Source organism: Streptomyces collinus (genome assembly GCF_031348265.1).
Lineage (GTDB): Bacteria > Actinomycetota > Actinomycetes > Streptomycetales > Streptomycetaceae > Streptomyces > Streptomyces collinus.
This window is the reverse complement of the sequence record NZ_CP133771.1, coordinates 3,434,393-3,665,078: the sequence shown is the minus strand read 5'-3', so window position 1 is coordinate 3,665,078 and position 230,686 is coordinate 3,434,393. Positions and strand designations below refer to the sequence as shown.

The 230,686-nt window shown below is 71.4% G+C and carries 180 protein-coding genes, 2 tRNA genes, 3 rRNA genes and 1 riboswitch (2 of these 186 cut by a window edge); of the genes, 103 read left to right on the top strand and 82 right to left on the bottom strand.

The features are described 5' to 3' along the window. The 3 genes from RFN52_RS16420 to RFN52_RS16410 all read right to left on the bottom strand — a co-directional run. Positions 1-238, bottom strand: the 5' portion of a protein-coding gene (locus RFN52_RS16420; protein WP_184847245.1) for a penicillin-binding transpeptidase domain-containing protein. Its footprint begins 1,430 nt before the window's first position; only the first 238 of its 1,668 coding nucleotides appear in the window; it begins with the start codon at positions 236-238; its stop codon lies off the left edge, out of view. A 103-nt stretch (positions 239-341) separates the two neighbouring features. After that, entirely contained in the window at positions 342-1,976 is a 1,635-nt protein-coding gene (locus RFN52_RS16415; protein ID WP_184847243.1) for a penicillin-binding transpeptidase domain-containing protein, read from the bottom strand. A 127-nt stretch (positions 1,977-2,103) separates the two neighbouring features. Next, a complete protein-coding gene (locus tag RFN52_RS16410; RefSeq protein ID WP_184847241.1) occupies positions 2,104-3,852 on the bottom strand; it encodes a dolichyl-phosphate-mannose--protein mannosyltransferase in 1,749 nt (582 codons plus the stop codon). Positions 3,853-3,963: 111 nt separating this feature from the next. Between RFN52_RS16410 and rsmI the strand changes: the two genes are divergently transcribed. The 11 genes from rsmI (at position 3,964) to RFN52_RS16355 (ending at position 17,939) form a co-directional block, all read left to right on the top strand. Next, complete coding sequence (gene rsmI / locus RFN52_RS16405) at positions 3,964-4,809, top strand: 16S rRNA (cytidine(1402)-2'-O)-methyltransferase (protein ID WP_184847239.1); 846 nt, start codon at positions 3,964-3,966, stop codon at positions 4,807-4,809. Between the two features lie 247 nt (positions 4,810-5,056). Beyond that, the gene (locus RFN52_RS16400; protein WP_184847238.1) at positions 5,057-5,473 is read left to right on the top strand and encodes a hypothetical protein; all 417 of its coding nucleotides are present in this window, start codon (positions 5,057-5,059) and stop codon (positions 5,471-5,473) included. 81 nt (positions 5,474-5,554) lie between these two features. Next, positions 5,555-6,445 carry a TatD family hydrolase gene (locus RFN52_RS16395; protein WP_184847236.1) on the top strand — a complete coding sequence of 297 codons (891 nt, stop codon included), beginning with the start codon at positions 5,555-5,557 and terminating at the stop codon, positions 6,443-6,445. A 119-nt stretch (positions 6,446-6,564) separates the two neighbouring features. Beyond that, a complete protein-coding gene (locus RFN52_RS16390; protein WP_184847234.1) occupies positions 6,565-8,064 on the top strand; it encodes a ubiquitin-like domain-containing protein in 1,500 nt (499 codons plus the stop codon). A 43-nt stretch (positions 8,065-8,107) separates the two neighbouring features. After that, entirely contained in the window at positions 8,108-8,998 is an 891-nt protein-coding gene (gene rsmA / locus RFN52_RS16385) for a 16S rRNA (adenine(1518)-N(6)/adenine(1519)-N(6))-dimethyltransferase RsmA (RefSeq protein WP_184847232.1), read from the top strand. Then, positions 8,995-9,897: a 4-(cytidine 5'-diphospho)-2-C-methyl-D-erythritol kinase gene (locus RFN52_RS16380; RefSeq protein ID WP_184847230.1), complete on the top strand. Its 903-nt coding sequence runs from the start codon at positions 8,995-8,997 to the stop codon at positions 9,895-9,897. The genes rsmA and RFN52_RS16380 overlap by 4 nt, the downstream gene beginning before the upstream one ends. A 66-nt stretch (positions 9,898-9,963) precedes the next feature. After that, positions 9,964-11,205: an ankyrin repeat domain-containing protein gene (locus RFN52_RS16375; protein ID WP_184847228.1), complete on the top strand. Its 1,242-nt coding sequence runs from the start codon at positions 9,964-9,966 to the stop codon at positions 11,203-11,205. Positions 11,206-11,275: 70 nt separating this feature from the next. Further along, on the top strand, positions 11,276-13,084 hold the full coding sequence (locus tag RFN52_RS16370) for an ABC-F family ATP-binding cassette domain-containing protein (RefSeq protein ID WP_184847226.1): 1,809 nt from the start codon (positions 11,276-11,278) through the stop codon (positions 13,082-13,084). A 191-nt stretch (positions 13,085-13,275) separates the two neighbouring features. Then, positions 13,276-15,036: an outer membrane protein assembly factor BamB family protein gene (locus tag RFN52_RS16365; RefSeq protein ID WP_184847224.1), complete on the top strand. Its 1,761-nt coding sequence runs from the start codon at positions 13,276-13,278 to the stop codon at positions 15,034-15,036. 70 nt (positions 15,037-15,106) lie between these two features. After that, the gene (locus tag RFN52_RS16360; RefSeq protein ID WP_184847222.1) at positions 15,107-17,032 is read left to right on the top strand and encodes an outer membrane protein assembly factor BamB family protein; all 1,926 of its coding nucleotides are present in this window, start codon (positions 15,107-15,109) and stop codon (positions 17,030-17,032) included. Between the two features lie 226 nt (positions 17,033-17,258). Continuing rightward, complete coding sequence (locus tag RFN52_RS16355) at positions 17,259-17,939, top strand: helix-turn-helix transcriptional regulator (RefSeq protein ID WP_184847220.1); 681 nt, start codon at positions 17,259-17,261, stop codon at positions 17,937-17,939. 326 nt (positions 17,940-18,265) lie between these two features. On the opposite strand, the gene RFN52_RS16350 is transcribed toward RFN52_RS16355, so the two are convergent. Continuing rightward, the gene (locus RFN52_RS16350; RefSeq protein ID WP_184847218.1) at positions 18,266-18,583 is read right to left on the bottom strand and encodes a hypothetical protein; all 318 of its coding nucleotides are present in this window, start codon (positions 18,581-18,583) and stop codon (positions 18,266-18,268) included. Between the two features lie 18 nt (positions 18,584-18,601). After that, positions 18,602-20,281 carry a sodium:solute symporter family protein gene (locus RFN52_RS16345; RefSeq protein ID WP_184847216.1) on the bottom strand — a complete coding sequence of 560 codons (1,680 nt, stop codon included), beginning with the start codon at positions 20,279-20,281 and terminating at the stop codon, positions 18,602-18,604. 165 nt (positions 20,282-20,446) lie between these two features. Between RFN52_RS16345 and galT the strand changes: the two genes are divergently transcribed. From galT to galK, 3 genes are read left to right on the top strand one after another with little or no spacing between them, the layout of a single operon-like run. Continuing rightward, positions 20,447-21,508: a galactose-1-phosphate uridylyltransferase gene (gene galT, locus RFN52_RS16340; RefSeq protein ID WP_184847214.1), complete on the top strand. Its 1,062-nt coding sequence runs from the start codon at positions 20,447-20,449 to the stop codon at positions 21,506-21,508. Beyond that, on the top strand, positions 21,505-22,467 hold the full coding sequence (gene galE / locus RFN52_RS16335; protein ID WP_184847212.1) for a UDP-glucose 4-epimerase GalE: 963 nt from the start codon (positions 21,505-21,507) through the stop codon (positions 22,465-22,467). Before galT ends, galE (RFN52_RS16335) begins: the two co-directional genes overlap by 4 nt. A 26-nt stretch (positions 22,468-22,493) precedes the next feature. After that, on the top strand, positions 22,494-23,657 hold the full coding sequence (gene galK / locus RFN52_RS16330; RefSeq protein ID WP_184847210.1) for a galactokinase: 1,164 nt from the start codon (positions 22,494-22,496) through the stop codon (positions 23,655-23,657). Positions 23,658-23,714: 57 nt separating this feature from the next. On the opposite strand, the gene RFN52_RS16325 is transcribed toward galK, so the two are convergent. The 4 genes from RFN52_RS16325 to RFN52_RS16310 form a co-directional block, all read right to left on the bottom strand. Then, positions 23,715-24,299, bottom strand: coding sequence for a hypothetical protein (locus tag RFN52_RS16325; protein ID WP_311240967.1), 585 nt, complete (start codon positions 24,297-24,299; stop codon positions 23,715-23,717). Between the two features lie 102 nt (positions 24,300-24,401). Continuing rightward, a complete protein-coding gene (locus RFN52_RS16320) occupies positions 24,402-24,659 on the bottom strand; it encodes a hypothetical protein (RefSeq protein WP_311240966.1) in 258 nt (85 codons plus the stop codon). After that, positions 24,647-25,306, bottom strand: coding sequence for a hypothetical protein (locus RFN52_RS16315; RefSeq protein WP_311240965.1), 660 nt, complete (start codon positions 25,304-25,306; stop codon positions 24,647-24,649). Before RFN52_RS16315 ends, RFN52_RS16320 begins: the two co-directional genes overlap by 13 nt. A gap of 96 nt (positions 25,307-25,402) precedes the next feature. Further along, a complete protein-coding gene (locus RFN52_RS16310) occupies positions 25,403-25,861 on the bottom strand; it encodes a GNAT family N-acetyltransferase (protein WP_184847208.1) in 459 nt (152 codons plus the stop codon). A gap of 307 nt (positions 25,862-26,168) precedes the next feature. On the opposite strand from RFN52_RS16310, the gene RFN52_RS16305 reads away from it, so the two are divergent. Next, positions 26,169-26,936 carry a LuxR C-terminal-related transcriptional regulator gene (locus RFN52_RS16305; RefSeq protein WP_033312082.1) on the top strand — a complete coding sequence of 256 codons (768 nt, stop codon included), beginning with the start codon at positions 26,169-26,171 and terminating at the stop codon, positions 26,934-26,936. Here RFN52_RS16305 and tamR read toward each other — a convergent pair. Beyond that, positions 26,895-27,392, bottom strand: a complete 498-nt coding sequence (tamR, locus tag RFN52_RS16300) for a MarR family transcriptional regulator TamR (protein ID WP_004000571.1) — start codon at positions 27,390-27,392, stop codon at positions 26,895-26,897. The genes RFN52_RS16305 and tamR overlap by 42 nt on opposite strands. A 127-nt stretch (positions 27,393-27,519) precedes the next feature. Here tamR and RFN52_RS16295 point away from each other — a divergent pair, with 127 nt between their 5' ends. Further along, positions 27,520-28,350, top strand: a complete 831-nt coding sequence (locus tag RFN52_RS16295; protein WP_184847206.1) for a trans-aconitate 2-methyltransferase — start codon at positions 27,520-27,522, stop codon at positions 28,348-28,350. A 47-nt stretch (positions 28,351-28,397) separates the two neighbouring features. Here RFN52_RS16295 and RFN52_RS16290 read toward each other — a convergent pair whose 3' ends face one another. Together RFN52_RS16290 and RFN52_RS16285 are read right to left on the bottom strand one after the other, a co-directional pair. Continuing rightward, a complete protein-coding gene (locus RFN52_RS16290; protein ID WP_184847205.1) occupies positions 28,398-29,075 on the bottom strand; it encodes a TetR/AcrR family transcriptional regulator in 678 nt (225 codons plus the stop codon). Continuing rightward, entirely contained in the window at positions 29,072-30,085 is a 1,014-nt protein-coding gene (locus RFN52_RS16285; protein WP_184847204.1) for an acyl-CoA desaturase, read from the bottom strand. The genes RFN52_RS16290 and RFN52_RS16285 overlap by 4 nt, the downstream gene beginning before the upstream one ends. Positions 30,086-30,379: 294 nt before the next feature. Here RFN52_RS16285 and ppc point away from each other — a divergent pair, with 294 nt between their 5' ends. Then, a complete protein-coding gene (gene ppc / locus RFN52_RS16280) occupies positions 30,380-33,112 on the top strand; it encodes a phosphoenolpyruvate carboxylase (protein ID WP_184847203.1) in 2,733 nt (910 codons plus the stop codon). 66 nt (positions 33,113-33,178) lie between these two features. Here the strand turns inward: ppc and RFN52_RS16275 are convergent, their stop codons facing one another. The 8 genes from RFN52_RS16275 to RFN52_RS16240 all read right to left on the bottom strand — a co-directional run bounded on the left by RFN52_RS16275 (position 33,179) and on the right by RFN52_RS16240 (position 39,669). Further along, entirely contained in the window at positions 33,179-33,871 is a 693-nt protein-coding gene (locus tag RFN52_RS16275; RefSeq protein WP_184847202.1) for an LPXTG cell wall anchor domain-containing protein, read from the bottom strand. A gap of 137 nt (positions 33,872-34,008) precedes the next feature. Beyond that, the gene (locus RFN52_RS16270; RefSeq protein ID WP_184847201.1) at positions 34,009-34,512 is read right to left on the bottom strand and encodes a hypothetical protein; all 504 of its coding nucleotides are present in this window, start codon (positions 34,510-34,512) and stop codon (positions 34,009-34,011) included. Between the two features lie 42 nt (positions 34,513-34,554). Then, complete coding sequence (gene pth / locus RFN52_RS16265) at positions 34,555-35,157, bottom strand: aminoacyl-tRNA hydrolase (protein WP_184847200.1); 603 nt, start codon at positions 35,155-35,157, stop codon at positions 34,555-34,557. Positions 35,158-35,226: 69 nt separating this feature from the next. Further along, the gene (locus RFN52_RS16260) at positions 35,227-35,823 is read right to left on the bottom strand and encodes a 50S ribosomal protein L25/general stress protein Ctc (RefSeq protein WP_184847199.1); all 597 of its coding nucleotides are present in this window, start codon (positions 35,821-35,823) and stop codon (positions 35,227-35,229) included. Between the two features lie 187 nt (positions 35,824-36,010). Then, positions 36,011-36,991 carry a ribose-phosphate diphosphokinase gene (locus RFN52_RS16255; RefSeq protein ID WP_033312075.1) on the bottom strand — a complete coding sequence of 327 codons (981 nt, stop codon included), beginning with the start codon at positions 36,989-36,991 and terminating at the stop codon, positions 36,011-36,013. A 135-nt stretch (positions 36,992-37,126) separates the two neighbouring features. Next, positions 37,127-38,575, bottom strand: coding sequence for a bifunctional UDP-N-acetylglucosamine diphosphorylase/glucosamine-1-phosphate N-acetyltransferase GlmU (glmU, locus tag RFN52_RS16250; protein WP_184847197.1), 1,449 nt, complete (start codon positions 38,573-38,575; stop codon positions 37,127-37,129). A gap of 130 nt (positions 38,576-38,705) precedes the next feature. Continuing rightward, positions 38,706-38,779: transfer RNA gene (locus RFN52_RS16245), tRNA-Gln, on the bottom strand. Between the two features lie 11 nt (positions 38,780-38,790). Beyond that, complete coding sequence (locus RFN52_RS16240; RefSeq protein WP_184847195.1) at positions 38,791-39,669, bottom strand: hypothetical protein; 879 nt, start codon at positions 39,667-39,669, stop codon at positions 38,791-38,793. 168 nt (positions 39,670-39,837) lie between these two features. On the opposite strand from RFN52_RS16240, the gene RFN52_RS16235 reads away from it, so the two are divergent. After that, complete coding sequence (locus RFN52_RS16235) at positions 39,838-41,136, top strand: sensor histidine kinase (RefSeq protein WP_191847179.1); 1,299 nt, start codon at positions 39,838-39,840, stop codon at positions 41,134-41,136. 15 nt (positions 41,137-41,151) lie between these two features. On the opposite strand, the gene RFN52_RS16230 is transcribed toward RFN52_RS16235, so the two are convergent. Together RFN52_RS16230 and RFN52_RS16225 are read right to left on the bottom strand one after the other, a co-directional pair. Beyond that, positions 41,152-41,646 carry an SUKH-3 domain-containing protein gene (locus RFN52_RS16230; protein WP_184847193.1) on the bottom strand — a complete coding sequence of 165 codons (495 nt, stop codon included), beginning with the start codon at positions 41,644-41,646 and terminating at the stop codon, positions 41,152-41,154. A gap of 71 nt (positions 41,647-41,717) precedes the next feature. Next, the gene (locus tag RFN52_RS16225) at positions 41,718-42,320 is read right to left on the bottom strand and encodes a YwqJ-related putative deaminase (RefSeq protein WP_184847191.1); all 603 of its coding nucleotides are present in this window, start codon (positions 42,318-42,320) and stop codon (positions 41,718-41,720) included. Positions 42,321-42,717: 397 nt separating this feature from the next. Between RFN52_RS16225 and RFN52_RS16220 the strand changes: the two genes are divergently transcribed. The 4 genes from RFN52_RS16220 to RFN52_RS16205 all read left to right on the top strand — a co-directional run bounded on the left by RFN52_RS16220 (position 42,718) and on the right by RFN52_RS16205 (position 48,499). Beyond that, positions 42,718-43,722, top strand: coding sequence for an SMI1/KNR4 family protein (locus RFN52_RS16220; protein WP_184847189.1), 1,005 nt, complete (start codon positions 42,718-42,720; stop codon positions 43,720-43,722). An 8-nt stretch (positions 43,723-43,730) separates the two neighbouring features. After that, complete coding sequence (locus RFN52_RS16215) at positions 43,731-46,838, top strand: SUKH-4 family immunity protein (protein ID WP_184847187.1); 3,108 nt, start codon at positions 43,731-43,733, stop codon at positions 46,836-46,838. A gap of 169 nt (positions 46,839-47,007) precedes the next feature. Beyond that, entirely contained in the window at positions 47,008-47,469 is a 462-nt protein-coding gene (locus RFN52_RS16210) for a carboxymuconolactone decarboxylase family protein (RefSeq protein ID WP_184847185.1), read from the top strand. A 142-nt stretch (positions 47,470-47,611) separates the two neighbouring features. Further along, a complete protein-coding gene (locus tag RFN52_RS16205; protein WP_184847184.1) occupies positions 47,612-48,499 on the top strand; it encodes a coiled-coil domain-containing protein in 888 nt (295 codons plus the stop codon). Positions 48,500-48,704: 205 nt separating this feature from the next. Here the strand turns inward: RFN52_RS16205 and RFN52_RS16200 are convergent, their stop codons facing one another. From RFN52_RS16200 to RFN52_RS16180, 5 genes are all read right to left on the bottom strand, one after another. Continuing rightward, positions 48,705-50,318 (bottom strand): sodium/solute symporter, encoded by a 1,614-nt coding sequence (locus tag RFN52_RS16200; protein WP_184847182.1) that lies wholly within the window; start codon positions 50,316-50,318, stop codon positions 48,705-48,707. Further along, positions 50,315-50,764 carry a DUF485 domain-containing protein gene (locus RFN52_RS16195; protein ID WP_184847180.1) on the bottom strand — a complete coding sequence of 150 codons (450 nt, stop codon included), beginning with the start codon at positions 50,762-50,764 and terminating at the stop codon, positions 50,315-50,317. The genes RFN52_RS16200 and RFN52_RS16195 overlap by 4 nt, the downstream gene beginning before the upstream one ends. A gap of 475 nt (positions 50,765-51,239) precedes the next feature. Next, positions 51,240-51,650 carry a hypothetical protein gene (locus RFN52_RS16190; protein WP_184847177.1) on the bottom strand — a complete coding sequence of 137 codons (411 nt, stop codon included), beginning with the start codon at positions 51,648-51,650 and terminating at the stop codon, positions 51,240-51,242. Positions 51,651-51,731: 81 nt separating this feature from the next. Then, complete coding sequence (locus RFN52_RS16185; protein ID WP_184847175.1) at positions 51,732-52,241, bottom strand: GNAT family N-acetyltransferase; 510 nt, start codon at positions 52,239-52,241, stop codon at positions 51,732-51,734. Between the two features lie 22 nt (positions 52,242-52,263). Beyond that, a complete protein-coding gene (locus tag RFN52_RS16180; protein WP_184847173.1) occupies positions 52,264-53,757 on the bottom strand; it encodes an MFS transporter in 1,494 nt (497 codons plus the stop codon). A gap of 470 nt (positions 53,758-54,227) precedes the next feature. On the opposite strand from RFN52_RS16180, the gene RFN52_RS16175 reads away from it, so the two are divergent. Together RFN52_RS16175 and RFN52_RS16170 are read left to right on the top strand one after the other, a co-directional pair. Next, entirely contained in the window at positions 54,228-55,016 is a 789-nt protein-coding gene (locus RFN52_RS16175; RefSeq protein WP_033312060.1) for an ABC transporter ATP-binding protein, read from the top strand. Then, on the top strand, positions 55,013-57,592 hold the full coding sequence (locus RFN52_RS16170) for an ABC transporter permease (RefSeq protein ID WP_184847171.1): 2,580 nt from the start codon (positions 55,013-55,015) through the stop codon (positions 57,590-57,592). Before RFN52_RS16175 ends, RFN52_RS16170 begins: the two co-directional genes overlap by 4 nt. 227 nt (positions 57,593-57,819) lie before the next feature. Here RFN52_RS16170 and RFN52_RS16165 read toward each other — a convergent pair whose 3' ends face one another. Next, positions 57,820-59,262: a DUF2079 domain-containing protein gene (locus RFN52_RS16165; RefSeq protein WP_184847169.1), complete on the bottom strand. Its 1,443-nt coding sequence runs from the start codon at positions 59,260-59,262 to the stop codon at positions 57,820-57,822. Positions 59,263-59,699: 437 nt separating this feature from the next. On the opposite strand from RFN52_RS16165, the gene mfd reads away from it, so the two are divergent. Then, entirely contained in the window at positions 59,700-63,257 is a 3,558-nt protein-coding gene (gene mfd, locus RFN52_RS16160) for a transcription-repair coupling factor (protein WP_184847167.1), read from the top strand. Positions 63,258-63,421: 164 nt separating this feature from the next. Here mfd and RFN52_RS16155 read toward each other — a convergent pair whose 3' ends face one another. After that, complete coding sequence (locus tag RFN52_RS16155) at positions 63,422-63,607, bottom strand: antitoxin (RefSeq protein WP_033312056.1); 186 nt, start codon at positions 63,605-63,607, stop codon at positions 63,422-63,424. A 162-nt stretch (positions 63,608-63,769) separates the two neighbouring features. Here RFN52_RS16155 and RFN52_RS16150 point away from each other — a divergent pair, with 162 nt between their 5' ends. The 15 genes from RFN52_RS16150 to RFN52_RS16080 all read left to right on the top strand — a co-directional run bounded on the left by RFN52_RS16150 (position 63,770) and on the right by RFN52_RS16080 (position 80,695). Then, a complete protein-coding gene (locus RFN52_RS16150) occupies positions 63,770-64,546 on the top strand; it encodes an HNH endonuclease family protein (RefSeq protein ID WP_311240964.1) in 777 nt (258 codons plus the stop codon). Between the two features lie 307 nt (positions 64,547-64,853). After that, the gene (locus tag RFN52_RS16145) at positions 64,854-65,600 is read left to right on the top strand and encodes a GNAT family N-acetyltransferase (RefSeq protein WP_184847165.1); all 747 of its coding nucleotides are present in this window, start codon (positions 64,854-64,856) and stop codon (positions 65,598-65,600) included. Between the two features lie 183 nt (positions 65,601-65,783). Next, a complete protein-coding gene (locus RFN52_RS16140; RefSeq protein ID WP_184847163.1) occupies positions 65,784-66,413 on the top strand; it encodes a hypothetical protein in 630 nt (209 codons plus the stop codon). A gap of 38 nt (positions 66,414-66,451) precedes the next feature. Then, positions 66,452-67,948: a serine/threonine-protein kinase gene (locus RFN52_RS16135; RefSeq protein WP_311241223.1), complete on the top strand. Its 1,497-nt coding sequence runs from the start codon at positions 66,452-66,454 to the stop codon at positions 67,946-67,948. A gap of 265 nt (positions 67,949-68,213) precedes the next feature. Continuing rightward, positions 68,214-68,861, top strand: a complete 648-nt coding sequence (locus tag RFN52_RS16130; protein ID WP_184847158.1) for a SurA N-terminal domain-containing protein — start codon at positions 68,214-68,216, stop codon at positions 68,859-68,861. Positions 68,862-68,947: 86 nt separating this feature from the next. Beyond that, complete coding sequence (locus RFN52_RS16125) at positions 68,948-69,967, top strand: nucleoside triphosphate pyrophosphohydrolase (protein ID WP_184847156.1); 1,020 nt, start codon at positions 68,948-68,950, stop codon at positions 69,965-69,967. A gap of 327 nt (positions 69,968-70,294) precedes the next feature. Next, complete coding sequence (locus RFN52_RS16120; RefSeq protein WP_184847154.1) at positions 70,295-71,593, top strand: cytochrome P450 family protein; 1,299 nt, start codon at positions 70,295-70,297, stop codon at positions 71,591-71,593. A 120-nt stretch (positions 71,594-71,713) separates the two neighbouring features. Beyond that, positions 71,714-72,667 carry a LysM peptidoglycan-binding domain-containing protein gene (locus tag RFN52_RS16115; protein ID WP_184847152.1) on the top strand — a complete coding sequence of 318 codons (954 nt, stop codon included), beginning with the start codon at positions 71,714-71,716 and terminating at the stop codon, positions 72,665-72,667. A 229-nt stretch (positions 72,668-72,896) separates the two neighbouring features. Beyond that, positions 72,897-73,063: riboswitch (cyclic di-AMP (ydaO/yuaA leader) on the top strand. Between the two features lie 4 nt (positions 73,064-73,067). Continuing rightward, a complete protein-coding gene (locus RFN52_RS16110; protein ID WP_184847151.1) occupies positions 73,068-73,760 on the top strand; it encodes a LysM peptidoglycan-binding domain-containing protein in 693 nt (230 codons plus the stop codon). Between the two features lie 274 nt (positions 73,761-74,034). After that, positions 74,035-75,315 carry a phosphopyruvate hydratase gene (gene eno, locus RFN52_RS16105; protein WP_030844816.1) on the top strand — a complete coding sequence of 427 codons (1,281 nt, stop codon included), beginning with the start codon at positions 74,035-74,037 and terminating at the stop codon, positions 75,313-75,315. Between the two features lie 101 nt (positions 75,316-75,416). Continuing rightward, positions 75,417-75,893, top strand: a complete 477-nt coding sequence (locus RFN52_RS16100) for an FtsB family cell division protein (RefSeq protein ID WP_033312045.1) — start codon at positions 75,417-75,419, stop codon at positions 75,891-75,893. A 47-nt stretch (positions 75,894-75,940) separates the two neighbouring features. Continuing rightward, entirely contained in the window at positions 75,941-76,471 is a 531-nt protein-coding gene (locus RFN52_RS16095; protein ID WP_107457096.1) for a DUF501 domain-containing protein, read from the top strand. Then, positions 76,468-77,409, top strand: a complete 942-nt coding sequence (locus tag RFN52_RS16090) for a Ppx/GppA phosphatase family protein (protein ID WP_184847149.1) — start codon at positions 76,468-76,470, stop codon at positions 77,407-77,409. Before RFN52_RS16095 ends, RFN52_RS16090 begins: the two co-directional genes overlap by 4 nt. 420 nt (positions 77,410-77,829) lie before the next feature. Continuing rightward, entirely contained in the window at positions 77,830-79,218 is a 1,389-nt protein-coding gene (locus RFN52_RS16085) for an NAD(P)/FAD-dependent oxidoreductase (protein ID WP_184847147.1), read from the top strand. Between the two features lie 169 nt (positions 79,219-79,387). Beyond that, on the top strand, positions 79,388-80,695 hold the full coding sequence (locus RFN52_RS16080) for a class I SAM-dependent methyltransferase (protein ID WP_184847145.1): 1,308 nt from the start codon (positions 79,388-79,390) through the stop codon (positions 80,693-80,695). A 73-nt stretch (positions 80,696-80,768) separates the two neighbouring features. Here RFN52_RS16080 and RFN52_RS16075 read toward each other — a convergent pair whose 3' ends face one another. Both RFN52_RS16075 and RFN52_RS16070 read right to left on the bottom strand, forming a co-directional pair. Beyond that, on the bottom strand, positions 80,769-83,303 hold the full coding sequence (locus RFN52_RS16075; RefSeq protein ID WP_184847143.1) for an ABC transporter permease: 2,535 nt from the start codon (positions 83,301-83,303) through the stop codon (positions 80,769-80,771). Positions 83,304-83,341: 38 nt separating this feature from the next. After that, on the bottom strand, positions 83,342-84,112 hold the full coding sequence (locus tag RFN52_RS16070; RefSeq protein WP_184847141.1) for an ABC transporter ATP-binding protein: 771 nt from the start codon (positions 84,110-84,112) through the stop codon (positions 83,342-83,344). Between the two features lie 417 nt (positions 84,113-84,529). Here RFN52_RS16070 and RFN52_RS16065 point away from each other — a divergent pair. From RFN52_RS16065 to RFN52_RS16055, 3 genes are all read left to right on the top strand, one after another. Beyond that, positions 84,530-84,613 (top strand) — tRNA-Leu (locus tag RFN52_RS16065). Positions 84,614-84,751: 138 nt separating this feature from the next. Next, a complete protein-coding gene (locus RFN52_RS16060) occupies positions 84,752-85,927 on the top strand; it encodes a 4-hydroxybenzoate 3-monooxygenase (protein WP_184847139.1) in 1,176 nt (391 codons plus the stop codon). A 158-nt stretch (positions 85,928-86,085) separates the two neighbouring features. Continuing rightward, positions 86,086-86,994 (top strand): Bax inhibitor-1/YccA family protein, encoded by a 909-nt coding sequence (locus RFN52_RS16055; protein ID WP_184847137.1) that lies wholly within the window; start codon positions 86,086-86,088, stop codon positions 86,992-86,994. A gap of 83 nt (positions 86,995-87,077) precedes the next feature. Here RFN52_RS16055 and RFN52_RS16050 read toward each other — a convergent pair whose 3' ends face one another. Continuing rightward, complete coding sequence (locus RFN52_RS16050; protein WP_033312036.1) at positions 87,078-87,308, bottom strand: DUF4287 domain-containing protein; 231 nt, start codon at positions 87,306-87,308, stop codon at positions 87,078-87,080. A gap of 101 nt (positions 87,309-87,409) precedes the next feature. Here RFN52_RS16050 and RFN52_RS16045 point away from each other — a divergent pair, with 101 nt between their 5' ends. After that, positions 87,410-87,715, top strand: coding sequence for a hypothetical protein (locus RFN52_RS16045; protein WP_184847135.1), 306 nt, complete (start codon positions 87,410-87,412; stop codon positions 87,713-87,715). Positions 87,716-87,736: 21 nt separating this feature from the next. Here RFN52_RS16045 and RFN52_RS16040 read toward each other — a convergent pair whose 3' ends face one another. The 3 genes from RFN52_RS16040 to RFN52_RS16030 form a co-directional block, all read right to left on the bottom strand. After that, positions 87,737-88,519, bottom strand: coding sequence for a hypothetical protein (locus RFN52_RS16040; protein WP_062927270.1), 783 nt, complete (start codon positions 88,517-88,519; stop codon positions 87,737-87,739). Between the two features lie 273 nt (positions 88,520-88,792). Then, the gene (locus RFN52_RS16035) at positions 88,793-90,013 is read right to left on the bottom strand and encodes an acetyl-CoA C-acetyltransferase (protein WP_184847134.1); all 1,221 of its coding nucleotides are present in this window, start codon (positions 90,011-90,013) and stop codon (positions 88,793-88,795) included. Positions 90,014-90,154: 141 nt separating this feature from the next. Beyond that, positions 90,155-91,180: an SGNH/GDSL hydrolase family protein gene (locus RFN52_RS16030; protein WP_184847132.1), complete on the bottom strand. Its 1,026-nt coding sequence runs from the start codon at positions 91,178-91,180 to the stop codon at positions 90,155-90,157. 159 nt (positions 91,181-91,339) lie between these two features. Between RFN52_RS16030 and RFN52_RS16025 the strand changes: the two genes are divergently transcribed. Together RFN52_RS16025 and RFN52_RS16020 are read left to right on the top strand one after the other, a co-directional pair. Beyond that, positions 91,340-92,728: a cystathionine beta-synthase gene (locus RFN52_RS16025; protein ID WP_184847130.1), complete on the top strand. Its 1,389-nt coding sequence runs from the start codon at positions 91,340-91,342 to the stop codon at positions 92,726-92,728. A 384-nt stretch (positions 92,729-93,112) separates the two neighbouring features. Next, on the top strand, positions 93,113-93,535 hold the full coding sequence (locus tag RFN52_RS16020; RefSeq protein WP_184847129.1) for a DUF6924 domain-containing protein: 423 nt from the start codon (positions 93,113-93,115) through the stop codon (positions 93,533-93,535). Here RFN52_RS16020 and RFN52_RS16015 read toward each other — a convergent pair. After that, positions 93,503-94,369 (bottom strand): helix-turn-helix transcriptional regulator, encoded by an 867-nt coding sequence (locus RFN52_RS16015; protein ID WP_184847126.1) that lies wholly within the window; start codon positions 94,367-94,369, stop codon positions 93,503-93,505. The two genes, RFN52_RS16020 and RFN52_RS16015, sit on opposite strands and share 33 nt — an antisense overlap. Before the next feature lie 144 nt (positions 94,370-94,513). Between RFN52_RS16015 and RFN52_RS16010 the strand changes: the two genes are divergently transcribed. Next, on the top strand, positions 94,514-95,275 hold the full coding sequence (locus RFN52_RS16010) for an SDR family oxidoreductase (protein ID WP_184847124.1): 762 nt from the start codon (positions 94,514-94,516) through the stop codon (positions 95,273-95,275). Positions 95,276-95,290: 15 nt separating this feature from the next. Here the strand turns inward: RFN52_RS16010 and RFN52_RS16005 are convergent, their stop codons facing one another. Beyond that, positions 95,291-95,716: a hypothetical protein gene (locus RFN52_RS16005; protein ID WP_184853910.1), complete on the bottom strand. Its 426-nt coding sequence runs from the start codon at positions 95,714-95,716 to the stop codon at positions 95,291-95,293. A 171-nt stretch (positions 95,717-95,887) separates the two neighbouring features. Between RFN52_RS16005 and RFN52_RS16000 the strand changes: the two genes are divergently transcribed. After that, positions 95,888-96,730 carry a MurR/RpiR family transcriptional regulator gene (locus RFN52_RS16000; RefSeq protein ID WP_184847122.1) on the top strand — a complete coding sequence of 281 codons (843 nt, stop codon included), beginning with the start codon at positions 95,888-95,890 and terminating at the stop codon, positions 96,728-96,730. Between the two features lie 90 nt (positions 96,731-96,820). Then, on the top strand, positions 96,821-97,405 hold the full coding sequence (locus RFN52_RS15995; RefSeq protein WP_184847120.1) for a hypothetical protein: 585 nt from the start codon (positions 96,821-96,823) through the stop codon (positions 97,403-97,405). A 180-nt stretch (positions 97,406-97,585) separates the two neighbouring features. Here RFN52_RS15995 and RFN52_RS15990 read toward each other — a convergent pair whose 3' ends face one another. Next, the gene (locus tag RFN52_RS15990; RefSeq protein ID WP_311240963.1) at positions 97,586-98,959 is read right to left on the bottom strand and encodes a type III PLP-dependent enzyme domain-containing protein; all 1,374 of its coding nucleotides are present in this window, start codon (positions 98,957-98,959) and stop codon (positions 97,586-97,588) included. Between the two features lie 129 nt (positions 98,960-99,088). Here RFN52_RS15990 and hutU point away from each other — a divergent pair, with 129 nt between their 5' ends. The 5 genes from hutU (at position 99,089) to RFN52_RS15965 (ending at position 105,027) form a co-directional block, all read left to right on the top strand. Continuing rightward, positions 99,089-100,753, top strand: a complete 1,665-nt coding sequence (gene hutU / locus RFN52_RS15985) for a urocanate hydratase (RefSeq protein WP_184847116.1) — start codon at positions 99,089-99,091, stop codon at positions 100,751-100,753. Continuing rightward, complete coding sequence (locus RFN52_RS15980; protein WP_184847113.1) at positions 100,750-101,967, top strand: allantoate amidohydrolase; 1,218 nt, start codon at positions 100,750-100,752, stop codon at positions 101,965-101,967. The genes hutU and RFN52_RS15980 overlap by 4 nt, the downstream gene beginning before the upstream one ends. Further along, positions 101,958-103,310, top strand: coding sequence for a formimidoylglutamate deiminase (locus RFN52_RS15975; RefSeq protein WP_184847111.1), 1,353 nt, complete (start codon positions 101,958-101,960; stop codon positions 103,308-103,310). The genes RFN52_RS15980 and RFN52_RS15975 overlap by 10 nt, the downstream gene beginning before the upstream one ends. Continuing rightward, the gene (hutI, locus tag RFN52_RS15970) at positions 103,307-104,638 is read left to right on the top strand and encodes an imidazolonepropionase (protein ID WP_184847109.1); all 1,332 of its coding nucleotides are present in this window, start codon (positions 103,307-103,309) and stop codon (positions 104,636-104,638) included. Before RFN52_RS15975 ends, hutI begins: the two co-directional genes overlap by 4 nt. A 68-nt stretch (positions 104,639-104,706) precedes the next feature. Beyond that, positions 104,707-105,027 carry a hypothetical protein gene (locus tag RFN52_RS15965; RefSeq protein ID WP_184847107.1) on the top strand — a complete coding sequence of 107 codons (321 nt, stop codon included), beginning with the start codon at positions 104,707-104,709 and terminating at the stop codon, positions 105,025-105,027. A 96-nt stretch (positions 105,028-105,123) separates the two neighbouring features. On the opposite strand, the gene RFN52_RS15960 is transcribed toward RFN52_RS15965, so the two are convergent. Continuing rightward, positions 105,124-106,038, bottom strand: coding sequence for an RNA polymerase sigma factor SigF (locus tag RFN52_RS15960; RefSeq protein WP_373308553.1), 915 nt, complete (start codon positions 106,036-106,038; stop codon positions 105,124-105,126). Positions 106,039-106,289: 251 nt separating this feature from the next. Here RFN52_RS15960 and RFN52_RS15955 point away from each other — a divergent pair, with 251 nt between their 5' ends. From RFN52_RS15955 to RFN52_RS15940, 4 genes are all read left to right on the top strand, one after another. Beyond that, positions 106,290-106,667: an STAS domain-containing protein gene (locus RFN52_RS15955; RefSeq protein ID WP_031102780.1), complete on the top strand. Its 378-nt coding sequence runs from the start codon at positions 106,290-106,292 to the stop codon at positions 106,665-106,667. Between the two features lie 243 nt (positions 106,668-106,910). Beyond that, positions 106,911-107,465 carry an ATP-binding protein gene (locus RFN52_RS15950; protein ID WP_184847103.1) on the top strand — a complete coding sequence of 185 codons (555 nt, stop codon included), beginning with the start codon at positions 106,911-106,913 and terminating at the stop codon, positions 107,463-107,465. A 272-nt stretch (positions 107,466-107,737) separates the two neighbouring features. Then, positions 107,738-108,439 (top strand): LPXTG cell wall anchor domain-containing protein, encoded by a 702-nt coding sequence (locus RFN52_RS15945; RefSeq protein ID WP_184847101.1) that lies wholly within the window; start codon positions 107,738-107,740, stop codon positions 108,437-108,439. 59 nt (positions 108,440-108,498) lie between these two features. Then, a complete protein-coding gene (locus RFN52_RS15940; protein WP_184847099.1) occupies positions 108,499-109,491 on the top strand; it encodes a hypothetical protein in 993 nt (330 codons plus the stop codon). A gap of 58 nt (positions 109,492-109,549) precedes the next feature. Here RFN52_RS15940 and RFN52_RS15935 read toward each other — a convergent pair whose 3' ends face one another. Further along, the gene (locus RFN52_RS15935) at positions 109,550-111,055 is read right to left on the bottom strand and encodes a peptide MFS transporter (RefSeq protein ID WP_184847097.1); all 1,506 of its coding nucleotides are present in this window, start codon (positions 111,053-111,055) and stop codon (positions 109,550-109,552) included. Positions 111,056-111,570: 515 nt separating this feature from the next. Between RFN52_RS15935 and RFN52_RS15930 the strand changes: the two genes are divergently transcribed. Both RFN52_RS15930 and RFN52_RS15925 read left to right on the top strand, forming a co-directional pair. After that, entirely contained in the window at positions 111,571-112,248 is a 678-nt protein-coding gene (locus RFN52_RS15930; protein ID WP_062927250.1) for a response regulator transcription factor, read from the top strand. A 36-nt stretch (positions 112,249-112,284) separates the two neighbouring features. Continuing rightward, complete coding sequence (locus RFN52_RS15925) at positions 112,285-113,556, top strand: sensor histidine kinase (RefSeq protein ID WP_184847095.1); 1,272 nt, start codon at positions 112,285-112,287, stop codon at positions 113,554-113,556. A gap of 10 nt (positions 113,557-113,566) precedes the next feature. On the opposite strand, the gene RFN52_RS15920 is transcribed toward RFN52_RS15925, so the two are convergent. Then, the gene (locus RFN52_RS15920; protein WP_229856777.1) at positions 113,567-114,079 is read right to left on the bottom strand and encodes a GtrA family protein; all 513 of its coding nucleotides are present in this window, start codon (positions 114,077-114,079) and stop codon (positions 113,567-113,569) included. 162 nt (positions 114,080-114,241) lie between these two features. Here RFN52_RS15920 and RFN52_RS15915 point away from each other — a divergent pair, with 162 nt between their 5' ends. The 4 genes from RFN52_RS15915 to RFN52_RS15900 all read left to right on the top strand — a co-directional run bounded on the left by RFN52_RS15915 (position 114,242) and on the right by RFN52_RS15900 (position 118,477). After that, positions 114,242-115,381, top strand: coding sequence for a 5-(carboxyamino)imidazole ribonucleotide synthase (locus RFN52_RS15915; RefSeq protein ID WP_184847093.1), 1,140 nt, complete (start codon positions 114,242-114,244; stop codon positions 115,379-115,381). Then, positions 115,378-115,905, top strand: a complete 528-nt coding sequence (gene purE, locus RFN52_RS15910; protein ID WP_078885255.1) for a 5-(carboxyamino)imidazole ribonucleotide mutase — start codon at positions 115,378-115,380, stop codon at positions 115,903-115,905. The genes RFN52_RS15915 and purE overlap by 4 nt, the downstream gene beginning before the upstream one ends. Positions 115,906-115,910: 5 nt before the next feature. Further along, positions 115,911-117,089 carry a dipeptidase gene (locus tag RFN52_RS15905; RefSeq protein WP_184847091.1) on the top strand — a complete coding sequence of 393 codons (1,179 nt, stop codon included), beginning with the start codon at positions 115,911-115,913 and terminating at the stop codon, positions 117,087-117,089. A gap of 251 nt (positions 117,090-117,340) precedes the next feature. After that, the gene (locus RFN52_RS15900) at positions 117,341-118,477 is read left to right on the top strand and encodes a dipeptidase (protein ID WP_184847089.1); all 1,137 of its coding nucleotides are present in this window, start codon (positions 117,341-117,343) and stop codon (positions 118,475-118,477) included. Between the two features lie 33 nt (positions 118,478-118,510). On the opposite strand, the gene RFN52_RS15895 is transcribed toward RFN52_RS15900, so the two are convergent. Both RFN52_RS15895 and RFN52_RS15890 read right to left on the bottom strand, forming a co-directional pair. Continuing rightward, positions 118,511-118,909: a VOC family protein gene (locus tag RFN52_RS15895; RefSeq protein WP_184847087.1), complete on the bottom strand. Its 399-nt coding sequence runs from the start codon at positions 118,907-118,909 to the stop codon at positions 118,511-118,513. Positions 118,910-118,923: 14 nt separating this feature from the next. Continuing rightward, on the bottom strand, positions 118,924-119,295 hold the full coding sequence (locus tag RFN52_RS15890; protein ID WP_184847085.1) for a VOC family protein: 372 nt from the start codon (positions 119,293-119,295) through the stop codon (positions 118,924-118,926). Between the two features lie 116 nt (positions 119,296-119,411). Here RFN52_RS15890 and RFN52_RS15885 point away from each other — a divergent pair, with 116 nt between their 5' ends. Further along, positions 119,412-119,918, top strand: a complete 507-nt coding sequence (locus RFN52_RS15885) for a CGNR zinc finger domain-containing protein (protein ID WP_184847082.1) — start codon at positions 119,412-119,414, stop codon at positions 119,916-119,918. 114 nt (positions 119,919-120,032) lie between these two features. On the opposite strand, the gene RFN52_RS15880 is transcribed toward RFN52_RS15885, so the two are convergent. Next, complete coding sequence (locus RFN52_RS15880) at positions 120,033-121,376, bottom strand: UDP-glucose dehydrogenase family protein (protein WP_184847080.1); 1,344 nt, start codon at positions 121,374-121,376, stop codon at positions 120,033-120,035. Positions 121,377-121,564: 188 nt separating this feature from the next. On the opposite strand from RFN52_RS15880, the gene RFN52_RS15875 reads away from it, so the two are divergent. Further along, complete coding sequence (locus RFN52_RS15875; RefSeq protein ID WP_184847078.1) at positions 121,565-122,722, top strand: acyl-CoA dehydrogenase family protein; 1,158 nt, start codon at positions 121,565-121,567, stop codon at positions 122,720-122,722. A gap of 39 nt (positions 122,723-122,761) precedes the next feature. Here RFN52_RS15875 and RFN52_RS15870 read toward each other — a convergent pair whose 3' ends face one another. Next, the gene (locus tag RFN52_RS15870; protein ID WP_229856803.1) at positions 122,762-123,955 is read right to left on the bottom strand and encodes a phospholipase D-like domain-containing protein; all 1,194 of its coding nucleotides are present in this window, start codon (positions 123,953-123,955) and stop codon (positions 122,762-122,764) included. Between the two features lie 253 nt (positions 123,956-124,208). On the opposite strand from RFN52_RS15870, the gene RFN52_RS15865 reads away from it, so the two are divergent. Continuing rightward, entirely contained in the window at positions 124,209-124,574 is a 366-nt protein-coding gene (locus tag RFN52_RS15865; RefSeq protein WP_184847074.1) for a four-helix bundle copper-binding protein, read from the top strand. Positions 124,575-124,635: 61 nt separating this feature from the next. Here the strand turns inward: RFN52_RS15865 and RFN52_RS15860 are convergent, their stop codons facing one another. Further along, positions 124,636-125,934, bottom strand: coding sequence for an LCP family protein (locus RFN52_RS15860; protein WP_184847072.1), 1,299 nt, complete (start codon positions 125,932-125,934; stop codon positions 124,636-124,638). Positions 125,935-126,053: 119 nt separating this feature from the next. On the opposite strand from RFN52_RS15860, the gene RFN52_RS15855 reads away from it, so the two are divergent. After that, on the top strand, positions 126,054-126,611 hold the full coding sequence (locus RFN52_RS15855) for an acyl-CoA thioesterase (protein WP_033311998.1): 558 nt from the start codon (positions 126,054-126,056) through the stop codon (positions 126,609-126,611). A gap of 7 nt (positions 126,612-126,618) precedes the next feature. On the opposite strand, the gene RFN52_RS15850 is transcribed toward RFN52_RS15855, so the two are convergent. Beyond that, entirely contained in the window at positions 126,619-128,100 is a 1,482-nt protein-coding gene (locus RFN52_RS15850) for an LCP family protein (protein ID WP_184847070.1), read from the bottom strand. A gap of 126 nt (positions 128,101-128,226) precedes the next feature. On the opposite strand from RFN52_RS15850, the gene RFN52_RS15845 reads away from it, so the two are divergent. Beyond that, entirely contained in the window at positions 128,227-129,264 is a 1,038-nt protein-coding gene (locus RFN52_RS15845; RefSeq protein WP_184847068.1) for a glycosyltransferase family 2 protein, read from the top strand. A 153-nt stretch (positions 129,265-129,417) separates the two neighbouring features. Here RFN52_RS15845 and RFN52_RS15840 read toward each other — a convergent pair whose 3' ends face one another. The 5 genes from RFN52_RS15840 to RFN52_RS15820 form a co-directional block, all read right to left on the bottom strand. Further along, positions 129,418-131,079 carry an LCP family protein gene (locus RFN52_RS15840; protein WP_184847066.1) on the bottom strand — a complete coding sequence of 554 codons (1,662 nt, stop codon included), beginning with the start codon at positions 131,077-131,079 and terminating at the stop codon, positions 129,418-129,420. 226 nt (positions 131,080-131,305) lie between these two features. Continuing rightward, positions 131,306-133,048, bottom strand: coding sequence for an LCP family protein (locus RFN52_RS15835; protein WP_184847064.1), 1,743 nt, complete (start codon positions 133,046-133,048; stop codon positions 131,306-131,308). A 232-nt stretch (positions 133,049-133,280) separates the two neighbouring features. Further along, a complete protein-coding gene (locus RFN52_RS15830) occupies positions 133,281-135,023 on the bottom strand; it encodes an LCP family protein (RefSeq protein ID WP_184847063.1) in 1,743 nt (580 codons plus the stop codon). A 243-nt stretch (positions 135,024-135,266) separates the two neighbouring features. Next, positions 135,267-136,448, bottom strand: a complete 1,182-nt coding sequence (locus RFN52_RS15825; RefSeq protein ID WP_311240962.1) for an LCP family protein — start codon at positions 136,446-136,448, stop codon at positions 135,267-135,269. 111 nt (positions 136,449-136,559) lie between these two features. Continuing rightward, the gene (locus RFN52_RS15820) at positions 136,560-137,330 is read right to left on the bottom strand and encodes a TIGR03089 family protein (protein WP_184847059.1); all 771 of its coding nucleotides are present in this window, start codon (positions 137,328-137,330) and stop codon (positions 136,560-136,562) included. Positions 137,331-137,479: 149 nt separating this feature from the next. Here RFN52_RS15820 and RFN52_RS15815 point away from each other — a divergent pair, with 149 nt between their 5' ends. Together RFN52_RS15815 and manB are read left to right on the top strand one after the other, a co-directional pair. Further along, positions 137,480-138,943 (top strand): peptidoglycan recognition protein family protein, encoded by a 1,464-nt coding sequence (locus RFN52_RS15815; RefSeq protein ID WP_184847057.1) that lies wholly within the window; start codon positions 137,480-137,482, stop codon positions 138,941-138,943. Between the two features lie 144 nt (positions 138,944-139,087). Then, entirely contained in the window at positions 139,088-140,170 is a 1,083-nt protein-coding gene (manB, locus tag RFN52_RS15810) for a mannose-1-phosphate guanylyltransferase (RefSeq protein ID WP_184847054.1), read from the top strand. Between the two features lie 247 nt (positions 140,171-140,417). Here manB and RFN52_RS15805 read toward each other — a convergent pair whose 3' ends face one another. From RFN52_RS15805 to RFN52_RS15790, 4 genes are all read right to left on the bottom strand, one after another. Further along, the gene (locus tag RFN52_RS15805) at positions 140,418-141,452 is read right to left on the bottom strand and encodes a DNA-3-methyladenine glycosylase family protein (protein ID WP_374050159.1); all 1,035 of its coding nucleotides are present in this window, start codon (positions 141,450-141,452) and stop codon (positions 140,418-140,420) included. Positions 141,453-141,515: 63 nt separating this feature from the next. Beyond that, positions 141,516-142,835 carry a coenzyme F420-0:L-glutamate ligase gene (locus RFN52_RS15800; RefSeq protein ID WP_184847050.1) on the bottom strand — a complete coding sequence of 440 codons (1,320 nt, stop codon included), beginning with the start codon at positions 142,833-142,835 and terminating at the stop codon, positions 141,516-141,518. Next, positions 142,832-143,791, bottom strand: a complete 960-nt coding sequence (gene cofD / locus RFN52_RS15795; RefSeq protein ID WP_184847048.1) for a 2-phospho-L-lactate transferase — start codon at positions 143,789-143,791, stop codon at positions 142,832-142,834. The genes RFN52_RS15800 and cofD overlap by 4 nt, the downstream gene beginning before the upstream one ends. 35 nt (positions 143,792-143,826) lie before the next feature. Beyond that, a complete protein-coding gene (locus tag RFN52_RS15790) occupies positions 143,827-144,333 on the bottom strand; it encodes a cysteine dioxygenase (RefSeq protein WP_184847046.1) in 507 nt (168 codons plus the stop codon). A 659-nt stretch (positions 144,334-144,992) separates the two neighbouring features. Between RFN52_RS15790 and RFN52_RS15785 the strand changes: the two genes are divergently transcribed. The 3 genes from RFN52_RS15785 (at position 144,993) to RFN52_RS15775 (ending at position 150,616) form a co-directional block, all read left to right on the top strand. Beyond that, positions 144,993-145,256 (top strand): WhiB family transcriptional regulator, encoded by a 264-nt coding sequence (locus RFN52_RS15785; RefSeq protein ID WP_010034659.1) that lies wholly within the window; start codon positions 144,993-144,995, stop codon positions 145,254-145,256. A 162-nt stretch (positions 145,257-145,418) separates the two neighbouring features. Continuing rightward, positions 145,419-149,087 (top strand): glycosyltransferase family 2 protein, encoded by a 3,669-nt coding sequence (locus RFN52_RS15780; protein WP_184847044.1) that lies wholly within the window; start codon positions 145,419-145,421, stop codon positions 149,085-149,087. After that, on the top strand, positions 149,084-150,616 hold the full coding sequence (locus RFN52_RS15775; protein WP_184847042.1) for a DUF5719 family protein: 1,533 nt from the start codon (positions 149,084-149,086) through the stop codon (positions 150,614-150,616). Before RFN52_RS15780 ends, RFN52_RS15775 begins: the two co-directional genes overlap by 4 nt. 22 nt (positions 150,617-150,638) lie before the next feature. Here the strand turns inward: RFN52_RS15775 and RFN52_RS15770 are convergent, their stop codons facing one another. Further along, on the bottom strand, positions 150,639-151,094 hold the full coding sequence (locus RFN52_RS15770) for a metallopeptidase family protein (protein ID WP_106974439.1): 456 nt from the start codon (positions 151,092-151,094) through the stop codon (positions 150,639-150,641). A gap of 294 nt (positions 151,095-151,388) precedes the next feature. Here RFN52_RS15770 and RFN52_RS15765 point away from each other — a divergent pair, with 294 nt between their 5' ends. The 9 genes from RFN52_RS15765 (at position 151,389) to RFN52_RS15725 (ending at position 161,356) form a co-directional block, all read left to right on the top strand. Further along, the gene (locus tag RFN52_RS15765) at positions 151,389-151,811 is read left to right on the top strand and encodes a DUF3499 domain-containing protein (RefSeq protein ID WP_107457151.1); all 423 of its coding nucleotides are present in this window, start codon (positions 151,389-151,391) and stop codon (positions 151,809-151,811) included. A gap of 117 nt (positions 151,812-151,928) precedes the next feature. Further along, positions 151,929-153,545, top strand: a complete 1,617-nt coding sequence (locus RFN52_RS15760; RefSeq protein ID WP_184853909.1) for an L-lactate permease — start codon at positions 151,929-151,931, stop codon at positions 153,543-153,545. 103 nt (positions 153,546-153,648) lie between these two features. Then, positions 153,649-155,013, top strand: coding sequence for a phosphomannomutase/phosphoglucomutase (locus tag RFN52_RS15755; protein WP_184847040.1), 1,365 nt, complete (start codon positions 153,649-153,651; stop codon positions 155,011-155,013). A 70-nt stretch (positions 155,014-155,083) separates the two neighbouring features. Then, positions 155,084-155,254 (top strand): Trm112 family protein, encoded by a 171-nt coding sequence (locus RFN52_RS15750; RefSeq protein ID WP_184847038.1) that lies wholly within the window; start codon positions 155,084-155,086, stop codon positions 155,252-155,254. 112 nt (positions 155,255-155,366) lie between these two features. After that, on the top strand, positions 155,367-156,494 hold the full coding sequence (locus RFN52_RS15745; RefSeq protein ID WP_184847036.1) for an SIS domain-containing protein: 1,128 nt from the start codon (positions 155,367-155,369) through the stop codon (positions 156,492-156,494). 54 nt (positions 156,495-156,548) lie between these two features. After that, positions 156,549-157,700 (top strand): mannose-6-phosphate isomerase, class I, encoded by a 1,152-nt coding sequence (gene manA / locus RFN52_RS15740; RefSeq protein ID WP_184847034.1) that lies wholly within the window; start codon positions 156,549-156,551, stop codon positions 157,698-157,700. A gap of 152 nt (positions 157,701-157,852) precedes the next feature. Further along, positions 157,853-158,827: a cation diffusion facilitator family transporter gene (locus RFN52_RS15735; RefSeq protein ID WP_184847032.1), complete on the top strand. Its 975-nt coding sequence runs from the start codon at positions 157,853-157,855 to the stop codon at positions 158,825-158,827. A gap of 322 nt (positions 158,828-159,149) precedes the next feature. Next, positions 159,150-160,607 (top strand): adenosylhomocysteinase, encoded by a 1,458-nt coding sequence (gene ahcY / locus RFN52_RS15730; RefSeq protein ID WP_184847030.1) that lies wholly within the window; start codon positions 159,150-159,152, stop codon positions 160,605-160,607. A 134-nt stretch (positions 160,608-160,741) separates the two neighbouring features. Continuing rightward, positions 160,742-161,356, top strand: a complete 615-nt coding sequence (locus RFN52_RS15725) for a hypothetical protein (RefSeq protein WP_184847028.1) — start codon at positions 160,742-160,744, stop codon at positions 161,354-161,356. 38 nt (positions 161,357-161,394) lie between these two features. On the opposite strand, the gene RFN52_RS15720 is transcribed toward RFN52_RS15725, so the two are convergent. Further along, entirely contained in the window at positions 161,395-162,399 is a 1,005-nt protein-coding gene (locus RFN52_RS15720) for an RDD family protein (protein WP_184847026.1), read from the bottom strand. A gap of 127 nt (positions 162,400-162,526) precedes the next feature. On the opposite strand from RFN52_RS15720, the gene RFN52_RS15715 reads away from it, so the two are divergent. The 4 genes from RFN52_RS15715 (at position 162,527) to rrf (ending at position 169,272) form a co-directional block, all read left to right on the top strand. Then, the gene (locus RFN52_RS15715) at positions 162,527-163,534 is read left to right on the top strand and encodes a stage II sporulation protein M (protein ID WP_184847024.1); all 1,008 of its coding nucleotides are present in this window, start codon (positions 162,527-162,529) and stop codon (positions 163,532-163,534) included. Positions 163,535-164,112: 578 nt separating this feature from the next. Next, positions 164,113-165,637 (top strand): 16S ribosomal RNA (locus RFN52_RS15710). A 309-nt stretch (positions 165,638-165,946) separates the two neighbouring features. Next, positions 165,947-169,060, top strand: a 23S ribosomal RNA gene (locus RFN52_RS15705). 95 nt (positions 169,061-169,155) lie between these two features. Continuing rightward, positions 169,156-169,272 (top strand): 5S ribosomal RNA (gene rrf / locus RFN52_RS15700). The 16S, 23S and 5S rRNA genes sit together here, the layout of an rRNA operon. 77 nt (positions 169,273-169,349) lie before the next feature. Here rrf and RFN52_RS15695 read toward each other — a convergent pair. The 5 genes from RFN52_RS15695 to RFN52_RS15675 are packed head-to-tail and all read right to left on the bottom strand — an operon-like array spanning position 169,350 to position 174,966. Continuing rightward, a complete protein-coding gene (locus RFN52_RS15695) occupies positions 169,350-170,660 on the bottom strand; it encodes a DUF58 domain-containing protein (RefSeq protein ID WP_184847022.1) in 1,311 nt (436 codons plus the stop codon). Then, a complete protein-coding gene (locus tag RFN52_RS15690) occupies positions 170,660-171,649 on the bottom strand; it encodes an AAA family ATPase (protein ID WP_184847020.1) in 990 nt (329 codons plus the stop codon). The genes RFN52_RS15695 and RFN52_RS15690 overlap by 1 nt, the downstream gene beginning before the upstream one ends. After that, on the bottom strand, positions 171,649-172,845 hold the full coding sequence (locus RFN52_RS15685; RefSeq protein WP_184847018.1) for a DUF4350 domain-containing protein: 1,197 nt from the start codon (positions 172,843-172,845) through the stop codon (positions 171,649-171,651). Before RFN52_RS15685 ends, RFN52_RS15690 begins: the two co-directional genes overlap by 1 nt. After that, positions 172,842-173,609 carry a DUF4129 domain-containing protein gene (locus tag RFN52_RS15680; RefSeq protein WP_184847015.1) on the bottom strand — a complete coding sequence of 256 codons (768 nt, stop codon included), beginning with the start codon at positions 173,607-173,609 and terminating at the stop codon, positions 172,842-172,844. The genes RFN52_RS15685 and RFN52_RS15680 overlap by 4 nt, the downstream gene beginning before the upstream one ends. 4 nt (positions 173,610-173,613) lie before the next feature. Further along, positions 173,614-174,966 (bottom strand): glycerophosphoryl diester phosphodiesterase membrane domain-containing protein, encoded by a 1,353-nt coding sequence (locus tag RFN52_RS15675; RefSeq protein ID WP_184847013.1) that lies wholly within the window; start codon positions 174,964-174,966, stop codon positions 173,614-173,616. A 140-nt stretch (positions 174,967-175,106) separates the two neighbouring features. On the opposite strand from RFN52_RS15675, the gene mtnA reads away from it, so the two are divergent. The 7 genes from mtnA to RFN52_RS15640 all read left to right on the top strand — a co-directional run bounded on the left by mtnA (position 175,107) and on the right by RFN52_RS15640 (position 184,294). Next, on the top strand, positions 175,107-176,255 hold the full coding sequence (mtnA, locus tag RFN52_RS15670; protein WP_184847011.1) for an S-methyl-5-thioribose-1-phosphate isomerase: 1,149 nt from the start codon (positions 175,107-175,109) through the stop codon (positions 176,253-176,255). A gap of 174 nt (positions 176,256-176,429) precedes the next feature. Then, positions 176,430-177,119: a two-component system response regulator MtrA gene (gene mtrA, locus RFN52_RS15665; protein ID WP_009188938.1), complete on the top strand. Its 690-nt coding sequence runs from the start codon at positions 176,430-176,432 to the stop codon at positions 177,117-177,119. A 1-nt stretch (position 177,120) separates the two neighbouring features. Continuing rightward, positions 177,121-179,313: an MtrAB system histidine kinase MtrB gene (gene mtrB, locus RFN52_RS15660; RefSeq protein WP_229856330.1), complete on the top strand. Its 2,193-nt coding sequence runs from the start codon at positions 177,121-177,123 to the stop codon at positions 179,311-179,313. Next, complete coding sequence (locus tag RFN52_RS15655; RefSeq protein WP_184847009.1) at positions 179,303-181,132, top strand: LpqB family beta-propeller domain-containing protein; 1,830 nt, start codon at positions 179,303-179,305, stop codon at positions 181,130-181,132. Before mtrB ends, RFN52_RS15655 begins: the two co-directional genes overlap by 11 nt. Positions 181,133-181,410: 278 nt before the next feature. Next, positions 181,411-182,334, top strand: coding sequence for a ComF family protein (locus RFN52_RS15650; protein ID WP_184847007.1), 924 nt, complete (start codon positions 181,411-181,413; stop codon positions 182,332-182,334). Positions 182,335-182,646: 312 nt separating this feature from the next. Next, the gene (gene hpf, locus RFN52_RS15645) at positions 182,647-183,342 is read left to right on the top strand and encodes a ribosome hibernation-promoting factor, HPF/YfiA family (RefSeq protein WP_062927201.1); all 696 of its coding nucleotides are present in this window, start codon (positions 182,647-182,649) and stop codon (positions 183,340-183,342) included. A gap of 205 nt (positions 183,343-183,547) precedes the next feature. Further along, positions 183,548-184,294: a response regulator gene (locus RFN52_RS15640; protein ID WP_107455305.1), complete on the top strand. Its 747-nt coding sequence runs from the start codon at positions 183,548-183,550 to the stop codon at positions 184,292-184,294. 9 nt (positions 184,295-184,303) lie between these two features. Here RFN52_RS15640 and RFN52_RS15635 read toward each other — a convergent pair whose 3' ends face one another. Further along, the gene (locus tag RFN52_RS15635) at positions 184,304-185,476 is read right to left on the bottom strand and encodes a winged helix-turn-helix domain-containing protein (protein ID WP_184847005.1); all 1,173 of its coding nucleotides are present in this window, start codon (positions 185,474-185,476) and stop codon (positions 184,304-184,306) included. A gap of 69 nt (positions 185,477-185,545) precedes the next feature. Beyond that, a complete protein-coding gene (locus tag RFN52_RS15630) occupies positions 185,546-186,112 on the bottom strand; it encodes a GNAT family N-acetyltransferase (RefSeq protein WP_184847003.1) in 567 nt (188 codons plus the stop codon). A 298-nt stretch (positions 186,113-186,410) separates the two neighbouring features. On the opposite strand from RFN52_RS15630, the gene secA reads away from it, so the two are divergent. Then, the gene (secA, locus tag RFN52_RS15625) at positions 186,411-189,257 is read left to right on the top strand and encodes a preprotein translocase subunit SecA (protein ID WP_184847000.1); all 2,847 of its coding nucleotides are present in this window, start codon (positions 186,411-186,413) and stop codon (positions 189,255-189,257) included. 150 nt (positions 189,258-189,407) lie between these two features. Here secA and RFN52_RS15620 read toward each other — a convergent pair whose 3' ends face one another. Further along, entirely contained in the window at positions 189,408-190,121 is a 714-nt protein-coding gene (locus tag RFN52_RS15620) for an Rv3235 family protein (protein ID WP_311240961.1), read from the bottom strand. Positions 190,122-190,848: 727 nt separating this feature from the next. Between RFN52_RS15620 and RFN52_RS15615 the strand changes: the two genes are divergently transcribed. From RFN52_RS15615 to RFN52_RS15600, 4 genes are all read left to right on the top strand, one after another. Then, a complete protein-coding gene (locus tag RFN52_RS15615; RefSeq protein ID WP_184846998.1) occupies positions 190,849-191,361 on the top strand; it encodes a DUF6912 family protein in 513 nt (170 codons plus the stop codon). A 69-nt stretch (positions 191,362-191,430) separates the two neighbouring features. Beyond that, on the top strand, positions 191,431-192,096 hold the full coding sequence (locus RFN52_RS15610) for an HAD family hydrolase (RefSeq protein ID WP_033308238.1): 666 nt from the start codon (positions 191,431-191,433) through the stop codon (positions 192,094-192,096). 468 nt (positions 192,097-192,564) lie between these two features. Next, positions 192,565-197,517, top strand: a complete 4,953-nt coding sequence (locus tag RFN52_RS15605; RefSeq protein WP_184846997.1) for an NAD-glutamate dehydrogenase — start codon at positions 192,565-192,567, stop codon at positions 197,515-197,517. Positions 197,518-197,656: 139 nt separating this feature from the next. Continuing rightward, positions 197,657-198,100 (top strand): GtrA family protein, encoded by a 444-nt coding sequence (locus tag RFN52_RS15600; protein ID WP_184853907.1) that lies wholly within the window; start codon positions 197,657-197,659, stop codon positions 198,098-198,100. A gap of 21 nt (positions 198,101-198,121) precedes the next feature. On the opposite strand, the gene RFN52_RS15595 is transcribed toward RFN52_RS15600, so the two are convergent. From RFN52_RS15595 to RFN52_RS15580, 4 genes are all read right to left on the bottom strand, one after another. Then, entirely contained in the window at positions 198,122-199,768 is a 1,647-nt protein-coding gene (locus RFN52_RS15595) for a glycosyltransferase family 2 protein (protein ID WP_184846995.1), read from the bottom strand. After that, positions 199,765-201,969 carry a CDP-glycerol glycerophosphotransferase family protein gene (locus RFN52_RS15590; protein WP_184846993.1) on the bottom strand — a complete coding sequence of 735 codons (2,205 nt, stop codon included), beginning with the start codon at positions 201,967-201,969 and terminating at the stop codon, positions 199,765-199,767. The genes RFN52_RS15595 and RFN52_RS15590 overlap by 4 nt, the downstream gene beginning before the upstream one ends. Before the next feature lie 78 nt (positions 201,970-202,047). Beyond that, positions 202,048-202,872, bottom strand: a complete 825-nt coding sequence (locus RFN52_RS15585; RefSeq protein ID WP_184846991.1) for an ABC transporter ATP-binding protein — start codon at positions 202,870-202,872, stop codon at positions 202,048-202,050. Then, complete coding sequence (locus tag RFN52_RS15580) at positions 202,865-203,779, bottom strand: ABC transporter permease (protein ID WP_184846989.1); 915 nt, start codon at positions 203,777-203,779, stop codon at positions 202,865-202,867. The genes RFN52_RS15585 and RFN52_RS15580 overlap by 8 nt, the downstream gene beginning before the upstream one ends. 177 nt (positions 203,780-203,956) lie before the next feature. Here RFN52_RS15580 and RFN52_RS15575 point away from each other — a divergent pair, with 177 nt between their 5' ends. Continuing rightward, positions 203,957-204,583, top strand: a complete 627-nt coding sequence (locus RFN52_RS15575; RefSeq protein WP_184846987.1) for a TetR/AcrR family transcriptional regulator — start codon at positions 203,957-203,959, stop codon at positions 204,581-204,583. Positions 204,584-204,763: 180 nt separating this feature from the next. On the opposite strand, the gene galE (RFN52_RS15570) is transcribed toward RFN52_RS15575, so the two are convergent. Together galE (RFN52_RS15570) and RFN52_RS15565 are read right to left on the bottom strand one after the other, a co-directional pair. Beyond that, positions 204,764-205,744 (bottom strand): UDP-glucose 4-epimerase GalE, encoded by a 981-nt coding sequence (gene galE, locus RFN52_RS15570; RefSeq protein ID WP_184846985.1) that lies wholly within the window; start codon positions 205,742-205,744, stop codon positions 204,764-204,766. A 71-nt stretch (positions 205,745-205,815) separates the two neighbouring features. After that, positions 205,816-207,645: a glycosyltransferase gene (locus tag RFN52_RS15565; protein WP_184846983.1), complete on the bottom strand. Its 1,830-nt coding sequence runs from the start codon at positions 207,643-207,645 to the stop codon at positions 205,816-205,818. A 91-nt stretch (positions 207,646-207,736) separates the two neighbouring features. Here RFN52_RS15565 and RFN52_RS15560 point away from each other — a divergent pair, with 91 nt between their 5' ends. Next, a complete protein-coding gene (locus RFN52_RS15560) occupies positions 207,737-209,383 on the top strand; it encodes a glycosyltransferase family 39 protein (RefSeq protein ID WP_425579481.1) in 1,647 nt (548 codons plus the stop codon). Between the two features lie 15 nt (positions 209,384-209,398). On the opposite strand, the gene RFN52_RS15555 is transcribed toward RFN52_RS15560, so the two are convergent. After that, positions 209,399-209,917: a MarR family winged helix-turn-helix transcriptional regulator gene (locus RFN52_RS15555; protein WP_184846981.1), complete on the bottom strand. Its 519-nt coding sequence runs from the start codon at positions 209,915-209,917 to the stop codon at positions 209,399-209,401. A gap of 95 nt (positions 209,918-210,012) precedes the next feature. Between RFN52_RS15555 and RFN52_RS15550 the strand changes: the two genes are divergently transcribed. Beyond that, complete coding sequence (locus RFN52_RS15550; RefSeq protein WP_184846979.1) at positions 210,013-210,426, top strand: organic hydroperoxide resistance protein; 414 nt, start codon at positions 210,013-210,015, stop codon at positions 210,424-210,426. Here the strand turns inward: RFN52_RS15550 and RFN52_RS15545 are convergent. The 9 genes from RFN52_RS15545 to RFN52_RS15505 all read right to left on the bottom strand — a co-directional run bounded on the left by RFN52_RS15545 (position 210,416) and on the right by RFN52_RS15505 (position 229,136). Then, a complete protein-coding gene (locus RFN52_RS15545; protein ID WP_184846977.1) occupies positions 210,416-211,990 on the bottom strand; it encodes a hypothetical protein in 1,575 nt (524 codons plus the stop codon). The genes RFN52_RS15550 and RFN52_RS15545 overlap by 11 nt on opposite strands. 71 nt (positions 211,991-212,061) lie before the next feature. Continuing rightward, a complete protein-coding gene (locus RFN52_RS15540) occupies positions 212,062-213,900 on the bottom strand; it encodes an arabinofuranosyltransferase AftB family protein (RefSeq protein ID WP_184846975.1) in 1,839 nt (612 codons plus the stop codon). Then, entirely contained in the window at positions 213,897-216,137 is a 2,241-nt protein-coding gene (locus RFN52_RS15535; RefSeq protein WP_184846973.1) for a bifunctional glycosyltransferase/CDP-glycerol:glycerophosphate glycerophosphotransferase, read from the bottom strand. The genes RFN52_RS15540 and RFN52_RS15535 overlap by 4 nt, the downstream gene beginning before the upstream one ends. Before the next feature lie 8 nt (positions 216,138-216,145). Continuing rightward, positions 216,146-218,344: a bifunctional glycosyltransferase/CDP-glycerol:glycerophosphate glycerophosphotransferase gene (locus RFN52_RS15530; protein WP_184846971.1), complete on the bottom strand. Its 2,199-nt coding sequence runs from the start codon at positions 218,342-218,344 to the stop codon at positions 216,146-216,148. Positions 218,345-218,519: 175 nt separating this feature from the next. After that, positions 218,520-220,781 (bottom strand): bifunctional glycosyltransferase/CDP-glycerol:glycerophosphate glycerophosphotransferase, encoded by a 2,262-nt coding sequence (locus RFN52_RS15525; RefSeq protein WP_184846969.1) that lies wholly within the window; start codon positions 220,779-220,781, stop codon positions 218,520-218,522. A 142-nt stretch (positions 220,782-220,923) separates the two neighbouring features. Further along, positions 220,924-221,784, bottom strand: coding sequence for a carbohydrate ABC transporter permease (locus RFN52_RS15520; RefSeq protein ID WP_184846967.1), 861 nt, complete (start codon positions 221,782-221,784; stop codon positions 220,924-220,926). Next, the gene (locus tag RFN52_RS15515) at positions 221,781-223,127 is read right to left on the bottom strand and encodes a carbohydrate ABC transporter permease (protein ID WP_229856324.1); all 1,347 of its coding nucleotides are present in this window, start codon (positions 223,125-223,127) and stop codon (positions 221,781-221,783) included. Before RFN52_RS15515 ends, RFN52_RS15520 begins: the two co-directional genes overlap by 4 nt. Positions 223,128-223,131: 4 nt before the next feature. Next, positions 223,132-224,544 (bottom strand): ABC transporter substrate-binding protein, encoded by a 1,413-nt coding sequence (locus tag RFN52_RS15510; RefSeq protein WP_184846965.1) that lies wholly within the window; start codon positions 224,542-224,544, stop codon positions 223,132-223,134. Between the two features lie 167 nt (positions 224,545-224,711). Beyond that, the gene (locus RFN52_RS15505; RefSeq protein ID WP_184846963.1) at positions 224,712-229,136 is read right to left on the bottom strand and encodes an FHA domain-containing protein; all 4,425 of its coding nucleotides are present in this window, start codon (positions 229,134-229,136) and stop codon (positions 224,712-224,714) included. 362 nt (positions 229,137-229,498) lie between these two features. Here RFN52_RS15505 and RFN52_RS15500 point away from each other — a divergent pair, with 362 nt between their 5' ends. Beyond that, positions 229,499-230,686: the 5' portion of a serine/threonine-protein kinase gene (locus RFN52_RS15500; protein ID WP_184846961.1), read on the top strand. It continues 513 nt past the right edge of the window; only the first 1,188 of its 1,701 coding nucleotides appear in the window; the start codon lies at positions 229,499-229,501; the stop codon falls past the right edge of the window.

The following is a 230,686-nucleotide window of genomic DNA, read 5'->3' as shown; positions in this document are numbered from 1 at the left end:
GGGACTGCCAGGCGGTGAGGAAGGCGCGGGCGGTGGTGTTGACCTCGGCCGGGGACAGCGGGCCCGTCTTCACCTTGGCCTTCTGGTCCGAGGCCCGCGTCCCGTCGTCGGCGGCGGCGCCACCGCCGTACAGCGCGTAGGCACCGGCCCCGGCGCCCACGACGACCACGGCGATCATCCCGCCGATCACGGCAGGTCTGGTCTTCCGTCGCTCGGCGACGCGCCTTCTGTTGCCCACTGCTGTCCGTTCCTCCGAGATTCCCCAGGGTCCCCGTCGCCCTCAGCTGTCCCATGTCCCAACGACGGCCACCACCCTAGAGTCCCGTGCCGCGGAGGTGAGATCAGCCACCTGTTCGTAGCACGGCTGCGACAATCGGCCCGGCCGCGTCGCCGCCGTGGCCGCCCTCCTCGGTCATGGCCGCCGCCGCGATGTCGCCCCGGAATCCGGTGAACCAGCTGTTGGACCTGGCATTGCCGTCGACCTCGGCGGAACCGGTCTTGGCGCCGATGTCACCGCCAAGACCGGCCATGGCCCGCGCGGCGGTGCCCTGCGTGGCCGTGAGCCGCATCATCTGCTTGAGCTGGGCGGCGGTGCTCGCCCGCAGGCCCCGGGCCCGGGCCAGTTCCCGGCCGTCCAGTTCCGGCGAGACGAGGTAGGGCTGGCGGAAGGCGCCGGTGATGGCGGTCGCGGTCACCGAGGCCATGTTCAGCGGGCTCATCTGCACCTGGCCCTGCCCGATCGCACCCGCCGCCCGGTCCGGGCCGTCGACGGCGGGGACACTGCCGTCGAAGGAGGCGATGCCGGTCTTCCAGTTGTCCTGCCCCAGCCCGAAGCGCTCCTCGGCCTCCTGGGTCAGCGAGGCGTCCGTGAGCGGCTTCTCGTCGATGAGCTTGATGAAGGCGGTGTTGCAGGACCGCATGAAGCTGTTGGCGAGCGTCGCGCTCTCGTCGGGCTTCATGCCGGTCAGGTTCTTGAACGCCTGGCTCTGCCACACGGCGGTGTCCGGGCAGGGCGCCGGGCCGTTCATCGAGGTCACGCCGTTGTCGATGAGCATCGCGGCGGTGATGATCTTCATGGTGGAGCCGGGTGCCGCCTCGCCCTGGAAGGCGGCGTTGAAGTCGTCCGTGCGGTTGTTGGCCACGGCCAGCACCTCGCCGGTGCTGGGCTTGACGGCCACCACCGACGACTGGGCGAACCGCTCGACCGCCTTCTCGGCCGCCGCCTGCGCGCCCGGGCTGATCGTGGTGGTGAGCTTGCCCGGCTTGCCCTTGGCGAGGGTGAGCAGCGGAGTGTCGGGAGCACCGTCGCCGGTGTGCCGGATGACCAGCTCGATGCCGGGGGTGCCGCCGGCCTTGTCGCCGTACTTGTCGCGCAGGGTGTCCAGGACCGGTTCGAGGGAGGGGTACTTCTCCTTCGTCAGCTCGGAGCCGTCGCGGCCCACGGCCTCGATGGGCGGCGTGGCCGACCGCTCGGTGACGAGGGTGTCCTCCTTCTTCAGCCCGGGGTGCACGACGGACGGCTGCCAGTCGACCAGTGCCCGCCCGGTGGTCAGCCCGCGCACGACCTTCAGCTCGCTCTTGTAGCTCAGCGGCTTGGACTTCCCGCCGTAGGCGACCTTCGCCTTCACCGTGTACGGCACGGTGGCGCCCCGGGCCGCGCCCGGCGTGATCTTCACGCCGGTGATGTGCGCGTCGTCGCCGAAGGCGGTGAGCAGCTGCTCGGCCGCGCCGTCGTTGTTCGTGTACGAGGCCGCCGTGGCGGCGGCGCCCTTCTCCCAGGCCGTGAAGAACTTGGCCGTGGTCTCCTCGACCTCGTCCTTGTCGGGCGGCCCCGACTTGTTCTCCGCGGCCACCCCGCCCGTGCCGCCCCCGTCACCGTCGAGCGCGCTCACGAGGTTGTAGGCGCCGTACCCGGCCCCGCCCACCATCACCGCGAACACCCCGCCTATGACGGCGGCTTTGACCCCCTTGCCCATGGCTGGACCCCTCCCCGTTGAGCCCCACGCGCCCCTTTGAACGCGTTCAGAAGCTCGATGCCGGGGGGACTCTATGCGTAAGCGGTTACTACCGGGACGGGAGTTTCGATTTTTGACCGAACGTAGATCAGACCCACGTATCCAGCCACATCCGCGACCGCCAGTCGTCGATCGGGATGGCCTGGCCGGTGTACAGGGGCCAGAAATAGATGAAGTTCCAGGTGATCAGCAGGACGAGGACGCCCGCGGCGGTGGCGCCCGCGACGCGGCGGGTGTCGCTGGAGCGGGGTGGGCCGATGATCGCGCCCAGGAGCATCGCCACCGCCAGGCACAGGAACGGCAGGAAAACGACGGCGTAGAAGAAGAAGATCGTGCGCTCCTGGTACATGAACCAGGGCAGGTAGCCGGCCGCGATGCCGCAGGCGATGGCACCCGCGCGCCAGTCACGGCGGAAGAACCAGCGCCACAGCACGTAGAGGACCGCGAAACAGGCGACCCACCACAGCAGCGGCGTGCCGAGGGCGAGGACCTCGCGGGCGCACTTCTCGCCGGCGTCGGCGGGGCAGCCGTCCTTGCCGGGGGCCGGGGACTCGTAGAAGTACGACACCGGGCGGCCGAGGACGAGCCAGCTCCACGGGTTGGACTGGTACGTGTGCGGCGAGGACAGGCCGACGTGGAACTCGTACACCTGGTGCTCGTAGTGCCACAGGCTGCGCAGCCAGTCGGGCAGGAACGTCCAGCTGCCGCCCTTGCCGCTGGTCGCGGCCCAGTTGCGGTAGTAGCCGCCGGAGCCGTTCGTGGCGGAGAGGATCCAGCCGGTCCAGGACAGCAGGTAGGTGACCAGGGCGACCGGGACCGTGGCGAGGAACGCGAGGCCCGTGTCGCGCTTGAGGACCGCCGTGTACGGGTGACGGGCGCCGGCGACCCGGCGCGAACCGACGTCCCACAACACCGCCATCAGACAGAACGCGGCCAGGATGTAGAGGCCGTTCCACTTGGTGCCGATGGCCAGGCCCAGCATCAGGCCCGCCGCCCAGCGCCAGGGGCGCCATCCCAGGCGGGCCGTCTCCGCCGTGTGCCGGTCGGGCCGTGCCCGGCCGTCCTCGTCCAGCGGCAGCGCGGCGGCGAGTTTCGCACGGGCCCGGTCGCGGTCGACGAGCAGACAGCCGAACGCGGCCAGCACGAAGAACATCAGCACGCCGTCGAGCAACGCCGTGCGGCTCATCACGAAGTGCAGCCCGTCCACCGCCATCAGCGCGCCCGCCAGGCACCCCAGGAAGGTGGAGCGGAACAGGCGGCGGCCGATCCGGCACAGCAGCAGCACGGACACCGTGCCGAGCACGGCCGTCATGAAACGCCAGCCGAAGGGGTCGAACCCGAACATCAGCTCGCCGAGCCCGATGACGTACTTGCCGACCGGCGGGTGCACGACGTACGCGGCGTCCGCCGGGAGCGTGACGTGCCCGCCCGACGACAGGACCAGGTCGTTGGCGTTCTTGTCCCAGTTGAGCTCGAACCCGCGGTGGATCAGCGCCCACGCGTCCTTGGCGTAGTACGTCTCGTCGAATATCACCGCCCTGGGGCTGCCCAGGTTCCAGAACCGCAGCACCCCCGCCAGCAGCGTGACCAGCAGCGGGCCGATCCAGCCCGACCAGCGCACCAGCCGGCCCGCGAGCGTGGGCGGGACGCCGAGCGCCGCCCACAGGCGCGGGGAGGGCTCGGTGTAGGGCGGCACCAGGCGGTCACGGACGTCGCGGGCGTCGCTTCTGGGCTGCCCCTGGTAGCCGAAGCGGCGCAGCCGCTGCTGCCAGGACGGCCGCTGGTCGAGCGGCGCCTGGCCCTGCCGGGTGTCCGTGGAGGACGCGGTACTGGTCACCGCGCCATCGTAGGGAACCGTTCTGTGTGAGTCCCGTGCATGGCCGGTATGCGTCCGCATCCTCCGCCCCTGGGAGGAGTCCGCGTCCGCCGCCCCTGGGAGGATGGGAGCGTGATCGGAACCCTCGTACTCGCAGGCACCCCCATCGGCGACATCGCGGACGCCCCGCCCCGGCTCGCCGAGGAACTGGCCGGAGCCGATGTGATCGCCGCCGAGGACACGCGGCGGCTGCGCCGTCTGACCCAGGCACTCGGCGTCACGCCCAAGGGGCGGGTCGTGTCGTACTTCGAGGGCAACGAGTCCGCCCGGACGCCGGAGCTGGTCGAGGAGCTGGCCGGCGGGGCACGGGTGCTGCTCGTCACGGACGCGGGGATGCCGTCCGTGTCCGACCCGGGGTACCGGCTGGTCGCCGCCGCGGTCGAGCGGGACGTGCGGGTCACCGCCGTGCCCGGGCCGTCCGCGGTGCTCACCGCGCTCGCGCTGTCCGGACTGCCGGTCGACCGGTTCTGCTTCGAGGGGTTCCTGCCGCGCAAGGCGGGGGAGCGGCTGGGGCGGCTGCGGGAGGTCGCCGAGGAGCGGCGGACGCTCGTCTACTTCGAGGCTCCCCACCGGCTCGACGACACGCTGGCGGCGATGGCCGAGGTCTTCGGGGCCGAGCGGCGGGCCGCGGTGTGCCGGGAGCTGACCAAGACGTACGAGGAAGTACGGCGGGGCGGGCTCGGGGAGCTGGCCGCGTGGGCCGCGGAGGGGGTGCGCGGCGAGATCACCGTCGTGGTGGAGGGGGCGCCGGAGAAGGGGCCCGAGGAGGTCGGTCCCGAGGAGCTGGTGCGGCGGGTCCGGGTGCGGGAGGAAGCGGGGGAGCGGCGCAAGGAGGCGATCGCCGCGGTGGCGGTGGAGGCCGGGGTGCCGAAGCGGATGGTTTTCGATGCCGTGGTCGCCGCGAAGAACGCACCCTGAGGGCTGTGTGTGGCTGAGCACGCGGTTTCCCGCGCCCCCGGGGTGGGGGGCGTAAGCACCCTCTGAGCAGGGCGCATGTCGGATGAGCGTGCGCCCCATGGGTGGGCAAAGCGCAAGGGGTGCAACGGCAAGGGACGCCCAAATCGGGGCCAACAGTCGACAGGTCTGCTGCCATCGGTCCGGCCGAGGAGTCCACTGGGTTGCGGGGACGGAATCGTCCTCACGCCACAGCGGAACAGGAGCTGGCATGAGTGAGATCGCAGGGCAGACCGGGCTCCGCGCCGGTGCGAGCGCAGTCGTCAACGAGTCCTACTCGTTCGCCTGCATGCGGTGCGGGCACGGCTGGGAGCAGTCGTACGAGATAGAGCACCATAAGGACGCCGCGGGTCACGAGTTCGTCCTCTACGTCGCGGACGGCAAGGTGGTGCCCTCCCCCTTGAGCAAGCCCGAGTGCCACCACTGCGACAGTCACGTCGTGCGGATCATGCGGCCCGGGCGGGTCGCGTCGGCGCGCGACGCGGCGCACCGGCCCTCCCGCGTGCCGCCGCCCGCCGGGCCCGTGGACGTACCCGCGGCAGCGGACGGGGCCGACGGCGAGGAGCGCGAGCACCACCACTGGCACCTGTCCGACCTGCTGCACCCCTTCCAGCGCAAGGCGAGCTGACCCGTCCGGCTTCCCTTGTCGGTACGCCCTCCCCGGCCCTCCTCCATCGGGGAGGGCGTACTCCTTTCGTAGGATCGGGGCATGCCTTCGAACACCTCCGGCCGCCAGGACAAGAACGCGGCCCCGCCCCTCCCGGAGCCCCTCCGGGTCCCGGTTGCCGACTCCCACACCCACCTGGACATGCAGTCCGGCACGGTCGAGGAGGCACTGGCGAAGGCGGCGTCGGTCGGAGTGACGACGGTCGTGCAGGTCGGCTGCGACCTCAAGGGCTCCCGGTGGGCGGCCGAGACGGCGGCGGCCCACGACGCCGTCCACGCCACGGTCGCCCTGCACCCGAACGAGGCGCCCCGGATCGTGCACGGCGACCCCGACGGGTGGTCGCGGCAGGGCGCCCGCGAAGCCGGCGGCCGGGCCGCGCTGGACGAAGCCCTCGCCGAGATCGACCGGCTCGCCGCGTTGCCCCAGGTCAAGGGCGTCGGCGAGACCGGCCTCGACTACTTCCGCACCGGCCCCGAGGGCAAGGACACGCAGGAGCGGTCCTTCCGCGCCCACATCGAGATCGCCAAGCGCCACGGCAAGGCCCTGGTCATCCACGACCGCGAGGCCCACGCCGACGTCCTGCGCGTGCTGAAGGAGGAGGGCGCCCCCGAGCGGACCGTCTTCCACTGCTACTCCGGCAACGCCGAGATGGCGGAGATCTGCGCGAGCGCGGGCTACTTCATGTCCTTCGCCGGCAACGTCACCTTCAAGAACGCCCAGAACCTGCGGGACGCGGTGGCCGTGGCCCCGCTGGAGCTCCTCCTCGTGGAGACGGACGCGCCCTTCCTCACCCCGGCGCCCTACCGCGGACGGCCCAACGCCCCGTACCTCGTGCCGGTCACCGTGCGGGCCATGGCCGAGGTGCGCGGCATCGACGAGGACACGCTGGCCACGGCGCTCGGCGCCAACACCGCACGCGCCTTCGGGTACTGACACCGGCCACACGACTGTGCGTAGCCGCGTCGCTTTGGAGAGTGACGAACGCTCCGCTAGGTTCTGGGGGCCCGATCCGGACCCCTCTGGACCCCCTCCGGCCCCTGGAGCGTGTCGGCGTGAGCAACTCCCGATACGAGACGCACGAGAAGACGTACGAGGCGTACGAGACGTACGAGACGTACGAGGCGTACGGCCCGGCCTACGCCGACCCGGTGTACGGCGGCGGCTTCGACGCGCCGCCGGCCGATCTGCGCAGCGCCGGGACGCTCGGCTGCGGGACGCCCGGGATGCCCGGGGCACTCGGGACGCCCGGGGCCTACGCGGACACCTACCGGCCGGCCTACGAGGCGCCGCCCCGGCCCGGACTGCCCCGGCAGGGTGCCCCGGACGACGGGCCGGCGCCCGGCTCCGTCGAACAGCCGGGCCGGGGCCCGGGCGCGCACGCCGGATCGCGTGCCGCGGCGCGCACCGGCGCGCACCGAAGATCCGCACGCCGGCGCAGGGCGCGCTACGCCGAGCCCCTGGACAGCCCCATGCGACGGCTCCTCCCGCAGGCCCTGGTCGTCGCCTTCCTGGCGGGCGGCACCACGGCGTTCGTCGCCAAGGACAAGGCGATCGAGCTGAACGTCGACGGCAAGGCGCGCACCATGCACACCTTCGCCGACGACGTCACCGAGCTGCTCGCGGAGGAGGGCGTCGAGGTGGGCGCCCATGACGTGATCGCGCCCGGGCCCGGCACGGAGATCAGCAGCGGCGACGAGGTCGCCGTGCACTTCGCCCGTCCCGTGCGGCTCACCCTCGACGGGCACCGGCGTGAGGTGTGGACGACCGCCCACACGGTGGAGGGAGCGCTGCGGCAGCTGGGTGTGCGACAGGAGGGCGCGTACCTGTCGGCGTCGCGCTCCCGGCGCATCGGACGCGAAGGGCTCGCCCTGGATGTGCGGACCGAACGCACGGTCACGATCATGGCGGACGGCCGTGCCCGCACCGTGCGCACCAACGCCGCGACCGTACGGGAGGCCGTGGAGGGGGCCGGGATCACTCTGCACGGCCAGGACACCACGTCGGTCCCGCAGGGCAGCTTCCCGCGCGACGGGCAGACCGTGACCGTGCTGCGGATCACGGCCGGAAAGGAGGTCCGCGAGGAGCCGATCCCGTTCCAGGTGCGGCGCACGGAGGACCCGGACCTGTTCCGGGGCACGGAGGTCGTGGAGCACGCGGGCGAGCCGGGCCTGCGCCGGGTCACCTTCTCCCTGCGCTCGGTCAACGGCGTCAAGCAGAAGCCGCGCCGGATCGGGTCCGAGGTGGTGCGCGAGCCGCGCCCGCAGGTGGTCAGGGTCGGCACCAAACCGCGCCCCGCCTCCGTCGAGGGGGCCGACCACCTCGACTGGCAGGGCCTCGCGGCCTGCGAGTCCGGCGGCCGGCCCGACGCGGTCGACTCTTCGGGCACCTACGGCGGCCTCTACCAGTTCGACACCCGCACCTGGCAGGACCTCGGCGGCAGTGGCCGCCCCCAGGACGCCCCGGCGGCGGAGCAGACGTACCGGGCGAAGAAGCTGTACGTGCGGCGGGGGGCCAGCCCCTGGCCGCACTGCGGGGCACGGCTGGGCGGATGAGCGGGCGGACAAGGGGGGAACCGAACCCCCGTACCCTTGTCCCGTGACCAGCAGCCCCACCTCCGACGCCCTTCTGGGCCCCGCCGACGTCCGCGAGCTCGCGGCAGCCCTCGGCGTGCGCCCGACCAAGCAACGCGGACAGAACTTCGTGATCGACGCGAACACCGTCCGCCGGATCGTCCGCACCGCACAGGTCCGCCCCGACGACGTGGTCGTCGAGGTCGGCCCGGGCCTCGGGTCGCTCACCCTCGGGCTGCTGGAGGCCGCCGACCGGGTCACCGCCGTGGAGATCGACGACGTGCTCGCCGGTGCGCTGCCCGCGACCATCACGGCCCGCATGCCCGAGCGCACCGACCGGTTCGCCCTGGTCCACTCGGACGCCATGCACGTCACCGAGCTGCCGGGCCCCGCCCCGACCGCGCTGGTCGCCAACCTGCCCTACAACGTGGCCGTGCCGGTGCTGCTGCACATGCTGGAGACCTTCCCGACCATCGAGCGCACCCTCGTCATGGTCCAGGCGGAGGTCGCCGACCGGCTCGCCGCGCCGCCCGGCTCGAAGGTCTACGGCGTCCCCTCGGTCAAGGCCAACTGGTACGCCGAGGTCAAGCGCGCCGGTGCCATCGGGCGGAACGTGTTCTGGCCCGCGCCCAACGTCGACAGCGGCCTGGTCTCCCTGGTCCGCCGGAGCGAGCCGCTGAAGACGACCGCCGCCAGGCGCGAGGTGTTCGCCGTCGTCGACGCGGCGTTCGCCCAGCGCCGCAAGACGCTGCGGGCCGCGCTCTCCGGCTGGGCCGGATCCGCCGCCGCGGCGGAGGAGGCCCTGGTCGCCGCCGGGGTCTCGCCGCAGGCCCGGGGCGAGTCGCTGACCGTGGAAGAGTTCGCGCGTATCGCCGAGCACAAGGCGAACCGGCACCAGGAGAAGGAGCCCGCGTGAGCGTCACGGTCCGCGTCCCGGCCAAGGTCAACGTCCAGCTGGCGGTCGGCGCCGCTCGCCCCGACGGCTTCCACGACCTCGCCAACGTCTTCCTCGCGGTCGGCCTCTACGACGAGATCACCGTCACCCCGACCGACGAGCTCCGCGTCACCTGCGACGGCCCCGACGCCGACCAGGTCCCCCTGGACCGTACGAACCTGGCCGCGCGGGCCGCCGTGGCGCTCGCCGAACGGTACGGCCGCAGCCCCGACGTGCACCTCCACATCGCCAAGGACATCCCCGTCGCCGGCGGCATGGCGGGCGGCAGCGCGGACGGCGCCGGCGCCCTGGTGGCCTGCGACGCGCTCTGGGGGACCGGCGCCTCCCGCGAGGAACTCCTGGAGATCTGCGCCGAGCTGGGCAGCGACGTGCCGTTCAGCCTGGTCGGCGGCGCCGCCCTCGGCATCGGGCGGGGCGAGCGGCTGACGCCCCTGGAGGTCGGCGGCACCTTCCACTGGGTGTTCGCGATGGCCGGGCGGGGCCTGTCCACCCCGGCGGTCTTCCGCGAGTTCGACCGGCTCGGCGAGGGCACGGACATCCCCGAACCCGTCGCCTCCGGGGAACTCCTCGCCGCCCTCGCCAAGGGCGACCCGGACGCGCTCGCCGCCGCCGTATCCAACGACCTCCAGCCGGCGGCCCTGTCCCTCTTCCCGGAACTCGCCGGCACCCTGGCCGCGGGCCGGGCCGCCGGCGCGCTCACCGCGCTCGTCTCGGGCTCCGGCCCGACCACCGCGTTCCTGGTCCGCGACCCGGAGTCGGCGGCCGCGGTGGCACAGGCGCTGCTCGCGTCCGGGACGTGCCGGACGGTGCGTACGGCGTCGGGCCCGGCGCCCGGCGCGACGGTGGCTGCCGCCGGTTAATCGCGTGCCCCGGCAGCGGCCGGGTGTCTAGGCTCCCCCGGGTCGTCGACGAGGGGGAGTGCAGACGTGGAGCGACTGGCCGAGGCCGTGCGGCGCGGAGACCCGGACGAGGTCCGCGCCCTGCTGGAGGACGGGGCCGACCCCGACACCCTCGTGGCGGGCCTGCCGGTCCTCTGCCTGGCCGTGGCGGCGTACGACACGGACGTCGCCGATGCGCTGCTGCAAGCCGGTGCCGACCCCCTGCGCCCGCTGCCCGACGGAAGCACCCCGCTGACGCGCGCGGTGGACGGCGGGTCGCACCTGCTGGCCCTCGCGCTCGCCACCGGACGGACACCGCTCACGGCACCGGCGCGCGCGGACATGCTGGCCCGGGCCCGGCGGTGGGCCGAGGCGGGCGCGGAGACCGAGCTGCGCCGCATCACCGGCCTCAGCGGGCCCGTCGAGCGGATCCGGGTCGAGGACGACGAGATCGGCTGCTGGTGCGAGCAGCTCACGCTCGGCCCCGTGACCGTGCGCGACGAGCACCGGGCCATCCTCACGTCCATGGAGGTCCGGTACGGCCTCCGCACCCCCTTCGACGAACTGGTCGCGCGGGCCCTCGCCCACCCCGACCGGGACCACGTCGTGTGGTGCGACGTCGTGTTCACGCTCGGCCGCCGGCTGGAGGAGGAGACCTGGCAGTGGACCAGGGACCTCCTCAACCACCCCGACCGGCTGCACCGCCTGCTCGCCGCGGAGATCCTTATGTCCCTGATCCTCGGCGACGCCGTGCGGGACAGATATCCGTTCTGGGAGCGGGGCAGGGAGCTGGTGCCCTGGGCCGAACAGGAGGAGGACCCGGAGGTACTGACCGCCCTCCTGAACGCGATGACCCACGACAGCGCCCCCGAGATCGAGGCCGTAGGACTGTCGCACCTCACCCACCCGGACCCGAGGGTGCGCGCCCAGGTGCCGGACACCCTGGAGCGCTCCGAGGACGGCCGCTCCCAGGTCCGCCCCGAGGGCCTCGCCATGGTGCTCACGCTGGCCGGTGACGAGGACCCCGGCGTGCGCGAGGCCGCGTGCCGCTGGCTCGGGCACTACCGGGGAAGCGAGCCCGAGGTGGGGGACGCCCTGGCCGTCCTCACTCGTGACGAGCGTCAGGAGATCCGCATCGACGCCGTGTCCGGCCTGGCCTACCGCGACGATCCGCGCTGCGTGGAGGCCGAGCACCGGATCGGTCCCCGCGACCCGGGGCTGCCGTTCGACGAGAGGCTGATGGACGTGTGGCGCTACCAGCGCCGCCGGGAAGCGGCGGACGGCGGCTGACCGCCCCGGCCGGAGCACCCCCGCGCGCGACTACCCTGGGGGTCGATCCATCCCCCTTGGCAGGAGAGTAATGGCCGTCAACCTGGTCAATGTCGAGAACGTCAGCAAGGTGTACGGCACCCGCGCCCTGCTCGACGGCGTCTCCCTCGGCGTCTCCGAAGGGGAACGCATCGGTGTCGTGGGCCGCAACGGCGACGGCAAGACCACGCTCATCCGCATGCTCGCCAAGCAGGAGAGCGCCGACACGGGCCGCGTCACCCACTCCGGCGGGCTGCGCCTGGGCGTACTCACCCAGCACGACTCCCTCGACCCCGGGGCCACCGTCCGCCACGAGGTCATCGGCGACATGGCCGACCACGAGTGGGCCGGCGACGCCAAGGTCAGGGACGTGCTGACCGGCCTGTTCGGCGGACTCGACCTGCCGGGCTTCCCCAAGGGCCTGGACACCGTCATCGGCCCGCTCTCCGGTGGTGAGCGGCGCCGGATCGCGCTGGCCAAGCTCCTCATCGAGGAGCAGGACCTGCTCGTCCTGGACGAGCCCACCAACCACCTCGACGTCGAGGGCATCGCCTGGCTCGCCCGGCATCTGCAGAACCGCAGGTCGGCGCTGGTGTGCGTGACCCACGACCGGTGGTTCCTCGACCAGGTGTGCACGCGCATGTGGGACGTCCAGCGCGGCGACGTCTACGAGTACGAGGGCGGCTACTCCGACTACGTCTTCGCCCGGGCCGAGCGCGAGCGCATCGCCGCCACGGAGGAGGCCAAGCGGCAGAACCTCGTCCGCAAGGAGCTGGCCTGGCTGCGCCGCGGTGCGCCCGCCCGTACGTCCAAGCCGCGCTTCCGCGTCGAGGCCGCCAACGAGCTCATCGCGGACGTGCCGCCGCCCCGGGACAGCAGCGAGCTGATGAAGTTCGCCTCCACCCGGCTCGGCAAGACCGTGTTCGACCTGGAGGACATCACCGTCCAGGCGGGCCCCAAGGTCCTCCTCAAGCACGTCACCTGGCAGCTCGGACCCGGCGACCGGATCGGCCTCGTCGGGGTCAACGGCGCCGGCAAGACGTCCCTGCTGCGGGCCATGGCCGAGGCCGCCCGGTCCGACGGCGAGACCCAGCCCGTCGGCGGGCGCGTCCGCGTCGGCAAGACGGTGAAGCTGGCCTACCTCTCCCAGGAGGTCGCCGAACTCGACCCGGCCACGCGCGTGCTGGAGGCCGTGCAGCAGGTGCGCGAGCGCGTCGACCTCGGCAAGGGGCGCGAGATGACCGCCGGGCAGCTGTGCGAGACGTTCGGCTTCGGCAAGGAGAAGCAGTGGACGCCCGTCGGCGACCTGTCCGGCGGTGAGCGCCGCAGGCTCCAGCTGCTGCGCCTGCTCATGGACGAGCCCAACGTCCTCTTCCTCGACGAGCCCACCAACGACCTCGACATCGAGACGCTGAACCAGCTGGAGGACGTCCTCGACGGCTGGCCCGGCTCCATGATCGTCATCTCCCACGACCGGTTCTTCATCGAGCGCACCACCGACCGGGTGTTCGCGCTGCTCGGCGACGGCGCTCTGCGCATGCTGCCGCGCGGCATCGACGAGTACCTGGAGCGCAGGCAGCGCATGGAGGAGGCCGCGGCCGCCTCGGCCCCCGCCGCCGTGTCGCAGTCCACCGCTCCGGAGAAGAGCGCCGCCGACCAGCGCGCCGCCAAGAAGGAGCTCCAGAAGATCGAGCGGCAACTCGACAAGGTCTCCGAGAAGGAGACCAAGCTCCACGCCCAAATCGCCGAAAACGCCACGGACTTCGCGAAGGTGGCCGAACTGGACGCCGAGCTGCGGGAGTTGGCCGGTCAGCGCGAGGAACTGGAGATGCGCTGGCTGGAACTGGCCGAGGACGCGTGAAGGGTGCGTGAAGGCGCATAACGAGGGCATCACGGGCCGGTCCTCCCTTGGGAACAGGGGGTGATCGGCCCGCTGTGCTGTCGGAACCTGGTGATACAAAGAGTCGTCTTAGAACTTTATGAAGCGACTCTGAGCCCATCGTGTACCTCAGGGCGTGGCTAAAAATCAGTGATCGAACGGGGGAGCCGCTGATGACTCAGCCGCCCAGTCAGCCACCGCACGGTGGCTTCGGAGCACCGCAGAACCAGCCGCCGCAGGGCGGTGGTTACGGGGCGCCGCAGACCCCGCCGCCGCCCCAGGGCCCGCCCCAGGCGCCGCCGCCCCCGCAGGGCCCGCCGCAGCCGGGGTACGGCTACCCGCAGCAGCCCGGTCCGTACGGGCAGCCGGGACAGCCGGGGCCGTACAACCCCGGCCCCTACGGCCCGCCGCAGCAGCCGGGGCCGTACGGCCAGCCCGGCTACGGCTACCCGCAGCAGCCGCAGTACCCCGGTGCGCCCGGCACCCCGCCCGGGGGCGGCTCGAACAACCCCTTCAGGGGCAAGCCCGCCCTGATCATCGGCGCCGCGGTCGCCGCGCTGCTCGTGGTCGGCGGCACCGTGTGGGCCGTCACCGGCGGCGACGACGGCAAGGGCAAGAAGAAGCCCGTCGCCCAGAAGACCGACGACGCCAAGCCCGGCTCCTCCGCCCCGGTCAACCCCGGTGACGGCAGCGGCGACGGCGGCGAGGACCCCGAGGACCTCAACGCGGGCCGCCAGGCCGGCGAGGCCAAGGTCCTCTGGTACAAGGAGGCGCCCGACGCCCCCGGTTCCGGCGCCGACGCCGATGGCATGTGGATCACCGGCAAGACCGCGGTGAAGGCCGCCTACAAGCAGCTGTCCGCGTACAACGTCGGGGACGGCAAGCCCTCCTGGGACGCGATCACCTTCCCGCAGAAGATCTGCGCGACGACACCGCAGAAGACGTCCGACGACAAGATCGTCGTCGCGTACATGAGCGGCAGCAGCGACCGCGCCAAGTGCAACCAGCTCCAGGAGATCGACCTCGTCACCGGCGAGAAGGGCTGGAAGGAAGAGGTCGCCGACGGCGCCCTCTTCGACTCCGTGCTCTCCGTCGAACTGTCCATCACCGGCAAGACGCTGATGGTGGGCCGCTCCCAGTCCGGCACGGCCTACGACGTCACCAACGGCGACAAGCTCTTCGACAAGAAGAAGTACGGCAACGCCTGCTTCCCCGCCGCGTTCGCCGGCGGCGAGAAGCTGATCGCCGTCTCCTCCTGCGGTGCCGGGACCGACAAGGAGCACGACGAGGTCCAGGAGCTCGACCCCAAGACCGGCAAGGCCAGGTGGACTCAGCCGTTCGACAAGGGCTGGCGGGTCGCGCGCACCTACTCGGTGAGCCCGCTGGTCGTCTACAGCACCAACGAGGACAAGAAGGCCTGGAACATCTCCACCTTCACCTCCGGCGGCAAGTTCCGCTCGCAGGTCGCCTTCGACGAGGACTTCGCCCCCGAGTGCGGCTGGGCCATCCTCGAACGCGACCTCACGGGCTGCGAGGGCGTGGCCGCCGACGACTCCACGCTCTACCTGCCGACCAAGGCCACCACCGGCGCCAACGAGATCGTCGCCATCGACCTCGCCAACGGCAAGGAGAAGTGGCGCGTTAAGTCCCCCTCAGACGAGTCGATGCTGCCGATCAAGACCGAGGGCGGCAAGCTCATCGCCTATGTGGAGCCGTCGTACGACGCGGGCGGGCAGATCGTGTCCATCCCGACCGGCGGTGACAGCCACAAGCCGTCCAAGCTGCTGCAGAACCCCCAGGGTGCCGCGGACATCGAGAACAGCTTCTTCTCCAAGGACATCGACTGGGCCGACGGGCGCTTCTACATCTCGACGACCCGGCTGAGCGGAAACGACGACACGAAGGAGAAGTTGATGCTCGCCTACGGCAAGTGACTCTTCCCCTTCCGCATCCTCCTTCCGCACTCCGCCAGTCGTCCGTCCCCTTCCCCGAGGTACCCACGCCATGACCCAGCCGCCGCCCCCGCCGCCCCAGCAGCCCCCGCAGGGGGGCGGCTTCGGGCCGCCCCAGGGCCAGCCGCCGCAGGACCAGCCGCCGCAGGACCAGCCGCCGCAGACCCCGCCGCCCGCGGCCGGGCCGAACCTCGGCAAGGCTCCTGAGCCGGGGTACGGCTACCCGCAAGCGCCGCAGGCACCGCAGACGCCTCCGCCGGCCGCCCCGCAGAACCCGCCCCAGCCTCCGGCGGGTTACGGGTACCCGCAGGGCGCTCCGGCGCCCCAGCCTCCGCAGGCCCCGCAGACCCCGCCCGGCTACGGCTATCCCGGTCAGCAGCCGGGGCCGTACGGGCAGCCGCAGCAGGCACCGTACGGGCAGCCGGGGTACGGACAGCCGGGCTTCGGGCAGCCGGGGTACGGGCAGCAGCCCGGTTACGGCTATCCGCAGCAGCCGACCATGCCGTACCAGCCGCAGGCCGGGCAGCCGGGCGGCGGCAAGAAGCTCAACGCGCAGATGCTGATCATCGTCGCCGCGGTCGTGGCGATCGCGCTGATCATCGGCGGCGGCGTCTGGTACGCCTCGTCCGGCAAGGACGAGGGCAAACAGAACGACACCGCCGGTCAGAGCGGCGGCACCGGCGGCACGGACGACGACAACGGCGGCACCACCTCCGGCAAGGAGAAGGCGCCGTCCGACCCCAGCGCCAAGGTCCTCTTCCAGGTCCCGGCGCCCGAGGTGAAGAACGACAGCACGGTCGTCGTCTCCGGCTCGTGGCTCACCGACAAGGCGTACGTCAAGAGCGGCATCGCCCGGATCGTCGGCTACGACCGCGACAAGGGCGGCGAGCTGTGGAAGATCCCGCTGGCCGGCCCGGTCTGCCAGGCCAGCCGCCACGTCACCGACGACAACCTGACGGCGGTCCTCTACCAGCCGGCGATGCCCACCAAGGCCGACCCCTCGCACGGGTGCAGCCAGATCGCCCTCATCGACCTCGACGCCGGCAAGAGGCTGTGGACCAAAACGGTCAAGACCGGTGACCAGCTGATCAACTTCGACAACATCACCCTCAGCGGGAAGACCGTCGCCGTCGGCAGCACCAGCGGCGGCGCCGCCTTCGACGTCTCCGGCAAGCTCCTGTGGAGCCCGAAGCCGGCCGACTCCTGCTACGACGCCGGGTACGGCGGCGGCGACAAGCTGGTCGCGGTGCGCAAGTGCGGCTCCTACGACCAGCGGCAGCTGCACATCCAGACCATCGACCCGAAGTCCGGGAAGGTGATCTCGGAGTACAAGATGACCGAGGGCATCGAGTACGCCAGCATCGTGTCGACCAACCCGCTGGTCGTGGCCGCCGACGTCGGCGACTCCGCGGGCGACGGCAGCGGCATCTCCGACTTCTTCTCCATCGACAGCAGGACCGGCAAGCTGCGCACACGCATCTCCGCGCCGGGCGAGCAGTTCGCGGCCCGCTGCGAGGGCATCACCCGCGTCGAGGCCTGCAACCTGCTGGCCGTCGGCAACGACCGGCTGTATCTGCCGACCGAGGAGCACGACGGCACCGGCAAGTACAGCCAGACCAACGAGATCGTCGCCTTCGACCTCGCCACCGGCAAGCAGACCGGGCAGCGGGCCGACGCGGGCGACGGCTACACGATCTCGCCGCTGCGCATGGACGGCGGCAACCTGATCGCGTACAAGCGTCCCCCGTACGACAAGGGCGGACAGGTCGTGAGCATCTCCGGCACCGGCTTCAAGGAGACGACGCTGCTGCAGAACCCCGCGACGGACGCCGTACGCGACGTGGAGACCAGCATGTCGCCGGAGTACTCCGAGTTCCTCTACGCCGAGGGGCACCTCTTCATGTCCAAGGTGTACGCGAGCAAGCGGTCGACGGTGCGGGAGAAGGAGTACCTTGCGGTCGGCTTCGGAACGAGCTGATCATCTGGTGATCGACTGATGTTCCCTTCGGTCCCGTCCCTGTTCAGGGGCGGGACCGTTCGCGTTTGGCGCGGTCAACCTGGAATGAGAGGAATTTCGGCGATCCGGGGCGATTCTCGCGGGTAGGGGGAGCGCAACGTCGAACAAGCGTGTAGCTTCCGGGGGCATGAAGGCGGGGGAGCCGGGGGGCTTCCATGGGGGGCTGGGGTGACTGGGGGGTTGCTCGATGGGAGTGCGGCTCATGGTGGTCGACGACCACCGATTGCTGGCCGAGGCGCTGGCTTCGGCGCTGAAGCTGCGGGGGCACCGGGTGCTCGCCGCGGCGGCGCCGGCCGCAGGGGCGGCGGAGCTGGTGATCACGCGGGCGCCGGAGGTGTGCCTGCTGGGGACGGCGGCGCCGGCGGAGCCGGGGATCTTCGACCCGGTGGTGCGGATCAAGCGGGAGCGGCCGCAGGTCGCGGTGCTGGTGCTGGGCCCGGTGCCGAGCCCGCGGGGCATAGCGGCGGCGTTCGCGGCGGGGGCCTCCGGCTACGTCCGGCACGATGAGCGCATAGAGGGTGTCGAGCGGGCGATCATGAAGGCCCGCGCGGGGGAGGCGGCGGTGGCGCCGCAACTGCTGCAGGGAGCGTTCAGCGAGTTGCTCAACCCTGCGGCCCAACCGGACGACGAGGGCCAGCGGTTGCTGTCCATGCTCACGCCGAGGGAGGTCGAGGTCCTGGTCCGCGTCGCGGACGGCGAGGACACCCGCATGATCGCGGCGGGCATGGGCATCGCCCCGTCGACGGCGCGTACGCACGTCCAGCGGGTCCTGATGAAACTGGGCGTGGGCTCGCGCCTGGAGGCAGCGGCACTGGCGGCGCGGACGGGGTTGCTGGACAGGGCGGGGTCGGTATCGCGGGAGTCGTGAGCCGTCTGATCGGTGGTGTGGGGTTACGTGTCTTCGCCTTCTCGCCGGTGGTGGGTCGGGGCCGCGTCGGGGGGGGTCCGTCCCCGGAACGGCGCGATGGACCTACTTACCGACTGACTGGCGTTGACGCGCCAACCGCTGCGGGCGGACCCCCCGACACGTCCCCTTGCGTCGTACGGCGGCCCCAGCCGCGGGCATGCGTGCGCTAGGGGCGGCACGGGTGGGCGATGGGGGTCCACCTGTTCGAGCGGAGCCGAGAGCTTGGGGGAGGCACCCCGCTCCGCCGGGTTGCGCACCCACCCGGCCTCAGCCGCAGAGGCCTCTGGCTACTCCACCCGCTCGTCGTCCTCCGGCTCAACCCCCGGAGGGGCCGGTGCCGCGGGCCTCAGCTTCAGCCACCCCAGGAAGAACAGGCCCAGCAGCAGCATCCCCAGCCCGGTCCACAGGTTGATGTTCACCCCCTCCGCCTTGTCGATGTCCGCGTCGGACGCCGTGAAGCCCGCGATCGTGACGATGACGCCGTAGACCACGAACAGCCCGCCGATGATCCGCCGGATGTCGAACAGCCGTGCCGCGGTCGCCGACTTGCCCTGTAGCTCGGTGACTTCCCGCTGCACGTCCTTGTCGGAGTAGAACTCGGACATCTGTCGATCCTCCCTCGGTCAGAACGAGAACGGGATGTAGCAGGCCGCGGCCAGGACGACCGCACCCCAGCCCAGCAGTGCCGGCTTGCGGTACCAGGCCTCGTCCCCGGGCGCCGGCGGCTCCGCCATGCCGGGCGAGGTCGTGCCGTAGACCAGCCCTTGCAGCTCCTCCGCCGGCTTCGGCGCGGTGAACAGCGACACCGCAACCATCACCACCGCGCCCGCGACGAATCCCGCGATCGCCGAGACGAAGTTCGCCCCCTGGTCGGAGGGGATGTCGATGATGTCCTGCTTGTAGAGGACGAAGTAGTTGACCATCGCCGCGGTGGTGCCCGCGAGCAGCCCCCAGAAGCCCGACTTCATCGAGGCCCGCTTCCAGAACATGCCGATGATGAAGACGACGAACATCGGCACGTTGAAGAAGGAGAACAGCGTCTGGAGGTAGGCCATGATGTTTGAGAAGGACCGCGCGAGGAACGCCGTGCCGATGGAGGCCAGGACACCGATCGCGGTGATGAGCCGGCCGAAGCGCACGTAGTACTCGTCCTCGCGGCCCCTGACGACGTATTTCGCCCAGATGTCCGTGGTGAACACGGTGTTGAAGGACGACACGTTCGCCGCCATGCCCGCCATGAACGCCGCCAGCAGGCCGGTGACGGCGATGCCGAGCACCCCGTTGGGCAGCAGCTGCTCCATCAGGTACGGGATCGCGTCGTTGTACTGGAGGTCGGAGTCGGGCGTGCCGATCTTCGGCACCAGGACGGCGGCGACCAGGCCCGGGATCATCACCAGGAACACGATGAAGATCTTCGGGAACGCGGCGATGAGCGGGGTGCGCTGGGCCGCCGAGAGGTTCTTCGCGGACAGCGCGCGCTGCACCTCGGCGAAGTTCGTCGTCCAGTAGCCGAAGGACAGGACGAACCCGAGGCCGAGGACGATCGTCAGCCAGTTCGCGCCCAGCGGGTTGTCGCTGCCGATGCCCGTGCCGCCCCAGGACGTCATGAAGTCGGCGCCGCGGCTCTGGGTGAGGGAGTCGGACAGGCCGTCCCAGCCGCCGACCTTCTTCAGACCGAGGACCGCGATCGGGATGAGCGCGGCGAGGATGACGAAGAACTGCAGGACCTCGTTGTAGATCGCCGAGGACAGGCCGCCGAGCGTGATGTACGCCAGGACGAAGAATCCGGCGACCACGATCGCCACCCACTCCGGCCAGCCCAGCAGCGCTTCGACGACGATGGCCAGGGCGTAGAGGTTGACGCCGGCGATGAGGATCGCGGCGAAGGCGAAGAGGACCGAACTGAGCAGGTGCGCCGCCCTGTCGAAGCGCAGCAGCAGGAACTCGGGGACCGAGCGGACCTTGGAGCCGTAGTAGAAGGGCATCATCACCAGGCCGAGGAAGACCATGGCGGGGATGGCGCCGATCCAGTACCAGTGCGTGGTGTAGACGCCGTACTGGGCGCTGTTGGCGGCCATGCCGAGGATCTCGGTGGCCCCCAGGTTGGCCGCGATGAACGCGAGACCGGTGACCCAGGCGGGCAGGGAACGGCCGGAGAGGAAGAAGTCGAGGCTGGTCTTCACCGAGCGGCGGGCGGCGAAGCCGATGCCGAGGACGACGACGAAGTAGATGCCGAGGATCGTGTAGTCGAGCCAGTTCGTGGGGAGTCGCAGCTCGGCTGCCAGATACGTGGGGGTTTGCATGAGCCCTCGCTTCGTCGCGGGAACTGACACCTCGCGGAATCGACTTCTCCGCATTCAGTAATTGAACACGCCGGGTGATGTTCTTTGTTCGATTGTGATGTTGACGATTGTGGTGAGTTGTGTTTTGATATGTTGGGTTCTGTTTGAAGGACAAGGAGTCCCGGCGTGAAGAAGACCTCGACCCGGCTGGCCGACGGTCGCGAGCTCATCTACTACGACCTGCGTGACGACAGCGTGCGGGCCGCCACCGACCGACGCCCGCTGGACCGCACCGTCACCACGTCGGAGATCCGCCGCGACCCCCTCCTCGGCGACTCCGTCGCGATCGCCTCGCACCGCCAGGGCCGCACCTACCACCCCCCGGCCGACGAGTGCCCCCTGTGCCCCTCCGAGGGCGATCGCCTGAGCGAGATCCCGGACTCGTCGTACGACGTCGTCGTCTTCGAGAACCGCTTCCCCTCGCTCGCCGGCGACTCGGGCCGCTGCGAGGTCGTCTGCTTCACCTCCGACCACAACGCGTCCTTCGCCGACCTCACCGAGGAGCAGGCCGGGCTGGTGCTGGAGGCGTGGACGGACCGCACGTCGGAGCTGTCCCATCTGCCCTCCGTCGAGCAGGTGTTCTGCTTCGAGAACCGGGGCGCCGAGATCGGCGTGACCCTCGGCCACCCGCACGGCCAGATCTACGCCTACCCCTTCACCACCCCCCGCACCGCCCTGATGCTCCGCTCGGCCGCGACGCACAAGGAGATGACCGGCGGGGAGAACCTCTTCGACGCCGTCCTGGAGCGTGAACTCGCCGGTGAGCGCGTCGTCCTGGAGGGTGAACACTGGGTGGCCTTCGTGCCGTACGCCGCGCACTGGCCGTACGAGGTCCACCTGTACCCCAAGCGCCGCGTGCCCGACCTGCTCGGGCTGGACGAGGGTGCGCGCACAGAGTTCCCCAAGGTCTATCTGGAACTCTTGAGGCGCTTCGACCGGATCTTCGGTGAGAGTGAATCCCCGACGCCGTACATCGCGGCCTGGCACCAGGCCCCGTTCGGCGCGCTGGAGGAGTTCGACGGGGTCGTGCGTGAGGACTTCGCGCTCCACCTCGAGCTTTTCACCATCCGCCGCACTTCCGGCAAGCTGAAGTTTCTCGCGGGTTCCGAGTCCGGCATGAACGTGTTCATCAACGACGTGCCGCCGGAGCGCGCGGCCGAGCGACTGCGAGAGGTAGCGAGTTCATGAGCGGGAAGTACCTGGTGACGGGCGGCGCGGGATACGTCGGCAGCGTGGTCGCCCAGCACCTGCTGGAGGCCGGTCACGAGGTCGTCGTCCTCGACAACCTCTCCACGGGCTTCCGCGAGGGCGTCCCGGCGGGTGCCGTCTTCATCGAGGGCGACATCCGCGACGCCGCCAAGTGGCTGGACCCCTCCTTCGACGGCGTGCTCCACTTCGCGGCGTTCTCGCAGGTCGGCGAGTCGGTCGCGAAGCCCGAGAAGTACTGGGACAACAACGTCGGCGGCACCATGGCGCTGCTGGCCGCGATGCGCGAGGCGGGCGTCCGCAAGCTGGTCTTCTCCTCCACGGCGGCGACCTACGGCGAGCCGGAGCAGGTCCCCATCGTCGAGTCGGCGCCCACGTCGCCGACGAACCCCTACGGCGCCTCCAAGCTCGCGGTCGACCACATGATCACGGGCGAGGCCGCGGCGCACGGCCTGGGCGCGGTCTCCCTGCGCTACTTCAACGTCGCGGGCGCGTACGGCGCGTACGGCGAGCGCCACGACCCCGAGTCCCACCTGATCCCGCTGGTCCTCCAGGTCGCGCAGGGCAGGCGCGAGGCGATCTCCGTCTTCGGCGACGACTACCCGACGCCGGACGGCACCTGTGTGCGCGACTACATCCACGTCGCGGACCTGGCCGAGGCCCACCTGCTGGCCCTGACGGCCGCCGCCCCCGGTGAACACCTGATCTGCAACCTCGGCAACGGCAACGGCTTCTCGGTCCGCGAGGTCATCGAAACGGTCCGCACGGTCACCGGCCACCCGATCCCGGAGGTGGTCGCCCCGCGCCGGGGCGGCGACCCGGCGGTCCTGGTGGCGTCGGCCGCCACGGCCCGCGAGAAGCTGGGCTGGAACCCGTCCCGCGCGGACCTCGCGGGAATCGTCGCGGACGCGTGGGACTTCGCGCAGCGGCGCGGCAACTGAAACGTACGGAAGGTCAGGGGTCAGGCATGAGCGAGGCTGTGGCGGAGACGGTCGCCGCGCGGTTCGGCGAGCTGTACGGAGCCGAGCCGGACGGTGTGTGGGCGGCGCCGGGTCGCGTCAACCTCATCGGCGAGCACACGGACTACAACGACGGCTTCGTCATGCCGTTCGCCCTGCCGCACACGGCGGTGGCGGCGGTGGCACGCCGTGCGGACGGCGTGCTGCGGCTGCACTCGGAGGACGTGGAGGGAGGAGTGACCGAACTCCGCCTCGACGACCTGTCCCCCGAGTCGGACAAGAACTGGACGGCGTACCCGGCGGGCGTGGTCTGGGCCCTGCGCGAGGCCGGCCACGCCGTCACGGGCGCGGACATCCACCTCGCCTCCACGGTCCCGTCGGGCGCGGGCCTGTCGTCGTCGGCGGCCCTGGAGGTCGTCGTCGCCCTGGCCCTGAACGACCTGTTCTCCCTCGGCCTGCGCGGCTGGCAGCTGGCCCGCCTGTGCCAGCGCGCGGAGAACGTCTACGTCGGTGCCCCCGTCGGCATCATGGACCAGACGGCGTCGGCCTGCTGCGAGGCCGGCCACGCCCTGTTCCTCGACACGCGCGACCTCTCCCAGCAGCAGATCCCCTTCGACCTGGCGGCGGAAGGCATGCGCCTGCTCGTGGTGGACACCCAGGTCAAGCACTCCCACAGCGAGGGCGAGTACGGCAAGCGGCGGGCCGGCTGCGAGAAGGGCGCGGACCTGCTGGGCGTCAACGCGCTCCGGGACGTCCCCTACGCCGGCCTGGACGCGGCACTGGCCCGCCTGGGCGACGAGGAGGAGGTCCGCCGCCTGGTCCGCCACATCGTCACGGAGAACGAACGCGTCGAACGGGTCGTCTCCCTCCTGGAGTCGGGCGAGACCCGCGCGATCGGCCCGGTCCTCATCGAGGGCCACGCCTCCCTCCGCGACGACTTCCGCATCTCCTGCCCGGAACTGGACCTGGTCGTCGACACGGCCCTGGCCTCCGGCGCCCTGGGCTCGCGCATGACGGGCGGCGGCTTCGGCGGCTCGGCGATCGTCCTCGCGGAGGAGGACGACGTCGACGCCATCACCAAGGCGGTGACCGAGGCGTTCGCGGCGGCGGGCTTCACGACGCCGCGCGTCTTCGAAGCGGTCCCTTCGGCGGGAGCCCGCCGCATCCGCTGACCGACCCGACGAAAGCGGCGCCCTCGTTCCCACGAGGGCGCCGCTGTCGTTGCCTCGTCAGCGGTTGACGGACTGGATCTCCTGGACCGGCACCTCGGTGGTGGTAGCGAACGTGCCGTTGGGCAGGTCACCGCCCGTGCCGCCCGCGCCTTCCCAGGTGATCTCCCAGGTGAGCGTCGCCTCCAGGCCGTAGGTGTCGTCTCCCGACGAGCGCAGGTACCGCACGCCGCACGGAGGCGTCAGCTCCCCCTTGCCCCTGGCGTACGGCTCTCCGATGGAGCCGTCGTCGTTGATCAGGCACTCACCGGACGCGGGGAGTGTTTCCGCGTCCGCTGTGCCCGGATCGAGGTGCAGGCTCACCGGCTTGGCCGTGGTGGTCGCCCACAGCCCCGTGCCGGGCAGACTCGCTGTGACGGACACGGGCTTGAAGGCGCCCTTGTCCAGCCAGACCCAGGTGGGCGCGTTCACCGTGGACTTGCCGTTCGGCGCCATGGAGATCTCGGTCGGCGGCACGACGGTGCGCTGGTGCGCGAGCCCGGCGAGGGTCTCGGTGTCGATGGCCTGGGGGACGCCTGGGTTCTCACCGTTGTCGACCCAGAAGGGGTCGCGCGTACAGGTGTTGGCCGCCGGGTCGTCCTTCATCTCAGGGTTCTTGACGGCCACCCACCACATGCCCTCGTCGTTCTTGGCGACGTTGAAGTCGTTGTAGGGATGGCCCTTCTTGTAGCGCGCTTGGACGTCCGCTCAGTACGGCTCGTACCAGCAGGCCGGCGGTTCCCAGTCCACGGCGGTGGACGTGATCGGGCCGCTGCCCTTCGCCTTGGTGCCCTTGACCGTGATGCTGACCCGGGACTCAAGGGCCGGGCCTGAGGAGTCCCCGGATGTCTTCTTCTGCTGGGAACCGACAGCGTCGAACCCTCCAGCCGTAGCCGGAAACGTCCCGAGTCCGGTCAGCGCCACGGTCAGGGCCGCCAGTCCCAGGCACCGCGTCAGGGCTGGCACTTCTGAGACCCCCGGTCCTCCGTGAGATCCCAGGTCTGCCAGACGCCTTCCTTGTTCTTCTTCAGGCCGAGGTTGTAGAAGACGTAACTGTTGGGCGTGGTCTTGGTGCCCTGCAGCTTGTTCGTCTCGCGATCCTTGAGGTCTGCTTTGCTCTCGTCGACGCAGTACGTCAAAGCCGCAGACTTCTTGTCGAACACCGTCACCTGACGGTCGAAGTAGCGCAGCGTGCCCGCCCAGCTGGTCTTCTTGTCGATGGCCCCCTTCGCATACTGGTAGATGCCGACCAGCGCGTTGTCCGTGTAGTAGAAGGCCATGCCCGACTTCTTCAGATCGCCGTACGCCATGGCCTGCCACACGGTGCTGACAGTCCGTTCGTTGTCCGCCAGGATCGCGTCCTTGACGGCATCGCCGGTCTGCCGGCCCTCGAACACCATCTTCATGTCCGATGGCAACTTGACCGCCGGCCGATCGATCCCGTCCGCAGACGTGGAAACCGAAGGCGAAGCAGAGGCCTTGTCGCCCGAATCCGCTCCGGCGATCTTGTCGGACGACGACGAACCGTCACCTCCCCCCGAACCACAGGCGGTCAGCAGCAGGGCCGCGGATGCGGTGAGCGCGGCTGTCACGAGCCGAGCGGGGCGGTTCACTGTGTCTCCCGTTGATCATGTGGGGGGATAACTCAAGCGAACCAACGCTATCGGTGGCTGAAGGCCGCACGTCATCGAGGGCTTCGCACTCGCAGATCAGCCCAGCCTCTTCGTCAACGCATACTCCGTGATCCCCGGCGGATAGTCCGGGATCACGCTCACCACCTCGTACCCCTGCTTCCTGTAGAACCGCGGGGCCTGGAAGTCCCAGGTTTCCAGGCGGGCCGCGCGGCAGCCGCGGGACGTTGTCGCGATGTGTTCCGCCTGCGCGAGCAACCGCGCACCCAGGCCCCTGCCCCGATGGCGTTCGGCGACCCAGAGGTACGTCACATGGAGCCAGGTCGCCCAGGTGTGGCCGACCAGGCCGCCGGCGAGGTCGTCGTCGAAGTCGTTCACAGCCCACACATGCAAGGGGGCGTCCCTTTCGTCCGGAGTCCCGCGCAGGGCGCGCAGGACCGGAGAGGCGGCTGTGTTCGTGTCCCGCAGGCGTGTGCGGAGCAGATCACGTCGGGCCTTGTCGACTTCTGTCTCAAGACGGAACATGCGGCACACCATAAACGCGTCGGACAGTCAGTTCTGCAAATAACCTTCCGCTCTGGGCCCCCGTCCGTACCCTGATGAACAGCACCGGTGGGGGCCGGTGCCGATCAGGGGGCGAGACAGCCGGGTACGACGCCCGGGGTGGGGGTAGCGGTTACTGCACGGCGGCGGCCGTGCGGCTGCGGCGACCCGATCAGGCTGCTGCGGCTACGACGGACGGTCGGCGCGGCAGATCCGGACACTCCGGCGTCGTACCTGCGCGGTGTCATCCTCCGGTGCTGGGGTAGCCCCTGCTCTTCGGGAGCTCGGGGAAGGGGGTTTCGTGGTTCGCATCCGAGTCCTGGTCGTCGACGACCATCGCATCTTCGCCGAGTCACTCGCGGCGGCTCTGGCCGCCGAGCCCGATGTCGACGTCTCGGCGGCCGGCAGCGGTCCGGCCGCGCTGCGCAGCCTGGAGCGGGCGGTGGCCGAGGGGCGGCGGTTCGACGTGCTGCTCGTGGACGCCGATCTGGGCGGCAAGGTGCCGGGCGCCCGCCCGGCCGTACCCGTGCAGGAGGGCAACGAGGACGGGCTCGTCGACGGGATCTCCCTCGTCACGGGAGTGCGCTCGGCACAGCCGAACGTACGGATCGTCGTGCTCGCGGAGAAGGACGATCCGCGGCGGGCCGCGCTCGCCCTGCAGGCCGGCGCCTCGGGGTGGGTCGCTAAGGACTGCTCGCTGTCCCGGCTGCTCACGGTCATCCGGGGCGTGCTGCGGGAGGAGACCCATCTGCCTCCCGCCCTGCTGACGGGCGTCCTGCGGGAGCTCACCGCCGCCCGCAAGCACCGCACCGAGAGCGAGCGGCTCGTCGAGTCCCTCACTCCGCGTGAGCGGGAAGTGCTGCGGTGCATGGTCGCGGGGCTGGGGCGCAAGGCCGTCGCCGAGCGCCTGTATCTGTCGCCGCACACCGTGCGGACCCACATGCAGAACGTGCTCGGCAAGCTCGGCGTGCATTCCACCCTCGCCGCCGTCGCCCTCGCGCGGCGGGCCGGGGTCGGGCCCGTGGACCTAGCCGGGGATGTTGTCGAACGGGGCGGTCAGCTGGCGTAGCAGCCCCGCCAGTTCGCCGCGCTGGGCTCGGGAGAGCTCCGCGAGGATCGCGCGCTCCTGGTCCAGCAGACCCGCCAGGGCCTGGTCCGCGCGGTCCCGTCCCTCGTCCGTCAGCCGGACCAGGACGCCTCGGCGGTCACTGGGGTCGGGGAGCCGCTCCACCAGGCCCTTCTTGGCCAAGCGGTCGATGCGGTTCGTCATCGTGCCCGAGGTGACCAGGGTCTGGGTGAGGAGCTGTCCCGGCGAGAGCTGGTACGGCGTGCCCGCGCGGCGCAGCGCCGTCAGGACGTCGAACTCCCACGGCTCCAGGTTGTGCTCCGAGAACGCCAGCCGCCGGGCCCGGTCCAGATGGCGGGCCAGTCTGCTCACACGGCTGAGTACCTCGAGCGGTTCCACGTCGAGGTCCGGGCGCTCCCGGCGCCACGCTGCGACCAGCCGATCGACCTCGTCCTCCATGACGATCAGTGTAGTGGTTGTGTCGACGTAGAGTCTCTTGACGTCTAGTTTCTTGACATCGAGATAGATGCTCGATCACGCTGGGTGTGCGTCCCGTACGGTCACCACCAGGACACCCGGAGGACCCATGCCCGCAGCCGCCCCCACCTGGGACCCCGCCCAGTACCTCCGTCACGCCGGCCACCGCGCCCGCCCCTTCACCGACCTCCTCGCCCGCGTCCCCGACCTGCCCACGCGACCGCCCGCAGGCCGCCCCCGCATCGCCGACCTCGGCTGCGGCCCCGGCAACGTCACCACGCTGCTCGCCGCCCGCTGGCCCACCGCCCTGATCACCGGCTACGACAACTCGCCCGAGATGCTCGACAAGGCCCACGTCGACCACGCAGGGCCGACCCCGGCGGGCGGACGTCTCGACTTCGGCCACGCCGACGTACGGACGTGGACACCGGAGGAGCCGTTCGACCTGATCGTCAGCAACGCCACGCTCCAGTGGGTGCCGGGGCACGCCGAACGGTTCGCCGACTGGACGGCCGGGCTGAAACCAGGCGGCACCCTCGCCTTCCAGGTGCCGGGCAACTTCGACGCCCCCAGCCACCGGCTCATGCGCGAACTCGCCGCCTCCCCGCGCTGGCGCGACCGGCTCGACGGCATCCTGCGCCACGCCGACGCCGTCCTCGATCCCGAGGCCTACCTGGAGCGGCTGACGCCCCTCGGCTGCGCGGCCGACGTGTGGGAGACGACCTACATCCATCTGCTCCAGGGCGAGGACCCGGTGCTCGACTGGGTGAAGGGGACCGGGCTGCGGCCCGTGCTGACCGCCCTCGCCGACGAGCCCGGGGCACGGGAGGACTTCGTCGCCGAGTACCGGGCGGCCCTGCGCGAGGCGTATCCGGCCGGCCCGCACGGCACGCCGTTCCCGTTCCGCCGGGTCTTCGCCGTCGCCCGGAAGGACGGCTGAAGACCACCGCCCCCGCTCACGCCGGCGGGGGGGGCAACGCCGGGGGTTCAGGCCTTGCGGCGCCCTATCAGGTGCGGCTTGGCCTCTATCCCGTCCAGACCGTGCCACGCCAGGTTCACCAGGTGCGCGGCCACCTCGGCCTTCTTCGGCCTGCGCACGTCCAGCCACCACTGGCCGGTCAGGGCGACCATGCCGACCAGGGCCTGCGCGTACAGCGGCGCCAGCTTGGGGTCGAAGCCGCGGCTCTTGAACTCGCGGCCCAGGATGTCCTCCACCTGGGTGGCGATGTCCGAGATCAGCGAGGCGAAGGAACCCGTCGACTGGGGGATGGGGGAGTCACGGACCAGGATGCGGAACCCGTCCGTGTACTCCTCGATGTAGTCCAACAGGGCGAACGCCGCCTGTTCGCACAGTTCGCGAGGGTGACCGGCCGTGAGCGAACTGGTCACCATGTCCAGCAGACGCCGCATCTCACGGTCCACGACGACCGCGTACAGCCCTTCCTTGCCGCCGAAGTGCTCGTACACCACCGGCTTCGAGACCCCGGCCTTCGCCGCGATCTCCTCCACCGACGTGCCCTCGAACCCCTTCGCCGCGAAGAGCGTGCGACCGATCTCCAGCAGCTGCTGACGGCGCTCGGCACCGGTCATCCGGGTGCGACGCACTCGCCGCGGCTTGTCATTGCTGGGGGTGCTGCTCGAGTCGGTCGCCACAGCGACCATCATGCCGCCTCGACGGGCTCCCTCCCGCGCGGGGAGCCGCCTTCCCCGGTGTTACGGCGCGAATCGATACGGGAGCGTGACGGCCAGCGCACGTCGTACGCCCAGCCCGCCATCTCGAACCAGCGGATCAGCCGGGCGGACGAATCCAGCTGGCCCCGCATCACCCCGTGCCGCGCCGACGTCGGGTCGGCGTGGTGCAGGTTGTGCCAGGACTCACCGCACGACAGCACCGCCAGCCACCACACGTTGCCCGAACGGTCACGCGACTTGAAAGGCCGCTTGCCCACCGCGTGGCAGATCGAGTTGATCGACCAGGTCACATGGTGCAGCAGGGCCACCCTGACGAGCGAACCCCAGAAGAACCCGGTGAACGCGCCCCACCAGGACATCGTGACCAGACCGCCGATCAGCGCCGGCAGCGCCAGCGACACCACCGTCCACAGCACGAACTGGCGGGAGATGTTCCGGAGCGTCTTGTCCTTGATCAGGTCCGGCGCGTACTTCTCCTGCGACGTCTGCTCCTCATCGAACATCCATCCGATGTGCGCCCACCACAGGCCCTTCATCAGCGCCGGAAGAGTCTCCCCGAACCGCCACGGCGAATGCGGGTCACCCTCCGCGTCGGAGAACTTGTGGTGCTTGCGGTGATCGGCCACCCAGCGCACCAGCGGACCCTCGACCGCCATCGACCCCGCGATCGCCAGCGCGATCTTCAGCGGCCGCTTGGCCTTGAAGGACCCGTGGGTGAAGTGACGGTGGAAACCGATCGTGATGCCGTGACACCCCAGGTAGTAGAAGAAGACCAGCAGACCGAGGTCCAGCCAGCTCACCCCCCAGCCCCACGCCAGCGGAACCGCCGCCAGCAACGCGACGAACGGGACGGTGATGAAGAGGAGCAGGGCGATCTGCTCGATGGACCGCTTCTTCTCGCCGCCCAGCGTGGCGGATGCGGCGTCGGTGGCCTGACCGGGCGCCTCAGGGGCGGTGTCGATCACGTCGGAGCTACTGGTCATACGCGTCCCCTGGGGGGTATGTGGACGGAGAAGGAGTGGCCGGGGCACGCGAACCGTGACGTGCTTCCTACGGGTCCGTAACCTACGGCATCGTAAGTATGGCAGTGCGTTGCCCGGCGGCAAGAGCCCGCGAGCCTGCGCGTCCTGGCCGACACCTATCCTGGAGTCGGTCGGACAGCGCGGTCCGCTCTGATTTCTTCCCGGATGTCCGGACCGTACGCGGCGCCCCGCCGCGCGAGACGCCGTCCGGGTTCCCCTCCCAGACGAGCTTCAACACTGCAAGGAGCCGCACCTGTGAGCAGTGCCGACGACCAGACCACGACGACGAGCAGTGAGCTGCGTGCCGACATCCGCCGCCTGGGCGACCTCCTCGGCGAGACCCTCGTCCGCCAAGAGGGCCCCGAGCTGCTGGAACTCGTCGAGAAGGTCCGCCGCCTCACCCGAGAGGACGGCGAGGCCGCCGCCGAGCTGCTGCGCGGCACCGAACTCGACACCGCGGCCAAGCTGGTCCGCGCCTTCTCCACCTACTTCCACCTCGCCAACGTCACCGAGCAGGTCCACCGCGGCCGCGAGCTGCGCGCCCGCCGCGCCGCCGAAGGCGGACTCCTCGCCCGTACGGCCGACCGGCTCAAGGACGCCGACCCCGAGCACCTGCGCGAGACGGTCGCCAACCTCAACGTCCGCCCCGTCTTCACGGCCCACCCCACCGAGGCCGCACGCCGCTCCGTCCTCAACAAGCTCCGGCGCATCGCCGCGCTCCTGGAGACCCCGGTCATCGAGTCCGACCGGCGCCGCCTGGACACCCGCCTGGCCGAGAACATCGACCTCGTCTGGCAGACCGACGAACTGCGCGTGGTGCGTCCCGAGCCCGCCGACGAGGCCCGCAACGCCATCTACTACCTCGACGAGCTGCACGCCAACGCCGTCGGCGACGTCCTGGAAGACCTCACCGCCGAGCTGGAGCGCGCCGGGGTCAAGCTCCCCGACGACACCCGCCCCCTCACCTTCGGCACCTGGATCGGCGGCGACCGCGACGGCAACCCCAACGTCACCCCCCAGGTCACCTGGGACGTCCTGATCCTCCAGCACGAACACGGCATCAACGACGCCCTGGAGACCATCGACGAACTCCGCGGCTTCCTCTCCAACTCCATCCGCTACGCCGGCGCCACCGAGGAACTCCTGACCTCCCTCCAGGCCGACCTGGACAAGCTCCCCGAGATCAGCCCCCGCTACAAGCGCCTCAACGCCGAAGAGCCCTACCGGCTCAAGGCCACCTGCATCCGGCAGAAGCTGGAGAACACCAAGAAGCGCCTCGCCAAGGGCACCGCCCACCGCGACGGCCACGACTACCTCGGCACCAGCGAGCTCCTCGCCGACCTGCGGATCATCCAGAACTCCCTGCGCGAGCACCGCGGCGGCCTCTTCGCCGACGGCCGCCTCGCCCGCACCATCCGCACCCTCGCCGCCTTCGGCCTCCAGCTCGCCACCATGGACGTCCGCGAACACGCCGACGCCCACCACCACGCCCTCGGCCAGCTCTTCGACCGGCTCGGCGAGGAATCCTGGCGCTACGCCGACATGCCCCGCGACTACCGCGCCAAGCTCCTCGCCAAGGAACTCCGCTCCCGCAGGCCGCTCGCCCCCACCCCGGCCCCCGTCGACGCGCCCGGCGAGAAGACCCTCGGCGTCTTCGGCACCGTCAAGCGCGCCCTGGAGGTCTTCGGACCCGAGGTCATCGAGTCCTACATCATCTCCATGTGCCAGGGCGCCGACGACGTCTTCGCCGCCGCCGTCCTCGCCCGCGAAGCCGGCCTCATCGACCTCCACGCCGGCTGGGCCAAGATCGGCATCGTGCCGCTCCTCGAAACCACCGACGAGCTCAAGGCCGCCGACACCATCCTCGAAGACATGCTCTCCGACCCGTCCTACCGGCGCCTCGTCGCGCTCCGGGGCGACGTCCAGGAGGTCATGCTCGGCTACTCCGACTCCTCCAAGTTCGGCGGCATTACCACCAGCCAGTGGGAGATCCACCGCGCCCAGCGCCGCCTGCGCGACGTCGCCCACCGCTACGGCGTCCGCCTGCGCCTCTTCCACGGCCGCGGCGGCACCGTCGGCCGCGGCGGCGGCCCCACCCACGACGCCATCCTCGCCCAGCCGTGGGGCACCCTCGAAGGCGAGATCAAGGTCACCGAACAGGGCGAGGTCATCTCCGACAAGTACCTCATCCCGTCCCTGGCCCGGGAGAACCTCGAACTCACCGTCGCCGCCACCCTCCAGGCATCCGCCCTGCACACCGCCCCCCGCCAGTCGGACGAGGCACTCGCCCGCTGGGACGCCGCGATGGATGTCGTCTCCGACGCCGCCCACGCCGCCTACCGGCGCCTCGTCGAGGACCCCGACCTGCCGACGTACTTCCTCGCATCGACGCCCGTCGACCAGCTCGCCGACCTGCACCTGGGCTCCCGGCCCTCCCGCCGCCCCGGCTCCGGCGTCTCACTCGACGGCCTGCGCGCCATCCCCTGGGTGTTCGGCTGGACCCAGTCCCGGCAGATCGTCCCCGGCTGGTTCGGCGTCGGCTCCGGCCTCAAGGCCCTGCGCGAAGCCGGCCTCGACACCGTCCTCGACGAGATGCACCAGCAGTGGCACTTCTTCCGCAACTTCATCTCCAACGTCGAGATGACCCTCGCCAAGACCGACCTGCGGATCGCCCAGCACTACGTCGACACCCTCGTCCCCGACGAGCTCAAGCACGTCTTCGACACCATCAAGACCGAACACGAACTGACCATCCGCGAAGTCCTGCGCGTCACCGGCGAAACCGAACTCCTCGACGCCACCCCCGTCCTGAAGCAGACCTTCACCATCCGCGACGCCTACCTCGACCCCATCTCCTACCTCCAGGTCGCCCTGCTCAAGCGGCAGCGCGACGCGGCCGCCGCCGGCGAACAGCCCGACCCGCTCCTCGCCCGCGCCCTGCTCCTCACCGTCAACGGCGTGGCAGCCGGCCTGCGCAACACCGGCTGAACCGGCCCCGCACACAACCGTGCCCCCGAACCTCGCACAGGTTCGGGGGCACGCTCACGCCGTACGTCAGCCGCGGCCCGCCCGCCGCCGCCGGACCACCAGGAAACCGCCCGCAGCCACCAGCGCCGCCGCGACACCCGACAGCACACCCACCGGCGCCCCATTGCCCGTCTCGGCAAGGTCACCGTCCGTACCGCCCTGCGGGGACGGCGACGCCGACGCCGGCACACCCCCGCCCACCGACGAACTCGGAGACGGCGACCCACCCGGCTCACCCGACGGCGCCTCGGACGCCCCCGACGAGGACGACGGCGAAGCCGACCCGGACGGCGTCGCACCACCCGGCTCCTGCTCGTCCTCACAGTCCGTCCAGAACACCTTGTGCTTGGCGGACCCCTTCTCACCCTCGAAGTTCCAGAACAGCTTGTAGTGCCCGTCGGGCAGCGAAAGATCCGCACTGCGGCCGTGACCACCGGCGTCCAGCACCAGCGCACCGGACTTCACCGTCTCTCCCTTGTTCTCACTCGGAGGGATCGCATCGATGCGCCAGTCGACCTCCTGACCACCGTCGAAACCGAAGGCATCCAGGTAGAACGTGCACACATGCGGCTCATTACGGCGCAGCTCCTCGCCCGTCGAGGCGTCATGGATCTTCACCGTCCCGTTGTCACCGGGAGGACTGGCCTGAGCGGCCGGAGCGAGCAGAAGGACCGAGGAAGCAGCGGCGCACACAGCGCCGAGACGAGAGAGGGTTCGCATGAGGAGGCAGTCCATCTTCGAGAAGTGACCGGGAAGATGTGGAGGGGGCGGCTCAGCTTCCAGCCTCGCCCGCCGACACGTCAATCACGAACACACAACGCTCGCCCCTCCACAGAAGGAAAGAACGCCCCAACCCCTCACACGGTCACGAACGCCGCCGTCAACAACGCCACCCCCGACAACGCCAGCACCCACGCCACCCGCGTCCGCAACAGACCACCCGCCACCACGATGGACGCCAGCAACAGCGCACCACCCAGCGGAACCCACGCGTACAACACCCCCGCCGGGCCCGAACGCACCGCGTCGTCACCCCCCGGCTTCACGACCACCGTGTAGGTCCGGCCCCGCTCCACCGCGACCGACTTCTCCAGCACCACCCGCGACCGCGGCTGCGCACCCGCCGACGACGGCGTGAACCGCCCCCAGCACGCGTCAGACCCGCACCGCGCCACCTCGACCGTGCCCCGCTCCCGGCCCTTCGTCAGCATCACGTGCTGCGCCGAACCCCACGACGCCCACACACCCGCGACCAGGATCAGCACCGCGACCGTACCCATCGCCGCGAACCGCCCGAACCGCAACACGACGGCCGAAGCCGGGGACGAAGACGTGGCATGGGCAGGCATGGCCGGGATCATTGGCCATGCCTGAACGGCCCGTCAACCTCGCCGGGGGACAAGTCAGGAGTTGTACGTGCTTTGCGCCCGCTCCAACCCCTCGATCACCAGACACTCCACGGCGTCCGCCGCCCGGTCCACGAAGTAGTCCAGCTCCTTGCGCTCCGCCGACGAAAAATCCTTCAGCACGAAATCCGCCACCGGCATCCGCCCCGGCGGCCGCCCGATCCCGAACCGCACCCGGTGATAATCCGACCCGAACGCCTTCGTCATCGACTTCAACCCGTTGTGCCCGTTGTCGCCACCACCGAGCTTCAGCCGCAGCATCCCGTAATCGATGTCCAACTCATCATGAACCGCCACCACATGAGCCACCGGCACCTTGTAGAAATCCCGCAGCGCGTTCACCGGCCCACCCGACAGATTCATGAACGACATCGGCTTCGCCAGCACCACCCGCCGGTTCAACGGCCCCGGCGGCCCGATCCGGCCCTCCACGACCTGCGCCTGCGCCCGCCCGGCCCGCTTGAACCTCCCCCCGACCCGGTCCGCCAGCAGATCGGCCACCATGAAACCCACGTTGTGCCGGTTCCCCGCGTACTCCGGCCCCGGATTGCCCAGCCCCACGATCAACCAGGGAGCGGCGGCATCGGTCGTCACGTCCATGTCTCCTTCATACGCGTCGGCCGCTGCCCCGCACGGGAACAGCGGCCGACGAAACGACGACGCAGAGGATCAGGCCTCGGCGGCCTCTTCCTCAGCGGCCTCCTCGCCCTCCGGGGCCTCCTCGGCCTGCGCGGCCAGCACCTGCAGGACGACGGTGTCACCCTCGACGGCCAGCGACGTGCCCTTCGGCAGCGGGATGTCCTTGGCGAGGATGGAGTCACCGGCCGTCAGACCCTCGACGGAGACGGTCACGGACTCCGGGATGTGCGTGGCCTCGGCCTCGACCGGCAGCGCGTTCAGCACGTGCTCCAGCAGGTTGCCGCCCGGGGCCAGCTCACCCTCGGTGTGGACGTAGATCTCGACGTTGACCTGCTCGCCGCGCTTGACCAGCTGCAGGTCAACGTGCTCCAGGAAACCCTTCAGCGGGTCACGCTGCACGGACTTCGGGATCGCCAGCTCGTTCGACTTGCCGTCGATGTCCAGCGCGATCAGCACGTTCGGCGTACGCAGCGCCATCAGCAGGTCGTGACCCGGCAGGGTCAGGTGCACCGGGTCCGAACCGTGCCCGTACAGGACACCCGGAACCTTGTCTTCACGACGGATACGGCGCGCGGCACCCTTGCCGAACTCGGTGCGCGTCGCGGCGGAGATCTTCACCTCGGACATAATCACTCCTCGAAGTCAGAAACGGACGTGGTCACCCGGCCACGAACGGCCTGCTACGAAGAGCGCGTCGATAACGGACAACCGCATCCCCAAACGGGAACGGCCTCCCTCGCCGAGCAACTTCAGCAGTCTACTCGGAGAGGGAGGCCACACCCAAAAGGATCTACAGAAGCCCGACCACGGGCTCCTACTGCTCGTCGAACAGGCTCGTCACCGAACCGTCCTCGAACACCTCACGCACCGCACTCGCGATCGTCGGAGCGATCGACAGCACCGAGATCTTCTCCAGATCCCGGCTCAGCTCACCCGGCGTCGGCAGCGTGTCCGTGAACACGAACTCACTCACCCGCGAGTTCTTCAGCCGATCCGCGGCCGGACCCGACAGCACACCGTGCGTCGCCGTCACGATCACGTCCTCCGCGCCGTGCGCGAACAACGCGTCCGCAGCGGCACAGATCGTCCCACCGGTGTCGATCATGTCGTCCACCAGGACACACACGCGACCCTTCACCTCACCCACGACCTCGTGGACGGTGACCTGGTTCGCGACGTCCTTGTCACGCCGCTTGTGCACGATCGCCAGCGGCGCACCCAACCGGTCGCACCAACGGTCCGCGACCCGCACCCGGCCCGCGTCCGGCGACACCACCGTCAGCTTCTCCCGGTCCACCTTCCGGCCCACGTAGTCCGCCAGCAGCGGCAGCGCGAACAGGTGATCCACCGGACCGTCGAAGAAACCCTGGATCTGGTCCGTGTGCAGATCCACGGTCAGAATCCGGTCCGCACCCGCGGTCTTCATCATGTCCGCGATCAGACGCGCCGAAATCGGTTCACGCCCACGGTGCTTCTTGTCCTGCCGCGCGTAACCGTAGAACGGCACGATGACCGTGATGGAGCGAGCCGACGCACGCTTCAACGCGTCGATCATGATCAACTGCTCCATGATCCACTTGTTGATCGGAGCCGTGTGGCTCTGAATCAGGAAACAGTCGGCACCACGAGCCGACTCCTGATAACGCACATAGATCTCACCGTTGGCGAAGTCGAAGGCCTTCGTCGGGACAACCCCGACACCCAGCTGTTGGGCGACCTCCTCCGCAAGCTCGGGGTGGGCGCGGCCGGAGAAGAACATCAACTTCTTCTCGCCGGTCGTCTTGATCCCGGTCACAGCACTGTCTCCTCAGAGGTGTCGCAGCTAGGTGTCGAGAAACCTCGCAGCCGGCTTGCCGGAGGCCATCTCAGCTGGTGGGGGTGCGGGTGTGCACTTATCACCGTACGCCGTGTTTGAGGCATCGGTTTCCGGTCAGCCCTCGCCGGCCGACTCCCGGGAAGCCGCCTCCGCCGCCTTCGCGGCAGCGCTCCCCGGACGCTTACGAGCCACCCAACCCTCGATATTCCGCTGCTGACCACGGGCCACGGCCAACGAACCCGCCGGCACATCCTTCGTGATCACGGACCCCGCAGCGGTGTACGCACCGTCCCCCACCGTGACAGGCGCCACAAACATATTGTCCGAGCCCGTCCGGCAGTGCGAACCGATCGTCGTGTGGTGCTTGTCCTGCCCGTCATAGTTCACGAACACGCTCGCCGCACCGATATTGGTCTGCTCACCGATCGTCGCATCACCCACGTACGACAGGTGCGGCACCTTCGTCCCGTCCCCGATCGACGCGTTCTTCGTCTCGACGTACGTACCGATCTTGCCCTTCGCGCCGAGCCGCGTCCCCGGACGCAGATACGCGAACGGCCCCACGGTCGCCTCCGGGCCGACCTCGGCGCCCATGGCCACGGTGTTGTCGACCCGCGCACCCGCACCCACCCGGGTGTCGGTCAGCCGGCAGTTGGGCCCGACCTCCGCACCCTCCGCCACGTGCGTCGCGCCGTGCAGCTGAGTGCCCGGATGGACGACGGCGTCCTGCCCGAACGTCACGGTGACGTCGATGAACGTCGTCGCGGGATCGATGACCGTCACACCGGCGAGCATCGCCTCGGTCAGCAGCCGGTCGTTGAGAATCCGCCGGGCCTCCGAGAGCTGCACACGATTGTTGATCCCGGCGATCTCACGATGATCACCGGCCACCGACGCCCCCACCCGGTGCCCCGCCTCACGCAGGATCCCGAGCACATCGGTCAGGTACTCCTCGCCCTGACTGTTGTCCGTCCGCACCTTCTTCAGCGCGTCGGCGAGCAGCTGGCCGTCGAACGCGAACACACCCGAATTGATCTCACGGATCGACCGCTGGGCGTCGGTGGCGTCCTTGTGCTCGACGATGGCGGTGACGGCACCGGTGGCGTCGTCCCGCACGATCCGCCCGTACCCCGTCGCGTCCGGCACCTCGGCGGTCAGCACGGTGACCGCGTTGCCGTCGGCGGAGTGCGTCTCGGCGAGGGCCCGCAGGGTGGCGCCGGTCAGCAGGGGAGTGTCCCCGCACACGACCACGACGGTCCCGTCGACGGACCCGCCCAGCTCCTCCAGACCCATCCGCACGGCATGCCCCGTACCGTTCTGCTCCGCCTGTACGGCGGTACGGACGTCGGGCGCGATCTCACCGAGATGCGCGGTGACCTTCTCACGGGCGTGGCCGACCACGACGACCAGATGTTCGGGCTGCAGCTCGCCGGCGGAGGCGAGCACATGACCCACGAGACTGCGACCGCAGAGCTCGTGCAGGACCTTGGGTGTGGCCGACTTCATACGGGTGCCCTCACCCGCTGCGAGAACGACGACGGCTGCCGGGCGGTTGGCGCTCACGGGATGCCCTTCGGCTGTGGATGGGGTGGGGTGACATCCGCAGGATACCGGGGGGGTTTTGTGGGGGGCATGGGTGCGGGTCCTGACCGAGGGATGTGGGTCAGGACCCGAACTGAGGTTGTGCCTTCTGTGGCTCCCGGGGAAGGAATCGAACCCTCATTCAAGAGACCAAAACTCTTTGTCCTACCATTAGACGACCCGGGATGGTTCGCCCGTTATGTCCGATTCTCTAGATCGGCTTCGGGTGCAGCGCCTACTATGCCGTACCAGGCGCCTTCCATGCGACGGTACAACTCGGCGCTCTTGGTGACATAGATGGCCAAGCAGCCTCGATAGGAGTCACCGACGTTCTTGCGTACGGTTCTCGGGTTGTGCTTCTTGAGCGCGGTGCGTTGAAAGGCTGAGGCGCCCACGTCGACAAGCTTGGCCCAGTAGGACTCGGCTTCCGCCACGTCCGCCGACTCGTGGATGTATACGCGGAACCGGAGGCGCTCGCGATGGACGCCCTGCGAATCGAGCCAGCGCAGGTATAAGCCGATGACGTTCGGGTCGCTGTTGATGAACTGGAGGTTCTCGCGGCGCTGTCGACTGTGCGCCTTGTCCTTGGCGCCCTCGGCCCAGTAGAGGACCACTCCGGCCAGGGACAGCTCGCGGTCGGACAGCTGGCCGATTTCTGCAGCCGCCGCCACCTTGGTCTTCTGTCGCTCCTTATCCCGTACCGCCAGCTCGTGCTCCCACCGTTTCCGGGACGCCAGCTTCGCCTGTTCCGACGGATCGCGCCGCTCCGGCTTTGGTAGATCCCGTACCCACAGCGAGATCGAACTCTTCGAGCACCCCAGCTCTACCTGGATCTGGTCGTACGTCCAGCCCCGGAGTCGGAGTTCCCTCGCCCTCTCCCTCAGGTCGTCCTTTGCGTTCGGGCGCTTCGTCCAGGCCGGGGGCGGCTCACCCTTGACCAGTTGGTTGAGGATGTCGTTGTTGAAGATCTTCAGTTCGTCGCGGATCTGGCGGAGGCTGAGGCCCTGTCGCCGTAGCGCCACCGCCCTCTCCCGCAGTCCCTCGAAGTCCGCGTACTTGCCAGGCGCATGTGTCATACGCATACCGTCCGGGCGGGATGGTGGGCTCCGGGGTCGAACGGTGAGCGATTCAGCAGTTCGAGGGATATCGGGTGGTTTCGCAGCCGAACGGTCACGCTGTGTGGTGTAGGCCAGTCCGGGAAACTCACCGGAAAACCGGCGGTGGCCGCCCGTAGGCTGGGAGGCATGACCGCGACGGGGGAAGACCATGTGACGGCCCGGGGAGGGCCTTGGTGGTGGGCCAGGCGGCGTAGTGCCGTGTTCGATGTGAGCCTGGCGGTGGTGTCCGCGCTGGAGTGCGCGCTGGAGGGGATTCCGTTCGCGCGGGACGCGGGGATCCCGGTGGCGGCGGGGGTCGTGTTCGGGTTGCTGGCCGGTTCCGTGCTGGTCGTGCGGCGGCGGTGGCCGATCGCGGTCGTGCTGGTGTCGATCGCCATCACGCCCGCCGAGATGGGCTTCCTGATGGGGGTCGTGGGCCTGTACACGCTGGCCGCGGCCGAGCTGCCCCGGCGGATCATCGCGTCGCTGGCGGGGATGTCGCTGGTGGGGACGTTGATCGTGACGTTCGTGAAGACGCGGCAGGACATGTCGCGGGGGGACCTGGACATAGGGGACTGGTTCGTGCCCTTCGCGGCGATCACGATGTCGCTGGGCTTCACGGCGCCTCCGGTGCTGCTCGGGCTGTATGTGGGGGCGCGGCGGCGGTTGATGGAGAGTCTGCGGGAGCGGGCGGACAGCCTGGAGAGGGAGCTTCAGTTGCTCGCGGAGCGGGCGGAGGAGCGGGCGGAGTGGGCCCGGAATGAGGAGCGGACGCGGATCGCGCGGGAGATGCACGATGTGGTCGCGCATCGGGTGAGTCTGATGGTGGTGCATGCGGCGGCGTTGCAGGCGGTGGCCCGGAAGGATCCGGAGAAGGCGGTGAAGAATGCCGCGCTGGTGGGGGATATGGGGCGGCAGGCGCTGACGGAGCTGCGGGAGATGCTCGGGGTGTTGCGCAGTGGCGGGGAGGGGCGGCGGGAGCGTGCCGCTTCGGTGCCGTTGGTGGCGGTGGGGGTGGCTGCTGCGGCGGCGGCTTCGCGGGCGGTGGATGACGAGGGGCCGTGTCTGGCGGAGATCGAGGAGTTGGTGGGGCAGTCGGCTGCCGCGGGGATGGTGGTGGCGTTGTCGGTGGAGGGGGATGTCCGGTCGTATGCGCCTTTGGTGGAGCAGACGGCGTATCGGGTGGTGCAGGAGGCGTTGACGAACGTCCACAAGCATGCGGCCGGGGCGAAGACGTATGTGCGGTTGGCGCATCGGGTGTCGGAGATCGCGATGCAGGTGGAGAACGAGCCGCCGGAGGAGGCGGCGTCGTCGGCGCGGTTGCCGTCCGGGGGGAATGGGCTGGTGGGGATGAGGGAGCGGGTGTCGGCGCTGGGTGGGGTGTTTGTGTCGGGGCCGACGGATGCGGGGGGTTTTCGGGTGTCGGCGGTGATTCCGGCGTCGTAGGCCGTCCCGGGGTGGTCAGGCGGTGGTGAGACGTGCGGGTTCGGTGCCGGTGATGAGGGTGGCCAGGGCGTGGTCGATGTCGGGGCCGAGGTACCAGTCGCCGGTGTGGTCGAGGGTGTAGGTGCGGCCGTCGGTGTCGATGGCGAGGAGGGCGTGGCTGTCGGTTTCGGTGCCGAGGGGGCAGACGTCGGTGCCGAGGGCGCGGCCGAGGTCGGCGAGGGTGCGGGCCATGTGGAGGCCGTGCAGCGGGTCGAGGTGGAGGTTGGCGGGGGCGACTTGGCGGCCGGGGCCGGTGGGGGTGATGTGGAGTCCGCCGAATTCGGCCCAGGCCTCGACGGCGGCGGGGAAGACGGTGTGGCGGTGGCCTGCGGGTGAGGTGTGGTCGCGGAGGGTGTCGGCCCAGATTTCGGCTTGTTTGATGTCCCAGCGTCCGGGTTGCCAGCCGGCGGCGCGCAGTGCGGCGTCGACGGGTACGGCGAAGCGGGTGGTGGAGGTGCGGTCGGTGTGCATCTGCCCTTCGTCTCGTCGAGGTCATGGGGCGCGTGTGGGGGTGCGCCGTGTTGCGTGGTGCTGGGGGGGCGTCAGCCGTTCTGGGATGCCGGGTCGACTATGCGGACCCCGAAGTGGGCGCTGAGCGCGGTGCAGGCGCGGCAGGGGGTGGCGAAGCTGCCGTGGAGGGGGTCGCCGTCCTCGCGGATGCGTCGGGTGGTGAGTTTGGCCTGCTTGAGGGCTTTGCGTGCCTCGCCGTTGGTCATGGGTTTGCGTGCGGCGCGTTTGCTGCGTGCGGTGTCGGCGGCGGCGATGTGGCGGGAGATGAGGAGGGTTTCGGCGCAGCGGCCGGTGTAGCGGTCGCGTTGGGCGCTGGTGAGGGTGTCGAGGAAGTCCTGGACGAGGGGGTGCAGGGCGGGGGGTGTGTCGCCGCGGGCGGCGGTGCCGGTGAGGGTGGTGCCGCGGACGGAGAGGGCGGCGGCGACGGTGGGGAGGATGCCGTCGCGGCGGTGCCGGAGGGCGGGGGTGTGGGCTGTTTGGGTGGTGCTCCAGCCGATGCGGGGGTCGCCGCTGCGGGGGTCGGTGGCTCGCGGGTCGCCGGCCAGGGGGCCGGGGGCGTGGGTTGTGCCTCTGGGGTCGCTGTTTCGTGGGTCGGCGGACCGGCCGGTGTGTGGTCCCGTCTGCGTGGCGTTCATGATCGTCTTCCCCTCCGTGCATCCCCCCGGGGGGCACAGACTGCCAAATGCCGTGGCTGGTGCGGAAGCTGGGGCGCGGCGACACGCCCGTAGCGGGGTGTGCCGTCACGGTGGGGTGACGGCTGGTCACGGAAGCGGAGGGGGTGCCGGCCGGTGCCGGTGACCGGTGTCGTCGTACCGCATAGGCTGTCGGCACCGCGGGCGATGCGGTGATCCGTTCGGGGTTCGATGCAGTGATCCGGAGGGTGATCCGCGGGGCCGGGGTGTGCAGTGAGGTGCGGTGAAGTGCGCCGAGGTGCAGTGGAGTCGAGAAACAAGACGTGACAGTCGATACGGGTCGTAGTGTGCCGAGGGTGGTCAATACGGGTCGTACAGAGTGCCGCAGGGGGCAACCGCCATGACGACAGGTCGGCTCGGGCAGCAAGCCGCGCCGCCGAACGCGGCCTACGCCGGGCAGGTCGTGCATTTCCCGGATCCGGTCCGGGCGGCCCGTCACCCGAGAGGGGTACGGGTCGATGAGCATGGTTACCCCGACTTCTCGGCTTACGCGCGTGCGGCTGCGGAGATCGCGGAGCCGCCGGAGGGTTTCGGTGTCGACGAGTTGCGGCTGACGGATTATGTGTCGGCGAACACGGCGTTGTCGGCGTCCGGGCACGAGTTGTGGGACACGGTGCCGGCGGTGGCGACGCCGCACGGCTGGACGTGGCATCACGTGGTGGGGTCGCGGCGGCTGGAGCTGGTGCCGGTCGAGGTGAAGGCGCTGTTGCGGCATCACGGGGGTGTGGCGACGTCGGGTGTCGACCACTCGAAGCGGGGGACGCGGCCGTTGCAGGAGACGCGTCCGGCGCACTTCGGGCTGCCGAAGTCGGGTGTGGCGGTGACGGAGTCGCAGGTGCAGGGCGTCGAGGAGGACTTGGGCTACCGGTTGCCGGGTGCGTACCGGTCGTTTCTGAAGGCGGCGGGTGGCTGTGCGCCGGTGGGTGCCGCGCTGGACGCGGAGCTGGGGCTGCTGGTGGACCAGCCGTTCTTCACGGTGCGGGACGAGGCCGCGGTCAATGACCTGGTGTACGTCAACAAGTGTCTGCGTGACCATCTGACCAAGGACTATCTGGGGGTCGCTTTCGTCCAGGGCGGTCTGCTGGCCGTGAAGGTGAAGGGCGAGCGCATCGGGTCCGTGTGGTTCTGCGCGTATGACGACGCGCGGGACGTGGATCCCTCGGTTCCGCCGGCGGAGCGGGTGGAACGGCTGCTGCTGCCGTGCGGGGACGACTTCGATGTCTTCCTGTCGCGGCTGGCGGGCAATCCGCCGGAGTTGGAGACGGTGGCGAACCTGATGGTGGACGGCGGGTTCGCGCGTGTGGTGCCGGCGGGCGCGGTGTCGTCGTCGGCCGTGGGGGAGTGAGGTCGGCGATGGTGACCTTCGCGCAGGCGCAGGAGCGTGCGGAAGAGTGGATCAACGGGGATCTCCCGGCGTATCAGCATCGTGAGGTGCGGGTGCGGGAGTTCGATCTCGGGTTCGTGTTGTGGGCCGAGGACCGGGCGGACGGGCCGCGGTCGGACGGTGGTGCGCAGCGGCTGGTGATCGCGCGGGACAGTGGTGAGGCGACGCTGTGGCCCGGGCTGCCGGTGGGTGAGGTGATTCGCCGGTATGAGGAGGAGTACGGCCGTCCGGATGTGGCGGAGGAGCCGGCTCCGGCGGCGCCTGCCGCGCGGGTGGATCTGAATCAGACGTCGTTCCTGCTGACTCCGCCGGAGTGGTTGCAGGATGCGGCGGACAAGCTGGGGATTCCGGATCGGCGGGGTGCGGGGGCCGGCGGGACGGGGTCGGTTCCTGCGGATCCTTCGGCCTCTTCGTCCTCTTCGGCTCCTTCGGTTCCTTCGGTTGCTGCGTCTCCCGCGGCTCCTTCGGTTTCTGCGGGCGCTGACGGTGGTCCGGTTTCTTCTGGCGGGTCGGCTTCCGGTTCCGGTTCTGGTTCCGCTTCCGGTGCCTCGGCCGGGGGCGCGGCTGGGGGCGCTGTGACTCCCGCCCAGGGGGCGCCCGCCGCGCCGGGGAGCGGTACGGCGTGGCCGGCCGCCGGGGGGAGTGATCCGGAGGCGGGCGACGGCTCGGCCGCCGGTCCGGGTGCTTCCGCCGCGCCGGGCGTGCCGGAGGGGGCGACGCCCTGGGCCGGTACGGACACCAACGGCGATGCCGGTGACGACCGTTCCGTACCGCTGCCCGCGACGGTCTTCGCGCCGCCGCTGAGCGAGGCCGACGGTGTCACGCCGCCGTCGGTGACGCCCGACGCGCAGACGGCCCTGATGTCGGGCGGCAGCGGGCTTCCGCCGACCGCGGTGACGCCGGCTGTGGACGGTCCGAACGCCCCGGGCTCCGGCCCCGCGGGTGGCCCGGGATACGGCTACCCCCCGGGCCCGGCCACTGTGCCCGGTGTACCGGGGACGCCGCCCGGTGGGGTGCCGCAGGGCAGTACGCCTCCGCCGGTTCCGGGTGGGCAGCCGTACGGCTATCCGCAGGGGGCGGGTGGCGCAGCTGCCGGTCCCGCCGGACCGGCTGGTCCTGCCGGTCCGGGTGTGCCGGAGCGGCCGCTCGCGCCCAACGCAGGGGACATCGCCGACGCCGCGACCAGCAAGGCGGCTCCGCCGCCGGGCCGTGGGCGGGGCACGGGTCCGACCACGCCGCCTCCGCCGGGTGCTCCGGGTGCACCGGGAGCGCGGCCGGGCAGTACGCCCCCGCCGTCGGGTCCCGGGGCTCCGGGTACTCCGGCGGGCGGTTACGTGCCTACGCAGTTTGTGGCGGCGCTCGGCCCTGACGGGCCGGGAGGGCCCGGAGGGCCTGGTTCCGAGGGTCCCGGTGCGCCCGGCGGTCCGGGCAGTTCCGCGGGGGCCGGGTCTCCGCAGGGGCCGGGTGCGCCGCTGCCTCCGCAGCAGCCGACGGGTGCTCCGCATGCGCCTGGCGCGCCGCAGCCGCCTGGTCCCCCTGGCGCGCCGCAGCCGCCCGGCGCCCCTGGTGGTACGCCTCCGGGGGGTGTCCACCATGCCGCCACGATGTTTGCCGACCCCGGCCGGATGGGCCCGGGCGCGCCTCAGCCTCCGCAGCCGCCCGGTCCTCCTGGAGCGCCCGGTGCTCCGAATCCGCCCGGTCCGCCGGGAGCGCCAGGCGCTCCTCACCCGCCCGGCGCGCCGCAGCCGCCCGGCGGCCCTGGTGCTCCGGGTGTTCCTGGCGGCCCTGGTCCCGTGCATCACGCGGAGACCATGCTGGCCACGCCTCCGGCGGGTGGCCCCGGCGTGCCTCCGCCGCCGCAGGCACCTGGCGCGCCGCCCGCTGCCCCGGGAGCCCCGGGAGCCCCGGGAGCCCCGGGAGCACCTGGTGTGCCTGGTGGTCCGCAGCCCATGCCGCACGGCGGGGTGCCGGGGGCGGTGCCTCCGGGTATGCCGCCCGGTGCGATGCCTCATGGTGCGATGCCCCCGGGTGCGATGCCGCCGCCCGGCCAGCCCGTTCCCGGCCAGCCGCCGGCGTACGGCTATCCGCAGCAGCCCACCGGGCAGCCGACCGTGGGCCCCGGCTACCAGGCCGTGCTGCGCTACCGCGCGCAGGACGGTTCCGAGCAGCAGCTGATCCGGCGTTCGGCGCCGGGCACGCCGCACCCGGAGTGGCAGATCTTCCACGAGCTGCGGGCCATGAACGTGCCCCCGGACCAGGTGCTGGAGCTGCACACCGAACTGGAGTCGTGCGAGCTGCCGGGCGCGTACTGCGCGCGGATGATCCGTGAGCAGTGGCCGCAGGCGCGCATCACGAGCATCGCCCCGTACGGCACCGACCATGCGAGTCGGCAGCAGGGCATGCAGCAGCTGCTGGCCCACCAGGGCGAGTTGCACCAGGTGGCGGACGGCCCGGCGCGTCCGGCTCCGGTGCGCGCGCCGCTGCCGCCGGTGCAGCCGGCGCCGCCGATCCCGCCGGAGGCCATCGGGCAGGAGTTGGGGGCCGCGTTCGGGCCGGGTGTGTTCCGGTTCGAGCAGGCCGCCGTGTCGCGGCAGGGTGTGCCGCCGGTGGTGGCGCACACGCTGGTGGCGGCCGGTCTGCCGATGGACATGGGCCCGTTCTTCTGGGCGCAGGCCCAGCCGGGGCGGCCCGTTCCGACGCTGGCGGAGCTGGCTGCCGAGCGCGGTGTGCAGCCGGCCTCGGACGCGGGTTCCTACCTGGTGATGGGCAGCGACTTCGGCAAGGCGATCTGCGTGCAGTACGGCACGGCGAACATCGTCGCCGTGCCGGTGGAGGCGGGGCCGGGCGGGGCGCCCGTGCCACCGCAGTTCGTGAACACCGGGCTGCCGGAGTTCGCCCGCTGCCTGGCGCTGCTCGGGCGGATGTGGCGGCTGCGGTTCGGGCTGAACCAGGAGCAGGCGGGCCGTTGGACCGTCGACTTCCAGGCCCAGCTGGCCGCGCTCGACCCGGCGGCGCTCGGCTCGCCGGAGAGCTGGTGGTCGGTGCTGCTGGAGCAGATGTGGGACGGCCTGCTGTGAGCCGTAGCCGCTGAGGTGCCGCAAGGAGCCGGGTTCGGTCGCTCGTACGACCGGGCCCGGCTCTTTCGTGCGCGTGCCGGAAATTCTTCGCGTCGGGCTGTCACACCTTCCTCCGTCGCTCCGTCAGTGCAGTGACAGCGACGCACGGCCGACACAGGAGGCAGAGATCATGCAGGCACGGATGAAGAACCCGGCGTACGTCCTTCCCGGCGCGATGAAGGGCATCGGCACCCTCTTCCACGCGATCGGGGAGAGCGGCCTGGCACAGGACGTGGCGGAGATCGTCGGGCTGCGCGCCAGCCAGATCAACGGTTGCGGTGCCTGCGTGCACGGGCATGTCGCCAACCTCCGCAAGGCCGGGGTGAGCGAGGAGCGCATCACGGCCGTCGCCGCCTGGCGGCACGCGCCCTTCTTCTCGGACGCCGAGCGTGCGGCTCTGAAACTGGCGGAGGCGATGACGCGGCTTTCCGACTTCTCGGGGGAGTCGGTGCCGGACGCGCTGTGGGACGAGGTGGCCGATCACTTCGACGAGAAGGAACTCTCCGCGCTGATCCTCACCGTCTCGGTCACGAACATGTTCAACCGGATCAACACGACCATCCAGGAGCCCGCGGGCACCACCTGGGGCTGACGGCGCCTCCGGTCCGGTCATGAGGCCCTGACCCTGAGCGGAGTGTCGCGTTATGAACACTTCCGTCTGATCCACCAAGATGTGCGCTGAATCATCCCATTTCTGACGCGACTTCACGTCGATGTGGTGGAGAGGGGCCCGGATGAGCAGCGCGACGGCGTCACCGCACGGCTTCACGGCCGTGCGGGGGCGCGGCTACCGTCCCGAGCAGGTCGACGAGTACGCCGAGGCCCTCTCCGCGGACCGGGACGCGGCCTGGGAGCGCGCCGCCCGCCTGACGGTGCTCGCCCGGCGGATGGACGAGGAACTGGCCCGGCTGCGCGAGGCCGTGGCCCGGCTGGCCCCGCAGAACTACGAGACGCTCGGCGACCGGGCACGCCGGCTCTTCGAACTCGGCGAGCAGGAGGCCGCGGCCGTACGGGAGGGGGCGCGGGAAGAGGCGCGCCAACTCGTGGACGCGGCGCGGGTGTCCGCGGCCGGCGTGCAGGAGTCGGCACGGGCGCATGCCGAGGCCGTACGCGCCGAGGCCGACGAGCGTGCCCGGCAGCGGTTGCTCGCCGCGCACGCCGATGCCGACGAGACCCTGGGCGCTGCCCGGCGCGAGGCGCAGGAAGACCGGGGCGAGGCCGTGGCCGCACTGCGGGAGATGCGGCAGCGCACCTCCGGGATGCTGGCCGAGCAGGACAAGGAACGCGCCGAGCGGTGGGCGCAGACGGAGCAGGAGGAGGCCGCCCGCGAAGCGGCCCTCGACGCGCACCACGATGAGGCGGTGACGCGCGCCGAGGCAGAACTGTCCGAGGCCGAGCAGGCGTTCGCCGATGCCGAGGACTCCGCCCGCGACCTGGAGGAAGAGTCTCACGCCCGTGCGGCGGAGCTGGTCGACCGGGCGCGGGAGCACGCGCAGGCCGCGGAGGCGGAGACGGACCGGCTCCTCCGCATGCACGCCGAGCAGCGGGACGACGCCCTCGCCCACATCGACCGCGTCCACACCAGCCTGACGGCGTGGGCGGGACAGGCGGCGGCGGAGTGACACCGCCGCCGGAGTGACACCGTCGGCGGGTGCACGCCTGCCGGTCGGCGCGGTCGGCGCCGCCTGTCGCCGGTTGCCGGTCCCCGGTGACGCCCCGTGGTCCGCCGCCGGTACGAGTGCCGCCCCCATCACGTGCGACGGATGGGGGCGGCACTCGGCGCCTGTGCGTGCGTGGTGTGCGGTCCGGCCGGCCGGGGTTTCCGCGTCAGTCGTCCCTGCGTACCGCGCCCGCCAGGATCCAGCCCTCCACCGCCTCGTACTGGTGGCGCTGCTCCTCGGACTTCCGGCGGCCGGAGGCGATCGTGCCCAGCCAGCCGCAGGCGAAGCCCAGGGGTATCGAGAGCAGGCCCGTCGTGGTGAACGGGAACCAGTTGAAGTCGGCTTCGGGGAAGGCCGAGACGGGTGAGCCGGAGACCAGGTTGGTGCCCGGCATCAGCACCAGGACGGCCAGGGAGCCGCCGATGAGGGTGCTGAGCAGGCCCGTTCGCGTATAGCGGCGCCAGAAGAGGCTGTAGACCAGCGCGGGCGCGATCGCCGAGGCGCCCAGGCAGAAGGACAGCGTGACCAGCCATTGCAGGCTGCGGTGCTGGACCTGGGTGGCCAGGAGGATCGCGGGGACGCCCACGGCCAGGGCAGACAGCCGTGCCACGGTCATCTCGCGCCGCGGCGACATCTCCTGCACCCGGGCCGCGAACACGTCGTGCGCGAGGGAGTTGGCGCAGGCCAGGATCATGCCGGCGACGGAGGCGAGCAGCGTGAGGAAGACCGCCGTGGTGACGGTGGTGAACAGGAACGTCTCCGCCGACGACACGTCCGCGCCGAACGCCGCCTGAGATCCGAGCAGATACGCCGTGTTGCCCTGCGGGTCGACCTGCGCGATCAGTTCCCGTCCGATCAGCGCGGTCGCGCCGAAGCCGACGACCGTGATGACCAGCACGAACAGGGCCACACCCGACACCGCCCAGGACATCGAGCGCCGCACCTGCCGGGCACTGGAGGCCGTGTACATGCGCATGGTGACGTGCGGCAGGACGCCGCCGCCGAGGACCACCGTCAGCTGCGCGGTGATCATGTCCAGGTCGGGGCTGGGGCCGCCCGCGAACTGCAGGCCCGAGGAGAGGAACGCCGAGCCCACTCCGCTGTTCTGGGCGGCCGCGGCGAACAGGGCTCCCGGGTCCCAGTCGAACCGGTTCAGGATCAGGATCGCGACCACCATGCCGGAGCCGAGCAGCATCACGATCTTCAGGATCTGGATGAGGGCGGTGCCCTTCATCCCGCCGATCGCCGCGTAGCTGATCATCAGCGCGCCCACGCCGATGATGCAGCCCGTCTGCAGTGACTCGCCCGAGAAGCCGAGGATGAACGCCATCAGCTGCCCGGTCCCCGCCAGCTGGACGAGCATCAGCGGCACCAGTGCCGCCAGGGTCACCGCACAGGCGGCGATACGGACGGCGCGTCCCGGCATCCTGCGGGTCAGTGCGTCGCCCATGGTGAACCGGCCCGCGTTGCGCAGTGGTTCGGCCAGCAGGAACATCAGCAGCATCAGGGACAGGGCCGTGCTCATTGCCAGCACGATCCCGTCGTAGCCGAACAGGGCGATGACCCCGCCGGTGCCGAGGACGGTCGCGGCGGAGATGTAGTCACCGGCGATCGCCAGGCCGTTGCGCATGGGGGACAGGGAGCTGTAGCCCGTGTAGAACTCGTCCAGGTCGTCCCGGTCCGGGCCCGTCATCACGCACAGCAGCAGCGTGATCGTGGCGACGGCGGAGAAGCCGACGAGGGACATCGCCTGGGCGTTGCCGCTGAAGTCGGTGTTCACCGTGCTCCCTCCCGCTTCGCGTCCAGCTCGGCGTGCTTGCGTATCCGGTCCGCGATCGGGTCGACGCGACGGCGGGCCGTCTGCTCGTACAGGGCGACCGCGAGCCAGGTCACGGGAACCTGGACGAGCGCCAGCAGCAGGCCGGTGGGCAGGCCGTCGGTGACGGTGCTCGTCATGAACGAGGGCGCGAACGCCGACAGGATCAGGAACAGGACGAAGTAGCCGAGCGCCGTGAGCGTGGCCACGCGCCGCTGCCAGCGGTAGGCGCTGCGCAACACCCGCAGGTCGCTGTGGTGTCCGAGCGCGGCGTGGCGCTGGGGACGCCGTCCGGCCGGCTCGGGAGCCTCCTGCGGCGCCCAGGGGTAGGTGTCGTACGTGTACGGGTCGTAGGGCGGGGGTGGATCGGGTGGTCGGTACGGGTAGCGCGGGGACGGGTCGTAGGACATCCCGGTTCTCCTTGCGAGGTGGGATCCGGTGCGGCGGGCCGCAGGGAGGTGGGGGGCGGGAGCCACGCACGCTACTTCGGGGTAGGGGTCCTGCGCGAGGGTTTCTGCAAACTGATCGGTCGGTATGCGCTTACCTTTCCGACCTCGGGTGTTACCCGCGTTAACCCGGCTTTTCGGGGTCCCCGGTGCGTCAGCCGCGGTGGATCAGCGCCACGGTCGCGGGCACTTCGGCGTGATCGTCGGCCGTCGCCCGGAAGGCCGGTCGCCGGTCGATCCGGTGCGGGACCGAACTCCCCGCGACGATCGTGAAGTTGACGACGGTCCTGCTTGCCGGGGGCGCCGTTGCGGGCGGGGAAGCGCTGGGCGAGGACGATGTGTTCCGCGGGGGAGAGCCGGGGCCTCGGCCGGGCGAGGGTCCGAGGGGAGGCCCCCGGGGGCGCGGCGGACGTGAAGTAGAGCGGGTCGCGCGAGGCGGTCACCGGCTGCCCGGCGGGAAGGCGGCGGCCCATGATGTCGTAGGCGGTCCCCGCCGGACAACGGTCCACCCGTCGTTCACGGACAGGTTCAGACAGGAGGCGACGGCCTCGGTGTGCGGCGTCTCGACCGGCGCCGTGGCCACGGCCGTCAGCGCGTACACCCCGGCCCGCGGGGCGCGCACGGAGTACGTCGCGTACCAGCCGGTCCGCGCCGGGGGTTTCCCGGTCGTCCGTAACCGCGGGTACCGGCCGCCGGCCGCCCTGCTGTCCCTCACCACCGGGATGTTCATCCGCGCCGCGGACTCGCCCTGCACCGTCACCGTCATGGGCGCGGCCGCCCATGCCGTGCTGCTGCCCGCGACCATCGCCCCGACTCCCGCTGCCATCGCCGTGCGCCTGTTGAAGTCCATGCCACCAGCAGACACGCACGGCCCGTCACTCCGCGTCACCCGAAAGAGTGTCCGAACCCGGAAACGGGTCGGGGGCGGTCCCTAGGGGTTTCCGGGGGCGGCGTCGAGGTGCCGGCGCTCGTAGCGGACCCCCGGTCGTCCACCCACCGTGATGTTCTCCACCCGGATGAAACCGCTGCGGGCCAGGACCTTCATGGAAGCCGGGTTGTCCAGGGTCGTGACCGCGGTGAGGGACGTCAGACCGTAGTCGGTGGCGGCCAGCCGGCACACCTGCGTCACGGCCGCCGTCGCCACGCCCCGGCCGGCGGCCTGTTCGCCGACGCGGTAGCCGAGTTCGGCGCTGCCGTCCACCAGGTCCATCAGGTTCACCCGGCCGACCAGCTCGCCGTCCTCCCCGAGGACTACGTGGAAGCGGCACGCGCGCGCGTGCTGCTCGTCGAGGAGTGCTCGAAGGCGCGCGGCGAATCCCGCCGCCGTGAAGAAGGCGTCCCCGCGGTCCGGCACGGTGCGGGCGAAGTACGCCCGGTTCTCCCGCTCGAAGGCCAGCAGCGCGTCCGCGTGTTCCGCCCGCAAGGGCTCCAAGGTCACCATGGGCGCGAGGATACGGACGCGCTCAGTCCTTCAGTACCGGAAACCTTCGGGGCGCGAGGAACAGCAGCACCAGGAAGGCCAGGGCCGCCGCGCACGCCGCCCCCAGATAGACCGCGTGCACCGCGTCGGCGATGGCCCGCCGGGTCGCCTCCGGCGCGCTGCCCGAGTCGAGTGCCCGCGTCACCGAGTCGAGGTCGCCCGCCCCGCCGAGCCGCGCGGCCAGCACCCCGTTGGCGACCGCGCCGAACAACGCCGCGCCGATCGTCTGGCCGGTCTGGCGGCAGAACAGCACGGACGCGGTCGTCGTACCGCGCTCCGCCCAACCCACCGTCGACTGCACACCGACGATGAGCGGCAGCTGGAACAGGCCCAGCGCGGCGCCGAGCAGCAGCATCAGCAGGGCCGGCTGCCAGGCCTGCCCGGGGTAGGGCAGGAAGGGGAACGCGAACAGGATCAGTGAGGCCGTGCCGATGCCCAGCATCGCCGTGTTGCGGAAACCGATCCTGCGGTACACGTGCTGGCTCAGCGCCGCCGACACCGGCCAGCTCAACGTCCAGACGGACAGGACGAATCCGGCGGCCACGGGAGCGAGGCCCAGCACGGACTGGGCGTAGGTGGGCAGGAAGACCGACGGCGCGACCATCAGCAGGCCCAGCGCGCCCAGGGCCAGATTGACCGCGGCGATCGTACGGCGCCGCCAGACCCAGCCCGGGATGATCGGCTCCGCCGCCCGGCGCTCCACCAGCACCACGACCGCGACCAGGGCGAGTCCCGCACCGAACAGGGCCAGCGAGGGCGCCGAGAGCCACGGCCATGCCACCCCGCCCTGCACCAGGGCCGTGAGCAGAACGCCGCCACAGGCGAACACCGCGAGGGCCCCCGCCCAGTCCACGCGCGCGTGCGCGGTGGCCTCCCGCTCCGGCTCGTGGAGGTGACGCACGATCAGCCACAGCGCGAGCGCGCCGATCGGCAGGTTGATCAGGAAGATCCAGCGCCAGTCCGCGTACGCGGCGAGCACTCCGCCGAGTCCGGGGCCGGCGACCGCGGAGACCGCCCACACCGTCGACAGCTTCGACTGGATCTTCGGCCGGTCCTTCAGCGGATACAGGTCGGCGGCGAGTGTCTGCACCGTGCCCTGGAGCGCGCCGCCGCCCAGGCCCTGCACGATGCGGAAGGCGATGAGCGCCCCCATGTTCCAGGCCAGCGCGCACAGCAGCGACCCGAGGAGGAAGAGCACCGACCCCGCGATGAGGACCGGCTTGCGGCCGAAGGTGTCGGAGAGCTTGCCGTACACGGGCAGGGTGACGGTCACGGCCAGCAGATAGCCGGAGAACAGCCAGGAGAAGACGGAGAAACCGCCCAGGTCCCCGACGATCTGCGGGACGGCGGTCGAGACGATGGTCGCGTCGAGCGCAGCCAGCGCCATCGAGAGCATCAGCGCCGCGACGACTGCGCCGCGCCGGCCGGCCGCGGCGGGTCGTGCGGCCTCGCGTTCCGCGGAACTGGTGCTGCCCACCCCGGTCCTCCCCCTCGCCCGGGCCGCACCCTCGCCCCGGCCCCGTCGCTTATGTCTGCCCCTTGCACCTACCTGCCGCGGACAGCTTCCCACTTGACCCTGACGCAGCGGGAGGGTGGAGCCTGAGTGAGCCCGCGGGTGGAGCCGACCCTGAGACGGACTCCTCCCTTCGGTGGACTGCCCCTAGGGGTACCTCCGTACTACGACCTGGGGAGGGTTCGTACCGGCGGAGGACGAGACGGGCGGGGGCCCGTCCTTAACCTGGCTTTACGCCGCCGGGGGGCGGTTGGCACACCGGCGGGGGTGGGGTTTTCCACAGCAAAAGACTGCGCTGAGCACCAGGGCGCGGGACCCCTCCCCGCCGCGAGACTGACAACGCGACGAACGGACTCCTGATCCGGCACCGCGCACAGCGGCTGTCGACCAGGCGACCGCCTTCACCATCTGCTGACCGATATAGGAGACATACCGTGACTTCGGCTGTGACCATTCCCAGGCACGGGGGTACTGGAGGGCGTACGGCCGTTGCCGCGCGGGCGCGGCAGGTCGTGAAGGCGTACGGATCCGGTGAGACCCGCGTCGTCGCCCTCGACCACGTCGACGTGGACATCGCACGCGGCCAGTTCACCGCGATCATGGGTCCCTCGGGATCCGGCAAGTCCACCCTCATGCACTGCCTCGCCGGACTCGACACCGTGACGGGCGGCCAGATCTACCTCGACGAGACCGAGATCACCGGTCTGAAGGACAAGAAGCTCACGCGGCTGCGCCGGGACCGGATCGGGTTCATCTTCCAGGCGTTCAACCTGCTGCCGACGCTGAACGCGATCGAGAACATCACCCTGCCCATGGACATCGCCGGCCGCAAGCCCGACAAGGAGTGGCTGACGCGGGTCGTGGAGACCGTCGGGCTCGCCGACCGTCTCAAGCACCGGCCCACCCAGCTCTCCGGCGGCCAGCAGCAGCGCGTCGCCGTGGCGCGGGCGCTCGCCGCCCGGCCCGAGATCATCTTCGGGGACGAGCCGACCGGAAACCTCGACTCGCGCGCCGGCGCCGAGGTCCTCGGCTTCCTGCGCCGGTCCGTCGACGAGCTGGGCCAGACCATCGTGATGGTCACCCACGACCCGGTGGCCGCCAGTTACGCGGACCGGGTGCTGTATCTCGCCGACGGCCGCATCGTCGACGAGATGTTCAAGCCGACCGCGGAGGCCGTCCTCGACCGCATGAAGGACTTCGACGCCCGGGGGCGCACGTCATGACCGTCATGAAGACCTCGATGCGCAACTTCCTCGCGCACAAGGGGCGAATGGCGCTCTCCGCGATCGCCGTCCTGCTGTCGGTCGCCTTCGTCTGCGGCACGCTCGTCTTCACCGACACCATGTCGACCACGTTCGACAAGCTCTTCGCGGCCACCTCCTCCGACGTGACGGTGAGCGCCAAGGGCGCCTCCGACAGCGGCGAGACGACCGCGGACAACGGCAAGCCGCCGGTCATGCCGGCCTCCGTGCTCGCCGAGGTCCGCAAGGCGCAGGGCGTGAAGTCCGCCGAGGGCGCGGTGTTCTCCACCTCGGTGACGGTCGTCGACGCCGACAAGGACAACCTGTCGCCCTCCAGCGGCGCCCCGACCATCGTCGGCAGCTGGAACGCCAACGAGGCCCGCACCATGAAGATCACCGCCGGTGCGGCCCCCCGGGGCGCCGGCCAGATCATGGTCGACGCCGACACCGCCGACAAGCACGACCTGAAGCTCGGCGACGAGATCGGCGTGATCAGCACCATCGGCACCCACAAGGCGAAGATCTCCGGCATCGCCGACTTCACCGTGACCAACCCCGGCGCCGCGATCTTCTACGTCGACACCAAGACCGCACAGCAGACCCTGGTCGGTGAGAGCGACGTCTACACCAACGTCAACGTCACCGCGGCCGCAGGCGTCAGCGACGCACAGCTGAAGAAGAACGTCACCGCCGAACTCGGCGGCGGCTTCCAGGTGAAGACGGCCAAGGAGACCGCCGACGCCAACCAGAAGGACGTCGAGGGCTTCATGAACGTCATGAAGTACGCGATGCTCGGCTTCGCCGGGATCGCCTTCCTCGTCGGCATCTTCCTGATCATCAACACCTTCTCCATGCTGGTCGCCCAGCGCACCCGGGAGATCGGCCTGATGCGGGCCATCGGCTCCTCCCGCAAGCAGGTCAACCGCTCCGTGCTGGCCGAGGCGCTGCTGCTCGGCGTCGTCGGCTCGGTGCTCGGCGTCGGCGCGGGCGTCGGCCTCGCCGTCGGCCTGATGAAGCTCATGGGCCAGATCGGCATGGAACTGTCCACCGACGACCTCACGGTGGCCTGGACGACCCCCGTGGTCGGCCTCGTCCTCGGCGTGATCGTCACCGTCCTGGCCGCCTACCTGCCTGCCCGGCGCGCCGGCAAGATCTCCCCGATGGCCGCCCTGCGCGACGCGGGAGCCCCCGCGGACGCCAAGGCAGGCTGGATCCGCGCCGCGATCGGCACGGTCCTCACCGGGACCGGCGGCCTCGCCCTCTACCTCGCCGCGGAGGCCGACAAGGCCAAGGACGGCTCCATGTGGCTCGGCCTCGGCATCGTGCTGTCGCTGATCGGCTTCGTCGTCATCGGCCCGCTGCTCGCCGGCGCCGTGGTGCGTGTCCTGGGCGCCGTGCTGCTGCGCATGTTCGGCCCCGTCGGCCGCATGGCCGAGCGCAACGCCCTGCGCAACCCGCGCCGCACCGGCGCGACCGGCGCCGCGTTGATGATCGGCCTCGCCCTGGTGGCGTGCCTGTCCGTGGTCGGCTCCTCCATGGTGGCGTCCGCCACCGACCAGCTCGACAAGACCGTCGGCACGGACTTCATCATCCAGTCCGACCGCGGCCAGCTGATCACCCCGCAGGCCGTCAAGGCCGCCAAGTCGGCGCCGGACGTCGAGCGGGTCACCGAGTACAAGCTGGGCAAGGCCGACTTCACCACCCCCGACGGCAAGACGCTCAAGGACACGTCGATCACCGCGGCCGACCCGTCGTACGCGACCGACCTGCGCACCGAAACCGTCGCCGGCAAGCTCCCCGACGCCTACAAGCCCGACTCGATGTCGGTCCACGAGAAGTTCGCCGAGGACCACGGCATCACCCTCGGGTCCAAGATCAAGGTCGCCTTCAGGGACGGCTCCACGGCCGACCTGACGGTCCGGGCGATCACCAGCAGCGACGTCGTGATCGACGCGGGCGCGATGTACACCTCCATCGCGACGATGGCCAAGTACGTCCCGGCCGACAAGATGCCGCTGGACGCGCTGGTCTTCGCCAGCGCCAAGGAAGGGCAGCAGGACGCCGCCTACAAGTCCCTGAAGTCGGCGCTGCACGACTACCCGCAGTACATCGTGCGCGACCAGACCGACTACAAGGACGCCCTGAAGGACCAGATCGGCCAGCTGCTCAACATGATCTACGGCCTGCTGGCCCTGGCGATCATCGTCGCCATCCTGGGCGTGGTGAACACCCTGGCCCTGTCGGTGGTGGAGCGCACCCGGGAGATCGGCCTGATGCGGGCCATCGGCCTCTCGCGCCGCCAGCTGCGCCGCATGATCCGCATGGAGTCGGTCGTCATCGCCCTCTTCGGTGCCCTGCTGGGCCTCGGACTTGGCATGGGCTGGGGCGCCACGGCACAGCAACTGCTCGCCCTGGAGGGCCTCGGGGTCCTGGACATCCCCTGGCCGACGATCATCGGCGTCTTCATCGGCTCGGCGTTCGTGGGCCTGTTCGCCGCCCTGATCCCGGCGTTCCGGGCAGGCCGGATGAACGTCCTCAACGCGATCGCCACCGAGTAGCCGGAGCCGCCCGAGACCACCGCACACGGGGGTTGCGGGGGACGGGCCCGCCCCGGAGGTCTTCCGCCTCCGGGGCGGGCCCGACGGCTTGCCGGACGGGGCGCGTGCGCTTCGGGCCGCACCGGCGGATCGCTCAGGGGGCCGGGACGCTCCGCGGCAGGGGGCCCGGCCGCTCCCCGGGCAGCGGGCCCGGCCCGCTCCGAGGCGGATGCGACGCCCCCGGCGCGTCAGACCCCGGCCGTCGCCGTACGGCGTTCCAGAACCACGTAGCCGGCCGCCTCGCCCGCGACCGCGTACTCGGCGAGGGGGTGCAGGGTCCGGGCGTAGCCCACGGGGTCGCGGTACCTGCCGTCGATGTTCTCCAGGGCGATGTACTCGGGGAGGACGCCCCGGGTGTCGCCGAGCCAGAAGACCCGGCAGCGTGCGGTGAGGCGGCTGATCGGGCCGATGTTGGCCTCGACCGTGGCGTCGTCGGGAATCCGCGCCAGCAGCCGTTCCACGTCGGACACCGCGGCCGGCGTGCGATAGACCTCGGCCTCGGTGAGCTGCGCCAGCGGCAGGGACGTGGTGAGCGCCAGTGCCGCCGCGGCGACGGCGGCCGGCAGGTGAGCGGCGTAGGAACGCAGCCACGCGCGCGTGCCGCGGCGAACGGCCGGGAGTGCGTCGGCGAGGGCGAGGAAGACGACCGGCATCAGGACCGCGCTGTAGTGCCAGTCGGTGCCCCAGTAGTGCTCGTCGCCGGAGAGGAACCGCCAGCCGAGCGTCGGCAGCGCGACCAGCAGCAGCGGGGAGCGCAGGGCGAGCAGGCCCGAGGTCGGGATCAGCAGCCAGGCGAGCGTGCGCAGCTTGCTGCCGGCACCGTCGAAGGGACTGCCCGCACCGCTGACCTTGTTCCAGTAGTCGTAGCCGCCCGAGGTGTTGAACGCCGGGACGACCACCGTCAGGACGAGCACGGTCGCCGCAACGCCGAACACCGCCGCACCGAGCGCGTACCGGACCGTCCGCGGAGACGAACCGCGCGTCCGCCAGGCGACGACGAGCGCGATCGCGGTCAGCGTCAGCCCCAGGTCCTCCTTCACCAGCACCAGGGGCAGCGCCCACCCCAGGGCCGCGCGCGGGCGCCGCGCGAGGAGGGCCTCCAGGGAGAAGGCGATCAGCGGGACGGCGAAGCAGATCTCGTGGAAGTCGAAGTCGACGGCGCGCTGGACGCCCCACGACAGCCCGTACGCGAGACCGAGCGCGAGCCCCTGTCGTCGGCCCAGGAGCCGGGAGGCGGCCCGGGTCACCGGCACGGCGGACAGCGCGAAGAGCGCGGCCTGCGCGACCAGCAGCGTGACCGGCGAGGGGAAGAGCCGGTACAACGGCGCGAGCAGGGCGGTCACCGGGCTGAAGTGGTCCCCGAGGATGTCGAACCCCGGCCCCTTGAGGTCGGCCACCGGCGCCCGCAGCCGTGCGTAGGAGCGCACGACCTGCTCGAAGATGCCGAGGTCCCAGGAGAGGGTCGCCATGTGCCGGTAGCGGCCGACGGAGACGACCGTGTAGGCGGCGAAGAGGACCGCCGCGAGGGCCCAGGGCTCACCTCGCGCGTGGCCGGGGTGCCGGTCGCCCCGGGGGCGGGCGACCGGCGACGGTATGCGGGGCTGGGAGACCTGGACGGTGGGGGCAGGCATGCCGTGCCTTAGGGGTGCGATGAACGGCCTGAAGGGCGTCCGACCGATCATGCCGGGGCGAAAACAACGGGTGGGGATGATGTTGTGAAGGTTGGGCGGCCGAATCCCCACTTGGCCGCCGGCGTGCCGTTGGGGCCGGGAGCCGGGAGCCATGGGCCCGGGGCCGTGGGCCGGGAGCCGGGGGCCGTGGGGCCGTGGGCCGGGAGCGGGGCTTCCCGGTCGGCGCGCCCTCCCGGAGCCGCGCCGGACAGCGACGGTGTTCGCCCCGGGGAGAACGGGCGTTATCCACAGGCCCGCCGCGCGGGCGCGCATCGTCGTACGCTGGAGACCCCCCGGCCCGCGGCGCGCGTCAGGCCCGTCGTCTTGCCCACCCCCTGCCCTCGACATGCCCGCCCCCGCCCGTCGACCTGCCCACCCCCCTGGACGGAAAGCCCCGAATGAGCCTGCACGGTCTGCTCGACGCCGTAGTCAAGGACGCCGCCCTCGCGGAAGCGATCAGGGCGGCCGCAGACGGCAACCGCATGCACGTCGACATGGTCGGCCCCCCTGCGGCCCGCCCCTTCGCAGTCGCCGCCCTGGCCCGTGAGACGGGCCGCCCGGTGCTGGCGGTCACGGCGACGGGCCGTGAGGCGGAGGACCTGGCCGCGGCCCTGCGCTCCCTCCTGCCGGCCGAGGAGGTCGTGGAGTACCCGTCCTGGGAGACACTCCCGCACGAGCGGCTCAGCCCCCGCAGCGACACCGTCGGCCGCCGCCTGGCCGTGCTGCGCCGCCTCGCCCACCCCCGCCCCGACGACCCCGAGACCGGCCCGGTCTCCGTCGTCGTCGCGCCCGTTCGGTCCGTGCTCCAGCCGCAGGTCAAGGGCCTCGGCGACCTGGAACCGGTCTCCCTGAGAACGGGGCAGACCACCGACCTCAACGAGATCGTCGAAGCCCTCGCCGCAGCCGCCTACGCGCGCGTGGAGCTCGTCGAGAAGCGCGGCGAGTTCGCCGTACGCGGCGGCATCCTCGACGTGTTCCCGCCCACCGAGGAACACCCCCTGCGCGTCGAGTTCTGGGGCGACGACGTCGAGGAGATCCGCTACTTCAAGGTCGCCGACCAGCGCTCCCTCGAAGTCGCCGAGCACGGCCTGTGGGCACCGCCGTGCCGCGAGCTACTGCTCACCGAGGACGTCCGCACGCGCGCGGCCGCCCTCGCCGAACAGCACCCCGAGCTCGGCGAACTGCTCGGCAAGATCGCCGAGGGCATCGCCGTCGAGGGCATGGAGTCCCTCGCGCCGGTCCTCGTCGACGACATGGAGCTGCTGCTCGACGTGCTGCCCAAGGGCGCCATGGCCGTCGTGTGCGACCCGGAGCGGGTCCGCACGCGCGCATCGGACCTCGTGGCCACCTCACAGGAGTTCCTCCAGGCATCCTGGGCCGCCACCGCCGGGGGCGGCGAGGCGCCCATCGACGTCGGCGCGGCCTCCCTGTGGTCCATCGCGGATGTCCGGGACCGCGCCCGTCAGCTGGACATGATGTGGTGGTCGGTGTCGCCGTTCGCCGCCGACGAGACGCTCACCTTTGCCGCTGACGCGGCGGGCGACGGGGACACCCTCAAGTTCGGCATGCACGCCCCGGAGACCTACCGCGGCGACACCGCCAAGGCGCTCGCCGACACCAAGGGCTGGCTCGCCGACGGCTGGCGCGCGGTGTTCGTCACCGAGGGCCACGGCCCTGCGGCCCGCACGGTCGAGGTGCTGGGGAGCGAGGGCATCGCCGCCCGCCTGGACGGGGACCTCGCCGAGATCTCCCCCTCCGTCGTGCACGTGGCATGCGGCTCGATCGAGCACGGCTTCGTCGACGACACCCTCAGACTCGCCGTCCTCACCGAGACGGACCTGTCGGGCCAGAAGGCTTCCGGCCGCGAGGGCGCCCGCATGCCGGCCCGCCGCCGCAAGACCATCGACCCGCTCACCCTGGAGCCGGGCGACTACATCGTCCACGAGCAGCACGGCGTGGGCCGCTACATCGAGATGGTGCAGCGCACCGTGCAGGGCGCCACCCGCGAGTACCTGGTCGTCGAGTACGCCCCCGCCAAGCGCGGCCAGCCCGGCGACCGCCTCTACATCCCCACCGACCAGCTGGAGCAGATCACCAAGTACGTCGGCGGCGAGGCCCCCACCCTGCACCGCCTCGGCGGCGCCGACTGGACGAAGACGAAGGCCCGCGCGAAGAAGGCCGTCAAGGAGATCGCGGCCGACCTCATCAAGCTGTACAGCGCGCGCATGGCCGCCCCCGGGCACGCCTTCGGGGCGGACACCCCCTGGCAGCGCGAACTGGAGGACGCCTTCCCCTACGCGGAGACGCCCGACCAGCTCACCACCATCGCCGAGGTCAAGGAGGACATGGAGAAGACGGTCCCGATGGACCGCCTGATCTGCGGCGACGTCGGCTACGGCAAGACCGAGATCGCGGTCCGGGCCGCCTTCAAGGCCGTCCAGGACGGCAAGCAGGTGGCCGTCCTGGTCCCCACGACCCTGCTGGTCCAGCAGCACTTCGGGACGTTCAGCGAGCGGTACGCGCAGTTCCCCGTCAACGTGAAGGCCCTGTCCCGCTTCCAGACCGACACCGAGGCCAAGGCCGTCCTGGAGGGCCTGCGCGAGGGCTCGGTCGACATCGTCATCGGCACCCACCGGCTGTTCTCGTCCGAGACGAAGTTCAAGGACCTGGGCCTGGTCATCGTCGACGAGGAGCAGCGCTTCGGCGTCGAGCACAAGGAGCAGCTGAAGAAGCTCCGGGCCAACGTCGACGTGCTGACGATGTCCGCGACCCCGATCCCCAGGACGCTGGAGATGGCGGTCACCGGCATCCGCGAGATGTCGACGATCACCACCCCGCCGGAGGAGCGCCACCCGGTGCTCACCTTCGTCGGCCCCTACGAGGAGAAGCAGATCGGCGCCGCCATCCGCCGCGAACTGCTGCGCGAGGGCCAGGTCTTCTACATCCACAACCGGGTCGAGTCCATCGACCGCGCGGCGGCCCGGCTGCGCGAGATCGTGCCCGAGGCGCGCATCGCCACCGCGCACGGGCAGATGTCGGAGTCGGCGCTGGAGCAGGTCGTCGTCGACTTCTGGGAGAAGAAGTTCGACGTGCTGGTGTCCACGACGATCGTGGAGTCCGGCATCGACATCTCCAACGCCAACACCCTGATCGTGGAGCGCGGCGACAACTTCGGCCTCAGCCAGCTCCACCAGCTGCGTGGCCGGGTGGGCCGTGGTCGCGAGCGCGGCTACGCGTACTTCCTGTACCCGCCGGAGAAGCCCCTGACCGAGACCGCGCACGAGCGGCTCGCGACCATCGCCCAGCACACGGAGATGGGCGCCGGTATGTACGTGGCCATGAAGGACCTGGAGATCCGCGGCGCGGGCAACCTCCTCGGCGGCGAGCAGTCCGGACACATCGCGGGCGTCGGCTTCGACCTGTACGTGCGGATGGTCGGCGAGGCCGTCGCGGACTACCGGCGCCAGCTGGAGACCGGCGAGATCGAGGAGGAGCCGCCGCTCGAGGTCAAGATCGAGCTGCCCGTCGACGCGCACGTCCCACACGACTACGCCCCCGGCGAGCGCCTCCGCCTCCAGGCCTACCGCGCCATCGCCTCCGCCAACAGCGAGGAGGACATCAAGGCGGTCCGCGAGGAACTCGTCGACCGCTACGGCAAGCTGCCCGAACCGGTGGAGAACCTGCTGCTCGTCGCGGGCCTGCGCATGTTCGCGCGTGCGTGCGGCGTCGGCGAGATCGTGCTGCAGGGCAACAACATCCGGTTCGCGCCGGTGGAGTTGCGCGAGTCGCAGGAGCTGCGGGTCAAGCGGCTGTACCCCGGGGTCGTCCTCAAACCGGCGGTGCACCAAGTGCTGGTGCCGCGCCCGAAGACGGCGAAGGTCGGCGGAAAGCCCCTGGTCGGCCGGGAACTGCTGGCGTGGGTGGGGGAGTTCCTGACGTCGGTGCTGGGGTCCTGACGCCGGGGGGCTGAAATCAGGGGGCCCGGCGGTGCTCACGCCGAGGCCGTGCAAGGCGCTACCGGACGGGCGTTGCCGGATCCGGACACGGGAAGCCGCCCGCAGGAGACACATCCAGGTCTCCGCGGACGGCCCCGAAGTCGGAGACCTTGGTGTCGGAGGCCTTACTGCTGTTCGGGCCGGTCGCGGTCGCGGTCCATGCCCAGCGAGCCCTCGACGCGCTGCTGGCCGGAGTCGACCTGGTCCTCGTACTTGCCGCCGGTCCTCTCGTTGATCCGCTGTTCCGCGGTGTCAGAGCCTTGCTTGCCCTTGTTCCGCGCCTGGCTCTTGAACTTGTCGAAGATGCCCATGCAAAGCTCCCTCCGGAGGTGACTCAGAACCGACGATACGCGTGAGATGCGAAGTATGCGCAGTGAGGCCTGATGTGGTCTGAACCTCTGCCTCGCTACCGTGGGACCCGGCACGGGCCGCCCGTGCCGGAGCGGAACAGGCAGACAGAGGAGGGGCGCACGGTGACGCGTCTGAGGGGCGGGGCGGCACTGGCTGTCGCGATGGTGTTCACCGGTTCGGCGCTGGCCGGCTGCGAGGGCCTGGCCCCGCCCGTGGACGGCGGCGGAGCCTCCGCTTCCGGCGCCCCGGCCGCCGGCGACGGACGGGCCGCGAACCCGCTGGACAACCCGGACGGCACCAAACCGGGGCTGGCGGCGATCACTTCCGACGCCGACAAGGAGCGGGCGCGTGCCCTCATCGAGAAGGTCGCGACAAAGGGCCGCGGCCCCAGGACGGGCTACGAACGGGAGAAGTTCGGCTACGCCTGGATGGACTCGGCACCGCGCGACGTCCCGTTCTCCCGCAATGGCTGCGACACGCGGAACGACCTCCTGAAGCGAGACGGGGAGGAGGTGCGCTTCCGGTCGGGATCGGACTGCGTCGTCACCTCGCTGACGCTGCACGACCCGTACACCGGGGAGGTCATCGAGTGGACCAAGTCCCATGCGATCAAGGTCCAGATAGACCACGTCATGCCGCTGTCGTACGACTGGCAGATGGGCGCCTCGCGCTGGACGAAGGACAAGCGGGAGTCCATCGCCAACGACCCGCTCAACCTCGTCCCGGTGGACGGACCGACCAACGGCTCGAAGGGGGACTCAGGACCGGCGTCCTGGCTGCCCCCGAACAAGCGGATCCGCTGCGCCTACTCCGTGCGCTTCGCCCAGGTGTCGCTGAAGTACGAACTCCCCGTGACCGCGCCCGACAAGGACATGATGCTGAAGCAGTGCGGCGGGTAGGAGCCGGTCGGCCGACCGGCTGCCGTGGATCGAGGAGTGACGGATGCCGAGTGGACTCATCGCGCCGGCACTCGGCGGATCTGCTCGCGTAAAGCGCCACCGCCCCGGTGGTCCTCGTCTTCCTCATGGCCGTCATGGTGGTTGCCGCCCAGCGGGCCAGGCCTCACCGGGCGGCGGACCGCGTGCCCGCCCGGTAATCAGGTCCCGGGAAGTCCGACAATCCGGTTCCGGGCCGTCTGATGATCCGGTTGGGGGCCTTCCGGTAATCCGGTACCGGGTGGTCCACCCGGTACCTACCCTTGATCACATGCAGCCGAAGATATCGAGCCTCGCCGATCGCCCGGACATGCTGGAGCGGGTCGTCGAGATGGCGGACAGCTGGCCGGAGTTCGTGGTCCAGGACCTCGTCGGTGCCGCCCACTTCCCGCGGATCGCCACCGAACTCCCGGAGTACGTCCTGTTCGCCGAGGACGAGCAGGGCGAGGTCGTGGCCAACGCCTACAGCGTGCCGGTCGCCCTCGGCACCGAGAGCCGCGGCGGCCGGCTGCCGGCCAACGGCTGGGACGCGATGCTGGTGTGGGCCTTCTCCGATCTGCGCAGAGGAGTACGGCCCGACACGGTGAGCGCCGTCTCGGTCTCCATCGCCCCGCAGGCACAGGGCCGCGGCCTGTCCGCGCTGATGCTCGCGGCCATGCGCGACAACGCCCGGGCCCGCGGCTTCCGCGAGGTCGTCGCCCCGGTCCGCCCCAACGCCAAACACCTGGAACCCCGTACGCCGATGGAGGAGTACGCCCACCGCGTCCGCCCCGACGGCCTGCCCCAGGACCCTTGGCTGCGCGTCCACGCCCGCGCCGGAGCCACGATCGACTCGGTGGCACCGGCGTCCATGACGGTGTCCGCCCCGCTCGCCCACTGGCGCCGCTGGACGGGCCTGCCCTTCGACACCGACGGCGACATCGAGGTGCCGGGCGCCCTGGTGCCCGTGCGCTGCGAGGTGGAGCGCGGGTACGCGGTGTACGTCGAGCCCAACGTGTGGATGCGGCACCCTCTGTAAGGGGTGACGGACGGTACGACCTACGACGGGACTACGACGGGCTGTTCACACGAAGTGATCAGCATGACAACGGTTCGGTACAACCCGTGACCGGTTGTCCGTGTCGGGCTATACGCTCGGATTCCCCATCAGGGTCTGTCACTCGCACGTCCGTCCTCATCGGCCACCGGTCCAGGAGCAGTCATGTACGGCCACGGCGCGGCGCCGCCTCCCCGCAGCGCGGCAACGGTCATCTCCCTGCGCGTACTGTTCGCAGCAGCCGGCTTCCTCACGTGCGGCGTGCTGGCCTGCGTACCGCTGTTCCGGGTGGCCGTGCTGCGCGGACGGGTCCTCGACTGGGTGCTGGCCTGGGTGAGTCTGCCGCTGTCCATCGCGGGCTTCGCCGTGATCGGCTCCCTGCCGGAGGACGACTACCGGACCGACATCGCGCTGGCCATGATCCTCCTCCTCGGAGCGGGCGCCGCCATCTACTTCCTCGTCGTGGACATCGGCCACCACGGCGAGCAGCGCAGGTTCACCGGCTACGCGTCGCCGCACTCGCCGACCGTCGTGCAGACCCCGTACGGCTATCCGCACCAGGCGCCGCCGTACGCCCCGACGTCCACGCCCGTCCCGCAGCCCCCGGGGCCCCACACGCCCGCCCCGCACGACACGCCCCGGGTCGCGGGCCCCGCCCAGCCGCCCCCGTCGCCCCAGCGCCCCGCCCCGGCCCGTATCGACCAGGTCCGCGCCGAACTCGACGAGCTCAGCGACTACCTGCGCCGGCACGAGGGCGAAGGCCACCGGGACGGCCGCCGCGAGGACGGAAGGTGACCGCGGCGGCAGGACGTGTCGTCGCCGGGCGCTACGAACTGTCCGCCGTCCTCGGGCAGGGCGGCATGGGCCAAGTGTGGACGGCGTACGACCAGCGGCTCGACCGGCGCGTGGCGGTGAAGCTGCTGCGCCCCGACAAGGTGGCCGGACAGGACGCGGAGGAACTGCGCCGCCGTTTCGTGCGCGAGTGCCGGGTGACGGCGCAGGTCGACCACCCCGGGCTGGTCACCGTGCACGACGCGGGCAGTGAGGGCGAGGAGTTGTTCCTCGTCATGCAGTACATCGACGGCGCCGACCTCGCCGGTCACCTCGCCGAGCACACCCCGTACCCCTGGCAGTGGGCGGTCGCGGTCGCCGCGCAGTTGTGCGCCGTGCTCAGCGCTGTGCATGCCGTGCCGATCGTCCACCGCGACCTCAAGCCGCGCAACGTGATGGTGAAGCAGGACGGCACGGTCACCGTCCTCGACCTCGGCGTCGCCTCCGTCATGGACGCTGACACCACCCGCCTCACCCACACCGGCACGCCCATCGGCTCGCCCGCCTACATGGCCCCGGAGCAGGCCATGGGCGGCGCGGTCGGCCCCTACACCGACCTGTACGCGCTCGGCGTGGTCCTGCACGAACTGCTCAGCGGCGACGTGCCCTTCTCCGGCTCCACGGCCCTCGGCGTCCTGCACCGGCACCTGTACGAGCCCCCGCTGCCCGTACGTCAGGTCCGCCCCGAAGTCCCCGAGGCCCTGGAGGCCCTCGTCCTGCGCCTCCTCGCCAAGGACCCGCAGCACCGGCCCGCCTCCGCGCAGGAGGTCTACGAGCACCTGGAACTGCTCCTGCCCGCGCGTGGGACGCCAACCGGAGCGGCCCTGGATCCCACCCGCCCGTTCCTGCGCCCGCACGCCCCCTGGCCGGATCGTGCGCGCACCCCCGCGCCCCAGCCCACTCCCGCCACACCCGTCACCGAGACGCCGGGGCAGACGGACATCGCCCGCGCCGTCGACGAGGTCAAACGGCTCCTCGGTGAAGGCCGCGTCACCCAGGCCGTCGACATCCTCGGGGCGATCCTGCCCGCCGCCGCCGAACAGCACGGCGCGCACTCCCCGGTCGTCCGCACCCTGCGCAAGCAGTACGCGGCCACGCTCCTGGACGACGGCCAGTACCGGCGCGCCCTGCCCGAACTGCGCCGTCTCGCCGACGAACGCGCCGCCGAGGCGGGCCAGGCCGACCCGCAGGCCCTGCGCTACCGCTACGAGGCCGCACAGTGCCTCGAACAGCTGGGCGAACCGGCCGCCGCGCTCGCCGAGTACCGGGCCGTGCTGCCGTACTACGAGAACCAGTACGTCGCCGCCGGCGGCCCGGAACTCGCGCACGACGTCCGCCGCCGTATCGGGCACCTCCTGCTCGCCCTCGGCGACCGGGGCGCCGCCCACGACACCCTGGCCCGCCTGCTGCACGACGTCGAACGCACCCATGGCCCCGGGCACCCGCTCGGCGCGGAGATCCGCAGGACGCTGCAGTGGCTGGGGCAGGTCCGCGGCTGAGGACCGCCCCGCGGCCGCTCCGCCCCACGACCTTCCCGCCACTGCCCCGCGACCTTTCCGCCACCGTCCCGCGACCGTCCCAGCCCACGTGACCGTCCCGCCACCGCCCCGCGGCCGCCCCCCGGGCCTTGCCACAGGAGGCGCGGCGGTGCCGGAAGTCCCGGTGAATCGTTGGTCGAATGGGTTGGCCAGAGCTTGGCCACTGCCTACCATCGATCATCGCAAGACCTTGTGCACCGTCGCACAATCTCCTCGGGAGGTCTCCTTGCACCGCCGCCGTCGCACCGCGCTCGTCCTCACCGCCGCGATCGCCGCCGCGGCGCCCCTGCTCACCGCCTGCGGAAACGAGGCGCATCCCGGCGCGGCAGCCGTGGTGGGCGGCCAGCGCATCACCGTCTCCCAGCTCGACGAGCGGGTCGGAGAGGTGCGCGCGGCCCAGCGGGCGGCCGTGCAGGACGAGGCCCAGTACCAGCAGGCCATCGCCAGAACGGGCACCCTCACGCGCGACACCCTGCAGACCATGGTCCTGGACCGGGTGCTGCACCGCGCCGCCGAGGACGCCGGCGTGACCGTCTCCCGCAAGGAGATCCAGGCGATGCGGTCAGGCCTGGAACAGCAGGCCGGCGGCGCCAAGGCCCTGGAGAGGACCTGGCTCCAGCAGTACGGCATCCCTCCGCAGCGCCTCGACGAGAACCTCCGCCTCCAGCTGGAGGCCCAGAAGCTCGCCGAGAAGCTCGGCACGGACACCGGCCGCCCCGAGTTCTGGAAGGCCCTCTCCGACGCCTCCAAGGACCTGAACATCGACCTCAACCCCCGCTACGGCACCTGGGACGTCCAGAAGAGCAGCCGCGCGGACGCCAAGACGCCGTGGGTCCGGGACGTCACGACGGCACAGACCCAGCAGGGCATGTAGAGCCGCCGGGCCTGGCCTCCTTCCGGGGCCCGTGGGCCCTGTGGATAACTTCGGGTGCTGTCGGCGGCGTGGGATAGCTTCGAACCGTGAACGCCAACAGCCCCGAAGCCACCCCGGGCCCCGAGCGGACCGCTCCCGACGCGGCCGCCGCCCCCGGCCGCATCGTCCTGCTCACCACCAGCCACCGCGTCGCCCCCGGTCTGCTCTCCTGGCCCGCCTGGCAGGCACTGCACACGGCGGACCGGGTGCTGTGCGCGGACGGCGCCCATCCGCAGCTGCCGTATCTGCGCGAAGCGGGGATCACCGTCGCCGAGGCGTCCCCGACCGCCCAGGAGCTGGTCGACGCCTGCGCCGGCGGACACACGGTGGTCGTGGTGGCGACGGGCGAGGGCGAACCGGTCCTGACGGACGGCCTGGCCCGCCTCGCCGGCACCGGCCGTATCGCCATGCCCGAGCTGGAGCTGCTGCCCGCCTCCTACGACCTCCCGGGCGCCCGGCTCCTCGACCTCGTCCAGGTCATGGACCGCATCCGCGTCGAATGCCCCTGGTCCTCCCGGCAGACCCACGAGGGTCTGGCCAAGTACGGCATCGAGGAGGCGTACGAACTGGTCGAGGCGATCGAGGAGGGCGACCGCGACGAACTGCGCGAGGAGCTAGGCGACGTCCTGCTCCAGGTCGTCTTCCACGCCCGCATCGCCGAGGAGGGCCGCCCGGAGGACGGCGAGGAGCCCTTCTCCATCGACGACGTGGCCGGCGGCATCGTCGCCAAGCTGATCCACCGCCACCCGCACGTCTTCGGTGACGAGACGGCCACCACCCCCGAGGAGGTCAAGGAGCACTGGCTGCGCACCAAGGCGGTCGAGAAGCAGCGCACCTCGGTCACCGAGGGCATACCCCTCGGCCAGCCCGGCCTGGCCCTCGCCGCCAAGCTGGCCTCCCGCACCCGCACGGCGAACCTGGACGTACCGCTCCCACCCGTCGAGGGCATCGGCTACGACCTCCTGGCCCTGGCGGTCCGCGCCGAGTCGGAGGGCGTCGACCCGGAGGCGGCCCTGAGAGCGGCGGCCCGCGCGTACCGGGACGCGATCAGGGATGCCGAGGGCTGACCGGCCCGGGGACCAAGGCGAGGGCGCCCGGAAGCCGGGGGCCAAAGGCGAGGGCTGTCCGCAGCCGGGCCGGAACCCTGGCGGCCGGTAGCCCGGTAGCCCGGTGGCCAGGGCCGGAGGCGGGGCTGTCCGCAGCCGGGCCGGAACCCTGGCGCCCGGAAGCCCGGAAGCCCGGAAGCCCGGAAGCCCGGAAGCCCGGAAGCCCGGAAGCCCGGGGCCGGAGGCCGGAACCCCGGAAGCCGGAACATCGCCAGGGACAGCCCAGACCAGACCAGCCCAACCACAACAGACGCAGAAGCGCGCCCGGAAGCCGGATACGGTCGACGCGTGACCGACCAGCCCCAGCCCAGCACGCCCGCGACCGCTCCCGACCTCTTCACCTGGGAGTTCGCGAGTGACCCCTACCCCGCCTACGCCTGGCTCCGCGAGCACAGCCCCGTCCACAAGACGCGGCTCCCCAGTGGTGTGGAGGCCTGGCTGGTCACGCGGTACGCCGACGCCAAGCAGACGCTCGCCGACAGCCGGCTCTCCAAGAATCCCGCGCATCACGACGAACCGGCGCACGCCAAGGGCAAGACCGGTATCCCCGGGGAGCGCAAGGCGGAGCTGATGACGCATCTGCTCAACATCGACCCGCCGGACCACACCCGGCTGCGCCGGCTGGTGTCCAAGGCGTTCACCCCGCGCCGGGTCGCCGAGTTCGCGCCACGGGTGCAGGAGCTCACCGACACCCTCATCGACGGGTTCGCGCGGAAGGGATCCGCCGACCTGATCCACGAGTTCGCCTTCCCGCTCCCCATCTACGCCATCTGCGACCTGCTCGGCGTCCCGCGCGAGGACCAGGACGACTTCCGCGACTGGGCGGGCATGATGATCCGCCACCAGGGTGGGCCGCGGGGCGGCGTGGCGCGGTCCGTGAAGAAGATGCGCGGCTACCTCGCCGACCTCATCCACCGCAAGCGCGAGGCGCTGCCCGCCGAGCCCGCCCCGGGCGAGGACCTCATCTCCGGTCTCATCCGCGCCTCCGACCACGGCGAGCACCTCACCGAGAACGAGGCGGCGGCCATGGCCTTCATCCTGCTGTTCGCCGGTTTCGAGACGACCGTGAACCTGATCGGCAACGGCACCTACGCCCTGCTCACCCACCCCGGGCAGCGCACGCGGCTCCAGGCGTCCCTCGCCGCGGGGGAGACCGGCCTGCTGGAGACCGGCGTCGAGGAACTCCTCCGCTACGACGGCCCCGTCGAACTCGCCACCTGGCGCTTCGCCACGCAGCCCCTCACCCTCGGCGGGCAGCACATCGAGGCCGGCGACCCCGTCCTCGTGGTCCTGGCCGCCGCGGACCGGGACCCGGAGCGGTTCGCCGATCCGGACGTGCTGGACCTCTCCCGCCGCGACAACCAGCACCTCGGGTACGGCCACGGCATCCACTACTGCCTCGGTGCCCCGCTCGCCCGCCTGGAGGGCCAGACCGCGCTCGCCACCCTGCTCACCCGCCTCCCGGACCTCCGGCTCGCGGCGGATCCGGCCGAGCTTCGGTGGCGCGGCGGCCTCATCATGCGGGGGCTGCGCACGCTGCCGGTGGAGTTCGCACCGGCCGGACATGACGAAACATCAGACCTGTGATCTTCACGTGATCTGCGCGGCATGAACTTGTGACAAGTGATCGACTGCCGATACGTTCACCCATCAACGCGGCGGGGAATCGCGCCGCACGGTCACTGCTGTCTCGCGAAAGGTCTCCGTATGCTCTCCGGGAACGGTCGGCACCGCCGCCCCCGTCAGGCTCCGGCTCTCCTCGTGGCGGCAGGAGTGACCGGCTCCGCCATCGCGATCCCGCTCCTCGGGGCCTCCGGTGCCAGCGCGGCCGACGGCACGACCTGGGACCGGGTCGCGGACTGCGAGACCGGCGGCGCCTGGAGCCAGAACAGCGGCAACGGCTACTACGGCGGCCTGCAGTTGTCCCAGGACGACTGGGAGAAGCACGGCGGCCTCGACTACGCCGCGAGCGCCGATCTGGCCAGCCGCTCCCAGCAGATAGCCGTGGCGGAGAGAATCCTCGCCGACCAGGGGGTCGGCGCATGGCGCACCTGCGGGCTGCTCTCGGGGCTCCAGCAGGACAAGGGGTCGGAATCATCCGACTCATCCGAATCGTCCGGTGAGGTGGACTCGCCCGGATTGCTCGATTCGCTGGGTTCATCCCCCTCTGAGAGCCCCTCTTCATCCCCGTCCCCTGACGCGTCGTCGTCCTCGAAGGACGAAACCGCCAAGACCGACAAGTCACGTAAATCCGGCGGAACGTCGCAGAGCGAGCAGCCCGACGGCTCTCCGTCGGCCACTCCCGAGGGCGGCAAGCCGGGCGACTCGCAGCAGGGTGACGACTCCTCGGCGTCGGCCGAGACCGGCTCCGGCCGTCATCGCGGTCCCAGTGCCGACGAAACCCGCACGCCCGAGAGCGACCGCGCGGAGAAGTCCACGGGGCGTCACTCCGCGCCCGCTGACGAGAGTTCCGGCGACGCGTCCGAAGGTGCCTACATCGTGGGCATCGGCGACAGCCTCTGGTCCATCGCCGACGCCCTTCGGGTCAGCGGCGGATGGCACGCGCTCTACGAGGGCAACGAGAACGAGGTCGGCGCCGACCCGGACCTCATTCACCCCGGTCAGACGCTCACGGTCGAGGGCGAAGCGGACGAGCGGTAGCTGTTCGGGCAGTGCGGAAACCGCGGCCGAAGTCACCCCTAAACCGGGTGAGTTCACGTCACGTTTTCGTACTGAATGTCCCGTATAAGGCCGGTGAGAGATAGATCTCAGAAGCCTTGATCGTCTTTGAAATTCCGTGGATCGCGTGTCTACGGTCGTGACCGCTCGTCACCGCGAGCCCCGGCTGCCGCAACGCCGAATCCTGCCAGCGGCCGTACGGGAACAGTCGTCGCGTCAAGCGCCGTAGGCAGGAGCGGGGGACCCAAGGTAGGTGCCCGACCGGACAGTTGTGCCGGAAGGGCTTGGGGTGAAGCCGTGTCCCGGGAGGGGCGCGGCCGGGCAACTCAACCGGCCCGAACCCGACAGCTCACCTCGCAGGCGTCGGTGAGGGGATCTCTCCATGCTGTTTTCCGGCAAGGGCACGCACCGCCGTCCGTCCAAGGCCTCTCGGGTCATCGCCATCGCCGGTGTCACCGGTGCCGCCGTCGCCGCCCCGCTGATGGCGGCCGGCAACGCCTCCGCCGCCACCGCCTCCGAGTGGGACGCGGTCGCCCAGTGCGAGTCCGGCGGCAACTGGTCCATCAACACCGGCAACGGCTACTACGGCGGTCTGCAGTTCTCCGCCTCCACCTGGTCCGGCTACGGCGGCACCAAGTACGCCTCCACCGCCGACCAGGCCACCAAGGACCAGCAGATCGAGATCGCCGAGAAGGTCCTCGCGAGCCAGGGCAAGGGCGCCTGGCCGGTCTGCGGCAAGGGCCTGTCGAGCGCCGGTTACACCGGTGGCGGCTCCTCCAGCGACTCGGGCAGCTCCTCGCAGAGCCAGCAGAGCACCGAGACCCGCGAGACCCAGCAGCAGCCCGCCTCCCGCTCCGACGAGCGCCCCGCGGCCAAGAAGACCGTCACCACCCCGACCGGCAAGAAGGTCAAGAAGGGTGACGGCGAGTACAAGGTCGTCACGGGTGACACCCTGAGCTCGATCGCCGCGGACGAGAAGGTCAAGGGCGGCTGGGAGAAGCTGTACCAGCTGAACAAGGACATCATCGACGATGCCAACCTCATCTACCCGGGCCAGCAGCTGCACCTGAAGTAAGCAGCGGCCCACCCGGGCCCGCCCAGGGCCCACCAGCTCCCCGCTCCGGCGCGTCATCCCCCGTACGCACCGGAGCGGGGTTTTTTCTGCCGGACTTCGCGAACCGGCTTTGTTCCGTTCGGAAACAATTTACTCTCGGTTCTGTCCATGGGGTGGGCGACCCGGTGGCCGATCGCCCGGAGCCGGTTAGGCTCATGTCGCGAGCCACCGAGGCTCCGCACCTCGCCGGGCCCACGCGGCCCGCGTACCCGCGTCACATAAGAAGGAGATGCTCGTGCCGTCCATCGACGTCGTCGTAGCCCGGGAAATCCTGGACTCCCGAGGCAACCCCACGGTCGAGGTCGAGGTCGGCCTCGACGACGGCAGCACCGGTCGTGCCGCCGTCCCGTCCGGCGCCTCCACGGGCGCCTTCGAGGCCATCGAGCTCCGCGACGGCGACTCGAACCGCTACCTCGGCAAGGGTGTGGAGAAGGCCGTCCTCGCGGTCATCGAGCAGATCGGCCCGGAGCTGGTCGGCTATGACGCCACCGAGCAGCGCCTGATCGACCAGGCGATGTTCGACCTGGACGCCACCGACAACAAGGGCTCCCTCGGCGCCAACGCCATCCTCGGCGTCTCGCTCGCCGTCGCCCACGCCGCCTCCGAGGCCAGCGACCTGCCGCTGTTCCGCTACCTGGGCGGCCCCAACGCGCACCTGCTGCCGGTGCCGATGATGAACATCCTGAACGGCGGCTCGCACGCCGACTCCAACGTGGACATCCAGGAGTTCATGATCGCCCCGATCGGCGCGGAGTCCTTCTCCGAGGCCCTGCGCTGGGGCGCCGAGGTCTACCACACGCTGAAGAAGGTCCTGAAGAGCAAGGGCCTGGCCACCGGCCTCGGCGACGAGGGCGGCTTCGCCCCGAACCTCGGCTCCAACCGCGAGGCCCTCGACCTCATCCTGGAGGCGGTCAAGGAAGCCGGTTACACCCCCGGCGAGCAGATCGCCCTGGCGCTCGACGTCGCCGCGTCCGAGTTCTACAAGGACGGCGTCTACACCTTCGAGGGCAAGGAGCGCTCGGCGGCCGAGATGACCGAGTACTACGCGGAGCTCGTCGACGCGTACCCGCTCGTCTCCATCGAGGACCCGCTGTTCGAGGACGACTGGGAGGGCTGGAAGACCATCACCGCCAAGCTCGGTGACAAGGTCCAGCTCGTCGGCGACGACCTGTTCGTCACCAACCCCGAGCGCCTCGCCCGCGGCATCGAGGAGGGCGCGGCCAACGCGCTCCTGGTCAAGGTCAACCAGATCGGTTCGCTGACCGAGACCCTGGACGCCGTCGAGCTGGCCCAGCGCAACGGCTTCAAGTGCATGATGTCCCACCGCTCCGGCGAGACCGAGGACGTCACCATCGCCGACCTGGCCGTCGCCACCAACTGCGGCCAGATCAAGACCGGCGCCCCGGCCCGCTCCGAGCGCGTCGCCAAGTACAACCAGCTGCTGCGCATCGAGGAGATCCTCGACGACGCCGCGGTCTACGCCGGCCGCAGCGCCTTCCCGCGCTTCAAGGGCTGACCGCGCCGTAAGTAACAGCGTCGTACGTACGTCCCCGTACCCGGTCCCGTACCGTGTCCGGGGACGTACGCGCGTATGACGGTGGAGCGGGAGGCGGACAGATGGCCGTGAAGGACCGGGACCGGTTCTCCACCGCGACCAGGATCCGGTTGCTCGGCGAGCAGACCGCGGCCCGGGTCTACCGCTCCCAGACCAAGCGCCAGGCCCGCCGCTCGCGGCTGACCGGCCGGGCCGCGCTGCTCGCCCTGGTGATGTGCTCGCTGATCGTGGCCCTGGCCTACCCGATGCGGGAGTACGTCTCGCAGCGCGCCGAGATCGACGACCTCCAGCGCGAACAGCGGCAGGCCCGTGAGCGCGTCGAACGGCTGCGCGACCTGAAGGCGCGCTGGCAGGACGACGCGTACGCAGAGCAGCAGATCCGGAAGCGGTTGCACTACGTCATGCCGGGGGAGACGGGGTTCATCGTCATCGACCCGCACGCGGCGAAGCAGTCGCGCACCGACCTGGGGGCGGCGGACCGCCCTTGGTACTCCAACGTCTGGGACGGCGTCGACAAGTCCGACGCCTCCGGCCAGTGACCTGACCTCCCAGCCGGCGATCAGAGAAAGACAGCCTGAAGACAGTCATGGAAACGCCCCCGCCGACCACCCCGCGCACCGAGCCCACCGACGCGGACGTCGAGGCCTTCAAACAGCAGCTCGGCCGGCCCCCGCGCGGTCTGCGCGCGATCGCCCACCGCTGCCCGTGCGGACAGCCGGACGTCGTCGAGACGGCCCCGCGGCTGCCGGACGGGACGCCGTTCCCCACGCTGTACTACCTGACCTGCCCGCGCGCCGCCTCGGCGATCGGCACGCTGGAGGCCAACGGGGTGATGAAGGAGATGACCGAGCGGCTGGCCTCGGACCCGGAGCTGGCGGCGGCGTACCGGGCCGCGCACGAGGACTACATCCGGCGGCGCGACGAGATCGAGGAGCTGAAGAACTTCCCGAGCGCGGGCGGTATGCCGGACCGGGTGAAGTGCCTGCACGTGCTGGTGGGCCACTCGCTGGCCGCCGGCCCCGGGGTGAACCCGCTCGGCGACGAGGCGATCGCGATGCTGCCCGAGTGGTGGCGCAAGGGCCCGTGCGTGACGCCCGTCGAGGAGGACGCCCAGTGACCCGTGTCGCCGCCGTGGACTGCGGTACGAACTCCATCCGCCTCCTGGTCGCCGACGCCGACCCGGCGACCGGCGAGCTGACCGACCTGGACCGCCGGATGACGATCGTCCGGCTCGGGCAGGGCGTCGACCGCACCGGCCGGCTCGCCCCCGAGGCACTCCAGCGGACCTTCGCGGCGTGCCGCGAGTACGCCGGGATCATCAAGGAGCACGGGGCGGAGCGGCTGCGGTTCGTGGCGACCTCCGCCTCCCGGGACGCCGAGAACCGGGACGAGTTCGTGCGCGGGGTGCTGGACATCCTGGGCGTCGAGCCCGAGGTGATCTCCGGGGACCAGGAGGCCGCGTTCTCCTTCACCGGTGCCACCAAGGAGCTGACCGGGCGGGACCACCTCCCCAAGCCCTACCTGGTGGTGGACATCGGCGGCGGCTCGACCGAGTTCGTCGTGGGCGACGACCGGGTCCGCGCGGCCCGCTCGGTGGACATCGGCTGTGTCCGCATGACCGAGCGGCACCTCGTCCGGGACGGGGCGGTGAGCGACCCGCCGTCCGCGGAGCAGATCGCGGCGATGCGGGCCGACATCGAGGCCGCGCTCGACCTCGCCGAGCAGACGGTCCCGCTGCGCGAGGCGCGCACGCTGGTCGGCCTGGCCGGTTCGGTGACGACCGTGTCGGCGATCGCCCAGGAGCTGCCCGAGTACGACTCGCAGGCCATCCACCACTCCCGCGTCTCCCACGACCGGGTCCGCGAGATCACCGAGTGGCTGCTGCGCTCCACCCACGCCGAGCGCGCGGCCGTGCCGTCCATGCACCCGGGCCGGGTCGACGTGATCGGGGCGGGCGCCCTCGTCCTCCTGTCGATCATGGAGCGGATCGGTGCTGAGGAGGTCGTCGTGAGCGAGCACGACATCCTCGACGGCATCGCGTGGTCGGTCGCCTAGCCCGCTTCTGAGCAGGCATGGATCACGAATGAGCGTCTCCCGGGGGGTCCGGACGACCCCCGGGCGACAGCCCGTCGGGAAAGTTCGTGAAGTTCTTCACAAGGAATTCGGCCCTCCCGGGCGAAGAGAAGGGTCCCGTTGACCCGTCCGGGGGCTGAACAGGCCCTTGAACATGTTCAGAAGCGTGGTATGGAGGTGTCCGGGAAGAGGCTCGCGGTGACGCTCCGGAGGTCCTCACGGCGGCTCCTCGGGCACAGAGAGGCAGCTCACGCGCCATTGACAACCCTCCGCGGTGCATAAAGCGGCCCGGTTGTCACCATGACATGGATCACGCGGGCCGCGGAGGATAGCACACACCCCACCCAAGCTTGTGAAGGGGCGCACGAGCCACCCCCCTGAGTCGGGTGGATACTCGATGGCATGAGCACCACGGAGCGTCCCAGGATCCTCGTAGTAGGCGGTGGGTACGTAGGCCTGTACGCAGCTCGGCGCATCCAGAAGAAGATGCGCTACGGCGAGGCGACCGTCACGGTCGTCGACCCCCGGTCGTACATGACCTACCAGCCCTTCCTCCCCGAAGCCGCCGCCGGCAACATCTCCCCGCGCCACGTCGTCGTCCCGCTGCGACGCGTGCTGCCCAAGGCGGAGGTTCTCACCGGCCGGGTCACCACCATCGACCAGGACCGCAAGGTCGCCACGGTCTCCCCGCTGGTCGGCGAGGCCTACGAGCTGCCCTTCGACTACCTGGTGATCGCGCTCGGCGCGGTCTCCCGCACCTTCCCGATCCCCGGCCTCGCCGAGCAGGGCATCGGCATGAAGGGCGTCGAGGAGGCCATCGGCCTGCGCAACCACGTCCTGGAGCAGCTGGACAAGGCCGACTCCACCACCGACGAGGAGATCCGCCGCAAGGCGCTCACCTTCGTCTTCGTGGGCGGCGGCTTCGCCGGTGCGGAGACCATCGGCGAGGTCGAGGACATGGCCCGCGACGCCGCGAAGTACTACAAGAACGTGTCCCGTGAGGACATGCGCTTCATCCTGGTCGACGCCGCCGACAAGATCCTCCCCGAGGTCGGTCCCAAGCTCGGCAAGTACGGCAAGGAGCACCTCGAAGGCCGCGGCGTCGAGGTCTACCTGTCCACCTCCATGGACTCCTGCGTCGACGGCCACGTCGTGCTGAAGAACGGCCTGGAGGTCGACTCCAGCACCATCGTCTGGACCGCCGGCGTCAAGCCCAACCCGGCCCTGGCCCGCTACGGCCTGCCGCTGGGCCCCCGCGGTCACGTCGACTGCGAGCCGACCCTCCAGGTCAAGGGCACCGACTACATCTGGGCCGCCGGCGACAACGCCCAGGTCCCGGACCTCGTCGGCCGCAAGGCGGGCAACGAGAACGCCTGGTGCCCGCCCAACGCCCAGCACGCGCTGCGCCAGGCCAAGGTCCTCGGCGACAACGTCGTGTCCGGCATGCGGGGCTTCCCGCAGAAGGACTACGCCCACGCCAACAAGGGCGCGGTGGCCGGTCTCGGCCTCCACAAGGGCGTCGCGATGATCGTCATGGGCAAGATGAAGATCAAGCTCAAGGGCCGTCTCGCCTGGTACATGCACCGTGGCTACCACGGTCTGGCGATGCCGACCTGGAACCGCAAGATCCGCGTCTTCGCCGACTGGACCCTGGCGATGTTCCTCAAGCGCGAGGTCGTCTCCCTCGGCGCGATGGAGACGCCGCGCGAGGAGTTCTACGAGGCCGCCAAGCCGGCCCCGATCGCCGCCGCGCCGAAGGAGAAGACCGAGGAGAAGGCCAAGGCCTCCTGACCTCCGGTCGGTCATCCGTCTGACGAAGGGCCTCCCGCCATCCGTGGTGCGGGAGGCCCTTCGGCGTGTTTTGCCCAGACATGACGCGTGCCGGGGACTGCGCCGAAGCCCTGCAGGTGTTTACGTGGTGTCCGACATTCCGGGATTACCTGTCACGGAGGTGTACACCATGGCAGACGCCGCGCCGCGGCTGCAGGGCCTCTTCACACAGTTGCTGGGAGCGCCGCTCCCGGTGCGCATCCGCGCCTGGGACGGTTCGCAGGCCGGCCCGCCGGGCGCGCCGGCCCTGGTCGTACGCAATCGCCGTGCGCTGCGCCGCCTGCTGTGGAAGCCGGGCGAACTGGGCCTGGCCCGCGCCTGGGTGGCGGGGGACCTCGACATCGAGGGCGACCTCTACACGACCCTCGATCTGCTGGCGGGTCTCATCTGGGAGCGCGGCGAGGACGCCCGTACCCTCGCCCAGGCGCTGCGCGACCCCGAGGTCCGCGCCGCCGTCCGCGGACTGGTCAGGCTCGCCGGCCCCCCGCTGCCACCCGCCCCGCCCCGCGAAGAGGCCCGCAGCCCCCGCCGCCACCTGCACACCAAGCGCACCGACCGCCGCGCCATCAGCCACCACTACGACGTCGGCAACGACTTCTACGAGATCGTCCTCGGCCCGTCCATGGTGTACTCCTGCGCCTACTGGCCCACCCCGGACAGCACCCTCGAACAGGCCCAGCGGGACAAGCTCGAACTCGTCTGCCGCAAGCTCGGTCTGAGACCCGGCCTGCGGCTGCTCGACGTCGGCTGCGGCTGGGGCTCCCTGGCCATCCACGCCGCCCGCGAGCACGGCGTGAACGTCGTCGGCGTCACGCTCTCCCAGGAGCAGGCCGCCTACGCCCGCAAGCGCGTCGCCGGCGAGGGGCTTACCGACAAGGTCGAGATCCGCGTCCAGGACTACCGCGACGTCCGCGACGGACCCTACGACGTGGTCTCCTCCATCGGCATGGCCGAACACGTCGGCGCCGAGCGGTACCTGGAGTACGCCGACGACCTGTACAACCTGCTCAAGCCCGGCGGACGGCTCCTGAACCACCAGATCGCCCGCCGCCCGCAGCGCGACGAGTCGACGTACAGCGTCGACGCCTTCATCGACTCCTACGTCTTCCCCGACGGCGAGCTCCAGCCGATCGGCAGCACCGTGGCCCAGTTGGAGCGCGCCGGGTTCGAGGTGCGCGACGTCGAGGCCATCCGCGAGCACTACGCCCTCACCCTGCGCCAGTGGGTGTCCCGCCTGGAGGCCGACTGGCAGCGTGCCGTCCAGCTGGCCGGCCCCGGCCGCGCCCGCGTCTGGCGCCTGTACATGGCGGCGTCCGCGCTGGCCTTCGAGCGCAACCGCATCGGCGTCAACCAGGTCCTGGCCGTCCGGGCGCCGGAGTCGGGCGCCTCCGGGATGCCGTTGCGGGCCCGCACCTGGGGGGCGCCCGGCCGCGATTGACCCGTACCGACGGCAAGGGCCGGCTCCCCGCAGCGGGGGAGCCGGCCCTTCGGTGTGCCGCGGCGCGGCCGGGTCACTCGGTCTTGATCGCGTTCAGCATGTTCAGCCGGGCGGCGTTGCGGGCCGGCCACATCGCGGCCAGGACACCCACCAGACCGGCCAGCACCAGGAAGATTCCGATCCGGTCCCAGGGCAGTACCAGCGCGTAGCCCGGGATCTGGTCCGCGAAGGTCTCGCCGATCGCCCAGCCGAGGAACGCCCCGAGACCGATGCCGACCACCGCGCCGAACACCGAGATGACCACGGCCTCCAGCCGGACCATCCGCTTCACCCGGCGCCGGTCCAGACCGATGGCGCGCAGCATGCCGATCTCCTGCTGCCGTTCGAAGACCGACATCGCGAGGGTGTTGACGACACCCAGCACCGCGATGATCAGGGCCATCGCCAGCAGGCCGTACATGACGTTGAGCAGGGTGTTGATGGCGCCGCCGAACTCGTTGCGGATGTCCTGCTTGTCCATCACGGTGATCGCCGGGTTGTCGCCCAGCGCGTCGACGACGACCTGCTCGTTCGCCGCGGACTGGCCGCCGTCGACCTTGACGAAGATCTGCCGGATGGACGGCTTCGTCTCGTGCCGGTCCACGATCTTCCGGTCGACGAGCACGGGGGAGAGGAACTCGCTGTCCTTGTAGACGGCGCCGACCGTCAGCGTGGCCTTCTTGTCGTCGCCGAAGGTGACGGGGAGCCTGTCGCCGGTCTTCCAGCCCCTGTTCTTCGCCGTCTTCTCGGCGACCGCGATCCGGCCCTCGGCGAGGGAGTCCGCACTGCCGCTGACGACGTCGACGGTCAGGACCTTCTCGATGTCGCCGGGGGTGACCGCCGAGGCGGACACGTAGTCCTTGCCGTCGAGCTGGAAGTAGGCGTCCTGCTGCGGTGAGACCGCGGACACGCCCTTCGCCTTCTCCAGGGCCGACAGCGCGGACCGGTCGAGGTCACCGCCGTTGGCCATCGAGACCATGTAGTCGGCCTTGATGTTGTCGGTGGTCATCTTGTCGATGGCCGTGCCGACCGTGACGCCGAGCACCGACAGGCCGGTCACCAGCGTCAGCCCGATGGCCAGCGCAGAGGCGGTGGCTCCGGTGCGGCGCGGGTTGCGGACGGCGTTCTGGCCGGCCAGTTTGCCCGCCACCCCGAAGGGGCCGACGAGCAGCGGCCGGACGAGCGCGATCACGGGCCGGGACAGCAGCGGGATCAGGATGATCACGCCGATCAGCGCGAGGAACGCGCCCGCCCCGATGTACATCCGGCCGTCGTCGCCGCCGGTCGAGGCACCCGCCACGATCCCCACCGCGCCGAGGGCGGTCACGGCCGCACCGACGGAGTTGCGCAGCACCAGGGACTTGGTGGTGGCCACCGCGTGGACGCTGTTCATGGCGGCCACCGGCGGGATCTTCGCGGCCCGGCGGCCGGGCAGCCAGGCGGCGAACGTCGTGATCAGCACGCCCACCGCGAACGCCGCGATCACCGGCGTGGCGGACAGCACCAGCGGACCGTCCGGCATCTTCATGTCGAAGGCGGCCATGCCGGAGCGCAGTCCGACCGCCAGGCCGATGCCGAGGACGAAGCCGACGGCCGAGGCGACCAGACCCACCAGCGCGGCCTCGGCCAGCACCGAGCGGGTGATCTGCCTGCGGGACGCGCCGACGGCGCGCATCAGGGCGATCTCCTTGGTGCGCTGGGCGACCAGCATCGTGAACGTGTTGGAGATCAGGAAGATCCCGACGAAGAGCGCGATGCCCGCGAAGCCGAGCAGGACCTGCTTGAGGTTGCCCATGCCCTGCTCGATCTGCTCGGCCTGTTCGTCGGCGAGCGCCTGGCCGGTCTGCGCCTCGGCGGTGGCCGGCAGCAGCGGCTTGACCGCGTCCAGGATCCTCGTGTCGTTCGCGCCGGGGGCGGCGGTGACGGTGGCGCTCTCGAAGTAGCCCGGCTTGAGGTACTGCTTCTGGGCGACGGCGGTGTCGAAGAGGACGAGGCTGCCGCCGGCGTTCACGGCGCCGTCCTCGGTGGTGAACACCCCGCTGAGGGTGTACTCCTTCACCGGGCCGTTGGTCGCGACGCGCACCCGGTCGCCGACCCGGTACTCGCCCTTGGCCGCGGAGTCCTTGTCCAGGGCGATCTGGTCGTCCCGCACCGGGCCCGAGCCGTCGGTGAAGGTGTAGGCGGGGTCCTTGCCGTCCTTGCCGGGGGTGAAGTTGGAGCCCTTGTTGGACCAGCCGACGCCGATCAGCTTCCCGTCGGGGTCGGCGACCCCGGCGAAGCCCTCGACGCGGCCGTACACCCCGGCGACGCCGTCCACGGCCGACATCCGGTCGAGGTCCTTGCCGGTCAGGCCGTACTTCTGCTCGGGGTCGTCCGGGTCGGCGTACGAGGTGACGGAGACGGCGACGTCGTCATAGCTCTTCGCCGACTGGTTGCGGAAGGCGTTGGAGAGGGTGTCGGCGAAGACCAGGGTGCCGGAGACGAACGCGACGCCGAGCATCACGGCGAGCACGGTCATCAGCAACCGGGCCTTGTGCGCGAGCACGTTGCGCAAGGCGGTACGGAACATGGGTTCTTCTTCTCAGTCCTGTCGGTCCTGACGGGGGATCAGCTGGTGCGGCCCTTGGCGTCGAACGCCTTCATGCGGTCGAGGACGGAGTCGGCCGTCGGCCCGTGCATCTCGTCGACGACCCGGCCGTCCGCCAGGAAGATCACCCGGTCCGCGTAGGCGGCGGCCACCGGATCGTGCGTCACCATCACCACCGTCTGGCCCAGTTCGCGCACGGAGTTGCGCAGGAAGCCCAGCACCTCGGCGCCAGAGCGCGAGTCGAGGTTTCCGGTGGGCTCGTCGCCGAAGATGATCTCGGGCCGGGAGGCCAGCGCCCGGGCCACGGCGACGCGCTGCTGCTGGCCGCCGGAGAGCTGGGACGGGCGGTGGCCGAGCCGGTCCGCCAGGCCGACCATCCGGATGACGGAGTCCAGCCACTGCTTGTCCGGCTTGCGCCCCGCGATGTCCATCGGAAGGGTGATGTTCTCCAGGGCCGTCAGGGTCGGCAGCAGGTTGAACGCCTGGAAGATGAAACCGATCTTGTCCCGGCGCAGCTTGGTCAGCTGCTTGTCCTTCAGGGACCCGAGCTCGGTGTCGCCTATGCGCACCGATCCCGAGGAGAAGGAGTCGAGGCCGGCCACGCAGTGCATCAGCGTGGACTTGCCGGACCCGGAGGGGCCCATGATCGCGGTGAACTCCGCCTGCCGGAAGTCCACGGAGACCCGGTCCAGGGCGACCACCTGGGTCTCACCCTGTCCGTAGATCTTCGACAGATCCGTGGCGCGCGCGGCCGCGGTGGTGGCCCGGTCGGTGAGGGGTGCGGTGGTCACGGGATGGTTCTCCTGTCGGACGGGCTGGGTTCGGGGATGGACGTGTTCCATCGTCCGGGTCCCACGCCGCCGTGTAGTCACCCGTAGTTCCGGTTCCGAGGGCCGACTGCGGTCTGACCGCGCCGGGCGGTGTCATACCTGGGGATGACGAACGCCCCTGAGGGGCCCCGGTGTCGGGAACCGGTGCCTCCGGCTGTCGAGAACAGGTGGAGTGCCCTCGTTCGGGCGGTGAAATTCCGTCATTCCGCATGCGCCGCCGACCGCCGCACGCAAGGCTATTGGCAAGTGCGGATGGCGTGTTCCGTGTGCTGATGCACCCTCAGACGTCAATAAAATAAGACAACATCGGTCCACGCTGCCGCTGTTCGGGGGACCCGTCCGGATAGTCTCGGAACCTCGATGCGGAGCCCACGGCCTGCCCGGATGGTGGAATGCAGACACGGCGAGCTTAAACCTCGCTGCCCCTTCGCGGGCGTGCCGGTTCGAGTCCGGCTCCGGGCACCTTCCGATCCCTGCGTGGTCCATTGAAGAGTTCACGGCGCGCCCGTTGACAGCGGTCGCATGCCGTCGGAAACTCACAGACACATGGTGAAGGAAGTTTCACCTGACGAACGCAGATCGATGAGAAGAGGTCGCCCGATGCGTACCACCGTCGGCATCATCGGAGCGGGCCCGGCCGGCCTCCTCCTCGCCCGGCTGCTCCACAACGCCGGCATCGACTCCGTCGTCCTGGAGAGCCGTGACCGTGCCTACGTGGAGCGGCGGCAGCGGGCCGGGATCCTGGAGCAGGGCACGGCGGACGTGCTGCGCGCGGCCGGGGCCGGGGAGCGCATGGACCGCGAAGGGCTGCGCCACGACGGCATCGAACTGCGCTTCGACCGCACGCGCCACCGCGTCGACTTCCCCGCGCTCACCGGCGGCCGGTCCGTGATGGTCTACGCCCAGACCGAGGTGTGCAAGGACCTCATCGCCCTTCAGCTCCGCGAGGGCGGACCCCTCCTCTTCGAGGCCGAGGCGCTGGCCGTGGAGGACGCCGGCACCGACACCCCGCGGATCCGCTTCCGGCACGAGGGCCGCGAGGACGTCCTGGAGTGCTCCTACGTCGTCGGCTGCGACGGCTTCTGGGGCGTGGCCCGCAAGGCGATCCCCGCCGGTCTGACCCAGGTCTTCGAACGGACGTACCCCTTCGGCTGGCTCGGCATCCTCGCCGACGTGCCGCCCTCGCACGACGAGCTCGTCTACGCCCGCCACGAGCGCGGCTTCGCCCTGCTCTCCATGCGCTCGCCGGCCGTCTCCCGCCTCTACCTCCAGGTGCCCGACGGCACCGACCCCGGGGCATGGGGCGACGACGAGATCTGGGACGAGCTGGAGCGCCGGTTCGAGACCGCCGACGACTGGTACCTCCAGCGCGGCCCGATCACCCAGAAGACGGTCACCCCCATGCGCTCCTACGTCCACGAGCCCATGCGCCACGGCCGCCTCTTCCTCGCCGGCGACGCCGCGCACATCGTGCCGCCGACCGGGGCGAAGGGGCTGAACCTCGCCGCCGGCGACGTCGTCACCTTCGCCCGGGCCCTCGTCCACCAGCAGGAGACCGGATCACCCGAGCTGCTCGACGCCTACTCGCGGACCTGCCTGCGCCGCGTCTGGCAGGCCGAACGGTTCTCCTACGACATGACGACCCTGCTGCACCGCGCACCCGGCGCGACGGCCTTCGAGGACCGGCTCCAGCTCGCCAGGCTGGAGCGGATCGCCTCCTCCCGCGCCGCCGAGACGGACCTGGCGGAGGCGTACACGGGCTTCCCCTTCGGATGAGCCGCTGAATGCCCCCCTCCGGTGAGGGGAATGACGAAGCCACGTAGCGTGTTGCGCAGCACGATGAGGGAAAGATCCTCCCCAAGCAGTAGGGTCATTCCTTTGCCTACCTATTACTCTTGAGCCAAGGCCACGCCTGGTGGCCATGGAGGAGTGAAATGAGGAGCAGAAACCCGGTCTTCTCGCGACGGGGGTTCAGCCGCGACAACGGCTACGCGGGCTTCAACACCGCGCCGCAGGCCGGGGGTCCCGCTGTCGCCACCCAGGGCAACCCGTACGCGCAGCCGACGGGCGACCAGTACGCGCAGAACCCGTACGCGCAGAACCCTTACGCCCAGCAGGACCTGCAGCACGGCGCGCCGCCGCAGGCACCGGCCACCACCGGCCGGATGACCATCGACGACGTCGTCCTGCGCACGGCGAGCACGCTCGGCGTGCTCATCGTCACCGCGGCGCTCTCCTGGGCGCTGCTGCCGGTCGACGACGCCAACATCAGCCGCAGCTACGGCATCGGCATCGGTGCCGCGCTGATCGGCATGGTCCTGGCGTTCGTGCAGTCCTTCAAGCGCAAGGCCTCGCCCGCGCTGATCCTGACGTACGCCGCGTTCGAGGGTGTCTTCCTCGGCGTCATCTCCAACATCGTCGACAACCGCATCGCCGACGGTGCGGCCATGCAGGCCGTGATCGGCACCATGGCGGTCTTCGCCGGTGTGCTGATCGCCTACAAGGCCGGCTGGATCCGCGTCAACCGCCGCTTCTACGGCTTCGTGATGGCGGCCGCGCTCGGCTTCATCCTGCTGATGACCGTGAACCTGCTGTTCGCGGTGTTCGGCGGCGGTGACGGCCTCGGCTTCCGCAGTGGTGCCCTCGGCGTCGTCTTCGGCGTCATCGGCATCATCCTCGGCGCCTGCTTCCTCGCCCTGGACTTCAAGCAGGTCGAGGACGGCGTCGCCTACGGCGCTCCGCGCGAGGAGGCCTGGCTCGCGGCCTTCGGCCTCACGCTGACGCTGGTGTGGATCTACCTGGAGTTCCTGAGGCTCATCTCGATCCTCAACAGCAGCGACTAGTACCGACGGTCGTAGCGCGAAGGGCCCCGGCTCCGGCCGGGGCCCTTCGTCGTCCAGGCGCACGGGCCCGGAGTGGTGCGCGCCTAGAGCAGTTTGCGCGCGGCCCTCCTCAGGTCGTACTCGTGGATGATCGCCTTGGCGTGGCCGTACGCGAGGTTGTGTTCGTGCCGGAGCCAGCTGACTTTTTCCTCGAAGCGGAAGAGTGACGGGCCGTCCTCGACGGTCCGCAACCAGTCGGAGATCTCACGACCGGTGCAGTGCGGGATGCGGGCGAGCATGTTGCGATGGGTCTCTTCGGAGAAGACTTGGGACATCGGCGCCTCCGGACGCTGGGATGTAAGCCGGTCCTTCAGGTCACCGTGCCTGAGTGTTCGCCCGTTGGCAACAGTCCCGGTGCGACGCGTACGCTCGCGGCGTGGTTGATACGACGCCTCTGACCCGTGCGGTGGAGCACTTCGCCGATCGTTTGAGGGCCGCGCCCCAGAGCCGGTTGCAGCGGGGAGCTGCCGCCGAGGCTCTGGAGCTGGCCAGGGAGCTGGCCCGGAGGGCGCAGGTCCTCGAGGGCGTGGAGCCTCGGGAGATGCCGGATGCGGGGATGTTTGCAGCGGCAGATCAGATCACCGTTGCCGGGCATGATCTGGCCGTTGTGATTCCCGGTGACGCCGACGTCGAGGAAGCGGTGCGGTGGGTGGAGGAAGCGCAGAAGCGGGCGGGGGTGTGACCCCCTTGAAGGGGCGCTTCTCTACAGGGACGCGATGACGCGGTCGGCCAGGATGTAGACGTTCTCCTCGCCGCACTCGAACGTCAGGGTGTAGGCGCCGGAGATGCCGGAGCCGCCCAGGAGCACCGGGGTCTTGCCCGTGCGCAGGGCCGCGGCGAGGTGTTCCGCCGTCTCGCGGTGGCCCGGGGTCATGCACAGGGTCGTGCCGTCGGCGAACACGTAGACGTCCAGGGTGCCCAGCGGGCCGGGGCGGACGTCCGTCAGCTCGACGCGGGAGGACGCCAGCTCCTCCAGGGTGGCGACGGTGCGCTCGTGGTCGTTGACGACCGGCGACTGCGTCGGCACGAAGTCCGGGTGGGAGGGGTGGCGGCGGCGGGCCGCGGCCAGCTCCGGGGACTCGGCGGCCGGCTCCTCGGCCTCCGCGCCGGGCTCGGACACCGGCTCCAGGCCGGCGAAATCGGCCTGGCGGGGCAGGAACAGATCGACCTCGGGCAGGCCCAGCAGGGAGGGCGCGTCGGAGGCGTCACGGGCCTCCTGGGCGGCCCAGAACGCCCGCGCCTCGGCGAGCTCCCGCTCCCGCTCCTCGGCGAGCGCGGCCGCAACGGCGGCGCGTATCTCATCGGTGTCGGCAGCGGTACGAGCGGCGGGCAGCAGCGCACGGGTGGTGGCGGCGCGGCTCTCGGCCAGCGCGGTGTGCAGGGCCGCGACCTGTCGGCGCAGCTGCAGGACGGTGCGCAGGACGGCGACGCCCACGGCGCCCGTGGCGGCCGTGGTGACCAGCAACGCGATCGGCATGGCGCTCACTGACGTACTCCCGGTTCAAAGTCGACCCCCGACTTCCTACATCAGCTTGAAGGGCGGACTAACCAGCTGTCAGTGCGTAAGGTCACGAAACGGACAGGGCTTCGGTGCCGGGGGAGGGGGTGGGGCTGCTGTGACCTGGGGTTCTCCCCTGGCGGAGGGAGATAGGTCACATCCTGGGGGAGATTGGATCACAAAACAGCCCAGAACCCTGGTGTTTCCAGGGTTCTGGGCCGGGGGCTCACAGGGGGTGCTATGGCGGCTACGGTGCGCCGCTCAGCTGAGGCGCTCGATGACCATGGCCATGCCCTGGCCGCCGCCGACGCACATCGTCTCCAGACCGAACTGCTTGTCGTGGAACTGCAGGGAGTTGATGAGCGTGGTGGTGATGCGGGCGCCGGTCATGCCGAAGGGGTGGCCGACGGCGATGGCGCCGCCGTTGACGTTCAGCTTCTCCAGCGGGATGCCCAGGTCGCGGTAGGAGGGGATCACCTGGGCGGCGAACGCCTCGTTGATCTCGACCAGGTCGATGTCGCCGATCGTCAGTCCGGCGCGGCCGAGGGCCTGCTTGCTGGCCTCCACCGGGCCGAGGCCCATGATCTCGGGCGACAGGCCGGAGACGCCGGTCGACACGATCCGGGCGAGCGGGGTGAGGCCCAGCTCGCGGGCCTTGGTGTCGGACATGATCACGAGGGCCGCGGCGCCGTCGTTCAGCGGGCAGCAGTTGGCGGCCGTGACCAGGCCGTCGGGGCGGAAGACCGGCTTGAGGCCCTGCACGCCCTCCAGGGTGACGCCGGCGCGGGGGCCGTCGTCCGTGGAGACGACCGTGCCGTCGGGGAGGGTCACCGGGGTGATCTCGCGCTCCCAGAAGCCGTTCTTGATGGCCTCTTCGGCGAGGTTCTGCGAGCGGACGCCGAACTCGTCCATGTCCTGGCGGGTGACGCCCTTGGCGCGGGCCAGGTTCTCGGCGGTCTGGCCCATCGCGATGTAGGGGTCGGGCAGCAGGCCGTCCTCGCGCGGGTCGTGCCAGGTCGAGCCCTCGGACTGGGCGGTCGCGACCGTGCGGGCCTCGGCGTCGGCGAAGAGCGGGTTGTGCGTGTCGGGCAGGCCGTCGGAGCTGCCCTTCGCGTAGCGGGAGACCGTCTCCACGCCCGCCGAGATGAACACGTCGCCCTCGCCGGCCTTGATGGCGTGCAGGGCCATGCGCGAGGTCTGCAGGGAGGAGGAGCAGTACCGGGTGATGGTGCAGCCCGGCAGGTGGTCCATGCCCATCTGCACGGCGACGATGCGGCCGAGGTTGTGGCCCTGCTCGCCGCCGGGCAGGCCGCAGCCGAGCATCAGGTCGTCGATGTCCTTCGGGTCCAGCTCGGGGACCTTGGCCAGGGCGGCCTGGACGATCGTGGCGGTCAGGTCGTCCGGGCGGAGGTCCTTGAGGGAGCCCTTGACGGCGCGGCCGATGGGGGAGCGGGCGGCTGAGACGATCACGGCTTCGGGCATCACGGCTCCATTGACGTACCGGGTGGTCTGCTTGGGCTGTCTGGGAAGTTACCCGTACGTATGGGCTGGGTCACTGGTGTCGCGGTGTGACCCTGGCCGCAGTTTTCTAAGCGCTTGCTTTTCGACGTCCGGCGGGTTCCGTCAGTTCGACGGTGTGGCCGGTGCCGGCTCCTGCTCGGGTACCCGCCGACGCCGCCGGCGCTTCAGCAGCGCCCACGGCCCGCGCGGCCCGCTCGGCATCGCCGCCGCGACCTCCGTGCCCGCCTCGGAGGCGGCCTCCGCCGCCGCCCGCGCCACCGGCAGGAAGCCCTCGCGACGGGAGGCGTCCGGGCGCTCCTCCTCGGCGGGCCACAGGCCCAGGGACGCGCAGACGGTCGGCAGGACCGCCATCGCCGCCGTCGCGTAGCCCTCGGCGGAGGGGTGGTAGCTGTCCGGGCCGAAGAGCTCGCGTGGGTTCTCGGCGAACTCGGGGCCCAGCAGGTCGCCCAGCGACACGGTGCGGCCGCCCTGTTCGACGGCTCCGATCGTCTGGGCGGCCGCCAGCTGGCGTGAGGCCCGTCGGGCCAGCCAGCGCAACGGCTGGCGCACCGGCTCGATCGTGCCGAGGTCGGGGCAGGTGCCGACCACGACCTCCGCACCGGCCGTGCGCAGCCGGCGAACCGCCGAGGCCAGATGACGGACCGAGCGTGTCGCGGGCATGCGGTGGGTGACGTCGTTCGCGCCGACCATGATCACGCAGATGTCGGGCACGGGATCGGGATCGGCCAGCACCAGGGCCACCTGGCGGTCCAGGTCGTCCGAACAGGCCCCCGGCGTCGCCACCGTGCGCAGCTCGACCGGGCGCTCGGCCAGCGCCGCCAGCCCCGACGCCAGGAGCGCCCCCGGTGTCTGCCCGCCGCGGTGCACGCCCTGGCCCGCGGCCGTGGAGTCGCCCAGCATCGTCAGCCTCAGCGGTGCCACGGCCGGACCGGCGTACATACGGCCGTACAGCCCGTCCGCCTGCGGCACGTGTGGTGACGTGCCGTTGCTCACCCGGCGTCGCGCCAGCTGCACCTCCGCCAGCACCAGCCCCACCGTGGCCGCTCCGGCCAGACCGATCCCGCCGCCGCCATAAGCCGCGCCGGCCGCGATCCGCCGGGCCACCCTCGCCCTCGACATGCTCGTCATGCGTCGCCGCCACCTCCTCGAACCCGTACACCCAGTGCTTGCCCCGTACAGCCCGTCGCCCAATCTCAACGGGGAGTGAACGACCGTCACGGGCGACGGCGAAGTCATAGGCTGGCGGCACCACTACGACCGATTCTTTTGCGGCATCCGGAGACAACGGTGCAATTTCACGACTCGATGATCAGCCTCGTCGGCAACACCCCGCTGGTGAAGCTCAACAGCGTGACCAAGGGCATCAGGGCGACCGTCCTGGCCAAGGTGGAGTACTTCAACCCCGGCGGCTCGGTGAAGGACCGTATCGCCCTGCGCATGATCGAGGCGGCGGAGGAGAGCGGCGCGCTCAAGCCCGGCGGCACGATCGTCGAGCCGACCAGCGGCAACACCGGCGTCGGGCTCGCCATCGTGGCGCAGCAGAAGGGGTACAAGTGCATCTTCGTGTGCCCCGACAAGGTGAGCACCGACAAGATCAACGTGCTGCGCGCGTACGGCGCCGAGGTCGTGGTGTGCCCGACCGCCGTCGACCCCGAGCACCCGGACTCCTACTACAACGTCTCCGACCGGCTGGTCCGCGAGACGCCCGGAGCCTGGAAGCCCGACCAGTACTCCAACCCCAACAATCCGCTCTCCCACTACCACTCGACCGGCCCCGAGCTGTGGGAGCAGACGGAGGGGAAGATCACCCACTTCGTGGCGGGCGTGGGCACCGGCGGCACCATCTCCGGGACCGGCCGCTATCTGAAGGAGGCCAGCGACGGCTCGGTGCAGGTCGTCGGCGCGGACCCCGAGGGCTCCGTCTACTCCGGCGGCTCCGGCCGGCCCTACCTCGTCGAGGGCGTCGGTGAGGACTTCTGGCCGACCGCCTACGACCGGACCGTCGCGGACGAGATCGTCGCCGTCTCCGACAAGGACTCCTTCCAGATGACCCGCCGCCTCGCCAAGGAGGAGGGCCTGCTCGTCGGCGGCTCCTGCGGCATGGCCGTCGTGGCCGCGCTGGAGGTCGCCGCGCGGCTCGACGAGGACGACGTCGTGGTGGTGCTGCTGCCCGACAGCGGCCGCGGCTACCTCAGCAAGATCTTCAACGACGAGTGGATGGCCGACTACGGCTTCCTGGAGGACACGGGCCCGAGCGCCCGCGTCGGTGACGTCCTCGCCGACAAGGAGGGCGACCTCATGCCCTCCCTCGTCCACATGCACCCGGAGGAGACGGTCGGTCAGGCCATCGACGTGCTGCGCGAGTACGGCGTCTCGCAGATGCCGGTCGTCAAGCCGGGCGCCGGCCACCCCGACGTGATGGCGGCCGAGGTCGTCGGTTCCGTCGTCGAACGCGAGCTGCTGGACGCGCTGTTCAGCAAGAGCGCCTCGCTGGAGGACCCGCTGGAGAAGCACATGTCCGGCCCGCTGCCCCAGGTCGGCTCCGGCGAACCCGTCGCCGACCTGATGGCCGTGCTGGGCAAGGCGGACGCGGCGATCGTCCTCGTCGAGGGCAAGCCGACCGGTGTGGTCAGCCGGCAGGACCTGCTGTCCTTCCTCGCCCGTACGGGGAAGTGACGGCCAACGCCCGGTGAACCGCCCGTGAACCGGGTGAACTTGCGGCGTCCGTGATCTTCGCGGACGTCGCGGAACCGGTACGCGGGTGTCACGTTCGCGCAGCACCCGCTTAACACGCGTCCTGCACATTGGTGGGTGTCGGCAGGGCGGGAGCGGCTCCCCGCCCAGGCCGGCACCGAAACGGCGTCACAGGACCTCCGGAGCGGCTCCCGGACCTCCACGGACGCCATGGACGCGCACGCCCGGCCCTGACCGGGCCCGCGTCCTTCGCGGGGACCGCCGTCGTCCCGCCCCCCGTTCACGGGGGTGCGGCGGTCCCCGCGCATCATCCTTCCCGGGCCTCCGGCCGCCGGGCTGTCAGTGGCGGATGGCAGGATCCCCGCCATGCCACTGCCTCAGCCCCACGACCTGACCACGCTCGTCCTGCGCACCGACTTCGGCGACGACGCGGCGTGGGAGGCGCTGTGTGCCGCTCTCGACGGGGCCGACGAGCATCCGTGCGCCACCCGCGTCAGCGACCCCCGGTTCGCCGACGCCGGCGTTCAGACGCTGCTCGCCGAGGAGTCGGCCGCCGCGGAGGACGAGCGGATATGCGAGGTCTTCCTCGCCGACGCGACGGCCCTGGCCGGCCCGGAGCACCCGCTGCTGGCAGTCGACCTCTTCACGGAGCCGGGGCGGACCTTCCGCGTCCCGGTCCGCTGGTACCCGGGGATGTCCGCCAACCTGAGCATCGCCAACCTGGACTTCGCCGAGTACGCCGACGCCGCGGACGCCTCAGGCACGTTCCGGGGCTTCGGGGACGACTGAGGACCAGCTCCCCAGCAGCGCCAGGCGCTCCGCCGTCTCCGAGCCCGGCTCGGGCATGTAGGCCACGATCGTCTGGTCCGGGGCCGCCGGGATTGTGAGCGTCTCGTAGGGGAGGGTCAGCAGGCCCGCGACCGGGTGCCGCAGGAGCTTCACGCCGTGGTCGCAGGGCTTGACCAGATGATCGGCCCACAGACACCGGAACTCCTCGCTGGCCCGGGTGAGTCCGGCGACGAGTTCCCCCGTGACGGGGTCCCCGGGATGGTGGCCCGCCTGCAGACGGAGGTGCGCGACCGTCTGGGCGGCGATCGCGGACCAGTCCGGATAGAGCTCACGCGAGGCGGGGTCGAGGAAGGTCCGGCGCGGCAGGCTGAGGTCGCCCGGGCCGCTGAAGCCGAGCACGGCGTCGGCGAGGGCGTTCCACGCGAGGACCTCCATACGGTGGTCCAGGACGTAGGCGGGGTTGCGGTCCATGCCGTCCAGGAGCAGCCGGACCCCCGGGCGCACCCGGGACATGGCGGCCCCGGGCCCGTCCTGCCGGCGCGGCCGGGCCACCGCCCGCAGATACGCGTGCTCGGCCTCGTCCAGCCGCAGCACCCGGGCGATCGCGTCCAGCACGGCGTCCGAGACACCCCCGGACTTGGTCCGGCCGGGGTCCCCGGGCCCCCTGCCCTGTTCCAGGCGGACGTAGTAGTCGACGCTCACCCCGGCCAGCTGCGCCACCTCCTCGCGGCGCAGACCCGGGACGCGGCGGCGGCCGTACGAGGGCAGCCCCACCTCCTCCGGCCGGATCCGGGCGCGGCGCGAGCGCAGGAAGTCTCCCAGTTCTCCGTCCATGGATCCGAGCCTAGGCCGCCCCGGCCCGGCGAACCTGGTACTGCCGGACCCAGGATGAGCGCAGCCCTGGGTGGCGTGGCCGAAGCCGCCGAGGGTGGTGGCCAGGCCGGGGACACGCCCCGGCCGCCACCGAAGGGGTATCCCATGTCGTACGACAACCTGGCCGGCCGTACCGCCGTCGTCACCGGAGCAGCGAGCGGGATCGGCGAGGCCGTCGCCGTGCTGCTGGCCGCGCGCGGGGCCCGGGTGGCCCTGCTGGCCCGGCGGGCGGACCGGCTGACGGCGATCGCCGGGAAGATCCGGGCCGACGGCGGGCAGGCCCTGGCCGTAGCCGCGGACGTCACCGACGAGACGTCCGTGGCCGACGCCGCCGATCGCGTCCACGCGGAGTACGGGACCGTCGACCTGGTCGTGAACTGCGCCGGCGTCATGCTGCCCCACCCCGTGGACGCCCGGCGCGCCGACGAGTGGCAGCGGATGCTCGACACCAACGTCGCCGGGGTGCTGCGGATGACCGGCGCCTTCACCGGCGACCTGGTGAGCGCCGCCGCGGAAGGCCGTACGGCCGACATCGTGAACATCTCGTCCATCGCCGCGCACGTCAGCTTCCCGAACTACGCGGTGTACGGCGCGACCAAGGCGGCCGTCACCTACCTGTCGGAAGCCCTGCGCGGGGAGTTCGGGCCCCGGGACGTCCGGGTCACCAACATCGAGCCCGGCTTCGTGGAGAGCGAGCTGCGCACCCACATCGCCGACGACGAACTGTCCCGGCAGGTCGAGGGCATGCTCGACGAGGTGGGCGCCCTGTCCGCCGGGGAGCTGGCCGACCTGGTGGCCTACGTGACGAGCCGGCCGCGCCGGGTCAACCTGCGGCAGATCGTCGCGCTGCCGACGCGGCAGGTCTGAACGGCGTGCGCGCGCTCAGTCCTCCCAGCCATCGTCCTGGGAGGACCTGCGGCGGCGCCCGAAGAGGTCCGGGTTGGTGCGGAGCGCCTGGACGACGTTGACGCCGACGATGCCGGCCCAGGCGACGAGCAGCCCGGGCAGACGGGCCACGCCCCCGCCGATCGCGGACAGCGGCACCGCGAGGACCAGGGAGACGATCCCGAAGCCGAACCGCTCGCCCCAAGAGTCCGTGGCCTTCGGCGACCGGGAGTCCCGGGCCGTCTGCATCTGCTGCTCGGCGAGCTGCCGGCGCACCCGGCGCTCCACCGCGCCGTCGATCCGCTGGTCGACCTTGTCCAGGAACGAGTCGACCAGCGCCGACTCGTACTCCTCGCCCAGATCCCTGCGTGCGTGCAGGGTGGCGTCGAGTTCCTTCTTCAGGTCGGTGTCCCGCGCGTCCATTCCCGTCATGCCGTCCACGGTAGGAAGGGGCGGCGCCCGCCGCACTGGGGTTAGCCCCCGGTTCCGCCGGGGGTTACCGGTCGTCCGGCGGCCGTTCTCCGGTCCGGCTTGCCGCTCTGCATATGCTCATGCAGAATCCTCAGCTACTGAATAGGCGAGGGGGAGCACGTCATGAGCGTGACCGACAGCCCTGCCGCGCGGCTCCAGGCGCTCTTCGAGGGCCACCGGCTGACGCCGACCCAGCGGCGCATCGCGCACAGCATGGTGCGGCGCGCGGCCGATGTGCCGTTCCTGTCGAGTGTGGAGCTCGCCGAGCTGGCCGGGGTCAGCCAGCCGTCCGTGACCCGCTTCGCCGTCGCCCTCGGCTTCGACGGCTACCCCGCCCTGCGCCGCCATCTGCGCGAGGTCGCCCCCGCCGAACCCGCCGCGGAGTCCGGGGCCCACAACGAGTACCAGCAGGCCGTCGAGGCCGAGATCGAGAACCTGCGGCACCTGGCGGAGGCACTGGCCGATCCCGGCCCCGTCCAGCGCGCGGGACGTCTCCTCGCGGGCTCCCGCCCGCTGCTCGTCCTCGGCCTGCGGGCGGCTGCCGCCCAGGCGCACGGCTTCGCCTACTTCGCCGCCAAGGTCCACCCCGACGTACGGCTGCTCGGCGAGGGCGGCACGATGCTCCAGGACCGCATCGACGCCGCCGTCCGGGCCGGCGCGAGCGCACTGCTCTGTTTCGCGCTGCCCCGGCACCCCCGCGAGGTCGTCGACACCCTCGCCTACGCCAAGGAGGCCGGGCTGACCGTCGTCACGGTCGCCGACTCCGCGTTCGCACCCGTCGCCAAGGTGTCCGACCTGCTGCTGCCCGCCGCGGTCGGCACCGGCCTCGCCTTCGACACGGCCTGCGCGCCGATGCTGCTCGGCCGGGTCCTGCTGGAGGCCATGTGCGACGACCTGCCCCAGGCCCAGTCGCGCCTGGAGGAGTTCGACACGAAGGCCGCGGCGCGGGGCCTGTTCGTCGACTGACGGCACGGGCGGGCTTCTTAAGATTCGTCTCACGTTGCGTCGCTACCGTACGGCTCCCCGAAAGCTTCGGAGACCGGACGGAGGCTGGACGTGACGCGCGGAGGACAGGGGCTGGCCCGGGTGGCCGTCGTCGTACGGGCGGGGGCGGCCCCGCTGTGGTGGCTCGGTGTTCTGTCGGCGGGCATCGGCCTGCTCGCACCGGGCCTGACCGGGCGCCGCATCGGCGTCCTGGCCGGAGCGGCCCTCTTCGTCCTGGCGGGGGCCGCCGTGGCCTGCGGACGCCGCAAGCGCTACGCGGCCCTGGCCGCCGTCGCGTCCCGGGCCGGCAAGCACGACGTACTCCAGGACCGCGCGGTCACGGTACGCAACTGGCGCCGGGGCCACCGCTGGTGGCTCCTGCTCGCCTTCCTCGCCGCCCTGGGCAGCGCCTACGCGGCCCCGGCGGCCGGGGGCATGCTCCTGGCCGGCTGCGGCGCGGGCCTGTGGCTGAAGTCGGCCTGGCTGGGCCGCCGGGAGCAGGCCGACGAGGCGTTGTTGTGGGTCCGCGTGGACTGGCTGCGCGGGGGAGCGGCCCACCCGGCCGGCAAGCAGGTGAGGGCGTACCGCAGCACGGGCATCGCGGCGGGGGACGCGGCGCCGGGAGGCGCACGAAGGAAAACGCCGGCATCGGTGTGACCGGGCAGTGCCGGTCCCCTGGGCAATTCGCCGGCGCTGGTGACCGGACAGCGGTCGTCCCACCTAGGGGCGCTGGGCTGTATCGATGTGCGGCTCCGCCGCGTTGGCGTGACAAGCCACGACGCACCCGCGGCCGAAAACCCACGGACCTCCCACGGCGCTGCACCCGAGGCCGAAGCCCTACGGAACCTCCCACCCCGCTCGCGTCAACGCATCCACCTCCGCCCCACCCGACTCCGCGACGACCTCCTCCACGGTCTGCGCCCGCCGCACCACCGCGAACCGCCCACCCGGCAGGAACCCGTAAACGCCTGGCCGCACCAGCGAGTTGTAGCCGTAGTGGTGCGCGAAGTAGTACGCCCCGGTGTCCAGCGCCGCCGCGTAGTCCCCCTGCTCCAGCAACGGCATGGACCGCCCCTCCGCCAGCAGGTCGCCCGCGAAACAGGCCGGCCCCGCGACGTCCTGCACCACCACCGGCCCCTCCTTCGGCCGCCCCTTCGCGTCGTACGCGGCGATCCGCAACGGCCAGCTCCCCGGCGCGTACACCGTCCGCGCGGCCACCTGCACCCCGGCATGCGTCACCGCCACGGCCCGCCCGCCGGAGGTCTTCGCGTACTCGACCCGTGCCACCACCGTCCCGTGCTTCGCCAGCAGTGACCGCCCGAACTCGGTGACCAGCCCGTACCGCCCGTCGAACAGCCCCGGAACCTCCCCGGCCAGCAGCCGCGCGTACCGCGCGTACGTCGGGGTCGTCGCGTCCGACGCGAAGTTCACACGCAGGCCGCCGCCGATGTCGAGCGTGTCGACCTGCCGCCGCCCGGCCCGCCGGTTGATCTCCTCGGCCAGCGCGTACGTCTCCGCCACGCCCCGCGTCATCAGGGCCGGCGGGATCCCCTGGGAGCCGGTGTGCGCGTGCAGGCGGGTCAGCCACGGCCGGTCCAGATACGCCTGGACGACCCACTCCCGGGCCCCCTCGTCGCGCAGCGCCACCCCGAACTTCGAGGTGGCCGTCGCCGTGGACAACGCCTCGATGGAACCGCCTCCGACCTGCGGGTTCACCCGGATTCCGAGAGGGGAGCGGCCGGCCCCCGACCGCATCAGGGCGTCGATGCGGTCCAGCTCCTGCGGATTGTCCGCGTTGACGGCGATGCCCAGGGACAGCGCCTCGCGCAGCTCGGCCGGGGTCTTCGCGGGGGAGTCCAGCACCGTCATCTCCACCGGCATGCCCGCCGCCCGCGCCAGGGCCAGCTCCCCGGGGCTCGCGACCTCCGCGCCCACGCCCTCCTCCCGCAGCAGCCGCAGCACCGGCACCAGCGGGGTCGCCTTCACCGCGAAGGCGTGCAGCACGGGCGTGCCCGGCGCCGCCACCGCGGCGAACGCCGCCCGCAGCTCCGCCGCCGACTCCCGGATGCCGGTGAGGTCCAGCAACCCGACGATGGGGCTGTCGGGCCCCAGCAGCCCCTGCTCCACGGCCGCCCGCACCGCCTCGTCCCGCCGGGCCGCCCGCCCGGCTCCGGCGTCGCCCGCGTCTTCCGCCTCGATGTGTGCGCCCATGCATCCAGCCAAACACCCCCCGCACCGCCGCGCCGACACCCCGACGTATTGACTAGCCCTATTCATGAGGTCAGGATGTGAATAGGAGCAGCAACATTCCGCCGGGAGCACCCACCCAGGAGGCAGACCATGTCAGGACCCCGCCCCGTCCGAGCACCGCGCGGCACGGAACCGAGCGCCCTGGGATGGCAGCAGGAAGCCGCCCTGCGGATGCTGCAGAACAACCTCGACCCGGAGGTCGCCGAGCACCCCGACAAGCTCGTCGTCTACGGCGGTACCGGCAAGGCCGCCCGCGACTGGCGCTCCTTCGACGCGATGGTGCGCACGCTGCAGGGGCTGAAGCAGGACGAGACCATGCTGGTCCAGTCCGGCCGCCCCGTCGGCGTCATGCAGACCCACGAGTGGGCCCCGCGCGTCCTCATCGCCAACTCCAACCTCGTCGGCGACTGGGCCAACTGGGAGGAGTTCCGCCGCCTCGAACACCTCGGCCTGACCATGTACGGGCAGATGACCGCCGGTTCCTGGATCTACATCGGCACCCAGGGCATCCTCCAGGGCACCTACGAGACCTTCGCCGCGGTTGCCGCCAAGAAGTTCGGCGGGACGCTGGCCGGCACCATCACCCTGACCGCCGGCCTCGGCGGCATGGGCGGCGCCCAGCCGCTCGCCGTGACCATGAACGACGGCGTCGCGATCTGCATCGACTGCGACCCGCGTGCCATCGACCGGCGCATCGAGCACCGCTACCTGGATGTGAAGGCCGACTCCCTGGACCACGCGCTCCGGCTGGCGACCGAGGCGCGTGACGCCCGCCGCCCCCTCTCCATCGGCGTCCTCGGCAACGCGGCCGAGCTGCTCCCGCAGCTCCTCGCCATGGGCGCCCCCATCGACATCGTGACCGACCAGACCTCGGCCCACGACCCGCTCGCCTACCTGCCGCTGGGCACCGCCTTCGAGGACATGGCCGACGCCGCCGCCAAGGACCCGGCGGGCTTCACCACCCGGGCCCGCGAGTCCATGGCCCGGCACGTGGAGGCCATGGTCGGCTTCATGGACGCCGGTGCCGAGGTCTTCGACTACGGCAACTCCATCCGCGGCGAGGCCCAGCTCGCCGGATACGACCGGGCGTTCTCCTTCCCCGGCTTCGTCCCCGCCTACATCCGCCCCCTGTTCTGCGAGGGCAAGGGCCCGTTCCGCTGGGCCGCCCTGTCCGGCGAGGCCTCCGACATCGCCAAGACCGACAAGGCGATCCTCGACCTCTTCCCGGAGAACGAGTCCCTGGCCCGCTGGATCAAGATGGCCGGCGAACGCGTCCACTTCCAGGGCCTGCCCGCCCGGATCTGCTGGCTCGGCTACGGCGAGCGGGACAAGGCCGGTGAGCGGTTCAACGACATGGTCGCGAGCGGGGAGCTGGCCGCGCCGGTCGTCATCGGCCGTGACCACCTCGACTGCGGTTCCGTCGCGTCCCCCTACCGGGAGACCGAGGCCATGCTCGACGGCTCCGACGCCATCGCCGACTGGCCGCTGCTGAACGCCATGGTGAACGTGGCCTCCGGCGCCTCCTGGGTGTCGATCCACCACGGCGGCGGCGTCGGCATGGGCCGGTCGATCCACGCCGGGCAGGTGACCGTGGCCGACGGCACGCCCCTCGCGGGCGAGAAGATCCGCCGGGTGCTCACCAACGACCCCGGCATGGGCGTCATCCGGCACGTCGACGCCGGATACGACATCGCGGAGTCGGTGGCGGGGGAGCGGGGCGTGCGCGTCCCGATGCGCGAGGGTGACGGCGCGTGAGTTTCCACAGCATGTGGGCGGAGCTGCTGCCGGTCGGCCGCAGCTCCGCGTCCGGCGGCTACCGCCGCTTCGCCTGGACGGACGCCGACACCGACTGCCGGGCCTGGTTCGAGGAGCAGGCCACGGCCCGCGGGCTGCGCCACGAGGTCGACCGGAACGGCAACCAGTGGGCCTGGCTGGGCGACCCCGCCGAGGGCGACGCCGTCGTCACCGGCTCGCACCTGGACTCCGTGCCGGACGGCGGCGCCTTCGACGGCCCCCTCGGCGTCGTGTCCGCCTTCGCCGCGCTGGACGAGCTGCGCGGCAGGGACGCCCGCTTCGACCGGCCCCTGGCCATCGTGAACTTCGGCGACGAGGAGGGCGCCCGGTTCGGGCTCGCCTGCGTCGGCTCCCGGCTCACCGCCGGGCAGCTCACCCGCGAGCAGGCGCACCGCCTCACCGACGGCGACGGCGTGACGCTGCCCCGGGCCATGGAGGCGGCCGGCTATGACCCGGACGCCGTCGGGCCGGACCCCGAACGGCTCGCCCGCATCGGCGCCTTCGTCGAACTGCACGTCGAACAGGGCCGGGCCCTGGACCTGTCCGGCGACCGGGTCGGCATCGCCAGCGCCATCTGGCCGCACGGCCGGTGGCGGTTCGACTTCCGCGGCGAGGCCAACCACGCCGGCACCACCCGGCTCGCCGACCGGCGCGACCCCATGCTGTCCTACGCCGAGACCGTCCTCGCCGCCCGGCGCGAGGCCGAACTCGCCGGAGCCGTCGCCACCTTCGGCAAGATCGCCGTGGAGCCCAACGGCGTCAACGCCATCCCCTCCCTGGTGCGCGGCTGGCTCGACTCCCGTGCCGAGGACCAGACACGCCTCGACACCGTGGTCGGCGGCATCGAGAAGGCGGCCCGGAGTTACGCGGACGCGCACGGCATCGACCTCGACGTGGTCCGCGAGTCCTTCACCCCCGTCGTCGAGTTCGACCATGCCCTGCGCGACGAACTCGCCCGCATCCTCGGCACGGACACCGGCCTCACCGTCCCCGTCCTCGGCACGGGCGCCGGACACGACGCCGGGATCCTGTCCGGGAGCATCCCGACCGCCATGCTGTTCGTGCGCAACCCCACCGGTGTCTCCCACTCGCCGGCCGAGTCCGCGAGCGAGGACGACTGCGTGGCCGGGGTACTCGCACTCGCCGACGTACTGGAAGGACTGGCGTGCAGGTGACGACAGCAGCCCCGCGGACGTACTGGCTGGAGCACGCCTGGCTCGGCACTCACGTCGAGCCGGGCGTCGCCGTGGAGGTCGCGGACGGCCGCGTCACCGCCGTCCGCGCCGACACCCCCGCCCCGCCTCCCGGGGCCGAGGTCCTGCGCGGGCTCACCCTGCCGGGCCTGGCCAACGCGCACAGCCACGCCTTCCACCGCGCCCTGCGGGGCACCGTCCAGGTCGGCTCCGGCACCTTCTGGACCTGGCGCGAGGTCATGTACGCCACGGCCGGCCGGCTCACCCCGGACAGCTACCACGCCCTCGCCCGCGCCGTGTACGCCGAGATGGCCCTGGCCGGCATCACGGCCGTCGGCGAGTTCCACTACGTCCACCACGCCCCCGGCGGCACCCCCTACGCCGATCCCAACGCGATGGGCGAGGCCCTCATCGCGGCCGCCGCCGAGGCCGGGATCCGCATCACCCTCCTCGACACCGCCTACCTCTCCTCCGGCTTCGGACAGCCGCCCACCACCCACCAGCTCCGCTTCTCCGACGGGGACGCCGAGGCCTGGGCCGCACGCTCTTCACTTCTCAAGGAACGGGATCACGCACGGATCGGGGCGGCGATCCACTCCGTACGGGCCGTGCCCGCCGACCAGTTGGAGACCGTCGCACGGTGGGCCGGGGAGCGGCGGGCTCCGCTCCATGTGCACCTGTCCGAGCAGACCGCCGAGAACGAGGCGTGCCGCGAGGTCCACGGCTGCACCCCGACCCAGCTCCTCGCGCTGCACGGCGTCCTCGGACCGCGCACGACCGGAGTCCACAACACCCACCTCACCGCCGAGGACGTCTCCCTCATCGGCGGCAGCGGCACCGGCACCTGCATGTGCCCGACCACCGAGCGGGACCTCGCGGACGGCATCGGGCCGGCCGTGGCCCTGCAGAACGAGGGCTCCCCGCTCTCCCTCGGCTCCGACAGCCACGCCGTCATCGACCTGCTCGAAGAGGCGCGGGCCATGGAGCTGAACGAGCGGCTGCGCACCCGCACCCGGGGTCACTGGACGGCGGCGGCCCTCCTGCGGGCGGCCTCGGCCGACGGCCACGCGGCCCTCGGCTGGGAGGACGCGGGCGCCCTGGAGCCCGGCGCGCTCGCCGACTTCACCACCATCGCGCTCGACTCGGTCAGGACGGCAGGGCCGCTTCCGCGGCTCGGGGCCGAGACGGCCGTATTCGCCGCGTCGGCAGCGGACGTGTCGCATACGGTCGTGGCAGGTCGGCACGTCGTACGGGACGGGGTCCACTCCCTCGTGCCGGACGTGCCACGAGCCCTCGCGGACGCCGTCGAAGCCCTGCGCGGATGAGCCCGGGCCGCCCGCCCGCGCGGCCCGCCTCCGCCCCCGAACCCGACCCCACCGCCGACCAGGCCACCAAGGACGCCATGAGCAACGCGACGACCGTCAGCCCCGCCCACTCCGCGAGCACCGCAAGCACGCTCATCACGAACATCGCCAGCCTGGTCACCAACGACCCCTCCCTCGGATGGGGGTCCCCCCGTTCGAGCAAATTCGAGAATGGGGGAGGATCCCCCCTCGGACTGGTCCAGGACGCGGCCGTCGTCATCGAAGGCGACCGCGTCGTGTGGACCGGTGATCAAAGCAAAGCACCCGCCACTGACAACCGGATCGACGCCGAAGGCCGGGCGGTCCTCCCGGGTTTCGTGGACTCCCACTCCCACCTCGTCTTCGCGGGCGACCGGACGCAGGAGTTCAACGCCCGCATGTCCGGGCGTCCCTACAGCGCGGGCGGCATCCGCACCACCGTCGCCGCCACCCGGGCCGCGAGCGACGAGGAACTCGAAGCCAACGTCACCCGTTACCTCGCCGAGGCCCTCCGCCAGGGCACCACCACGTTCGAGACCAAGTCCGGCTACGGCCTGACCGTCGAGGACGAGGCCCGCGCCCTGCGCGTCGCCGCCGCCCACACCGACGAGGTCACCTACCTCGGCGCCCACATCGTCGCCCCCGAGTTCGCGGAGGACCCGGCCGGCTACGTCGCGCTCGTCACCGGCGAGATGCTCGACGCCTGCGCCCCGCACGCCCGCTGGATCGACGTCTTCTGCGAGAAGGGCGCCTTCGACGGCGACCAGGCCCGCGCCATCCTCACCGCCGGCAAGGCCCGGGGCCTGCACCCCCGCATCCACGCCAACCAGCTCTCCTACGGCCCCGGCGTGCAGCTCGCGGTCGAGCTCGACGCGGCCAGCGCCGACCACTGCACCCACCTCACGGACGCGGACGTGGACGCCCTGGCGAACAGCCGGACGGTCGCGACGCTGCTGCCCGGTGCCGAGTTCTCCACTCGGGCCCCATGGCCGGACGCCCGGCGGCTGCTGGACGCCGGTGCCACGGTCGCGCTGTCCACGGACTGCAACCCCGGCTCGTCCTTCACCTCGTCCGTCGCGTTCTGCGTCGCGCTGGCCGTACGGGACATGGGGATGACGCCCGACGAGGCGGTGTGGTCGGCCACGGCGGGCGGCGCGGCGGCCCTGCGGCGCACCGACATCGGCCGCCTCACTCCGGGCGCGTACGCCGACCTGACGCTCCTGGACGCGCCGAGCCATGTCCACCTGGCCTACCGCCCCGGCGTCCCGCTGGTCAGCGGTGTATGGCGGCGCGGAGAGCGCGTGGTGTGATCACCGGCCCCGCGATAATGCGGTGCCGCCGGCGGAGGACGACCGGCATCACCGGAGGGCGGGGACGGATGGCGAAGCACTGGTCGGCACCACTGGTGGTGAACCTGCTGCTCGGGATACCGGGCGTGGTGCCGTTCTGGCTGCTCTGGTACCTCGCGGCGAACGGACCGCTCGCCGCGGCCGGCTGGACCACGCGGGAACCGACCGAGAACGACGGCATGGCCCTCTGGCTCGTGATCGTGATCCCCGTCGTCATGCTGTACGGCCTGATCTGGTGGCTCGCCAACCAGCCCCTACGGCGCAGGACGACGCTCGATGCGCCCACTTACTGGCTGCTGAGCCTGACGGCCCCGCTGCTCCCGACGGCCGCGCTGTTCCTCAACTCCTGAGACGCCGCCGGAGCCTGCGGGCAACCACCGGTGCCACGCGCCTCGGGGCGGGCCGTGCGGCCCGCCCCCGAAGGACACGTTCACCCGGGTCGGGGATCACTCCTCGACGGTCAGCCCCTTGCGCAGCCGCACCAGCGTCCGCGACAGCAGACGCGAGACGTGCATCTGCGAAATGCCGAGTTCTTCGCCGATCTCCGACTGGGTCATGCCGGCGACGAACCGCAGGGAAAGGATCTTGCGGTCGCGCGGCGGCAGTTCGGCAATCAGCGGCTTCAACGACTCGACGTACTCGATGCCTTCGAGTCCGTGGTCCTCGTAGCCGATGCGGTCCGCGAGCGCGCCCTCGGAGTCGTCCTCCTCCGGCTGGGCGTCCAGGGAGGAGGCGGTGTAGGCGTTCGAGGCGGCCATGCCCTCGACGACCTCGTCGTTGGAGAGGCCGAGGCGTTCGGCCAGCTCGGCCACCGTGGGGGCGCGGTCGAGCTTCTGGGCCAGTTCGTCACCGGCCTTGGCCAGGTCGAGCCGCAGCTCCTGGAGCCGCCGCGGAACGCGCACGGACCACGAGGTGTCGCGGAAGAAGCGCTTGATCTCGCCGACGATCGTCGGCATCGCGAACGTGGGGAACTCCACACCGCGGGACAGCTCGAAGCGGTCGATCGCCTTGATCAGGCCGATGGTGCCGACCTGGATGATGTCCTCCATCGGCTCGCTGCGGGAGCGGAACCGGGAGGCGGCGAACTTGACCAGCGCGAGGTTCAGTTCGACGAGCGTGTTGCGGACGTACGAGTACTCGTGGGTCCCTTCCTCCAGCGTCTCCAGACGCTCGAAGAGGGTCTTGGACAGGGCCCGGGCGTCGACCGCGTCGACTTCCTCGTACGGGGGGATGTCCGGAAGTCCGGCGAGAAGGCCGTCCTGTGTGACGAGCATCTCGTCCTGCTCGATGGGATCCAGATGTTCCGGAGGGGGTGTCGACGCCGCTTTCTGGGTACGCGAGTCGTCGAGCCGGGGTGACATGATGTCCTCCATCGTTCTCGGCATATGGCTGCCGGAGCCGTTAGGTGCACTGCGGTGTGCGGCGCCTCCAAAGCCGGCCGTGGTCGGGTACGTGTCCTTACTAGGCCTACCCGCTTTCCCGAGCCCACCGCAAGTGCGTTCTGTGGGCATATGTCCGTTTGTGTGTAGTTGTTCGGGTGTCGAAGCGTGCTGGGAAGGCGTAGTGTTCGAGGGCGTCAGCAACCACCTCGACGTCGGGAGAGAGAGACGGCATGGACCGCGGGACGGTCGGCAGCGCACAGTCTGGCCGGCTTCTGGTGGAGGTGCGGGAAGAGGGCTCTAGTGCCGTCGTGACCCCGGCGGGTGAGTTGGATCACCACACCGCCGATTTGTTGCGTGAGCCACTCGAGGACTGCCTCGCCAAGGGATTCAAGCGCCTGGTCATCGATTGCGCGCGCCTGGAGTTCTGCGACTCCACGGGGCTCAACGTGCTCCTCGGGGCGCGGCTGAAGGCGGAGGCCGCCGGTGGCGGCGTCTCGCTCGCCGGCATGCAGCCGGTGGTGGCACGCGTATTCGAGATCACGGGTGCGGATGCGGTCTTCAGCGTCCACGACTCGCTCGAGGCGGCCCTGGCCGACGAGTCGGGCTGACCGGCGGTGTGTCGGTGCGCGGCGCCTCGGACATCCCCCTGTGACCGGTGTGTCGGTCCTGTCACGTCATTCGTGCGGAATACATGGGTGTTCCACTCGCCCGCCAGGGCAGGAGACATCCTGAACCTGTCGGTCGCCGGGGTGACGGGGGCGCCGCGAAACCGCCGCGCCGCGCGCTGCGTGACCGACTGGTCAGTGAATTTTTTGAATCGTGAACTGGTGAATCGGTGAGGTGAAGCGCTGATGAGCACCACCCGGCCTTACTCGCCGGGCGACCGCGGGCCGGAGCCCGGCGGCGCTTCCGGGGCGTCCGAGGGTGGCGTAGCGGCGGCCGGTGCGTCCGGCGAGGGCGTGGGTGCGTCGTCCGGGGCCGTGGCACCGCCGGGGGGTCGGCAGGTGCGCCGGCTGAGCTTCGGCGACGAGAGCGGCGTCGTTCCGCTGGCCCGCGACTTCACCCGCCAGGCGCTGTACGCGTGGGGCTGGCTGCCCGCCGCCTCCGCCGACCAGCGGGCCGCCGCCGAGGACGTGCTGCTGGTCGTCTCCGAGCTGGTCACCAACGCCTGTCTGCATGCCGAGGGGCCGGACCAGCTGCGCATCACCTGCGACAACAAGGTGATCCGGGTCGAGGTCGCGGACCGGGGCACCGGTCAGCCGTCCCCCCGTACCCCGCACCGTGCGGGTCGCCCGGGCGGTCATGGCATGTTCATCGTCCAGCGCCTGTGCCTGGACTGGGGGGTCGTCCGTACGCCGGGAGTCTCCGGCAAGACGGTGTGGGCGGAACTGGGCGCACCCGCCTGATATCGGGCGCATCCGCCTGATATCAGGTGGAACTCGCCCTTTGCGGCATCCGCTTACGACATCGGGGCATATCAGCGCGATTTGGTGCATACCTGTCTTTTCCTGTGCGCACCTGTCGGATTTCCGGCCGTGCGGGCACCCGTGGTGCGTCCGAACGGGTGACCCTGCCGCCGCGGATCCGGCGCGCACTGTGTCTTCCTTCCTCAAGGCCCCGGGCGTACCTTGACGGCCCTATCTGATGCGCCGTCAGGAACAGGAAGGGGAGCGGCACCGTGTCGTACCGGAAACGAACCGCCGTGCTCGCGTCCGCCGCGGCCCTGGCCGGCTCGGCGGTGTGGATGGCCGCCCCCGTCGCCCGGGCCGAGGTCGTCGACGTCAACTACCAGTGCAAGACGCCGATCGGCGACAAGAGTGCCGTCTCGCCCATCGACATCAAGGCCGTCGAGAGGGGTGACGGCTACCGGATCACCATGTCCTGGCAGAAGGGCGTCTCCTCCAGCCCGGTCGAACTGGGCAAGGGTGCGATGACGCCGAGCGCCACCATCGCCCTGGGCGGCGCCGACAGCGGCACCCTGTCGGTGACCGGCCCCGCCAACGACGCCGCGATCCCGGCCAACACCCCCATCAAGATCAGCGACCTGAGCGGCACGTACACGCCGAAGAAGAGCGGCGAGGTCACCTTCACGGCCGGTGTGCTCACCATCAAGGCGCTCGGCACGACGACCACGTGCACCCCGACGAACGACCCGGGTCCGTCCCTCACCCTCGACGTCACGGCCGCGAGCGGCGGCGGCACCACCGGCTCCGCCCAGGGCGGCGGCTCCGGCCCGGACAGCGGTGCCGGACTTCCGCGGACCGGTCCCGAGGACTCGGCCGTCGCCCTCGGCACCCTCGGCGGCACGGTCCTGCTCGTCGGGGCGGCGGGTGCGCTGTGGCTGACGCGGCGTCACCGGGAGGCAGGGGCGGGCCGTTGAGCGCCGCGCACTCTCGCCGAAAGGTGCACCGCTGAGCGCAACGACCGCTGGAGCCGCCGATGCCGCCCGCCGTCCGTCCTACCTATGGGTCACTGCCGGGTCTGCTCGCGCTGCTGCTGCTGGTTCTGGCGGGCGCCGGGCCCGCAGCGGCGGCGGAGCGGCCCGTGGTCGAACTGTCCGCGTCCCAGGCCGGCACGGGCGGGTCTGTCACCGTCGGCGGCAGCGGTTGGCGGCCCCGGGCCCTGCTGACGCTGCTCGTGTGCGGGCAGGCCGAGCCGAAGCGGGGGGTGACCGGCGGCACCAACTCCTGCGCCAACGCCGACGGCCGGGCCGTCACCACCGACGCGGAGGGGCGCTTCCGCCGCGAACTGCCCGTCGTCGAACCGCCGGTGCCATGCCCCTGCGTGGTGCACGTGGCGACCGTGACGGGGGCGGGAGCCGAGGCCGACGCGGCCCTACAGGTCGCCGGACACGCCGTCGAACCGCTGCCGGCGGACGCGTCCGGCGGGCGGCTGTCCCTGCTCGCGGACACGAGGTTGCGGGGCTCCGGCGGTCTGCTCACCTGGTTCGGCTCCCCGCCGGCCCGGACGCTCGTGGTCACCGTCGGCAACGTCGGCACGTCCCCCGTGCGCGACCCGGTCTTCCAGGTCGGAACCTCGCACGGCGTGTTCGCCCCCGAGTGGCAGGACCAGCGGTGGCGGGGCACGATCCGGCCCGGCGGCAAGGCCCGTGTCGAACTGCCCGTGGAGCTCGCCTCCGGGGCGCACGGCGACTACACCGTGACGCTGAAGTACGGCGGCAAGGTGCTCGCCGAACACCCCTGGGGCGTGGGCCGCCCCTGGGGCGTGACGCTGTTCTGGGTCCTCGCCCTGCTGGTCGTCCCCGCGGCGCTGTTCCGTGCCGCGCTGGCCGTGGTCGACCGGGTGCACCCGCGCCGCCCCGGCCACGCGGCCCGGCCGGCCCGGCGTGTGCGGCTGCCCGCCGCCCGCAGGTCCGCGGCCGCGCCCTGGTTCGCCCCGGAGGCCGACCGGTCCGAGGCGCGAAGGCCATGACGAAGGGCCGCCGCACCCCGGGGTGCGGCGGCCCTTCGCCGGAATCCGGTGACCGGCGTCAGCGGACGTCGCCCATCATGGCCTTGACCTTCCTGCGGTACATGTACACCGCGAAGCCGGCGACCACGGCGAGCGCCGCCTCCAGCGCCACGAAGCCCGTCTTGTCGAGGTTGACCCCGCCGACGGCCGGGTTGGACAGCAGCGCGGTGACGGAGTCGCCCGCGGTGACCGCGAGGAACCAGACGCCCATCATCTGCGAGGCGTACTTCGCCGGAGCCATCTTCGTCGTCACGGACAGCCCCACCGGGGACAGCGTCAGCTCACCGACGGTCTGCACGAAGTAGATCGCGACCAGCCACATCGCCGCGGCCTTGTGACCGCCCTCCGCGATCGACAGCGGGGCGAGGAACAGGAAGAAGGACGCACCCACCAGCACCAGGCCGGAGGCGAACTTCACGATGGTGCTCGGCTCCTTGCCGCGCCGGTTCAGCCACAGCCACAGCCAGGCGAAGACGGGCGCCAGCGCCATGATCAGGACCGGGTTGACCGACTGGTACCAGGAGACCGGGAACTCCCAGCCGAAGATCGTGTTGTCGGCGCTCTTCTCGGCGAACAGCGACAGGGTCGAGCCGCCCTGGTCGTAGATCATCCAGAACACGGCGGCGGCCACGAAGAACCAGATGTACGCCGACACCTTCGAGCGCTCGCCGGAGTCCAGGTCCTTGTCGCGCAGGATGCGGGTGATGACCAGGATCGGCACGATCAGGCCGAGCAGCGTGAGCGGGATGAGCGCCCAGTTCAGGGTGAAGTGGCCCGTGCCGCCGACGAGGCCGTAGAAGACCACGGCGACGGCCAGCCAGATCAGGCCCTTGCGCAGGGTGGACGCCTTCTCGGCGGGCGTCAGTGGGGTCGGGACCAGGCTGCTCCTGGCGTCCAGGTGGCGGCTGCCGAGCAGGAACTGCACGAGGCCCAGCGCCATGCCGAGCGCGGCCAGCGCGAAGCCCAGGTGCCAGTCGACGTTCTCGCCGACGGTGCCGATGACCAGCGGCGCGATGAAGGCGCCGAGGTTGATGCCGATGTAGAAGACCGTGAAGCCACCGTCGCGGCGGGGGTCCTCCGGACCGTCGTAGAGGTGGCCGACCATCGTGGAGATGTTGGCCTTCAGCAGACCGGAACCGATGGCGACCAGGCCCAGGCCGACGTAGAAGCTCGCGGCGGCGGGCAGCGCCAGGCACAGGTGGCCGAGCATGATGACCACGCCCGCGACGGCGACCGTCTTGCGGGGGCCGAGCACACGGTCGGCGAACCAGCCGCCGGGCAGGGTGAGCAGGTACACCAGCGACAGGTACACGGCGTAGATCGCCGTCGCCGTGCCCGCGCTGAGGTGCAGGCCACCCGGGGCGACCAGGTACAGCGGGAGCAGGGCCCTCATGCCGTAGTAGGAGAAACGCTCCCACATCTCGGTCATGAACAGAGTGGCCAGTCCGCGGGGGTGGCCGAAGAAGGTCTTCTCGGAACCGGGGGTGCCCGGTCGGGCCGAGTCCTTCGTCAGGCTGGACGCCATGGTCGTTCCTTGCTGCTCGGGACGCGCCCCGCGGCAGCGGTGGTGCGCCCGGTGGGGGCTGCCGGCACCGGTGGGCATGGCCGTCCGCCCGACGCCTGCGGGGGGTCCGCTCCGGGTCACGGAGCGGTGGGCGGTCGCCACCGGGATCCACGCCTCTACGCGCGTCGCCGCACGAGGAGGCCCGGCCACAGGTCGTTTCTCTCGGGGGCCGGCGGGAACCGGCCCGCACACAAAAGAGACCTTCAGGGCACATGGCCTCCGAAGGTCGCCGTGGTGCTACAGGCGTCGATTCACCATACGGCAGGACACCGCCGTGTATGGAAGGACTTGAGGCATGGATCACAGGTGAAGGGGGAACCCTACACACCGATTCCAAGGTCTTTACCAGGATCACACCTCAAAGGCAGAGGTCCGTACGCTTACCCCGGCAACGTAAGAAACGGGTATGCCGACGGTAAGAATCAAGGCATCCGGTCACACCCCAGCTCAGGGCGTCGCAGGTCTACCATCACCTCATGACCCGTGTACTGCTCGCCGAGGACGATGCGTCCATCTCGGAGCCGCTGGCCCGCGCTCTGCGCCGGGAGGGCTACGAGGTCGAGGTCCGCGAGGACGGACCCACCGCTCTCGACGCCGGACTGCAGGGCGGCATCGACCTGGTCGTGCTCGACCTCGGCCTGCCCGGCATGGATGGTCTGGAGGTGGCCCGCCGCCTGCGGGGCGAAGGCCACGCCATCCCGATCCTCATCCTGACCGCGCGCGCCGACGAGGTGGACACCGTCGTCGGGCTCGACGCGGGCGCCGACGACTACGTCACCAAGCCGTTCCGGCTCGCCGAGCTGCTCGCGCGGGTGCGGGCCCTGCTCCGGCGCGGCGCCAGCGAGCCGCAGCAGCCGCCCGCCACCCACGGCGTGCGCATCGACGTCGAGTCCCACCGCGCCTGGATGGGCGAGGAGGAGCTCCAGCTCACCGCGAAGGAGTTCGACCTGCTGCGGGTGCTGGTGCGCGACGCGGGCCGGGTCGTCACCCGCGACCAGCTGATGCGGGAGGTCTGGGACACGACCTGGTGGTCGTCGACCAAGACCCTCGACATGCACATCTCCTGGCTGCGCAAGAAGCTCGGCGACGACGCGGCCAACCCGCGCTACATCGCCACCGTGCGCGGTGTGGGTTTCCGCTTCGAGAAGAGCTGAGCCGCGAGGCAGGCACGGGCGATCGGGTAACAGGACATGCGCCGCCGACTGATCCAGTCCACGCTCGCCGTGGTGCTCGTCGTGATCGCCGTCTTCGGCGTCTCGCTCGTCATCGTCGAGACCCGGACGATCAGCAACAGCGCCCAGGAGCGGGTGGAGTCCGAGGCGGTGCGGCTGGCCAGCATCGTCGACAGCCGGCTCTTCGGGGCGCAGCAGGTCGACGCGGAGGTGCTGCGCGACCAGGTCACGCAGGACCACTACTACGCGGTGATCCGCCTCCCCGGAGAGGCGCCGATCGAGGTCGGCACGAAGCCCGCCGGGGACGTCATCAGCGCGACCGCCCCCGGTGAGGAGGGCGAGACGGTCACCGTCGAGGAGCCGCGCTCCTCGGTGACCCGGGAGGTCGGCCGGACGCTGCTGATCATCGCGCTGGTCGCGCTGCTGGCGGTGGTCGCGGCGGTTCTGCTGGCCGTCCGCCAGGCGAACCGGCTGGCGTCGCCGCTGACCGACCTCGCCGAGACCGCGGAGCGGCTCGGCTCGGGCGATCCGCGCCCCCGGCACAAGCGGTACGGGGTGCCCGAGCTGGACCGGGTGGCCGACGTGCTGGACGGCTCCGCCGAGCGCATCGCCCGCATGCTGACGGCCGAACGCAGGCTGGCCGCGGACGCCTCCCACCAGCTGCGCACCCCGCTCACGGCGCTGTCGATGCGGCTGGAGGAGATCACCCTCACCGACGACCCGGACACCGTGAAGGAGGAGGCGACGATCGCGCTGACGCAGGTCGAGCGGCTGACGGACGTCGTGGAGCGGCTGCTGACGAACTCCCGCGATCCGCGCACCGGCTCCGCCGTCTCCTTCGACCTCGACGAGGTCATCCAGCAGCAGCTCGCGGAGTGGCGCCCGGCGTACCGCAGCGCGGGGCGGGCGATCGTCAGCTCCGGCAAACGGCATCTGCGGGCGGTGGGCACGCCCGGCGCGGTCGCGCAGGTCCTGGCCGCGCTGATCGAGAACTCCCTCATGCACGGCGGCGGCACGGTGGCCCTGCGCACCCGCGTCACCGGCAACCAGGCGGTGATCGAGGTCACGGACGAGGGACCCGGCGTCCCCGCCGACCTCGGCGCCCGCATCTTCGAACGGGCGATCAGCGGCCGCAACTCCACCGGCATCGGCCTGGCGGTGGCCCGTGACCTGGCGGAGGCCGACGGCGGCCGCCTGGAGATGCTCCAGACCAAGCCCCCGGTCTTCGGCCTGTTCCTGTCCCGCACGGCACTGGCCAAGCCCCAGGACGACGAGCCGATGGTCCGCTAGGCAGCTGGGGCTAGGGGACCTGCTGCCTCGTCTTCCGGGCGCCGGCCGAGTCGTTCTGCGGGACCGGGGCCGGGCCCGTCGCAGCCGGTGTCTCCCGGGCGGGGAGGGCGCGGAAGACCCAGGAGCGGTAGGACCAGAAGCGGAACAGGGTCGCGACGCCGATGCCGATGAACTTGAAGACGTTGTTCTGCAGCGGGGTGTTCCAGCCGAAGCCGTACGTGGCCGCGTACAGGACGCCGTTCTCGATGACCAGGCCGACCGCGCTGAACAGCAGGAACAGGGTCATCTCACGGGTACGGCGGCTCTTGTCGCGGTCGCGGTACGTGAAGTAGCGGAAGCCGACGTAGTTGAAGACGATCGCGACGACGGTGGCGATGACGCTCGCGCGCACCACCTGGAGGTCGGTGGTGTGCCGCACCAGGTTGAAGACGACGAGGTTGACCAGCACCCCGGCACCGCCCACCGCGCCGAATTTGGCGACTTCGTGAACGAGCTGCCGGAGCCGAGAGGCACCATGTCCCATGGCCGTGCAGGCCCCCGTCCGTGTGTCGGCGTCAACCCAGCCATGCTAACCACCCTCCCGCGCGATCTTCCTGTGGATGGCCGTGGACGGCAGGAGATGGTCCGGACGGGCCTGGGGAGGGCGGGAAACCGGCCACTCCGGCGCGGCCATTACCCTGGGGGAGTGACGTTCCCGGTAGTCGGCATGGTCGGCGGTGGCCAGCTCGCTCGTATGACACACGAGGCGGGCATCCCGCTGGGCATCAGGTTCAAGCTCCTCAGTGACACCCCGCAGGACTCCGCTGCGCAGGTCGTGAGCGATGTCGTCATCGGCGACTATCGCGACCTCGACACGCTGCGCGAGTTCGCCCGTGGGTGCGATGTGATCACCTTCGATCACGAACACGTACCCACCGAGCACCTCCGGGCCCTGGAGGCGGACGGCATCCCCGTGCGTCCCGGCCCCGACGCGCTCGTGCACGCCCAGGACAAGGGGGTGATGCGCGCGAAGCTCGACGCGATCGGCGTCCCCTGCCCCCGGCACCGGATCGTCTCCGATCCGCAGGACGTGGCCGCCTTCGCGGCGGAGGGCGACGGCTTCCCGGTCGTCCTCAAGACCGTCCGTGGCGGCTACGACGGCAAGGGCGTGTGGGTCGTCGACTCCGCGGAGGAGGCCGCCGACCCGTTCAGGGCCGGCGTCCCCGTGCTCGCCGAGGAGAAGGTCGACTTCCTCCGCGAGCTGGCCGCCAACGTCGTCCGCTCCCCGCACGGCCAGGCCGTCGCCTACCCGGTCGTGGAGTCGCAGCAGGTCAACGGCGTGTGCGACACGGTCATCGCCCCGGCGCCCGACCTCGACGAGGCCCTCGCCCTGGAGGCCTCCGAGATGGCCCTGAACATCGCCAAGGAGCTCGGCGTCGTCGGCCACCTCGCGGTCGAGCTGTTCCAGACCCGCGACGGCCGGATCCTCGTCAACGAGCTCGCGATGCGTCCGCACAACTCCGGCCACTGGTCGATGGACGGCGCCGTCACCAGCCAGTTCGCCAACCACGTCCGCGCGGTCCTCGACCTGCCTCTCGGCGACCCGCGCCCGCGCGCCGGGTGGACGGTCATGGTCAACGTCCTCGGCGGCGACTACCCGGACATGTACTCCGCGTACCTGCACTGCATGGCCCGCGACCCCCAGCTCAAGATCCACATGTACGGCAAGGACGTGAAGCCCGGCCGCAAGGTCGGACACGTCAACACCTACGGCGACGACCTCGACGACGTGCTGGAGCGCGCCCGTCACGCTGCCGGCTACCTGAGAGGCACCATCACCGAATGAGCCCTGTTGTTGGCATCGTCATGGGGTCGGACTCCGACTGGCCCGTCATGGAGGCCGCCGCCAAGGCCCTCGACGAGTTCGAGATCGCCTACGAGGTCGACGTCGTCTCCGCGCACCGCATGCCGCGCGAGATGGTCGCCTACGGCGAGCAGGCCGACGGCCGCGGGCTCAAGGTGATCATCGCCGGTGCGGGCGGGGCCGCCCACCTGCCCGGCATGCTCGCCTCCGTGACCCCGCTGCCCGTCATCGGCGTGCCCGTGCCGCTGAAGTACCTCGACGGCATGGACAGCCTGCTGTCCATCGTGCAGATGCCGGCCGGTGTCCCCGTCGCCACGGTCTCCGTCGCCGGGGCCCGCAACGCCGGTCTGCTCGCGGCCCGCATCCTCGCCGCGCACGACGAGGAACTGCGCGGCCGGATGCGCGACTTCCAGCAGGAGCTGAACGACCAGGCCACCGAGAAGGGCAAGCGCCTGCGCTCCAAGGTCGAGGGCTCCGGCGGATTCGGCTTCGGCGCGGGGAAGTGACGCCGATGACCTCCCAGGAGGCAGCCCGGGAACTCCTGCGCGAGTTCCCGGTCGTCGACGGCCACAACGACCTGCCCTGGGCGCTGCGCGCGCAGGTCCGCTACGACCTCGACGCCCGCGACATCGCCGCCGACCAGAGCGCCCACCTGCACACCGACATCCCCCGGCTGCGCGCCGGCGGGGTCGGCGCGCAGTACTGGTCGGTGTACGTCCGCACGGACTCGCCCGACCCGGTCGCCGCCACACTCGAACAGATCGACTGCGTACGGCAGCTGCTGACCCGCCACCCCGAGGACCTGCGCCCCGCGCTCACGGCCGCCGACATGGAGGCCGCGCGCGGGGAGGGCCGCATCGCCTCGCTCATGGGGGCGGAGGGCGGCCACTCCATCGCCAACTCCCTGGGCACCCTGCGCGGTCTGTACGGCCTCGGCGTGCGGTACATGACCCTCACCCACAACGACAACGTCGACTGGGCGGACTCCGCGACCGACGAGCCGAAGGCCGGCGGCCTCACCGCGTTCGGCCGCGAGGTCGTCCGGGAGATGAACCGGCTCGGCATGCTCGTCGACCTCTCGCACGTGGCGGCGACGACGATGCGGGACGCGCTCGACGCGAGCTCGGCCCCGGTGATCTTCTCCCATTCCTCCGCACGGGCCGTGTGCGACCACCCGCGCAACGTCCCCGACGACGTCCTGGAGCGGCTGCGCGCCAACGGCGGCATGGCGATGGTGACGTTCGTGCCGAAATTCGTGCTCCAGGCGGCGGTCGACTGGACGGCCGCGGCCGACGAGAACATGCGCGCCCACGGCTTCCACCACCTCGACACCACCCCGGAGGCCATGAAGGTCCACCGCGCCTTCGAGGATCGGCAGCCGCGCCCGGTCGCGACGGTGGCGACGGTCGCCGACCATCTGGACCACATGCGCGAGGCGGCCGGCATCGACCACGTCGGCATCGGCGGCGACTACGACGGCACGGCCTTCACCCCGGACGGCCTCGCGGACGTCTCCGGCTACCCGAACCTCCTCGCGGAACTGCTCGACCGCGGCTGGTCCAAGGCCGACCTGGCCAAGCTGACCTGGAAGAACGCGGTCCGGGTCCTGGACGCGGCGGAGGACGTGGCCCGGGGGCTTCAGGCGACGCGGCCGCCGTCCAACGCGACGATCGAGTCACTGGACGGCTGAGTGCCGAGGGCGGGGTGGTCGGCGTAGCCGGTCGCCCCGCCCACGTACGCCGAGCGCGCGCGCCGACCGGATGATCGCCGACCTGGTGCGCTCCGGGACACCCCGGACGAGGTCGTCGAGGCGGCCCGGCTGCCCTGAGGGCCCCCCGCGTGCCGGACCGGAGCCGTACTCCGAACGCCCCGCCCACCAGGAACCGCTCCCCGCTCCGTGCGACGGTGACCGTACCTCACGAACGACCGTACGGAGCCGCCATGGCAGACCTCCAGGACGAGCTGCGCCCCAACGCCGCGGCCGCGGGCGAGTTCGACGAGCTGGCCGAGCGGTACCCGGACGAGGGCATCGTCGCGGCGGAGTCCTACGAGGCCGTCTCCGACCCGGACGACGCGCCCATGACCCGGGCCCGCGCCATCCTCGCCGCACACCCCGTCGCCGACGGCTACAACGGACTGCCCGGGGCGCTCAAGCGCCTGCCCTGGTACGACCTGGAGGACGGCGAGAGCACCGTCGACACGGATGTGCCCCGGCTGCGCAGCGGCCATGTGGGCGCCCTCTTCTGGTCGTTGCACCTGCCCGAGGGCCTCGACGGCGACCGGGCCGTCTGTGCCACCCTGGAGCAGCTGGACCTGGCCAAGACCGTCGTCCGGAGCTGTGAGGAGGGTCTGCGGCCGACCTGCACGGCCGGGCAGGTCGCGGACGCCCGCAACTGCGGCCGTGTCGCCGTGCTCCTCGGCCCCGCCGGGGCCCCGTCCCTGGGCGACTCGCTCGGCATCCTGCGCCAGCTGCACCTGCTCGGCCTGCGCGTCCTCACACTGACCGGGGTGTCCTGGGCGAGCGAGGCGGGCCTGACCCGGTTCGGTGAGGAGGTCGTGCGCGAGATGAACCGCCTCGGTGTGATCGCGGATCTCTCCGGCGCATCCGTCCAGACCCTGCGCCGCGTCCTGAGCCTGTCCCGGGCACCCGTGCTGTGCAGCCGCTCCGGGGCCCGGAGCCTGCGCCCCCACCCGGCCAACCTCCCCGACGACCTGCTGGCGGAGCTGGGCGCGGCCAAGGGGCTGTGCCTGGTGCCCTTGACCGCCGAGCAGACCGGCCCGACCGTCCGCGATGTCGCCGACCACCTCGACCACGTCCGCGCCGTTGCGGGGGCGCAGTGCGTCGGGCTGTCCGGCACCTACGACTCCGGGGCCGCCCACCCGCAGGAGCTCGGCGACACCTCCTGCTATCCGCGGCTGATCGCCGAGCTGCTGCGACGCGGCTGGGAGGAAGCCGATGTGGCCCTGCTGACCTGGGGCAACGTGCAGCGCGTGCTGCGCGGCGCCGACTTCACGGCCCGCGCCGCACAGCAGCGCCGCGAACCGTCGACGGCGACGATCTCGGAGCTGGACGCGTAGCCGTCCGGCCGGGCGGGCCGGATCAGGGCCGCCTCAGCCGGACTCGATCCGGCACAGGCAGAACGGATGCCCCGCCGGGTCGGCGTAGACGCGGAAGTCCTTCTTCACGTCGTCCTCCTTGTCCAGCACCCGCGCGCCCAGCGCCAGCACCCGCTCCTCGGCCGCGTCGATCTCGTCCCAGGTGGAGCCGGCGTCGAAGTCCAGGTGGAACTGCTGGGCATTGCGGTCCGCCCGCGGCCACTCCGGCGGGGTGTGTCCCGGAGAGCGCTGGAAGGCGAGCCGGGGCCCGCCGGGAACGCGCAGCACCAGCCAGTCGGGGTCGTCGTCCTCCCGCTCTGGCGTACCGCCGACGACCTGCGCGTAGAAGCGGGCCAGCGCGTGCGGGTCGGGGCAGTCGACGACCACGGAACGGAAACGTGCCACGGCGGACATGGGACCTCCGGGGGTCAGCAGGCGCAGAGGCAGAACGGGTGCCCGGCCGGGTCGGCGTAAACCCGGAACGTCCGCTCCCGGTCCTCGGCGTCCAGCGGCTTCGCCCCGAGGGCCAGCACGCCCTTCTCGGCCGCGTCCAGGTCGTCCACCACGAGGTCGAGGTGGAACTGCTGCGCACCGTCGGGGGACGGCCACGCCGGAGGCACGTGTCCGGGGGAGGCCTGGAAGGCCAGCGGTGTACCGCCCGGCACCTTCAGATCCACCCACTCCTCCTCCCCGTCGGTCTCCACCGTCGGCGTGCCGCCCAGCACCTCCGCGTAGAAACCGGCCAGCGCGCGCGGGTCGGGACAGTCCAGGACGACGACACCCAGCTTGGCGAGAGTCATGACTTCCTCCTCGAAGTCGGCGTTACCCACAGAAGTGGATAACCGGTAACCGTTACTGCATGCTCCCCCATGGGCGGTAACCTCGCAAGGGGATGCGTGAGAGGTACGGTCCAGCCATGACGGAGAGATCGCCCGCGCCCGGCGGCCTGGCCCTGGTCGAGGCCCTGGTGAACACGCTGGACATCGAGTCCGGCGCCGACGCGCTGGACACCCCCGAGGGCCGGGTGCGCCTCGGCATCACCGCGGACGGGACGGACCGGGCCCGCACCCTGCGCGAATCCCTGCGCGCGACCCTCCTCGCCCACGCCGGCCACCCGCCGCACCGCGAGGTCACGCCCCTCGGTGCGCTCCTGGCCGAAGCCCCGCTCCTCGTCACGGTCGACGCGGCGGACGGCTCGGCCGCCCTCACCCCCGCCGACGACCGCTCCCTGTACGCGCGCGTGGCCGCCGCCGTCGCGGAGGCCCTGGTCGCCGGCACCTGGACACGCCTCAAGGCCTGCGAGGCCGCCGACTGCCACTGGGCCTACTACGACCGCAGCCCGGCCGGCCGCGGCCGCTGGTGCTCCATGCAGGTCTGCGGAGCCCGCGCGAAGATGCGCCGCTACCGGGCCAAGGAGACGTAGAGGACCCGCCGCGGAGCCGGGTGGTGCAGAATGCACGAAGACGCCGGTTCGGCCGACTGAGCCTCGGCCGAACCGGCGTCACCTGTCTCCTGTCTCCGCGTCCGTTCCGCGCGCTCAGGCCTTCGGACGCCCCATCGCCCGGTACGTCCAGCCCGCCTTGCGCCACAGCTCCGGGTCCAGGGCGTTGCGCCCGTCCAGGATGAGACGGGTCGCCGCGACCTCGCCGAGCGCCTCGGTGTCCAGCTCGCGGAACTCCCGCCACTCCGTCAGGTGCAGCACGATGTCGGCGCCGCGCACGGCCTCCAGCGCCGAGTCGGCGTAGCCGAGGGTCGGGAACACCCCGCGGGCGTTGTCCATGCCCTTCGGGTCGTACACCGTGACCTGGCCGCCCTGGAGGTGGATCTGCCCGGCGACGTTCAGCGCGGGGGAGTCCCGCACGTCGTCCGAGTCGGGCTTGAACGTCGCGCCCAGCACCGCCACCCGCTTGCCCAGGAACGGCCCGCCGCCCAGCGCCTGCCGGGCCAGCTCCACCATCTGCCCGCGCTGGCGCATGTTGATCGAGTCGATCTCCCGCAGGAACGTCAGCGCCTGGTCCGCGCCCAGCTCACCGGCGCGCGCCATGAACGCCCGGATGTCCTTCGGCAGGCACCCGCCGCCGAAGCCGATCCCGGCCCGCAGGAACTTCTTCCCGATCCGGTCGTCGTAGCCGATGGCCTCCGCCAGCTTCGCGACGTCACCGCCCGCGGCCTCGCAGACCTCCGCCATCGCGTTGATGAACGAGATCTTCGTGGCGAGGAAGGAGTTCGCGGAGGTCTTCACCAGCTCCGAGGTCGGGAAGTCCGTGACCACGAACGGCGAGCCCTCGGCGATCGGCGTGGCGTACACCTCCCGCAGCAGCTTCTCGGCCCGCTCGCTGCGCACGCCCACCACGAGACGGTCGGGGTGCAGCGTGTCGTCGACGGCGAAGCCCTCGCGCAGGAACTCCGGATTCCACGCCAGTTCGGCGTCCTCACCGGCGGGCGCGTGCGCGGCCAGGTAGGACGCGAGGCGGTCCGCGGAGCCGACCGGCACCGTCGACTTGCCGACGACCAGCGCCGGACCGTGCAGATGCGGGGCCAGCGAGGCGATCGCGGCGTCGACGTAGCTCATGTCGCAGGCGTACTCGCCGTGCCGCTGCGGGGTGTTCACACAGACGAAGTGCACATCGCCGAAGGCGCCGATCTCGGCCCAGTCCTGGGTGAAGCGCAGCCGGCCGCTCGAACCCTCGATGCCGGCGACGTGCTTGCGCAGCAGCTCCTCCAGGCCCGGCTCGTACATCGGGGCCTCGGCGCGCTCCAGCTTCTCGATCTTCTCGCGCACCACGTCGAGGGCGAGCACCTCGAAGCCCAGCTCGGCCATGGCCGCCGCGTGTGTCGCGCCGAGATAACCGGTGCCGATCACGGTGATCTTCAGGGCCATGGGTACTCCAGGGGTCTACGGCATGCGGTGCGCGCCTGAGCATAGCCGGGGCATGGCGGCGCGCTTCACTGGGCAACTTCTCCGCTGTCGCCTAGCTCACGTATCACTCGCGTGGGCGACCCCATAAACTTTTGATTACTTAACGGTAGTTAGCGTCAGCATCGCAGCGTTTTGGAGCGTGAGAGACCTTGGCCGGATCGGCTGACTTCGACCTGTACCGCCCGTCCGAGGAGCACGACATGCTCCGTGACGCCGTCCGCTCCCTGGCCGAGGCGAAGATCGCGCCGCACGCCGCCGCGGTGGACGAGGAGGCCCGCTTCCCGCACGAGGCCCTCCAGGCGCTGGTCGCGAACGACCTGCACGCCGTGCACGTGCCCGAGGAGTACGGCGGCTCCGGCGCCGACGCGCTGGCCACCGTCATAGTGATCGAGGAGGTCGCGCGGGTCTGCGCCTCCTCCTCCCTCATCCCGGCCGTCAACAAGCTGGGCTCCCTGCCGGTGATCCTCTCCGGCTCCGAGGACCTGAAGAAGAAGTACATGACCCCGCTCGCCAAGGGCGACGGCATGTTCTCCTACTGCCTCTCCGAGCCGGACGCCGGCTCGGACGCCGCCGGCATGAAGACCAAGGCCGTCCGCGACGGCGACTTCTGGGTCCTCAACGGCGTGAAGCGCTGGATCACCAACGCGGGTGAGTCCGAGTACTACACGGTGATGGCCGTCACCGACCCCGCCAAGCGCTCCAAGGGCATCTCCGCCTTCGTCGTGGAGAAGTCCGACGAGGGCGTCTCCTTCGGCGCCCCCGAGAAGAAGCTCGGCATCAAGGGCTCCCCGACCCGCGAGGTCTACCTCGACAACGTCCGCATCCCCGCCGACCGCATGATCGGCGAGGAGGGCACCGGCTTCGCCACGGCGATGAAGACCCTCGACCACACCCGCATCACCATCGCCGCCCAGGCCCTCGGCATCGCCCAGGGCGCCCTCGACTACGCCAAGGGCTACGTCCAGGAGCGCAAGCAGTTCGGCAAGCCGATCGCCGACTTCCAGGGCATCCAGTTCATGCTCGCCGACATGGCCATGAAGATCTCGGCCGCCCGCGCCCTGACCTACCAGGCCGCCGCCGCCTCCCAGCGCGTCGACGCCGACCTCACCTACCTGGGCGCCGCCGCCAAGTGCTTCGCCTCGGACGTGGCGATGGAGGTCACGACGGACGCGGTCCAGCTCCTCGGCGGCTACGGCTACACCCGCGACTACCCGGTGGAGCGCATGATGCGCGACGCCAAGATCACGCAGATCTACGAGGGCACGAACCAGGTCCAGCGCATCGTCATGGCGCGCAACCTGCCGTAGCCCCGTCTCCGGGGGCCGGACGTCCGGCCCCCGGCGTTCTCACAGGAAGCGCCGGATCGGGGTCACCGCGGCCTCCGCGAGGCGCATGGGCAGGGGCCGCCGCTTCCACCGGTGGGGGTCGATCGGCTCGCTCCGCTGCCGGTCGGCCTCGAAGTCGGCGTCGAGCTCCGCCGTGAAGTCCTCGTCCAGGACGGCCAGGACGACCTCCTCGTCGTGCTCCATGGAACGGCGGTTGAAGTTGGTGGAGCCGATGAGGGAGCAGACCCCGTCCACGGTCATGATCTTCGTGTGGAGCATCGTCGGCTGGTACTCCCGCACCTCCACACCGGCGTCCGCCAGCGTCTGGTAGTGCTGCCGCCCGGCCAGCAGGCACGCCCGCTGGTCGGTGTGCGGGCCGGGCAGCAGGATCTCGACCCGGACCCCGCGGCGGGCCGCTGCGGCCAGCAGGTCGATGAAGTAGGCGTCGGGCGCGAAGTAGGCGGTGGCCAGCCGCAGGCGCTCCTGCGCCGAGGTGATCAGGACCCGCAGGACCGTCTGCATGTCCTGCCAGCCGAACGAGGCCGACCCCCGCACGACCTGGACCGTGGCCCGCCCCGGCTGCGCCTGTGCGGTGAAGCGGTCGTGGTCGTCGTAGAGGTCGTCGTGGCACTCGGCCCAGTTCTGCGCGAAGGCCGCGGCGATGCCGTCCACGGCGGGGCCGCGGACCTGTACATGGGTGTCGCGCCATTCGTCGGGGTTCCGGGCGGAGCCGCACCACTCCTGCGCGATGCCGACGCCCCCGGTGAAGGCCGTGTGCTCGTCGGTGACCAGCACCTTGCGGTGGCAGCGGTGGTTCTGCCGCATCGGCGACAGGCGCGTGGGTCTGCGGAACCAGGCGACCTGGACGCCGGCCTCGTCCATGGCGTCCAGCAGGTCCCGCTCTATCTCCTTGGCCCCGAAGCCGTCCAGCAGCAGCCGCACCCGGACGCCCGCGCGGGCCCGCTCGGCCAGGGCGGCGGCGAACTCGTGGGCGACCTCGCCGCGCCAGTACACGAACGTCATCATGTCGACGGTGTGCTCGGCGGCCCGGATGGCGGCCAGCATCGCGGGGAAGATCTCGTCCCCGTTCCGCAGCGGCACGAGCTCGTTGCCCTCGGTCGCGGCGACGCCGATCAGCCGCTCCAGCCGTCTGCGCAGCCGCTGCTTCTGCTCCTCCGGATCTCTCGGACCCGAAGTCCGCGGTTCGTCGTACATCTGCTGTGTCATGTGTGGGTCTCCCCCCTGCACGGTTTCCGGCTCCCCCGCCCCGACCGCGCCGGGCCCCGGCGCGTCTGCAACCCCTTTTTGCCGCTGCCGGAGCTTTCACGCAGGGCCCGCTGAGTCGTGCCTCACAGACGGAGCGGATCACACTCGGGCGGCTCCGCCCTGTGGTGCTCATGGGGCCGGAGGCGTAGGACGAGAGGAGCGGGCGCCGATCCGCGGCTCCCGCCGCCCCTGGGAGGACGTCATGACCCAGCAACCCGCCACCGCCACCCCGCTGAGCAAGGAGATGCAGGACTGCGTCCAGGCGTGCATGGCCTGCCACAGCGTGTGCGAGGAGACCATGAGCTCCTGTCTGCAGATGGGCGGTCCGGCCCAGATGCAGATCATGCGCACGGTCATGGACTGTGCCGAGATGACGCGCATGTGCGCCGACATGATGATGCGCCGATCGCCCCTCATGGCCGAGATATGCGCGATGTGCGCCCGCGCCTGTGACATGTGCGCCGAGGCGTGTATGTCCATGCCGGAGGACGCGCAGATGATGCGCTGTGCCGAGGCATGCCGCCGCTGTGCCGAGATGTGCCGCTCGATGTCGGCCGCCTCGATGTGAGCACCGCCTCACGACGAAGGGGGCACCCGCCCGGGTGCCCCCTTCGTGCTGCCCTGCCCGCTCAGTTGCCCGAGACGGTGACCGGGTCGTCGTTCTTCAGCTCGTTCACCAGGGTCTTCACCTTCGCGGTGTTCCACTGGAGGTTGCCGTTGGGGCTGTTGCCCGCGATCGGCATGTTCATCGACTTGCCCTCGCCGCCGCTGACGCCCTTCATCGCCCAGAACATGGACGCCAGGTCGAACAGGCTCATGTCCTTGTCGACCACGAGGGTGTCCAGGCCGGCGCTCATGGTCGGGTACAGCTTGAACGGGTTGAGGACCGTGCCCGGAGTGGCGACCTGGTTGGCCAGCGCCGACAGGAACTTCTGCTGGTTCTTCGTGCGGTCCAGGTCGGAGCCCCTGAGGGCGTAGCGGGTGCGGACGAAGGCGAGGGCCTGCTCGCCGTCGAGGGTCTGCGTGCCCTTCTTCAGGTCCGCGCCGGACTTGGTGTCCTTGATGTCCTGCGGGATGTTCATCTCGACACCGCCGACCGCGTCCACGATGTTCGCGAAGCCGGCGAAGCCGATCTCCACGTAGTGGTCGATGTGCAGGCCCGTGTTGGCCTCCACGGTGCGGACCAGCAGCTCCGGGCCGTCCTCGGCGTAGGCCGCGTTCAGCTTCGTCTGGCGGCCGGTGGCCGGGTAGAGCTTGCCGGAGTCGGAGCCCTTGAACGACGGGATCGTGACGTTCGAGTCGCGCGGGAGCGAGATCAGGGTCGGGGCGCCGCCGCCGGTGTGCAGGATCATCATCGAGTCCGTGCGCTTGCCCTCGGCGGACCCGGTGTGCAGCTTCTTCTTCTCCTCGGCCGACATGCCCTTGCGGCTGTCGGAGCCGACGATCAGGTAGTTCGTGCCCTCGCCCGCTTCCGGCCGGTCGATGACCTTCGACAGGTCGACGTCGCGGTTGAGCTTGGAGTCGGCCCAGAAGTACGTGCCGACGCTCGTCACGACCAGCAGCGTCACCAGTGTGATGGCCGTCACCTTGATGCGGCGGCGCCAGTTCGGCGCGGGGCGCGGCTCGTACAGGCCGTCACCCGGACCGCCGGGGCCTCTGCCGCCGGGGGAGCCGTAGACCTGGCCGGTGTTGTAGCCGCTGTCGTAACCGTCGCCGCCGTGGCCGCCGCCGTCGACGTAGGACGGCTGCGGGGGCACTCCGCCGCCGTACGCCGGGGCGCCGCCGTATCCCGCCTGCCCGGGAGATGCCGCCGGACCGCGGCGGACCTGCCGCATGACACGGGCGCTCTCGGGCTGCGCGCTCGAGCTGCCGCGTCCGTATCGGCTGCCGCGGTTGTCGCCGGAAAATCCCTCGGGCCAGTCATTCATGCGCCCCAGTGTGCAGGGCTCCGTAGTGGCCCATACAAGAGTCGTCGGAAAATCAGAGCACGGCTGTGGCGAAGCTGACACAAATCCCCCTCATACCGCCTCGGCATAAGGTGGGGGCCATGACAGACCAGGCCCCAGCTGCGGATTCCGGCAGTCCGGATATCCCGGGCAAGCCGACTTCGGCGTCCCGCACCACCCTCAGCCACATCATGACCCACAACGACACGAACCTTCTGGGGACCGTGCACGGCGGGGTGATCATGAAGCTGGTCGACGACGCGGCGGGTGCCGTGGCCGGACGGCACTCCGGCGGGCCGGCGGTCACCGCGTCCATGGACGAGATGGCGTTCCTGGAGCCGGTCCGCGTCGGTGACCTGGTGCACGTCAAGGCGCAGGTGAACTGGACCGGCCGTACGTCCATGGAGGTCGGCGTCCGGGTCCTGGCCGAACGCTGGAACGAGTCCGCCCCCGCCACGCAGGTCGGCTCCGCGTACCTCGTCTTCGCCGCGGTCGACGCCGACGGCAAGCCCCGCCGGGTGCCGCAGGTCCTCCCGGAGACCGAGCGTGACAAGCGCCGCTACCAGGAGGCCCAGATCCGCCGCACCCACCGCCTGGCCCGCCGCCGGGCGATCATGGACCTGCGGGAGAAGCGTGCGGCCGAGGGCTTCGAGGACTGACGCGCGCCTACGAGCACGCCACCTCGTCGCCCCGCACCACCCCGACCTCACCCTGCCCCGGGTCCTCGGCCCGCACCTTCCGCACGCGTTCGAAGTCCGCTCCGGCGATCACCTTCAGGGTCGGGCCGAGGCCCTTGACGGCCCGGAGCTCACTGCCCGGCAGAGCCGCAGCGAGGGACTTGGCGGAGCGGTCCCAGCGCGGGTCGTGGGCGACGATCGTCCGCCTGACGTCACGGGCGGCGGAGGTCACCGGGGCCTTGGTCGTGCGGAAGCCGGTCGAGGTCAGGGCCGCGTCCACCCGGCGGCCCAGGCCGGCCGTGCGGGTGCCGTTCTCCACCTGGACGCGGATCTGCTGCGGGGCGACCGGGACGATCAGGGCCGCACCGCGCGACCGGTGCACCGACAGCGGCTGGTCCTGGCGCAGGGCGTGGAAGAGCTGCTCGGACTTCTCGGCGTCCCACTTCAGCGTGGAGCCGACGCCCTTCACGGCGAACCCCATCCGCCCGATCGGGACGGTCGTGAACTCGGAGGAGGAGGGGGAGAAGTTCCGCATGGCGCGGCCCAGGTCCAGCATCTCGTCCGTGCCGAAGCCTTTGTCGGCCCGGACCGAGCCGAGCACCGCCCGTGTCACGTCCCGGAACTTCATCGGGTTGAGGAGGATCCCGGACGAGGTGAGCCGTTCCACGAGAGCCGCCATGAAGCGCTGCTGCCGCTTCATGCGGCCGAGATCGGACGCCCCGTCGACGTGGCGGGCGCGGACGAACTGGAGCGCCTGCCCGCCGGCGAGCGTGTGCCGCCCGGCCGGCAGGTTCAGGCCGGTGTAGCTGTCCTTCAGGGGGGCGGTGGTGCAGATCGGCACGCCCCCGACCACGTCCACCGTCTTCATGAAGCTGGTGAAGTCGACCTCCAGGTAGTGGTCGATCTTCACCTTCGTCATGCTCTCGACCGTGCGCACGGTCAGCTGCGGCCCGCCCTCGGCGTACGCGGCGTTCAGCTTGACGGGGTGCCCGTTGTGCCGCTTGCCCGACACCTGGTCGACGTGCGTCGGCGTCACCGCGTACGAGTCGCGCGGCAGGCTCACCACGCTCGCCCGCTCCCGGTCCTCGGAGATGTGCACGATCATCATCGTGTCGGTGCAGTGGCAGGGGGCGCCCCCCAGCCGGTACTTGTGGCGCTCCTCCTTGCTGATCTTCTCGCGGCCGTCGGTGCCGACCAGCAGGATGTTCATGCCGTGTCCCGCCTGCGGGCGGTTCTTCATGTCCTTGAAGGGGTCGACCCGGGTGATGTCCGCGTCCAGGCTGGTCATCACCGCGTGCCCGATGCCGGCGGAGGCGAGGACCACCACGGACAGCGTGGTGACCGCCCGCATGCCCCAGCGCGGCCGCCGCGCCGGTGGTGCGGACTTGCGCGGAGCGCGGCGGGGGGCGGGGGGCTGGGGGCGGCGGCGGGGAGCGCCGGTGGACCGGGGGGACCGCGGCGGCGTGGGCATGGGGCACCTCCGGACGACGGCCGTACGTGGGATCCGTAAAACCGTAGGCCGATACGATCTGCGGCCCGCGCCACCGCCCCGGCGGCGCGGGCCGGTGTCCCCCGTTCGCGGTAACGTGAGCCCCCTATGAACGCCAATCCCGACGAGCGGCACCCCGCCGTTTCTGTGATCATGCCCGTCCTCAACGAGGAGCGGCATCTGCGGGGAGCAGTCCAAGCGATCCTCGCGCAGGAGTACGCCGGCGAGATGGAGGTGGTGATCGCCCTCGGTCCGTCAACGGACCGCACGGACGAGATCGCCGCCGAGCTCGTGGCCGAAGACACGCGTATCCACACCGTCCCCAACCCCACCGGCCGTACGCCCGCTGCGCTGAACGCGGCGATCAACGCCTCCCGGCATCCGATCGTCGTCCGCGTCGACGGGCACGGCATGCTCTCGCCGAACTACATCGCGACCGCCGTACGGCTCCTGGAGGAGACCGGCGCGCAGAACGTCGGCGGCATCATGCACGCCGAGGGCGAGAACGACTGGGAGCACGCCGTCGCCGCCGCGATGACCTCGAAGATCGGGGTCGGCAACGCCGCCTTCCACACCGGCGGCCAGGCGGGCCCGGCCGAGACCGTCTACCTGGGTGTGTTCCGGCGCGAGGCGCTGGAGCAGCAGGGCGGATACAACGTGGAGTTCATCCGCGCCCAGGACTGGGAGCTGAACTTCCGCATCCGTGAGGCCGGCGGCCTGGTCTGGTTCTCGCCCGAGCTGAAGGTGTCGTACCGGCCCCGGCCGAGCGTGAAGGCGCTCGCCAAGCAGTACAAGGACTACGGCCGCTGGCGGCACGTGGTGGCCCGCTTCCACGAGGGCTCGATCAACCTGCGCTACCTCGCCCCGCCGACCGCCGTGTGCGCGATCGGGGCCGGGCTCCTGGTGGGCGCCCTGCTGACGCCGTGGGGCTTCGTGGTGCCCGGCGGCTACCTCGCGGCGATCCTGCTCGGCTCGGTCCCGGCGGGCAAGGGCCTGCCGCTCAAGGCACGGCTGCAGATCCCCGTGGCGCTGGCCACGATGCACATGTCGTGGGGCTGGGGCTTCCTGACCAGCCCGCGGACGCTGGCGAAGAAGGTCATCGCCTCCCGGCGCCCCGCGGTGCGCGCCGACGCCGCCGCGAGCTGAACCCGACGCGGCCGTGGGCCCCTCCCCGTCCGGGGAGGGGCCCACGGTGTGCGCGGACGGAACCCTGCGCGGCAGCGTCCCGCCCGACCGGAAGCCAGCCCTTCAAGCCGCGGGCCGGACAGCGGGCCCCGCTCTCTCATGCCGCGGAGGTGTTCACCACCGGTAGGGCCTGTACACGTCCATGCACTCCGGCTTGTCCGCGCTCAGCGCGTCCGCGGAGTCGGGCAGGTCGCCCGCCTTTGGCGCCTTCTGCTCGGGGTAGGCCGTGCCCTCCCGCCAGTCGCTGCCGATCGTCAGCGTGGTGGTGACGTCGTCCGTGGCCCGCACCTGGCTGCTCGGGATGCCGACCGCCTTCGCCACCGACAGCGCGTTGGCGCGGCCCTGCTCGCCCGTGCTCTTCGGGTACGTCACCTGGGTCCGGGCGTGCGGGTCCTGCCGGCTCGCGGCGACGGCCTGGGTGAAGCCCTCCTGCTGCAGCGCCGCCACGATCGCGGCGGCCCGTTGCGGAACGGCGGGCCGCTCGTCGCTCGCCGTCCCGTTGACGACGGTGACCGACAGCCCCGCGGCCGGCGCCGCGGCCGGACCCGTGGCCTTCACCGACGCCGGGGACGGACCCGGGGCCGTGGCCGCGCGTGCCTTTCCGGCCTTGTCGAAGGAGACGTCGTCGCGGAGCATCGCCCACATCTTGTCGGCGTCCTCCGGCTTGGGCACCAGGTGGTTGCGGTTCAGGGGGTCCTCGATCCACGGCATCGTCGTCATCGTGATGCGGTTGGTCGGGACCGACTTCAGCTGCATGCCGACGTCGTACAGCTCCTTGACCGTGCCGATCTCCTCGGACACCGTCAGCGCCTTCGTGCCCGCCTCGGCCAGACCCATCAGACGGCCGGTGTCGGTGAAGACGTTCTGTTCCTTCAGCGTCCGGATCATCGCGTTCATGTACATGTGCTGCGCCTTGGCGCGCAGCGGGTCACTGCCCCAGGCGTGACGGGTGCGCAGCCACTGCAGCGCCTCCTTGCCCTGCACCTTGTGCGTGCCGGCCTTCAGCTTCAGCCCGGAGCCGCCGCGCTGGCCGGACAGCGGCCGGTCCCACACGTTCTGGTTGACGCAGACCGGGACACCGCCGACGGCGTCCGCCATGTCCACCACTCCGGCGAAGTCGACCATCATCCAGTGGTCGATGTACACGCCGGTCAGGTTCTGCCAGGTGGCCAGCGTGCAGCCCGGGCCGCCGCGCTGGAGCGTCTCGTTGATGATCGTGTTCTTGGCCGGGTAGGTCTCCCCGGTGTCGGGGTCGACGCACTTGGGGATGTCCACCCGGGTGTCCCGCGGGATGCTCACCACGGACGCGCTCTCGCGGTCCGCCGAGACATGCAGGAGCATCTGCACGTCCGCCAGGGGCTTGCTGCCGACGTTGTCCCTGCTGCCGCCGAGCTTGAGGTTCTCCGCGGAGTTCCGGCTGTCGGAACCGATCAGCAGGATGTTGAGGGGGGTCTGGCCCGCCGCGTTGGGCCCGGTCTTCTCGACGTCGGACTCGCCGCTGTTGCGTTTGCCCTTGTCGATGTTGCCGTTGAGGTGGCGGTAGTAGAGGTATCCGGCGCCGGCCGTCCCGAGTATCAGTACGGACAGCACGAGCGCGAACCAGCGCACTATCCGGCGTCCGCCGCCGCGCCGCCGCCCGCGCCGACGGCCCTGGCCGCCTCCGCCCTCCGCGCCCCCGCCCGCGGCGGACGCCGCCGTCCCCGGACGTTCGTCCTGGGCCAGGCCGCCGCCCGACTCGCGTCGGGTGCCGCCTCCGCGCACGTCACTCTGCGCCATGCCCTGCCTCCCCACCCCTACGGCGTACCCACGGGTCCGCCCCGCGTCGTGTTCGGATCGCGGGCGACCCGTGCCCGCCCGGACCACGGGTTCCCCCGGTGTTCCGCCGGCGCACGGCCGTCTCCGCTACTGGTTGGACCACTGACATGCCCGGTCGGATGTACACCCGGCCGATTCGTCCGGGCATGTTCCGTCCACCTGTTAGACGCAGGACGGGACGGTCAGGTCACTTCGCGCACTCGACCTTGTCGGCCGTGGCCTTCTGAACGTCCTCCGGAACCTTCGCCGGAGTGGTGAGGGGTACGCCCGCACCCTCGAAGTCCTTGCCGAGGGTCAGCGTCATCGCGGGCACGCCCTGGGAGTTGGTCACGCTCTTGCCCGGCTTCATCGCGGACCCGGACAGGCCCATGATGGCGGCGAGCCGGCGGGCCTGGCCGGCCTGGTCGGGCCCGTACTCCAGCGTGGTCTTCGCGAGCGGCTGCTCCGCGTTGCCCGCGTTCTCGGACTTGGTCACGCCCTCCTGGACCTGCAGCCAGCTGAGGGTCTCCTGGGCGCTGCCGGCGACGGCACCGCCGTTGAGGATCCGTACCCGCACCTCGGAGGCCGGGGCCTTGGTGCCCTTCAGCCGGGCGGCCTCGGCGGCCTTCTCCTTCTTCTTCTGCTGCTTCACGTCGGTCAGCGACACGTCGTCCCGGACCATCGCGAAGAGCTGCTGGGCCTGGGGCTCCTTCAGGACCACCGTGGCCTTGACCTTCTCCGCGGGGTTGTCGTCGACCGGCACCGTGGCGAACGTCAGATTCTTGGTGTCGAACTTGCCCAGCTCGGCCCCGAGATCGGCCAGCTTCTTGATCGTGCTGATCTGTGAGTCGACGGTCAGCGCCTTGGTGCCCGCCTCGGCCAGCTTGACCATCTTGGACGGGCTGGTGAGGGTGTCGTTGGACTTCAGCTTGCGCAGCATCGAGCCCAGGAACTGCTGTTGCAGCTCGATCCGGCTCAGGTCACCGCCGAAGCCCACGGAGTGCCGGGTACGGACGAAGGCCAGCGCCTCCTCGCCCTCGATCGTGTGTTCGCCCTTGGGCAGGTCGAGCTTGGAGTCGGGGTCCTTGATGTCCTTGGCCAGACAGACGTCGACCCCGCCCACCGCGCTGGTCAGCGTCTTGACTGCGTTGAAGTCGGCCACCATGAAGTGGTCCATCTTCAGCCCGGTGAGCTCGGTGATCGTGCGCATGGTGCAGCTCGGGGTGCGGTCCTCCTGCCCCAGGCTGTTGTTGAAGCGGGTGCGCTGCTGGCCCGGGATGACCTTCTCCGAGCCGTCCTCCTGCGTCGTCGGACAGTCCGGGATGTCGGTGATCAGGTCGCGCGGGATGCTCAGCACCGTCGCGTTCGTACGGTCCTTGGAGACGTGCAGCACCAGCGTGGTGTCCGCGTGCCCGGCGCTGTTCTTGTCGCCGTAGCCCTCGTTGCCCTTGCCGGTGCGCTTGTCGGTGCCGATCAGCAGGATGTTGATCGCGCGGTCCTTGCTGAACCCGCCGGTGCCGGCGCCGTCGTCGGAGACGGACGTGATGTTGTTGTTGAGGTGCTCGTAGTAGAGGTAGGCGGCCCCGCTCGCCCCGATCAGTACGAAGGCCAGTGAACCGCCGGTCCACATCAGGACCTTCTTGCCCTTCGCCTTCTTCGGCACCGGGCGGCGCCCGCGCCGGCTCGCGGCCGTGTCGGCCGGGGCGGTGGTGCGTCTGCGCGGGGAGGAGGTCTCATCGCCGGGTGCCTTGGCGGGACGCCGGGCGGGGGCGGTCCGGCGGGCACCTGCCGCACCGGCCGTGCCGCGGCCACCGGAACCGCGTGGGCCGGGTACGGACGACTGCGCTGTGGAAGGGGCCAGTCGCAGCTCGTATTCGCCGGTGTTCGGGTTGAGTACCCACTGGTCTGCGGGATCGACGTCGTCCGCCCGCCCACGGCCTTGCGCGTCCACGGTTGCCTGTTCCTCCGTCGGGCCACGCGGCGCCCTCCCCCGGACGGCGCACGGTGCTGGTCAAGCAGTGCACTCCCCCAGGACGGAGCTCATGGGTGAGAGCACTGGATCGCACACACTATCCGCACACTTCGGCGTCAAGCGACGTGGGTGAGAAATTGCACGTTCTCACAACTGGGCAATCCCGCCCATATGTTTGAAGGAAGTTCGGCGAATGCGAAGTGAATGCGCGTCACTTGGCGCACTCCACCTTGTCCGCGGTGGACTTCTGCACCCCCTCCGGTGCCTTGGCGGGCGCGGTGAGGGAGACGCCCGCCCCTTCGAAGTCCTTGCCCAGGGTCAGCGTCATCGCGGGCAGCCCCTGGTCGTTGGTCACGCTCTCGCCGGGCTTCATCGCGGACCCGGACAGACCCATGAGGTCCGCGAGGCGGCGGGCCTGGTCGGCCTGGTCGGGCGCGTACTCCAGGGTCGTCTTCGCCAGCGGGGCGGGCGCGTTGCCGGCGTTCTCCGACTTGGTCACGCCCTCCTCGTTCTGCAGCCAGCTGAGGGTCTCCTGGGCGCTGCCGGCGACGGCACCGCCGTTGAGGATCCGCACCCGCACCTCGGAGGCCGGGGCCTTGGTGCCCTTCAGCCGGGCGGCGACCGCGGCGGCCTCCTTCTTCTTCCGCTCCTTGACGGCGGTGAAGGAGACGTCGTTCTTGATCATGTCGAAGACCTGCGGGGCCGTCGACTCGTTGAGCACGACCGTGGCCTTGACCTTCTCCGTCGGGTTGTCGATCACCGGGGTGGTGGTGAAGGTCAGGTTCTCGGTGTTGAGCTTGCCCAGCTCCAGGCCGAGGTCCTTCAGCTTGCCTATGCTGTCCAGCTGCGAATCGACGGTCAGCGCCTTCGTGCCCGCCTCGGCCAGGTCGAGCATCTTGGACGGGCTGGTGAGGGTGTCGTTGGACTTCAGCTTGCGCATCAGCGCGCTCAGGAACTGCTGCTGCAGCCCGATCCGGCTCAGGTCACCGCCGAAACCGACGGCGTGCCGGGTACGCACGAAGGCCAGCGCCTGCTCGCCCTCGATGGTGTGCATGCCCTTGGACAGCTTCAGGTGGGAGTCCGGGTCGTCGAGGTCCTTGCCCACACAGACCTCGACCCCGCCCACCGCGCTGGTCAGCGTCTTGACCGCGTTGAAGTCCGCGACCATGAAGTTGTCCGGCTTGACCCCGGTCAGCTCGGTCACGGTCCGCATCGTGCAGCTGGGCGTACGGCCGTCCTGGCCGAGGCTCGTGTTGAAGCGGACCTGCTGCGTGCCGGGGATGATCTTCTGCGTGCCGTCCTCCTGTGTCGTCGGGCAGTCCGGCACGTCGACGATCAGGTCGCGCGGGATGCTCAGCGCGGTCGCGTTCGAACGGTCCTTGGAGACGTGCAGCAGGATCGTGGTGTCGGCGTGCCCGACACTGCCCGCGTCGCCGTAGCTGCCGTTGCCCTTGCCGGTGCGCTTGTCGGTGCCGATCAGCAGGATGTTGATCGCCTTGTCCTTGCTGAAGCCACCGGTGCTCGCGCCGTCGTCGGAGACCGACGCGATGTTGTCGTTCAGGTGCTCGATGTAGAAGTACGCGGCACCCGCGCCGGCGACCAGGACGAACGCCATCGCGCCGCCGGTCCACAGCAGGACCTTCCGGCCCTTGGCGGCCTTCTTCGCCGGGCGCCGTCCGCGCCGCCCCGGCAGCGGCTCCTCCGGCGCCCCGCGGCGCCTGCGCGACGGCGGCACCGCTCGCCCGGGCGTCTCGGGCCGCGACCGGCCGGGCGCCTCGCTACGGCTGCGGGCCGGCGGGGCCGCCTCGGAGGGCCGTGGCTTGCGGGGTGAGGGGACACCCGACTGCGGCGCGGAACTCCCCAGTCGCAGTTCGTATTCACCGGTGTTCGGGTTGAGCACCCACTGATCTGCGGGATCGATGTCGTCCGCCCGCCCACGGCCTTGCGCGTCCACGGTTGCCTGTTTCCTCCGTCGGGGCACGCGGCGCCTTCCCCCCTGCAAGGCGCTCCGGTCTCGGTCACACAGTGCGCGACCTCGGGACCTTCCCTCAGAGCCGGGCGCACCGGATCGCTCACACTAACCGTCCCTTTCGGTGCCGAGCGACGACGGTGACACATTGCACTTCCCTACAGTTGGGCAATTCGCCCATTTCCCTGGTGAAGAGCTCATTGCCTTGGAGCGACCTTGGTGCCCGCTTTACCCACAGGTGTCCTCGGCTGCCGTGTTCCCCCGAAACGTCGGTGGGGGAGAAACGGTGACGGCGGGCTCGCGAAAGGGGCCCGGATATGAATCCCCGTACGACCCCTCACGTGGGCCGTTGTCCTTTACGACCACCGGTGTGTCCGTACGCAGCCGCTCGAACAGCCGCCTTGCGGCGGGCTCCACGAGTTGGTCGCGATTGGCGTCGTAGGCGTACGATTCCCGGGGGACGGTCAGGAATTGCACTTGTTCCATGGGGATGTCGCGCAGGCCGCGCACGAGTGCGTACAAACCACGCAAGCTCGCCAGTTCCGGGTCGGTGGTGAGGGACGAGGTGGCGGCGTCCAGCACGGGATAGAGCTTCGCCGGATTCAGCAGGACGTCATTACTGCGCACCTTGTTGACGAGTGCCCCGAGGAATCGCTGCTGGCGCTCCATCCGCTCGGTGTCGCTGCCGTCGCCCAGGGTCTTGCGGGCACGCACGTAGCCGAGGGCCTGCTCGCCGTTCAGCGTCACGCGCCCGGCGGGCAGCCGCAGCTTGGCGGCCCGGTCGTCGATCGGCTGCCGCAGGCACACCTCGACGCCGTCGACCGCGTCGACCATCGCCTTGAAGCCGTGGAAGTCGACGACGACGTGGTGGTCGACGCGGACGTCGGTCAGCTTCTCCACGGTGCGGATGGTGCAGGCCGAGCCGCCGATCTGGAAGGCCTGGTTGAACATGGCGAACCGGGGCGCGCTGCGGGACCCGTCCGGACGCCGGCAGGCCGGCAGGTCCACCATCAGGTCCCGGGGGATGGAGACGGCGGTGGCGTTGTCCCGGCCGGCGGACAGATGCAGCAGGATCGTGGTGTCGGAGCGCTCGGTGCCGGAGTCCCGTCCGTAACGGGCGTTGCCGGTGCCCTCCCGCGAGTCCGACCCGATCAGCAGGATGTTCCGGGCGTCCTTGACCAGGGAGGTGGGCCGCTCCCGGTCGTAGCGGGCGAGCTCGGCGGCGGCCGCCTCGTCGGGGGTGATGTTCCCGCTGAGCTTCGCGTACACGGCCCAGCCGACCCCGCCGGCGGCCACGAGGGCACCGGTGACCCCGAACGCCGTGATCCGCACCCACCGCCGCCGGCGCCGCCGCACGAGTCCCCGCCCGCTGGCGGACGACCCCGCGCCCGGACCGACCCTGTTGCCCACGGCAGCAACCACCCCTCCTGACCTAGGAGCGCCCCGCGCGCACCGCTCCTACGACCATGGCGCGAACGGAGGGCGGGGGGTGGGTGGGGATGGGCCGTACGGGGGGCCCGGCTACCGGCCCGCGGTGCCGCGGGCGATCGTCGTGACCCGCTCGCTCTCCACCCGCTTGTCCAGTACGCCCTCCCCGGCCTGCTCCGTATGCCGGCAAAGCACCACGGAACCTCCCGTGGTCAGGGGCCCGTACAGCCCCGCGTTCAGCCCGTCCCACGTGTCGTACGGCAGCGCCGACAGGATCCGCGACCCCGGCCCGGTCAGGCCCAGCGCCGTCGCCTCGGCCCGGGCCCGTTCGACCACCTCGGCCCCGCTGAACTCCCGCCCGGCCACGATCAGCGCGGGCCCCTCCGGATCCACGGGGGCGTACGGCACGAACCGGTCACCCTGCCCAGGGACTTCCACCGCGTAGTCGGTGAACCCCTCGGGAGCCTGCGGAAACCGTCCGCCGAGCGGGCGCAGCGCCATCGCGATCCGCACGCCGGAGCAGGCCCGGGCCTCCTCCAGCCGGTCCGGCCCGCTCACCACGACATCGGCCGCCCGGGCATCCCCGGACACGTCCGCGACGACGCCCACCGACGCACACGCCAGCAGCCACACCGCGGTCTGCCAGTGCGCGGGCAGCAGCAGCGCCACCCGGTCGCCGGGCTCGACGGACAGTTCGTCCTGGAGGAGGTTGGCGGTCTTGGCCACCCAATTGGCGAAGGTGGCCACGGACAGTTCGACCCGTTCGCCCGTGGCGTCGTCGTAGAAGGTCACCAGGGGACGTCCCGGATCCGCGGCGAGCGCGGAACCCAGCAGGTCGGCGGGGGTGCGATCGGTGGCGTTCATCCGCGCAAGCGTACGCGGCGCACGACCCTGCGCCCAGCGGCCCGGCCACCGCCCCGCCGGGCATCCGCCACCGGTTCGGCCGAACCCGGCCGACAGTCCGTCAAATCCCAAATGGACAGAGTTGTATGACTATGTCCAAGATCAGGGGCATGCGTGGATTCCTTGCTTCCTCGATCGGTGTCACCTGTGCGGCCGCTCTGGCCCTTCCCCTCACCCCTCCCGCCCTCGCGGCGACGGCGAGACCGGTGCCGGCCTCAGAAGCCGCGACGACGGCGAGACCCGGGCCCCACGCGGGGACCCCGGCCACGACCCCGGCCGGCCGGCGGGTGGCCGAACCGTACGCCGCCGGCAGCACCCAGTCCCTCCCCCTCGAACCCCTCACCCGCAACCGCGCCACTCCCTCCGCACCCTCCTCCGCCGAGCAGGGCCTGCCCCGCCGGGCCGTACGCCACTTCTCCCTCGTGGGCGTCGTCTGGGACGACCCCACCGCCGAACTGCACGGCCGCGTCCAGGTCCGCACCCGCGACGCCGGCACCGGCACCTGGTCGGGCTGGCAGGACGTGGAGACCCACAACGCCGACCACGCCGCCGACCCGGACACCACCGAGAGGGCCTCGGGCCGCGTCCGCGGTGCCACCGCCCCGCTGTGGGTGGGCGACTCCGACGGCGTGGAAGTCCGGGTCCGCTCCGGGGCCGGCCACTCGGCGGAGCAGACCCCGGACGCTCGCGATCTGCCCGCGGCGCCCCCGCTGCCCTCCGGCCTCCGCCTCGAACTCGTCGATCCCGGCGAGGACGACGGCGCATCCTCCGGCGACGAGGAGGAGTCCCGCGCCGCCGGCGCCCCGAACGCCGAGACCTCCGCCCGCACCGAAGCCTCCACCGCCAACGCCGGCCTCGTCGCCCTCGGCGCCACCGAGATCGCGGCACTGAGCCGCGCCCGGGCCGAGCAGGAGTACCTCGCCCTCGACCCCGGCGGGCTGACGGAGCAGCAGCGGCAGGCCAAGCCGTACGTCGGCCCGCGCCCGGGTATCGTCACGCGGCGCGGCTGGGGGGCGAACGAGGGGTTGCGCGAGAGCGGCTTCCGGTACACGAAGAAGGTCAAGGCGGCCTTCGTGCACCACACGGCCAGCGGCAACAACTACCGCTGCTCGCAGGTCCCGTCACTCATTCGCAGTATCTACCGCTACCACGTCAAGAGCATGGGATGGCGGGACATCGGCTACAACTTCCTCATCGACAAGTGCGGAAAGATCTACGAGGGCCGCGCCGGGGGCGTGGCGAAACCGGTCCTCGGCGCGCACACCCTGGGTTTCAACAGCAACAGCATGGGGATCGCCGTCCTCGGGTCGTACGGTGCCACGAAGCCGTCGAATTCGGCGGTCAAGGCCATCGCCCGGCTGACCGCCTGGAAGCTGGGGCTGTACCGGGTGAACCCGAAGGGGAAGACGTACCTGACGTCGGCCGGCAGCAATCTCCACCGGAAGGGCAAGAAGGTACGGCTGAACGTGATCTCGGGGCACCGGGACGGCTTCAAGACCGAGTGCCCGGGACGCAAGCTCTACGGAAAGCTCGGCTCGGCCCGCTCCAAGGCGGCCCGCTACCAGGGCCGCTGAGTACACGTTCGACCGCCGTCGGGGGGCATGCGGGGACATGGGACGTAATGCCGCACGGCCAGCGAAGGCGCCACGGAACGGTCTGCATACACTGACCGGCCGAAAGACAGTTCGGCCGGTCCCGGCAGGAAGCAGAGACGACACGTGACAGAAGCGATCCTCCTGGTCGGCGGCAAGGGCACGCGGCTGCGCCCGCTCACGGTGCACACGCCCAAGCCCATGGTCCCGGCGGCCGGGGTGCCCTTCCTCACGCACCAGCTGGCGAGAGCGAGAGCGGCCGGTGTCGAGCACATCGTCCTGGCCACGTCCTATCTGGCCGAGGTCTTCGAGCCGTACTTCGGTGACGGCTCCGCGCTCGGACTGCACATCGAGTACGTCACGGAGGAGGAGCCGCTCGGCACGGGCGGCGCCATCCGTAACGTGGCCTCGCGGCTGCACTCCGGCCCCGACGACCCGGTCCTGATCTTCAACGGGGACATCCTGACGGGCCTCGACATCCGGGCCCTGGTCGACACCCACGAGACCACGGGCGCGGACGTCTCGCTGCACCTCACCAAGGTCACCGACCCGCGCGCCTACGGCCTCGTCCCCACCGACGACACGGGCAGGGTGCTGGCGTTCCTGGAGAAGCCGCAGACGCCCGAGGAGATCGTCACCGACCAGATCAACGCGGGGGCGTACGTCTTCCGCCGCTCGGTCATCGACGCCATCCCGCTCGGCAGGCCGGTGTCGGTGGAACGCGAGACCTTCCCGGGCCTGCTGTCGGCCGGTGCCCACCTCCAGGGCATGGTCGACTCGACGTACTGGCTGGACCTGGGCACCCCGGCGGCCTTCGTCCGCGGCTCGGCGGACCTGGTCCTCGGCCGTGCCCCGTCGCCCGCCGTGCCCGGCCGCTGCGGCGACCGCCTGGTCCTGCCGACGGCCCAGGTCGCCTCCGACGCCAAGCTGTCGGGCGGCACGGTGGTGGGCGAGGGCGCGTTCGTCGCGGAGGGCGCGCGGATCTTCGGCAGCACGATCCTGCCCGGCGCGGTCATCGAACCTGGTGCGGTCATCACCGACTCCCTCATCGGCACCCGGGCCCGCGTCGGCCGGCGCTCGGTCCTGACGGGCACGGTCATAGGCGACGGCGCGGTGATCGGCCCCGACAACGAACTCCTGGAGGGCGCCCGCATATGGTGCGACGCCCGCATCCCAGCGGGAGCGGTCCGCTTCTCATCGGACCAGTAGAAGCTGCAGGGGGCGGGGGCCCCGCTACCCAGCCGCGGGAATGCGCCCCCACCCCGCTGCGGGCCTGCGCGCCGCCCCCGCTGCGGGCACGCGCCGCTTGGCTGCGGGCAAGCGTGCCGCCAGGGGCGGCACGGGTGGGCGCTGGGTGTCCCCCCTGCTCGAAGAGCTTGGGGGAGGCACCCCGCTCCGCCGGGCTGCGGACCCACCCGACCTCGGCACAAACGCCGAGTTCCTCAACTCCGACAGTTCACAACTGCCCGATGTCCCACCGAGGCATCTTCGGCGCCCGCCGCGCCGGCACCCTCCCGCTCAGCAGAATCAACCGGGCCGCCCGATGCCGCTGCCCCGCATACGGCTCCAGCAGCTCCAGCATCACCGCGTCATCCGCATCCCGGTCCCCGGCCAGCGCCCACCCCACGATCCCGGGCAGATGCAGATCCCCCACCGTCACCTCGTCCGCCGCCCCATGACTGCGCTGCACCGTCTCCGCGGAGGTCCACGGCCCGACCCCCGGCACCAGCTCCAGCCGCGCCCGGGCCGCCCCGGGCTCCATCCCCACCGCCTGCTCCAGCCGCGCGGCAACCCGCACGGCACGCAGGATCGTCGACGCCCGCTTGTTGTCGACCCCGGCCCGATGCCACTCCCACGACGGAATCAGCGCCCACGTCCGAGGCGCCGGCATCACGTACATCCGCGCGGGCGCGGGCCCCGGCGCCGGCTCCCCGAACTTCCGCACCAGCAGCCGCCACGCCCGGTACGCCTCGTCGGTCGTGACCTTCTGCTCCAGGATCGAGGGGATCAGCGACTCCAGCACCAGCCCGCTCCGCGTCAGCCGCAACCCCGGCCGCCGGTGCCGGGCCGACGCCAGCAGCCGGTGCCGCGGCACGAACGCCGACGGATCGTCCGCGGCCCCGAGCAGCTCGGGCAATCCCTCCAGCAGCCACTCCGCCCCGGGCCCCCAGGCCTCCCCGCGCACCCCATCGCCGTACGCGCACACCCGGAGCGTCCCCGGGCCGGCCGGAGTGAGGCTGGTCCGCCACACGGATCCGTCCGGTGTCGCCCGGAACGTCGGGTCGCCGGGCCCGCGCCGCAGCGGCCCGAGGACCAGGCCGAGATCCAGCGGCCCGTCCGGCACCCACGCGCGCACCCGGCCGGGCCCCGCCGCCTGCCGGGGCACACCCGCGGGCACGGCGACCTGCCCGCCGCGCACAGGCATGGGGGTACCTCCCACGCCTTTCGGGCTGTGGGGGAGTGTGGGCCGCTGAGCGAACCGTCCTGCCATGAATGTCGTCCCTGGGATCCGTGAAGGAGCAGCCCTACGAGCGTAGGCGCCGCCCGGCGCCTGTCACCGCACCTCGATGAACGCCCCCGCGTCCCGCCCGGGCCGCGGCCGCGGTTCCCCGGCCGGATGCCCGACCGCGACCGCGCCCATCGGGTCCCAGTCCGCGGGCAGTTCCAGCACCTCGCGCACCACGTCCCGGCAGAACATCGTCGACGACACCCAGGCCGACCCCAGCCGCTCCCCGGCGAGCGCGACCAGGAAGTTCTGCACGCCGGCACCGGCGGCGACCACGAACATCTCCCGCTCGGCGCCGTCCCGCCGCGGGTCGCCGTACGTGTGGGAGCCGTCCATGACCAGGCAGGGGACGACGAGGTAGGGCGCGTTGCGCAGCACGTCCCCGCGCCGGACCCGCTTGGCGATGGACTCCTCGCCCTTGCCGTCCCGCCGCAGATCGGCGATCCAGGCGTCCCGCATGGCGTCGAGCAGCCGTGTGCGCGACTCCTCTGACTCCAGCAGGACGAACCGCCAGGGTGTCGTGTGGTGCGGCGCCGGGGCGGTCACGGCCGCGGCCACGGCCCGCCGTACGGCATCCGCGTCGACGGGCTCGTCGGTGAAGGACCGGACCGTGCGCCGCTGGGTCACGGCCAGCCGTACCGCCTCCGAGGTGCCGAGGCGGAACATGTCGTCACGCGCGCCGCGGGCCATGGCCCGCGCTCCCTCGCCGTCCTCGCCTTCCGCCACCAGGTGCGGAAGCCCGCGCACCACGGCCACGGGCAGCCCCGCGGCCTTGCCCTTGACCAGGTCGCCCGCGGCGGCGAGTTCGTCGGCCGTGGCGACGACGGTGGCACTGAGCGGATTGCCGTACGCGTCCGTGCCGCCGCGCAGATCGTCGAGCACGCGCACTCCGGCGGCCCCGATTGCGACGTCCGTGAGCCCGGCGCGCCAGGGCCGGCCGAAGGTGTCGGTGACGACGACGCCGACGTCGACGCCGAGGGCGTCGCGCAGTCCGTCGCGGATGGCACGGGCGGACGCGTCCGGGTCCTCGGGCAGCAACAGCACCGTCCCGGACGGGGTGTTGGACGCGTCGACACCGGCCGCGGCCATGATCAGGCCCTGCCGGTTCTCCACGATCCGCAGGGCGCCGCGCCGGGCCACCACCCGGACCGTCTCCGCGTCGATCGCGGCCTCCCGGTCGGCGGCCCGCACGATCCGGCCCTCCGCCTTGGACACGATCTTCGAGGTGACGAGCAGCACGTCCCCGTCGGCCAGGCCGGGCTCGGCGTCCGCGATCAGCTTGGCCAGGTCGTCCCCGGCCGCGACCTCCGGTATCCCGCCCAGGGCCCACACCCGGTACCCGGCGGCTCCTTGCGCCTCGCCGCTCACGCCCCGCGCACCTCCTCGGCCAGTGCCAGTGCCTCCTGGGCCATCCGCGCGGTCGCGTCGGCGTCGCTCATCATCAGCGGCACGGCCCGGCAGCGGATCCCGGCCGCCTCGACCTGGTCCACCGCTGCGGCGTCCACCGAGTCCACGAGCCAGCCGTCCAGCAGGCCCGACCCGTAGTGCTCGGCCACCGCCGTCGCGGTCGATTCGACGCCCACGGCGGCGAGCACCTTGTCGGCCATGCCCCGCACGGGCGCGTCGCCGACGATGGGGGAGAGGCCGACGACCGGTACCCCGGCGTCGGCGATCGCCTCCCGGATGCCGGGCACGGCGAGGATCGTGCCGATCGACACGACCGGGTTGGACGGCGGGAAGAGGATCACGTCCGCCTCGGCGATGGCCTCCAGGACGCCCGGCGCGGGCTTCGCCTGGTCGGCGCCGACCGGCACGACGGCCCGGGCGGGCACCGAGGCGCGCAGCCGTACCCAGTACTCCTGGAAGTGGATCGCCTTGGTCTCGCCGTCGATCTCGACGGCCACATGCGTCTCGACGCGGTCGTCGGACATGGGGATCAGCCGCACGCCCGGCTTCCAGCGGTCGCACAGCGCCTGCGTCACCGCGCTCAGCGGGTATCCGGCGCCGATCATCTGTGTCCGCACGATGTGGGTGGCGAAGTCCCGGTCGCCGAGACCGAACCACTCGGGCCCGACGCCGTACGCCGCGAGTTCCTCCTTGAGGTGGAAGGTCTCGTCGGCGCGCCCCCAGCCCTGCTCCTCGTTGATGCCGCCGCCGAGCGTGTACATCACCGTGTCGAGGTCCGGGCAGACCTTCAGCCCGAAGAGGTGGATGTCGTCCCCGGTGTTGCCGATGACCGTGATGTCCGCGTCCGGGACGGCCCGCTTCAGACCACGCAGGAACCGGGCACCGCCGATGCCGCCTGCCAGAACCACAATGCGCATGGGCGACAGTCTTGCAGGCGGCTACGACATCCGGGTCAGGCAGTCACGGCACCCGGCAGGGCCCGGGCCTCGCAGTGCGGGGCCGTGTGCATCGGCATCTCGGTGAGGCCCGGGTAGTAGACGTGCAGGCTCACCGCCGGCTCCAGCGCGTCGTTGACGACTTCGTGCACGTACCCCGGCGCGAACACGCGCTGCGCGCCCGCCCGCAAGGCGCGTGTGCCCCGCTCCGTGCGCTCGGTCAGGGTGCCGTCCAGCACGGTCAGCACACCGGAGGAGCGGCCGTGGTCGTGCAGCCCGCTGCCCTGGCCGGGCACCCAGGACAGCAGCCACACCTCGTAGCCGGGGCCGGTGCGCAGCCGGTGGTACCAGCGGCTGGTGGCGTCGTAGCGGACGAGGTGCTCCCACTGGGAGCGGTCCTCGGCGAGGGAGCGGGCCAGGCCGACGAACTCGGCGACGGTGGCCGGGTGCTCGCGGGGGGTCTGGAGAAGGTGCGTGACTTCGAGGATGTCGCCGGCGATCTGGAGGTCGCTGTCGCTGTTCATGGGGTGCGTGGTTCCTCAGTGAAAGAAGGTCAGAGGGAACGGAGCCGAGGTACGGGTGGTGGCTCGGCCTTCAGCTGGAGCGGGAGGGGCTCAACAGCTGGGACAGCAACAGCTACAGCGAGCGCGGGCAGCACCGTGGGACCCGGCGGTGCGGGTCGTGGTGAGTGCCAAGTTCGCGAGCATGCCCACAAGGACACCGGTTCACACCTTCACTGTCAACTCGACACCCGGTATGTGGGACGTGGTTCACCTCATCCGGTCGATCGCTCAGATGAAAGGTTTGTTCATGGCCCGCCCGGGACACATGGCGTCCAACCGGGCGCACAAACCCCGTTGCGTAGTCGTGATCCGACTGTGATCCGTTTCGCTTCGACGTGCGTGTCGGAACGAGATCGAACTCCTGGGCGTCCTTCTCCGTAGAGGTCTGCGAGGGGTCCGGCGGAAGGTGTGGGCCCTCGCGGGCTCCACCCGTGTGTCACGGTTTATGGTGATTTGAACACTTTCCGCATGGGCTTGGTTCCGCAGAGTGAATAAGGGGCTCAATAGCAGATCTCGGCTTGACTCGCCCGGAGCAGCACACTTGTAATTTCACTCGTGTCGTTCAGCCGGAATCGGTAACGGCTAGATCACGGGGACGCGAAGACAGACGAGGGGCGCACATGACCGAGACGGTGCAGCAACTGCTGGTCGACGACGCGGACGAGGAACTCGGCTGGCAGGAGCGCGCGCTGTGCGCCCAGACCGACCCCGAGTCCTTCTTCCCCGAGAAGGGCGGCTCGACCAGGGAGGCCAAGAAGGTCTGCCTCGCCTGCGAGGTCCGCTCCGAGTGCCTTGAGTACGCCCTCGCCAACGACGAGCGATTCGGCATCTGGGGCGGCCTGTCCGAGCGGGAGCGCCGCCGGCTGAAGAAGGCGGCCGTCTGACCCCCGCCCCTCTGCGTGAACGGCCCGTCGTCCGTGGGTTATCCACAGGCGGCGGGCCGTCTTCCGTGCAGCCGATAGTGTGGTCGCTCGTCCGAGACACCCCACCGCCCCCTCCGGGCGCGGGCGTCCACCGCAGTCCACCGAACCGGGGCCCGTACCTCGATGTCCGTGCACAGCCACTCGGCAGCCCATCACGACGCCGCTGCCACACCTGAGTTCCCGCGTCATGTGGTGACCGCGGTCCTCGTCTCCCACGACGGCGCCCGCTGGCTGCCCGACGCGCTCGCCGGGCTGCTCGGCCAGGAGCGCCCCGTCCAGTACGCGATGGGCGCCGACACCGGCAGCGCGGACGCCTCCGCCGAGCTGGTCACCGACGCTCTCGGCGCCGACCGGGTGCTGCACCTCGCCCGCCGTACCGGCTTCGGCCAGGCCGTCGAGGAGTGCGGCCGCACCGCCCCGGTCCTCACCCCCGACGAGCTGCCGTACCTGAAGCGCCCCAGCGGCTGGGACCCGGTCACGCGCTCGTGGCGCGACGACGCCTACGACCTGCCCGAGCTCCCGCACGGCGAGCCGGTGCAGTGGCTGTGGCTGCTGCACGACGACTGCGCCCCGGACCCGGACGCCCTCGCCCAGCTGCTGCGGGTCGTGGAGAACGAGTACGAGCTGGGCCGCGACGACGTCGCCGTCGTGGGCCCCAAGCTCCGCGGCTGGTACGACCGGCGGCAGCTGCTGGAGGTCGGCGTCTCCATCGCCAACTCCGGCCGCCGCTGGACCGGCCTCGACCGCCGCGAGCAGGACCAGGGCCAGCACGACCACGTCCGGACCGTGCTCTCGGTGTCCACCGCCGGCATGCTCGTCCGCCGCGACGTCTTCGAGCAGCTCGGCGGATTCGACCGCAACCTGCCCCTCATGCGAGACGACGTCGACCTGTGCTGGCGCGCGCACGCGGCCGGCTACCGCGTCCTGGTCGCCCCCGAGGCGGTCGTCCGCCACGCCGAGGCATCCAGCCGCGAGCGCCGCACGGTCGACTGCATGGGCCGCACGGCCGCCTCCCCGCACAAGGTCGACAAGGCCGGCGCCGTCTACACCCTCCTCGTCAACTCGCGTACGGCCGCACTCCCCTGGGTGATGCTGCGGATCGTGCTCGGCACCCTGCTGCGGACCGTGGCCTACCTCGTCGGCAAGGTCCCAGGGCAGGCCGTCGACGAGATCCGCGGCCTGCTGGGCACGCTGCTCCGGCCCGAGCGGATCCTCGCCGGGCGGCGCGGCAGAGGCGCACCCCAGATCGACAAGGGCGAGCTGCGGGCGCTGTTCCCGCCGCCCGGCGCGACCGTCCGCGTCACCGTCGAGCAGGTCGCGAGCAGCCTCGTCGGCCGCTCCGACCCGGAGGTCGCCGCCGGCGCGGGACGGCACGGCAGCGCCGTCGAGTCGGGCCCCGGCGGCGACGACGCCGACTTCCTGGAGATCGAGCAGTTCGCCCGGCTCAAGCGCATCGCGCGCAAGCCCGGCCCGGTGCTCTTCCTGGTGCTGCTGCTCGTCTCCCTGGTCGCCTGCCGTCAGCTCCTGGGCGGCGGCGCGCTCGCGGGCGGCGCCCTGCTGCCCGCCCCGGCCGACTCCGCCGAGCTGTGGTCGCGCTACCTGGACGCCTGGCATCCGGTCGGCGCCGGCGGCACCTCATCGGCGCCGCCGTACGTCGCGCTCGTGGCCATGCTGGCGTCCCTGCTGTTCGGCTCGACCGGCCTCGCCGTCACGGTCCTGCTCGTCGGCTCGGTGCCCCTGGCCGGAGTCGCCGCCTACTTCGCCTCCCGCCCGCTCGTCGAGTCCCGGCTGCTGCGCGCCTGGGCGGCCGTCGTCTACGCCTTCCTGCCCGCCGCCACCGGCGCCCTCGCCGGCGGCCGCATCGGCACCGCCGTCCTGGCCGTGCTGCTGCCGCTCATCGCCCGCGCGGGCATCGCGGCCGGCGGCCTGACGAACTCCGCCGGAGCCCGCGGCAGCTGGCGCGCCACCTGGGCGTACGCACTGCTGCTGACCATCACCACCGCCTTCACGCCGATCGTGTGGCCCATCGCGCTGCTCCTCGGCATCGGACTGCTGGTGCTGCGCCGGAGCGACATCACGGCGTACGGGCTGCGGTTCCTCGCCCAGCTCGGCACCCCCCTGCTGCTCCTCGCGCCCTGGTCGCTGACGCTGCTGCCCTTCGGCTTCCTCAAGGAAGCGGGCCTCGACTACGGCCCCTCGGCCGCCTCCGCCCTGGACCTGCTCGGCGCCAGCCCGGGCGGCCCCGGCACCGTCAGCGGCCTCATGCTCATCGGCATCGTGCTGGCCGCCCTCGCCGCCCTGGTGCGCTCGGAACGCCAGTCGGGCATCTGGACGGCCTGGGCGGTCGCCCTGACCGGCTTCGTCTTCGCGGTCCTGTCCAACGGCTCCACCTGGGCCGGCCCGGCGACCCTCGTCTACGGCATCTCCCTGCTGGCCGCCGCCGCGCTCGGCGCCGACGGGGCACGCGCGCGGGTGGCCGAGCAGAGCTTCGGCTGGCGCCAGCCGGTCGCCGTGCTGATCGCCTTCGCCTCGGCCGCGGGCCCGCTGCTCATCGCCGCCGGCTGGATGATCCGGGGCGCCGACGGCCCGCTGGAGCGGCGCGACCCGACCCAGGTCCCGGCGTTCGTCGCCGAGGAGAGCGGCACCCGCGACCAGGCCCGCACCCTCGTCCTCGACAGCGACTCCGGCGCCCATGTCGGCTACATGCTGGTCCGCGGCTCCGGCGCCCGCCTCGGCGACGGCGAGATCGCCGCCGCCGACGGTGAGAACGGCAGGCTCGACAAGGTCGTCGCCAACCTGGTCGCCGGTTCCGGCGCCGACCAGGCCGACCAGCTCGGCGGCTTCGCCGTGCGCTATGTCCTCGTCCACCAGGGCGCGCCCCGCGAGGTGACCCGCGTCCTCGACGCCACGCCCGGCCTGACCCCCCTCAGCCAGCAGGACGGCGGCGCCCTGTGGCGCGTCAACCGTGAGGTCGCGCGCGCCACCATCGCCCCCGCCTCCGGATCCTCCGGTACCCCGCAGCCCGTCGCCGCCGGACCCGTCGACATCCACACGACGATCCCGACCGGCGCGGACGGACGCGTGCTGCGCCTCGCCGACTCCGCCTCCGACGGCTGGTCCGCCACGCTCGACGGCAAGCCGCTGACCCGCACCACGGTCGACGGCTGGGCCCAGGGCTTCGAACTCCCCGCCGCCGGCGGCAGGCTGGACGTCACCTACGACGACCCGATCGGCCACACGGCCTGGCTGTGGGCCCAGGGCCTGCTCGCCGTCGTCCTGGTGGTGCTCGCCCTGCCCGGCCGGCGCCGCGACATCGACGACGACCTCCCCGAGGAGCCGGCCGTCCCGGCGCAGGCCGTCGCCGGCGAGGGCCGCCGCGCCCGGCGCCTGCGCGCCCAGGCGGAGGCCGAGACCGAGGCCGAGGAGACCTCGGGCCCCGAGGAGTTCCCGCCCCCGCAGCCGGAGCAGCCGCCGGCGGCGGTACCCCAGCAGCAGAACTACGGTGCGTGGGACAACGCCGGCTACCAGGCCGGCGAGTACGCGGGCTACGGCGACCAGTACCAGAACGCCCAGTACCCGGCGGACGCCTACGGGCAGCAGTACCAGGCGGACCCCTACCAGGGCGGCCAGTACGACCCGTACGCGTACGGGGGGCAGGGCCAGAACCCGCCGTACGACCAGCAGGGCTACGACCAGGCCTACCAGCAGGGCTACGACACGCCGTACGACCCGGCGCAGCCGCACCACCCCCACGGCACGGGCAGTGAGCGTCCCGACGGGAGCCAGCAGTGAACCGCACCACCCTGTCCCTGATCGCCGGCACGACCGCGCTCGCCGCCGTCACCGGCTTCGCCGCGCTGTCCGCTCCGGACGCCCCGGGCACGGACACCGCCGCCAAGGCGGCCGCCCAACTGCCCGTGGAGCGCACGAGCCTGCTGTGCCCGGCGCCCAGCACGTCCGACCTCGCCGAGACGTCCTACACCTCCTTCACGCCCGTCACGAAGGGCACCGGGAGCGGCGGCAAGGCCGAACTGCGGGCGGCCACGGAGGAGTCGGCGGACGCCCCGGCCGACGGCAAGGACGAAGGCAAGGGCAAGGACGACGGGAAGTCCGGCGAGGGCAAGCCCGCGAAACCCGTGCTGACTCCCAAGGAGCCCGGCAAGCCGGTCACCGGCGACAGCTCCGGCGGCGACGCGCCCGCCCTCGTCGGGACCGCGGACGGCCGGTTCGCGCCCGGCTGGACCGTCCAGGAGACGACCGAGGTCGCCGCGGGGACCGGCCGGGGCCTGCAGGGCGTCAACTGCACCGCTCCGGACACCGACTTCTGGTTCCCGGGAGCCAGCACGGACGCCGACCGCACCGACTACGTCCACCTGACCAACCCCGACGACTCGGCGGCCGTGGTCGACATCGAGCTCTACGGCAAGGACGGCGCCCTGAAGTCCGCGGTGGGGGAGGGCATCACGGTCCCGCCGCACTCCAGCGAGCCGGTCCTGCTGTCCACCCTCACCGACGAGCGGCAGACCAACCTCACGGTGCACGTCAATGTCCGCAGCGGACGCGTGGGCGCCGCCGTGCAGGCCCTGGACGACAAGCTCGGCGGTGACTGGCTGGCCGCGTCCGCCGACCCGTCGGGCAGCCTGGTCCTGCCCGGTCTCCCCAAGGACGCCACCTCCGTGCGCCTGGTCGCCTTCACGCCCGCCGACGCCGACGCGGACCTGAAGGTGCGCCTGGCCTCCCCCTCCGGGCTGATCACGCCGGCCGGCCACGAGACCGTGCACGTCAAGGGCGGCATGACGACCGCCGTCGACCTGGGCGACGTCACCCGCGGTGAGGCGGGCTCCCTGGTCCTGACGCCGACGGACCGGTCCGTGCCGGTCGTGGCGGCCCTGCGGGTCGTGCGGGGCAAGGGCGACAAGCAGGAGACGGCGTTCATCCCGGCCAGCCGCCCCGTCGGCACGCGCGCGACGTCCGCGGACAACAGCGGCAAGGACAGCACCCTGTCCCTGACGGCCCCCAACGCCGCCGCCACGGTCAAGGTCACCGCCTCGGCCGGCAGCGAGGGCGGGACCCCGGTGTCGAAGACGTACACGATCAAGGCCGGCACCACCCAGGACATCGAACCCCCGGTCCCCGGCGGCCTGAAGGGCACCTACGCGCTCACGGTCGAGCCGGTCTCCGGCGGCCCGGTCTACGGGGCCCGCACCCTGGCGGCGAGCGAGGGCGGCGTCCCCGCCTTCACGGTGCAGACACTGCCGGACGACCGCGGCACGGTGGCCGTCCCGGAGGCGGACGAGGACCTGTCGGTGCTCCAGAAGTAGGTCTGCCGGGCCGGGATCCGGCTCAGCCCTGGTCCTCGCCGTAGCGCGGATCGACCGTCTCCGGCGTCAGCCCGAGGAGCTCGGCGACCTGCTCCACGACGACCTCGTGCACCAGTGCCGCCCGCTCGTCGCGCCCCTTGGTGCGGATCTCGACCGGCCGCCGGTAGACGACCACGCGCGCGGGGCGGCCCTCGCGTGCGCTGATCGTGCCGCCGAGCGGAACCGCCTCGTCGTTCCAGGCCTGGCCTGGCCCGTCGAGCCGCGGCACCTCCAGGACCAGGAAGTCGATGTCGGCGAGCTGCGGCCACCGCCGCTCCAGGCGCTCCACGGAGTCCTGCACCAGATCGGCGAACGCCTCCGCGCGGCTCGCGGCGAGCGGCACCTGCGGCGGTGCGATCGGGCCGCGCATGCCCCGTCCGTGGCGATCACGACGGCGGGGCCCGGGGGCGGCGGCACGGGGCGGTACGGGCTTGTCCATCACTGGTGAAGGGTAGTCCCCGCCGTGCCCCCGCGCCCGGCACAGCACGGCGGCACGGGCGGCTTCCGGCCGCGCCGCACGGCATGTCGTTACATGACCATTCAAGCCAAGGTTGGGCTCAAATCCGTATCCCGCCGAGACTGGCGACCTCACGGCAATTGGGGGTTTTGTGATGACTCTTGACCGCTTGGGACACCGTCCGGCGCTCCGTACAGCGGTGTCCCGGCAGGTCAGCGAAGTGCGCCCGAAGGAGTGTGTGGGGCGTTTCACAGCACGACACGGTGGGGTGACCTGGTGGAGAGTCGTCGCGGCCCGCTCAAGAGTGCGGTACCGTCCAACGTCGTGAGCCCTGTACGTCGCTGTTCGCGCACCGCCTGCGGCCGTCCCGCCGTCGCGACGCTGACGTACGTCTACGCCGACTCGACCGCGGTCCTCGGCCCGCTCGCCACCTACGCCGAACCCCACTGCTACGACCTGTGCGCCGAGCACTCCGAGCGCCTCACCGCCCCGCGCGGCTGGGAGGTCGTCCGGCTCCTCGACGGTTCGGCCCCGGCCCGCCCCAGCGGCGACGACCTGGAAGCGCTTGCGAACGCCGTGCGGGAGGCGGCCCGTCCCCAGGGGCGGGCGGCCGAGGCCGGCGGCGGAGGCCGCGGGGCCGACCCGAGGGAGGTCGCGCGACGCGGCCATCTGCGGGTCCTGCGGTCGCCGGACAACTGACCCCACCCCCGGTTCCTCCACACGCGCGCCGTTGACGCGTGCTTGGCGCGGACATGACTATTCCGTTGTGAGGCCGCGAGAAATCGCTTTCGCATGACGGAAACCGGGGAGGCGCCTGTGTACGTCCAGGAACTGGAACCCGTCGCCGGCTCACTCGGCCTGTCCGCCCTGGTGGCCGCCCTGCCCCTGGTGATCGTCCTGGTCCTGCTCGGCGGCGTCCGGATGAAGGCGCACCTGGCGGGCCTGACCGGCTTTGTCGCCGCCGTCCTCGTCGCCCGGCTCGCCTACGGCATGCCGCTCGGGCAGACCCTCTCCAGCGGCGCCCAGGGCGCCGTCTTCGGCCTCTTCCCGATCCTGTGGATCGTCGTCAACGCCCTGTGGGTGTACCGGATGACCGTCCGCACCCGGCACTTCGACATCCTGCGCCGGTCCTTCGGACGGCTGTCCGACGACCCGCGCATCCAGGCCCTCGTCATCGCCTTCTGCTTCGGGGCGCTGCTGGAGGCGCTCGCCGGCTTCGGGGCACCCGTCGCGATCAGCGCGGTGATGCTGGTCGCCCTCGGCTTCGAACCGGTGCGCGCCGCGGTCGTCGCCCTGGTCGCCAACACCGCGCCCGTGGCCTTCGGCGCGATGGGCACACCGGTCGTCACGCTCGCCCAGGTGACCGGGCTGCCCCTGGACGCCGTGGCGTCCGTGGTGGGCCGTCAGACGCCGCTTCTGGCGCTCGTCGTGCCCCTGGTGCTGGTCTGGCTCGTGGACGGACGGCGCGGGCTGCGCGAGACCTGGGTACCCGCCCTGGCGTGCGGAGTCGCCTTCGCCGTCGCCCAGTTCGCCGCGTCCAACTACGTCTCCGCCCAACTCGCCGACATCGGCGCCGCCCTGGCCGGCGCGGGCGCCCTGGTCGCCGTACCACGCGCGCGGGTGCCCGCCGCCGAGTCGGTGCGCGCCTCCGTGCTGACCGGCGCCCGCAGCGAGGAACTCGACGAGGAGGACCCGCCCCGCGAGGTCCTGCGCGCGTACGCCACTTACGCCCTGATCGTCGTGATCTTCTCCGTCGCGCAGATCCCGGCCGTCAAGGACCTGCTCGCCCGGACCACCCAGACCTTCGACTGGCCCTTCCTGGACGTCGCCGGCCCCGACGGCGAACCGGTCGCCGGCAATGTCTTCAGCTGGCCCGTCGTGTCGACCGGCGGCACCCTCGTCCTGCTCGCCGGGATCCTCACGGCCACTGTCCTCGGCGTCCACGCGCGCGCGGCGGTGAAGGAATGGCTCGCGACCGTCCACGAACTGCGCTTCGCGATCCTGACGGTGACGTCCGTCCTCGCGCTCGCCTACGTCATGAACCTCTCCGGGCAGGCGGCGACCATCGGCCACTGCGTGGCGGCTGCCGGAGCCGGGCTCGCGTTCCTGTCACCCGTCCTCGGCTGGTTCGGCGTCGCCGTGACCGGCTCGGACACCTCCGCCAACGCCCTCTTCGGCGCCCTCCAGGTCACCGCCGCCCGCGAGTCCGGACTCTCGCCCGAACTGCTCGCCGCCGCCAACAGCTCCGGCGGCGTCCTCGGCAAGATGATCTCCCCGCAGAACCTCACCATCGCCTGCGCGGCCGTCGGACTCGAGGGCCGCGAGGGCGACCTGCTGCGCAAGGTGCTGCCCTGGAGCCTGGGCCTGCTGCTGGTGATGTGCCTGATCGTGGTCGGCCAGAGCACCCCGGTCCTGGGCTGGATGCTGCCCTGACCTGAGGTTACGGCTGGGGGTCTTCCGGGCGTCCGCCCGGCGCGCTGTCGGTGGGCGAGGGTAGTTTGGGCGGACCGACAGTACTTTTTCAGGAAGGTTGGCCGTGGCTGCTGATCTGTCGCAGGTCGTGAAGGCGTACGACGTACGCGGAGTCGTCCCCGACCAGTGGGACGAGTCCCTGGCCGAGCTCTTCGGAGCGGCCTTCGTGAGGGTCACCGGCGCGAGCGCCATCACGACGGGGCACGACATGCGGCCCTCCTCGCCGGGCCTGTCGCGGGCCTTCGCGCGCGGGGCGGCCGCCCTGGGCGCCGACGTGACGGAGATCGGCCTCTGCTCGACGGACCAGCTGTACTACGCCTCGGGCGCGCTGAGCCTCCCGGGCGCCATGTTCACCGCCTCCCACAACCCGGCCCAGTACAACGGCATCAAGATGTGCCGCTCGGGCGCCGCCCCGGTCGGGCAGGACACCGGCCTGACGGAGATCCGTGAACTGGTGGAGGGCTGGAGCGAGTCGGGCGCCCCGCAGCCGGCCGCGAAGGCGGGCACCATCACCGGCCGCGACACGTTGTCGGACTACGCGGCCCATCTGCGCTCCCTGGTCGACCTGACCTCCATCCGCCCCCTGAAGGTCGTCGTGGACGCGGGCAACGGCATGGGCGGGCACACCGTCCCCGTGGTCTTCGCCGGCCTGCCGCTGACGCTGGTCCCGATGTACTTCGAGCTCGACGGCACCTTCCCCAACCACGAGGCCAACCCCCTCGACCCCGCCAACCTCGTCGACCTGCAGAAGCGGGTCCGCGAGGAGGGCGCCGACCTGGGCCTCGCCTTCGACGGCGACGCCGACCGCTGCTTCGTCGTCGACGAGCGCGGCGAGCCGGTCTCCCCGTCGGCGATCACCGCTCTGGTCGCCTCCCGCGAACTGGCCCGGCACGGCGGCAAGGGCACGATCATCCACAACCTGATCACCTCATGGTCGGTCCCCGAGGTGGTCGAGGAGAACGGCGGCAGCCCGGTCCGCACCCGCGTCGGCCACTCCTTCATCAAGGCCGAGATGGCCCGCACCGGCGCGATCTTCGGCGGCGAGCACTCCGCGCACTACTACTTCCGCGACTTCTGGAACGCCGACACGGGCATGCTGGCCGCCCTCCACGTCCTCGCGGCCCTCGGCGGCCAGGACGGCCCCCTCTCCGCCCTCGTCGACCGGTACGACCGCTACGCCGGCTCCGGCGAGATCAACTCCACCGTCGCCGACCAGCAGGCCAGCCTCGCCGCCATCCGCTCCGCGTACGGCACCCGCGAGGGCATCACCCTCGACGAGCTCGACGGCCTCACGGTCTCCTCCGCCGACTGGTGGTTCAACGTCCGCCCGTCCAACACGGAACCGCTGCTGCGCCTGAACGCGGAGGCGAGGGACGCCGAGACGATGGCCCGGGTGCGCGACGAGGTGCTGGGGATCATCAGGAGCTGAGGCCCCACCCCCACCGGCGGTAACCTGACCAGGCACGACCCCAAGCGCCCGCACCTCGGAGGAACCCCTCATGCCCCTCGAATCCGGCCTCCTCGAAATCCTCGCCTGCCCGGCCTGCCACGCCCCCCTCAAGGAGCAGGAAGCCGAACTGGTCTGCACCGACGGCAGCTGCGGCCTGGCCTACCCCGTCCGCGACGGCATCCCCGTCCTGCTCGTCGACGAGGCCCGCCGCCCCGAGTGACCGGCGGGGGCGCAGGCACCCGCGCGAGACACCGGTGCACATAGCCCCCGGCACAGCGGGCACGATCCAGGACACCCCGACAACGGACCCCGGCGATGGGAAGCTGCCGCCCATGCTCGACGAATCGCTGCTCGACTCCCCGGAGGGCCTCGCCGAGGCCGACCACCGCGGACTGCTCCGCGGCGCCGCAGAAGCCGGCGCCCGCGTCCGCACGGCCGCCCGCCACGCCGCCGAGGCGGGCGTGGGCGACCTCAAGCCGGACGGCCGCCCCCGCGCGGTCCTCATCGCCGGCCCGGGTGCCGCCGCCACCCACGCCGCCGACCTCATCGGCACGCTCGCGGGCGCCGGCAGCCCGGTCACCCGCCTCGCGCCCACCGGCGTCGCCCCCGCCGCCGGCGCCCTGCGCTGGGAACTGCCCGGCTGGGTCGGCTCCGTGGACCTCCTGCTGATCACCACCCCGGACGGCACCGAACCCGGCCTGTCCCTGCTCGCCGAGCAGGCCTACCGCCGGGGCTGCACCGTCGCGGCCGTGGCCCCCGCCCGCACCCCGCTCGCCGACGCCGTCGCCGGCGTGCACGGCCTGTTCGTCCCCGTGGCGACCGCCCCGTACGACCAGGACGAGCCCCTCGCCGCGTCCGCCCCCGGCGTCCTGTGGGCCCTGCTCACCCCCCTGCTCGCGCTCCTGGACCGCACCGGCGTGCTCGCCGCGCCGCCGGACGCCCTCGGCAAGGTCGCCGACCGCCTCGACCGCGTCGCCGAACGCTGCGGCCCGGCCATCGCCACGTACAGCAACGCCGCCAAGACCCTCGCCGCCGAACTCGCCGACGCCCTCCCGATCGTCTGGACCGAGGGCATCTCGGCCGGCCCGGCCGGCCGCCGCTTCGCCGCCGCCCTGGCCGAACTGTCCGGAACACCCGCGGTCGTCGCCGAACTCCCCGAGGCGCTCGCCGCCCACGGCGCCCTGCTCGCCGGCCCCCTGGCCGCCAGCGCCGACCCCGACGACTTCTTCCGCGACCGCGTCGAGGAACCACCCGCCCTGCACGCGCGCGTGGTCCTGCTCCGCGACCGCCCCATCGGCGGCCTCACCGCCGCCCCCGGCGCCCGCGACCTCGCCCTCAGCCACGACACACCGATCAGCGAGCTCGAACCGGAGGCCGGCGGCGAACTGGAGACCCTCGCGGAACTGATCGCCATCACGGATTTCGCCGCGGTTTACCTGGCGCTCGCTTCGAGGGCCTGATCTTGCCCGGGACACCCTGAAGCGCCCGCACCCCGCACACCCAGAGAGAACCCCATGGACCGCCTCGACAACACCATCCGCCCCTACGCCTGGGGTTCCCCGACCGCCATCCCGCAGCTGCTCGGCGTCGAACCGACCGGCGAACCACAGGCGGAGATGTGGATGGGCGCCCACCCCGGCGCGCCCTCGCGCACCGGCCGGGGCACACTCGTCGAGGTCGTCGGCGCCGACCCCGAGAAGGAACTCGGACCCGCCGCCGTCGCCAAGTTCGGCCCCCGGCTGCCCTTCCTCCTCAAGCTCCTTGCTGCGGGCGCCCCGCTCTCCCTCCAGGTCCACCCCGACCTCGCCCAGGCGAAGGAGGGCTACGCGGACGAGGAACGCCGCGGCATCCCCGTGGACGCCCCGCACCGCAACTACAAGGACGCCAACCACAAGCCCGAACTGATCTGCGCCCTCACCGAGTTCGACGGCCTGTGCGGCTTCCGCGCCCCGCTGGAGGCCGCGGCCCTCCTCGACGACCTCGGAGTCGACTCCCTCAAGCCCTACGTCGACCTGCTGCACGCCCACCCCGAGGACGCCGCCCTGCGCGAGGTCCTCACAGCGATCCTCACCGCCGACCCCGACGAGACGTCCCGCACCGTCGCGGAAGCGGCCGCCGCCTGCGACCGCCTCGGCGGCGCCTACGCCCCCTACGCCGACATCGCCCACCACTACCCGGGCGACCCCGGCGTCATCGCCGCGATGCTGCTGAACCACGTCCGGCTCCAGCCCGGCGAGGCCCTCTACCTCGGCGCGGGCATCCCGCACGCGTACCTGAACGGTCTCGGCGTGGAGATCATGGCCAACTCCGACAACGTCCTGCGCTGCGGCCTGACCCCCAAGCACGTCGACGTCCCCGAACTCCTGCGCATCGTCCGCTTCCTCCCCAGCGACCCCGGCGTCCTGCGCCCCGAGGCATCCCCGGACGGCGAGGAGGTCTACGAGACCCCCATCGACGAGTTCCGCCTCTCCCGCTACGTCCTGCCCGAAGCCGGCACCGCCCACGACCTCACCCGCCCGACCCCTCAGATCCTGCTCTGCACCGCCGGCACCGTCCGGGCGGGCGAGCACGACCTGACCCCCGGCCGGTCCGTCTTCGTACCGGCCGGCGAAAAGGCCGAAGTGTCCGGAACGGGGACGGTCTTCCGGGCCACGGTCGTCGCCTGACCGTTTCGACGCCCCTCGTGCCGGTGACCTGAAACACCGCACTCGGAGCGGGCTGCAACAATGGCCCACCGTCAAGCACGGGCAAAGCCACGGGCGCCGCACACTGCGGCGTCCCGGCCCTGGAACGGCGTACGAAGGGACAACGCGAACATATGAGCGCGTCAGGCGGCACCAAGGCGATCGTGGCGGCACTGGCCGCCAACCTCGCGATCGCGGTAGCGAAGTTCGTGGCGTTCCTCTTCAGCGGCTCGTCGTCGATGCTCGCGGAGTCCGTCCACTCGCTCGCCGACTCCGGCAACCAGGCACTGCTCCTGGTCGGCGGCAAGAAGGCCAAGCGCGAGGCCACCCCGCAACACCCCTTCGGCTACGGCCGCGAGCGCTACATCTACGCCTTCCTCGTCTCCATCGTCCTCTTCTCGGTCGGCGGCATGTTCGCCCTCTACGAGGGCTACGAGAAGATCAAGCACCCGCACGAACTGACGAACTGGTACTGGCCGGTCGGCGTCCTGGTCTTCGCGATCATCGCCGAGACCTTCTCCTTCCGCACGGCCATCAAGGAGTCCAACGCCCTGCGCGGCCAGCGCTCCTGGAAGGAGTTCGTCCGCCACGCCAAGGCCCCCGAGCTCCCGGTCGTCCTCCTGGAGGACCTCGGCGCCCTCGTCGGCCTGATCCTCGCCCTCGGCGGTGTCGGCCTCGCCCTGCTCACCGGCGACAGCGTCTGGGACGGCATCGGCACCCTCTGCATCGGCATCCTGCTCATCCTGATCGCCCTGGTCCTCGCCGCCGAGACCAAGTCGCTGCTGCTCGGCGAGTCCGCCGGCACCGAGGAGACCCAGAAGATCGAGGCCGCCCTCGTCGACGGCGACACGGTCACCCGCATCATCCACATGCGCACGCTCCACCTCGGCCCCGACGAGCTCCTCGTCGCCGCCAAGATCGCCGTCCAGCACGACGACACCGCGACCGAGATCGCCACCGCCATCGACGCCGCCGAGTCCCGCATCCGCGACGCCGTCCCGATCGCCCGCGTGATCTACCTCGAACCGGACATCTTCAGCGAGGCCGAGGCAGCCAAGGGCCCCGACCCCGAGGCCTCCCCCGGAGGCCCGGCCCCCGCGGCCCACTGACCTCTCCCGCCTGCGCTCACGGGGCCCGCCGGACCAACCGGCGGGCCCCGTCGCCGTCCCCGGACCCGCCGGTGACCACTCGCCGGATTCACGGGCGGGCTGGGGTTCGCCCCCGACCCCGGTGTAGCTTGGGACGGAGCCAGACGTCGCTGCTGATGGCGGTCGGGCGGTCCGATGCGGACCGGCCGAGGGAGAGAGGGCCTCCGACGGACTGCGCTGCGCGTACGCGGGCATGCCTGTGTCCTCTTTCGGGCACTCCTGTGTCCGCCGCCGCGCAGACCAGCCGTACCCACCTCGCCCCAACTCCGAGGAGCAGCTCGCAATGACGACTGTCGAGAACCGACAGGACTTCAAGGTCGCCGACCTCTCCCTGGCCGAATTCGGCCGCAAGGAGATCACCCTCGCCGAGCACGAGATGCCGGGCCTGATGGCGATCCGCAAGGAGTACGCCCAGGCGCAGCCCCTGGCCGGCGCCCGCGTCACCGGCTCCCTGCACATGACCGTCCAGACCGCCGTGCTCATCGAGACCCTGGTCGCCCTCGGCGCGCAGGTCCGCTGGGCCTCCTGCAACATCTTCTCCACCCAGGACCACGCGGCCGCCGCCATCGCCGTCGGCCCGAACGGCACCGTGGACAACCCCCAGGGCGTCCCGGTCTTCGCCTGGAAGGGCGAGACCCTGGAGGAGTACTGGTGGTGCACCGAGCAGGCGCTGACCTGGCCGGACAGCCCCACCGGCGGCCCCAACATGATCCTGGACGACGGCGGCGACGCCACCCTTCTCGTCCACAAGGGCGTTGAGTACGAGAAGGACGGCAAGGTCCCCTCGCCCGACACCGCCGAGTCCGACGAGCACCGCGTCATCCTCGAACTGCTGAACCGCACCATCACGGACGGCTCGCAGAAGTGGACCCAGCTGGCCTCCGAGATCCGCGGTGTCACCGAGGAGACCACGACCGGCGTCCACCGCCTGTACGAGATGCAGCGCGACGGCGTCCTCCTGTTCCCGGCGATCAACGTCAACGACGCCGTCACCAAGTCGAAGTTCGACAACAAGTACGGCTGCCGCCACTCCCTCATCGACGGCATCAACCGCGCCACCGACGTCCTCATCGGCGGTAAGACCGCGGTCGTCTTCGGCTACGGCGATGTGGGCAAGGGCTGCGCGGAGTCCCTGCGCGGACAGGGCGCCCGCGTGATCGTCACCGAGATCGACCCGATCTGCGCCCTGCAGGCGGCGATGGACGGCTACCAGGTCGCGACCCTCGAGGACGTCGTCGACAAGGCCGACATCTTCATCACCACGACCGGCAACAAGGACATCATCATGGCCGCGGACATGGCCAAGATGAAGCACCAGGCCATCGTCGGCAACATCGGCCACTTCGACAACGAGATCGACATGGCCGGCCTCGCCAAGATCCCCGGCATCGTCAAGGACGAGGTCAAGCCGCAGGTCCACACCTGGACCTTCCCCGACGGCAAGGTGATCATCGTCCTGTCCGAGGGCCGCCTGCTGAACCTGGGCAACGCCACCGGCCACCCGTCGTTCGTGATGTCCAACTCCTTCGCGGACCAGACCCTGGCCCAGATCGAGCTGTTCACCAAGCCCGACGAGTACCCGACCGGCGTCTACGTGCTGCCCAAGCACCTCGACGAGAAGGTCGCCCGCCTCCACCTCGATGCGCTCGGCGTGAAGCTCACGACGCTGCGCCCCGAGCAGGCCGAGTACATCGGCGTGAAGGTCGACGGTCCGTTCAAGCCGGACCACTACCGCTACTGAGCCGAGCAGCACCGCTGCCGGTCAGCCGGCACCCGGTTCTGATCTCCGAGGCAGGCCCCCGCACCCCCGTGCCGGGGGCCTGCCCCGTTTGACGGACCGGCGACCGGCCCAGCCCGTCAAGACCCAGGACCCCCATGCCCCGCGGCCGATATTCGCTCCATGATCCGCACGATCACACCCCCCTCGCAGAAGAGCACTTCCAGTGCGCCCCCGGCCCCTCCGGCTGGCGCTACGTCTCCCGGCTGACCACCCCCGCCGGCGATCACCACGGCTCCGTCGACCTCACCCTCGACGAACTGGGCCGCCCCCTCCGCCTTGAACTCCACGCCGCCGCCTGGCAGGTCCGCGGCGCCGCCCTCGACGGCGTCACCTGGGTCCGCACCGATCCGACCGGGACCGAGGCCACCGAAGGCAATGTGCGCGCCCACGCCTTCACCGGCACGTCCCCGGCATTCCTCGTCGCCACCGCCCGCCTCCTGCGCCTCACCCCCTCCACAGCGGCCACCCGCGTACGCCTCGTCGCCTTCACGGACCCGGTCCTCGCCCCCCGCACCGTGGACCAGTCCTGGGCCTTGCTGAGAAGCGAAGCACACGCCACTGACAACGGCCCCCTGACCGTGGACGAATACCAGGTCACAGCCCTGGACACGGGTGAGCAGCACACCGTGCACATCGCCGGGGACGTGGTGCTCGCGGCCCCCGGCGTCGAGCTCGAAGACCTGGAGTCACCGCCGTCGGTGTTCACCTGAGCACGCAGCCGAGCCCGGCCGGACGCCGCCGGGCTCCGCTACGCCGGGGGCACGAACCCGGTGCCGGGCCGCTCGCCCGCCGAAGCCGCCGGTGACTCCGCAGACCGCCGCTCACCGCCGGACACCTTGGGCGCCCGGACAGGCGGTGCCGAGGCAGCCGGTGTCGAGCTCGCGGCCTGCGCGTCGCCCGCTGCTGGAGCCTCGCCCGTACCCACCGGGCCGTTGGTCGCCGGAGCCGGAGCCGGAGCCGGAGCCGCAACGTATGCGGACGCGGATGCCGTCGCCTGGGCGACATCGTTCCCGAAGGCCCGCCGGGCCTCCCGCGCCTGCCGTTCCTGCACGACCGCAGCCAGATACGCCGCCGGCGGCACATCCTGCGGCACCGGAGCGCCCGTCCGCTCGGCGAGATCCGACGCCAGCCGCTCCGCCATGGACCAGCCCACCTGCGGATCCAGCTGCTGCATACGCGTCAGGTACTGCCGGACGGCGAGCCACAGCCCGTCGGGCACCGCGGACAGATCGAGCCCCGAGAACCGTCCCGCCAGCCAGGGCGGAGGAGGCGGCACGAAACCGCCCCGCGTGACCGGAATCCGCTCCCGCACCACGAGCGTCCCTGCGAACACATCCCCCAGCCGCCGCCCACGTGCCGACACGAACGAGGCGATGCAGGCGACGATCCCGAAGGTCATGAGGATCTCGATCACGCCGATCAAGCCCCTCACCAGCGCATGCCGGAACCGGATCGGGCCCCCGTCGTCCCGCACCACACGCAGCCCGCACGCCATCTTCCCGAGCGACCGCCCGTGACTGAGCGTCTCCACCGCGATCGGCCCGCCCACGAGCACGAGAACGAACGTGGCGATCGACAGCGCCGTCTGCGCCGCCTCGTCGAGCGACGCCGTGGAAACGACCAGCGCGATGGTCACCGCGACGTAGACCGCCATGGCCGCCACCAGATCGAGCAGTACGGCCAGCGCCCTGCTGGGCAGCCTCGCGGGGCGCAGCTCCAACGCCACAGCCTCGCCCGTCACCAGCTCACTCACGCCTGCCGTCCTTCCCCTGCCCTGCCCCCGACAGGGCCAGTCTGCCAAGCTGAGCGCGCATCGCACCGTAGTACGACAAGCTGATCCACGACGAGCTTCCGACGACCAGCCGAGGAGCAGGCACCCGATGGACCTCGACGTCTTCGTCTCCGCCCACCGAGCGGAGTGGGACCGCCTCGAAGCCTTGCTCCGCCGCCAGCGCCGCCTCAACGGCGCGGAAGCCGACGAACTCGTCACCCTCTACCAGCGCACGGCGACGCACCTCTCCCTGATCCAGTCCAGCGCCCCCGACCCCCAGCTGACCGGCCGGCTCAGCCAGCTCGTTGCCCGCGCGCGTAGTGCCGTGACAGGCACCCGACGCGCCTCCTGGCGCGACGTCACACGCTTCCTGGCCCACGGCTTCCCGGCCGCCGTCTACAAGTCGCGCCACTGGTGGGTGCCCACCGCGCTCCTGTCGACGGCCGTCGCGGCCCTCCTGGGCTGGTGGATCGGTACCCACCCCGAAGTGCAGGCCTCCATCGCGGCCCCCAGCGAACTCCGCGAGCTGACCCGCCCCGGCGGCCAGTACGAGACGTACTACTCCAGCCACCCGGCGGCGAGCTTCGCCGCCCAGGTCTGGACGAACAATGCCTGGGCCGCCGCCCTGTGCCTCATCCTCGGGGTCTTCCTGGGACTCCCGGTCCTGTGGATCCTCTTCCAGAACATGCTCAACCTCGGCATCGGCGTAGGCCTGATGTCCTCGGCAGGCCGCCTCGACACGTTCCTGGGCCTGGTCCTCCCGCACGGCCTCCTCGAACTGACCGCGGTCTTCGTCGCGGCCGGCACCGGTCTGCGCCTGGGGTGGACCCTCATCGACCCCGGCCCCCGGACGCGGCGGACGGCGCTCGCGGAAGAAGGCCGAGCCGCCATAGGCATGGCCATCGGTCTGGCCCTCGTCCTCTTCGTCTCCGGCGCCATCGAAGGCTTCGTCACCCCGTCCGGCCTCCCCACCTGGGCCCGCATCACCATCGGGGTCGCCGCCGAAGTGGCCTTCCTGGCCTACGTCTACGTCCTGGGCGGCCGTGCCGCCCGTGCTGGAGAGACAGGCGACGTCGAGGCAGCGGAACGCAGCGCGACCGTCCCCACGGCAGCCTGATCGTCCTGCTGATCGGCGGATGTGCGACCACCTCCGTTCAGCTGCTAGTCTCCTCTTCGCCCCACAGGAGCCGTTGACACGGCGAGTGCGGGGAGGTAGATTCGAACAGTTGCCTGGACGTGGGCTCTAGCCCCGGACCAGCCATGGTGAACATCTACTTGCTTCTTGAAACGCTGATTTCATTGAAGCCTCTCCCGATGAAATCGGAAATGAGCGGCCGGTCAGTCCGGCCCGAAACTTCTGATAAAGTCGGAACCGCCGGAAAGGGAAACGCGGAAGCGGGAACCTGGAAAGCACCGAGGAAATCGGATCGGAAAGATCTGATAGAGTCGGAAACGCAAGACCGAAGGGAAGCGCCCGGAGGAAAGCCCGAGAGGGTGAGTACAAAGGAAGCGACCGTTCCTTGAGAACTCAACAGCGTGCCAAAAGTCAACGCCAGATATGTTGATACCCCGTCCATCGGACAACCGATGGTCGAGGTTCCTTTGAAAAAACACAGCGAGGACGCTGTGAACGGTCGGGCCTATTCCGCCTGACTGTTCCGCTCTCGTGGTGTTGCACCGGATTACCGGTACACATTCACGGAGAGTTTGATCCTGGCTCAGGACGAACGCTGGCGGCGTGCTTAACACATGCAAGTCGAACGATGAACCACTTCGGTGGGGATTAGTGGCGAACGGGTGAGTAACACGTGGGCAATCTGCCCTGCACTCTGGGACAAGCCCTGGAAACGGGGTCTAATACCGGATACTGATCCGTCTGGGCATCCAGATGGTTCGAAAGCTCCGGCGGTGCAGGATGAGCCCGCGGCCTATCAGCTTGTTGGTGAGGTAGTGGCTCACCAAGGCGACGACGGGTAGCCGGCCTGAGAGGGCGACCGGCCACACTGGGACTGAGACACGGCCCAGACTCCTACGGGAGGCAGCAGTGGGGAATATTGCACAATGGGCGAAAGCCTGATGCAGCGACGCCGCGTGAGGGATGACGGCCTTCGGGTTGTAAACCTCTTTCAGCAGGGAAGAAGCGAAAGTGACGGTACCTGCAGAAGAAGCGCCGGCTAACTACGTGCCAGCAGCCGCGGTAATACGTAGGGCGCGAGCGTTGTCCGGAATTATTGGGCGTAAAGAGCTCGTAGGCGGCTTGTCACGTCGGTTGTGAAAGCCCGGGGCTTAACCCCGGGTCTGCAGTCGATACGGGCAGGCTAGAGTTCGGTAGGGGAGATCGGAATTCCTGGTGTAGCGGTGAAATGCGCAGATATCAGGAGGAACACCGGTGGCGAAGGCGGATCTCTGGGCCGATACTGACGCTGAGGAGCGAAAGCGTGGGGAGCGAACAGGATTAGATACCCTGGTAGTCCACGCCGTAAACGGTGGGCACTAGGTGTGGGCAACATTCCACGTTGTCCGTGCCGCAGCTAACGCATTAAGTGCCCCGCCTGGGGAGTACGGCCGCAAGGCTAAAACTCAAAGGAATTGACGGGGGCCCGCACAAGCGGCGGAGCATGTGGCTTAATTCGACGCAACGCGAAGAACCTTACCAAGGCTTGACATACACCGGAAAGCATTAGAGATAGTGCCCCCTTGTGGTCGGTGTACAGGTGGTGCATGGCTGTCGTCAGCTCGTGTCGTGAGATGTTGGGTTAAGTCCCGCAACGAGCGCAACCCTTGTCCCGTGTTGCCAGCAGGCCCTTGTGGTGCTGGGGACTCACGGGAGACCGCCGGGGTCAACTCGGAGGAAGGTGGGGACGACGTCAAGTCATCATGCCCCTTATGTCTTGGGCTGCACACGTGCTACAATGGCCGGTACAATGAGCTGCGATACCGCGAGGTGGAGCGAATCTCAAAAAGCCGGTCTCAGTTCGGATTGGGGTCTGCAACTCGACCCCATGAAGTCGGAGTCGCTAGTAATCGCAGATCAGCATTGCTGCGGTGAATACGTTCCCGGGCCTTGTACACACCGCCCGTCACGTCACGAAAGTCGGTAACACCCGAAGCCGGTGGCCCAACCCCTTGTGGGAGGGAGCTGTCGAAGGTGGGACTGGCGATTGGGACGAAGTCGTAACAAGGTAGCCGTACCGGAAGGTGCGGCTGGATCACCTCCTTTCTAAGGAGCACTTCTTACCGATCCCTTCGGGGTGAGGTCAGAGGCCAGTACATCAGCGAATGTCTGATGCTGGTTGCTCATGGGTGGAACGTTGACTATTCGGCCAGGACCTCGGGTCGGAGGCTGCTAGTACTGCTCGTAAGAGCGTGGAACGCATGATCTCCGGACGGGACTTGGCCGGGCACGCTGTTGGGTGTCTGAGGGAATGAACTTCCTCAGTCGCCGGCCCCAGTGAACTCGCCTGTAGAGGGCGGGGTGATGGGTGGCTGGTCGTTGTTTGAGAACTGCACAGTGGACGCGAGCATCTGTGGCCAAGTTTTTAAGGGCGCACGGTGGATGCCTTGGCACCAGGAACCGATGAAGGACGTGGGAGGCCACGATAGTCCCCGGGGAGTCGTCAACCAGGCTTTGATCCGGGGGTTTCCGAATGGGGAAACCCGGCAGTCGTCATGGGCTGTCACCCTTGTCTGAACACATAGGGCAAGTGGAGGGAACGCGGGGAAGTGAAACATCTCAGTACCCGCAGGAAGAGAAAACAACCGTGATTCCGGGAGTAGTGGCGAGCGAAACCGGATGAGGCTAAACCGTATACGTGTGAGACCCGGCAGGGGTTGCGTATGCGGGGTTGTGGGATCTCTCTTCCACGGTCTGCCGGCCGTGGGACGAGTCAGAAACCGTTGATGTAGGCGAAGGACATGCGAAAGGTCCGGCGTAGAGGGTAAGACCCCCGTAGTCGAAACATCAGCGGCTCGTTTGAGAGACACCCAAGTAGCACGGGGCCCGAGAAATCCCGTGTGAATCTGGCGGGACCACCCGCTAAGCCTAAATATTCCCTGGTGACCGATAGCGGATAGTACCGTGAGGGAATGGTGAAAAGTACCCCGGGAGGGGAGTGAAATAGTACCTGAAACCGTGTGCCTACAAGCCGTGGGAGCGTCGGATGGAAGCTTGCTTTCTCGTGACTGCGTGCCTTTTGAAGAATGAGCCTGCGAGTTTGCGGTGTGTTGCGAGGTTAACCCGTGTGGGGAAGCCGTAGCGAAAGCGAGTCCGAATAGGGCGTTTCAGTAGCACGCTCAAGACCCGAAGCGGAGTGATCTAGCCATGGGCAGGTTGAAGCGGAGGTAAGACTTCGTGGAGGACCGAACCCACCAGGGTTGAAAACCTGGGGGATGACCTGTGGTTAGGGGTGAAAGGCCAATCAAACTCCGTGATAGCTGGTTCTCCCCGAAATGCATTTAGGTGCAGCGTCGTGTGTTTCTTGCCGGAGGTAGAGCACTGGATAGGCGATGGGCCCTACCGGGTTACTGACCTTAGCCAAACTCCGAATGCCGGTAAGTGAGAGCGCGGCAGTGAGACTGTGGGGGATAAGCTCCATGGTCGAGAGGGAAACAGCCCAGAGCATCGACTAAGGCCCCTAAGCGTACGCTAAGTGGGAAAGGATGTGGAGTCGCAGAGACAACCAGGAGGTTGGCTTAGAAGCAGCCACCCTTGAAAGAGTGCGTAATAGCTCACTGGTCTAGTGATTCCGCGCCGACAATGTAGCGGGGCTCAAGCGTACCGCCGAAGTCGTGTCATTCACACAATAGGGCCAACGCCTGTGTGGATGGGTAGGGGAGCGTCGTGTGCCGGGTGAAGCAGCACCGGAAGGTAGTTGTGGACGGTTCACGAGTGAGAATGCAGGCATGAGTAGCGATTCACACGTGAGAAACGTGTGCGCCGATTGACTAAGGGTTCCTGGGTCAAGCTGATCTGCCCAGGGTAAGTCGGGACCTAAGGCGAGGCCGACAGGCGTAGTCGATGGATAACCGGTTGATATTCCGGTACCCGCTGTGAAGCGTCAAACATCGAGCATCGTGATGCTAAGGCCGTGAAGCCGCCCTGGAGCCTTCGGGCAAAGGGGAGTGGTGGAGCCGCTGAACCAAGCGGTTAGTAGGTGAGTGATGGGGTGACGCAGGAAGGTAGTCCATCCCGGGCGGTGGTTGTCCCGGGGTAAGGGTGTAGGCCGTGATAGGCAAATCCGGTCACACAAGGCTGAGACCTGATGCCGAGCCGATTGTGGTGAAGTGGATGATCCTATGCTGTCGAGAAAAGCCTCTAGCGAGTTTCATGGCGGCCCGTACCCTAAACCGACTCAGGTGGTCAGGTAGAGAATACCGAGGCGTTCGGGTGAACTATGGTTAAGGAACTCGGCAAAATGCCCCCGTAACTTCGGGAGAAGGGGGGCCACACTCGGTGATCCGATTTACTCGGTGAGCTGGGGGTGGCCGCAGAGACCAGCGAGAAGCGACTGTTTACTAAAAACACAGGTCCGTGCGAAGCCGTAAGGCGATGTATACGGACTGACGCCTGCCCGGTGCTGGAACGTTAAGGGGACCGGTTAGCTCAGATTCGTCTGGGCGAAGCTGAGAACTTAAGCGCCAGTAAACGGCGGTGGTAACTATAACCATCCTAAGGTAGCGAAATTCCTTGTCGGGTAAGTTCCGACCTGCACGAATGGCGTAACGACTTCTCGACTGTCTCAACCATAGGCCCGGTGAAATTGCACTACGAGTAAAGATGCTCGTTTCGCGCAGCAGGACGGAAAGACCCCGGGACCTTTACTACAGTTTGATATTGGTGTTCGGTTCGGCTTGTGTAGGATAGCTGGGAGACTGTGAACTCTGGACGCCAGTTCAGGGGGAGTCGTCGTTGAAATACCAGTCTGGTCGTGCTGGATGTCTAACCTGGGTCCGTGATCCGGATCAGGGACAGTGTCTGATGGGTAGTTTAACTGGGGCGGTTGCCTCCTAAAGAGTAACGGAGGCGCCCAAAGGTTCCCTCAGCCTGGTTGGCAATCAGGTGTTGAGTGTAAGTGCACAAGGGAGCTTGACTGTGAGACCGACGGGTCGAGCAGGGACGAAAGTCGGGACTAGTGATCCGGCGGTGGCTTGTGGAAGCGCCGTCGCTCAACGGATAAAAGGTACCCCGGGGATAACAGGCTGATCTTCCCCAAGAGTCCATATCGACGGGATGGTTTGGCACCTCGATGTCGGCTCGTCGCATCCTGGGGCTGGAGTCGGTCCCAAGGGTTGGGCTGTTCGCCCATTAAAGCGGTACGCGAGCTGGGTTTAGAACGTCGTGAGACAGTTCGGTCCCTATCCGCTGTGCGCGTAGGAATATTGAGAAGGGCTGTCCCTAGTACGAGAGGACCGGGACGGACGAACCTCTGGTGTGCCAGTTGTTCTGCCAAGGGCATGGCTGGTTGGCTACGTTCGGGAGGGATAACCGCTGAAAGCATCTAAGCGGGAAGCCTGCTTCGAGATGAGTATTCCCACCTCCTTGAGAGGGTAAGGCTCCCAGTAGACGACTGGGTTGATAGGCCGGATATGGAAGCACGGTAACGTGTGGAGTTGACCGGTACTAATAGGCCGAGGGCTTGTCCTCAGTTGCTCGCGTCCACTGTGTTGGTTCTGAAACCACGAACGGCCCCATGCCATGGTCACGGTGTGGTGCGGCATTGTTCGACAGTTTCATAGTGTTTCGGTGGTTATAGCGTAGGGGAAACGCCCGGTTACATTCCGAACCCGGAAGCTAAGCCTTACAGCGCCGATGGTACTGCAGGGGGGACCCTGTGGGAGAGTAGGACGCCGCCGAACAATTTTTGGGAAACCCCCGCATCTTCGGACGCGGGGGTTTTCTGCGTTTAAGAGCCCCCTTTCGGGGGCTCGCTGCTTTACAGGCGTCCGGCCGTCTTCAATGCCAGGTACGCGTCCGCCAGCGCCGGCGCCAGGTCGTCCGGGGTGGCATCGACGACCGTGACGCCATGACGGCGGAGTTGTTCTGCTGTGCGGTGACGCTCTGACTGGGCCTGGGCAGCTGCCGCGGCCTCGTAGACCGCGTCGGCATTGCCGCGTGCTGTGGCCATTTCCGTGATGTGCGGGTCTGCCACGGACGCCAGCAGCACCGTGTGGCGCTGGGTGAGCTGAGTGAGGACCGGGAGCAGGCCCTCTTCGATGGGAGCGGCGTCCAGCGTGGTGAGCAGGACGATCAGGGAGCGGCGGGGGGACGTACGGAGAGCGGTCGCTGTGAGGCCTCGGGCGTCCGTTTCGACGAGCTCCGGCTCCAGCATGGCCATGGCGTTGACCAGGGCGGGAAGGACGTCGCCTGCCGTGCGGCCCTGGACGAGGGCACGGACCTTGCGGTCGTAGGCGAGGAGGTCCACGCGGTCGCCGGCGCGGGAGGCGAGGGCTGCGAGGAGGAGGGCCGCGTCCATGGAGGCGTCGAGGCGTGGTGCGTCGCCCACGCGGCCGGCCGAGGTGCGGCCGGTGTCGAGGACCAGAAGGATGTGGCGATCGCGTTCGGGGCGCCAGGTGCGTACGGCGACCGTGGTCTGGCGGGCTGTGGCGCGCCAGTCGATGGAGCGGGTGTCGTCGCCGGGGACGTACTCGCGCAGGCTGTCGAACTCCGTGCCTTCGCCGCGGGTGAGGACGCTGGTGCGGCCGTCCAGTTCGCGGAGGCGGGCCAGTTTGGAGGGGAGGTGCTTGCGGCTGGTGAACGGCGGCAGGACGCGGACCGTCCAAGGGGCCCGGTGGGTGCCCTGGCGGGAGAAGAGGCCCAGAGGGCCGTACGAGCGGATGGTGATGCGGTCGGCCTGGCGGTCGCCCCGGCGGGTGGGGCGTAGGCGGGTGGTCACGCGGCGGCGTTCGCCCGGGGGGGCCGTGAGGCGGTGACGGGAGGCTGCTGTCTCCGTACCGGGCGGCCAGCTGCTGGGGGGCCAGGCGTCGCGGAGTCGGGCACGGAGGGGGCGGCGGGACGGATTCGTGATGGTCAGGGTCACGTCCGCCGTCTCGCCGAGGCGTACGGAGGTGTCGCCGGAGCGGGTCAGGCCCAGGCGGCGTACGGGGGCGGCCAGCGCGAAGTCGCAGGCGCAGGCCACGGCCAGGGGAGCGTTGACCGCCAGGATGCCCGTCCAGCTGGGCTCCCAGATGCCGACGGGGAGGGAGCCCAGGGCCGCGAGGAGGGCGGCGCGTCCGGTGAGCGCCATCAGCGGGGGACGGGGACGTGGGCGAGGATCGCGTTGATGACGGAGTCGGCCGTCACGCCTTCCATTTCAGCCTCCGGGCGGAGTTGCACGCGGTGGCGGAGGGTGGGGAGGGCCAGTGCCTTCACGTCGTCGGGGATGACGTAGTCGCGGCCGGTCAGCCAGGCCCAGGCGCGGGCGGTGGCCAGGAGGGCCGTGGCGCCTCGGGGGGAGACGCCCAGGGTCAGGGAGGGCGACTCGCGGGTGGCGCGGCAGATGTCGACGACGTAGGCGGTGATCTCCGGCGAGATGGTCGTCTTGGCGACCGCTGCGCGGGCTGCCTCCAGGTCGGCGGGGCCCGCTACGGGGCGTACGCCGGCGGCGTGGAGGTCGCGGGGGTTGAAGCCCTCGGCGTGGCGGGTGAGGACGTCGATCTCGTCCTGGCGGGAGGGGAGGGGGATGGTGAGTTTGAGGAGGAAGCGGTCCAGCTGGGCTTCCGGGAGGGGGTAGGTGCCCTCGTACTCGACCGGGTTCTGGGTCGCTGCGACCAGGAAGGGGTCGGGGAGGGCGCGGGGGGTGCCGTCGACGGTGACCTGGCGTTCCTCCATGGCCTCCAGGAGGGACGACTGGGTCTTGGGGGGCGTGCGGTTGATCTCGTCGGCGAGGAGGAGGTTGGTGAAGACCGGGCCGGGCTGGAAGGAGAACTCGGCGCTGCGGGTGTCGTAGACCAGGGAGCCGGTCACGTCGCTCGGCATGAGGTCGGGGGTGAACTGGACGCGCTTGGTGTCGAGTTCGAGGGCGGAGGCGAGGGCGCGGACCAGGAGGGTCTTGGCGACGCCGGGGACGCCTTCGAGGAGGACGTGGCCGCGGCAGAGCAGGGCGACGACGAGACCGGTGACGGCGGGGTCCTGGCCGACCACGGCCTTGGCGATCTCGGCGCGCAGGGCCTCCAGGGCGTCTCGGGCGGTGCCCGGGTTCCCGCTCGGCCCGGCGTTGTCAGTGGTCGGGTCCATCATGGACGGCGTACCTCTCTTTCGAGGGCGTCGAGTCGGTCGGCGAGTGCGATGAGTGCTGCGTCGTCGCGGGGCGGTGGTCCGAAGAGGAGGGCGTGCTGGTCCTGGCCGACGCCGTGGAGGTGGGCGGACAGGGCGGGGAGCAGGGCCTCGGGCGTGTGCGCCTGGGTGAGGGGGACGCCTACGAGGGGGGCGAGGCGGGTGCGGGTGGTGGAGCGCAGAGCGTCGGCCGCGCGGTCGCGGGCGTCGGTCTTGCGGTAGAGGCGGGCGCGGCCTTCGGCGGTTTCGGAGGCGCGGATCGCGACGGGGAGTTTTTCGGGCACGAGGGGGCCGAGCCGGCGTGCCCGCCAGAGGGCGGCCAGGGCCGCGGCGATGAAGAGCTGCAGGGTGCCCCAGAGCCAGCCCGAAGGGAGCAGGTCGAAGAAGCTGCGTTCATCGTCGGGGCTGGTGGCCGACGTGTCGGAGAGCGAGGGGAGGTACCAGACCAGATGGGGGCGGGAGCCGAGGAGTTGGAGGGCGAGCGAGGCGTTGCCCTGCTCGTCGAGGTGGTCGTTGAGGAGGATGTCGGGCGCGCCCAGGGCGATGGTGTCGCCGTCCCCTGTGCCGTCCGGGATGCGCAGCAGGGTGGCCAGGCGTTCGCTGGGGTAGCACGCGTCGGCGCCGAGGTGGGTGGTGGTGTAGCGGACGCCGCCTGTGTCGGCGGTGCCGGCGCGCTGGGCGGCGGGCAGGGCGCAGTCGGGGGAGAGCGTCGAGTCGAGGCTGGTGGCGGGGTCGGCGGTGACGCCGGGGGCGAGCCGTTCGATGGAGGCGCTGCCGGAGGCGACCAGTACGGTGCGGCCGCGGGAGTCGGAGAACGCGTTGTGCAGCCGGGTCTGCTGAGTGGGGGTCAGCAGGTCGGGGGCGGCGACCAGGAGGGTCGTGTCCGGGCCGGCCGCGGTGGCTGCCTCGTCCAGGGTGGTGACCACGCGGGTGTCCACGCCCCGGTCGGCGAGGAGTTCGGCGATGGCGCGGCTGCCGCCCGGGTCGGCCGAGCGGGGGTCGAGTTCGCCGTGGCGGGCGTCGGAGCGGACGACGGCGATGGCGACGGCTCCCGCGAGGAGTACCACGAGGGCGAGTGCGATACCGCGCGCGCGGGTCCACACCTGGCGGGCGGTGGGCGAGGCCGAGGTGGACGTGAGGGTGGCCTCGGTGGTCATTCGGCGGCTCCCTGGCGGGTGTTGGGGGCCGTGGTGGCGCTGCTCGTCGCGAGCTGGGGCTTGGTGCGTTCCAGGTCGTGGTCGAGTTCGGCGATGCGGTGGTACGACTCCTCGGTCGCCGAGCGGCCGCCGTACGTCACGTCGTCGAAGTCGCGGGCGGCGGTGCGCAGTCGGTCGGTGTGGGCGGGCAGGGCCCGGCCGGCTTCGGCTGCGGCCTCGTCGGCGGTGCGGCCGGGGCGGACGTCGAGGAGGGCGCGTTCCTCCAGGGCGCGGACGAGGGCGCGCATGCGTTCCTGGACGGCCTGGTTCCAGTGGCCCTGGGCGGCGTGTGCCTCGGCGGTGGCGCGGTGGTCGGCGGCGCTGCGGGGGCGGTCGTCGAACAGGGTTGCGGACGAGGTGGGTTGGCGGCGCGGGGTGCCCAGGCGCCACCACAGGGCGGCGAGGACGGCGATGACGGCCAGGATGACGACGACCAGGCCGAGTGTGCCGCCGGGGGTGGCGGTCGAGGCGGCGTTGAGGAGCTTGCCGAGCCAGTCCCAGAAGGCATCGAGGGCGCGCTGGAACAGGCTGGGGTCGTTCTCGTGGTACATCCGCTTGGACAGCTCGCGCCGGGCCGCCTCGCGCGCGGGGTCGCGCGGGGTGGTGAGGGGCGGCTCGTCGGCGGAGCGGGCCGGCGACAGCAGGGAGGTGTCGCCGGCGCGCAGCAGCGTCCGTATGCCGGCGCGTGGCAGCGCCGTTGTGAGAAGGTCCCCCGCCCGGCTCACCGCATCAGCTCCCCGGGGTGGCGCCGGGGGCGGTGGAGCCGTAGCCCTGGACACCGGCGGCGCGGGCCAGTTCGAGGTCGAGGGCCTCGCGGCGGATGCGCTGGTCGATGTAGAGGAGCACGGTGACGCCGGCCGTGATCGGGAACGTGATCATGGAGCCGATCACCGAGCCGATGCCGCTGATGATGAGGAACGTCCAGCCGAGGCTGCCGACACCGGTGCTGAGCCAGCCGGTGAGGCCGTCGCCGCTGAGGGCCGCGGCGAGGAGGGTGAAGGGGATGACGATGATCGAGGCGACGACGTTCGCGATGAGCGTGGCGAGCAGCTGGATGCCGAAGATCCGCCACCAGGTGCCCTGGACGAGCTTCGCGGAGCGGCTCATGGCCTTCTTGATGCCCTGCTTCTCCAGCATGAGGGCGGGAGAGGCGAGGGAGAAGCGGATGGCCAGCCACAGGGCGACGATGCCGGCGCCGATGATGCCGAGGACGGTGAGGGCGACGCCCGGGCCGCTGCTCCCGGAGATGGTCACGAGGAGGCCGGGCAGGGCTCCCACGGTGACGACGCCGACGGTGATGAGCAGCAACACACAGATGAGGCCGAACAGTTTGAGGATCTGGGGGCGGGCGTCGCGCCAGGCCTCGCCGATGGTCACCGACTTGCCGAGCACGGCGCGGCTGGTGACGGTGGTGAGCAGGGCGGTCGCGATGACGGTGCCGACCAGGGAGATCACGAAGACGACGCTGGAGCTGAGCATGGCGTCGCCCATGGCGCGGCTCAGCTCGCTGAGGGTGGCGCTGGGGTCGTTGAGGGCTTCGGTGCTGGAGTCGTTCAGGACGAGGCCCTGGAACAGGACGACGATGAACTCGGTGAGGACGGCGACGGTCAGGGAGATGCCGAGGACCGTGCGCCAGTAGGTGCGCATGGTGGAGACCGCGCCGTCGAGGATCTCGCCGACGCCGAGCGGGCGGAGCGGGATGATGCCGGGCTTGGCGGCGGGCGGGGGCCCGCCCCAGCCGCTTCCCCAGCCGCCGTGAGGTCCGGGCGCGCCGTATCCGGCGTGACCTGCGGGGCCGTAGCCGCCGGGGGGCTGGTTGCCCCATCCCGGGCCGGGGGGTGGGGGCGGGGGCGCCTGGCCGGGTGCGGCCGGGCCGCTGGGGGCGGACCACTGGGCCGGTGGCGGCTGCTCCTTGGACCACTGCGGGCCGGGGCCCTGCGGGGCCTGGCCGGGCTGGGCCGGCTGGTCCGCGGGCTGTGCGGGGGCGGGGCGGTCGGTGGGCTCGGCAGGGCCGGAGTGGTCCGGCTTCTGCCCGTCGGACGGGGCGGATCCGGGCGAGGCCCAGCCCGGAGTGTCGTTCATCGTCGCTCCTTCACGGTGCCCGTCCGCGGTCGCGGCGGCAGGTTGGCAGCCATCGTGCCATGGGGTGGTCTTGGAGTGACCGGCCGCGGTATGGGCTGCGTACCTTCAATTGTCCGCTCGATTGGGGGCAGACTGACGGCATGGCTGATCAGTACGCGCACAGCGGCGATGACAAGCGGCCGACCGAGATCCCTGCGATCCGCTGGGAAGAGCCACCGGAAGGCCCGGTTCTGGTCCTGCTGGACCAGACGAGGCTGCCGGCCGAGGAGGTCGAACTGGTCTGTACGGACGCGTCCGCACTCGTGGAGGCGATCCGCTCGCTGTCGGTGCGCGGGGCGCCGCTGCTCGGCATCGCGGGGGCCTACGGCGTCGCGCTCGCCGCCATGCGGGGCTTCGACGTGGACGAGGCGGCGGCCGCGCTGGCGGGTGCCCGGCCGACCGCGGTGAACCTGGCTGTGGGTGTGCGCCGGGCGCACTCGGCGCACGACGCGGCGCTCGCCAAGGGCGGGGACGTCCGGCAGGCGGCCGCGGCGGCGCTGGCCGCGGCGCGGCAGCTGCACCGGGAGGACGCCGAGGCCAGTGGGCGGATGGCCGAGCACGGGCTGGCGCTGCTGGACGAGCTGCTGCCCGGTGGCGGGCACCGGGTCCTCACCCACTGCAACACCGGTTCGCTGGTGTCGGGTGGCGAGGGGACGGCGTTCGCGGTGGCGCTCGCGGCGCACCGGACGGGGCGGCTGCGGCGGCTGTGGGTGGACGAGACGCGGCCGTTGCTGCAGGGCGCTCGCCTGACGGCGTACGAGGCGGCTCGCAGCGGGATGGCGTACACGCTGCTCACGGACAACGCGGCGGGGTCGCTGTTCGCCGCGGGGGAGGTGGACGCGGTGCTGATCGGGGCGGACCGCATCACGGCGGACGGTTCGGTGGCGAACAAGGTCGGGAGCTATCCGCTGGCGGTGCTGGCGCGGTACCACCATGTGCCGTTCATCGTGGTGGCGCCGGTGACGACGGTGGATCTGGACACGGCGGACGGGGCGTCCGTCGAGGTGGAGCAGCGGCCTGGGCATGAGGTGACCGAGGTGACGGCGCCGCAGGTGCCGGTGGTCGGTGCGGAGGCGGGTGGTGGGATTCCGGTGGCGCCGCTGGGGACGCAGGCGTACAACCCGGCGTTCGACGTGACTCCGGCCGAGCTGGTGACGGCGATCGTCACGGAGGAGGGCGCTGTTTCGCCTGTGACGGCTGAGGCACTCGCCGAGATGTGTGCGCGGTCACGCCGGGTGGCGGCGGGCTGAGCGGGGCGCTGCACGGGGTGCACGGGCCGGCGGCGGGCTCCGGCACCTTCGCCTCTCCGTCCTGCTGGAGATCATCTACGGGCCGGCGAGGGCAGACAGTAGCGCTTGCTGCGACTATGGTCACTGGCCGGTGACCTACCTCACCACTGCCTTCGCCACTGTTATGAGAATGGGATGATGTCGTTTATGAAGGGACGAGTCCTTGTCGTCGACGACGACACCGCACTGGCCGAGATGCTCGGCATCGTGCTGCGTGGTGAGGGTTTCGAGCCGTCGTTCGTGGCCGACGGGGACAAGGCGCTGGCCGCGTTCCGTGAGGCCAAGCCCGACCTGGTGCTGCTCGATCTGATGCTGCCCGGCCGCGACGGCATCGAGGTGTGCCGCCTGATCAGGGCGGAGTCGGGTGTGCCGATCGTGATGCTGACGGCGAAGAGCGACACGGTCGATGTCGTCGTGGGCCTGGAGTCGGGCGCCGACGACTACATCGTGAAGCCGTTCAAGCCGAAGGAGCTGGTGGCCCGGATCCGGGCGCGGCTGCGGAGGTCGGAGGAGCCCGCTCCGGAGCAGCTCGCCATCGGTGACCTGGTCATCGATGTGGCGGGGCACTCCGTGAAGCGGGACGGGCAGTCGATCGCGCTGACGCCGCTGGAGTTCGACCTGCTGGTCGCGCTCGCGCGCAAGCCGTGGCAGGTGTTCACGCGCGAGGTGCTGCTGGAGCAGGTCTGGGGTTACCGGCACGCGGCGGACACGCGGCTGGTCAACGTCCATGTGCAGCGGCTGCGCTCCAAGGTCGAGAAGGACCCGGAGAAGCCGGAGATCGTGGTGACCGTCCGTGGTGTCGGATACAAGGCAGGGCCGAGCTGACATGTCCGGCGACAGTGCCGCTTCGGCGCCCGGCCGGTCCGGGGCCCGCCCGGAGCGGCCTGTCGGGCGGAAGAAGCCCGGCTCCCGCTGGGGACGGTTCCTGGAGAGCGGGCTGCTGCTCCAGGGCGGAGTCCAGGGCAGCCCGGTCATCCGCCTGTTCATGCGGTGGGTGCGCCGGCCCTTGCTGCCCGTCATGCGGCTGTGGCGGCGCAACATCCAGCTCAAGGTCGTCGTCACGACGCTGCTGATGTCGCTGGGCGTGGTGCTGCTGCTGGGCTTCGTCGTCATCGGGCAGGTGCGCAACGGCCTGCTGGACGCCAAGGTGAAGGCGTCCCAGAGCCAGGCCACCGGCGGGTTCGCGGTGGCCAAGCAGCGGGCCGACGAGGCGGCGAGCGGCACCGGCGACGACGGCAGCACGTCGGTCGGGCGTCCCGCGCAGAACGTCACCCCGTGGATGAGCGACCTCGTCTCCTCGCTGTCCAGCGGGGGCCAGGGCGCCTTCGACGTCGTGACGCTTCCGGCCACCGACGGGGAGGGGGCGGGCGGCCGCGGGCAGCGTGCCTCCGGCGAGGTGGACTGGAACAGGAGCGTGCCCGCTGACCTGCGTGAGCGGATCGGCCACAGTACGACGGCCGCGCAGAGCTACACCCGCATCACCTACAACAACCCGACCAAGGACTCCCAGCCGGGCCTGGTCATCGGCCAGCAGGTCGACGACCCCAACGGTGACCCGTACCAGCTGTACTACCTCTTCCCGCTCACCCAGGAGGAGAAGTCGCTGAGCCTGGTCAAGGGCACGCTGGCGACGGCCGGGCTGTTCGTCGTCGTGCTGCTGGGGGCCATCGCCTGGCTCGTCGTGCGGCAGGTCGTCACGCCGGTGCGGATGGCGGCGGGGATCGCCGAGCGGCTGTCGGCCGGGCGGCTCCAGGAGCGTATGAAGGTCACCGGCGAGGACGACATCGCGCGGCTCGGCGAGGCCTTCAACAAGATGGCGCAGAACCTCCAGCTGAAGATCAGCCAACTGGAGGACCTGTCGCGGATGCAGCGCCGGTTCGTGTCGGACGTGTCGCACGAGCTGCGGACGCCGCTGACGACCGTACGGATGGCCGCGGACGTCATCCACGAGGCGCGGGTGGACTTCGACCCGATCACCGCGCGGTCGGCGGAGCTGCTCGCGGACCAGCTGGACCGCTTTGAGTCGCTGCTCGCGGACCTGCTGGAGATCAGCCGGTTCGATGCGGGCGCCGCGGCGCTGGAGGCGGAGCCGATAGACCTCAGAAACGTCGTACGGCGGGTGGTCAGCGGGGCCGAGCCGCTCGCGGAGCGCAAGGGGACGCAGATCCGGATCCTGGGTGACCAGCAGCCCGTGGTCGCCGAGGCCGACGCCCGGCGCGTGGAGCGGGTGCTGCGCAACCTCGTGGTCAACGCCGTCGAGCACGGCGAGGGCAGGGACGTCGTCGTCAGGCTCGCCGCGGCCGGCGGTGCCGTCGCCGTGGCGGTGCGGGACTACGGCGTCGGGCTCAAGCCGGGCGAGGCGACCCGGGTGTTCAGCCGCTTCTGGCGGGCGGACCCGGCACGCGCGCGTACCACGGGCGGCACGGGCCTGGGGCTGTCCATCGCCCTGGAGGACGCGCGGCTGCACGGCGGCTGGCTGCAGGCGTGGGGCGAGCCGGGCGGCGGTTCGCAGTTCCGGCTGACGCTGCCCAGGACCGCCGACGAGCCGCTGCGGGGCTCCCCGATACCGCTGGAACCCAAGGACTCCCGGCGCAACCGCGGACTCGACGACGCCGGTCTGCCGTGCGGCGGCGGGGACGGCGAGAAGCGGGCGACCGTGCCGGCGCAGCCGGTGAGCGGGCCGGTGTCGCAGGGGGCGAAGCGGGACCCGATACCGCCGCGGAGCGCCCCTACGGCCGATCCGACGGCGCTGCCCGGCAATGGTTCACGTGTGGTGCCCAGGCCTGCCTCAAGCACGCGCCGGCAGGACGAACCGGCGGGAGCGGAGCAGCAGGCTCCCGGCGACGGCGTGGGTCGCCCGGAGGGGGCGGGGCGCGAGGGTGGTGCCGACGGCGGGGCCGGGCGGGATCCGGTCGTGAACGGGCCGCGGGACGAGGACGACCACTCTGCGGGAACGGGCAGCCGGGCGACCGGCCCCGGAGACGTGGACAGGCAAGGGGAGGCATCTCGTGGGCGCTGACCGCGAGGGGCGCGGCCGGCGCAGGCCCGCGCGCGTGATGGCGTACGCCGCCGGTGGCGTTCTGGTGCTGGCGGGGTGTGCCTCGATGCCGGACAGCGGGGATCTGCGGGGCGTGGAGTCCACACCGCGCCAGGAGACCCAGGTGCAGGTGTTCGCCGTGCCGCCGGGGGAGGATGCGTCGCCCTCGGAGATCGTGCAGGGCTTCCTGGAGGCGCTCACCAGCGACGATCCGCACTACAAGACCGCGCGCCAGTACCTGACCGGCGACGCCGCGAAGACGTGGCGGCCCGAGGCGTCCGCCACGGTGCTGACGGACGGGCCGGGTGCCAAGCCCGAGCCCGGCGGCGGCGGGGAGGACACCGGCGAGATCTCGTACATGCTGACCGGCACCAAGGTCGCCACCGTCGACTCCCAGCAGGCGTACGCGCCCGCGACCGGGGCGTACGGCAGGAGCGTGCACCTGACGCAGGACGACAAGCGGCAGTGGCGGATCGACGCGCTGCCGCAGGGCGTCGTCATCGGCGAGTCGGACTTCCAGCGCAACTACATGTCGGTCAGCAAGTACTACTTCGCCTCGAACACCGACGCGGCCGGATCGAAGTCGCGGCCCACGGCGGTCGCCGACCCCGTCTACGTGCGCCGGCGCGTGGAGCCCATGACGCAGATGGTGAGTTCCCTGCTCAGCGGGCCCACGCGGTGGCTCGGACCCGTGGTCAGATCAAGCTTCCCCACCGGCACGGCGCTGGCGAAGGACGCCGGCGCGCTGACGCCGGACGACCGGAGCAAGCTGACGGTCCCGCTCAACGACAAGGCGGAGGGCATCGGCACCAACCGGTGCGAGGAGATGGCCGCCCAGATGCTCTTCACGCTGCGCAACCTCAGCCCCGCGGTGGAGGAGGTCGAGCTGCGGGCCGGAGGGGCGGAGCTGTGCTCGCTCACGCAGGAGGGGGCCGACTCGGCGGCCTCCCGCAGCTCGGCGCGGCACCCCGACTACCTGTACTTCGTCGACGGCAAGCACCGGCTCGTACGGATCGCCGCGGGCAGCAGCGGCAACGAGCCGGACCCGGCGCCGGGCGCCCTCGGCGAGGGTGACACGGCGCTGCGGTCGGTGGCGGTGTCGCGTGACGAGCACACCGCGGCCGGCGTCAGCCTCGACGGGCGGTCGCTGTACGTGGGCTCGCTCGTCTCGGGCGGTTCGCTGGGCGAGCCGGTGCTGCGCAGCCAGGGCCGGTCCGAGAAGGACCGGCTGACGCCCCCCAGCTGGGACGCGGACGACGGCCTGTGGGTGGCCGACCGCGACCCCGACCGTCCCCGGCTGCTCCTCTTCGAGGAGGGCAAGGGCGATCCGCTGGAGGTGCGTGTGCCGCACCTGGACGGACGGGTCCAGTCCGTGCGGGTCGCCGCCGACGGGGTGCGGATCGCGCTGGTGGTGGAGAAGGGCGGCAAGAAGACCCTGCTCGTCGGGTTGATCGAGCGGGACGAGAAGCCGGGTGAGAAGCCGGCCGTCAGGGTGGTGGAACTGCGCTCCGCGACGCCGGAGTTGGAGGAGGTCACCACCATGTCGTGGGCCGGTGACAGCCGGCTCGTGGTGGTCGGGCGCGAGCACGGGGGCGTCGAGCAGATGCGGTACGTCCAGGTCGACGGCTCCACCCCGGACGTGCCGGCGCCCGCGGCCCTGACCGGCGTCAAGGAGGTCACCGCCGCCGAGGACGACCAGCTGCCGCTGGTGGCGTACTCGGTGGACGGCATCGTCCGCCTGCCGTCGGGCGAGCAGTGGCAGAAGGTGACGGAGGGGACGGCGCCGGTCTATCCGGGGTGAGCTGTGAGCGCCCCCGGTGGCAGGTGTGGCCGGGCGTGCTGGATGTGGGCGGCCGCTCCTGCCGAGGCCGGACTCGGGAGGGGCGGCCGCCGGGTGTTCGGGGGGCGTGCCGTGGGGCCGGTGCTCGTCGCCTCCGGCTTGTGGCTCCTGTGGCTTCTGCGGGGCGTCACTCGTGTGGGGGATAAGCCGGTGACGGGGCGGCTGGTTGTCCACAGGCGGTCGCCCACGGTTGTCCACAGGGGTGGCCGGGCCTCGCCCGCCGGGGCACAGTGGTGGTCATGCGGCGGTGGTGGCAGGACCTGACCGACCTGGTGCTGCCGGGTGAGTGCGGGGGTTGCGGGGTGCCTCGTACGGTGCTGTGCGCGCGGTGCCGTGCGGTGCTGGGCGGAAGTGCGGTGCGGCGGGTGCGGCCGGTGCCGGAGCCGCCCGGGCTTCCCGCGGTGCACGCGGCGGCCCGGTACGCGGACGAGGTCCGGGCGACGTTGCTGGCCCACAAGGAACGGGGCGCCCTGGCGCTCGCCGGACCGCTCGGAGCGGCGCTGGCGGAAGCCGTACGGGCGGGAGTGCGGGACACCCGGGCTCCGGCGCGGGCCGGAGGGGCCCTGCCCCCGGGCGGCAGGGCTCCTGTGCTCCTCGTGCCGGTGCCGTCCGGGCGGCGGGCCGTGCGGGCCCGGGGGCATGATCCGGCGCGGCGGATCGCGTTCGCGGCCGCGGGTGAGTTGCGGCGGAGGGGGCTTCCGGCCCGGGTGGCCGGCGTGCTGCGCCAGCGCCGGGCCGTGGCCGACCAATCGGGGCTCAACTCCCGGCAGCGGCTGGACAATCTCGCGGGCGCGCTGGCGGTGGCTCCCGGCGGCGCCCGGCTGCTTTCCGGGGGCCCGGTCGTCCTCGTCGACGACGTGATGACCACCGGGGCCTCCCTGGCGGAGGCCGCGCGTGCCGTGCGGGCGGCCTCGGGCGGGCGGCGGGCCGCTTTCGGGATGACGGGGCCGATTCCGAACGCCTCATGCACTTCGGCCGTGTATGCGGGAGAGACGTGGGAAAGCAGAGAGGAACAGAACGTCGGATCAAGGCGGGAGAGGATGGGCCGGCGGCCCGCCCGGCAGGTGAACGCGGGCGCGGACGACGTCGGCGGAGTCGTCGAGGTGCTGTGCGCGGCAGTGGTCGCGGCAACACCGGACTCTTTCGAAATAAACCGGAACTGACTGAGATCTTGTGTCGTTGCAGGTAACGAGAGGGCCTATTCACCTGAACGGAGGTACGCCGCAGTAGAGGGTGACGACATCCGTCCGGGCGAGATATGTTCGGTTGAAGAGGGAAAGCCGCAGGCCACACCTCTCGAATCCGAATGCCGTGCCGCGAGTTTTTCTTCATCACTCGCGCCGGTGGAGTGGAGATCTCGCTCGCGGGGGAGGAGGTGGAAGTCACCGAGTCCGAGGTTCCGGGACTCACCGGAGCCTGGTGCAAAAGGGAGACGCTCCGCACCGCAGCGGAGCGATCCGGGAACGGAGTTCTGCGTGGACATCGTCGTCAAGGGCCGCAAGACCGAGGTGCCCGAGCGGTTCCGGAAGCACGTGGCCGAGAAGCTGAAGCTGGAGAAGATCCAGAAGCTCGATGGCAAGGTGATCAGCCTCGACGTCGAGGTGTCCAAGGAGCCCAACCCCCGGCAGGCCGACCGCTGTGACCGAGTGGAGATCACGCTCCGCTCCCGCGGCCCGGTGATCCGGGCGGAGGCAGCGGCGAGCGATCCGTACGCGGCGCTCGACCTGGCGGCGGAAAAGCTGGAGGCACGGCTGCGCAGGCAGCACGACAAGCGGTACTCGCGCCGTGGCGCGCGCCGGATCCCGGCCGCCGAGGTCGCCGACCACGTCCCGGGCGTGGCGACGCTCAACGGAAACGGCCTGGTGCCGGCTCCCGAGGAGGAGCCCGAGGCCGTACCCACGAAGAAGATCGGCTCGCTGGAAGTGCAGGGTGACGGCCCCATCGTCGTCCGCGAGAAGACCCACGTCGCAGCACCCATGACCCTCGACCAGGCTCTCTACGAGATGGAGCTGGTCGGGCACGACTTCTACCTGTTCGTCGACTCCGAGACCAAGGAACCGAGTGTCGTCTACCGACGACACGCCTACGACTACGGCGTGATCCACCTCAGCACGGACACGATGGTCACCCAGGCGCACGCCCCCGACGCTGGCGGTGCGCTCGGCGGCTGACCGTGCCGGGTGACAGCGGAACAGGTGCCCCTGGAGCGCGTGTGCGCCCCCAGGGGCACCCCCGTGCGACCACTTCGCGCCCCGCTCCGGCACCCCGGTGCCGTCCGGGCATGAAATCATGGTGGCCACGGCCCAACCGGTGGGTCGTTGCTCTGGGTTGGCGATGGCTCAGGACCTCAGGCCACAGCCTTCAGGGGGAGGAACGATGGCGGACAGCTTCGGACCGATGCGTGACGAGGATGCCGACGACGGCGTCGTCGGCATGGGCCCGGACTCGGGGACTCCACGCAAGGAACCGATCAGAGTCCTTGTGGTGGACGACCACGCCTTGTTCCGCCGGGGCCTGGAGATCGTGCTCGCGGCCGAGGAGGACATCCAGGTCATCGGGGAGGCGGGCGACGGCGCCGAGGCCGTCGAGAAGGCCGCCGACCTGCTGCCCGACATCGTCCTGATGGACGTGCGGATGCCCAAGCGGGGCGGGATCGAGGCGTGCACCTCCATCAAGGAGGTGGCACCCAGCGCCAAGATCATCATGCTGACGATCAGCGACGAGGAAGCCGATCTCTACGACGCCATCAAGGCGGGAGCGACCGGCTATCTCCTCAAGGAGATCTCCACGGACGAGGTGGCCACCGCCATTCGCGCGGTGGCCGACGGGCAGTCGCAGATCAGCCCGTCCATGGCGTCGAAACTCCTCACGGAGTTCAAGTCGATGATCCAGCGCACGGACGAACGCCGGCTGGTGCCCGCGCCGCGCCTGACCGACCGCGAACTGGAAGTCCTCAAGCTCGTCGCGACGGGAATGAACAACCGTGACATCGCCAAGGAGTTGTTCATCTCCGAGAACACCGTGAAGAACCACGTCCGCAACATCCTGGAGAAGCTGCAACTGCACTCCAGGATGGAAGCGGTGGTGTACGCGATGCGGGAGAAGATCCTCGAGATCCGCTAGGACGCGGTCTCAGCCGAGAAGGCGGGCGAGTTCCTGCGCCAGGGGCTCGCGAAGCTCCGGGGTGTCGACGCGTTCCACGCGGGCGTCCGTGCAGTCCACCCACGTCGCCGCCTCGGCCAGGGCCTGGGCGACGGCCGGGACGGCCTTCGGGCCGTCCAGGGTGACCTGCTTGGCCACCAGCGTGCGGCCCTCGCGGGCCGGGTCCACACGGCCGACCAGACGGCCGCCGGCCAGGACCGGCATCGCGAAGTAGCCGTGGATCCGCTTCTGTTTGGGGACGTAGGCCTCCAGGCGGTGCGTGAATCCGAAGATCCGCTCCGTGCGCGCCCGCTCCCAGATCAGGGAGTCGAAGGGCGACAGGAGCGTCGTGCGGTGGCGGCCGCGCGGGGGCGTCTCCAGAGCCGCGGGATCGGCCCACGCCGGCTTGCCCCAGCCCTCGACCGAGACCGGGACCAGGCCCGATTCGGCGATCACCGCGTCGACCTGCTCGCCCTTGAGGCGGTGGTAGTCGGCGATGTCCGCGCGGGTGCCCACCCCCAGGGACCGGCCCGCCAGGCCGACCAGGCGGCGCAGGCACTCGGTGTCGTCGAGCTCGTCGTGCAGCAGATCGTCGGGCACGGCGCGCTCGGCAAGGTCGTAGATGCGCTTCCAGCCGCGGCGCTCCACGCAGACCACCTCGCCGTACATCAGGGCGCGTTCCACCGCGACCTTGGAGCCGGACCAGTCCCACCAGTCGTTCGTCTTCTTCGCGCCGCCCAACTCCGTCGCCGTGAGGGGGCCTTCGGAGCGGAGCTGCTTGATGACCTGGTCGTACACGCCGTCGGGCAAGTCGTGGTTCCAGTGCGGGCGGTTGCGGTAGGCGCGGCGGCGGAAGGCGAAGTGGGGCCACTCCTCGATGGGGAGGATGCAGGCGGCGTGGGACCAGTACTCGAAGGAGTGCGTGTCCTGCCAGTAGGCGTCTTCCACCGTTCTGCGGCCGACCGCGCCCAGCCTCGCGTACGGGACGAGTTCATGGGAGCGGGCCAGGACCGAGATGGTGTCGAGCTGTATCGCGCCCAGGTGGCGGAGGATGCCACGGACACCGGAACGGCGGTCGGGCGCGCCGATGAAGCCCTGGGCGCGGAGCACGATTCTGCGGGCCTCGTCCGCGGAGAGGTCTGCGAGGGGGCGAGGGGTGGTCATGGGCGCAGCGTAGGGGGTGGGACTGACAACGAGGGGTGGCCTGCGGATTCGCCGGGACGGCCGGGCAGGTCAGCGGGCCGGCAGGTACGGGGCGGTCGAGGGCAGGCCCATGTCCGAGGGGAGCAGCGAGCCCACCCAGGTGTCCCGTCGTACTCCCTTGTTGTTCGCCGCGGAGCGCAGCGTGCCCTCGATCGTGAAGCCCGCCCGTTCCGCCACCGCGCGGGAGGCCCGGTTGCCCACCTCGGCGCGCCATTCGACGCGGTCGAGCGCGGCGCGGGTGAAGGACCAGCGGCAGGCGGTGATGGCGGCCTCGGTGACGTAGCCGTTGGCGCGGTGCTGCTTGGCGGCCCAGAAGCCGATCTCGCCCATGCCCAGGGTGCGCATCGTGATGCCGAGCATGCCCGTCAGTTCCCCGGAGTGCAGGAAGACGCCGAAGGTGAACATGGAGCCGTCCCTCCAGCCGTCCGGGACCAGTTGTTCCGTGAAGCTCTGGGCGTGCTCGCGCAGGTAGGGCGAGGGGATCGTGGTCCAGCGCTGGATGTCGGGGTCCTGGCAGGCCTCGTACACCGCGTCGGTGTCCTCTGGCCCCACCGTGCGCAGCAGGAGACGGTCCGTGGTGAGGGTGACGGGTTCCATCGGGCGATTCTGCTCGGATGCCGGGCGCGATGTCTCGTGTTTGCCCTCGGTGAAGAGGTGGTCACGGGTTGTGCAATTCGGTGGAGGGGTGCGGCACTATCCGAGGGGGCCGCACGTTGTCCCCTTTGAAGCAGACGTGAATCTCGACGCAGACGTGAAGCAGAATCGAAGCAGCGGACTGTCGCCGTCACGGCAGGCCCTCCCGGCGCGGTGGGGTCCTCGCATACGATGGCCGTTGCTCAGTAAGTCAAGTGGTAACCGACCGTCCCAGGCCCGACCGGCAAGGAGACCAACCCCCGTGTCCGTCCTCTCGAAGCTCATGCGTGCAGGCGAAGGCAAGATCCTGCGCAAGCTGCACCGCATCGCGGACCAGGTCAACTCCATCGAAGAGGACTTCGTCGACCTCTCCGACGCCGAGCTGCGCGCCCTCACCGATGAGTACAAGCAGCGCTACGCCGACGGCGAGACCCTGGACGACCTGCTGCCCGAGGCGTTCGCCACCGTCCGCGAGGCCGCCAAGCGCGTCCTCGGCCAGCGTCACTACGACGTGCAGATGATGGGTGGCGCGGCCCTGCACATGGGTTACGTGGCCGAGATGAAGACCGGTGAGGGCAAGACCCTCGTCGGCACCCTGCCGGCGTACCTGAACGCCCTGTCCGGCAAGGGCGTCCACATCATCACGGTCAACGACTACCTGGCCGAGCGCGACTCCGAGATGATGGGCCGCGTCCACCGGTTCCTGGGCCTCGAGGTCGGCTGCATCCTCGCCAACATGACGCCGGCTCAGCGCCGCGAGCAGTACGCCTGCGACATCACGTACGGCACGAACAACGAGTTCGGCTTCGACTACCTGCGCGACAACATGGCCTGGTCCCAGGACGAGCTCGTCCAGCGCGGCCACAACTTCGCCATCGTCGACGAGGTCGACTCCATCCTCATCGACGAGGCCCGTACGCCGCTGATCATCTCCGGCCCGGCCGACCAGGCCACCAAGTGGTACGGGGACTTCGCCAAGCTGGTGAAGCGTCTCAAGCGCGGCGAGGCCGGCCAGCCGCTCAAGGGCATCGAGGAGACCGGCGACTACGACGTCGACGAGAAGAAGCGCACGGTCGCCATCCACGAGTCCGGCGTCGCCAAGGTCGAGGACTGGCTGGGCATCGACAACCTCTACGAGTCGGTGAACACCCCTCTGGTGGGCTACCTGAACAACGCCATCAAGGCCAAGGAGCTCTTCAAGAAGGACAAGGACTACGTCATCATCGACGACGAGGTCATGATCGTCGACGAGCACACCGGACGTATCCTCGCGGGCCGCCGTTACAACGAGGGCATGCACCAGGCGATCGAGGCGAAGGAAGCGGTGCCGATCAAGGACGAGAACCAGACGCTCGCCACGATCACCCTCCAGAACTTCTTCCGCCTCTACAAGCGCCACGACCACAACGAGAAGGAACAGCCCGGCCTCTGCGGCATGACCGGTACGGCCATGACCGAGGCCGCCGAGTTCCACCAGATCTACAAGCTCGGCGTGGTGCCGATCCCGACCAACCGGCCGATGGTCCGCAAGGACCAGTCGGACCTGATCTACCGGACCGAGGTCGCCAAGTTCGAGGCGGTCGTCGACGACATCGAGGAGAAGCACCGCAAGGGGCAGCCGATCCTCGTCGGCACGACCTCCGTCGAGAAGTCCGAGTACCTCTCGCAGCAGCTCAGCAAGCGTGGCATTCAGCACGAGGTGCTGAACGCCAAGCAGCACGACCGTGAGGCGACCATCGTCGCCCAGGCCGGCCGCAAGGGCGCCGTCACGGTGGCCACGAACATGGCCGGCCGTGGTACGGACATCAAGCTCGGCGGCAACCCGGAGGACCTCGCCGAGGCGGAGCTGCGCCAGCGCGGCCTCGACCCCGAGGAGCACATCGAGGAGTGGGCGCACGCCCTGCCCGAGGCGCTCCAGCGTGCCGAGAAGGCCGTCAAGAACGAGAAGGACGAGGTCGAGAAGCTCGGCGGGCTCTACGTGCTGGGCACCGAGCGGCACGAGTCGCGGCGCATCGACAACCAGCTGCGCGGTCGTTCCGGCCGTCAGGGCGACCCGGGCGAGTCCCGCTTCTACCTCTCCCTCGGCGATGACCTGATGCGCCTGTTCAAGGCCCAGATGGTCGAGCGCGTGATGTCGATGGCGAACGTCCCGGACGACGTGCCGATCGAGAACAAGATGGTCACCCGCGCGATCGCCTCCGCCCAGTCGCAGGTCGAGCAGCAGAACTTCGAGACGCGTAAGAACGTCCTGAAGTACGACGAGGTCCTCAACCGCCAGCGCGAGGTCATCTACGGCGAGCGGCGCCGCGTCCTGGAGGGCGAGGACCTGCACGAGCAGGTGCAGCACTTCATGGACGACACCATCGACGCCTACGTCCAGGCCGAGACCGCCGAGGGCTTCCCCGAGGACTGGGACCTAGACCGGCTGTGGGGCGCCTTCAAGCAGCTCTACCCGTGCAACGTCTCGATCGAGGAGCTGGAGGAGACGGCCGGCGACCGTGCCGGGCTGACCGCCGAGTTCATCGGCGACTCCATCAAGGACGACATCCACGACCAGTACCAGGCGCGTGAGGACCAGCTCGGCTCCGAGATCATGCGGGAGCTGGAGCGCCGGGTCGTGCTGTCGGTCCTGGACCGCAAGTGGCGCGAGCACCTCTACGAGATGGACTACCTCCAGGAGGGCATCGGCCTGCGCGCCATGGCGCAGAAGGACCCGCTGGTCGAGTACCAGCGAGAGGGCTTCGACATGTTCACCGCGATGATGGAGGGCATCAAGGAGGAGTCCGTCGGCTACCTGTTCAACCTGGAGGTCCAGGTCGAGCAGCAGGTCGAGGAGGTCCCGGTCGAGGACACCAAGCCGGTGGCCGACCTGGAGAAGCAGGACGCGGTGCCGGCGCAGGCGGGCTCCCGGCCGGAGATCCGTGCCAAGGGGCTCGACGTCCCGCAGCGGCGCAACCTCCACTTCTCCGCGCCGACGGTCGACGGCGAGGGCGGCACCATCGAGGGCGACTTCACCGAGGACGGCGAGCCGGTGCGCTCCGAGGCCGACGGCCTGACGCGTGCCGAGCGTCGCAAGCAGGCGCGGGGCCGTGGGCGCCGCAAGAAGTGACGGTCGGCTGAACGCCGTAGCGGCTTGAAGGGCCGGACACCTGAGGGTGTCCGGCCCTTCGGCTTCGAGGGCCTCAGTCCGCTTCGGGGGCCTCAGTCCGCTTCGGGGGCCTCAGTCGGCTTCTTCAGCGGCCTCAGTCGAGCGACGGCCTCAGTCGGCTTCCGGGCGAGGCGGGCGGGGGCCGCCGAGTTCGACCGCCGTGCAGCGCCACCGGCGGTCCCGCCCGAGTTCCAGGCGGAAGGCCATGGCGCGCAGCCGGTCGCCGGCACCGACACGGGCGAAGGCCTCGATGGCGCCCGGCCGGGGCTCGTAGTAGCCGATGTCGCGGACGACGGGACGGGCACCGCGGGTGCGCAGGGGGCCGCGTTCGGCCAGCCAGGCCAGCTCGTCGTAGGCGCGGCCACGGGTGTGCCGGAGCATCGAGTGGACGGGGCGGTGTCCGCTCAGCACGGCGACGAGGAGGTCGGCGAAGACGTCGGTGGGCAGGGGCTGGGGGATCGCCGCGGGGAGGGAACCCCGGGTGGGGACGTGGGGGGCCGGTCCGGCGTGGGCGGGGGCCGTTCCGGCCTCGGCGGGGGCCGAGGCGGCGGCGGCCGTGTGTGCCGGGGTGGTGGCCGTTCCTGAGGTCCTGCGGGGTGCTGTGCGGGTCGCGGAGGGGGTAGGCGGGCGCGTGTCCGACGGGCGGGTGCGGGAGGCCCTGGCACGGGCGGAGGCCGGCGGACGGCCGCCCGCGGCCGGAGGCCGGGTCCGGCCACTCCCGGGGGAACGCGGAGGCGCTGCGCCGGCGGGGGCGGCCGGTGCGGCTTCGCGCCGGGTGGGGAAGCGGGGTGGGGTGCTGCCGAGGGTGCCGGGTGCTGTGGTCACGGGATGACGTGGTCCTGTGGCGGCGGCGGGTGTGCTGGGGGTGGCGCCGGGCGAGGTGCGGGGTGGGGTGTCGTCCGGTGTGTGCGACGTGGTCCTGCCCAGGGCGCGGGGTGTGGGGCCGGCGGGTGTGCCTGGGGCAGTGCGGCCCGGGAGGCGGGGTGTGGTGTCGGCGGGTGTGCGCGGCGCAGCGTCGCCCGAGGTGCGGGATGAGGTGTCGGCCGGCGTGCGTGAAGCCGCACCGCCCGAGGCCCCGGGTGTGGTGCCGGCCCCTGTACGCGGCGCAGTGCCGTCCGAGGCGGGGAGCGTCGTGCTCCCCGGCGGGAAGGGTGCGGTCGTCGGGGTGGGGCGGTGGGTGTCGGGGCGGTTGCGGGTGGGGCGGGGCTGGGTCCTGGTCATGACCTTGTACATGGGGGTTCCCGTTTCGTGGGCCCGGTGGATACCGGGGAGTAACTTCGGGTGCTGATCTTGTACGGGGCCGACGGGGGCGGCGGCAAGGAAGCGGGACCCGCGTCGCGGGCGCCGGAATGTTCACCTATCCAGGTGATGTCGGAGGCGTGGAGCCCATGAGTGCGGGGGTGCTCCGGGTGAATTCCGGGCCCGGGGTGGACGCGTCGGGCGTCACGGGGCGGGACTCGAAAGGGGACGCCCCGCACGTATCCTGAAGGCCTTCCGGAGCCTTCCGCGGCCCTTCGGAGCCCCCGACCACGACCACGAAAGCGGCCAGCCCATGCGTGTCTACGTGCCCCTGACCCTCCCCGGTCTCGCCGAGGCGTACAGGACGGGCGAGCTGGGAGCCGGGCCGTTCGTCGCCTACGCCGTGACGCCGGGGCTGCGCGAGTGGTACGTCTCCGACGACACCGAGGAACTGGAGTACGCGGCGCTCGGCCGGGCCGCGCTGGCCTCGCTGCGCCTGCTGGCGGCCGAGCCCGAGGCGCCGCGGCGCCGGGTCGTGATCGCCGTCGACGTGGCCGACCGGGCCGTGAGCGCGGGTCCCGGCCGGGGGCCCGATCCGGCGCCGGGCGAGGTGCGGGTCGCGGGCGCGGTGCCGTTGGGCCAGGCGGCGTCGGTGCACGTCGACGCGGCGGACGCCCAGGCCGATGTGACGGCTGCCGCCGAGGCGCTGCCGGCGGCGGACGGCGGGGACGACGACGCGCAGTCCGTCGTGGACGGGGCGGAGGACCACGAGCTGCTGTGGTTCGCCACGCAGGAGATCGCGAACCTGGTCGGGCACGGGGACTGAACCGGCTCCCGGGGGCGCGTTGAGGCGCCGTCCTCTTGATTGTCAGTGGGGGCGGGTACGTTTTCAGGCATGGGGATGAAGACGGGCGCGCACATTGTCTGGGACTGGAACGGGACGCTGTTCCACGACATCGACGCGATCATCGGGGCGACGAACGCGGCCTTCGCCGAGCTGGGGCTGGAGCCGCTGACGCTGGAGAAGTACCGGGAGCTGTACTGCGTGCCGGTGCCGAAGTTCTATGAGCGGCTGATGGGGCGGCTGCCGACCGAGGCCGAGTGGGAGGCGATGGACGACGTCTTCCACCGGTACTACGCCGAGCACCGGACGGCGTGCGGGCTGACGGTGGGGGCCGTGGAGCTGCTGGCCGGGTGGCGCTCGGCGGGGCGCAGCCAGTCGATCCTGAGCATGTACGTGCACGAGGAGCTCGTGCCGCTGGTGCGCGGGTTCGGCATCGAGCCGCACTTCATACGGGTGGACGGGCGGACCGGGCCGTCGGGGGGCAGCAAGGCCGAGCACATGGTGCGGCACCTGGCGTCGCTGAGCGGGGTGGCTCCGGAGCGCACGGTGGTGATCGGGGACGCGGCGGACGACGCCGTGGCCGCGCTGCATGTCGGGGCCCGGGCCGTGCTGTACACCGGCGGGTCACACAGCCGGGTGAGCCTGGAAGCGGTCGGCGTACCTGTCGTGGACACGTTGGAAGAAGCGGTCGAGGAGGCGGAGCGGCTCGCGGCCTGACCGGTCCCTGGAAGTCCCCCAGACCGAAATGGGTGGCGGCACTGTGCAGAACGTCAAACTTCCAGGGCTGGTTTTGTACACATACGGCTCATGACGGAGCCCCTGTAAGGAGCGATAGCCTTGGTGGCGTGATCAGCGCGATAGTTCGCGGGGACGTCGTCGTCCCTGCCCTGCGCCCGGAGAGCACGGACGACATCCGTGACCGGGCGGCAGTCGCTGGTCTTCGCGGGCGGGACGTGCAGTCGAGGACTCCCGGGACGCCGAACATCACCAGGACCCGGGCGTCGCAGAGAGCGTCGTCACACCGGTGGCGCAGCTCAAGAATGGCTCAGACACCCCCGCTCATCTCACCTTGCGGCATAGCGTCGGATCAGACCGGATACCCCGTGTCACGACGTGAGGTCGTAAGCGCAGAGGCCGTACTTCCTTCTACGTCACGCAACGGCGCGCGACAGGAGCCAGAGGACAATGCAGACCAAGCTGGACGAAGCCAAGGCCGAGTTGCTCGAGAGGGCCGCCCGGGTAGCTGAGAACAGCCCGGTCGGGGGGCACCTACCGACCGGGTCGACGGGCGAGGAGACCCCAGACGCCCAGAAGGCCCCGGACCGCGAGACCCTCCTCACGTTCCTCCAGCGCTACTACCTGCACACGGCCCCGGAGGACCTCACCGACCGCGACCCGGTCGACGTCTTCGGAGCTGCCGTATCGCACTACCGGCTGGCCGAGAACCGCCCCCAGGGCACGGCCAACGTCCGGGTGCACACCCCCACGGTGGAAGAGAACGGGTGGACGTGCAGCCACTCCGTGGTCGAGGTCGTCACCGACGACATGCCCTTCCTCGTCGACTCCGTCACCAACGAGCTGACACGTCAGGGGCGTGGCATCCACGTCGTCATCCACCCCCAGTTCGTCGTGCGGCGCGATGTCACCGGCAAGCTCATCGAGGTCCTGTCGACCCCGGCGACCGGCGACCTTCCGCACGACGCGCACGTCGAGTCCTGGATCCACGTAGAGATCGACCGCGAGACCGACCGGGCCGATCTGAAGCAGATCACCGCCGACCTGCTGCGCGTGCTGTCCGACGCCCGTGAGGCCGTCGAGGACTGGGGCAAGATGCGGGACGCGGCGATCCGGCTGGCGGAGGGGCTGCCGGACGAGCCCATCCCCGCCGACCTGCCCGGCCCCCAGGTCGAAGAGGCCCGCGAGCTGCTGCGCTGGCTGGCCGACGACCACTTCACCTTCCTCGGCTACCGCGAGTACCAGCTGCGCGACGACGACTCGCTGGCCGCCGTGCCCGGCACCGGGCTCGGCATACTGCGCGCGGACCCGCACCACGCGGCCGAGGAGAGCCACCCGGTCAGCCCCTCGTTCGAGCGGCTGCCCGCCGACGCCCGGGCCAAGGCGCGCGAGCACAAGCTGCTCGTGCTGACCAAGGCGAACAGCCGGGCGACCGTGCACCGGCCGTCGTACCTGGACTACATCGGCGTCAAGAAGTTCGACGCCGACGGCAACGTCATCGGTGAGCGCCGCTTCCTCGGGCTGTTCTCCTCCGCCGCCTACACCGAGTCCGTGCGCCGGGTCCCGGTCATCCGGCGCAAGGTCGAGGAGGTCCTGAATCAGGCCGGGTTCTCGCCCAACAGCCACGACGGGCGCGACCTGACGCAGATCCTGGAGACGTACCCGCGCGACGAGCTGTTCCAGACCCCGGTCGACGAGCTGCGGTCGATCGTGACCTCCGTGCTCTACCTCCAGGAGCGCAGGCGGCTCCGGCTCTACCTGCGCCAGGACGAGTACGGGCGCTACTACTCCGCCCTCGTCTACCTCCCGCGCGACCGCTACACCACGGCCGTGCGCCTGAGGATCATCGAGATCCTGAAGGAGGAGCTCGGCGGGATCAGCGTCGACTTCACGGCCTGGAACACCGAGTCGATCCTGTCCCGGCTGCACTTCGTGGTGCGCGTCCCGCAGGGCACCGAGCTGCCGGAGCTGTCCGACTCGGACAAGGAGCGCATCGAGGCCCGGCTGGTGGAGGCCGCCCGCTCCTGGGAGGACGCCTTCGCCGAGGCGCTCAACGCCGAGCTCGGCGAGGAGCACGCGGCGGAAGCGCTGCGCCGCTACGCGCACGCCTTCCCCGAGGGCTACAAGGCCGACCACAACCCGCGCGCCGCGGTCGCCGACCTCGTCCACCTGGAGCAGCTCAACGCCGAAGCGGACAAGGACTTCTCGCTCAGCCTCTACGAGCCGGTGGGCGCCGCCCCCGAGGAGCGCCGTTTCAAGATCTACCGCACGGGCGACGCGATCTCCCTCTCGGCCGTCCTGCCGGTCCTCAACCGGCTCGGTGTCGAGGTCGTCGACGAGCGGCCCTACGAGCTGCGCTGCTCGGACCGCAGCGTGGCCTGGATCTACGACTTCGGTCTGCGCATGCCCCGCGCGAACGGCGGCGGGGACCACTTCGGCGACGACGCCCGCGAGCGCTTCCAGGACGCCTTCGCCGCCACCTGGACCGGCAAGGCGGAGAACGACGGCTTCAACGCCCTCGTGCTCAGCGCCGGGCTGACCTGGCGCCAGGCCGTGGTGCTGCGCGCGTACGCGAAGTACCTGCGTCAGGCGGCGTCGACGTTCAGCCAGGACTACATGGAGGACACCCTCCGCAACAACGTCCACACCACCCGGCTGCTCGTCTCCCTGTTCGAGGCGCGGATGTCGCCCGACCGGCAGCGCGCCGGCCACGAGATCGTGGACGCGCTGCTGGAGGAGGTCGACGCGGCCCTCGACCAGGTCGCCTCGCTCGACGAGGACCGGATCCTGCGGTCCTTCCTCACCGTCATCAAGGCGACGCTGCGGACCAACTTCTTCCAGGAGGCCGCGGGCGGCAAGCCGCACGACTACGTCTCCATGAAGTTCGACCCGCAGGCCATCCCCGACCTGCCGGCACCGCGCCCGGCGTTCGAGATCTGGGTGTACTCGCCGCGCGTCGAGGGCGTGCACCTGCGCTTCGGCAAGGTCGCGCGCGGTGGTCTGCGCTGGTCCGACCGGCGCGAGGACTTCCGCACCGAGATCCTCGGCCTGGTCAAGGCGCAGATGGTGAAGAACACCGTCATCGTGCCGGTCGGCGCCAAGGGCGGCTTCGTCGCCAAGCAGCTGCCGGACCCGTCCGTGGACCGGGACGCGTGGCTCGCCGAGGGCGTCGCCAGCTACAAGACGTTCATCTCGGCGCTGCTCGACATCACCGACAACATGGTCGCGGGCGAGGTCGTGCCCCCGGCGGACGTCGTCCGGCACGACGAGGACGACACCTACCTCGTCGTCGCCGCCGACAAGGGCACGGCGACCTTCTCCGACATCGCCAACGGGGTCGCCGAGAACTACAACTTCTGGCTCGGGGACGCCTTCGCCTCCGGCGGCTCCGCCGGCTACGACCACAAGGGCATGGGCATCACCGCCCGCGGTGCCTGGGAGTCGGTCAAGCGGCACTTCCGCGACATGGGCGTGGACTGCCAGACCGAGGACTTCACGGTCGTCGGCATCGGCGACATGTCCGGTGACGTGTTCGGCAACGGCATGCTGCTCTCCGAGCACATCCGCCTGGTCGCGGCCTTCGACCACCGGCACATCTTCATCGACCCGAACCCGGACGCCGCCACCTCCTACGCCGAGCGCCGCCGCCTGTTCGAGCTGCCCCGCTCCAGCTGGGAGGACTACGACAAGGAGCTGCTGTCGGCCGGCGGCGGCATCTTCCCGCGCACGGCCAAGGCGATCCCGGTCAACGCCCACATCCGCGAGGCCCTCGGCATCGAGGCCAAGGTCACCAAGCTGACCCCGGCCGACCTGATGAAGGCGATCCTGCACGCACCGGTGGACCTGCTGTGGAACGGCGGCATCGGCACGTACGTCAAGTCCTCCACCGAGTCGAACGCGGACGTCGGCGACAAGGCCAACGACGCCATCCGCGTCGACGGCAAGGACCTGCGCGTCAAGGTCGTCGGCGAGGGCGGCAACCTCGGCCTGACCCAGCTCGGCCGGATCGAGTTCGCGCTGCAGGGCGGCCGGATCAACACCGACGCCATCGACAACAGCGCGGGCGTGGACACCTCCGACCACGAGGTGAACATCAAGATCCTGCTCAACGGTCTGGTCCGGGACGGCGACATGACCGTCAAGCAGCGCAACAAGCTGCTCGCCGAGATGACCGACGAGGTCGGCCGCCTGGTGCTGCGCAACAACTACGCGCAGAACACGGCGATCGCCAACGCCCTCGCCCAGTCCAGCGCCATGCTCCACGCCCAGCAGCGCTTCATGAAGCACCTGGTCAGGGAGGGGCACCTGGACCGGGCGCTGGAGTTCCTGCCCACCGACCGCCAGATCCGCGAGCGGCTCGCCCAGGGCCACGGACTGACCGGCCCGGAGACGGCCGTCCTGCTGGCGTACACGAAGATCACGGTCGCCGACGAGCTGCTGCACACCTCGCTGCCGGACGACCCGTACCTGAGCACCCTGCTGCACGCGTACTTCCCGAAGGAGCTGCGCGAGCAGTACCCCGAACATCTCGTCAGCCACCCGCTGCGCCGCGAGATCACCACGACCGTCCTGGTCAACGACACGGTCAACACGGGCGGCACGACGTACCTGCACCGGCTGCGCGAGGAGACCGGCGCGTCGCTGGAGGAGATCGTGCGGGCGCAGACCGCCGCCCGGGCGATCTTCCGCCAGTCCCCGGTGTGGGACGGGGTCGAGGCGCTCGACAACACGGTCGAGGCCGAGGTCCAGACCCGCATCCGGCTGCACGCGCGCCGCCTGGTGGAGCGCGGCACGCGCTGGCTGCTCAACAACCGGCCACAGCCGCTGGAGCTCGCCGGCACGGTCGACTTCTTCGCCGACCGGGTCGAGCAGGTCTGGGGTGAGCTGCCGAAGCTGCTGCGCGGCGCCGACCTGGAGTGGTACCAGAAGATCTACGACGAGCTGACCGGCGCCGGTGTCCCGGACGAACTCGCCACGCGGGTGGCGGGCTTCTCCTCGGCCTTCCCGACGCTCGACATCGTCTCGATCGCCGACCGCATGGGCCGGGAGCCGCTGGATGTCGCCGAGGTGTACTACGACCTCGCCGACCGGCTGCGCATCACCCAGCTCATGGACCGCATCATCGAGCTGCCCCGCGCCGACCGCTGGCAGTCCATGGCCCGCGCGGCGATCCGCGAGGACCTGTACGCGGTGCACGCGGCGCTGACCGCCGACGTCCTGGCCGTCGGCAACGGCACCTCGACGCCCGAGCAGCGCTACAAGGCCTGGGAGCAGAAGAACGCGGCGATCCTCGGCCGTGCCCGCAGCACCCTGGAGGAGATCCAGAGCTCCGACGCGTTCGACCTCGCCAACCTGTCGGTGGCGATGCGCACGATGAGGACGCTGCTGCGCACGCACTCATAGGGCGTACGGCGTGACAGGCGCCCCGGGCCGGTCCGGCCCGGGGCGCCTCGTCTTCTTGGGGTGCCTCGTCTTCTTGGGGTGCCTTAAGGCGATTCGAGGGGAGGGCTTACCGAACCCGGCTAAGGCTTGGGGCGTGACTATGAACGTATCCGAGGAGCGAGCGGCCGCCCCCGCCCTCCCGGTCAGGCGCGTCGTCCTCGAAGCGGTGAACTTCGCACTGGTCGGCGGCAGCGGCGTCGCCGTGAACTTCCTGGTGTTCAACGTGCTGCTGCACGGACTGCACCGGGACGCCATGGTGGCGACCGTCCTGGCCAGCCTGGTCGCCGTGGGTACCAACTATCTCGGTTTCCGCTGCTTCGCCTATCGCGACCGGGCGTCCCGGACCCGGCGTCAGATCACGCTGTTCTTCGTCTTCAGCGCGATCGGCGTCGCCGTGGAGAGCGGGCTGTTCTACGCCGGCTATCACGGCCTCGGCCTGGACGGGCCGCTCGAAGCGAACGCGGTCAAGGCGCTGTCCATCGTGCTGGCCTCGGCCTTCCGCTTCCTCGTCTACCGGACCTGGGTGTTCCAGCACGACGCATGAGGCGCCCGGACACCGCCCGGCCTACTTCAGCGCGCTCGCCACCAGCCGCGCCGCCGACTTCGCCCTCGGGCGGGCCACCCTGCGTACCGTCGGGCGGATCAGCTTCGCCGTCACTCCCACCGGCTCCCAGCGGACCTGGAGACGGCCCGGGCCGTGGCCCTCCGGTTCCACTGTCAGGTGGTGGGAGGGCACGCGGGTCGTCAGCGTCGGGAAGGCCAGCGGCGCCAGCAGCAGACCCGTGTGGGACAGGCCCTGGTGCCGGAGGCGGAGCAGCGGGTGACGGATCCCCGCGAAGCCCTGGAGGGGGAGCCGGACCGTCCCGAGGTCGAGGTGGGCGTGGCCCTCGAAGATGCCGGGGCGGACGGGGGAGAGACGGAAGTGGACGTGCAGACGGTGGCCGCCCGGGGCGATGAGGAGCGTCGCCCGCTGCGGGCCGACGGGGAGGCGCAGCCCCGGGTCGTACGTGCGGATCGTGAGGTCGATCGATGCGCCCGGGCCCCGGGTGATCTCCTTGATCTCGTGGCGGAACTGGGCGCTCGGGAAGGGGCGCGTCTCCAGCTCCAGGTCGGAGATGTCCAGTTCGCGGCGGGACCACTCCGACTCGGGGACGCGGTCCCCCCAGTAGGTGCGCCCCTCCGCGTCGGCTGTCACGCGCCTCGGCGCCACCCCGTGTCCCAGGCCCCGGGCCGCCAGCCGGGCCTCCGGCAGGCGCCGGTCGCGGATCAGCTGGATGACGACGCGTTCGGCGCGCGGGAGACGGGCGAACGCTCCCGGGGTGAGCGTGTCGAGGTAGGGGGTGACGAGGTCCGCGAAGGACGCCAGCCAGGTGTCGTCCCGGTAGGGCAGGTCACCGGCGTACATCCGGAAGTCGTGCTTGAGGAACTTGTGGTCCTTGTCCTCGCGCAGCGATTCGTGCCCGCTCTCGGCCAGGAACGCGTCGATGAGGTGCTGGACGTGGATCCGGTCGCGGACGTTGGCGAGCTTGTGCCGCTGGTTGGATATCGAGGCCGTCTCGGAGGCCGCGAAGGGCGCCACGTACCAGCGGTAGACCGGTTCCGGGATGATCGTGAAGCTCTTGGCCAGGCAGTACGCCTGCGCCGAGAACAGCTGGTCCTCGTAGTGGATGCCCTCGGGAAAGCGCAGGTCGTGCCGGTCGAGGAAGGCGCGGGCGTACATCTTGCTGGTGGCCAGGTGCTCGAAGAGCAGGCGCGGGTCGGCCTCGATGCCGTCCAGGGCGCGGCGCTCGGCGACCAGGTGCGGCATCCACGTCGAGCGGCGGCCGTTGTCCACCCGGACCCGCTGCACCGCGCCCATGGCGAAGTCGATCTCGCGTTCGCGGTGTGCGGCGAGCAGCAGCTCGACGGCGTTGCCGGGGAGTTCGTCGTCGCTGTCGAGGAACATCAGGAACGGCGCCCGCGCGATCTGCAGGGCGCGGTTGCGCGGGGCGCTGCAGCCGCCGCTGTTCCGTTCCAGGCGGAGGTGGCGGATGCGGGGGTCCTCGGCCGCGAGCCGCTGGGCCACCGCGGGGGTCGCGTCCGTGGAGTGGTCGTCGCTGATGATGATTTCGAGGTTCGCGTGGGTCTGGCGGCGGACCGACTCGACCGCGCGGGGGAGGCGCTCGGCGTCGTTGTGGACGATGACCGTCACGGTGACGTCGGGGGTGCTCATGCGGTCGCCTCCTGCGGGGTCGGGGCCGGCGTGCGTTCCTCGATCGGCAGCACGGGCGGCAGGTCCCGTTCGTCCTGGCCGAGGAAGACCCGGCGGACGACGCGTTCGGCGGCGCGCCCGTCGTCGTACTCGCAGAACCGGCGCCGGAAGACGGCCCTGGTCTTCGCCGCGCTCTCGTCGCGCCAGGCGTCGGTGGTGAGGATCTCCGTCAGCTCCTGCTGGGTGCGTGCGACCGGGCCCGGGGCCTCCGCCATCAGGTCGAAGTAGACGCCCCGGGTCGTGCGGTACGTCTCCCAGTCGTCGGCGTGGATCACGATCGGCCGGTCGAGGTTGGCGTAGTCGAACATGATCGAGGAGTAGTCCGTGACCAGGACGTCCGCCGCCAGGCACAGTTCCTCGACCGGGTCGTAGGAGGAGACGTCGATGATCCGGCCGGTGCGGCGCAGGTTGGTGAGCGGGGAGGCGGCGCCGCCGTAGAAGTAGTGGCCGCGCACGAGCAGGACCGTGTCGTCGCCCAGGCGGTCGGCGAGGGCGGCGAGGTCCAGGCGCGGGGTCCAGCCGGCCTCGTAGTCGCGGTGGGTGGGCGCGTAGAGGACGGCACGGCGGCCCGGGGCGATGCCGAGGCGGTCGCGGACCGTGCGGATGTCGCCGGCGCCGGCCGTGTAGTAGACGTCGTTGCGCGGATAGCCGTGGTCCAGGGAGACGTAGCGCGAGGGGTACGCGCGCTCCCACATGCGGGTGGTGTGGCTGTTGGCCGAGACGCTGAAGTCCCATCTGTCGATGCGCTCCAGCAGCGCCTTGAAGTCCAGGCCCTGCGCGGCGGCCGGGAACGCCATCTGGTCGATGCCCATGCGCTTCAGGGGCGTGCCGTGGTGGGTCTGGACGTGGATCGCATCCGGGCGTTTGACCACGGCGTTCTCGAAGTTGACGTTGTTGACGAGGTACTTGGCGGTCGCCAGCACCTCCCAGTAGCGGCGGCTGCCGGGCACGACGTGGTCGGTGCCGGTCGGCAGCAGGGCCGCGTTCTCCTCGGTGACCACCCACACCGCGTGGATCTGCGGGGCCAGTTCGGCGAGCTTGGCGGCGATCGCGGCGGGGTTGCAGGCGACGCCGCGGTTCCAGTACGCCGCGAACACCGCGAGGTGCGGATTGACGGGACGGCCGAGCGCCCTGCGGTACTGGTGGTCGCGGAGTCGGGCGCCCACCTGGCGCTTACGGGCCCGTACGGCCGACTTGGCGGTGCGGCGGGTGCGGTTGACGGCCTGGAAGGCCCGGTACTTCGCGTAGGCGCCCTCCTCCAGCAGGGAGCGGCGGACGCCTTCTAGTCCGCCCGGGCGGCGGTGGCCCTCGGGGCGGCGGCGCAGGGCGGCGAGGGACGCCCGGCGGAAGAACTCCCGCGCGACCTCCTCCTCCATGCCGCCGCGCGCGAAGGTGCGCAGGCAGTCGCGGACCATGAGGTCGTAGAGCACGGTGTGCGCGGTGCGCCGGTCGAGGGTGAGGTCGAGCAGGGACTCGTAGCGCTCGACGAGGCCGTAGCGCTGCTCGGGGGTGGCCGGGGGCAGGCTCGCGGGGCGCAGCCGGCGGTCCTCGTAGGCGACGTGCGGCAGGCAGGCGACGCGGTCGGCGAGCAGCAGGGCGGCCAGGGCGGCGTACGGCTCGTCGTCGGTGGTGAGCCGCGCCTCGTGCGCCCGCCAGAAGTCCGCGCGCAGGACGCGGGTGCCGAGCAGCGGGGTCAGCCGCAGCAGGGGCGAGCAGTCGTCGAGGGGGGCGTCGGCGCGGCCCGCCCGGGCGAGGAGCGGGCCGTCCGGGGAGGGCAGGCCGGAGGTGTGCCAGGTGCTGCGGACGTGGTCCACGAGGAGGACGTCGACCTCGCCGGGGAGCTCGGCCACCCGCTCGGCGACCATGCGCGGGGTGCCGGCGGGCAGGCCGTCCTTGGCGTGGACGAAGTGCAGCCAGCGGCCGGAGGCCCGGGCCGCGCCCGCCGCCCGGGCCTCCGCGTCCCCCGTGCCGTCCGGCAGCGGCACCACGTCGACCGCGCCGCCGTCCGGGGCGTGCCGTTCGGCCGTCTCCCGGGCCCAGTCGCCGACCGCGGCCACGATCACCTCGGCGTCCGGCAGGGGGTGGGCGGCGAGGGAGTCGAGGAGTTCCGTCAGATGGTCCTGAACGTTCGGCCCGTGGACGACGACGCTGAGCTCGGCCATCACGCGGACCCCTCTCGCAGCTGCACGGTATGCGGTCATGCTGCCATCAATGGGGCAAAAGGGCCGACCGAGTGCGCCTCACGAGGGAACGGCGGCCTTCGCCTTCGGCTTGTCCGCCTTGTCTCCGGTGAACGCCTCGTACTCCTTGAGCACGTCCTCCGTAGGCCCGTCCATGCGCAGCTCCCCGCGCTCCAGCCACAGCACGCGGTCGCAGGTGTCGCGGATGGACTTGTTGTTGTGGCTCACCAGGAACACCGTGCCCGCGTGCTTGCGCAGCTCGCGGATGCGCTCCTCGGAGCGCTTCTGGAAGGAGCGGTCGCCGGTGGCCAGCGCCTCGTCGATCAGCAGGACGTCGTGGTCCTTGGCGGCGGCGATGGAGAACCGCAGCCGCGCGGCCATGCCGGAGGAGTACGTCCGCATCGGCAGCGTGATGAAGTCGCCCTTCTCGTTGATGCCGGAGAAGTCGACGATCTCCTGGTAGCGGTCCTTGACCTGCTCGCGGGACATGCCCATGGCCAGGCCGCCGAGGTGCACGTTGCGCTCGCCGGTCAGGTCGTTCATCAGGGCGGCGTTGACGCCGAGCAGGGAGGGCTGGCCGTCGGTGTAGATACGGCCGTTCTCCACGGGCAGAAGCCCGGCGACGGCCTTCAGCAGGGTCGACTTGCCGGAGCCGTTGGTGCCGATCAGGCCGATCGCCTCACCGCGGTAGGCGACGAAGGACACGTTCTTCACGGCGTGCACCCTGCGCACGCCCGAGGCCTTCTCGGTCTGCTTGCGGCGCACGATGCGGTTGAGGGCGGCGGTCGCGGAGCCGCGTCCGGCGCCGGTGCCGTTGACGCGGTAGACGATGTCGACGCCGTCGGCGACGACGGTGGGGATCTTCTCGCTCGGGTGCTCAGCCACGGCCGTACGTCTCCTCAGCCTTCCAGAAGTAGATGAAGCCGCCGACGCCTGCGAGCAGTGCCCAGCCCGCGGCGATCGCCCACACGTGGGCGGGCAGCTGGCTCGCGTGGAAGCTGTCGATCAGGGCGAAGCGCATCAGGTCGATGTAGACGGCCGCCGGGTTGGTCGCCAGCGCGACCTTCACCACGTGGGGCAGGCTGTCCTTCTGCGCCAGCTTGTCGATGCTCCACATGACGCCCGAGACGTACATCCAGGTGCGCAGCACGAACGGCATCAGCTGGGCGATGTCGGGGGTCTTGGCGCCCATCCGGGCCATGACCATCGAAATGCCCGCGTTGAACGTGAACTGCAGGAACAGGGCCGGCAGCGCCAGCAGCCAGGAAGCGCTGACCGGCACGCCGAAGCAGAGCAGGATGACGACCAGGGCGCCCATCGAGAACATCAGCTGCTGGAGCTGCTGGAGGCAGAAGGAGATCGGCAGGGCGGCGCGCGGGAAGTGCAGGGCGCGCACCAGGCCGAGGTTGCCGGAGATGGCGCGGGTGCCCGCCATGATCGAGCTCTGCGTGAACGTCCAGATGAACACGCCCGTGACCAGGAACGGGATGTAGTCGGGCACCCCGTGCTTGGTGCCGAGCAGCACGCCGAAGATGAAGTAGTAGACCGCCGCGTTCAGCAGCGGGGTCATCACCTGCCAGACCTGGCCCAGCTTCGCCTGGCTGTACTGGGCGGTGAGCTTGGCGGTGGCGAACGCCGTGATGAAGTGGCGGCGGGCCCACAGCTGCCGGACGTACTCGGGCAGCGAGGGCCGGGCGCCACTGACCGAGAGGCCGTGGCGGGCGGCGAGGGCCGTGAGGTCGGCTTCGGCCGGGGCCGGGGTCTGGGGCGGTGTGTGGAGGACCGTACTCACATCCGCTGCTTTCGCTCGGGGGGTGGGACCTGGGGGTGAAGAGCGAGGGGGAGTCGGCTCTTACCGGACTCTTCACGACTTCTTACGTCGGGACGGGACCGTATCGTCGTAACGGGAGCGTACGACGGGCGAACGTCGGAACGCAACCGTTTCGTCGTGACGCCCTATGCTGTCGGCATGACGACGAAGCCCGACGAGCCCCAGCAGCCCCCGCGCCGCCGGGCCCCCGCGGGGGCGGCCGTACTGCGGGAGGACGTGACGGAAGCGATCCGGGCGGCCGTCTTCGAGGAGCTCGCGGCCGTCGGCTACGCGCGGATGTCCATCGAGGGGATCGCGCGCCGGGCGGGGGTCGGGAAGACGGCGGTGTACCGCCGCTGGCGCTCGAAGCTGCACCTGGTCCTCGACATCGTCTCGGCGCTCGCCGTGCAGGGCCTGCCCGCGCCGGACACCGGCTCCCTGGAGGGCGACCTGCGGCTCCTCTACGAGGTGACGTCCCGCGCCCTGCGCCACCCCGTGGCCTCGCAGATCATCCCCGACCTCCAGGCCGAGGCGGCCCGCAACCCCGACATCGCCGAGGCCATGCAGAAGGCCCTGCGCGAGGGGCAGGACGGCGTCGCCACCGGCATCGTGACGGCGGCGGCACGCCGCGGCGAACTGCGCGAGGGCATCGACCACGACCTCGCGCTCGACCTGATCTCCGGCCCGCTCTACTGGCGCTCGGTGGTCATCCGCAGCCCGAAGCTGCCGAAGGGGTATCTGGGCGCGCTGGCCCGGGCCACGTCGGAGGGGCTGAAGGCGTTGTAGGACGGGCCCCCGCGGCTCGGCCGGGCCTCGCGGCTCGGCGGACCCCCGAGGCTCGGCGGACCCCCCGCGCCTCGGTTGGGTCCCCGCGCCTCGGTCGGGCCCCACGGCCCGGCAGGGTTCGCTACCGACGTGAGTGAGCCCCGGCAGGCGCGCCGGGGCTCGTCGCTGTGCCGGGGCGGATCAGCCCCGCCCCGCCTCCGGATGCAGCCGCAGCCATCCCTCCCACGCCGACGTGATCATGTCCGGCACGTCGAGCCGGGCCTTCCAGCCCAGTTCCGCGGCGGCGCGGTCGGCGGAGGCCACGACCCGGGCCGGGTCGCCCGGGCGGCGGGGGGTGACGGCGGGCGGTCGGTCGTGGCCGGTGACGGTGTTGATGCGGTCGATCATCTCGCGGACGGAGACGCCCTCGCCCCGGCCGATGTTGAGCGTGAGGTCGCGGCCGGGGGCGGAGCGCAGGGCCCGGGCCGCCGCGACATGGGCCTCGGCCAGGTCGACCACGTGGATGTAGTCGCGCACGCAGGTGCCGTCCGGAGTCGGGTAGTCGTCGCCGAAGACGCGCGGGGGCGCGTCCTCGGTGAGCTTCTCGAAGACCATCGGCACGAGGTTGAACACCCCGGTGTCCGCGAGTTCCGGGCCCGCGGCGCCCGCCACGTTGAAGTAGCGCAGGCACGCGGTCGACAGTCCGGTCGCCCGGCCGGTCGCGCGGACCAGCCACTCACCGGCCAGCTTCGTCTCGCCGTACGGCGACATGGGCAGGCACGGCGTCTCCTCCGTGACGAGGTCCACGTCCGGCATGCCGTACACCGCCGCCGACGAGGAGAAGACGAAGGACGGCACCTTCACCGCCGTCACGGCGTCCAGCAGGACCCGCAGGCCCTCGACGTTCTCCCGGTAGTAGTGCAGCGGCCGTTCCACCGACTCGGCCACCTGCTTCTTCGCCGCGAGGTGGACGACGCCGGTGACCGTGTGGTCCGCGAGGGTACGGCCGAGCCGCCCGGCGTCCAGGGTCGAGCCCACCACCAGCGGCACCCCGTCGGGCACGCGCTCGGCGATGCCCGTGGACAGGTCGTCGTACACCACAGCCTGCTCGCCCGCCGCGGTCATCGCCCGTACGACGTGCGCGCCGATGTAGCCGGCGCCGCCGGTGATCAACCAGGTCATGTGCGGCCGTCCCCTCGTCAGTTGGCCAGTGGTGGTGGTGCGGTGCGCTGCTCCGTCGCGGTCTGGTGCTCTCAGTGAAGCAGGCGGCGCAGCCGCGCGCGGGCGACCGACAGCACACCGCGTACGCCGGGGGCCACCCGCAGCGCCAGCGCGCCGGAGTGGGTGGCGTACGGCTGTACGAGTACCACGCCGTGCCGGACGCTCGGGACGGCGCTGCGGCGCAGCAGACCGGCGCCCCTGAGCGCGTGTGCCGAGACGTCGCGGCTCACGCCGTCGCGAAAGCGGATACGAAGGCGCAGGTCCCAGGTGCCCGCGCCGAGCGCGGACAGCGCGGCGAGATCGACGGCCACCTCCGCCGACCAGGCGCCGCCGCGCACGGAACCGGCGGTCCCGGCGGGCTCGGCGCCTCGCGCGCACGGTCCGAGCGCCACGGCTCCGGCAGGCTCGGCGCCCCGTGCGAGCGCCACGGCTCTTGAACCGGCTCTCCCGGCAGGCTCCGGGCCCTGCGCGAGCGCCACGGCTTCGGAACCGGCGGTACTGGCGGGCTCGGAGCCGCTCGGGCACGGCGCGAGCGGCACGGCCGTGTCCCGGACCACCACGCCCCCGTCGTCCCGGTGCAGCCACTCCGCCTCCACCGACTCCGGCCCCGCCTGCGCCACCCGCCCGTACAGCTCGTGCAGCCGCAGCCGCAGCCGCAGCCGCAGCCGGGTGCCGCGCGCGCACGGCCGCAGCTCCGCGTCGACGGCGAGGGGCAGCGCGCGCACCGGCCGGGCCCGCAGCGGCTCCAGGGAGACCGGGAGGGCGTCCGACCAGACCGGCGTGCCGTCCGCGGCGCGGGCGTACGGCGGGCACAGGCGGGCCGGGCGGGCCGCTAGCTCCCGCAGCCGGGGCAGGTCGCACGGCTCCGGTGAGGCCAGCACGACCCGCCCGACCAGCCGGCCGGGAGCGGCCGGGTTGCGCGCCCAGTCGTCGGCGTCGTACTCCGCGAGGTGCGCCCGCGTGAGCTCCCACCACGCCCGCCGGTACGCGGCGTCGCGCAACCCCAGTTCGCGCACGTACATCCGCAGGTCGTGGTCGAGGAACTTGGCGCGCACGGCCCGCGCGAGTTCCTTCTGCCCGGCGCCCAGCAGCACCTCGTACGCCTGTCGGCACGCCTCGGTGCGGGCCCTCCAGTTCTCGACGCCGGACCGGTCCAGGGAGATCGACAGCCGCCCGGCCGACCGGCGCACGTGCCAGACGTACACCCGGTCCGGGACCAAGGCGATACGCGGAGCCGCGGCCAGGACGCGCGCGGTGAAGACGACGTCCTCGTACGGGAAGCGGCCCTCGGGGAAGCGGATGCCGTGCGCCCGCAGGAAGCCGGTGCGGTAGAGCTTGTTGACGCAGAGCGTGTCGTGGACCAGGCGCGGTCGCCGAGCAGGGCGCGGCACCACGGCGTGCAGCGCGTAGAGGCGTGGTTCCCAGGGCACTTCGCGCCCCGACGGCAGCTCACGGCGTACGCACAGACCGCCCGCGACCTCGGCGTGCGCACCCTCGGCCGCTTCGAGCAGCGCGTCGACGGCACCGGGCGGCAGGACGTCGTCGCTGTCCAGGAACATCACGTACGGCGAGGTCACCGCGTCGAGCCCGGTGTTGCGCGGGGTGCCGCAGCCGCCGCTGTTGGCCCGGCGGCGGATCACCCTCAGTCGGGGCTCCGAGGCGGCGAGCCGGTCGAGCAGGCCGGCGCTGCCGTCCGTCGAGCAGTCGTCGACGGCCACCACCTCGCGCACGGCCGGTCCCTGGGCGAGCGCCGACCGCACGGCGTCCGTCACATGGGCGGCGTCGTCGTAACCGATCACCACGACGGCGACCCCGGCAGGCGGCTTCCGGGCGTCCCTGTCGGTCTCAGTCTCGGCATTCATCACGGCGGATGGTAAGCCGGGCGAATGACATGAAAGTGATAACACACCATCAAACCCTCTTGAACCCCCTTATTCAGCACAGAATCGGGCCGTGGAGAGCGGACAGGCGAGGGGGAGCGGCCGGTTCGGCGCGGGGGCGGCGCCCGTGGTGGTGCCCATGGCGGTGATGCTCGCGACCGGGCTGTGGGGCCTGGACCGCGGCGGCATGTGGGGCGACGAGAGTGTCACCTTCCAGGTCGCGCAGCGTACGGTCCCGCAGATCTGGCGGCTGCTGCACGACGTGGACGCCGTCCACGGCCTCTACTACCTGTTCATGCACGCCGTCCTCACCGTCCACCCCGGCGAGGTCGTGCTGCGCCTGCCGTCGGTGTGCGCGGCGACGGCGACCGCCGGCCTGGTCGCCGCCCTCGGCGTCCGACTGGCCGGGCCCCGGGCCGGCCTGTGCGCCGGGGCCCTGTACGCGATCACGCCCATGACCGGCCACTACGCCCAGGAGGGCCGGTCGTACGCGCTCGTCGCGGCAGGCGTGGCGGGGGCGACGCTGCTGCTGGTGAGGGCCGTGGACGCCGGGGGCGCCCGGGTCTGGTGGCCGTACGGGACGGTCGTCGCCCTGACCTGTGCGCTGCACGAGCTGGCGGTGCCGGTGCTGGGTGCGCACGCACTGACGCTGGCCCTGCTGCGGGTGCCGGGGAAGGTGTGGCTCGGCTGGGGGCGTGCGGCCGGGGCGGTGGCGCTGCTCCTGCTGCCGCTGGTGTGGGTGTCGCAGGGGCAGTCCGGGCAGGTGGCGTGGCTGGTGTCACCGGGGTGGGACCGGGTCGGGAGGCTGGCCCGGAACTTCTCTCCCGGTCCGGCGGGGCCGGTGTTCTGGGGCTCGCTGCTGCTGATGGCCGTGGGACTGCGCGAGCGGCGCACGGCCGCGGTCGCGCTTCCGCTGCTGCTCGTGCCGCCGGGGATCCTGATGACCGTGTCGCAGGTGCGGCCGCTCTACCACGACCGGTACGTGCTCTACGCGCTGGCGGGCGCGTCCCTGCTGGTCGCGGCCGGGGCCGGGCGGGTGGCCGCGGTGCTGGGGCGGGTGCGGATCGAGGGGCGGCGGGTGCGGGCCGGGGGCCGCCGGGTGCGGGCCGTCGTGGGCGTGACCGGCGTCCTCGCCCTCACCGTCACCTTCCTGGACCAGCTCCCGGTGCACCGCCAGGACCGGTCCGCCGCCCACCGCCCGGACAATCTCGCCGTGGTCTCCGCGCTCGCCGTCAGCCGGATGCGCCCCGGCGACCCGGTGCTGTTCGTGCCGTCGGTCGGCAGGCTCGCCGCGCTGGCCTACCCGAAGGGGTTCCGGCAGGTGCGGGACATCGCGCTGCGGGAGTCCGCGCCCCGTTCCGGAACGCTGTGGGGACGGGAGGCGACCCCCGGGGAGCTGCGGCGGCGGCTCGCCGCGGTGGACCGCGTCTGGGTCGTCGCCGAGCGGTCCGCCCTGGACCCGCGACGGAGCCGGCCCGACCCGGTCGAGCGCACCAAGCTCGCCGTCCTGGTCGCGGAGTTCACCGTCCGTGAGGAGCACGTCCACGAGGAACGCGTCCGCGACGACGTGCTCCTGCGCCTCTACGTCCGGCGCCCGCCCGGAGACATCCCGCCCGGAGACGCCCCGCCCGGCGACGCCCCGCCCCGCGAACCGGCCGACGTCCGGCCACCCGGCGTGTCCGCCGGCGCCCCGGCTCTCGGCGCCCCGCCTCCGCCGTAGCGCAGCCCGGTGCGGTTACGGCCGCTCGTCGGCGGACGAGCCGCCCCGCGAGTCCGCGAGCGCGGCCGCCGCGTCCAGCGCGGTGGTGAGGTCGTCGAGGCGGGCGCGCAGGGCGCGGATCTCCTCGGGGCCGAAGCCGGTCGAGGTGGCGATCCGGCGCGGCACCTGAAGCGCCCGCCCGCGCAGCGCGACGCCCTCCTCGGTCAGTCGCACCTCCACCGACCGCTCGTCGCGGGCGCTGCGCTCGCGACGCACGAGACCGGCCGACTCCAGCCGTTTGAGCAGCGGCGACAGCGTGCCGGAGTCGAGACGCAGGTGCTCGCCGAGCTTCTTCACGGGCAACTCGTCGTGCTCCCACAGCACCAGCATCACCAGGTACTGCGGGTAGGTCAGCCCGAGGTCCTTGAGGATCCCGCGGTAGACCCCGTTGAAGGCGCGGGAGGCCGCGTGCAGGGAGAAACAGATCTGCTGGTCCAGGCGGAGCCAGTCGTCGTCGGGCGTGTTCATGTCTCCAGGGTAGCTCGTGCCCGCCATTCAATTGCGCACAACTCAATTGTGTGCTCTAATTCTGGGTGTCAGGCGGCCTGGAAGCGGGCCGCCGAACGTTGACGTGAGAGGGAAGGTTTTCCATGGACGCGCTCTACACCGCTGTCGCCACCGCCACCCACGGCCGCGAGGGCCGGACCGTCAGCTCCGACGGCGTGCTGGACCTCGCCCTGGGCATGCCCCAGGCGCTGGGCGGCAACGGCCAGGGCACCAACCCCGAGCAGCTCTTCGCCGCCGGTTACGCCGCCTGCTTCGGCAGCGCCCTCGGCCTCGTCGGGCGCGCCGCCAAGGTCGACGTCAGCGACGCCGCCGTGACCGCCGAGGTCTCCATAGGCAAGCAGGGCGAAGGCTTCGGCCTGGCCGTCACCCTCCGCGTGGAGCTGCCCGACAGCGTGGACGAGGCGACCGGCCGCAAGCTGGTCGAGCAGGCCCACCAGGTCTGCCCGTACTCCAACGCCACCCGCGGCAACATCGAGGTCGACCTCGTCATCGAGTAGGCGCGCCACCCGCGACCCGCGCCAGCACCTCCCCCGTCCGTCTGCTCCACGCCACCACCACGGCCTCCTCGGGCATCGGGTGCCGGCGTGTCAGCAGCAGCCAGCGCACGTGGTAGCGGCGGACGACGGCGGACCGCTCGGCGCGGGTCGAGCCGGGGGCGAGATAGGCGCGGACATCGGCCGCCCGGCGCTCCCGCTCCCGCTCGTCCAGGGCGGGGTCGGGCCAGATGGGCGCGGCGAGGTTCGGCCCGTACCCGGCGATGGCGTGACTGGCGAAGTACCCGTCGGTGATCACCACCTCGCCGGGCCCGATGTGCCGCGCGGCCCAGTCGTAGGACGGCCAGCGCGTCGGCTGCGCGAACCCCACCGGGTCGGCCGAGCGCGGCACGACCGCCCCGGCGTGCACGGTGACGAACCCGGCACACACCCCGGCCAGCGCCGCCCCGCCCAGTACCCGCCGGGCCCGCCGCCAGGGCCGGGGCGCCGCCAGCTCCACCGCCAGGGCGAACTGCAGCGGCACCAGCACGGCCCACAGGACCCGGGCGTACGTGTAGTGCCCGCTCACCCAGCCGTACGCCACCAGCAGGCACTCCAGCAGGAACATCAGCACCAGCGGATCACGCACCGACCGGCGCGCCCGTACCCAGAGTGCGGGCAGGCCGAGCAGGGCCAGCCAGGAGTTGGCGGGCATCCCCTCGTACAGCTGCCGGTGCATCGCGTCCATGCCGGTGTCGTTCACCAGCGTCAGGACGTCGTAGTACGGCCATGCCACGGCGACCGCCGCGCAGACCGCCGCGGAGAGCGCCCAGCGTGCCGCGACCGGCCGGCGCCAGCCGCGCTGCCGGGACGCCACGATCGCCACCGCCCCGGTGAGCGCCGAGGCCGCCGTGACGGGATGGGTGAGCAGGATCAGCGCGAAGAGGGCGCCGGTCCCGGCGTACCCCCACCAGCCGCCGAGCCCGCTCGGGCCGACGAACCGCACGGCGGGGGCGTCGTCCCGCGCGCGGGTGCCCGTCCAGGCCCACGCCCAGAACGTCAGCCCGATGGCGAGCGCGGACGGGTAGCCCAGGTTCGTCGTCATCGCCATCAGCCCGAGGTAGCCGCTCCACAGGATCCGCGCGGTGCCCCACAGCAGCGTCATGAACAGCAGGGCCCACACCGGCGCCCACGGGCGGGAGGTGAGGGTCCTGACGAACCGGCCGAGCCCCGTCAGCAGCACCAGCAGATGCACCGGCCCGGCGAGCTTCACGACCTCCCAGCCCGTCAACCCGGTCAGCCGCGCCACATAGCCCTGGGCGACGGCGTACGGCCCGTAGTACGGGCTCCCCTCGCCCGGCAGGTCCGCCATCGTGTGGGCCGGGTGGAGCAGGTCGGCCTTGAGGCGCTCGACGACCGCCGCGTGCTGTCCGGCGTCACAGCACAGCGGGATCCGCCAGTACGCCAGCGTCATCACCAGCCAGAACAGGGCGCCGTAGAACTGGTACGGGGTGAGCCTTGCGGCCCGGCCGCCGCGCAGCGCCGTCGCACCGCGCACGGCCCGCCGGACCAGGACCGGGGCGCTCACGAGAGGGTGGAAGGGGTCGGGGGCATGCGCCGAATGTTCCCGCCCTACGCGTGCCCTGACCCGGGATCACTTCATCGGGTGAGGCCGCTGCGCCCACCTGCCGGTCGGTCGCACAGCGCCTGCCGGGCCGCCGCGGGCCAGCGCGCGAAGCGGAACTGCGTCCGCTCGACCGCCCCGGTGAGGTTTCGCCAGAACCGCTCGGCGGTGAGCGGTGCGCGCACCGACTCCCGCAGCTCGGCGAGATCGCCGCAGTCCAGCGCGGCCCGGGCCGCCTCGACCGCCTCCCGCGGGGCCCCGGCCCGCAGCAGGTCGCGCTGCGGCGGATGCTGCGCCGCCCACTCGGCGAAGACCCAGTGGTTGCGCAGGAACTTCTCGTGCCCGGGCCAGCTCCACCGCTCCAGCGCCAGGTGCGCGCCGATCGGGCTGGCCAGCCCCCAGGCGTCGTTGACGTAGGCGTCCAGCGGCGCCGCCGCCCCCGTCACGCCGAGATGGCGGCCCACGATCACCACCTGGTACGGCGAGTCCGCGCGCATCGGCGTCGCGTGCAGCCGCCGCCCGGCGTCGAAGTAGAGCAGCGTCGGCACGGGCGCCCGCTCGGCCCGGGCCAGCATCGCGCGCCCCTCCGGCAGGGCGGGCCAGTTGCCCACCCAGGTGGCGGTGCGCACCGGGTTGTGGTCGCCGAGGCTCTCCACGTCGGAGCTGCGCACGTTGAACGATCCGGGCGTGCTGCGCACGTCGAACGGCGTCCGCAGCGGACTGACCGCCGCGCACAGCCACACCACCAGCAGCACGCCCGCCACGCCCGTGACCCTGGTCGCGGGCACGACCAGCACCGGCAGGAGCAACAGCACAAGGGCGGGCAGGATCATGCGGGCGTGCATGTAGTCGCCGCCGACGCGGACGACGTACCCGGCGAGCAGCAGCCCCGCCGCGAGCGGCGCCAGCAGCACCGCGAGTGAAACCCTGCCCGGGGCGCGCTCCCGCTGCTCCCGGCGGGTGCGCCGCACCAGCAGGACGGCCAGCGCCCCGAGCACCGGCACGACCGGCCACAGCCAGTACGGCCCGAGCGTCTCCTGCACATACCCGGCACCCCGGCTCCAGTCGCTGGCGCTCGCCTCCTTGGCGATGGCGGGCAACGGCACCAGGACCCCGTAGTACCCCGCCCGGAACACCTCGTACGCCAGCGGCACCGCTCCCGCCGAGGCCAGCATCGCCGCCGTGCCCCGCCGGGCGGGACGCAGCACCCACCACAGCGCGGCCAGGAAACAGGCCGTGACCACCGCGAGATCGGGCCGGACCAGCGGACCCAGCCCGAACACGAAGGCGGCCGTGCACGTCAGCCGGGCCTCCTGCCCGCGACGGGTCCGCGTCAGCAGCCACCACGACAGGCCGGTCCAGAAGGTGCCCAGACCGCTCTCCAGCCCCGAGGTCATGTACGACCAGAACGGCGGCACCGCCAGCAGCACGAACACACCGGCCGGGAGCAGCGGCCCCGCGCCCCGGTGCAGCCGGCACGTGGCGAGCAGAGCGAACGCGAACCCCGCGGTGCTCAGGACCAGGCCGAGACCGACCGCGAGGAACGCCGGGTCCTCGCCGGTGACCCAGGTGGCGAGGGCGAGCAGCCACTGCCACAGGGTGCCCGTCGAACTCTCCGCCCGCTCACCGACGTTGAACACGGGCCCGTTGCCCGCCAGGATCTGCCGGACCGGGCGCAGGTAGATCAGCCCGTCGTCGCAGATCCAGCGGCGCCGGTAGCCCAGCACGAACAGGGCCGCGGTGGGCACGGCGATCAGGGCGGCATGCCACCCGTGCACCGGCCGCAGCCCCTCGACCGCGGTCGGCGGCCGGGCCGAGAAGGCCCGCTGGCCGGGCAGGGAGGGGACGGCCTCGGGAGTCGCGGGAGTTCTCATCTCTCGATCAGCGCCTCGGGTCGGGTGCGGGCCCCCTCGGTCCGGCGGGCCGAGGGCAGCAGCGCACCGCCCCGCTCGCCCAGCATCAGCAGCCGGACGACCCGCTCGGCGGCCCGGCCGTCCTCGAACTCGCAGTACCGCTCACGGAAACCGGAGCGCAGCCGCGCCGCCTCCGCGTCCTGCCAGGTGCCGGAGGCGAACAGCCAGGTCAGCTCCCGGTAGGAGCGCGACACATGGCCCGGCGCGTCGGCCGTGATGTCGAAGTAGGCGCCCCGGCTCGCCGCGAACGCCCCCCAGTCGTCGGCGTGGACGACGATCGGCCGGTCCAGCAGGGCGTAGTCGAACATCAGGGCGGAATAGTCGGTGACCAGCACGTCGGAGGCGAGCATCACGTCCTCGACGTGCGGCTCGTCGGTGACGTCCACCAGCACGCCCCGCCGGTGCAGGTCGGACAGGCCGAGACCCCGCGCCACACCCGCTGCCAGTGACGGGTGCAGCCGGACGAGCAGCGTGTGCCCGGGGCCCAGGTCCGCGGCGAACCGGGCCAGGTCGAACCGGTCGACATGGCCGCCCCGCCGGTAGTCACGGCGGGTCGGCGCGTACAGCACGACCGTGTCACCGTCGGGGACGCCGAGCCGCTCGCGCACCGCCCGGCCCCGCTCGGGCCCTGCCCCGACCAGCGCGTCGTTGCGCGGGCTGCCGGTCCGCAGTGAGGTGAAGTGGCACGGGTATGCCCGCTCCCAGGTCCGCTCCGCGTGCCGCCCCGCGACCAGGCTGTAGTCCCAGCGGTCGGCGCGGCGCAGCATCTGCGGCACGTCGAACCCGTGCCGGGCACCCGGCTTGGTCAGCAGGTCGGCGCCCATGTACTTGAGCGGGGTGCCCTGGTGGGTGTGGATGTGCACGCTGCCGGGCCGCTTGGCCAGGGTGCCGGGCCAGTTGACGTTGTTCACCCAGTACGTGGCCCGCGCCATGACCTCGTGATAGCGCCGCGAGCCCGGCGTCACATGGTCGGTGCCGGGCGGCAGCGCGTCCACCGCGTCCTCCCGGACCACCCACACGCCCCGGATGTGCGGGGCGAGCTCGCGGGCCTTCTCGTGGATCGCGGCCGGGTCACCGGTCACACCCCGGTGGTGGGTCGCCGAGTAGACGGCGAGATGCGGGTCCAGCGGGCGTTTCGACTGGGCCGTGTACCAGCCGCGCAGGGCGGTCTCCGACGTCCTCTTCGCCACCCGCCGCCGCCCGCCCAGGGCGGCCGCGCGCAGGTCCCGCAGCCCGCGCGCCGCCGCGTACGTCGGGTAGGGCGCCGAGGCGAGCAGCCGCATCTCGGCCCCGCGCCAGCCGTCCGGCCGCGGGAAGCCGCCCCCGGGGAGGTGACGGCGGTGGAAGGAGCGGATCTCGCGGTAGAAGTCGCCCCGGTCGGCGGGGCGCACGCGGTCCTCGCGGGCCAGCACGAACAGCATGTGGTCCAGCGCCCGTTCCAGCAGCAGCGGACGCGCCCAGTCCAGGTCGGGGCGCTGCTCCAGGAACGCGAACAGGCCCTCGTACTGCGGGAAGATCTCGAAGTGCCGGCGCCCGGGTGTCTTGGTGATCGCGCCCTGCCGGCGCTGCCGGTACTCCACGCCGATCCGGTCCAGGCAGGCGATGCGCTCGGCCAGCACCATCGACCGGTAGGTGACCGGCGCGTCCTCGTACAGCCCCGGCGCGTACTGAAGGCCGTGTTCCTGGAAGAAGGAGCGCCGGTAGGCCTTGTTCCAGGCGACCAGGAACAGGTTCAGATACTGCGGGCTCTCCCGGATGCCGAACGTCTCCAGGCCCGCCGCGGCCAGCAGGTCCGCCGCCTCGCTGCGTCCGCCGCGGCCCCACCAGTGGGTGCGCACATGGTCGAAGACCAGGATGTCGGGGTCGCCGGTCGCCGCCAGACGTGCGGCGACGGCGGCCAGCAGGCCCGGTGTGTAGTGGTCGTCGCTGTCCAGGAACAGGACGTAGTCGCCGGCCGCCTGCGCGAGACCGGCGTTGCGGGCCCGGCCGAGGCCCACGTTCTCCGGCAGGTGCAGCACCCGCACCCGGGCGTCGCGGGCGGCGTACTCGTCGAGGATGGCGCCGCTGCCGTCGGGCGACCGGTCGTCCACGGCGATCACCTCGAAGTCGCCGTGGGACTGGCCGAGCACCGAGTCGAGACACTCGCGCAGGAAGCCCTGCACCTTGTAGACGGGGACGATGATGCTGAAGCGGGGCACTTCTTCGGTCAGCTCCTCACGAGGATGGCGGCGGGGGCCGGGACGCGCTCCGCGAGCGGGATCACGGGCGGGACCGACTCGGGCGGCTCGCCCAGCAGCACCCGGCGCACGACGCGTTCGGCGGCCCGCCCGTCGTCGAACTGGCAGAAGCGTTCCCGGAACGCGGCCCGCAGGGACGTGGCGGTCCCGTCCGCCCAGGAGCCGTCGCGGAAGACGGCCGCCAGCTCGCCGGGCGTCCGGGCGACCCGGCCGGGCGGGAGCTCCATCAGGTCGAAATAGACGCCCCGGGTCTCCCGGTAGACGTCCCAGTCGTCGGCGTACACGACGATCGGGCGGTCCAGGTTGGCGTAGTCGAACATGATCGACGAGTAGTCCGTGATCAGACCGTCCGCGGCCAGGCACACGTCCTCCGACGAGCGGTGCCCCGTGACGTCGATGATCCGCCCGCCGCCCCTGCTCGCCCCCTGGTCGTAGAAGTAGTGGGCGCGCAGCAGCACCACGTAGTCGTCGCCGATCGCCTCGCAGAACTCCGCCAGGTCCAGGCCCGTCTCGAAGCCGGTGGCGTAGTCGCGGTGCGTGGGCGCGTAGAGCAGGGCCTTCTTGCCGTCGGGGACACCCAGTTCCTTGCGGACGCGGGCGACGTCCTCGGCGGACGCCGTGCAGTAGATGTCGTTGCGCGGATAGCCGTACTCAAGGGTCTCGTGCGCGCTGGGAAAGGCCCGCTCCCACATCTCGGTGGAGTGCCGGTTGGAGGTGAGGTTGTAGTCCCAGCGGTCCACCCGGGCCAGCAGCCTGGCGAAGCTGCCGGTCGCCGCGGCCACCACGGGGTAGGTCGCCTGGTCGGCGCCCATCGTCTTCAACGGGGTGCCGTGCTGGGTCTGGAGGTGCACGCTGCCGGGGCGCTTGACCACGGCGTCAGCGAAGTTGGCGTTGTTGACCAGGTACTTGGCGCGGGCCAGCACCTGCCAGTACTTCCGGCTGCCGATCACCGCGTGCTCGACGCCCGGCGGCACGCTGCCCACCGCGTCCGGCTCCACCAGGAACACCGCGCGCAGGTGCGGGGCCAGCTCGCGGGCCTTGGCGTGGATCGCGGCCGGGTTGCAGGCGTAGCCGCGGCCCCAGTACGCGCAGTACACGACGAGGTTCCGGTCCAGCGGCATGCGCAGAGCGGCCGCGTAGCGCAGCCGGGTGCGCAGGCCCCGCGGGCGGGGGAGCAGCGCGGCGGCCCGCGATACCGTCCGGTTGGCGGCGCGCAGGGAGCGGAACGCCGCGTACGACCCCGAGGCCAGCAGCCGGTGCTGGACGCCGAGGCTGCCGCCGGGGGCCCGGTATCCGTCGGGGCGGTGCCGCCGGTAGAGCGCGCTCGCCCGCCGGAAGAAGGCCCGTCGTCCGGACGTCAGCCGCCGCGGGTGGGCGGCCGTCTTCAGCACGGCGGCGAAGAGCTGCTCGAACAGCGGCTTCAGCCGGTCCGCCGGCAGGTCCTGCTCCGCCGCCCGCGTCAGCACCAGCTCGGTCTGGTCCAGCAGCTCGGCATGGTGTTCGCCGGGCAGGCCCAGCAGGTTGCCCTGCCGGCGCAGCAGATGCCGGACGACGACCGTGCGCAGGGCCGCCACCCGCTCCGCCCGCAGGGCGACAAGACCGCCGAAGCCGACATCGGTGAAGTGGTCCCCGGGGAAGGTGATGTTCTGCTCGGTGAGGAAGGCCCGGCGGTAGACCGCGCTCCACGCCGGGAGCGTCACGCCCGTGAGCCGGGGGGCGCGGTCGGGGGTGAAGGCCCCGTCCGGCGTCCTGGCCAGCAGGGGGGCGGCCGGGTTGGTCGGCTCGCCCTCCCACCAGGGGGTGCGCTCGTGCTCGAAGTACAGGACGTCCACGTCGCCGGTCCCGTCCAGCCGGGCGTCCAGGGCCGCCAGCGCCCCCGGGACCAGGACGTCGTCACCGTCGAGGAACAGCACATGGCCGCCGACCGCCGCCCGCAGCCCGGTGTTGCGCGCCCCGGCCAGTCCGTCCGACGGCGGCGAATGCACCGGCGTCACCCGGGAGTCCCGCTCGGCGTACCCGGTGACGACGTCCGCCGCCGGTGCGTCGGGTGCGTCGCACACCGGGATCAGCTCGAAGTCGCCGAAGGACTGGGCGAGGACGGAGTCCAGAGCCTGGGACAGCCGGCCCGCGACCCCATGGGACGGGACGACGATGCTGAAGCGGGGCATTCTGCTCTTTCTGTCAGGAGGCGGGGCTGTCAAGAGGCGGGGCTGCCGGAGTCGGTAGTTCTCACCCGGCGCGCGGGCGTCCCGGCCGCCCGGATGGGCGCCAGGAGGACGGCCGGCTGGGTGTCGGCCGGGACGGGCTGGAGGGCATGCGGACTCCCCGGGGTGAGAACCGTGGTCAGAGGCTGTCGCTGACGGCGCGGGGGCCGGCCGGCAGCGGCACGGTGGTGAGCGGTTCGCGCGTCAGCGCGGCCGCCGCCGAGGGCACCGGGCGGCGCTCGCCGAGCGGCACGACCGGCGGCAGCTCCGACTCACCGAGGACGACCCGGCGCACCACCCGCTCGGCGGCCCGGCCGTCGTCCCAGGTGCAGAACCGCTCGCGGAACGCCGCCCGCAGCTGGGCCGAGCGGGAGCCGCGCCAGTGGCCGGTGGCGAAGATGTCGATCAGCTCGTCCTCTCCGCGAGCGACCGCGCCCGGCGGAAAGTCGCGCAGGTCGAAGTAGGTTCCCCGGGCCGCGTCGTACGCCTCCCAGTCGTCGGCGTGGACCACGATCGGCCGGTCCAGGTTGGCGTAGTCGAACATCAGCGACGAGTAGTCCGTGACCAGGGCGTCCGACGCCAGGCAGAGCGACTCCACGCTCGGGTGCCCGGAGACGTCGACGACCCGGCCGCAGGTGCTGGTCAGCGGTGCGTCGTAGGCGTGGTGGGCGCGGGCCAGGACGATGAAGCGCGGGCCGAGGCGGCGCACGATCCGCTGGAGGTCGAGGGGGTGGCGCTGGGAGCGGCGGTAGTCGCGGTGGGTCGGCGCGTACAGGATCGCCACCGAGCCCCGGGGGATGCCCAGCGAGGCGCGCAGCCGGGCCACGTCCGCCGGGGTCGCCGTCCGGAACACGTCGTTGCGGGGGTAGCCGTACTCCAGCGTGGTGTAGCGGCCGGGGTGGACCCGCTCGTTCGTCAGCGTGGTGTGGCGGTTGGCGGACAGCACGTAGTCCCACCGGTCGACGTCCTTCAGCAGTCGCGTGAAGTCCCGGCCGCGGGCCGCCGCGGGGCGCTCCTGGAGGTCGAGGCCGAGGTGGCCGAGCGGGGTGCCGTGCCCGGTCTGGATCAGGACCTGGCCCCGGCGCTTGGCCAGCCGGTCGTCGAAGCCGGTGTTGCTGACCAGGTAGCGGGAGCGGGCGAGGGCCGTCCAGTAGGCGGCCGTCCCGGGAACGAGGCGGCGCGGGCCGGGCGGGATCGTGTGGTGGTGCTCGCGGCGGGCGATCCATGCCGTGCGGATGTGCGGTGCGAGTTCCCGGAACGCGGCTTCCAGCGCGCCCGGGTTGCAGCCGTGGCCGCGGCCGTCGTAGGCGGCGAAGACGGCGCGGTCGGCGCGCAGCGGCAGACAGCGCTGCACGCGGTAGTGGGTGCGCAGGGTTGCCGACCGCAGGCCCCGCAGCAGCGTCCCGGTCGTCCTGGCGGCGGCGCGGTGCAGGGCGGAGGCCAGCTGGAGCGTGCGGTAGGTGCGGTGCAGGCCGAAGCGGATCAGGACGTGGTGGATCCGGCAGCGCAGGGGGACGGGCACGCCGGGGGTGCGGTAGCGGCGGTAGTGGCCGCGGGCCCGGCGCAGGAAGTCGGCGCGCGAGCCCCGGGGCAGCCGGTCCCGCCGGGAGTACACGATCGCCAGGTGGTGCACCATGCGGCGGAACAGCACCGGCCGCCAATGGGCCAGCCCGGGGCGCTCGTCGAGGAACGCGAAGACCCGCTCGTACTGCTCGAAGACGTCGAAGTGCCGCTCGCTGGTGGTGCGCAGGATGCTGCCCTGGCGCCGCTGCCGGTAGTGCACGCAGACCCGGTCGAGGGTCGCGATCGACTCGGCGGTCATCAGCACCGGGTACGTCCACGGCGTGTCCTCGTAGACGCCGGGCGGGAAGGCGAAGCCCTCGCGCTCGACGAACTCCCGCCGGTAGGCCTTGTTCCAGGCGACCATCAGCAGCCGCAGCAGCCCGGGCCGGTCCTCCAGCCGGAACGGCGCCGGGCCCTGCTCGGTGAGCTGCAGGGCCGCCTGGTTGCGGATCGCCTCCCCCGTCCAGTAGGTGCGCGCGTAGTCGAACACCAGCACGTCCGGCTCGCCGGTCTCCTTCAGCCGGTCGGCGATCGACCGCAGCGCGTCGGGCGTGAGGGTGTCGTCGCTGTCGAGGAACAGCAGGTAGTCGCCGCTCGCGTGCGCCACCCCGGCGTTTCTCGCGCGGCCCAGGCCCACGTTCTCCGGCAGGTGGACCGGGCGTACGCGCGTGTCACGGGCGGCGAACTCGTCGATGATCGCGCCGCACGCGTCCGGCGAGCAGTCGTCGACGACGATCAGTTCCAGATCGGGACAGGACTGGGAGAGCACTGATTCGAGGCACTCGTGCAGGTACGCCTGAACCTGGTACGCGGGGACAATGACACTGAACCTGGGCAAGAGGCCATCCATCGGTCGGCGCGGGCGTTCGGCCCGGGAACGGCCGATGGGCCGACTTGGTTACGGTGGCTACGGCATCCGGGGGAACGCGGAAGGGGCGGACCGCCCTCGGCCCGCCCCTTCAACTGCGCTGTTCTGAAGGCTACTTGACCGCGCCCGCCATGACGCCGGACACGAACTGCCGCTGGAACGCGAAGAAGACGGCCAGCGGGACCACCATCGAGATGAACGCGCCGGGTGCCAGCACGTCGATGTTGTTGCCGAACTGCCGTACCTGCGTCTGGAGCGCGACCGTGATCGGCTGGCTCCCGGAGTCCGAGAAGATCAGCGCGACCAGCATGTCGTTCCACACCCACAGGAACTGGAAGATGCCGAGCGCGGCGATCGCCGGACCGCCGAGAGGCATGACGACACGGAAGAACAGGCGCAGTTCGCCTGCCCCGTCGAGCCGTGCCGCCTCCAGCAGCTCCCTCGGGATCTCCGCGAAGAAGTTCCGCAGCAGGAACACCGCGAACGGCAGACCGAAACCGACGTGGAAGAGCACCACGCCGAGCACCGAGCCGAAGATGCCGATGCTGCCGAAGAGTTCGGCGATCGGGATCAGCGCCACCTGCACGGGCACGACCAGCAGACCGACCACGCCCAGGAACCACCAGTCCCGGCCCGGGAACTCCATCCAGGCGAAGGCGTAGCCGGCCAGTGAGCCGATGATCACGACCAGCAGGGTCGCCGGCACGGTGATCCAGACCGTGTTCAGCAGGGAACTGGTGATGTCCTCGTTCTCCAGCAGCTTCGCGTAGCTGTCGAAGGTGATCTGCGAGGGCTCGGTGAACACCTTCCACCAGCCGCTGGCCGAGATGTCCTCCGGCGCACGGAGGCTGGACAGCAGCAGCCCGATCGTCGGCACCAGCCAGAACAGTCCGACGACGATGAGGAACACCCGCAGCACCCCGCCGCCGACCGCCTCGGCGAGCCGCGATCCCAGCGACTGCTTGGCCTTCATCGCCGCACCTCCCGCCGCAGCCTGCGTACGTTGAACCACATCACCGGGATCACGAGCAGCAGCAGGAACACCGAGATGGCGCTGGCGATGCCCGGCTGGTCCTCGGAGAAGCCCTTGCGGTACAGCTCCAGCGCCAGGACGTTCGCGTCGTCCTGGGAGGAGCCGGGGGCGATGATGAAGACCAGGTCGAAGATCTTCAGCACGTTGATCATCAGGGTGACGGCGACGACCGCCAGGACCGGCGCCAGCAGCGGCACCGTGACCCGTCTGAACACCTGCCACTCGGTCGCGCCGTCGACCCGGGCGGCCTCCAGCAGCTCCCGGGGCACGCTCGCGAGCCCGGCCGCGATCAGCACCATCGCGAAACCCGCCCACATCCAGATGTACGAGCCGATGATGGCCGGGGTGACCAGGGACGGCCCGAGCCAGTCCAGGCCGTTGTAGGGCTCCTTGAAGTTGGACGCCGGGAGCCGGAGTTGGGCCCCGTCGGCCGCGGCCGGAAGCGTGAAGGTGCCGTCGTCGGCGGCCGTCGCCGACGCCACCACCTTCCCGTCCTTCACGGCCTCGACCTTCATCCCGGCATAGCCCAGTTCGGCCGCGTCGACGCTGTTGAGCGTGCCGACGCCCTTGCCACGCGTGAAGTCCTGCCAGGTCGTGCCCGTGACCTTGTCCGGCTCGGGCTTCGGCGCCACCGCGGCCTTGGCCCCGTCGGGCATCAGGTCCGGTGCCACACCCACCAGGGGCAGCGAGACCGCCTCGCCCGTGCGGACCGGCGACGTGGTGATGAACGCGCCCCCGCCGGCCGGTTCCAGCGGCGATTCCCGGCCCGGGTGGGCCTTCGGGAACGCCGACGCCTGGGAGAACGTGTCGTGCACGCCCACCCACACCGCGTTCGCGAAGCCCTTGTCCGGGTCCTGGTCGTACACCAGGCGGAAGATGATGCCCGCCGCCAGCATCGAGATCGCCATCGGCATGAAGACGACCAGCTTGAACGCCGTACCCCAGCGCACCCGTTCGGTCAGCACCGCGAAGATCAGGCCGAGCGCCGTCGCGACCGTCGGCGCGAACACCACCCAGATGATGTTGTTCTTCAGCGCGGTGCGGATGCCCTCGTCGGTGAAGAGGGCCTTGTAGTTGTCTATTCCGGCGAAGCCGTCGCCGGACTGGTCGTAGAAACTGCGCACGACCGAGTACCCGATCGGGTACACCACGAGCGCGCCGAGCAGGACGAGCGCGGGCAACAGGAACAGCGCCGCGACGGTCCTGCGGGTGCCGGTCACACTCTTGCGCGACTTGGGAGCGGCAGGGGGCTTGGTGCCCCCTGCCGCCGGAACCGACGACATGACGTCAGTTCCCGTAGGCCGCTGCCGCTTCGGCCTCCAGCTTCGCCTGGGTTCCCGCGATGTCCTTCGGGTTCTTCAGGAAGTCCTGGAGGATCTTCCACTCGCCCTTGCCGGGCGTTCCGCCGAAGGCCTGCGGGGCCTGGTCGGACATGTCGAAGCGGAAGTCGTCACCGGCGTCGATGAGCGCCTTGGCGATCTTCTGCTGCACCGCGTTCGGATAGTCGGAGTTCGGCACGTTCTTGTTCGGCGAGAGGTAGCCGCCCAGCTTGGCCTGGATCGACGCCGCGTCCGGGGAGGCGAGCCAGGTGGCCAGGGCCTGCGACCCCTTCGAGTCCTCCAGGATCACGGCCGCGTCGCCGCCCGAGACCACCGGTCCGTTGTCACCGACCGCCGGGAACGGGAACACCTTCGCGTCCGTGCCGATCTTCATACTGGAAGGGATGTTGACCTGCGCGAAGTCACCCGCGGCCACCATGGCGGCCTTGGGCTGGTCCCCGCCGGTGAACACCTGGGTGACGGACGCCGGGAAGTCGGTCTGCAACGCCCCGTTCGCCCCGCCCGCGATCCAGTCCGGCTTGCCCCAGACCTGCGCGAGCGTGGTCAGCGCGTCCTTCACGGACGGGTCCGTCCACTTGATCTCGTGCTTGGCCAGCTGGTCGTACTTCTCCGGCCCGGCCTGGGAGAGGTACACGTTCTCGAACCAGTCGGTCAGCGTCCAGCCCTCGGCGCCGCCGACGGAGAACGGGGTGACGCCGGAGTCGAAGACCGTCTGCGCGGTGTTGAGCAGATCCGGCCAGGTCTCGGGCTCACTCGCCCCGGCGTTCTCGAAGACCTGGTTGTTGTACCAGATCAGGGACTTGTTGGCGGCCTTGTAGTAGACGCCGTACTGCTTGCCGCCCACCTTGCCGATGTCCTGCCAGCCCTGCGAGTAGTTCTCGCCGAGTTCCTTGGCGGCCTCGGAGCCCAGCTCCTTGGCCCAGCCCTTGTCGACGGCCTGCTTGATGGCGCCGGGCTGCGGCAGCATCGCGATGTCCGGCGGCTGCCCGCCGGCCACCTTGGATCCGATGAAGTTGATGATCGGGTCCTGCGCTGGCACGAACGTGACCTTGGCGCCCGTGCGCTTCTCGAACTCCTGAAGGACCTTCTTGAAGTTGGCCTGTTCGGTACCGCTCCACACGGCGGCGACCTCGAGGCTCGTCCCGTCCAGCTTCGGAAGGGTGACGTTGTTGGTGGTTTCGTCGGTGTCGCCCGTGCTTCCACCGCTGCCTTCGTCGCTGCTTCCGCAGGCGGACAGCGAGAGCGCGAGGGCTCCCGCGGCGACGGCGGCCGCCGTCCTGGCGGCTCTGCGGTGCTGGGGGGTCGCCGTGTCCCGCTTGGGCGACCAGCGTGTACGGATGGTGCTGCTCGTCATGCGCATGACTGCCCCGTTCTTCGTTGAACGTCGAGCGCGCTCCCGTGCGATCTGGTCTACGCCCGGGTGTGCGGGGGCGGCAAGATGGCGTCGGCTGTCAAGCGGGGGATCGTGACTCCCTCGTGACCAGGGCCGCGGCCCATGACGCCAGTGGGGCCGGCGGCCGTCTCCGGCTACAGCAGCGACGGCACCTTCGCCGCCGCGACCTCCCGCGCCGCCCTTTCCAGCGCGCTGGCCAACAGTGCCAGGTCGGTCGGGCCGTTTCCGAGTTCCCGCACCGGACGCCGGGCCGGAGGGTCACCCATGCGGTGCCATTCCAGGGGTACGACCGTGGGGCGCAGCGTCGCCGTCCGGGGGATCCGGCCGGTGACCCGACCGCCCTGGAACGGGGTGACCCGCCCGTCCGGGCCGGTCAGCCGCCCCCGGCCGGGAGCGGGCTCGTCCGGGCCGGAGGCCGGCGCGTCGAGCGCGACGCGCAGGGTGGCCCGGCGCGCCGGTTCCGTCTCCGCCGTGCGGGGGCACGGGCCGGTGGCCGCCACCAGGTGGACGCCGAGCCGCTCGCCCTCCTTGGCCACGGCCTCCAGCGCGCGCATCACCGACCCGGCCGCGGGCCGGCCGGTCGAGCCGAGCGCCGGGGAGACCAGCGCGTCCAGGTCGTCGACGACCACGACGAGCCGGGGGAGCGGGGGCGCGGCCGCCTCCGTCTGCCGCCGGGCCGCTCCGGGCCGCAGCCGCATGGTCGAACTGGACGGGGAGTCGAGATCCCCGGCCCCTCCCTGGGGCGCGGTCTCGGCGCGCTCACCGCCCCGCGCCGTCGCCGTGCGCTGGGTGACCATACGGCCCGACAGCTCGCGCCCGGTGTGCCACTCGGCGAAGTCGGACCGCCCGAGCAGCTCGGCACGCCGCTTCAGCTCGGCGCTCAGGGACTGCGCGAACTCCCGCATCCGGACCGGGTCGTGGGCCATGAGCAGCGTGGTGACATGCGGTACGTCCGTACACACCCGCAGCCCCTCGCCGTGCCCGCCGCCGGCGCCCGGGCCGCCCCGGCCGTCGACCAGCACGATGCCGAGGCGGTCCGGCCGCTCGGCGGCGGCCAGCGACGCGACGACCGCACGCAGCAGCTCCGTACGGCCGCTGCCCGGCGGGCCCTCGATCAGCAGATGCGGGCCCTGGACCGCGAGGTCCGCGCAGACCGGCCCGCGCGGACCGGCGCCCAGCACCGCGCGCACACGTCCGCCCAGCGCGTCGGCGTCGTCGGCCGCGTCCGCCCAGCGCGCCATCAGCGACGCCGGGGTGGCCCGGGCCAGGCCCAGCTCGTCCAGCAGGCGGGCCGCCTGCGGCAGTGGTGCGGAGACGCGCGGCTGGCTCTCGCCCGCCGGGCCGTCCGTCCGCAGCGGCGCCAGAGCCCGCGCGAACCGCTCGGCCCAGGCCGGGGAGACGGCGTCGACGGTGGCGATGGTGCCGTGCCCGACCGGCCCGGCCGGCGCGCCGTCACCGCCGGCCCGGGCCACCCGCATCAGCCGCAGGGCCGTCGCCACGTCCCCGCTGAGCAGCGCGACCGCGCCGCACTGCCGGAACGTCGGCGCCACCGAACAGGCCGCCTCGTACGTCTCCGTCACCGGCGAGGCCGGGGAGGCGGCGGCCGTCTCGGCCAGGCAGACGACGTGGATCCCGGCCCGGGGGCCCTCCAGCGCCAGCCGCGCGACCGCTTCGCGCAGGTCGGCGCCGCCCGGGTCGCCGTCGACGACCACGACCGTGTAGGGGCCGGGGAAACCGGCTGCCGCGTCGGGACCGGAGGCGTCGTCCCGCGCCCAGGAGGGGCGGCGGGGGGCCGGGACGGTCGCGGCGGGGGACGAGGCGGTGCCGGCGGGCTGTGCGCCGCTCCCCGCGGCCGCGTCCGCCAGCTGGTCCTCCAGGCGGCGGGTGAGTTCGTCGGTGCGGGCCGCGGCCTGCTCGCGGTCGAGGGCCAGCAGCAGCCGGCAGTCCTGCCCGTGCCCCGGGCGCACGTGCGGCAGCCAGCCCAGCCAGGACCACTCGGCGGTGCGCTCCTCAAGAGGGCGGGAGCGGTCCGCGGCGATCAGGACGATCTCCAGTGTGTCCGGGGAGTGCAGCGCGGTGAGCTGAGCCAGCACGGCCCGCGCCAGCCCGGCCAGCCGCGCCCGCGGTCCGGCCAGGCCCAGTGCGCCGACCTCGCGCAGCCCGGCGGTCACGGGGACGGCGGGCAGCAGGCCCGAGCCGTCCGGCGCCGCCCGGTCGGCCGTACCGAGGCGCACGGCGAGCGCCTCCGGGTGGCCTGGACCGCGCTCCCAGAGCCGCGGCCCGGGCCCCAGGGCCGTGAGCAGCAGTGTGGCCGCGTCCGGCCAGGTCTCCGGCGCGGCCGGCACGACGACCGGGTGCCGCTCCGGCACCGCAGCGGCCGGGGCGTCCTCATACGCCTCGGGCACCTCCGCCGCCTGCTCGCCACGCCCTCCGGCCAGCCGTCGGGCCCATGCCCCGAGCCCGCCACGCCTGCGGTTCCCCAGGGGCACGTCGGTGCCGCGCAGGGGAGTGCCTTTGCGTCCGCGCCCGGCACGCTGGTCCGCGAGGGCCGGGTCGTCCGTACCGGGGGGAGCAGCCGGCCCGTCCTGGGCCCAGGGGTGCGGACCGACTCCGTCCGCGTGACCGGTGTCGTATGCCGCGATCCCGGAACGACCCGCGTGCGTGTCCCCGGCGCCGCTCGCGGCCCGGCCCGCATCGCGCTGCCGTACGGCGTCGGCCGGGGCTCCCGGAGGCGCCGCGGGCGCCGAACCGTGAGCGGCGTCGTGCTGCCGGGTACGCGTTCCGTGCGTCCCGGAGGAGGACTGCGCGGCCCCGGCGGACCCGGGCCGCGATCCCCCGCCGCCCGTCAGCCGACGGGCCTCACCCCCAGTGCCCCCGGGCGGCACCTCACTCCAGCCGTCCCCCGCGTGGGCCGCGCCCCCCGGGCCCGGGTGCGGCACCTCACTCCGGTGGCTGCCGGAAGGGGCCTCGCCCCGGTTGCCCGGGGAGGGCATGTCGTTCCGACGGCTGCCGGAGGGGGCCTCGCCTCGGTGGCCCGGCGTGGGTACGTCGTTTCGGCGGCTCGCGGAGGGGGCTGCACCTCGGTTGTCCGAGGGCGGCACCTCGCTCCGGCGGTCGCGTGAGGGGGTTTCGCCCCGGTTGCCCACGGTGGGCGCGTCGTTTCGGTGGCTGCCGGAGAGGGCTTCGCCTCGGTTGCCTGGGGCGGGTACGTCGTTTCGGCGGCTCGCGGAGGGCGTTTCGGCCCGGTTGCCCGGGGAGGGCATGTCGTTCCGACGGCTGCCGAAGGGTGCTTCGCCCTGGCCGCCCGGGGGCGGCACGTCACTCCAGCGGCTCCCGGAGGGCGCGTCGCCCCGGCTGCCCGAGGGCTGCACCTCGCTCCGGCGGTCACCCGAGGGGGCTTCGCCTCGGTGGCCCGGGGCGGGCACCTCACCCCGGCGGCTCTCGAAGGGGGCTTCGCCCCGGCTGCCCGTGGGTGGCACGTCACTCCGGCGGTCCTCCGCGCGAGCAGCGCCCCCCGCGGCCGGTGGGGACACGTCACTACGGCGGACTCCGGAGGGCGCGTCGCCCCGGCTGCCCGGGGACGGCACCTCGCTCCGGCGGTCACCCGACAGGGTTTCACTCCCGCTGCCGGCAAGACGGGCGCCGCTGCCCCCAGGTCGGGCACTGCTGCCCTGCTCCCACTGCCGCGGCGCGTCCGACGCCGCCCCCGCACTCCCGCTCTCGATCCGCGGCGCCCCGCCCTGCCCCGGTACCACGGCCGGATCAGCCGCGCCGCGCCCGGAGGCACCCGGCGTGCCCCAGGCGGCCGAGCCGTAGGTGTGATGGGCGGGACCCGAGGGGCCGGCCGGTCCCGGGTCCGCCACGGGCGGGGAGGAGAGGGACACCACCCCGTCCCCGGCGGGGCCGGCCACGCGCACGTGCCCCTCGCCGTCCGGCGTCGTCTCCACCCGGCCCCCCGGCCCCCCGGCCGGGGCCAGCCGCAGGGCCGACTCGCCTATCCGCAGCAGCGCACCCGGCGCGAACGGGACCACCCGGGCGCCGACCCGCGCGCCGTTCACCGTCGTGCCGTTCGTGGAGTCCAGGTCGGCGACCGCGACGCGCCCGTCCGCGCTCACCGTCACCGCGCAGTGCAGCCGGGAGACGTCCGGGTCGTCGAGGGGCACGTCGGCGTCGGCGGAGCGGCCGATGCGGATCTCGCCGCCGTGCAGCAGATGGACGCCGCCGGCGTCGGGGCCGGCCACGACCTGGAGCTGGGCCGGGGCGCCGTCCAGCTCGGGGTGCGGCTCCGGCTCGCCGGGCGCGCCGACGGACAGCACGGCACCGTCGGTCAGCGGGGGCTCGCCCAGCGTGCAGCGCTGCGCGTCCAGCCGCTGCTCCCCGGCGTACAGCACGGGCGTGCCCGAGCCGTCACCGCCGGAGACCAGCTGGACGAGCGCCGACGCCACCGCGGCGAGCGCCGTACCGGCGGGGGCGGTGACCAGGACGTCGCTGCGCGGGGCGCGGCCAGGCGCCGGCGCCGACGGGCCCAGCGGATCTACGACGGTCAGCCGGATCTGCATCGCCGTCAGCGGTCCCTTCTGCCCGGGCGCGGAGTCCCCCACCCCGCCCCAGCACGTCGGCCAGTACTGCCAGCATCCTCGCACCTGCCACTGACAGTGCACCCCTCGCTCCGGAAAAGGTGATCTTGATTGGTCGGCTCTGCCCGCAAAAGTGCCTGAGAGATGACCCACAGGCGACCTCTTGAGATCAGTCACGTCCGTTCCCGGCAACCACAAGACCGAGGTGAGCGTCTTCCCTTCGAACGAGTGTGAGGGCCGCTACGTAAGACCCACAGAAAGACGACACTCCGGTCCCCGGCCCCCCGGCACTACAGTGGGTCGGACAGGCCAGCAGGCAAGGCAAGCACCAGGGAGCGCATGACGTGCGGCCGGTAGGCAGCAAGTACTTGCTCGAGGAGCCGCTCGGACGCGGCGCCACGGGCACCGTCTGGCGAGCCCGCCAGCGCGAGACCGCGGGCGCCGAGGCGGCCGTGCCGGGGCAGCCCGGCGAGACCGTCGCGATCAAGGTCCTCAAGGAGGAACTGGCCAGTGACGCGGACATCGTCATGCGGTTCCTCCGCGAGCGCTCCGTCCTGCTCCGGCTGACCCACCCGAACATCGTCCGGGTCCGTGACCTGGTGGTCGAGGGCGAGCTGCTGGCGCTGGTCATGGACCTCGTCGAGGGCCCCGACCTGCACCGCTACCTGCGCGAGAACGGGCCGTTCACCCCGGTCGCCGCGGCCCTGCTCACCGCCCAGATCGCCGACGCGCTCGCCGCCAGCCACGCCGACGGCGTCGTCCACCGCGACCTCAAGCCGGCCAACGTCCTGCTCCAGCAGTACGAGGGGCAGATGCACCCGCTGCTGACCGACTTCGGCATCGCCCGCCTGGCCGATTCCCCGGGGCTGACCCGCACCCAGGAGTTCGTCGGGACGCCCGCGTACGTCGCCCCCGAGTCCGCGGAGGGCCGTCCGCAGACCTCCGCCGTCGACATCTACGGCGCCGGCATCCTGCTGTACGAGCTGGTCACCGGCCGCCCGCCGTTCTCCGGCGGCTCCGCCCTGGAAGTGCTGCACCAGCACCTGAGCGCCGAGCCGCGCCGCCCCTCCACCGTCCCCGACCCGCTGTGGACGGTCATCGAGCGCTGCCTGCGCAAGAACCCCGACGAGCGGCCCAGCGCCGTGAACCTCGCCCGCGGCCTGCGCGTCGTCGCCGAGGGCATCGGGGTGCACGCGAACTCCGCGCAGATCGCCGCCGCCGAGAGCGTCGGCATGCTCCTCGTGCCCGACCCGGCTCCCGCGCCGGTGCCGGACATGTCCGGCGACGCCGACCCGACCCAGGTCCTCCCGCAGGGCGCCGGCTCGTACGACCCGAACGCCGCGACCAGCGTCATGCCGCACACCGGGGGCCCGGCCGGCGCCGCCGACCCCACCGCCGTCATGAACCACCGGGGCGGGGCCGACCCGACCGCCGTCATGCCGCCGGTCCCGCCGGGCTCGCCCGGCCACCCCGGTCAGCAGGGGCAGCAGGGCGGCCCCGAGGACCCGCACCCCTGGCAGAACCAGCTGCGG

Bases quoted from the DNA above. Each gene is read 5' to 3' on its own strand.
- RFN52_RS16415 (WP_184847243.1), bottom strand. From the start codon at position 1,976: ATGGGCAAGGGGGTCAAAGCCGCCGTCATAGGCGGGGTGTTCGCGGTG.
- RFN52_RS16400 (WP_184847238.1), top strand. From the start codon at position 5,057: ATGAGTGAGATCGCAGGGCAGACCGGGCTCCGCGCCGGTGCGAGCGCA.
- RFN52_RS16395 (WP_184847236.1), top strand. From the start codon at position 5,555: ATGCCTTCGAACACCTCCGGCCGCCAGGACAAGAACGCGGCCCCGCCC.
- RFN52_RS16370 (WP_184847226.1), top strand. From the start codon at position 11,276: ATGGCCGTCAACCTGGTCAATGTCGAGAACGTCAGCAAGGTGTACGGC.
- RFN52_RS16365 (WP_184847224.1), top strand. From the start codon at position 13,276: ATGACTCAGCCGCCCAGTCAGCCACCGCACGGTGGCTTCGGAGCACCG.
- RFN52_RS16360 (WP_184847222.1), top strand. From the start codon at position 15,107: ATGACCCAGCCGCCGCCCCCGCCGCCCCAGCAGCCCCCGCAGGGGGGC.
- RFN52_RS16355 (WP_184847220.1), top strand. From the start codon at position 17,259: ATGGGAGTGCGGCTCATGGTGGTCGACGACCACCGATTGCTGGCCGAG.
- RFN52_RS16350 (WP_184847218.1), bottom strand. From the start codon at position 18,583: ATGTCCGAGTTCTACTCCGACAAGGACGTGCAGCGGGAAGTCACCGAG.
- RFN52_RS16345 (WP_184847216.1), bottom strand. From the start codon at position 20,281: ATGCAAACCCCCACGTATCTGGCAGCCGAGCTGCGACTCCCCACGAAC.
- galE (WP_184847212.1), top strand. From the start codon at position 21,505: ATGAGCGGGAAGTACCTGGTGACGGGCGGCGCGGGATACGTCGGCAGC.
- galK (WP_184847210.1), top strand. From the start codon at position 22,494: ATGAGCGAGGCTGTGGCGGAGACGGTCGCCGCGCGGTTCGGCGAGCTG.
- RFN52_RS16325 (WP_311240967.1), bottom strand. From the start codon at position 24,299: ATGAAGGACGACCCGGCGGCCAACACCTGTACGCGCGACCCCTTCTGG.
- RFN52_RS16310 (WP_184847208.1), bottom strand. From the start codon at position 25,861: ATGGTGTGCCGCATGTTCCGTCTTGAGACAGAAGTCGACAAGGCCCGA.
- tamR (WP_004000571.1), bottom strand. From the start codon at position 27,392: ATGGAGGACGAGGTCGATCGGCTGGTCGCAGCGTGGCGCCGGGAGCGC.
- RFN52_RS16295 (WP_184847206.1), top strand. From the start codon at position 27,520: ATGCCCGCAGCCGCCCCCACCTGGGACCCCGCCCAGTACCTCCGTCAC.
- RFN52_RS16290 (WP_184847205.1), bottom strand. From the start codon at position 29,075: ATGATGGTCGCTGTGGCGACCGACTCGAGCAGCACCCCCAGCAATGAC.
- RFN52_RS16285 (WP_184847204.1), bottom strand. From the start codon at position 30,085: ATGACCAGTAGCTCCGACGTGATCGACACCGCCCCTGAGGCGCCCGGT.
- RFN52_RS16275 (WP_184847202.1), bottom strand. From the start codon at position 33,871: ATGCGAACCCTCTCTCGTCTCGGCGCTGTGTGCGCCGCTGCTTCCTCG.
- RFN52_RS16270 (WP_184847201.1), bottom strand. From the start codon at position 34,512: ATGATCCCGGCCATGCCTGCCCATGCCACGTCTTCGTCCCCGGCTTCG.
- pth (WP_184847200.1), bottom strand. From the start codon at position 35,157: ATGGACGTGACGACCGATGCCGCCGCTCCCTGGTTGATCGTGGGGCTG.
- RFN52_RS16260 (WP_184847199.1), bottom strand. From the start codon at position 35,823: ATGTCCGAGGTGAAGATCTCCGCCGCGACGCGCACCGAGTTCGGCAAG.
- RFN52_RS16240 (WP_184847195.1), bottom strand. From the start codon at position 39,669: ATGACACATGCGCCTGGCAAGTACGCGGACTTCGAGGGACTGCGGGAG.
- RFN52_RS16235 (WP_191847179.1), top strand. From the start codon at position 39,838: ATGACCGCGACGGGGGAAGACCATGTGACGGCCCGGGGAGGGCCTTGG.
- RFN52_RS16230 (WP_184847193.1), bottom strand. From the start codon at position 41,646: ATGCACACCGACCGCACCTCCACCACCCGCTTCGCCGTACCCGTCGAC.
- RFN52_RS16225 (WP_184847191.1), bottom strand. From the start codon at position 42,320: ATGAACGCCACGCAGACGGGACCACACACCGGCCGGTCCGCCGACCCA.
- RFN52_RS16220 (WP_184847189.1), top strand. From the start codon at position 42,718: ATGACGACAGGTCGGCTCGGGCAGCAAGCCGCGCCGCCGAACGCGGCC.
- RFN52_RS16215 (WP_184847187.1), top strand. From the start codon at position 43,731: ATGGTGACCTTCGCGCAGGCGCAGGAGCGTGCGGAAGAGTGGATCAAC.
- RFN52_RS16210 (WP_184847185.1), top strand. From the start codon at position 47,008: ATGCAGGCACGGATGAAGAACCCGGCGTACGTCCTTCCCGGCGCGATG.
- RFN52_RS16205 (WP_184847184.1), top strand. From the start codon at position 47,612: ATGAGCAGCGCGACGGCGTCACCGCACGGCTTCACGGCCGTGCGGGGG.
- RFN52_RS16195 (WP_184847180.1), bottom strand. From the start codon at position 50,764: ATGTCCTACGACCCGTCCCCGCGCTACCCGTACCGACCACCCGATCCA.
- RFN52_RS16190 (WP_184847177.1), bottom strand. From the start codon at position 51,650: ATGGACTTCAACAGGCGCACGGCGATGGCAGCGGGAGTCGGGGCGATG.
- RFN52_RS16185 (WP_184847175.1), bottom strand. From the start codon at position 52,241: ATGGTGACCTTGGAGCCCTTGCGGGCGGAACACGCGGACGCGCTGCTG.
- RFN52_RS16170 (WP_184847171.1), top strand. From the start codon at position 55,013: ATGACCGTCATGAAGACCTCGATGCGCAACTTCCTCGCGCACAAGGGG.
- RFN52_RS16165 (WP_184847169.1), bottom strand. From the start codon at position 59,262: ATGCCTGCCCCCACCGTCCAGGTCTCCCAGCCCCGCATACCGTCGCCG.
- mfd (WP_184847167.1), top strand. From the start codon at position 59,700: ATGAGCCTGCACGGTCTGCTCGACGCCGTAGTCAAGGACGCCGCCCTC.
- RFN52_RS16155 (WP_033312056.1), bottom strand. From the start codon at position 63,607: ATGGGCATCTTCGACAAGTTCAAGAGCCAGGCGCGGAACAAGGGCAAG.
- RFN52_RS16145 (WP_184847165.1), top strand. From the start codon at position 64,854: ATGCAGCCGAAGATATCGAGCCTCGCCGATCGCCCGGACATGCTGGAG.
- RFN52_RS16140 (WP_184847163.1), top strand. From the start codon at position 65,784: ATGTACGGCCACGGCGCGGCGCCGCCTCCCCGCAGCGCGGCAACGGTC.
- RFN52_RS16115 (WP_184847152.1), top strand. From the start codon at position 71,714: ATGCTCTCCGGGAACGGTCGGCACCGCCGCCCCCGTCAGGCTCCGGCT.
- RFN52_RS16110 (WP_184847151.1), top strand. From the start codon at position 73,068: ATGCTGTTTTCCGGCAAGGGCACGCACCGCCGTCCGTCCAAGGCCTCT.
- RFN52_RS16100 (WP_033312045.1), top strand. From the start codon at position 75,417: ATGGCCGTGAAGGACCGGGACCGGTTCTCCACCGCGACCAGGATCCGG.
- RFN52_RS16095 (WP_107457096.1), top strand. From the start codon at position 75,941: ATGGAAACGCCCCCGCCGACCACCCCGCGCACCGAGCCCACCGACGCG.
- RFN52_RS16085 (WP_184847147.1), top strand. From the start codon at position 77,830: ATGAGCACCACGGAGCGTCCCAGGATCCTCGTAGTAGGCGGTGGGTAC.
- RFN52_RS16080 (WP_184847145.1), top strand. From the start codon at position 79,388: ATGGCAGACGCCGCGCCGCGGCTGCAGGGCCTCTTCACACAGTTGCTG.
- RFN52_RS16075 (WP_184847143.1), bottom strand. From the start codon at position 83,303: ATGTTCCGTACCGCCTTGCGCAACGTGCTCGCGCACAAGGCCCGGTTG.
- RFN52_RS16060 (WP_184847139.1), top strand. From the start codon at position 84,752: ATGCGTACCACCGTCGGCATCATCGGAGCGGGCCCGGCCGGCCTCCTC.
- RFN52_RS16055 (WP_184847137.1), top strand. From the start codon at position 86,086: ATGAGGAGCAGAAACCCGGTCTTCTCGCGACGGGGGTTCAGCCGCGAC.
- RFN52_RS16050 (WP_033312036.1), bottom strand. From the start codon at position 87,308: ATGTCCCAAGTCTTCTCCGAAGAGACCCATCGCAACATGCTCGCCCGC.
- RFN52_RS16035 (WP_184847134.1), bottom strand. From the start codon at position 90,013: ATGCCCGAAGCCGTGATCGTCTCAGCCGCCCGCTCCCCCATCGGCCGC.
- RFN52_RS16030 (WP_184847132.1), bottom strand. From the start codon at position 91,180: ATGACGAGCATGTCGAGGGCGAGGGTGGCCCGGCGGATCGCGGCCGGC.
- RFN52_RS16020 (WP_184847129.1), top strand. From the start codon at position 93,113: ATGCCACTGCCTCAGCCCCACGACCTGACCACGCTCGTCCTGCGCACC.
- RFN52_RS16015 (WP_184847126.1), bottom strand. From the start codon at position 94,369: ATGGACGGAGAACTGGGAGACTTCCTGCGCTCGCGCCGCGCCCGGATC.
- RFN52_RS16010 (WP_184847124.1), top strand. From the start codon at position 94,514: ATGTCGTACGACAACCTGGCCGGCCGTACCGCCGTCGTCACCGGAGCA.
- RFN52_RS16005 (WP_184853910.1), bottom strand. From the start codon at position 95,716: ATGGACGCGCGGGACACCGACCTGAAGAAGGAACTCGACGCCACCCTG.
- RFN52_RS16000 (WP_184847122.1), top strand. From the start codon at position 95,888: ATGAGCGTGACCGACAGCCCTGCCGCGCGGCTCCAGGCGCTCTTCGAG.
- RFN52_RS15990 (WP_311240963.1), bottom strand. From the start codon at position 98,959: ATGGGCGCACACATCGAGGCGGAAGACGCGGGCGACGCCGGAGCCGGG.
- hutU (WP_184847116.1), top strand. From the start codon at position 99,089: ATGTCAGGACCCCGCCCCGTCCGAGCACCGCGCGGCACGGAACCGAGC.
- hutI (WP_184847109.1), top strand. From the start codon at position 103,307: ATGAGCCCGGGCCGCCCGCCCGCGCGGCCCGCCTCCGCCCCCGAACCC.
- RFN52_RS15965 (WP_184847107.1), top strand. From the start codon at position 104,707: ATGGCGAAGCACTGGTCGGCACCACTGGTGGTGAACCTGCTGCTCGGG.
- RFN52_RS15960 (WP_373308553.1), bottom strand. From the start codon at position 106,038: ATGTCACCCCGGCTCGACGACTCGCGTACCCAGAAAGCGGCGTCGACA.
- RFN52_RS15955 (WP_031102780.1), top strand. From the start codon at position 106,290: ATGGACCGCGGGACGGTCGGCAGCGCACAGTCTGGCCGGCTTCTGGTG.
- RFN52_RS15950 (WP_184847103.1), top strand. From the start codon at position 106,911: ATGAGCACCACCCGGCCTTACTCGCCGGGCGACCGCGGGCCGGAGCCC.
- RFN52_RS15940 (WP_184847099.1), top strand. From the start codon at position 108,499: ATGCCGCCCGCCGTCCGTCCTACCTATGGGTCACTGCCGGGTCTGCTC.
- RFN52_RS15935 (WP_184847097.1), bottom strand. From the start codon at position 111,055: ATGGCGTCCAGCCTGACGAAGGACTCGGCCCGACCGGGCACCCCCGGT.
- RFN52_RS15930 (WP_062927250.1), top strand. From the start codon at position 111,571: ATGACCCGTGTACTGCTCGCCGAGGACGATGCGTCCATCTCGGAGCCG.
- RFN52_RS15925 (WP_184847095.1), top strand. From the start codon at position 112,285: ATGCGCCGCCGACTGATCCAGTCCACGCTCGCCGTGGTGCTCGTCGTG.
- RFN52_RS15920 (WP_229856777.1), bottom strand. From the start codon at position 114,079: ATGGGACATGGTGCCTCTCGGCTCCGGCAGCTCGTTCACGAAGTCGCC.
- purE (WP_078885255.1), top strand. From the start codon at position 115,378: ATGAGCCCTGTTGTTGGCATCGTCATGGGGTCGGACTCCGACTGGCCC.
- RFN52_RS15905 (WP_184847091.1), top strand. From the start codon at position 115,911: ATGACCTCCCAGGAGGCAGCCCGGGAACTCCTGCGCGAGTTCCCGGTC.
- RFN52_RS15900 (WP_184847089.1), top strand. From the start codon at position 117,341: ATGGCAGACCTCCAGGACGAGCTGCGCCCCAACGCCGCGGCCGCGGGC.
- RFN52_RS15895 (WP_184847087.1), bottom strand. From the start codon at position 118,909: ATGTCCGCCGTGGCACGTTTCCGTTCCGTGGTCGTCGACTGCCCCGAC.
- RFN52_RS15890 (WP_184847085.1), bottom strand. From the start codon at position 119,295: ATGACTCTCGCCAAGCTGGGTGTCGTCGTCCTGGACTGTCCCGACCCG.
- RFN52_RS15885 (WP_184847082.1), top strand. From the start codon at position 119,412: ATGACGGAGAGATCGCCCGCGCCCGGCGGCCTGGCCCTGGTCGAGGCC.
- RFN52_RS15880 (WP_184847080.1), bottom strand. From the start codon at position 121,376: ATGGCCCTGAAGATCACCGTGATCGGCACCGGTTATCTCGGCGCGACA.
- RFN52_RS15870 (WP_229856803.1), bottom strand. From the start codon at position 123,955: ATGTACGACGAACCGCGGACTTCGGGTCCGAGAGATCCGGAGGAGCAG.
- RFN52_RS15865 (WP_184847074.1), top strand. From the start codon at position 124,209: ATGACCCAGCAACCCGCCACCGCCACCCCGCTGAGCAAGGAGATGCAG.
- RFN52_RS15860 (WP_184847072.1), bottom strand. From the start codon at position 125,934: ATGAATGACTGGCCCGAGGGATTTTCCGGCGACAACCGCGGCAGCCGA.
- RFN52_RS15855 (WP_033311998.1), top strand. From the start codon at position 126,054: ATGACAGACCAGGCCCCAGCTGCGGATTCCGGCAGTCCGGATATCCCG.
- RFN52_RS15850 (WP_184847070.1), bottom strand. From the start codon at position 128,100: ATGCCCACGCCGCCGCGGTCCCCCCGGTCCACCGGCGCTCCCCGCCGC.
- RFN52_RS15845 (WP_184847068.1), top strand. From the start codon at position 128,227: ATGAACGCCAATCCCGACGAGCGGCACCCCGCCGTTTCTGTGATCATG.
- RFN52_RS15840 (WP_184847066.1), bottom strand. From the start codon at position 131,079: ATGGCGCAGAGTGACGTGCGCGGAGGCGGCACCCGACGCGAGTCGGGC.
- RFN52_RS15820 (WP_184847059.1), bottom strand. From the start codon at position 137,330: ATGAACGCCACCGATCGCACCCCCGCCGACCTGCTGGGTTCCGCGCTC.
- RFN52_RS15815 (WP_184847057.1), top strand. From the start codon at position 137,480: ATGCGTGGATTCCTTGCTTCCTCGATCGGTGTCACCTGTGCGGCCGCT.
- RFN52_RS15805 (WP_374050159.1), bottom strand. From the start codon at position 141,452: ATGGCAGGACGGTTCGCTCAGCGGCCCACACTCCCCCACAGCCCGAAA.
- cofD (WP_184847048.1), bottom strand. From the start codon at position 143,791: ATGCGCATTGTGGTTCTGGCAGGCGGCATCGGCGGTGCCCGGTTCCTG.
- RFN52_RS15790 (WP_184847046.1), bottom strand. From the start codon at position 144,333: ATGAACAGCGACAGCGACCTCCAGATCGCCGGCGACATCCTCGAAGTC.
- RFN52_RS15785 (WP_010034659.1), top strand. From the start codon at position 144,993: ATGACCGAGACGGTGCAGCAACTGCTGGTCGACGACGCGGACGAGGAA.
- RFN52_RS15780 (WP_184847044.1), top strand. From the start codon at position 145,419: ATGTCCGTGCACAGCCACTCGGCAGCCCATCACGACGCCGCTGCCACA.
- RFN52_RS15770 (WP_106974439.1), bottom strand. From the start codon at position 151,094: ATGGACAAGCCCGTACCGCCCCGTGCCGCCGCCCCCGGGCCCCGCCGT.
- RFN52_RS15750 (WP_184847038.1), top strand. From the start codon at position 155,084: ATGCCCCTCGAATCCGGCCTCCTCGAAATCCTCGCCTGCCCGGCCTGC.
- RFN52_RS15745 (WP_184847036.1), top strand. From the start codon at position 155,367: ATGCTCGACGAATCGCTGCTCGACTCCCCGGAGGGCCTCGCCGAGGCC.
- manA (WP_184847034.1), top strand. From the start codon at position 156,549: ATGGACCGCCTCGACAACACCATCCGCCCCTACGCCTGGGGTTCCCCG.
- RFN52_RS15735 (WP_184847032.1), top strand. From the start codon at position 157,853: ATGAGCGCGTCAGGCGGCACCAAGGCGATCGTGGCGGCACTGGCCGCC.
- ahcY (WP_184847030.1), top strand. From the start codon at position 159,150: ATGACGACTGTCGAGAACCGACAGGACTTCAAGGTCGCCGACCTCTCC.
- RFN52_RS15725 (WP_184847028.1), top strand. From the start codon at position 160,742: ATGCCCCGCGGCCGATATTCGCTCCATGATCCGCACGATCACACCCCC.
- RFN52_RS15715 (WP_184847024.1), top strand. From the start codon at position 162,527: ATGGACCTCGACGTCTTCGTCTCCGCCCACCGAGCGGAGTGGGACCGC.
- RFN52_RS15695 (WP_184847022.1), bottom strand. From the start codon at position 170,660: ATGGCGCTCACCGGACGCGCCGCCCTCCTCGCGGCCCTGGGCTCCCTC.
- RFN52_RS15690 (WP_184847020.1), bottom strand. From the start codon at position 171,649: ATGGACCCGACCACTGACAACGCCGGGCCGAGCGGGAACCCGGGCACC.
- RFN52_RS15685 (WP_184847018.1), bottom strand. From the start codon at position 172,845: ATGACCACCGAGGCCACCCTCACGTCCACCTCGGCCTCGCCCACCGCC.
- RFN52_RS15675 (WP_184847013.1), bottom strand. From the start codon at position 174,966: ATGAACGACACTCCGGGCTGGGCCTCGCCCGGATCCGCCCCGTCCGAC.
- mtnA (WP_184847011.1), top strand. From the start codon at position 175,107: ATGGCTGATCAGTACGCGCACAGCGGCGATGACAAGCGGCCGACCGAG.
- mtrA (WP_009188938.1), top strand. From the start codon at position 176,430: ATGATGTCGTTTATGAAGGGACGAGTCCTTGTCGTCGACGACGACACC.
- mtrB (WP_229856330.1), top strand. From the start codon at position 177,121: ATGTCCGGCGACAGTGCCGCTTCGGCGCCCGGCCGGTCCGGGGCCCGC.
- RFN52_RS15650 (WP_184847007.1), top strand. From the start codon at position 181,411: ATGCGGCGGTGGTGGCAGGACCTGACCGACCTGGTGCTGCCGGGTGAG.
- RFN52_RS15640 (WP_107455305.1), top strand. From the start codon at position 183,548: ATGGCGGACAGCTTCGGACCGATGCGTGACGAGGATGCCGACGACGGC.
- RFN52_RS15635 (WP_184847005.1), bottom strand. From the start codon at position 185,476: ATGACCACCCCTCGCCCCCTCGCAGACCTCTCCGCGGACGAGGCCCGC.
- RFN52_RS15630 (WP_184847003.1), bottom strand. From the start codon at position 186,112: ATGGAACCCGTCACCCTCACCACGGACCGTCTCCTGCTGCGCACGGTG.
- RFN52_RS15615 (WP_184846998.1), top strand. From the start codon at position 190,849: ATGCGTGTCTACGTGCCCCTGACCCTCCCCGGTCTCGCCGAGGCGTAC.
- RFN52_RS15610 (WP_033308238.1), top strand. From the start codon at position 191,431: ATGGGGATGAAGACGGGCGCGCACATTGTCTGGGACTGGAACGGGACG.
- RFN52_RS15605 (WP_184846997.1), top strand. From the start codon at position 192,565: ATGCAGACCAAGCTGGACGAAGCCAAGGCCGAGTTGCTCGAGAGGGCC.
- RFN52_RS15600 (WP_184853907.1), top strand. From the start codon at position 197,657: ATGAACGTATCCGAGGAGCGAGCGGCCGCCCCCGCCCTCCCGGTCAGG.
- RFN52_RS15595 (WP_184846995.1), bottom strand. From the start codon at position 199,768: ATGAGCACCCCCGACGTCACCGTGACGGTCATCGTCCACAACGACGCC.
- RFN52_RS15590 (WP_184846993.1), bottom strand. From the start codon at position 201,969: ATGGCCGAGCTCAGCGTCGTCGTCCACGGGCCGAACGTTCAGGACCAT.
- RFN52_RS15575 (WP_184846987.1), top strand. From the start codon at position 203,957: ATGACGACGAAGCCCGACGAGCCCCAGCAGCCCCCGCGCCGCCGGGCC.
- galE (WP_184846985.1), bottom strand. From the start codon at position 205,744: ATGACCTGGTTGATCACCGGCGGCGCCGGCTACATCGGCGCGCACGTC.
- RFN52_RS15565 (WP_184846983.1), bottom strand. From the start codon at position 207,645: ATGAATGCCGAGACTGAGACCGACAGGGACGCCCGGAAGCCGCCTGCC.
- RFN52_RS15555 (WP_184846981.1), bottom strand. From the start codon at position 209,917: ATGGCGGGCACGAGCTACCCTGGAGACATGAACACGCCCGACGACGAC.
- RFN52_RS15550 (WP_184846979.1), top strand. From the start codon at position 210,013: ATGGACGCGCTCTACACCGCTGTCGCCACCGCCACCCACGGCCGCGAG.
- RFN52_RS15540 (WP_184846975.1), bottom strand. From the start codon at position 213,900: ATGAGAACTCCCGCGACTCCCGAGGCCGTCCCCTCCCTGCCCGGCCAG.
- RFN52_RS15530 (WP_184846971.1), bottom strand. From the start codon at position 218,344: ATGCCCCGCTTCAGCATCGTCGTCCCGTCCCATGGGGTCGCGGGCCGG.
- RFN52_RS15520 (WP_184846967.1), bottom strand. From the start codon at position 221,784: ATGAAGGCCAAGCAGTCGCTGGGATCGCGGCTCGCCGAGGCGGTCGGC.
- RFN52_RS15515 (WP_229856324.1), bottom strand. From the start codon at position 223,127: ATGTCGTCGGTTCCGGCGGCAGGGGGCACCAAGCCCCCTGCCGCTCCC.
- RFN52_RS15510 (WP_184846965.1), bottom strand. From the start codon at position 224,544: ATGCGCATGACGAGCAGCACCATCCGTACACGCTGGTCGCCCAAGCGG.
- RFN52_RS15505 (WP_184846963.1), bottom strand. From the start codon at position 229,136: ATGCAGATCCGGCTGACCGTCGTAGATCCGCTGGGCCCGTCGGCGCCG.